This window comes from Micromonospora sp. C28SCA-DRY-2, assembly GCF_030519475.1.
In the GTDB taxonomy this organism is placed as follows: domain Bacteria; phylum Actinomycetota; class Actinomycetes; order Mycobacteriales; family Micromonosporaceae; genus Micromonospora.
This window is the reverse complement of sequence record NZ_JAUMKD010000003.1, coordinates 346,030-573,061: the sequence shown is the minus strand read 5'-3', so window position 1 is coordinate 573,061 and position 227,032 is coordinate 346,030. Positions and strand designations below refer to the sequence as shown.

Sequence of the window (227,032 nt, the reverse complement as noted above, 5' to 3'; positions counted from 1 at the left end):
GAGATCCGGGCCAGCAGCACGGCCATCGCCCGCCGCGGCCTGGTGCTCAAGCTGCTGGTCGGCCTCAAGCAGGTGTGCAACCACCCGGCGCACTACCGGAAGGAGCCGCACGGCCCGCTCGCCGGCCGGTCGGAGAAGCTGCAACTCCTCGACGACCTGCTGGAGACGATCCTCGCCGAGGACGGCGCCGCGCTGGTCTTCACCCAGTACGTCCAGATGGGCCGGCTGCTGCACCGGCACCTCACCGCGCGCGGCGTACCGGCGCAACTGCTGCACGGCGGCACGCCGGTGCCGCAGCGGGAGGAGATGGTGCGCCGGTTCCAGGCCGGCGAGGTGCCGGTGTTCCTGCTCTCGCTCAAGGCGGCGGGCACCGGCCTGAACCTGACCCGCGCGGACCACGTCATCCACTACGACCGGTGGTGGAACCCGGCGGTGGAGGAGCAGGCCACCGACCGCGCGTACCGGATCGGGCAGACCCGGCCGGTGCAGGTGCACCGGCTCATCGCCCAGGGCACCCTGGAGGAACGCATCGCCGCCCTGCTGGAATCCAAGCGAGGGCTGGCCGACGCGGTGCTCACCGGCGGCGAGAGCGCCCTGACCGAACTCTCCGACGCCGAGCTGCTCAGGCTCGTACAGCTGCGCGACGAGCGATAGGAGCGGGACGTGGACGTCGACTTCGAATACGACGACGAGCTGGACGACGGCGAGCTGGACGACGACGCCGACGCGGCCGAGGACGACCACCGCGCCCGCACCTTCACGGCGTTCGGGCCGGGCCGGCGGATCGGCCGGAAGTTCGCCGACACCTGGTGGGGCAACGCCTGGATCGAGGCGATGGAGCGCAGCGCGCTCGACCCCGAGCAACTCCAGCGGGGCCGCCGGTACGCCTTCGCCGGGCAGGTGGGGCCGATCACGGTGAGCCCCGGCCGGATCTCCGCCCCGGTCCACGACGGCGACCAGTACACGCCACACCGCACGGTGGTGCGCATCGGCACCCTCACCGACGGCGCGTGGGACCGCCTGCTGGACAGGGTCGCCGCGAAGGCGGGACACATCGCCGCCCTGCTCGACCGGGAGATGCCGCACGACCTGATCGACACGGCCGACGACGCCGGGGTGCGGCTGCTGCCCGGCTACGGTGACCTGGAACCGCTGTGCGACTGCCCGTCCTGGGACCACCCCTGCCGGCACGCCGCCGCGCTGTCGTACCAGGCGTCCTGGCTGCTCGACCGGGACCCCTTCGTACTGCTGCTGATGCGCGGGCGGGCCGAACCGGAGCTGATCGAGGAGCTGCGCCGGCGCAACGCCCGCCGCCCGGTCGACGCCGGGGCCGGGGATGAGCGCGCGGGCACGCCGGCCGACGAGGCGTACGCGGCCGTGCCGGCACCGCTGCCGGAACCGCCCGGGCCGGTGCCCGCCGAGCCGATGGCGCTCGCCCCGCTGCTCGCCGCACACCAGGCGGCCGGCGTCGACGCGGAGGCGCTGGGGATGCTGGCCGCCGACGCCGCACTGCGGGCCCGAGAGCTGTTGACCGCGTCCCGCGCCCAGGAACTCCCCGCTGCGCAGGATCCCTGGCCGGACGCGGTGCGCCTGGCGAGCCGCCGGCCCCGGTCCCGGGCGGCGAAGCGGCTCGGCGAGGCCAGTGGGCGGGCGGCCGAGCTGCCCCGCGCCATCCGGGCCTGGGAGTACGCCGGCGCGGCCGGTCTGGACGCGCTGGAGGCGGTGTTCAGCCCACCGAAGGAGGTGACGACCCGGGCCACGGAGGCGCTGCGCGCGGCGTGGGCGGGCGACGGTGCCGCGCCCGAGGTGAAGGTCTGGCGCAACCGCTGGACGGTGGGGCGTGACGGGCAGCTGCGCTACGGCCGCGACGGGCGCTGGTATCCGTTCCGGCGGCGTTCCGCCGCCTGGTGGCCGGCTGGTCCCCCCAGCCCCGACCCGGTCGACGCCCTGCTGGAGCTGCGCCGGGACTGACGGCGACCGACCGGGATGCGCCGCCCCCGCTCGCCCTCGTCCCGGCCCGGCGAGCGGCGATGCCAGGATGGGATCATGGGCGCGGGGGAGCTGCACGGGAGAAAGCCCGAACAGGACGCGATCGCCGACCTGCTGGCGGCGGCCCGGGCGGGCACCAGCTCGTCGCTGGTGCTGCGCGGCGAGCCCGGCATCGGCAAGACCGCCCTGCTCGACCACGCGGCCGCGGCGGCCGGGGCGATGCGGCTGCTGCGCGGTACGGGGGTCGAGTTCGAGGCCGAGCTGCCGTACTCGGGGCTGCAGTTGCTGCTGCGCCCGACGCTCGGGTCCCTCGCCGCGCTGCCGGGACCGCAGCGCGCGGCGCTGGAGGCGGCGTTCGGGCTCGGCCCCACGGCCGGCTCCGAGCCGATGCTGGTCGGGCTGGCGGTGCTCTCCCTGCTGACGGAGTACGCGGACGACACCGGGCTGCTGTGCCTCGTGGACGACGCGCAGTGGCTCGACCGGGCCTCCCGGGAGGCTCTCCTGTTCGCCGCCCGGCGCCTGCACGCCGAGGGCGTGGTCATGATCTTCGCCGCCCGCGACGGCGAGGGATCCTTCCCCGCCCCCGGCCTTGCCGAGCTGCGCCTGTCCGGGCTGGCCCCGGAGGCGGCCGCGGCCCTGCTCGACCGGCACCCGCTCACCCCCGCCGTGCGCTACCGCCTGCTCGCCGAGGCCCGCGGCAACCCGCTGGCCCTGCTGGAGCTGCCGGTCGCCCTGGCCGCCGAGGGCGCCAGCGCGTTCTCACCGGGAGCGCTACCGCTCACCGGTCGCCTGCAACTGGCCTTCCACGGCCAGGTCAGCCGCCTGCCCGAGACCTGCCAGAGCCTGCTCCTGGTGGCGGCGGCCGACGAGACCGGTGAGCTGGCCGTGATCCTGCGGGCCGCCGCCGCGCTGGGAGCGGCGATCGAGGACCTGGCCCCCGCCGAGCGGGCCGGCCTGGTGCTCCGCGGCGACGCCGACGGCACCACCATCCGCTTCCGCCATCCGCTGATCCGCGCCGCCGTCTACCAACGGGCGCCGCTCGCGCAACGCCTCGCCGTCCACCGCGCGCTCGCCGCCGCCCTCGACTCGCCCGAACACGCCGACCGCCGGGCCTGGCACCTGGCGGCCGCCACCACCGGCGCCGACGAGGAGGTGGCCAGCGCGTTGGAACGCACCGCCGCCCGGGCCCGTGACCGCAACGGCCACGTGGCGGCCGCCGCGGCGTACGAACGCGCCGCCCGGCTGAGCGCCGAGCCGGCTGCCCGGGCGCACCGGGAGGCCCTGGCGGCGGAGGCGGCCCTGGAGGCGGGAGACCTGGAGCGGGCCCGGGCCCTCGGGGTGCGCGCGGCCCGGCAGCTCGACGACGCCCCGGTGGTGCGGGCGCGGATCGCGCAGGTGCGGGCGGTCGCGGACTTCTGGCAGGGCTCCTACTCCACCGCCCACCGGCTGCTGCTCGACGGCGCCGGGCTGATCCGCGACGCCGACCCGGGCCAGGCCGCCCGGTTGCTCACCCAGGCCGTGCACACCTCCTGGTACCTGGGGGAACGGCAGCTCGCGGAGACCCTCGACCGGCTGGCCGCGCTGCCGCTGGACGACGCGGACCCACTCGCGCCGGTCGGGCGCCACCTCGTCCACCTCGACCCGGGCCGCGCCGAGCTGCCGCCGCCGCTGGGCGACACCCTCGCGGCGGTGCGGCGGCGCGGCCGGGCCCCCGACCAGGTGCTGCTGATCCTCTGCGGGGCGGCGCTCGCGCTGGGCCAGGACTCCGACGCGTACGAGCTGGCCACCGCGCTCGCCGCCGAACACCGCGCCCGCGGCGGTGCCGGGCGGCTGCCGACGGTGCTGTTCTTCGCCGCCGAGGGCGAGGTGTTCGCCGGACGGCACCGGGACGCGCTCGCCACGGCGACCGAGGCCCTGGGGCTCGCCCGGGACACCGGCCAGCAGCAGTGGGTCAGCCAGTTCAGCAGCGTGCTCGCCTACCTCGACGCGGTCACGGGGGAGGAGGCGGCCTGCCGGCGCAACGCCGAGGAGGCACTGGCGGGAGCCACCGCGGCGGCCATCGCTCCCGGCGCGCCGTGGGCGTACTGGTCGCTCGGGTTGCTGGAGCTCGGCCTCGGCCGTGCCGAGGCGGCGCTCGCCCGCTTCGAGCGCCTGAACCGCGAGCCGATGCGGCATCACATCTGCGCCACCCGTTCCGTTCCCGACCTGGTGGAGTCGGCCGTCCGGGTGGGGGAGCCGGAGCGTGCCACCGAGCCGCTGGCGCGTTTCGCCCGGTGGGCCGGGTCGGTCCGGCAACCGTGGGCCGACGCGCTCGTGCTGCGCTGCCGCGGGCTGCTCGCCACCGACGAGCGGGCCGAGGCGTACTACACGGCGGCGCTGGACCGGCACGACCGGGACGGCCGCCCGCTGGAGTACGCCCGGACCGCGCTGCTGTACGGCGAGTGGCTGCGCCGGGCCCGGCGCAAGGCCGAGGCGCGCGGGCCGTTGCACGCCGCCCTGGAGGTCTTCGACCGGCTCGGCATGCGGCCGTGGGCCGCCCGTACCCGGGGCGAGCTGACCGCGACCGGCGTCCAGGACCAGGATCCGGCGCCCGGCGACGGCGTGGTGGCCGGCCTGACCCCGCAGGAACTGCAGATCGCCCGGCTCGCCGCGCAGGGCCTGTCCAACCGCGACATCGCCGCCCAGCTCTTCCTCAGCCACCGGACGGTCGGCTACCACCTCTACAAGGCCTACCCCAAGCTCGGCGTCACCTCCCGCGGCGAACTCAAAGAACTCGCCGGGCAGCTCGGGCTGTGAGATCTTGTCCGGATGACCACCGCGGAACAGGTGCTTCCTGGGCAGATGATGGCCGTGGACGTCGACGAGGTCCCGCCGGTCGAGCTGGGCCCCGGTGTCCAGGTACGGGCGCTCCCCGGGATGCCGGGGATCAGGACGTGGGTGATCGACCTCGCCCCGGGGGCCGAGTGGCCGGACCTCGACCGGCACGAGACGTACGGCGAGGCGTACTTCGTCGTGCGCGGCGAGGTCGTCGAGGGCGACCGCACCCACGGCCCGGGCTCCTACGTCGCCTTCGGCCCGAAGACGAGCCACCGGCCCCGTACCCGGACCGGTGTGCGCGCCTTCGGCTTCAACTACGACGTCACCGGCTGACCCGCGCCGGAACCCTTGCGCAGTTCGGCGGCCATCGCGGCCGAGTCGTGGTCGGGCCCGACGCCCTCCACGATGATCACCTCGCCCTCCAGGTGGTCCGTCCGCAGCGGCAGGATCGCCTGATAGGCCGCCGACTCGTACCAGTTCCGGGCGTGCTGGGTCGACGGGAACCGGAGCATCACGACGCTCCCGGGCCAGCTGCCCTCGCGGACGTCGACCGGGCCGCCGTGCACGACGAATCGGCCGGAGAACGGGTCCATCGTCGCCTGGATCCGCTCCATGTACTCCAGCACCTGGGGGTGGAGTTCCTCCGGGTCCCGCAGGTGCGCGATCACGTAGGCGGTCATCGTTCCTCCCTCTGTCACGTGGACGACCGGGGGCGGACCGGCTCGGCGGCCCGCCCCCGGGTGTTCAGATCCCGGCCGGCACCTTGTCGAGGAAGCCGAGCACCTGGCTGATCCGCCCGTCGGCACCGATCACCGCGACGTCGAAGCCGACGACGACCGGCTCGGCGCCCTCGGGGCCCAGGTGCCAGGTGAACCGCGCGATGTCGTGGTGGGTGTCCACGGCGCCGCCGAGGCTGAAGACCAGCCCACCGAACTGCCCCTGGACGGCCGCGATGGTCGCGTCGAGCCCGTCCCTGCCCCGCACCGACACCAGCGGGTCGGTGTAGACCGCGTCGTCGGCGAAGACCTCCCGGAGGACGGCCTGTCGCGCGGCGGCGTCGGTCTCGTTCCAGGCGGCGAGGTAGCGCTGGACCAGGTCGGTGATGTCGCTCATGTCTGTCTCCTCAGTGGTCGTGCTCTCAGGTGACCACCACGCTATGGGCCGGGCGACGACGGGGAATCTGACGCGCATAGGTACTTTCGCGCGCCCCTTCGGTAGGAGGCGACTGGCGCCGTACGGGACGTGCGGGTCGTCGAGCCGCGGTCGAGCCGCGGCCGGTGTCGGGCGTGCCGTTCGGCCTCGCTGCGGGGAAGCTGGCCGGGGCCGCGCCTCAGCCCTCTACGGGGATGTTGGCGCGGAACACGTGGTGCGGGTCGTGCCGGCGCTTGACGTCGCGCAGGCGCGCCACGACGTCCGGGGTGAAGGCGTCCGCGACGCTCTCGCTCGGGTTGAGGAACGTGAAGGGCTTGCGGCCGCTGGTGGGCAGCGCGTCGGCGAGGGCGCGCTGCTTCGCGGTGACGGCCTCGGCCCGGGCCGGGTCGGTGGGCAGCCCGAACAGGTACAGGGCGTAGGGCTCGCCGAGCGGGCCGTGCGGCGTGTCCGACGGGCGGGCCAGCGCACCGTCGAGGTGCCGCAGCTGCACGCTGAGCAGCGGCTCGATGGGGTCGTTCAGCAGCGTTCTGACCGCGTCGTCGTCCAGCGTGGTCAGCAACTCGGCGCGGGACAGGCCGGCGCTCGGGTCGGTCGGCTCCGCGGTGATCGACCCGAGTTCGGCCACCGACATCGGTCGCCGGCTGTCGGACAGCGGGGCCGGCAGGCGGTCCAGCGGGCCGAGCAGGTCGCGGGCTTCGGCCGGATCTCCGAGGTAGGTGACGTCGACGGCGACCATCGGGGCGCCACCCGGGAAGTGCAACAGGTCCAGCCAGACGGTCAGGGTGTCCGGCGCGGTGGCGGTGATCCGGCGGTACGCGTCGAAGACCGCCGGGGCCTGGTCGGCCAGCCACAGCATCCGACCGCCGTACAGGGCGGGCGCGGGGTGCAGGGTGAGTTCCAGGGCGGTGACGACGGCGAAGCTGCCGCCGCCACCGCGCAGCGCCCAGAACAGCTCGGGTGCGGAGGTGGCGGTGATCCGGCGCTCGTGGCCGTCGGCGTCGACGACGTCGAACGCGGTGACGCTGTCGGCGACCCAGCCGTACGCCCGGCTGAACCAGCCGAGACCGCCGCCGAGCGCGACGCCGGTGACGCTGACCACCGGCGAGCTTCCGGGCATCCCGGTCAACCCGTGTGGTGCCACGGCGGCCTGGACCCGGCCGGACGACACGCCGGCACCGACCCGGGCGCGACGGGCCGCCGGGTCGACCTCCAGGGTGTCCAGCCGCCGGGTGCGCAGCAGGATGCTGCCGCTGGTACGGCCCGTGGCGCCATGCCCGTTCGGCTGGGTGGCGATGCTCAGCCCGGCGGCACGGGCGTGCCGGACGAGCGCGGCGACGTCGGCCGCGTCGACGGCCTCCACCACGGCGTCCACCGGCTGCTCGACGGCGAGGTTCCAGGGGCGGCGGGCGGCGTCGAAGCCGGGCTCGCCGGGCAGCCAGACCTGGCCGCGGACGGCGGAGCGCAGGTCGTGTGGGGTGTTCATGGTTGTCCTTCTTCCGACGTGCGGATGGCCGCCCCGTGCGGCGGCGGCAGTCCGTGGCGGTTGGCGGGTGTGCGGCATGATCGCCTGCGCCTCCACCCTGCGGCCGAACCGGACGGCGAACAATGCCGAGGTCCGCCACGATCGTTAAGCGGAGATTGACGATGCGGGAGCGGGGCCCGGCGAAGCGGCACCGGACGGGACTTCCGCGGTCGCCCCACCTGGCGCACGACCGCACGGAGTCGACAGCACACGTACGGGCGCCGGTGCCCAGCCCGAACGGCTGAGCACCGGCGCCCGTGTCGCGGTCAGGCGAACAGCTCGCTGAGCAGTTCGGCGTCGATGGGGATCGGGGCGGGGCGGTACGCCGGCGGCTGCTCGCCCATCAGCTCGCGCACCAGGAAGTCCCAGCCGCGCTTGCGGACGTAGTGCAGGCAGTCGATGAAGGCGTGCTCGGCGCCCGGCACGATGAGCAGCTCGAAGTCCTTGTCGGCGGCGATCAGCCGGTCGGCCAGCCGGAGCGTGTGGTCCGGGTGGACGCGGTCGTCCATCTCGCCGTGGATGAGCAGCAGCCGGCCGGCCAACCGGTCCGCCAGGTCGACGTTGGAGGCGCGAGCCCAGGCGTCGGGATTGTCCGCGCCGTCGTAGGTCTCCACGAAGTCCAGGCTGAAGTGGCGGGCGTCGTGCGAGCCGGCGAGGGCGACGCCGACCTTGTACACCTCGGGGAAGTCCAGCATCGCCCGCACGGTGGCGAACCCGCCGCCGGAGTGGCCGAACGCGCCCACCCGGTCCAGGTCCATCCACGGCCGGGTCTCGGCCAGCTGCCGCAGCGCGGCGACATGGTCGGCCAGGCAGCCCGCGTCGGCCAGGTGGCCGTAGGAGGCGTCGTGGAAGGCCTTGCTCCGCCCCGGCGTGCCTCGCCCGTCCACCGCGACCACCACGAAGCCCAACGCCGCAAGGGGCTCGGCGTCCAGCCCCATCCCGCCGGGGTCGAAGCCCGGGTCGACCCGGTTCACCTGCGGGCCCGGGTAGACGGTGTCCACCACCGGGTAGCGCCGCTCGGGGTCGAACCCCCTCGGCCGGTACAGCACCCCGTAGATGTCCGTCACCCCGTCGGCGGCCTTGACCCGGAACCGCTCCGGCGGCGTCCAGCCGATGGCGGTGAGCTTGCTGACGTCGGCGCGTTCCAGCTCGACCAGCACCCGACCGGACCAGTCACGCACCCGGGACACCGGCGGCGTGTCGACGGTGGACGCCGAGTCGACGAAGTACTCCATGGTGTCCGGCGTCGTGACGACGTGGTCCAGGTCGTCGTCGGTGAGCCTGGCGAAGCCGGAGCCGTCCAGACCGACCCGGCACACCGTGCGCCGGTACGGGTCGGCGTCCACCAGCCCGGCGGCGGTGAAGTACACCACCCGCTCGGCCTCGTCGACGTGCAGGATCTTCCGCACCGCCCACTGCCCGGCGGTGACCTGCCCGAGCAGCTCGCCGGTGTGCAGGTCGTACCGGTACAGGTGGCCCCAGCCGTCGCGCTGCGAGTACCACAGCACCTCGTCGGCCAGCACCCGCACGATCGGCGGCTCGTACATCCACTGGTTGGGCTCCACGCGGGTCGGCCCGGTCTCGCTGAGCACGGTGGTCACCTCGCCGGTGACCGGGTCCAACCGGTGCAGGGTGAGCGTGCGCCGGTCGCGCGGCTGGCTGAGGTAGTACACCGCCGAGCTGTCCGCCGCCCACCACGCCCACTTGACCATGATTGGCGACAGCATCGGCATGAGCAGCGGCTCGGCCTGTGCGCGGACCACCGCACCCGTGGCGACGTCCAGCACGACCAGCTCGGCCCGGGGCATGCTCTCGTCCCCGGCGTAGGGGTACCGCTGGGTGTGCAGCTGCGGCGCGCCACCGTGGGCGGGCCGGGCCTCCACCAGGTGGGTCTGGCGGACCTCGCGCTCGTCGGTCCGGTGCGTGAGTACCTTCGTCGAGTCGGGCGACCAGGCCACCGCGGGCGGCAGGTGGGGCAGGCCGATCTTGCGCAGCAGAGTGCCGTTGCCGAGGCACTCCGGGCTGGAGCCGTACTGGTAGGCGGGCTCGCCGTCGGTGGTCAGCGCCCACTCGCGGCCGTCGGACGGCGAGCGCGCCCACAGGTCGTGCCCCCGTCGGGACACCGCGACCTTGCTGTCCGGTGACGGCACCTCCAGCGGGTTGCCCGGCGGCGTGAACTCGGCCCGCTCGCAGGCGTAGCTGTCCAGGTGGCAGCGCCAGAACTCGCCGAACGCGACGAACTCCACGGCGCTGCCGGACAGCGCGACGGCGTTGAACGGCAACGCCTCGGGGTCGACCTGCTGGCCGGCGGCCGCGGCCAGCCCGGCGGCGAGCCGCCCGTGGTCGAAGGCCGGCCCGCGGGTGCCCGCCGCCGGGTCGACCAGCACGAAGCGCGCGCCGACGCCGTTGCTCACCCGGTACCAGAAACGCCGTCCTCCGTCGATCCACTGTGGTTTGACCTTGTCGCCGACGACGAGCTCGCCGGGGCGGGCGGGTCGGCGCAGGAGTTGTTCGGCAGCCTGGTAGTCCTGGATGGTGGTCATTCGTACTGTCCCTTCTCGGGTCGCTGTCGTGCGCGGTGCGGCCACGGCGGTGCCACCGCCCCAGGGGTGACGCGGTGCTGGCACCGCCGTGGCCGCGCGAGACCTGGACGGTCGGTCGGACTGCTCCGGAGACCGCCGGCTGGTTGGGTGCTGGTCAGAGGCTGCGGGCGACGATGTCGCCGTAGGCCGTGGTGGCGTGGATGTCGAGCTGGGCGCCGGCGCCCTCGGTGTTCATGAGCGCGTTGGTGACCCGGCCGTAGCCGGTGCCGGCGTCCAGGGCGGCGGAAACCCCGTGGGCGGCCTGGACCGACACGTCGCCGGCCTGGGTGCGGAGCACGAGCTTGCCACGCACGGCCTCGGCGATCCGGATGTCGCCCTTCGCGGTGCTGATCTCGGCGGGGCCGGTGAGCCGGCCGATCTCGATGTCGCCGCTGGCGGTGGCGAGGCGGACGCTCGCGGCCTCGTCGACCTTGACCGCGCCGTGCGCGCCGTCGAAGGTGACCTCGCCGACGCGGCCGACGGCCCGGAACTCGGCGCTGGCCGCCTTCACCGCGACCTGCGAACCGGCGGGCAGCTGGACCGTCACCTCGATGGATCCGGAGTAGCCGAGGATCTGGTTCTTCGCCGAGGCCTCGATCCGCAGCACGCCGTCGCGGTATTCGACAGTGGTGCGCTCCGCCACCTTCACGTCGCGGCCCTTCGCGGGGTCCGCGGGCCGGACCTCGACGGCGGTGTCGGCCCGGTCGGCGGCGATGACCTGGATGCGCCCGGCGGGGATGTCCACGACGGCGGAGACGGGCTTGGGGGTGTCGAAGGTCTGCATCGCGTTCTCCTCGTGTGCTCGTTGTTTCTGATGCCGGAAACGCTACGTTGCGTTCGTGAATCGAGCAACAAGCTTGTTGCGAAATATGGGCGTTGTAGCAGGTGAACGGCACGAAATCGTTGCAACGATTCTGCTTCTAATGCAACGAGCATCGGATGCTTCGTTGCATTGGATGCGGAGTGAACGCTAAGCTGGCGGCGTCACGCAACCGGGAGAGGGAGATCGCCATGCCGGGCGGCAGGCTCACCCAGCAGGAACGCCAGCAGATCGCGCTGGGGCTGGCCGACGGCCTCGCCTACGCGGAGATCGCCCGGCGTCTCGACCGCCCCACCTCGACGATCACCCGTGAGGTGATGCGCAACGGCGGCCCCACCGCCTACCGGGCCGACCTGGCCCACCGCGCCACCGAACGCCGCGCCCACCGGCGCCGGCAGGCCGTTCCGCGCGGGCAGCAGGTGCCCGCGCAGGCCCATGGACGCGACGCCGAGGCGGTGCGCGAGTACGAGGAGACGTTCACCACCCTGCTCATGCAACAGGGTCTGCCCAAGATGATGTCCCGGGTGCTGACCTGCCTCTTCACCGCGGACGCGGGCAGCCTCACCGCGTCCGAACTCGTCGGGCACCTCCAGGTCAGCCCGGCGTCCATCTCCAAGGCGACCACGTTCCTGGAAAGCCAGGGCCTCATCCGCCGGGAACGCGACGAACGCCGCCGCGAGCGCTACGTCGTCGACGACGACGTCTGGTACCAGTCGATGATCGCCAGCGCCCGGTCCCACGCCCAACTCGCCGCGACCGCACGGCAGGGCGTCCGCGTCCTCGGCCCGCACACCCCGGCCGCCATCCGCCTGGAGAACATCGCCCGCTTCGTCGACTTCGTCGGCGAGAGCATCATCCGCGCCGCCGAACAGGCCCGCGAGATCCTCTACACGAAGACCGACGCGACCCCGGGCGACAGCACCGCCCCGGGCCCGGCCGCACCTCCGATCATCAACCCTGACTGAACGGTGCGTTGCCGAGGACGCTGTTGATCCGAGGTCCGCCGCGGCGGACGCTGTGCGGGCCCACAACGTCAGTCACCAGCATCGGAGAACCGGCCGTGGGCGCCGCGTGGTTCGCCGGACGTGCACAGCGGGACGTTCGTCCCGTGAGCGATTGGACGGTTCATGTTTGATGTGATCATCGCCGGCGGCGGCCCGACCGGCCTGATGCTCGCCAGCGAGCTGCGGTTGCACGGTGTGCACGTGGTGGTGGTGGAGAAGGCGACGGAGCCGACCCGGCAGGTCCGCGCGCTCGGCCTGCACGTACGCAGCATCGAGGTGATGGACCAGCGTGGCCTGCTGGAACGGTTCCTGGCCCTCGGCCAGCAGTACCCGGTCGGCGGTCTGTTCGCCGGCATCCTCAAGCCCTCGCCCGACCTGGACACCGCGCACGGCTACATCCTCGGGATCCCGCAGACCACCATCGACGGCCTGTTGGCCGAGCGCGCCGTCGAACTCGGCGCGGAGATCCGTCGCGGCAGCGAGCTGGTCGGGCTGAGCCAGGACGAGACCGGGGTGACCGCCGAACTCGCCGACGGCACGCGGCTGCGCTCCCGGTACCTGGTCGGCTGCGACGGCGGTCGCAGCACGGTGCGCCAGCTGATCGGCGTCGCCTTCCCGGGTGAGCCCGCCACCGTCGAGACGCTGCTGGGCCACATGGAGGTGGCCATGGCGCCGGAGGCGGTGGCCACCCTGGTGGCCGAGGTCCGCCAGACCCACAAGCGGTTCGGCGTCACGCCCTTCGACGACGGGGTGTACCGGGTGGTGGTGCCCGCCGAGGGGCTGGCCGAGGACCGTACCGTTCCGCCCACCCTCGACGAGGTCAAGCAACGGCTGCGGGCGTTGGCCGGCACCGACTTCGGCGTGCACTCGCCGCGCTTCCTGTCCCGCTTCGGCGACGCCACTCGGCTGGCCGAGCGGTACCGGGTGGGCCGGGTGCTGCTCGCCGGCGACGCGGCGCACATCCACCCACCCACCGGCGGGCAGGGGCTCAACCTCGGCGTCCAGGACGCGGTCAACCTCGGCTGGAAACTGGCCGCGGAGATCGCCGGGTGGGCGCCGGACGGGTTGCTGGACACCTACCACACCGAACGGCACGCGGTGGCCGCGGACGTGCTGGACAACACCCGCGCGCAGATGCACCTGATGTCCACCGAGCCGGGGCCCCGGGCGGTGCGCCGGCTGCTGACGGACCTGATGGACATCGAGGAGGTCAACCGGCGCCTGCTCGAAAAGATCACCGCGATCGGCATCCGGTACGACTTCGGCGAGGGCCACGAGCTGCTCGGCCGGCGGATGCGGGACGTGCGGCTGAAGCGGTGGCGCCTCTACGAGCTGACCCGCGGCGGTCGCGGACTGCTGCTCGACCAGACCGGGCAGTTGTCGGTGGCGGGCTGGTCCGACCGGGTCGACCACGTCATCGACGTCAGCGAGGAACTGGACGTCCCCGGCGTGCTGCTGCGCCCGGACGGCCACGTGGCGTGGGCCGGTGACGACCAGCAGGACCTGCTCACCCAGCTGCCACGGTGGTTCGGCGCCGCCCACTGAATGGGCGGCGGTGCCGCGCCGCCGCGCCGATGGCGCACGCGTGGGCGGTGCCGGGCGACGAGGGTGGGGTCGCCCGGCACCGCCGGCCCTGGACAGCGACCGGAGCAGCGCTGTCCACGGTGCCGGTCGGGCCGCGCACCGCCGCGGTGCCGCGGCCGGCCCGTCCGACGGGTGAGGTCAGCGCACCACCTTCCAGGCCCGGGTGATGGTCTGGTCGACGCGATTGCCGGCACGGTCGCTGGCGGTGACCCGGACCGTGGCGAACCGGGCGTCGGCCGGCGCCGCCGGCATGGTCGCCGTCACCGTTCCGGTGCCCCGGGCGGGCACCTTCCGCCAGTGGGCGCCGTCGTCGTACGACACCCACACGCCGACCTCGAACCGGCCGGGCCCGGTCGCGCCCGGCTGGTAGCCCGGGGTGAGCGACAGCGGGTACGGCCGGTCCGCGCGGACCGCGTTGGACAGGTCGGTCCGGATGTCGTAGCGGACCTGCGGCAGCGCGAGCACCTGCGGCTGCTCGCCCCGGGGCCGCCCGGAGCGGAACGTCCACGTGGTGGAGGTCGCGGTCGAGGTGGTCCACCAGACCCGCTCCGGGAACCGGTCCCGGGTGACGTCCAGGGTCAGCCGGTAGGTCCGGTTGCCCGGACCGACCGTGAACTGCTGCGACGACCCGGTGGTGGTGCCGACGACCCGGTCACCCTGGCGCAGCGTCATCCGGGCCCGGTCGGAGCCGCCGTCGATCCAGCCGTACGCCGTGACGGGGCCGTCGGCGTACTGCGGCACGGCCACCCGGATGGTGTCGTGCCACCGGTTGGCCGGTGTCCCGTACGGGTGGTCGGGCGCACCCGCCGGGACGGCGGGCCGGGTCAGGGCGGGGAACCACACCTCCCGGGTCCGCTCACCGGCCCGGTACCCCCGCAGCGGGCCGTACATGGTGCCCTGGGTTCCCTGCCGGTTCTCGCCCTCGGCGGTGGCCTCGGCGCGCCAGAGCACCCCGCGGGTGGTGACGTGGTCGGTTCGCCGCTGCCCGGCGGTGAGCGACCGGTTGAAGCCGAACGAGACGCTCACCCCGTCGGGGTAGCCGGCCCGCGAGTCCAGCGCCCGCATCTCCGGCGCGTGCTGGTGGAACTCGCTGTCCACGGTGGCCAGCGCCAGCTCCTTCGCGGTGTAGTGCAGGTCGGCCGGGATCCGGTCGGGCTCGGGCAGCAGCAGGTCGTAGTGGTAGGGGCTGCGCGCCGTGCCGGTCAGGTCGATGGTCGCCGGCCCGGCCGCCAACCGCTCGCGCAGCCGCTGGCCGTCGGCGTACCCGATCTGGTAGGCCGGTACCGGTGAACCGTAGCCGCTCGCGTAGATCTTCCCGGGCTGGTCGGGGGCGAGGAGCACCACCTCGGCACCGGCCGCGGCCGCGGCCCGCAACTGCTCCGCCATCGCCTCCTCGCCGACGTACCGCAGCAGCAGCGCCGCGCCGCGGGCGTCGCCCAGCCCGGCCGGCCCGCCGTCACCGCCGTCGACCAGCGGCAGCGTGCGCGTGCCGTCGAGCAGCGGTGCGTACTCCAGCGGCAGCGGACGGGTCAGCCGGAAGCCGCCGGCGCCGGTCACCTCGGCGGTCAGCTTGGGGGCGCTCAGATCCCACCGGCTGAAGAACTGGAAGGTGCCGGTGGAGACCGGCCGGGTCGGCACCGCGTAGACCCGCTGGACGTTGGCCGGGTTGAACGCCCAGCCGGACAGGTTCGACCGGCTCCCCGCGGTGCGCTGCCACGAGATGGCGCCCCGACTGATCACGGTCGGGTCCGCCACGTCCATCCGGATCTCGTTGCCGGCGCGCGCGTCGAGGCGCACGGTGCGGTCCGCGTCGACGCGCAGCTCCGGGTCGCCCGCCACGGTGAGGTCCTTCTCGGTCCCGCCGGCGTCCAGGCTGTGCACGAGCGCCATCAGCGAGTACCGGCCGGCGGGCAGCTCCACCGTCGCCCGGCCGTCGGCGAAGAACCCGTAGTGCTGCTCGCCCGTGTCCAGGTTCCACAGCTCCGCCCGGTCGGGGAATCCGGTGGCCGGCCGACCGTCGCGGTTGGTCGCCTCGATGGTGAGGGTGTGCGCCGGCGGCGTCACGCTGAGGCCGACCGGGGTGCGCAGCCGCAGCCCGGCAGCGGTCGCGGTGAGCACCCCGGCGTACCGGTTCGGGTTGGTGGCCGCGGTGTCCAGCCGGACCGTGGCCGTGGCCCGCCCACCGGCGGGGACGGTCAGCCGGGCCGGCGTGACGGTCAGCGCGGCGGCGCGGCCGGTGGCGCCGGTGTCGGTGGCGGCCACGGCCAGGTCGAGGGTGACCGGCTTCCGGCCGGTGTTGCGGTACACCACCTCGGCGCCGCGCGGGGCGGACCCGGCCGGCACCTGCCCGAGTACGACGTTGGCGGTGTCGACCCGGACGGTCTGGGCCAGTGCCGCCGGGACGTCCATCCGGCCGACGCCCTGCGCCCAGACCGGCGCCGTGCCGACCGGCTCGGCGCTGCTGACCAGCGCGGCCTTGAGCTGTTCGGGCCGCCAGTCGGGATGGGCCTGGGCGAGCAGCGCGGCCGCGCCGGCCACGTGCGGGGCCGCCATGGAGGTGCCGGACATCGCGGTGTAGGACCGGTCGACGAGCTGGCCCAGCGAGGTGCCCGCCGCCCGGGCCGCCACGATCCCGACCCCCGGTGCGGTGATCTCGGGCTTGACCGCGCCGTCGTCGAGGCGCGGGCCCCGGCTGGAGAAGTCCGCGAAGGCGTCCTGCTTGGACACCGCGCCCACGGTCAGGGCGGCGGTGGCGATGCCGGGCGTGCCGACGGTCTGCGGCCCGGGGCCGGAGTTGCCGGAGCTGACCACGAAGAGGGTGTCCGAGCTGGCGCTCAGCGCGTCGACGGCCTCGCTGACCGGGTCCGAGCCGCCGTACGACGGCGCGCCGAGGCTGAGGTTGACCACCCGGGCGCCCTCGCGTACCGCCCACTCCATGCCCGCGATGATCCAGGACAGGTCACCGGAGCCGGAGTCGTCGAGCACCTTGCCGACCAGCAGCCGGGCGCCCGGAGCCACGCCCCGGCCACCGGCGCGGCCGGCCTTTCCGCTGCCGGCGACGGTCGCGGCGACGTGCGTGCCGTGCCCGAACCGGTCGACCGCCGCCCCGCCCTCGGTGGTGAAGTCCGCGGTGGCGGCCACCCGGCCGGCGAGGTCCGGATGGGTGGGGTCGTAGCCGCTGTCGAGCACCGCCACGGTGACGCCCCGCCCGTCGTATCCGGCCCGCCACGCGGCCGGCGCGCCGATCTGGGGCACGCTGTCGACCAGGTCGGCGCGGACCCGCCGGTCCAGCCAGACCTTCCGCTCGCCGGCGGCGAGGGTACGCGGGCCGGTGGTCAGCGCCGTCCAGAGCTCCCGCGCCTGTGTCTTGCGGCCGGTGACGGCGACCGCGCCGATGCTGGGCAGCACCCGGGTCCGGGTGGCGCCGGGCGGGGTCTCCGGAACCGCCGCCCGGGCGCCGGCGGTGGCGGGCACCCCGGCCACGAGCAGCGGAAGGGTCGGGCTCGCCGCGTCGTGGTAGCCGTCGGCGACGAGGTCCGTGACGTTGAACAGCGCCTCGTCCAGCAGGCCGGCGGTGACGTACGGCACCGCCTCGTCCGGCACCACGTAGACGTCACCGTCGCGGTGGGACAGCCGGAAGCCGTGCCGGTCGGGCCCGCCCCGGTCGTCGATGGTCGCCTCCTGCCGGCCGTCGGCGAACCGGGTGAGCCGGACGACGTCACCGTTGATCAGCGTGACCGTGTAGACGGAGCCGGGAGCGGCGGTTGGCGCAACTGCGTCAGCGGCGAGGGCCATGGCGGCCGGTGGCGCCGCGGCGACCGCGGTGGCAGCGACCACCGCCGCCACGATCACTTTCCGTAACGAGCTGAACACGAGGCCCCCTTCGACGTGCCGGCCCTACAGCAGGCAGCGTCACACCTCGTCAGCGGGACGGTAAAGGATCTAGAGTCAGCGCAGCTGTGACATGGCCCAGATGCGCCAGGGAGGACGATCGTGCTGGGACCGGCGGGGCTGAGCGCGGCGGAGGAGGCGGCCTACCTCGCGCTGGTCCGCCAGGGCGGCGCGACGCTGCCGCAGCTGACCGCCCGGACCGGGCTCACCCCCGCCCAGGTGCGCCGCGCGGTGCTCTCCCTGCACCGCAAGGGCTTCGTGCACCACACCCCGGCCCCCGAGGAGCGGGTCGTCCCGGTCCCTCCGGAGCTGGCGGTGGAACAGCAGGTCCGGCGCCGCCAGGAGGAGCTGGAGGGGGTACGGGCGGCCGCCCACCGCCTCGCGCAGGAGGCACGCAGCCGGGCCAGCAATCGGCGTACCGAGGAGTTGATCGAGATCGTGTCCGGCCGGGCGGCGGTCGCGCAGGCGTTCGACCGGTTGCAACGTACCGCCCGTGAGCAGATGCGGGTGCTGGTCGCACCGCCGTACGCGGTGCCGAAGGACGTCAACCGGCAGCAGCTCGAACGGCAGGCCGCCGGGATCACCTACCGGGCGGTGTACGACGTGGACGCCCTGACCGACCCCGCTTTCGTGCGGAGCGTCGTCGTCCATGTCCAGGAGGGCGAGCACGCGCGCCTGGCGCACGGCCTGCCGACCAAGCTCGCCGTCGCCGATCGGGAGCTGGCCCTGCTGCCGCTGGCCTGGACGCAGGCGGCGCACGACGCGGCGTTGCTGGTGCATCCGTGCGGCCTGCTGGACGCGTTGATCGCGCTCTTCGAGACCGTCTGGAACCAGGCCACGCCGCTGTCCGTGGCGGACTCCGCCGACCTCGCCGCCGCCACGGCGGTCTCCGCCGCCGACCGGCACCTGCTGTCCCTGCTCGTCGCCGGGCTGACCGACGAGGCGGTGAGCGCGCGGCTGGGGGTGAGCCGCCGCACCGTGGTCCGCCGGGTGCAGCACCTCATGGAGCTGACCAACTCGCGGTCGCGGATGCAGCTGGGCTGGCAGGCCCGCGACCGCGGCTGGCTCTGAGCAGCCCGGTGCGCGGCGACGGCCGTCCCGCCGGCCGCGGGACAACGGTTGCTGCGGGCGACCACCTGGACGATGATCACTGGCAACTGTGGACGCGTGAGCGGGCGAGCTGTAGGGGGCGGTGGTGGTCGGCGAGGTCGCTCCCCACTCCGGTGCGGCCGCTCCGGACGTCGGTGGGGTGGCGGCGCCGCTGCTGATCGGCCGCGACGGGGACCTCGCCCGGCTGGGTCGGGTGCTCACCAACGCCTCGGCGCTGGTGCTGATCGAGGGCGAGGCCGGGGTCGGCAAGAGCCGCCTGCTGGACGAGTTCCTGTCGTCCCCGGCCGGCACCGCCCATGCCGTCCTGACGGCGGTCTGTCCGCCGCTGCGCGAGCCGTACACCCTGGGACCGATCGTCGAGGCGCTGCTGGCCACCGACGCCGACACGGTGGCGAACCTGCGCCTCAGTGGCCTGGCCGGCGCCCTGCGGCCGCTGTTCCCCGAGTGGGCCGAGCACCTGCCGCCGGCGCCCGAGCCGGCCGAGGACGCCAGCGCGGCGCGCCACCGGGTGCTCCGGGCCCTCGCCGAACTGCTCGACAAGCTGGGGGTCGACCTGCTCGTCGTGGACGACGCGCAGTGGTCCGACGACGCGACCCGGGAGTTCCTGCTGTTCCTGGCCGACCGGCCCGGCCCGGGGCCCGGCCTGGTGGTCGCCTACCGGCCGGAGGACCTGGTCGGCGACCCCTGGCTGCTGCGCCTGTCGGGACGCCTCCGGCCACACCGGGCCCGGCTTCGACTCGTCCTCAACCCGCTCGGCCGGTCCGAGACCGCGGCGCTCGCCTCCTCGATGCTGGCCAACCAGCGGGTCTCCGACGAGTTCGCCCAGCACCTGCACGCGCACACCGACGGGGTGCCTCTCGCCGTGGAGGAGTGCGTGCGACTGATGGCCCGGCGTGGCGATCTCGTCCGCCGTGACCAGGGCTGGAAGCGGCTGCCGCTGGACGAGATCGTGGTTCCGCCGACGGTGCGGGACACCGTGCTGGAGCACGCCAGCCGCCTCGGCGGCGCCACCCGGTCGGTGCTGCGGGCCGCCGCGGTCGTCGCCGACCCGATCACGGAACAGCTGCTGTCGCGGATCAGCGACCTGCCACCGGCCGAGTTCGCCGCCGGCCTGGCCGAAGCCGTCGCGCACCGCCTGCTGCACCACCGCGACCACGTCCGGGTGTCCTTCCGCCACGTGCTGGCCGGCCGGGCCATCTACGACGCCATCCCCGAGCGGGAGCGCCGGACGCTGCACGAGCGCGCCGGGCGGGTGCTGGAAACCGTGACCCCACGACCGCTGGCGCAGCTCGCGCGGCACTTCCGCCACGCCGGTGACGGCACGAGGTGGGCCAGGTACGCGGAACTCTCCGCGGACGTGGCGCTGGAGACCGGCGACGAGACGACCGCCGGCGCCCTGCTGCACGATGTGCTGACCAACGGCGACGTGCCGGCCGAGCAGATGTGCGTGCTGGTGGAGAAGGTGCCGTTCGGTTCCTTCACCGGTCCCGGCCGCCTGCGGGACCTCGCCGCCGCCGTACGCCGGGTGCTCGACCGGGGCACCCCGGATCCGGGCGTGGCGGCGAACCTGCGGTTCCAACTCGCCCGGATCCTCAACGACATGGAGGAGTTCGACGAGGCGCACGCCGAGTTGGAACGGGCGCTGCCGCACCTCGATCGTGGTCGGGCCTCACCCGCCGTCGCCATGATGCTGCTCGGCTGGCCGCGCGGCCGCTCATCGGCGGCCCGGCACCTGACCTGGCTGGACCGGGCGGCGGAGTTCGCGCGGGCGCTGGAGCCGTCGGACCGGCTCCGGGTCGCGGCCGGCCGGGCGGCCGCCCTGCTGCAACTCGGTGACCAGCGTGGTTGGGCGGAGGCCGGCCAGATCCCCGCCGCGGCCCGCACCGTCCGGGACCGCCGCATCATCACCGTGGGATACCTCAACATCGGCGACGGGGCCATGCGGTGGGGGCGGTACGCGGAGGCGGGCCGGTGGCTCGCCACCGGGCGTCGACTCGCGGTCGCGTACGAACAGGTCCGGATCACCGACCTCATCGACTCCACCCAACTGCACCTCGACTGGTTCACCGGCGCCTGGGACGGCCTCGCGGAGCGGGCGGCGGCGCTGGCGAACACGGACGACCTGCACCCGGTCAGCCGGGTCGAGCCGATCATGATCAGCGGCCTGCTGCGCATGGCGGCCGGTGACCTGGTCCAGGCCGCCCGGGAGATCGAGCGTGCGGTGGCCGGCGCCCGTGACGCCGGCGCCTGGGACACCGTCGCCGAGGCGGTGGCGACGCTGGTGCAGATCCGGCTGCGCGAGGGCCGGCCCGACGAGGCGTTGACGATCTCTCGTGACCCCTGCGAGGCCGTCGCGGAGAAAGGGGTCTGGCTCTGGGGCACCGACGTGGTGCCGGCCCGGGTCCGGGCGCTGCTCGCCGTCGGAGCGGTGTCGCCGGCCCGGGACCTGGTCGACGCGTTCGCCGAAGGGCTGCGGAACGGGCAGTTCCCGGCACCGCGGGCCGCCGTGCTGGACTGCCGGGGCCTGCTCGCCGAGGCCACCGGCGACCACACCGCGGCGGCGGACCTGTTCGGGCGGGCCGCGGCGGCGTGGGCGGCGCTTCCCCGGCCGTACAGCGCGGCGCTCTGCCGGGAGCGGCAGGCCGGGTGCCTGATCCGGGCCGGCGCCGTCCCGGCCGGGCTCGACCTGCTCACCGAGGTGCTGAGTGGACTGTCGGCCCTGCCGGCGAGCCTCGACGTGGACCGGGTCGCCCGTACCCTGCGCGCGCACGGACGCCCGGTGCCGCGGGTGTGGCGCGGCGGCCGGAAGGGCTACGGGTCCGAGCTGTCACCCCGTGAACTGGAGGTCGTCGCCCTGGCGGCCGAAGGGCGGACGAACCGGGAGATCGCCGACGCCCTGCACCGCTCACACCACACGGTGGCCAGCCAGATGAAGTCGGCGATGCGCAAGCTGGGGGTCTCCTCGCGCGCGGCGCTGTCGGCCCGGGCGATCGCTACCGGGCTGGTCCGCGAGCCCGGCCCGGCGACGGGGGACTGAGCCCCGAGGTTGTTTCCCTCACCTGAGGGATCGCAGCATCGTCGCGCGGTTGACCACGATGCTGGCATGCCGCATCGAGATGACCCTGACCAGGACGAGATGACATCGTCGGAGGCCGCCGGCGCGGCCGACGTACCCGTCGAGTCCCGTCCCGGGGCCGGACCGGGCGACGAGACCGACGCCGAGGACGACGACCGGTACCTGCCGCTGTGACCGGCCGCGGCCGGCGTCCTCGCCGTCCTCCCAGACGAGGAGCCCCTATGCGCCTTGCCCATCCGAGACGAAGAATCACGACAGTCGTGGTGGCCGCCGTGGCCACGGTGCTCGCCCTCAACGGTGCCGCCGCCGCGCTCCCGTCGGCCACGCCGGACCGGGAGACGGCGGCCGCGGCGCAGGCCAAGATCCGCCCGCAGTTGCAGACCCAGCTCGGTGCCGGGCAGGCGCCGGTGGACTTCTGGGTCTACTTCGGCGCGACGGCGGACCTGGCCGCGGCCAGCGCGATCACCGACTGGAACGCGCGCGGCACGGCGGTGGCCAGCGCGCTCAAGCGGGCCGCCGACGAGAGCCAGCGGGCGGTACGCGAGGAACTGGCCGCCTCCGGCGTGACCTACCGGAGCTTCTGGGCGACGAACGCGATCAAGGTGACCGGCGGTGCGGACCTCGCCGCGCGGTTGGCCGCCAGGCGCGAGGTCAGCTCGCTGCTGCCGTCGTTCACGGTCAGCCCGCCGCCGGTCACCCGGGGCGTCGCCCGGAAGGCGGCCGACGCGGTCGAGTGGGGCGTCGCCGACATCAACGCCGACGACGTGTGGAGCCAGTTCGGCGTACGCGGCGAGGGCATCACCGTGGCCTCGATCGACACCGGAGCCCAGTTCGACCACCCGGCCCTGGTGCGCCAGTACCGCGGCAACAAGGGCGACGGCGTCTTCGACCACAACTACAACTGGTTCGACGCGGCCGGCACCTGCGGGGGCGCGCCCTGCGACAGTGACGGGCACGGTACCCACACGCTGGGCACCATGCTCGGCGACGACGGCGCCGGCAACCAGATCGGGGTGGCCCCGGGCGCCCGCTGGATCACGGCCAACGGCTGCTGCCCGGACGACGCCGCGCTGATCAGCTCCGGCCAGTGGCTGCTGGAGCCGACGGACCTGAACGGGCAGAACCCGGACGCCAGCAAGCGCCCGCACATCATCAACAACTCGTGGGGCACCACCACCCCGTCGGACGCCCCGTTCCTGGAGGACATCAGCCTGGCGTGGACCGCGTCCGGCATCTTCGGCGTGTGGGCCAACGGCAACAACGGACCGGGCTGCCGGACGAGTGGCGCCCCGGGCAGCCGGAAGATCAACTACTCGGTCGGCGCGTACGACTCCGGCCACACCATCGCCGGGTTCTCCTCGCGCGGGGCCGGCCAGGACGGCGAGATCAAACCGAACGTCGCCGCGCCGGGAGTGAACGTCCGGTCGAGCATGCCGGGAAACGCGTACGCCAACCTCAACGGCACCTCCATGGCGGCCCCGCACGCGGCGGGCACCATCGCCCTGGCCTGGTCGGCGGCCACGGCGATGGTGGGCGACGTCGCCGGCACCCGGTCCCTGCTGGACGGCACGGCCATCGACAACCCCGACAGCCAGTGTGGCGGCACCGACGACGACAACAACGCCTTCGGCGAGGGCCGACTGGACGCGCTCGCCCTGCTCAAGCAGGTACCGCGTGGCCCCACCGGCACGGTCGGCGGCACGGTCAGCGACGCCGCGACCTCGAAGCCGATTCCCGGCGCCACCGTCACGATCACCGGTCCGGTCAGTCGCGAGGTGACCACCGACGCCGACGGGGCCTACCAGTCCGGTGCCCTGCCGGTCGGCAGCTACGCGATCGGGGTGCGCAGGTACGGCTACGCCGCGGGCACGGTGCAGGCGCAGGTCCGCGAGGGCGCGACCACGACGGCCGACGTCAGGCTGGCCGCCCAGCCGATGAGCACGGTCAGCGGTACCGTCACCGACGGGTCGGGGCACGGCTGGCCGCTGTACGCCAAGATCGTCGTCGACGGCTATCCACTCGGGCCGGTCTTCACCGATCCGGTGACCGGCCGGTACAGCGTCACGCTGCCCCGGTCCGCGTCGTACACCATGCGGGTCACCGCCCAGTACCCCGGCTACCAGGCCGCCGAGCGGACGTTCGAGCTGGGTACGGCCGACCTGGTCCAGGACGTGGCGCTGACCGTCGACGAGTCGGCCTGCACCGCTCCGGGCTACCGGTGGAGCGGTGTCAGCGAGGACTTCGACGACTGGACCGACACCGGTACCCGCAACGGCTGGCAGCTCTCGGGCAAGCCGGGCTGGCGGTTCGACAACCCCGGCTACCGGCCGGTGCCGGACGGCGGTGACGGCAGGTTCGCCGTCGCCGACTCGGCGACCGGCGGCGGGAAGCGGTACGACACCTACCTGACCTCTCCGGTGATCGGCCTCTCCGGCGACGCCGCCCCGCAGCTCACCTTCCACACCTCCTACTACCCGGACGACGACAGCCAGCGGGCCGACGTCGAGCTGAGCACCGACGGCGGCCGGACCTGGAAGACCGTGTGGCGGCAGACCAGCAACCACGCGTTCGGGAAGGTCACCCTGCCGCTGCCGCAGGCGGCCGGCCGCGAGGACGTCCGGATCCGGTTCCACTACCAGGGCCGCAACGCCTGGTGGTGGGCGGTGGACAACGTATTCGTGGGCACCCGCGCGTGCCGACCGGTCGAGGGCGGGCTGGTCGTCGGCTTCGTCGACGACCGCGATACCGGGGCGCCGGTCTTCGCGACCGTGGCCCGGACCGGACACCCCTGGGAGGCCGGTACGGGCGTCACCACGCCGGTGGATCCGGCCGTCGGCGACGGCCTGTACTGGGTGTTCAGCTCCGCGGTCGGCCGTACCGGCTTCACCGCGAGCGCCACCGGCTACCAGAGCGCCACCGCGACGGTCCCGGTCCGCGAGGACGCGGTCGTGACCCAGGACTGGTCCCTCGTGCGGGCCGGCGGCTGACCTGCCGTACCACGCCGCGCACCGCCATCAGCTCACCTGCCGCAAGGAGACGTTCGTGAACACCTCACCCAGCAACCTCCGCCCGCGGAGGAGACATCGGATACGCCTGCTCGCCACCGCCACGGCGGTGCTCACCCTGCTCGGTACGGCCGGCGCCGCCGCCGCGCGCCCGGACGAGCCGACCGCTCCGGCACCGGCCGGAGCCGCCGCGGCAGCCGACGGGCTGCGGACCGTCGCGCTGCCCGGGCTGACCCGGGCGACCTACCGGATCACGTTGATCACCGGCGACGAGGTCACGCTGACCCGCGACGGCGGTCGCTACACCGTCACCGCCATCCCGTCGGCGCGGGCCGACGGCACCCGGCCGAGCATCGACGTCGAGGTCAGGACCGGACCGGGTGGAACGGACACCCGCCTGCACGCGCTGCCGAGGGACGTGCAGGCGTTGGTCACCGGCGGTGTCATCGACCGGAAGATCTTCGACGTGGCCTGGCTCGCCACCCAGGTGGAGCGCGATGAGAACACCCCGCTCGGCGTCACCGTCAAGTACGGTGACCGGCTGGACGCCGCGGCGCTGGACAAGCGGGTGTCGGGCCTGCCCGGCGTGACGACGGCCGCGAAGCACCCGGAATCCGGCACTGTCGACCTGCGCGTAGAACCGGGCCAGGCCGCCGCGTTCTGGGCCCGCTTCAAGGGCGACACCCGGGTCGGCGAGCTGAGCGACTACCTGTTCGACCGGGTCACCCCGAAGCTCAGCGGCGACGCGGTGGCGCTCTGGCCCACCGGGCTCCGCTCGACCGAGGCCGAGCCGCAGACCGACACCGGGCAACCGACGTACCGGGTCACCCAGACCTACACGAGGAAGAACGGTGACGCCTTCTACTGCGGCGACCGCCTCATGACCATCTGCCCGCTGTTCGGCTTCCTGCTGGCGCAGGTCGCCGGGAACGCGGTCGGGTCCGGATACGAATCCGTCAGCGCGCGTTGCCTGGACAGCGATCCGTGCACCACCTTCGAGGCGACGTTCGAGGTGCCGCCGGGCACCTATGAGGCCGGCGGCCACGCGCTCTTCCGGCTCGACGGCCGGGACCAGCAGCTCAACCTGGAACTGCCGGAGCTCACCGTCACCGGCGACACCACCCTCACCCGCGACGGCGACGCCGCCCGCCAGTTGACGGTCGGCACCCCCCGCCCCACCGAGACGTTCGTCGCCTCCCGGACCACCTTCCGCACCTTCAGCAACGGCCAGGGCGGCGGCACCCTGAGCTTCACCGGGTACGGCAACTCCACTTTCTGGGCCATCCCCAGCCCTCCGGTGACGGTCGGCACCTTCCACCTCGGGACCAACTGGGTGCTCGGCAAGCCGATGGTGACCATGGCGGTCACCACCCCCAAGCGGGTCGCCCTGAAGCCCATGCTGCCGACCGACTGGTACCGCGGCCCCGGCTTCGAGGTGGTCCGGTTCAGCGGCCGGCAGACTCGCCAACTGGTCGACGGCGGGCTCGGGCGGGCCGCGGACTACGAGCGGATCTCGGCCAAGGGGAAGATCGTCCTGCTGCGGATCGACGCCGACAAGCCCGCCGGCGGGCAGTGCAACGTCGGACCGGCGCAGCTGATGCGAGCGCGGGCCGCGGGTGCCGTCGCGGTACTCGTCGACGCAACCTCGACCGGCGGGCCGTGGCCCACCACGACCTGCCCCCTGCCGGTCCCGCCGGACTGGTGGTTTTACCCGCAGGAGGTGGCCGACATCCCGTACGCCGCCGTCTCGGCGGGCGAGGCCGAGAACCTGCGCGGCCTGCTGCGCCACGGCCCGGTGAAGATCGACGTCTCGGGCTACGACTCGGTCAGCCCGTACGTCTACACCCTGCACATCTACCAGGAGGGGCGGATCCCGGCCTCGCTGCACACCGAGGTCACCGACAAGCAACTCGCCACGGTGGACACCTCGCTGCACGGCACCCGGGCGCAGCCGGCCAGCCTGATCTACTCGGCCTTCCGACCGAACGAGACAGCCGTGGCCGGGGTGCCGTACAGCTACCTCACCGACAGCGTCCGGTTCACCACCTACCGCGGCCCGGTCTCGCCCGACCTGGTTCGGCTCCAGTTCTACGAGCCCTCCGGGGGGCAGCCGGGTGCCCGCACCATCGACGTCGTGGACCGGGCGGGACCGGACACCGCGCGATGGACGGCCCGGCCGCTGGTGCCCGGCGCGCCCGAACTGTCCCCCCAGGTCTTCCGCACCCAGCCCGGCAAGTGGGAGGGCGCCTGGTCCACCGAAATCTGTGCCTTCTGCCGGCAGGGCAACACGTTCTACCCGATCACCAACCTGGTGTCCGGGGCGGCGCCGAACCACATCATGGGCTCGTACGTCTTCGAGCCGCAGAACGTGCGCATGTACGCCGACGGCCGGGAACTACCCAGGCCAGTTCTCTCGTGTGGGGTCCCACCTACGAGCTCCCCGCCGAAGCCCGGAGATACCGGCTGACGGCCGAGACCGGCAGGACCACGACGACGTGGAACTTCACGTCCGCCGCGCCGACCCGGTACGAGCCGCCGAAGGGGTTCACCTGCGCCGAGGGGACGAGCACCCCCTGCCACGCCGACCCGCTGCTGTTCCTGCGGTACGACGCTGGCGCGGACCTCGGCGACGCGGTCACCGCTCCCGGCCGCCACCAGCTCCGGGTCAGCGCGTACCACCAGGTACCGGGGGCGCCGGCGGTGAAGAGCCTCGCGCTGTCCATCAGCACCGATGGCGGGGTCACCTGGAAACAGCTCTCGACGACCGCCAAGGGCGGCGGCGACTACACCGCGGGCTACCAGGTCCCAAGGCTGACCGACACCACGGGCACGGTCAGCATCAGGGCCAGCGCGCGGGACGCGGCCGGCAACACCGTCGAGCAGACCGTCCTCGACGCCTTCCGCCTCACCGGCCGGCGCTGACGTCACTCCCGGGTCTGCCGGGCACGTCACCGACGTGCCCGGCGGCTGGGGGAGTGCCACCCGTGGCCGCCGCGCCGACGGGAATGTGCTCGCCGTCCGCCGCCGCCCTCGACGTGGGGGTGCCGGACGCCGCCGGATCACGCAGTGGATTGATGAATTGACGTTCGGTCATGTAGTTTCCTGTTTCGTGCCGAGCAATACGGGGGCTGGGCGATGAGACTTCCATTTCGGGGTTCGCGGCGTCCGCACGCTCCGACAGCCATGACCTCCGCCAGACCCGGGCCGATCACCGCCCGGCCGCTGCCCGGTGCCCGATGAGCGCCGGCGGCGGCCCGGCCGGGCGGGGCGCGGGGATCCGGGTCACCGGCCTGGTCAAGCGGTTCCGCTCGGGTGACGCGACGATCGTCGGCGCGGACCGGATCAGCCTCGCGGTGCCGGCCGGCGCCACCGTCGCGGTGACCGGCCCGAGCGGTTCGGGCAAGTCCACCCTGCTGCACCTGATCGGTGCCATCGAGCGCGCCGACGAGGGGCGCATCGACGTCGACGACGTGGAGGTGACCGGCCTGTCCGGCCGGCGGCTCGCCCGCTACCGCCGGGGGGTCGGCTTCGTCTTCCAACGCTTCCACCTGCTCCCCGCGCTGTCCGCGGTGGACAACGTCCTCGCGCCGCTGCTGCCGTATCGGACCAGCTTCGACAAGGTCGAGCGGGCCCGGAGCCTGCTCGCCGAGGTGGGGCTGGCCGGCCGGGAACGGGCCCAGCCCGCCCAGCTCTCCGGCGGCCAGCAGCAGCGGGTGGCGATCGCGCGGGCCCTGGTCGGCCGGCCCCGGCTGCTGCTGGCCGACGAACCGACCGGCAACCTGGACTCGGCCACCGGCGAAGAGATCATCAACCTGCTCTGGCGGCTCCGCGACGAGCACGGCATGACCCTGCTCATGGCGACCCACGAGGCGGCGCTGGCGGACCGCTGCGACCGGACCGTCCGGATCCACGACGGACGGATCGTCTAGCGCCGGCGAACCGGCGCGGAAACGGGGGTGAGGCGATCGGGAATCGGACGCGACACGGAAATCGTCCATCGACGTCATCGACAGTCCGATCAGAAGGAGTGGAAATGGTACGAATGCTCGAAGCGGCGGCGGACCGGGTGCTCAGGATGTTCGTTCCGGAGGTGACCGCGCAGGCCGCCGCGTGCACCTGCTGGACCGAGTACTGCGGGTGCAGCGGCGGACTGCGCCGGGTGCGGGACTGCTGCCGGGGCTGCGACAGCATCGGCACGACCTGCGGCTACTGCCGCACCACCTCGACACGCTGCTGACCCGACCACGACCGCACCGATGACGGCGTCCGGCCGGCCCGATCCGGCCGGACGACCACCCTGCCCGAGCGGAGACGACCCCACCCATGTTGCGGATGGTCTGGTCACAGCTGCGGAACACCCCCGGCCGGAGCCTGGCGGTGTTCGCCGCCGTGCTGGTCGCGACCACCGGGTTCACCGTGCTCACCGGCGCCGCCAGCACCTCCCGGCTGGTCGCCCGCGGTTCCGTCGACGGGCAGTTCCGGCCGTCCTACGACATCCTGGTCCATCCGTCGGCGCCGGCCGCCGGCCTGCTCGACCAGACCCGGCCCACCGCTGCCTACGGCGGCATCGGCCTGGACCAGTGGCGGCGGATCGAGCGGATCCCCGGCGTCGAGGTGGCCGCCCCGCTGGCGGTCCTCGGGATCGCCGACATCCGTCCGGGCCTGCGGGTGGACGTGACCGACCAGGTCGACCCGTCGGCCGAGCGGCAGGTCGTCGAGATCGCCGCCCGGATCAGCGGGGACCGGGGGCTGAGCACGCTGACCGCCGCACCGACCTACGTGTACGTGTCCCGGCGGCCCCTGGTGCCGCTCGCCGACCAGAGCGGGCGGGTGTACGTCTACGCCGACGGCACCCGGATCAGCCAGTCCACCTCCGCCGCCGAGTGCCCGGGCACGGGTGGCGGCGGCACGCTGGAGGTGCAGCCCGACGGCCGCCGCCGGCAGGTGTGCCAGACCGCGGTGAGCAGCTTCGACCCCGACGCCCGGCGGACCAGGGTCAGCGACGTGCTGGCGTACCAGTTGCTCGCGGACGGCACCTTCCGGCTGGCCTCCGTGTTCACCAGCGGCCGTCCCGCGTCGGCCGTTCCCGCCACCGCGCGGCTGGAGGTCCGGCTGCCGGCGGTGGTGCCGGTGCTGGTCGCCGGGATCGATCCGGCCGCCGAGGCGCGTCTGGTCGGCCTGGACCGGGCGGTCCGCCAGGGCCGCTACCTGACCGACACCGATGCCGTCGCCCCGGCCCCTCCGTTCACCCAGCTCTCTCCGCTGCCCACCGCCGGTCCGGCCGGCCGGACCCTGCCGGTGCTGGCCGCCGACGACCTCGCCCTGGACGAACGGATCGACCTCACCGTGTCCCGGCTGACCGGCTCCACCGCCGAGCGGGTGCCCGGCACCGCGACGGAGGCGCTCTGGCCCTTGCTGCGCGACGCGGCGAGGACACCGCCGCGGGCGGTCCGGCACGACCTGGCGCAGCTCTACCGCGCCCGGCTCGACACCGCCCTGGCCGGGCAGGCCCCGCTCTCCGGCATCCTGGCCCTGCTCCGGCCCGGACCGGTGGCCTACACACAGCAGCCCGACGGGGTCGCCCGGGTGCTGCCCCGGTCAGGATCGGACTCGACCGACCCGACGATCGAGGACGTGTGGCGGGACTCCTGGCTCGGTGCGGGCGACGTCGGGACGGCGGACCCGGTGAGCCTGCTCGGGCAGTCGGAGTGGACGGTCACTCCGGTGGGCAGCTTCGCGCCGGGCGCGGTCGACGCCCGGGCCGCGCAACAGGCCCTCGACCTCTACCGGCCGGCCCCGCCGACGGGCGCCGACGCGCGCTCGCGGGGCCTGCTCAGCGACCGCCCGCTGCTGCCCGGGGACGACCCGCTCGGTTACCCGCACCGTCCACCGGGCCTGCTGACCAGCCTGACCGCGGCCGGTGAGCTGTACGCGAGCCTCGGGTCCCCGACGAGTGCCGCGCCGCTGAGCTCGGTGCGGGTCCGGGTCGCCGGGATCGACCGGTTCGACGAGGTGGCCCGGGAACGGGTCCGGATGGTGGCCGACGAGATCGTCCGGCAGACCGGGCTGACCGTCGAGATCGTGCTGGGCGGCTCGACGGTGCGCACCCCGGTCCTGCTGCCCGCCGGCCAGCTCGGCCGCCCCGACCTCACCCTCTCGGAGCCGCGCACCCGCAAGGGCGTGGCGGCCGAGATCGTCACCGCCGTCGACCGCAAGAACGTCCTGCTGCTCGGACTGCTGCTGGTGGTCTGCGCGCTGCTGGTCGGTAACGCGGTGTCCACCGCGGTCCGCGCCCGGCGCCGCGAGCTGGCCATCCTGGCCTGCGTCGGCTGGCCCGGCTGGCGACTGAGCCTGCTGATCCTCGCCGAGACCACGGCGCTGGGGCTGACCGCCGGGCTGCTCGGCGCCGCGCTGTCGGGCCCGCTCGCCCGACTGGCCGACGTGCGGGTCTCCGGCACGGTGACCCTGCTGTGCGTGCCGATCGCGGTGTTGCTGACCGCTGCGGCCAGCGCCCTGCCCGCACTGCGGGCCGCTCGTACCCGCTCGGCCGAGGCGCTCCAGGCGACCGCGGCGCCGGCCCGGCGGGCCGCGGCGCGGACCGTCGCCGGGCTGGCGGCGGCCAACCTGGTCCGGACGCCGGCGCGCACCCTCGCCGGCGCGGTGAGCCTCGCGGCCGGCGTCGGCGCGGTGACCCTGATCGCCGCCGCGCTCTGGGCGTTCAACGACGGCATGGTCGGCTCGCTGCTCGGCCAGGCGGTCTCCGTGCAGGTGCGCGGGGTGGATCTGGTGGCGGTCGGCGGCGTGCTGCTGTTCGGCGTGCTGGGCGTGGCCGACGTGCTCTACCTCAACGTGCGGGAACGGTCGGCCGAGCTCGCCACGCTCCGGGCGGTCGGCTGGCCGGATTCCGCGCTCAACCGGTTGCTGATCTACGAGGCGCTCGGCGTCGGGGCGCTCGGCTGCGTCCTCGGGGTCGCCGCCGGCCTGGGCTCGGCCGCCCTGCTGGTGGGCCGGGTGGACGGCCGGCTGGCGGCGCTGGCGCTGGCCGTGACCGGGGCGGCGTTGCTGCTGACCGTGCTCGCCGCACTGGTCCCGGCGATCCTGATCCGGCGGCTGCCGACCGCCGCGCTGCTCACCGATGAATGAGGACGCTCGACCGGATGGCCGGCCGAGGGCCGGATCGACCTACGGGGGAGGAACGATGTCGTACCTGGTGGCCGCGGTGGTCGTGCTGGCGGTGCTGTGCGTGTTCAACCTGCTGCTGTCGTTCGGCGCGATCCGCCGGCTGCGCCAGCACACCGAACTGCTCAACCGGCCCCGGCACGAGCCCGGGGAGCGGGACCTGGTCCGCCCGGTCGGGTCGACGGTGGGGGAGTTCGTCGCCACGACCGTCGACGGGGACCGGGTGTCCCGGGAATCGGTCGGTGCCGCGGCCCTGATCGCCTTCTTCTCCGTGCACTGCCCGGCCTGCCGGGAACGCAAGCCGGACTTCCTGGCCGGCGCGCCCGCGTACGCCGCGGCCGGCTGGACCGTGCTGGCCGTGGTCGTCGGCGATCCGGCCGAGTCGGCCGCCCTGGTCAGCGAGTTGCGACCCAGCGGCGCGGTGCTGGTGGAGGATGTCGGCGGGCCGGTGGGCGAGGCGTTCTCGCTGACCGGCTACCCGGCGTTCGTCCTGGTGCGGGAGAGCCGGATCGTCGCCAGCTCGTTCGATCTCCGTCAACTGCCACCCGCCGAGGCGCCGGCGGGGTCGGTCAGCGGACCGGTCGCCTCCTGACCGTGGCCCGGCTGACTCTCCGCCGTCGCCGCGACGACGCCGGCAAGCCGGCGGCCGGAGCGCTGTGGCGCGCCGGTGTCACCGCCGCGGCGCTCGCCGCCCGCTCCTCGCCGCCCGTGCTGGCGACGGTGCTGGTGCTCACCCTGGTCTCCGGCGGCCTGCCGATCGCCATCGCCTGGTTGACCAAGCTGATCCTCGACCGGATCGTGGACCAGCGGCCCGGAACGGGGGACCTGGTCGGCCTGGCGCTGGGACTGGCCGCCGCCAGCCTGGTCGTCGGGGTGACCCCGCACCTGCTCCGATACCTGCACACCGAGTTGGGACGGCGGATCGCCCGCACCGCGCAGGACCGGCTGTACCGCGCGGTGAACGGCTTCGCCGGACTGGCCCGGTTCGAGGACCCGCGCTTCCTCGACCGGCTCCAACTCGCCCAGCAGGCCGGCGCGAGCACCCCGGAACAACTCGTCGGAGGCGCGGCCAACCTGCTGCGCGGCGTCGCCGTGGTGGCCGGCTTCCTCGGCTCCGTCCTGACGATCAGCCCGGCCATGGCGGTGGCGGTCACCCTCGGTGCGGTGCCGGTGCTGCTGGCCGAGCTGTGGTTGTCCCGGCGTCGCGCCGAGACCGAACTGCGGGTGAGCCCGTACGACCGGCGCGAGTTCTTCTACCGCACCCTGCTGGCCAGCCTCCAGGCGGCGAAGGAGATCCGGATCTTCGGCATCGGCGACTTCCTCCGGGAGCGGATGCTGACCGAGCGGAGCCGCTCCGATCGGGCCCGCCGGCGGATGGACCGGCGGGAGGCGCAGGTACAAACCGTGCTGGGCCTGCTGAGCGCGGGTATCGCCGGGGCGGGGCTGGTCTGGGTGGTGCAGGCGGCCGGCAGCGGCCGGTTGACCATCGGCGACGTGCCGATGTTCGTGGCGGCGCTCGCGGCCGTCCAGGGTGGCCTGGCCGGCCTGGTCGCCGACGTCACCGCCACCCACCACAACCTGCTGCTGTTCACCCACTACCAGGCGGTGGTCCGGGCCGCGCCCGACCTGCCGGTCCCGGACCGGGCGGCCGCGCTGCCGCCGTTGCGCACCGGCATCGAGTTCGACGACGTCTGGTTCCGGTACGGCGACGACCATCCCTGGGTGCTGCGCGGGGTGACCCTGCGGATCCGGTCCGGCGAGGCGCTCGCCCTGGTCGGCGCGAACGGCGCCGGCAAGAGCACGCTGGTCAAGTTGCTCTGCCGGTTCTACGACCCGACCCGGGGGACGATCCGGTGGGACGGCGTGGACCTGCGGGACGTGCCGGTGGCGGAGCTGCGCCGGCGGATCGGGGTGACGTTCCAGGACTACATGCACTACGACCTGACCGGGGCGGAGAACATCGGCCTCGGCGATCTGGACAGCCTGCCGGACCGGTCGCGGATCGAGGCCGCGGCCCGGCTGGCCGGGGTGCACGACACCCTGAGCGCGCTGCCGCACGGCTACGACACGCTGCTCAGCCGGACCTTCATGAGCGGTGCGGAGAACAACACGGTACGGGTGGGCGTGACGCTGTCCGGCGGGCAGTGGCAGCGGCTCGCGCTGGCCCGGGCGTTCCTGCGGGACCGGTGCGACCTGCTGATCCTGGACGAACCCAGTGCCGGCCTGGACCCGGACGCCGAGGCGGAGATCCACCAGGCGATGCGGGCGCACCGGGCCGGCCGGACCACCCTGCTGATCACCCACCGGCTCGGCGCGGTCCGGGACGCCGACCTGATCGTCGTGCTGCGCGACGGCCGGGTGGCGGAGTCCGGCCGGCACCACGAGCTGCTGGCCGCCGACACCCAGTACGCCCGGATGTTCGTCAGACAGGCCAGCGGCTACCGCGGGCCCGATCCCGCGCTGCACCGGGGGGCGGAGTGATCCTGGCGTGCGGCGGGGCGGCGACGCTGCTGGCCGTCGTGCTGGTCGGCCGGTGGCTCCGGCGGCGGTTCCTGGTGGTCACCGTGGAGGGCCGCAGTATGGAACCCGGCCACCGGGACGGCGACCGGGTCCTGGTCGACCGGCTGCGGTCGGCCACCGTCCGGGTCGGCGACGTCGTGGTGGTCGATCGGGACGGCGTCCCGGACCGGCCCGACCGACCGATGATCAAACGTGTCGCGGCGCTGCCCGGCGAACCGGTTCCGGTCGAGGTGTGCGCCTTCCAGCACTGGCCGATCCGGACCCGGGTGCCTCCCGGGCAACTGGTGCTGCTGGGCGACAATCCGGCCGGCAGCCTCGACTCCCGCCAGCGCGGATTCTTCCCCGCCGACCGGCTGCTGGGGGTCGTCGTTCGACAGCTGCGCCGGGACCGGTGAACCGCCCGGCGCTGGTGGAGGTGTCACGCCGCGCGAGCCCGCGCCGGGTGCTGGAGGAGGAGCTCATGTCGTACGTGTCGGTCGGTCTGCTGGCGGTCCTGTGGTGGGTGTTCGCGGCGTCGAGTTGGAGCAAGGCGCGCAGCCGGACGGCCCTGCGCGCGTTCGCCGACTCGCTGCGACCGCTGCCGCTGCTGCCCGCCCGGCTGGTGGATCCGGTGGCCGTCCTGGTCACGATCGCCGAGCTGGGGCTCGTGCTCGGCATCGGCTGGTCGGTACTGGCGGTGGCGACCGGCTGGCCGGCCGCGCGGCCGGGCGCGACGCTGGTGCTCGTCCTGACCCTGCTGCTGCTGGCGGTGCTCACGACCGGCGTGGTACTCGCGGTGCGCCGCGACACCGGGGCCCGCTGCGCCTGTTTCGGGGCCACCCAGCAGCCGCTCGGTCGGCGGCACGTCGTGCGCAACGCACTCCTGCTGGCGGTGACCGGGGCTGCCCTGGTGACGGTCCTGGTCGCGCGGACGCATCCGCTGGCGGCGGCCGGTGTGCTGGTCGGCGTGGCAACCGGGTCGGTCGGTGCGCTGATCCTGATCCGCCTGGACGACCTGCTGGAGCTGTTCCTGCCCACGCCGTCGACCTCGCTGGCCCCGGCCCGCCGACGACGCTAGCGATCATCGGTGCGCGGAGCCGCACACCCGGAGCCCGTCAGCGTCGGGCGACGTTGGCCTCCTTCGGCGCGGCGAGCAGCGCCGATCCGAGGGGTGTGCGCTGGTACAGGACCCGGCGTCCGCGCCGGTTGCGGTCCACCAGTCCGGCGGCCAGGAGAACCCGCAGGTGATACGACACGGTGGGCTCCGTCCAGTGCAGTTCCCGGCTGAGCTCTCCGGTCGACCTCGGCTCGGTCAGGGCGGTGAGCAGCGCCGCCCGGGTGCCGCCGATCAGGTCCGCCACGGCACGTGCCGGGTCGTCGCGGCGCCGGGCCCACAACCGGGCGATGTCGTCGGCTCGGTACACCAGCATCGGCGTCAGCGGGCGCTCGGCCGCGATCCGCACCGGGCCGACGTGTGCGGTGGTCGGTACCAGCAGCAGCCCGTCGTGCGCCCAGTCGATGGTGCCGTCGTAGCGCCGGTCGAGCGAGATGCCGGATTCCTGCCAGGACAGCCCGGGCCCCAGCGACTCGAGCATCGCCACCGCACCGCGGGCGGCCGACAGGTCGCCACGGCGCCGGATGTCCGCGTCGAGCACGCCGCGGACCGCTGGCCAGTCCTCCCGCACGGCGACGTCGAAGAAGGTCCCGATCGCTTCGGCGGCCACCGCCGCCACCACCCGGGGACCGCGCCGCACCAGGTCGTCCAGCACCGCCGGGGCGGGCCGTCGCCACTGCTCGTACTCGGTGCGGGTGGCGAAGAGTCCCGCCACGTCGGCGCGGACGGGCCGGCCGCGTAGTCCGATGTCGAGGTGGTGCTCGACCACCTCGGGGGGCGTGCTCGCGATCTGCTCGACCATCGCCTCGACAGGTGCCCCGCGCGTCGGCACCGGGCTCAGGAAGTCCGGGCTGTAGTCGTGGTCGATCGGCACGAGCGCTTCGAGGACCTCCCGGAGCCGCCCGGGCATCCGCTCCCGTGCGCGGCGGTACCAGGTGCGGGCATGGGGCGCCGGGTGGTGCTCGCGCAGCCGTACGGTGTCGATCACCTCGTGCACCGGGGAGGCCGCGAACCTCGACCGGCCCAGGGTGTCGGCGGTCATCGCAATGCGCAGCACCACCCGGCCAGTCTGCCTCAGCGGCGGGCCGGCGTGCGGCGTCGAGCGCCACGTCGCGCGGCCGGGCGTGAACCGCCGTCGCGGGCCGGCACCACCGTGACAATTACAGGGACCTCGAATCAATGGCTCCGTGCCGCGCGCTGACCCAAGCTCGACGAGGCGGGCCGGGGGCCAGCGCTCGGCCGTCCCCGGCACGCCCGACATCTCCGACATCACCAGAGGAGGAACCATGAGCACCACCGAGCGGCGAGGCCCGGTGAAGGCCGCCATCACGGTGTCCCTGGACGGCTACGTCACCGGTCCCGACGATCGTGCGGGCCAGGGGCTCGGCGTCGGCGGCGAGCGGCTGCACTACTGGGTCATGGGCGGCCCGTGGACCTACGAGACGGAGCGCGAGCCCGGCGCCGGGATGACCGACGCGGACCGTGCCTACTACGACGCGCTGCTCGAGGGGACGAGCGCCGGCCTGTGCGGCCGGGGCATGTACGACAGCGCCGGCGCCTGGGGCGGCCGGAACCCGTTCGGCGGCACCATGGTCGTGCTCACCCACCGCACCGCCGACCAGCCCGACCCGAGCACCGGTTTCGTCATGGTCGACGGGTTCGAGGAGGCGCTGGCGGAGGCCCGGCGAGCGGCGGGTGAGGGCGGCGTCGCCATCGGCGGGGGCGCCGACATCATCCGCCAGGCGCTCGGGGCGGGGGTGGTCGACGAACTCGGCATCACCACCGCTCCGGTCGTCCTCGGCCGCGGGAAGCGGCTCTTCGAGGGCTTCGACCGCGACATCGATCTCCAGATCCTCTCGGTGCACAACTCGCCGTACGCCGTCCACGTGCGGTACGGCGTCGTGCGCTGATCCCGTTGTGTCGCGAAGGGAGACCGACGTGTCAGGCCTGATGGTCGACTTCATCACCTCACTGGACGGTTACGGCGCCGCCGAGGGCTGGCCGGGGTTCTGGGGCCTCGAAGGGCCCGAGTACCTCGAATGGCTCGGTCGGGAGGCCGACGCGGAGTACACCGTCCTGATGGGGGCGAACACCTACCGGCTGATGTCCGGGTTCGCCGCCGGCTCCGACGACGCCGGCCTCGCGGACCTGACCGCCAGACCCAAGGTCGTGTTCTCGTCGACGTTGCGGGCGCCGCTGTCGTGGGCCAACTCGCGGGTGGTCGACACCGACCCGGTCGAGACCGTGCGGTCGATGAAGGCGGACGGTGCGACCCCGATGCGCACCATCGGCAGCCTCACCCTGTGCCGGTCGCTGATCGGGGCCGGGCTGGTCGACCGCTTCCGGGTGGTCGTCTTTCCGGTGGTCACCGGGAACTCCGGTCGGGACCGGATCTACGACGGATGGCCCGACGTGGCCCTCGAGACGGTCGCCACCCGGACGTTCGACGGCCGGCTCCAGCTGCTGGAGTACGTCCCCACGGTGCTCGCGGGCCCGCCCGGGACGGCGGCACCGACGCACGAGTGACCCGGGAGCGCGACCCCGGCGTGGCGGGCCGGGGCGCGCCCGCCCCGGCCGCGGCACGGACGACGTCCTACGGGGACGCCCGACCCGACGTCGCGGTGTCCGTGCGGTCGGTGGACGTGGACTGGGTGGCGCGGTAGTGCGACGGTGAGACGCCGTAGGCGCCGACGAACGCCTGGCGCAGCGCCTCGACGGTCCCGAAACCGCAGCGGCCCGCTATCGCCTCCACCGTCAGGTCGGTACCGGTGAGCAGGTGCGCGGCCGCCTCCACCCGGGCCCGCCGCACGAACCGGCCCGGTGTCAGCCCGATCTCCCGGTGGAACAGCCGGGCGAGGTGCCGCTCACTGACCCCGGCGCGCCGGGCCAACGTGGCCGCGGAGAGGTCCTCGTGCAGGTGCGACGAGATGTGCGAGACGGTCTCCCGCACCAGCGAGTGCCGGACCGCCGGCGGTGCCGTGAACATGCTCATCTGCGCCTGGTTGCCGGGCCGTTGCAGGTAGGTCACCAGGTGACGCGACACGTCCCTGGCCAGCGCCGGGCCCTCGTCGGCCTCGATGAACGCCAGAGTGAGGTCCAGCGCCGCGGTCACCCCCGCCGAGGTGCACACGTCGCCCTCGGCGATGAAGATCGGATCGCTGTCGAACTCCACGTGCGGAAACCGCCGCTGGAGGTACGCCGCGTGGTGCCAGTGCGTCGCCACCCGCCGTCCGTCGAGCAGACCGGCGGCGGCCAGCACGCCGGCGCCGGTGCAGACCGACGCGACCCGGCGCGCCTCCCGACCGAGTCGACGGACGTGGGCGACGAGGCGCTCGTCCCGCATCGCGTCCACGTAGCCGATCCCGCCGGAGACGACGAGCGTGTCCAACGGCCCCCGAGCCCGCTCGAGCGCGATCTCGGCGTTCAGCACCAGCCCGGCCGCGGTGCGGATCGGCGCGCCGCCGGGCGAGGCCAGCCGGAGCCCGTAGATCGCACGTCGCCGCAGGTAGTTGGCCATCTGCAGGGACGCCGTCACGCAGGCGATGTCGAGCAATTCGGCCGCGGGATAGCCGACGACCAGGACGCGACGTGTGGTCCCCACGGTGCCACGCTACGGGCCGCGCCGCCCGCAGGCGACATGTCCGTAGGACAGCCAGCCCAAGTATTCGGACCAACCGCCGGCCGGTTGTCGCCGCGACGGCGGCCCGCCGCGCACGGTGGCCTCATGGCAACCACCGACCCCGCCCGGCCGGCGCAGAGCCGCCTCGGATCCGCGCGCGTCGTACGTCCGCTGGTCCGCCACTACGTCGAGATGGTCGTCGCGATGACCGTCGGCATGACGGTGCTCGGCGTCCTCCGCTCGTCCGTCGGACTCACCGTCGCGTTCGCCGAGCGTCCCGGCGCCGCGTACCTGTTGATGGCGACCGACATGGCGATCGGCATGGCCGTCTGGATGCGCGTGCGCCGCCACCCCTGGCCGGCGACGCTCGAGATGTGCGCGGCCATGTACCTGCCCGTCGCGCTGGTGCCGCTCGTGTGGGCCGGGGTCGTCGGATCGATGACGTTCATGATCGCCGTCCACGTCCTCATGCTGGCCGCCATGCTGGTCGTGCTCCTGCGCCATCGCCACCACCTCGTCCGCTGCTGACCCCGGGCGGCCCCGGCCGGCCGCACCCACACCAGACCTTCCAGCGAGGAGCTGTGGCCATGCGGAGAAGGATCGTCCGCATCCTGGTCGTCGCGGTGGCGGCGCTCGTCGTGCCCGCCGCCGTCGGGGCGCTGGGCGTCCGGCGGGCGACCGACGAGGTCTACCCCGACCGCGTCTCCGGCGTCGCCCCGCCCGCGTGGTCGGCACCCGTGCTGGATCCGGGCCGGCCCACGGTGGCCATCGTGCTCGGCTCGGCGGGCGCCAACGTCGCCGACACCCTCGCCCCGTACGAGGTGTTCGCGGCGACCGGCCGGTTCAACGTGGTGACCGTGGCGCCGACGCCCGACCCGGTCACCCTGACCGGCGGCCTCGACCTCGTGCCCGACCTGAGCTTCGCCCAACTGGCCGCCCGGATGGCCGGGCCGCCCGACGTCATCGTCGTGCCGCAGCTGCACGGCCCCACGTCCGACGTGGTGCGGTGGCTGCGTGCGCAGCGCCGGCAGGGCGCCCCGCTCCTGCTGAGCGTGTGCGTGGGCGCCGAGGTGCTCGCCGACGCCGGGCTCCTCGACGGCCGGCCGGCCACCTCGCACTGGCTCAAGCTGATCGGGCTACGCCGCAGCCACCGGGACGTGCGGTGGACCGAGGGTGTCCGGTTCGTCGACGACGGCGACGTCGTCAGCACCGCCGGGGTGCTCTCCGGCATCGACGGCGCGCTCCGCGTCGTGGAGCGCCTCGTCGGTGCGGCGGAGGCCGAGCGGGTGTCCCGGGAGCTGCGCTGGTCCGGGTACCGACCCGGCGAGCCGGTCGCCATCGCCGGTGCGCGTCCGGCGCCGCGCGACCTGGTGGCGCTGTTGAGCGCCGCCTACCGGTGGAACCGGCCGACGACCGGCGTGCTGCTGGCCGACGGCGTGGGCGAGATCGAACTGGCCGCCGCCTTCCGTCCCTACACCGAGCTGTCCTACCTGGCCCGCCTCGAGGCGTTCAGCGTCGACGGTCGGGCCGTCCGTTCCCGGCACGGCCTGACGTTCCTGCCCCGCTCCGGCTGGAACCCGGCGGAGCCCGGCTTCGACCGGGTGCTGGTGCCCACCGGCGGCCCCGCCGGCCTCGGCGACACGTCGATCCCCGTGCACCCGCTGCACCGTGCCGACGAGTTCCCCGTCGACGGGGCACTGCGCGACATCGCCGGCACCTACGACGTCGCCACCGCCCGCTGGGTCGCCAAGTCCCTCCAGTACCCGGTGCCGGACCAGGGGCTGGGCGGCCCTCGGTGGCCGTGGCGTCTCACCGCGGCGCCGCTGCTGCTGGCCGGCGTCGGCGCGGCCGCGGTGATCCTGCTCGGCCGGGTCCGACGACGACTCGGCGGTCACGTTCGGCTGGGCGCGCCGAACAGGTAGCGGACCTCGTCCATCATGACGACCAGCGCGGCGGCGACCAGCGCGCCGGCGACGGCCAGGCCCGCCCCGGCCGGGCTCACCGGCCCGGCCGGGGCGAGCGCGCCGACCACGGCGGAGCCGATGAGGAAAGCGTTGCGCCACACGTGCTGGCGGCCCAGCGGCGTGGCGGTGCGGCCGAAGCAGCGGCAGGTGCCGCCACCCCGCCGCAGGTTCGCCGCGATGGCGACGGTGAAGGCGAGCAGCAGGGCGGCACCGGAGAGGAAGCCGGCCAGCGGGAACACCGCCAGCAGGGCGACGGTGCCGAACTCGGCGGCGACCACGGCCGCGGCGAGCGGGCCGGCCGGCCGGTAGCCCAGGTCGCGCACCGAGCGCGCGAACTCGCGGAAGGCGGCCCGCCCGGAGACCTTGCCGACCGCCGCGGCCAGCAGGACCGCGCCGAGCAGCACCCGGCACCCGATCTCGACGTACATCTGTCATCGCCTCCCTCTGGCCACGCCGAGGATCGCCTCGCGTGGCACCGCCCCGAAGTGCCGCGAGTCCTGGCTGTGGGGGTTGTCGCCGCGCACCGTCACGGCGCCGTCCGGTTCGACCCGGTGGACGCGTTTGACCATCCATGTCAGGTCCGCGGTCGGGACGACGTCGCGGGCCCGGAAGACGACGAGGTCACCGGCGGCCGGTGTCCGCCCGACGCGCACCACGAGCCGGTCGCCGTCGCGCAGCGTCGGCGCCATGCTCTGCCCGTGTACCACCACCAGGCGCCAGCGGCGGCGCAGCCAGCCGGTCATGACGCCGCCAGTTGGTAGCCGTCGGCCTGGAGGCGGAACAGCCGGGCGTACTCGCCGTCGGCCGCCATCAGCTCGGCGTGCGCGCCCGACTCGACGACGCGTCCGGCGTCCAGCACGACGATGCGCTGCGCGTCGCGCAGGGTGCTGAGCCGGTGGGAGATCAGCAGCCCGGTGCGGCCCTGGCGGATCCGGGCCAGCGACGCATGCACGCGGGCCTCGGCGTCGGCGTCCAGCCCGGAACTGGGCTCGTCCAGGATGAGCAGGTCGGCGTCGGCGCGCATCAGCGACCGGGCGAGCGCGACCCGCTGCCACTGCCCGCCGGAGAGCGTCACGCCGGGCTCGCCGTCCTGGTCGGCGAAGGTACGGCTGAGCAACGTGGCGTAGCCGTGGGGGAGGGCCCGCAGGCGGTCGTGGATCTCGGCGCGGGCGGCGGCCTCCTCGACCTGCCCGGTCGTGTGCGGCAGCCGGCCGATGCCGACGTTCTCCTCGGCGGTGAGGTCGTAGCACATGAAGTCCTGGAACACCGCGCCCATCCGCTGGCGCAGCGTCTCCACCCGCAGCTCGCGCAGGTCCACCCCGTCCCAGGTGATCCGGCCGCGGTCCGGGTCGTAGAACCGGCAGAGCAGCTTGACGAGGGTGCTCTTGCCGGCGCCGTTGAGGCCGACGAGCCCGACCGCCTCACCGGCGGTGACCGTCAGGTCGACGCCCCGCAGGATCCAGGGACCGCCCTCGTCGTAGCGGAACCACACGTCCTCGAACCTGATGGCGGTGCGTAGCGGCGGTGCCGGCCGGGTCCCGTCGACCAGGTCGGCGGGACTGTCGAGAACGGCGACGTAGTGCCGGAACAGCCGGGTGGCCGTGCCGGCCTCGCCGAGCTGAGCGGCGATGCCGGCCAGGCCGCTGTGCGCCGCGGCGAACGCGGCCAGCAGCAGGGTGAGGTCGCCGAGGCTGAGCCGGCCGCGGACCGCGGCGTTCACCGCGACCACGGTGGCGGTGAGGGTCACCGCGGCGCCGGCCAGCGCCCAGCAGGTCTGCACCACCGTGGCGTGCCGCGCGGCGGCCAGCTCGATCCGGGCGGCGGCCCGCACCGCGCCGGTGAGCCGGTCGTGGAAGAACCGGCCGAGCTGGTAGAGGCGCACCTCCCGGGCGGCGCGCAGGTCGGTCAGCACGTTCTGGAACAGGAACCGGGCCCGGAACAGGCTGGCGCTGTCCTCCACGGCCCGCGCCGCCCGCCGGGACAGCCGCAGTTGGATGAGGAAGTCGGGCACCGCCACGGCGAGCAGGAGCAGCCCGGCCGGCGGCCAGAGGGAGGTCAGGATCACGGCGAAGCCGCCGATGGTGACGACGTTCTGGGCCACGTCGACAGCGAACATGACGACCACGTACGGCGCCTGGGTGGCGGCCTGCTGGGCCAGCGCCAGCCGGTCGCGCAGGGCCGGCTGCTCGAACGGGCCCAGCCCGACGAAGGTGTTCAGTTTCCGGTACAGCCGCACGTCGGCGGCGATCGTGATCGCGTTCTGCAGGGCGGTGGTGAAGTAACCGGACACCCGGCTGGCGATCGCCGCCAGCGCGCCCAGGACGGCGATCGCCACGGCGTACCAGGTGGCGGTCGCCGGGTCGGCCGAGCGGCCCCTGCCGACCTCGTCGAAGAGCAGCTTCGTGAACCACGCGACGCCGATCGGGGGCGCCGCGCCGATGACGACGAGGGCGACCGTGGCGGCGAGCGCCCTGCGGTCCGCGCAGCCCAGTCGCAGGGCGGCTCGCAGCGTGGCCACGGCTCAGGCCAGGACCGGGAGCTGGTGGCTGGAGTTGACGACGACGCCGTCGACGACCGACAGCACGGCGGGGAAGCCCTTGACCCCGAACTCCTTCTCGGCCTGATCCTCGTTGATGGTCGCCGTGTCGAAGTCGGCCAGGCGGGGCGCCATCTCCACCGTGTCCTCCGGCATGCCGATCATGAACACGAAGGTGTCGTGGCGGTAGCGCCGGGCGTCGGCGGTGAGGGTGTCCAGGAGCGTCTGGCACGGTGGACAGGTGGGGGTCAGCATGACCACCGTGCGCCGGCCGGCGGTCAGGTCGACGTGCGGGAAGCCGGTGACCTCCAGGCCCGGGGCGGGCAGCACCTCGGGGGCGGCCCCGCCGTCGTGGGCGGTGGCGGTCTGTGTCTCCCGGAGCCGCCGGGCGAGGGCCAGGGTCAGGACGAGGTTGAGCACGGCGACCGCCCCGATCACGGCGATGGCGGCGTAGGCGAAACCCGGCATGGGAACTCCTCAGCGAGTCGGCGGGGGGTGGGGGTCGCGCCGACGGCGCGACCCCCGGGGAAGAGCCAGGTCAGCAGACGCCGACCTTCCTGGTGTAGCAGATCGGCGACGACGTCGTGACCGAGCACACGCCGGTGCAGGACAGGGTGCTCCGCCGGTAGTAGCGGAAGTACGAACCGCCCGAGCAGTAGCCGTTGGAGACCGCGCAGCACGACTGGCCGTGCTCCGGCACGCAGGCGCCGGCCACCTCGCGGCCGAGCACCTTGCTGAGCATCGCGTCGCCGACGCGGTTGATGAGCTTGGTCATGGCAGACCTCCTTGGTGGGTGACTGCCATCACTGTGCCGGGTGCCGCTGCGCGCGCCCTGCGCTCCTACTGCGCGCCGGCTGCGCTCCGCCAACGCGTCAGCGATTCGCGCAGGTCGTCGACGTACGCGGAGTCGAAGTGCTCGAAGATCCGCAGCGCCTCCTCGCCCAGCGCGACGGCCCGGTCGTGCCTGCCGAGGGTGGCCTGCGCCCGCGCGAGCAGGTGCAGCGAGTTCGCCAGCGGGAACGGCTGCCCGACGCCGCGCAGCATCGCCACCGAGCGCTCCAGCTCCACCACCGCCCGGCCCGCGTCGCCCTCCTCGAGGTGCGCCTTGCCGAGCAGCCGCCGGGAGATCGCCTCGCCCCACTCGTGGCGCAGCTCGTGGAACGCCAGCACCGTACGCCGCAGCAGCCGCCGTGCCGCCTCGCCGTCGCCGGCCGCGAGGTGCGTCGCGGCCAGCGCCTGCTCGGCCGTGGTCACGCTCATCCGGTCGCCGAGCCGGCGCGCGGCGGCCACCGCCTGCCGGAGCTGCTCCACGGCCGGCGGCCACTGCTCGGCGTGCCGGTGCAGCAGCCCGATGGTCTCCCGCGCGAGCGCCTCGCCCCACAGGTCGCCGTCGTCGACGAAGACCCGCAGGGCCGCGGCGCAGGCGTCGAGGGCGAACGGGGAGGTGAGCCGGTACTGCCCGTGCTGCATGCCGAGGGCCAACAGCACGTGCCCGCCGACGCGGCCGACCGGCCAGTGCGCGGCGCACAGCCGCACCATCACCAGCAGCGCGGCGTCCGCCTCCCGCAACCTGCCGAGGTGGCGGCAGCACAGCGAGTAGCCCTGCAGGGCGACGAGGCGGTGCGCCACCCACCGCCCGCGACCGGCCCGCTGCGCGGCGCGCAGCAGCGGCACGGCTTCGGCGTGCCGGTTCAGCGACCGGTACGCCGTGCCCAGGTGCAGCCGCAGCGACATCCGGGTCGCCGACGGCAGCTCGGCGTGGCGGTCGAGCACGGCGCGCAGACAGTCGACCAGCTCGGGCAGGTGTTGGCTGCGCATCATCGCGAAGTTGCCCATCGTGCAGGCCAACCGCCCCGCCAGGTCGACCGCGTCCAGGCCCAGCAGGTCCCGCACCGCCGCGACCAGGTTCTCCCGCTCCGCCTCGAACCAGTCGACGGCGTCCCAGGTGTCCATCGGGGACACCGCGTCGGCGACCGGCAGGGCCTTGCAGGGCAGCGACGCGTCGGCGCGTTCGGCGTACGCGTGCAGCCGCTCGTACCAGGCGACCACCTGGTCGACGGCGACGTCGGTGCGCTCCCGGGCGTGCAGCCGGACCAGGTCGTGCATGCGTACCCGGCCGGTGGGGTCGGCGGTCAGCAGGTGGGCCCGGCACAGCTGCTCCAGCAGCGGCTCGGTGGTCTCGTCCCACATGCCGAAGCTGCCCAGCGACGTCCGGCTGAGCACCCCGAGCAGCCGCGCGGCGGGCGGCGGCAACCGCTCGAACCCGACGGTGAAGCTGCTGCGCACGTCGAGCCCGTCGAGCGACAGTTCGTCGAGGCGGCGCCGCTCGTCGCGGAGCCGGTCGCGCAGCCGCGCCACGGGCATCGCCTCCCGTTCGGCCAGCCGTACGCCGGCGATGCGCAACGCCAGCGGCAGGCGACCGCACAGCTCCACCACGTCGGCGGCCGCCGCGGCCTCCCGGTTGATCCGCTCCACGCCGGCGAGCCCGGCCAGCAGGTCCAGGCCGTCGTCGATCGGCAGGACGTCGAGCGGGACGACCTCGGTGCCCGGCAGCCCGGGCAACGCCGACGTGCTGGTGATGAGGGCGGTGCTGCCACCGGGCGGCAGCAGCGGGCGCACCTGCGCCGCGTCCGCCGCGCTGTCCAGCATCACCAGCATCGGCTGGTCGGCGAGCACCGACCGGTACAGCGCCGCCCGTTCCTCGGCCGCCACCGGGATGGCCTCGCCGGCCACCCCGAGGGCGCGCAGGAAGGCGCCGAGCACGGTGTCGGGCCGCGCCGGGTCCGGGGTGTTGCCGCGCAGGTCCGCGTAGAGGCACCCGGCCGGGAAGCGATGGCGGCTCTCGTGCGCCGCGCGCAGCGCCAGGGTGGTCTTGCCGGTTCCCGCGAGCCCGGTCACCACGACGACCTGAGCGGCCCCGGCGGCCGGTGGAGTACGCCCCAGCAACGACAGCAGCAGCCCGAGCTCCTTGTCCCGCCCGACGAAGTCGCCAGTGACCCCCGGGAGCTGGTTGGGCCGCACCCACGCGCGCGGGGACGCCTCCTGCTCGCTGCCGAGGATCTCCCGGTGCAGCTGCCGCAGCTGCGGCCCCGGGTCGATGCCGTGCTCCTCGGCGAGCACCCGGGCCCCGGCCCGGTACACGGCGAGCGCCTCCGCCTGCCGCCCGCTGCGGTGCAGGGCCACCATGAGCTGGCCGCGCAGCCGCTCCCGCAGCGGCCGGTCCCGCACCATCGTGGTCAGTTCCGGCACGAGTTCCTGGTGCAGGCCGAGCGACAGCAGCGCCTCGACGCGCAGCTCGACCGCGTGCTCGCGCAGCTCGTGCAGGCGGTCGCGCTCGACGTCGACCAGCCTCGCGTCGACGTCGACGAACGCGTCGTCGCGCCAGCGCGCCAGCGCCCGGTCGAGCAGCTCCACGGCGCAGCGGGCGTCGGTGGCGGCCGCGGCGGCCTGCACGTCGGCGGCGAACTCCGCCGCGTCCACGATCACCGCGGCGGGCAACTGGTAGCCCGGTGACCGGGTGAGGATCAGCTCCGGGGTCGCACGGCGGCGCACGGCGGCGACGATCGCCTGGACCCGGTTGCGCGCTCCCGCGGGTGGGTGGTTCGGCCAGAGGCCGTCGACCAGGCGGTCGACGGAGACGATGCGTCCCTGGTGGGCCGCCAGGCTCGCGACGAACGCCCGCTCCAGCGGGGCGAGGGACACCGTAATCCCGTTGACGCTCAACTCGATCCGTCCGAGGATGCCGATCCGATACCCACGCACCGCGCAAAGCTAGCGCGCTGTCCGCCGGTTCTGCTCGGGCCGGGAGGACGACTCCGCGGCGAGGAGGGTGGTCCCGATGGCTCTGATGCGCATCCAGCTGGACACCGACCGGGCGACCGCTCGGCGGGTCCTGGCGCTGCATCAGGCCGGCAGGATCCATCGCGAGTCGCGGGACGCCGCTCGGGACGAGGTCTGGCGGCGCGGTCGCACCCCGGCCGGTGAGCCGGTCTTCGTCGGCCTCACCAACGGCCACCCCGTTCGGCTGATCTACGACGTGGAGGTCTACCCGGAAACGACTCCCTGAGCGGTGCGATCGGGTTGGCACCCGGCGGGCCGCGACGGACCGGAGTTGCCGCGGACGATCGGGTCAGGTGGCCGGTGTCGCCTCGCCGATCGCCTGGTCCAGGATCTCCAGGCCGAGGGCCAGTTCCTCGCGGGTGGCGGTGAGCGGCGGCGCGATCCGGAAGGTGCCGCCCATGCCGGGCAGTTGCACCACGTTCATGTGCAGCCCGAGTTCGAGGCAGCGGCGGGTGACCCGGGCGCCGAGCGCGTCCGAGCCCTGCCGCGACTCCCGGTCGTCGACGAGTTCGACCCCCTGCATCAGCCCGCGCCCGCGGACGTCGCCCACGACGTGGTGCCGGTCCCGGATCTCGAGCAGGCCGGCGCGGAGGAAGTCGCCGAGTTCCCGGGCCCGGACCTCCATCCGCTCCCGCTCCAGCACGTCGAGCACGGTGTTGCCGACGGCGGCGACCAGGGGGTCCGACACGTGGGTGGTGTAGAAGAGGTAGCCCCGCTCGTGTGCCCTTCGTTCGATCTCCTCGGTGGTGACCACGGCGGCCAGTGGTAGACCGGCACCCAGCGTCTTGGAGAGCGTGACGATGTCGGGCACGATCCCGTCGCGCTGGAAGGCGTACCAGGTGCCGGTGCGGCACAGCCCGGTCTGCGCCTCGTCGACGATCAGCAGCATGCCGCGCTCGCGGCACCGGCGGGCCAGCGCGGCGAAGTAGCCCGGTGGCGGCTCGATGACGCCGCCGGAGCTGAGGATCGGCTCGACGATGCACGCCGCGAGGCTCCCCGACGACTGGGCGTCGACGAGGGCGAAGCCGTAGTCGAGCTGGCGCTGCCAGTCGAACTCGCCGCCGGGGGTGGTGAAGTCGGGGCGGTAGGGGTTGGGCGCGGGGATCGCGAAGTTCCCCGGCGGGGTGGGCCCGTACCCCTGGTGGCCGGCGCTGTACGTCGCGGCGGCCGCGGCGTGCGTCATGCCGTGCCAGGATCGGGCGAAGGCGACGATCTCGTGCTTGCCCGTCACGAGCTTGGCCATCCGGATGGCCGCCTCGTTCGACTCGGCGCCGGTCGTCAGCAGCAGCGCCTTCTCCAGTGGCTCGGGAAGGGACTCGGCGAGCCGGCGCGCGAGGTCGACGACCGGGCGGGACAGCATCCCGCTGAACAGGTGGTCCAGGCTCGCGATCTGCCGCCGCACCGTCTCCACGATGGCGGGATGACTGTGGCCGAGGATGGCGCTCATCTGACCCGAGGTGAAGTCCAGGATCTGCCGGCCGTCGGCGGTGTAGACGAAGCTGCCGGCCGCCCGCTCGATGATCTCGGGCGTGAACGGGGCGCCGTATCGCACCAGGTGCCGGTCGACGTCGGACCAGAAGTTCGCGGCGGCGGTCCGGTCAGCGGTCAGCGTCATGGGCCTCACGATAGGGCCGGGCGTTGTGCGCGAATAGCTGAAGTTTCTGGCTACGCTGTGCGGAAATCTCGCACAGGGGGATCGGATGCGGCTGAACACGGCACGCCTGGAGATGCTCAGCCTGCTGGACAGCCTCGGCACCGTGCGGGCCGTCGCGGCGGCCCTGCACCTGAGTCCGTCGGCGGTGTCGGCGCAGCTGGCGGTCCTGGAGAAGGAGACCCGCGCCGAACTCCTGCGGCGCTCCGGCCGCCGCGTCCAGCTGACCACCGCCGGGCGCACGCTCGCCCGGCACGCCCGCGTCATCCTCGACCAGCTCAAGGCCGCCGAGGCCGACCTGGCGGGCAGCACCGGGCAACCCGCCGGACCGGTACGCCTCGCGGCCTTCTCCAGCGCCGTCCGCACCATGGTCATCCCCCTCGCCGCGCGGCTGCGGCAGGCGTACCCGCGGATCGACCTGGACGTCACCGAACTCGATCCGCAGGCCAGCCATCCGGCGCTGCGCCGGGGCGACCACGACATCGTCGTGACCGCGGACTTCATCGACGGATCCATGCCGCTGCACCCGGACGTGCGGACCATCCCTCTGCTCACCGACGCCATCGTGCTCGTGGTGCCCCCGTCGCAGGCCCGGGACGCCCCGGCGGAGCTGGCCGACTTCGCCGAGGCCGCCTGGTCCACCGACATGCCCGGTACGTACCTGTCGAGCCTGGTGACGAGCACCTGCCGCAAGGCCGGCTTCGAACCGGTCGTGGCGGGCCGCTTCGCCAGCTACGAACTGCTGCTGGCGCACGTCGAGGCGGGCCTGTCCGTGTCGCTCCTGCCCGAGCTGGCCGTGGACCGCCGCTACCACGTCGCCACCCGGCCGCTGCGCCGGCCGTTGACCCGCCACGTCTACGCGGCCGTGCGCAGCCGGTCGACGCTCACCGCGGCGGGTCAGATCGTCCTGGACGAGCTGCGCGAGCTGGCCAGGAGCACGGCCGTGCCGGCCGCCGGGAGGACGCCGGCGTCAGCGCCCGGCGGCGCGCCGGCGGTAGCGGGTCATCTTGTCGCGGCTGCCGCAGACCGCCATGGCGCACCACCGGCGGCTGCCCGCCCGTGAGGTGTCCAGGTAGAGCAGCGTGCACGTGTCGCTGGAGCATTCGCGCAGCCGGCCGGCGTGGGAGCCGCCGAGCAGGTCGACGCCGTCGCGCGCCACGAGCGCCAACAGCGCGCCGGCGGTGGGTTCCACCAGACGCGTCGCCGCGCCGTCGGCCGTGAGCCTTATCGCCGGTGGCGCCTTGGCCGCCCAGCGGTTCACCACATCCACGGCTCGGCGATCCGGCGGTTCCCCGAACACCCGGCCTCGCATCAGCCGGTAGAGGGCCTCGCGCAGTTCCCGGGCACCGCGGAGGGTCGGGGTGGAGACCGGCACGGTGGTGTCGGTCAGACCCGCCTCGGTGAACCACCGCGCCAGATCGGCCGGAGCGGGGATGCGTTCGACGCCGGGGTCGCGCCAGCGCAGGCCGTAGGTCGCGGTGAAGTCCACCGAGACCCGCCCGCCGACGAACGGGAAGGCCGCCGCGTTGTGAAACACCGCTCGATGATACCGGCTGAACCGGTAACCCAGATCACTCCACCGGCGCTGTTGCGTTACCTGCTCGATCAGTAACGTCTCGATGTATGAGGATCCTCGTCGTCGGGGCGGGCGCGACCGGAGGCTATTTCGGCGCCCAACTCCAGCAGGCCGGCCGGAACGTCACCTTCCTCGTCCGGCCCGGGCGGGCCGGCGTGCTCCGCGAGCGCGGGCTGCGGATCACCGGCCTGGGCGAGCAGACCGTGCTCACGCCCCGGCTGCTCACCGCCGCCGAGATCGACGGGCACTACGACCTGGTTCTCGTCTCGGTGAAGGCCACCGCGCTGCCGGCGGCGATCGACGACGTCGCCGCCGCGGTCGGCCCGCGTACCACGGTGGTCCCGTTCCTGAACGGCATGGCCCACCTGGACGCGTTGAACGAGCGGTTCGGCGTGGACGCGGTGCTCGGCGGCGTGGTCCGGGTGCTCACCACACTCGACGCCGAGGGGGACATCGTCCGGCTGGGCACCCTGGCCGAGATCGTCGTCGGCGCCCAGCGGGGTGGCCCGTCGCAGCGCGTCGAGCAGGTCGCCGAGGTGCTCTCCGGCGCGGGCTTCGACTGTGCCGTCTCGCCGGACATCCACCGCGCCATGTGGCACAAGTGGGTCTTCATCAGCACCCTCGGCGCCCTCAACACCCTGGTACGCGGCTCGGTGGGCGATGCCGTGGCGGTTGCCGAAGGCGACCGGCTCGGCCCGCAGATCGCGGCCGAGGCGGCGGCCGTCGCCGCGGCGGCCGGCCATCCGCTGCCGCAGCAGGCCCTCGACAGCGTCCGGGCCTTCGTCACCCGGCCCGGCTCGCCCGACACCGCCTCGCTCTACCGGGACCTGGTCGGCGGGCAGCCCACCGAGGCCGAGCAGATCTTCGGCGACCTCACGGCGCGGGCCCGCGCGCTCGGCGTGCCCACGCCGCTGCTGGACGCCACGACGGTGGCCCTGCGCCTGCACGAGCAGCGCCTCCGCGACTAGGGTCACTGTCGCGATCGGCCGGCCCGGAAGACGGATCGACGGCCTCGCGGGCTCTTCACGACGGAACTGGAGGAAGCATGACGGACGCGCCGCCGCGCGGGCTCGAGGAGAGACTGCGGGACACCCGCGCCAAACTGGCGGGCGAGGTCGATCTCTGGGTCGCGACAGCGAGCTCCTCGGGCGGCGTCCACCTCATCCCACTGTCGTACCTCTGGGACGGAGCCACCTTCCTCATCTCCACGCCACGGGCGTCGATCACGGGCCGCAACCTGCTGGCCGACCCCCGGGTGCGGCTCAGCCTCGGGCCGACGCGCGACGTCGTCATCGTCGACGGCACCGCCGAGCCGGTGGACATCGCCGACCTCGGCCCGGAGACGGGCGACGCCTTCGCCACCCGGACCGGCTTCGACCCGCGCCAGCTCGACGAGCCCTACCAGTACTTCCGGATCCGGCCGCGGCGCATCCAGGCCTGGCGGGAGGCGAACGAGCTGGCCGGGCGCGTCCTCATGCGCGACGGCCGCTGGCTCGGCTGACCACCGTCGCGCCCGTGCCGGCGAGGGCGCTGGTCGGCCCGCTCAGCGGACCCGGTCGTAGACCAGGGCCAGGGTGCCGTGCTCGCCCGCGGCCTGGCTGGCGAGCGTCCACCGCCCGGCGGGTAGGCCGTCGTCGAAGAGGCGCGGCCCGCCGCCGAGGAAGACCGGGAAGACCGTCATCGCCAGCCGGTCGACCATGTCGGCCGCCAGCAGCGCCTTGATGACGCTCGCGCTGGACAGCACGAGGATGTCGCCACCTTCGGTTGCCTTGAGGTCGGCGACCGCCTCGGCGGTCGGCTTGTCGACGACCGTCGTCCGCTCCCACGGCGCCGCGCCGAGGGTGGCGGAGAGGACCACCTTGTCGGTGTCGACGAGCCACTTCGCGAAGCCCTCGTCGCGCGGGTCCGCACCGGCCATGCCGATGACGGTGGGCCAGAAACCGAGGAAGCCCTCGGCGTTGACCCGTCCGAGCAGGGCGGTCGTCGCCGGCCCCCAGAGGCTGGTCAGGTGGTCGCGGGCGACGTCGGTGTGGGCGTACGGCATCACCCAGCTCATGTCCTGAGGGTCCCGCGGCCCGGCGTAGTGGCCGTCGAGGGAGAGGGCGATGTTGGTGACGACCCGGCGGCCGACGGTCTGCTCTGTCACTTCGTGCTCCTTGGGTCGGTGCCGATGCCGTCGACGGCGTCGGCGTCGTGCGGGTCCGCGGCGAGTGCCGCCGCGAGCTTGTCGAGGCTCTGGCCGAAGCCGATCTCGATACCGGCGATGAAGTCGGCCGAGTCGACGGTGCTGTCCGTGATTCGCCAGTGGACGTCGAGGTCGGTGCCGGTGTCGGTGGGCTGGAGGCGGAGGTCGACGTGGGCGGTGAAGGCGACGCCGCCGCCGGGAAGCAGGGGGGAGAGCCGGTAGGTGAGGCGCTCACCGGGGCGTACGTCGTCGACGACCCCCTCCGCCCGCCCGGCGACCAGGTCGGCGCCGGCGACGTCCTCGACGTCGCGGTACTCGTGGACGATCCGTCCACCGGGCCGGGCGTCGAAGACGAGCTCGGAGACGCGCAGGTCCTCGGGCGTCCACCAGCGAGCCAGCAGGCCGGCCTCGGTCAGGTGGCGCCAGACCCGCCCGGGGGACGCCGGCAGTGACCGGAGGAACCGGAACGAACGGCCGTCGGCCCAGCCCGACTCCTTCGCGGCGAGCCGCTCCGCCGCCAGGCTCATGCCGTAGCGGTCGTAGGTCGCGAGCGGGCCGCCCGCCCGGTCCGCGCTGTCGGCGAGCCGGCCGAGCGCAGCCGCCACATCTCGCAGCGCACCGGGCCGGAGCGCGTAGATGCGGCGCTGACCGGTGCGCTGCGAGGTGACGACCCCGGCCCGCTCGAGGGTCTGCAGGTGCTTGGTCGTCTGCGGCTGACGTGCCCCGGCGAGCTGGGCGAGGACGCCGACCGGGCGGGGCCGCTCGGCCAGCAGGGTCACGAGCCGCCAGCGGGCCGGGTCGGCCAACGCGGTGAGGAGTGCTTCCACGACAGTGACTATTCCTTGTAAGGAATATTCCTGTCAAGGAATAATTGGGGTGGCCTGCTCCGGCGGAGCCGGCGGCTCGACCGGGCGCCGCCGCCACGCGTGCGGAGCGGAGGGCTCAGGCGAGCACCTCTCGGGCCCGCTTCAGCACCTCGTTGAGCACCCGGGTCGCCGCGGCCACGTCGTCCGGGGGCAGGTCCGCCCAGATCGGGGCGGCACGCTCGGTGGTCTGGGCCTGGATCTCCGAGACGAGCCTCCTGCCGTTGTCGGTCAGCCGTCCGTGGTCGAGCCACCCGGCGGCGGTGAGGCCCCGCACGAGTTCGTCGGCGTCGCGGAAGCGCGCTCGGTCGGCGACCTCCCGGGCCAGCTCGTCGCCACTGGTGATCTGCTGCTCCAGCAGGTGCGCGAGTCGGAGGATCACCCACTGCGGTTCGGTGAGCCGGTCGCCGAGGATGGCGTTGAGGATGGCGTTGAGGTTCTTCTCGGTCTGTCCGATCAGTTGCGGGCCGAAGGGGGTGTGCATGGTGACCTCCCGGGCAATTTGTTGGTGCGGCCAACGATACAGGACGTTGGCTCGACCAACAATCCCGGTCGTGTGGCCATCGCGAGGTCGACGAGCCGCGCCGCCGCGTACCCCGGTCGGGCGGGCCCTCAGCCGGCCGTCCAGGGGCGGAGCTTGTCGGGATTGAGTACCGCCCAGATGTGCGTGATCCGGTCGCCTGCGACCCGGAACGCGTAGACCGTCACGGTCGTGCCGTCCACCCGGGCCACGAGGCCGGGCTGGCCGTTGACGGTGCGTTCCACGATTGCCATGCGGGGCGGGGGAGCGGCCCGGTCGACGAAGAAGCGGGCGATCTGCTCGGCTCCTTCCACCGGGCGGGGTTCGGCCCGGACGAGTCCGCCGCCGTCCCCGGTAGCGGTGGCGTCCGGGGCCAGCAGGTCGATGAGGCCCGCGACGTCCTTGGCCTCCCAGGCCCGCTTGAAGGCGCGGACGATCTCGGCCTGCCGGGCTGGCGGAGTCGTGGGGGCCCGCGACGCGCGGGCGCGCCGGCGGGCCGACGAGGCCAGCTGGCGGCACGCCGCCGGCGTACGGCCGACGATCTCGGCCACTTCCGCGAAGGAGTAGCGGAAGACGTCGTGCAGGATGAACGCGACGCGCTCGGCCGGGGTCATCGACTCGAGCACGACGAGGAAGGCCATGTTGATCGACTCGTCGAGGGTGACCCGGTCGGCCGGGTCGACCCCGGCGTCACCGGGCCGGTCGATCCACTGCGGGTGGTCGGGCAGCGGTTCCGGAAGCCACTGACCCACGTACTGCTCACGCCGGGCGCGCGCCGAGCCGAGCACGTCGAGGCAGACCCGGCCGGCGACCCTCGTCAGCCAGGCGCCCGGGGACTCGATGGCCTCCCGCTGCCGGGGGGACAGGGCGTACCAGCGGGCGTACGTCTCCTGCACCGCGTCCTCGGCTTCGCCCAGCGACCCGAGGAGCCGGTACGCGAGGCTGATCAGGTGCCGCCGCTCGCGCATGATCGCGGTCAGGCCCGGATCGGACCCGCCCTGTCCCGGCCCGGATGGGGTGGTCATGGTGCTGCCGGCTCCCTCGGTCGCGCTGCCCTCACCGGTACGACGAGACAGCCCACCGAAGTGTCAGGTGGGGCCGCGCCTGACATTCCGCGGGGCTCGGTCGTCGTACCGGCGAACCCGACGCCGTCCCGGAGAGAACCTCTCACGCACCTCGCCTCACCGGCACATCGCGGACCCGGCCGTTCCGGTGGCGTCGAGCCGCCCCGGTCCGTCGCCGGCCAACCCGGCGCGGCCGCCGACCAGCCCCGTCTGACCTGGAGAAACCGATCATGGAACCCGTGAACGTCGCCGTCATCTACTACAGCGCCACCGGCACCGTGCACGCCCTGGCCCGCGCCGCCGCCGAGGGCGCGGAGAAGGCCGGTGCCCGGGTACGGCTGCGCAAGGTCGCCGAACTGGCCCCGCCGGAGGCGATCAACGCCAGGCCGGAGTGGGTTCGGCACCGCCAGGACACCGCCGACGTCGCGGAGGCCGGTCTCGACGACCTGGCCTGGGCCGACGTGGTGCTGTTCGGCACCCCCACCCGCTTCGGCAACCTGGCCAGCCAGCTGAAGGCGTTCATCGACACCGCCGGTCCGCTGTGGATGCGGGGCGGCCTCGCCGACAAGGTGTACTCGGCCTTCACCGCCTCGAACACGGCGCACGGCGGACAGGAGTCGACCCTGCTGGCGTTGGGGAACGTCTTCTACCACTGGGGCGGCATCATCGTGCCGCCCGGCTACACCGACCCCATCCAGTTCCGGTCCGGCAATCCCTACGGCACCTCCCACGTGGCCGGCGACGGCCCGCCCGGTGAGGTGGCCCTGGAGGCGGCCCGCCACCAGGCCCGCCGCGCCGTCGACACCGCGGCCGCACTCAAGGCCGGCCGCACCGGCTGAGTCCCCCGGAACGAAGCGGGGCAGACCCGGGTACGCGGGCGCCCGCCGGTGCGATCTGTCCGGCGCCGGCGGCGCGCCCACCACCGCCGCCTGCGCCGGGCCGCCGGTGCCACGGGCCCGCCCGCGACCCTCGTCGGCCCCGGTCGGCGACCGGAGTACCGGCGGCGTTCAGCGCCGTTGCCGCGCCGGTTCCTCCCGCCCGATCGCCGGCTCCGCCACCTCCCGCCCGCCGCCCCGGCGACGTGCCAACAGGTCTTCGGCGATGAGCAGTCCGGCCGGGACGAAGCCCAGCAGGAAACCGCTCGGACCGATGAGCAGCGCGCACCCGGCGGCCCAGCCGCCCAGCGCCCAGCCGACGTGGGCGGGTGCGCGCTCGCCCCGCCGTCCCAGTCGCGCCAGCAGCAGACCGAGCAGGACCAGGGGGACGACGAAGCTCCCGGGCAGCGCCCAGAACACGGACAGCGACGCGTCACCGCCCTCGCCCGAGCGCAGCCCGCCGGTGAGCCACTGCTCCCAGTAGGGGTGGGGCAGGAAGACCGCGGCGTGCAGGACGCCGATGCCCGCCAACGTCCATCCGGCGGCGACCGTCAACCGTTGCTTGATCATGCACCCAGCCTGGTCTCCTGCCCGCGGTCCGGCCTCCCCCGGGAGAGCGGCCCGCCTCCCTCGCGGGAGGGAACAGGCGACCCCGGCGCAGGGTGGGCGCGGCTCGGCACCCGGGCCGCGCCCGCCGGCCGCGACGTCAGGCACCCGACGGCGGGCGGGGCGAGCGTCCACGCCGGGCACGGGGCGCGGGGCCCACCAGGCTCACGTTCCGGTTGACCGACGCGTCTACCGTTTAGCTCCCCATTCGTGGACATCGCTACGGGTCGTCGGCTGATCTCCCCGCTGGGAGCCCTCGCGCGGACCGTAGGCCGGACCGGGCTTGCCCCCGGCCGGACGCCGGCGAGAACCCGACCGGGACGAGCGACAGCGTCGGAAGGAGCGACCATTGTTGACCGAGGCCCTGACGGCACTGGCGGCCAACGCCGGGGCGGCCCTGGTCGGGGGCAACCTCGTCTACCACGAGTCCCCCTCCGCCGCGGCCGGCCGACAACACCCCGCACCGCGGCCGGGCCCGGCGGACGACAGCCCCCACGACCCGCGGTGACCGCCGTGGACGGCACCGTCGGCCAACTGGGGCGGATATCGAGCGCGCAGCAGCAGGTGTTCGTCGAGAACGGCTTCGGCTACGGGGTGATCGGCGCGGACCTGCACGTCTTCGGCGACGGCAGACCGGTGTACCTGCTCGGCGAAGCCGGTGGGCGGGCGGGCCTGACCCTGGCGGTGGACGGGCACGGGCTGCCGGCCCAGCCGAGCCACCTGCTCAACGCCCGCCACGCGGTCGTGGACTTCACCGGCCGGCACGGTGAGGTCGGCGACCTGACCGCCTGGCGCGACCGCGCCGCCGCCCGAGCCGTGCGCTGGTTGCACGCCCCGGGCGGCCAGGGCAAGACCCGCCTGGCCAGCCACCTCGCCGGGCTGGCCGCCCGCGACGGGTGGAAGGTGATCGTCGCCGAACACACGCCGGCCCGGGTGGTCGACGCCGGCGAGCCGACCAGCCACGACCTGCGCGTCGGGGCCGCCCGAGGGTTGCTGGTGGTGGTCGACTACGCCGACCGTTGGCCGCTGGCCCACCTGACGTGGCTGTTCAGCAACACGGTGTTCCACCAGCAGGTGCCGGTGCGGGTGCTGCTCCTCGCGCGCAACGAACACGTCTGGCCCGCCCTGCGCCACGCCCTCGTCCAGGGCGGCTGGCCGTCCGAGGACTGCACCAGCCAGGCGTTGGGCGCGCTGCCGAGCGCCCGCGACGCCCGCGGCACCATGTTCGTCGCCGCCCGGGACTGCTTCGCCCGCCGCTACGGGCTGCCGGACGCGGCGGCGATCGGCGTACCCGACTGGCTGGACCGGGACGAGTTCGGCCTCACCCTCGCCGTGCACATGGCGGCGCTGGTCGCCGTCGACCGCCACGCCCGCCACGCCTACCGGCCGGCGGCGCCGCGTGAGGGCATCACCGCCCTGACCGCCTACCTGCTGGAACGCGAGTACCTGCACTGGCACGCCCTGCACGGCAGCGGTGACCCGTTGACGGGTGGGCGTTCGACGTTCAGCACCACCCCGACCCGGATGCGTCGGACCGTGTTCACCGCCAACCTCACCGGTCCGCTGGGCTACCGGGACGCCAGGGCGGCGCTGGACCGGGTCGGCGTCGGCGGCGACGCCGACCAGGTGCTCACCGACCACACGTTCTGCTACCCGCCGGTCGACCCCCGGACCGTCCTGGAGCCCCTCTATCCCGACCGGCTCGCCGAGGACTTCCTGGCCCTGTGCCTGCCCGGGCACGACACGCCCGGCCACGAGCCGGACGCCTGGACCCAGGACGTCCCCGAGGTGCTGCTCGCCCCACCGGCCGGCGATGGCCACCTGCCGCCGTACGCCGCCCGCGCGATCACGTTCCTCACCGCCGCCAGCGAGCGCTGGCCTCACCTGATCGCCACCCTGGAAGGGCTGGAGCGGCTCCTGCCGGACGATCCGCACGACGCGGCCGGCGACCTGACCGTCGCCGCGGCCGACCTCGCGGACCGTCTCGCGCGGCACCGTCTGCCGACGGTCACCGACCCCGCCGAGCGCGCCGAGCTGCACGACGTCCTGGGTCGCTGGCTGGACCGGGCCAACCGGGAGGAGGCGGCGGCCGAAGCGCTCCGGGAGGCCGTACGGCTGTACCGCTCGGTGGCCGCGACCGATCCGCGCTCCTTCGAGCCCAAGCTGGCCTGGGCGGCGCTGAACCTCGCCCAGGTGCTGGTCAGTCTGAATCTCGTACCCGAGCCGGGCGCCTTCCGGCGCCTGTCGGTCGGCGGTGACGCGCTCCGGCCCGGCCCGGCCCGCCGGGAGGAGGCGCTGGCGGCGCTCCGCGAGGCGGTCGAGATCCTCCGGCGGTTGGCCCGGGACAATCCCGCCGAGCACGAGAAGCACCTCGCCGCGGCGCTCTCGGCGGTCGGCGTCTTCGGGCCGCATCTCGGTGCGGTCGAGGAATCACGGGCCGTCGCCCGCGAGTGCGTCGAGATCGTCAGCCGGCTGGCACGTGACGACCCGGACGAGTACGCGGACGCCGTGCCGCTCATGCTGGCGAACCTCGCGGGCAACCTGGCGACCTCGGAGCCGGAGCAGGCGGCGACGCTCGCCGCCGAGGCGGTCGAGGGCGCCCGCCGGCTGGTGGGCGACCAGCCCGCGGATCCCGAACGGCAGGAGGCGTACCGGTTCGCGCTGCACTTCAGCCTGGTGGTCCAGGCTGGAGTGCTGTTGCGGCTGAGCCGGGCCGAGCCGGCCCTCGCCGTCCTCGACGAGGCGGTCCGAGTCGCCCCGACTCAGCGGGGGGACGACCCGGACGGCAGCGATGCCTGGGCCGAGACGGTCTCCCTGACGCTCGGCCTGCTGTGGGTGCAGGGATCCGAGGACGACGCGGGGGCCGGCCTGGAGGGGGTCATGCACCTGCTCCGCCGCCAGGCGCGCGCCAACCCCACCGCTCACCGGCTGGCGTTGTTCCACGCCTCTCTGGTGCTCGACTACATGCTGCGGCAGTTGGAGCGATGGGACCTCGTCCTGGCCGGGCAGCGCGACCTCATCGATTTCCTCAAGGCCGCGGACGACGCCCTCCGATACGACGTCATCGGCGTGCTGTCCGCCAACGGCGCCGTCCTGGTGATGCTGGGGCGGTGGGACGAGGCGCTGGACGCGATCGGCGAGATCGCTGAGGAACTCCGGCGGGAGGGCACCGCCGCCGGGTTGGAGTACGGTCTGGCCGGAGCGCTGCTGGCGGTGGCCACCAACGGGGCGGGTGTGGCGCCGGACGAGTGGCCCGACAACGCCGGCTACGAGCGGGTGGCCCAGGACGAGACCGTCGCCACGCTGCACCGGATAGCGGCGGCGTACCGGCAGCGGGCCGGCGGCGACCCGCGCGACGCCCACGGCCTCGCCGCCACGCTGAAGATGCTGGCCGAAGCGCTGTGGATCCTGGACCGGCCGTGGGAGTCCCTGGCCGCCGGCAGGGAGGCGGTCGCGGTCCGCCGCCACCTGGCGCGCGACGGATCTCCCGAGCACCACGAGCACCTCGCGCTGGCGTTGCAACGCCACGTCCGGAGGTTGGAGCGGGTCGGGCAGCACTCGGAGGCGGTGGTCGCGGCGGAGGAGGCGGTCGACCTATACGAGCGGCTCGCGCGCGTCGACGCCGCCGCGCACGAGCCGGCTCTCGCCGCGACGCTGCATCTCCTGGCGGTCAACCGCTGGCGGTCGCGCCCGGCGGAGGCTCTGGAACCGGCCCGACGAGCCGTCGAGATCGTCGAGCGGCTGGCGCGGCGCGAACCGGGCGGGCACGAACCGAACCTCGTCAACGCGCTGGGCACGCTCGCCGGGATCCTGCGCGGACTGGGCCGCGAGGAGCAGGCGGACGCCGCGGAGAGCCGGGCGGCCGAGGTACGCGGTCGACTCCCCGCCGGCAGCGACGCGGCCGGCTGAGCCGCAGGAACGACGACCGGACGCCGGCTGCACCCGCTGGCCCCGTGCGGCGGACGCGACGGGTGCCGCTGCCGGTGGCCGCGGTCCCCAGCCGGGTGCCCGCCGCCGTCAGCCGTTCCGGGCCACCTCCCAGGCGGCCCCGACCAGGGACGGGAGGACCTCCGCCGCGGCGCCGCGCAGGTTGACCGCGCAGACCCGGTCGAGCGGGGTCGGCTCCGGGTTGACCTGGACCACGGCCGCGCCCGAGCCGGCCGCGATCCGGGGGATCTCGGCGGCCGGATACACCAGCCCGGAGGTGCCGACCGCCAGCAGCACGTCGCACGCGGCAGCGGCCTCGACCGCGGCGGTCAACGCCGCCTCCGGCAGTGCCTCGCCGAACCACACCACGCCCGGGCGGACGAGCGCCCCGCAGGACGCGCACCGCGGCGGCGGGATCCGGCCGCCGTCGGGCGACGGCGCGGGCCCGCCGTCCGGGGTGCTCCGGAAGGGGTGTCCGGCGGCCGCCACGCAGCGGGGCGCGAAGAGGCTGCCGTGCAGGTGGATCGCGGCCCGGCTGCCGGCCCGTTCGTGCAGGTCGTCGACGTTCTGGGTGACGACGGTGGTGCCGGGGATCCGGGCCTCGATGGTGGCGATGGCCCGATGCCCCGGGTTGGGTTCGGCCTGCCGCACCCGGGTGCGGCGCCATTCGTACCAGCCCCAGACCAGGTCCGGATCGGCGTGGAACGCCGTCGCGGTGGCGAGCCTGCGGGCATCGAACCGCGCCCACAGCCCGGTGAGATCGTCACGGAAGGTGGGCACGCCGCTCTCGGCCGAGATCCCGGCACCGGTGAAGACCACGACCCGGCGGGCGTCCCGGAGGAGCTGGGCTGCGCGGCGCGGCGGAACCTCGTCCATACGCGGAGATCCTGCCAGCAGCGCACGGCGGCCGGCCGGCAGCCCGCGGCGACCGGCCGGCAGCGCACGGCGGCCGGCGGCAGCGCACGGCGACCGGGGGACGGCCGGGCCGGCGAACCGGTCCCGGCCGTCCGCGTCCTACCCGTCGAGCGGCTCGATCCAGATGTTGCGGTACTGGACCGGGTTGCCGTGGTCCTGCAGCCGGATGGCGCCCGTCGCCGGGCCTTCGGGGCGGCTGCCGCCGGTCGGACCGAGGATCTCGACGTCGTCGTGCACCGTGACGCCGTTCCACACCACGGTGACGCGCGGGTTCTCCACCTTGTTGCCGGCCGCGTCGTAGCGGGCCTGCCGGTAGACGATGTCGTACGTCTGCCAGGTCTGCGGCGGCAGCGCCGCGTTCACGTCGGGGGCCTTCTGGGTGTAGATGGCCGCCGCGTCGTTGGTCTTCGGCGGGTCGACGCCGAACGAGTCCAGCACCTGGATCTCGTAGCGGTCCTGCAGGTACACGCCGCTGTTGGCGCGGGCCTGACCGGTCACGTCCGGCGGGTACAGCGGCAGGTTGAACTCCACGTGCAGGCGGAAGTCGCCGAATGCCTGCACGGTACGCAGGTCGCCGCCGCGCACGGTCATGGCGCCGCCGGCGAGCGTCCACTCGGGTTCGCGGCCGTCGCTGTGCTGCCACTCGGTGAGGTCGCCGCCGTCGAACAGCGTGATGCGCTGCCCGTGCGGGCGGACGGCGAGCACGTCGAGGTTCACGTGCCCGGAGTCGGCGGCCTCCTTGCGGTACTCGACCAGGTTGCGCCCCTTCGCCAGGGGCACCGTGGTGGTGACGGTGGCCCACTCCTTCCAGGTCACCGTGGAGGGGAAGACCGTCTGCTCGACCCGTTTCCCGTTGACGTACAGACTCAGCTGCTTCTCGCCGGAGTACGGGTTCGGTCCGTTGCTGTACCGCATCGCCAGGTCGTACGTGCCGCTCTCGCGCACGTCGACGGAGATGCGGGTCGAGGAACCGTCCTGGGCGAAACCGGCGGCGAAGCCGGCGCCGGAATAGCCGGCGTGGTCGGTGTCCATACCGACTCCGACCGTGCGGCCTTCCTCGGCCTCGAAGAACGTCTGCGGCTGCACCACGCGGCCCGGGATCTCGTTGAGCGTGTACCAGGCCTCAGTGTTCCACAGCTCCTCCCCGTCGGCGGACGAGAACGGGCGCGGCGAGCGCACGTGCACCACGCGGTTCTCCTTCAGGCCCGGGATCCGGAGCTTCACGGTGCGACCGTCCGCCGACAGCTCGGCCTTGGCCACGTCGAGCGTCTCCAGGTCGAGCTTCGGACCGCCGTACTGGCTGGTCGCGCCGTAGCGCCACTGCGTCACCTGGTACGCGTCGGCGAGCTGCCGCGCCGTCTCGGCCGACAGCGGCTCGGTGTACTCCAGCTCGAACCCGACGTGCGACGCCCGCATCCGCTTGACCTCGAAGACCGAGGTGCCGTTGGGGGTGAGCTTCTGCAGGCCGTAGCTGAGCTTGCCCTCCTGGCCCCAGTTGCCGCCGGCGCCGAGGCCGCCCACGTAGAGCGCGCCGTCCGGGCCGAGCGTCACCTCGTTGACGCCGGCCTCCAGGCCCTGCGTGTGCCGGAACACCGCGCCCTGGTACTGGCCCTCGACCCGCTCCAGGAAGACGCGTTGCAGGCCCCCGTAGGTGACGTCGCCGACGACCAGTTGGCCTGCGTACGGCCCCTGCTCGAGCAGCACCGGCGTGGACGGCGAGTTACCGATCTCGTTCTGCGGGAGCCAGACGATGGGGCGCGTCACCGGCTCGTCGTCGAACGGGCCGGCGGGCGTCGTGTAGTGGTTGTAGAAGGCGCCCGGCCGGATCTGGACCAGCTTCGACGCGGGCAGCCAGCCGCCCTGGTTGTCGGTGACGAGGACCTCGCCGCCCGGCCCCCATCCGATGCCGTTGGGCGTGCGCAGCCCACCGGCGACGTAGGTGATCTCGCCGGTCCGGGCGTTCACCTTGATCGCGGTGCCGCGGTTGGGCGCGGGCTGGGGCACCGTGGTGGCGCCACCGTAGTTGATGGCGACGGAGAGGTTGAGGTGGAAGTACCCGTCCCGGTAGAGCAGGCCGAACGCGAACTCGTGGAAGTTGCGGCCCCACGGCCAGGTGGCCACGGTCCGGTGGTCGTCCGCCTCGCCGTCGCCGTCGGTGTCGCGCAGGGCGGTCAGCTCGTGCTTCTGGCTGACGTAGACGGTGCCGTCGACCACCGCCACCCCCTGGGGTTCCCGCAGACCCTGGGCGAACCTGCGGTAGGTCACCTCCTCGGGCCCGGTCGTCCCGGTGGCGCCCTCGACCACGTAGATCTCGCCGGTGGCGTTGTCGGTGCCGCCCCAGGTGGAGACGACCAGGTCGCCGTCGGGCCGGAAGGCCATCCCGGTGACCTGTGGCTGGAAGCCGTCGGGGCGCAGGTCGGTGAGGGTGTAGCCCGGGTGCATCCGGTCGAGCGGCAGGCCGTCGCCGGCCGAGTCGGTGGCACCCTCGCAGTACTTCCAGCCGGGCGCGGTGACCCGGACGACGCCGGCGTCGGTGCTCAGCGCGGTGGTCGGCACCAGCTGGAAGCCGTCGGCGCCGGGTGTCCGCCATTCCAGCCGCAGCACCTGGCCGCCGCCGTTCTCGAAGAACTCGACGAACAACGGGTGCAGGCCGGCGCTGAGGGTGACCGACCCCTCCTTCGAGCTCTCGCCGTGCAGGCCGTCGTGGTCCACGACGAGGTGGTCGCCGATCGTCAGGCGGGATCCGTCGTCGCTGGTCAGCCGGAAGGTGTAGACGCCGTCGGCGGGTACGGCGAGGTTGGCGGTGACGTGGCTGATGAAGCGGTCGGAGAGGCCGAACTCGTCGGTGGTGGTCCAGTTGATCTGTGGCATGAGCTTGTCGACGTTCGGGGTCTGCGCGGACTTGAGGGTGCACAGCGCCGACAGCGGGACGCCCATGTCGTACGAGCGCAGGGTGACGCCGGGCTCCTGCGGCGGGACGTCCGCGGCGGCGGGTGCGGCCGTGGCCGGGGTGGGGAGTGCGGCGAGCAGGGTCGCCAGGGCGGCACCCGCGGCTGCCAGCACGGGTCGACGGCGGCGTCGCCGCCGGTTCGGTGCGGTCATGGTTCCTCCTGAGGGAAGGGGTTCCGGCAGGGAAGGAGCCGTGCCACTTTCTCCCCATGACCGGTGGTGCGATCCAGCGGAGCGAAAGATCGATCGCTGACGCTATCACTTTCCATCGATCAGAGGAAACTTTTAAATCTCTGAGTGAAAGTCCGTCCGCAATGGTCCTGAATTGGCGGTTGCGGTCGGCACTGCGGCGCGGGTCGGGGGAGCGGGGACCCCGGATCGGTCGTGGGGGTGTGGTCAGCGACCCGGCCGGCCGCCCCGGAGGGCGGTACTCCGCCGGCCCGCGTCACCCGCCGGGGTGACCGGCCGGAACAGGGCGGCGAGATCGTCGAGGCGGACCACGACGAGCGCGCCCACCACGCCCAGCGGTCCGGCCAGCACCAGGGTCCGGACCGTCACCCCGGGATCGCCGAGCGAGGCGTACGCGCCGACCCCGGCCGCCACGGTGAGCACCAGGTTGCGGGCGAGATGGCGCCGGCCGAACGGGGCCGCCGCGGCTTCACCGAAGCACCGGCAGGACACCTGCCCGCCACGGTGGAGGACCACCGCGACGACCACCGTGAACGCCGCCGACAGCGCCGTCGCCACGGTGAACCCGGCAGTGGTCAGCGCGGCGTCGGGCAGCGGCACCAGCAGCAGGGGCACCATCGCCTCGGCCGCCGCCACCGCCGCCGCGACCAGGACCACCACCGGCGCCGGCAGCAGGTCCATGGCCCGCAGCGAGTCGGCGAACGCCCGGAACGCGCGCCGCCCGCGGAGCTTGCTGGCGGCCGACGCCAGGAAGACCGGCGCGAGCAGGCACCAGCTGAACACCAACAGGTACGACATGCGCTCCCGCTTCCTCTCCGGTGGCTCGTGGGCGGCGTCGGCGGCAGCAGGCGGCACCCGCCGGCGGCCGCTTCCCCCGCGGCCGCTCCGCTACCGTGGTGCGGTGGATCGATCCATTCTGCTGATCACCGCCGGATCGTTCGTGGCGCTCGCGGTCGCCGTGCTGCTGGCGGCGCGCGCCCTGCTCCAGGTGGTCGGGGTCAACGGCGACAGCATGACCCCGACCTACCGGGAGGGCGACCAGCTCCTCGTGCTCCGGCGGGGATTCCGGCGGCGGCTGCGGGTCGGTGCCGTCGTCGTCTGCCTGCCACCGCCCGGCATCAGGATCAAGGCGGGTGACGTCGACGCCGCCACCCAGCTGATGGTCAAGCGGGTGGCGGCGCTGCCGGCAGGGCAGGTCTACGTCCTCGGTGACGCGCCGCGGCACAGTCTCGACTCGCGGGCCTTCGGCGCGCTCCCGGCGGAGCTGGTGCGGGGGGTGGTCATTCGACGGCTGCGGGCCGCGCTGGGGTCATCGCGCGGCGGGCACGACGTCGCGCCCCGCGGACAGGTCGGGTAGCTGGCTGGCGTTGTTGCTCACCCCGGCCACCCGGCCGTCGGTGTCGACCAGGTAGAAGGCGGGGAACGCGGCGACCTGGAAGGCCGACTGGAGCGCCCCGTCGAGCGGCTCGTGGACGACGGCCACCCGGGTGCCCCGCAAACCCAACGCCGCCACGAGTTCGGCGCGCTCGCGGTCGTCGCGCTCCGGCGCCGGGCTCAGCCGGGTGAGGACGACGAGCACGGCCATCGGGGTGGCGAGCGCTTCGGCGAGCGTCGACCGCACCGAGGGAAGCTGCTCCTGGCAGCCGGAACAGTCGGGGGCGAGGAAGGCCACCAGGCCGCCGGCGGCGCGCAGCGAGGCGACGGACACCACGTCCCCGCCGGTGGTCGGGGCGGTGAAGTCCGGCACCTGCGCGCCGACCGAGAGGGTCACCGGTGGGCGGGCGCGGGCCAGCTCCTGGGTGTGCTCGCGCAGTTTGCGGATGACGCCGAAGGTGAGCAGCAGGTTCAGCAGCGCGAGGACGGCGAGGACGACGAGGGCGGCGACGACGATGGGCATGGGTTCGCTCCTGAGGGGGATGGGGACCAGCGCGTCGCGGGCGTTGCTCAGCAGTCGGTACCCCACCAGCACTCGCACGAGCTGTTGCAGGTGCGCCACTTGAACCGGGTGTAGGTGAACCGGCAGCACATCGGGGTGTGGGTGCAGGGCGGCTGACAGACGGCGGAGGCGGTGGTCTTGGGCAGCATCAGTGCCAAGAACCGGTCCGCCAGTGCGCCGACGCGACGGGTCATGTGTCCCTCCAATCATGATCTAGACTGATGGTGGACGATAGGTGGACCTCCTACACGGCGACCTACAGCATCGATACAAGCCGCTACGCGTACCGCGTTGCGAGCCCTCGTACCTGCTCCCGGGGCGCTGGCCGTGGTGGTCCCGATCAGAGCCGAGGTGCCTTGAGTCTGCGATTCCAGCTGCTCGGTCCACTCCGGATCATCTCCGCCGGTCGGGCTGTCCCGGTGGGCCCGCAGAAGCAGCGGGCGATGCTGGCCACCCTGTTGCTGTCGGCCAACGAGCGGGTGTCGCTGGACCGCCTCGTCGGCGAGCTGTGGGACCAGCCGCCGCACTCGGCCGTGGCGAACCTGCGCACCTACGCCAGCGGGCTGCGCCGGTTGCTCGGCGAGCTGGACGGGGAGCCGGCCGGCGCCGATCGGCTGGCCGCCAACGCGGCCGGATACCAGCTGCGGGTCGACCCGGACGAGCTGGACCTGCACCGTTTCCAGGCCGCTATCGAGCAGGGCCGCACGGCCCTCGCCCGGGGCGACCACGCCGCGGCCACGGCGCGGTTCCGGGAGGCACTGGACCTGTGGCGGGGCCGACCGGCCGAAGACGTCCGTCCCGGGCCGGAACTCGGCGCCCGGATCACCCTGCTCGAGGAGCAGCACCTGTCGCTGGTCGAGGACCTGATCCAGGCCCGCCTCGCGCTCGGCGAGCACGCCTCGGTGACCGGCAGGCTGCGGCTGCTGATCACCGCCCACCCGTACCGGGAGCGGCTGCGTCACCAGCTCATGCTGGCGCTGTACCGCTCCGGCGACGCGCCGGCGGCCCTCACCGCGTACGCGGAGACCCGCGCGGTCTTCGCCGACCAGCTCGGCCTCGAACCCGGCACCGAGCTGACCCGGCTGCACCAGGCCATCCTGCGCCGGGCCCCGGAACTGTCCACCCCCGACACCGCCGCCGAGCCGGTCGACCCGCAACCGGCCCCCACGCCGGGTAACCCGCCCGGCCCGGCCGAACCGCCGCGTCAGCTGCCACCGGACCCGGCCGCGTTCGTCGGCCGCGTCGACGAACTGCACGCCATCGAGCGGACCTGCACGGCCGCCGACGGGTCGCGGACCGGGCCGGCGGTGGTCGTGCTGCACGGCCCGGGCGGGATGGGCAAGACCACCCTGGCGGTACGCGCCGCGCACCGGCTCGCGGGCCGCTATCCGGACGGGCAGCTGTACCTGGAACTACAGGGTGGCGCCCCGGGCATGCCCGGCGTCGAACCGCTGTCAGCGCTCGGTCGGATGCTGCGCGCGCTGGGCGTGCCGGCCCGGGACGTCCCGCTCGAGCTGGCCGAGGCGGCCGCGCGGTTCCGGTCGGAGACCGCCACCCGGAGGCTGCTCATCGTGCTGGACGGCGCGGCCGGCGCGCAGCAGATCCGGCCGCTGCTCCCGGCCGGCCCGGACTGCGCGGTCCTCGTCACCAGCCGCCGGCCGGCGAGCACCCTCGACGCGGTCCGGCTCCGGCTGGACCGGCTCAGCGACGCCGAGGCGCGCCAGCTCCTCGACACCCTCTGCGGCGACGGCCGGGGGGCGGCCGACCCCGCCGCGGCGGACCGCCTGGCGATGCTCTGCGACGGCCACCCGCTGGCGCTGCGCATCGCCGGGGCCCGGCTGGCGGCCCGCCCCGACTGGCCCGTCGCGGTGCTCGCGGACCGGTTGGACAACGAGCGGGGACGCCTCGACGAGCTGCGCGCGGACGACCTCGCCATCCGGTCCAGCTTCTGGAACACCTACCGGCAACTGCTCGACAGCGCCGATCCGGACGATCGCACGGCGGCGGCCGCCTTCCGGTCGTTGTCGCTGCTGCGGGTGCCGGAGATACCGGCGCCGCTCGCCGCGGTCACCATCGGCGTCCCGGAACGGCGTGCGCTGACGCTGCTGGACCGGCTCACCGAGACGCACCTGCTGGAGGCGGTCGGGCCGACCCGGTTCCGCTTCCACGACCTGCTCCGGCTCTACGGCGCGGAGCTGGCCGAGGAGACCGATCCGGCCGCGGAGCGCGACCGGCTGGTGCTCCGCGGGCTGACCGCGTACCTGACCACCGTGCTGCGCGCCGGTCAGCTGTTGCGTCCGCAGCGGGCGGCCGAACTGGCCACCGGGCCCACCGTCGTCGAGCTGGCCACGCTCGACGACGCCGTACGCTGGGTCGACGCCGAGCTGGCCGGGATCATCGCCGCCGCACGCCAGGCCTGCGACGCGGCCCCGCAGCTGAGCCGGCTCTGCGTGGCGGCGATCCCGTCGGTGGCCGGTTGGCTGCAGAAGCGCAACCGGTGGGCGGAGGCCGACGCCCTGGTCGCCGTCTGCGAGCGGGCGGCGACGGTCACCGACGACGGTGCCACCCGGGCGAAGGTGCTGGCGCTACGGGCGACGCTGCACTGGCGCGCCGGGTCCCTGGAGGCGGCGTGCGGCGCGCTGGAGTCGGCGCTGGAGCTGTGGCGCCGGCTCGGGGATCGCGAAGGCGAGGGGCGGGCGCTACAGAACCTCGGCTGGTTCCACCACCGTACGGGCTCCCCGCGCCGGGCGGCGGACCTGGTCCGGGCGGCGGTCGAGCTGCTCGCCACCGGGAACCCGGTGTGGCTGGCGATGGCGCTGCACAACCTCGCCGAGATCGAGTTCGAGCTGGGCAACTTCCCGGCGGCCGGCGCGCACCTCACCCGCTGCCTGGCGATGCGGCGCGAGCACGACGACGCCGTCGGCGAGGCGATGACGCTGGTCGCGCTGGGCCGGACGCACAGCCAGCTCGGGCGGCACCTGGACGCGCTGACGGCGCTCACCGCCGGCTTGCGGCTGTGCCGGCGCACCGGCAACCGGGAGGACGAGTGGGAGGCGCTGCTCAGCCGCTCGGAGGTGCACCTCCGGATGGGCGACGTGGCGCTGGCCCACCGGGACGGCGAGGAGGCGCTGACCCTGGCCCGCGCGGTCGGCGACCGGTACGGTGAGGCGGCCGCGCTGCGGCAGCTCGGCCGGGTGCGGGAACGCCGCGGCGAGCGCGCGGCGGCCGACGGGTACGCCCGGCAGGCCGACCGGATCTTCGCCGACCTGCCCGGCCGGCGCGACGGCGTGCTGGAAACGTTCCTCGCCCGCGCGGATCAGTCGGCCGGCGTGCCCGCCTCGGCCGGCAGGTAGTCCGCGTCGGCCGCGACCCGGTCCGGCTCCGTCGCGACATAGCCGGCCGCCTGCATCCGGAACAGGGACGCGTAGGTGCCGCCGGCCGCCAGCAGGTCCTCATGCCGGCCGGCCTCCACGATCCGTCCGCCGGAGAGCGCCACGATCAGGTCGGCGTCGCGCAGCGTACCCAGCCGGTGCGAGATCAGGACGCTGGTGCGGTCGGCCCGGTACCGGCGCAGCCGCAGCTGGATGTCCCGCTCGGCCTCGGCGTCCAGGCCGGCGCTCGGCTCGTCGAGGATGAGCAGGTCCCGCGCCGCGGGCAGCACCGACCGGGCGATCGCCATCCGCTGCCACTGCCCGCCGGAGAGCAGCACCCCGGCGTCGGCCGGGTCGCCGTCCAGTTCGAACACCCGGGACAGCATCGTCCGGTACCCCCGGGGCAGGTCCTCGATGGTCTCGTGGATGCCGGCCCGCCGGGCGGCGTCGGCGATCCGGGCGGCGTCCTCGGCCCGTACGTGGTCCGGGCCGGCCGGGTCGACGTCGCCGAGCCAGATGTTCTCCGCGGCCGTCAGGTCGTAGGTCATGTAGTCCTGGAACACCGCGCCGATCCGGGCCCGCAGGTCGGGCACGGACAGCTCGCGCAGGTCGACGCCGTCCCACCGGATCGCGCCCCGGGTCGGGTCGTAGAACCGGCACAGCAGCTTGACCAGGGTGCTCTTGCCGGCGCCGTTGTGGCCGACCAGGGCCACCGCCTGACCGGCCGGGATGAACAGGTCCACGCCGCGCAGCACCCACGGGTGGTCCGGACCGTAGCGGAACCAGACGTCGCGGAACTCGATGCCGCGCTTCAGCGGCGGCACCGGCAGTGGCCGGGCCGGCTCCGGTAGATCCGGTGGGCAGGTGACGATCTGCTCGTAGTGGGTGAGGAGCAGCATCGCCTGGTGGATGCCGGCGAGGTGGTCGATCAGGGTGGCCAGGCTGCTCTGCACCCCGGCGACGGCGGCGATGAAGACGGCCACGTCGCCCACGGTGAGCCCGCCGGACCGGGCGGTGGCGACCGCCCACACCAGGCCGCCCCCGGACAGCGCCGCGCTCAGCGCCGCGAGCAGGGCCTGGACGCGTACCTCCCGGCGCTCGTGGACCCGACGGGCGGCGTTCGCCGTGCTCAGCTCGGCGAGCATCCGGCGGCGGAACAGCCCGCCCAGCCGCAGCAGGCGTACCTCCTTGGCGGCGGACAGGCTGGTCAGCAGGCTGGCGTAGAACATCTCCCGCCGCTCGCCCGGTCCGATCTGCCACAGCATGTTCGCCCGTCGCCGGCTCAGCCGCAGCTCGGCGACCAGCACCGGTACGCCGCCGGCCGCCACCAGCACGGCCATCACCGGGTTGATCACCACGAGGGTGCTGAGGAAACCGGTCAGCAGCACCCCGTTCTGCACCAGGCCGAGCAGGCCGTCGACGCAGCGGCTCGGCCCGTCCCGCCCGGCCTGCTCGGCCAGCCGGAGCGTGTTCTGGAACGCCGGATCCTCCAGCCGGCGCAGCCCGGCGAGGCGGTCGGTCGCCGCGTACAACTGGTCGAGCGCGACGACGGCGGCCGAGCGCCCGAGATCCGCCCGCAGGTAGTTCGTCAGGTGCGGCACGAGGGCGAGGCCGACGGAGACCACCGCCAGCGCGGTGGCCACCCCGAGGATCGCGCCGCCGGAGGCGTTCGCCACCCGGTCGAGGACGAGTTTGGTCAGCCAGGCCGCGAGCACCGGGAGCGCGCCGGCGATCGGCGCGAGCACGACGTACACCGCGAGGTTGGCCCGCCCGGCCCGCCAGACCACCGCGACGGCCCGTGCGGTCCGGGCAATGCCGATCATGGCGAGAGGGTACGGACGGCACCTCCAGGAGCAGCTACAGCGCCGGTACAGGCGGACCCCAGCCGGGCGCTGGCGTCAGGCCGGCGTGGCCGGCTGGCACAGCGGCTCACCGGTGGCCGGGTCCTGGCACAGGTAGCGGCTCCCGCCATGCATCCAGCCCCACAACGGGTCGGTGAACAGGGGTTGCCCGCAGTGCCGGCACACGGCGGTGCGGCCCCGCTCCGGCGGGGTGGGTGAGGTCTGCGCAGGACCGTCCGATGCCGCGGGTGTCGCTCCCGCGTCCGCCACGGCGGTGTCGCCGGTGCGGCGTGGTGCCGCCGGCGTCGGTGCGGGCATCGGCGTTGTGGGCTCAGCCATGAGTGCTTTCCGGTGTACGGCCAAAACGGAGCGAGCGGAACCCGGAACGTCTGGAGCGCCGCCCACCCGGGAGACCGTGCGGCACGATCTCCCTGACGGTATGGCGTAGCGGCGCGCGGTCCCGTTACACCGACCGCCGCTGACCGCGACGATCCGCCGGCTCGCCGGCGGGCGCCGGTCGCCTAGACCACGCCGGACAGGTACTCCCGCCGGCGCTGCGGTTCGAACTTCTCGATGGCGTACCGCAGCATCACCCGTGGCATGCGGCGGTACCGTCGGGCCAGGAACTCCTCCGCCGCCGCCCGGTCCCGGTTGCCCACCTCGCGCAGCATCCAGCCCACCGCCTTGTGGACCAGGTCGTGCGGGTCGCGCAGCAGCCGTTCGCTGAGCCGGAAGGTCCAGTCGAAGTCGCCGGCCCGGATGAAGGCGAAGGTCGCCATGATGGCGATCCGCCGCTCCCACACCAGGCTCGACCCGGCCAACGTGTCCAGGACGCCGCGGTCCTTGTCGATCAGCCAGGGGCCGACGATGTACGGCGCGGAGGAGTCCACCAGGTCCCAGTTGTCGATGTGGCGGGTGTTGGCCAGGACCGTGTGGAAGATCCGGGCCCGCTCGTCCTCGTCTGCCTTGGCGAACTTGCGCACCAGGACGAACAGCGCCGTCAGCCGCTCCTCGTGCACGCCGCTGGTCAGCAGCTTCGCCGTCTCGGCCAGGGAGAGGTCACGCCAGTACCGGGCGGCCACGCCGCGCTGCTCGGGCACGGAGACGCCGATGGCCCGGTCGCCCTCGCCGTACCCGCCGGGGACCATCTGCAGGAACCGGCTCACCCGCGCCGCCCGGTGCGGGTCGGCGAGGCGGGCGAGGTCGCGCCGGACGTCCGCGCTCGTGGCCATGACCGTGCAATCTACCGCCGATCCCGGACGGTGCCGGGGCCGGCTGACGGGGGCGGCCGGCCTCAGTCGCGGCCGCGCTGGTGCCGGTACCGGCGGATCAGGGCGGCGGTGGACGAGTCGGTGCCGTCGAGGTCCGCGCTCTCGGCGGTGAGCTGCGGTGCGAGCTGGTTGGCCAGCACCTTGCCCAACTCGACGCCCCACTGGTCGAACGGGTTGATGTCCCAGATCGCGCCCTCGGTGAACACGATGTGCTCGTAGAGGGCCACCAGTTGCCCGAAGGTGGCCGGGGTCAGCCGCGGGGCGATGATCGAGGTGGTGGGGTGGTTGCCGGCCATCACCCGGTGCGGCACCAGCTCCGCCGGGGTGCCCTCCGCCGCGACCTGTTCGGCGGTGCGGCCGAAGGCCAGCGCGGCGGTCTGGGCGAAGAAGTTCGACATGAACAGGTCGTGCATCTCGCCGATGTCGTGGTTCGGCTCGCTGAAGGCGATGAAGTCCGCGGGCACCAGCCGGGTGCCCTGGTGGATCAGCTGGTAGAAGGCGTGCTGCCCGTTGGTGCCGGGCTCGCCCCAGAAGATCTCTCCGGTGTCGTACGTCACCGGGGCGCCGTCCACCGTCACCGACTTGCCGTTGCTCTCCATGGTGAGCTGTTGCAGGTACGCCGGGAGCCGGTGCAGGTACTGCGAGTACGGCAGCACGGCGTGGGTCTGGGCGCCGAGGAAGTTCGTGTACCAGACGTTGAGCAGGCCCAGCAGCACCGGCGCGTTACGGGCCAGCGGCGCGGTGCGGAAGTGCTCGTCCACGGCGTGGTAGCCGCCCAGCATCTCGCGGAACCGGTCCGGTCCGATGGACAGCATCACCGACAGGCCCACCGCCGACGGCAGCGAGTACCGGCCACCCACCCAGTCCCAGAAGCCGAACATGTTCTCCGGGTCGATGCCGAAGTCGCGTACCCGCTGCTCGCTCGTGCTGACCGCGACGAAGTGCCGGGCCACCGCCGACTCGTCGGCGTCGAGCCCGGCCAGCAGCCAGCGCCGCGCCTGGTGGGCGTTGGCCAGCGTCTCCTGGGTGGAGAACGTCTTGGAGACCACCACGAACAGGGTCGTCGCCGGGTCCAGGTCGGCGGTGGTGTCGTGGACGTCGGTGGGGTCGATGTTCGACACGAACCGGCAGGTCAGGCCCCCGTCGCGGTACGCCTTCAACGCCTCGTACGCCATCACCGGCCCCAGGTCGGAACCGCCGATGCCGATGTTGACCACGGTGCGGATCCGCTCGCCGGTGTGCCCGCGCCACCGTCCGGAGCGGACGTTCTCCGCGAACGCCGACATCCGGTCCAGCACCTCGTGCACGCCGGCGACCACGTCCTGACCGTCCACTGTCAACGCGGCCGTCCGGGGCAGTCGGAGCGCGGTGTGCAGCACGGCCCGGTCCTCGGTGGCGTTGAGGTGCGCCCCGGCGAACATCGCGGCGATCCGGTCGGCCAGCCCGACCCGTTCGGCCAGCGCGGTCAGCAGCTCCAGGGTGGTGTCGGTCACCAGGTTCTTGCTGTAGTCCACGTAGCAGTCGGCCAGCTCTAGGGCCAACCGCTCGCCCCGGCCCGGGTCGGCGGCGAACAGGTCGCGCAGACGGATCCCGCGGATCTCATCGGCGTGCCTGCTCAGGGCCTGCCACTCGGCGGTGCTGGTGACGTCCGCGGCCATCGGATCGGTCGCCTCCCTCTGCGCAGGATCGGCCGTCCGGCGGCCTTCGGCTGCCGACGGACGGTGCCCCCAGCCTGCCATCACGAAGATCGGCGTGCGAGCCGGACGCGGCCATTCCCGGATGCTGATCCCGCCCCGACCGGCGGCCGGCGGTGGGAACGGCGTGGTGACCGGCGAGCGCTACCCGACGCTCCCGGGGGCGATGTCGAGCAGGGCGAGGAAGGCGTTCGCCGCGGGCGTACGGTCGAACCGGCTCCAGATCACGTACTCGACGCGGGCCGGCGCGTCGGTGACCTCGATGGTGGTCACGCCGGTGAGCTGCGGTGCGTAGGCGGCGGGCAGCATGGCCACCGCGAGTCCCTGTTCGACCAGCCGGGACATGAGGTAGGCGGTGGTCACCTCGAAGGCGACATCGCGGGTGAGGCCGGCGGCCGTGAAGGCCTGGTCGGACTGGATCCGCCCGGCGGTCCGGGCCGGCAGGTCGACGAACACCTCGGTGGAGAGCCGACGCAGGCTGACGGCTGACTCGGCGGCGAGGGGGTGGTCCGGGGCGACCACCGCGACGAGCCGGTCGCGGGCGAGTTCGCGGGCGGGTACGCCGTCGGGCCGCGCGGTGGTGGGCAGCCCGAGGAAGGCCACCTCGATCGCGCCCTGTTTCACCTGCTCGACGAGATCCTCGCTGGCGCCCACCCGGAGGCTGATGCGTACCGACGGGTAGCGCTGGCGGAAGTCCCGCAGGACCCGCGGCAGGTCGACCGCGGCGACGGTGGGGATCAGGCCGACCGTGAGCCGTCCGCGCACCTCGCCGACGGCCGCGGCGACCTCGGCGGCAGCCCGATCCGCGGCGTCCAGGCACTGGCGGGCGGCGGGCAGGAACGCGGCGCCGGCCGGGGTGAGCCGGACCCGCCGGCTGGTGCGGTCGAAGAGCTTCGCGCCCAGCTCCCGTTCCAGGCGCGCGATCTGGTGGCTGAGCGCGGACTGCACCACCAGGCACCGCTCGGCGGCCCGGGTGAAGCTGTTCGTCTCCGCGACCGCGATCACGTAGCGCATCTGCTGGAGTTCCACGGATCAATCTTGTTTCACGATCGATCATGTGACAAGCATGTGTTGGACTCATGATCTATCGCGGGTGAAGCTTCGAGTCAGACCGGTTCGGCAACCGCCGAGCAGCCTCGACCGGCCGTTCGCCGGGTCGGGCGGGCGACGGCCGCGAGCCGCCGCCGGCAACCCCAGCTCACCCGAGAGGACCCGCACCATGAACGTCAACGCACCCGAGCGGGCGGCGGAGACCGTCGTCGACGCCTGGGTCGACCCGCGCTGCCCCTGGGCGTGGACCGCCTCCCGCTGGCTCCTCGAGGTCGAACAGGTCCGACCCGTCCGGACGCGATTGCACGTGATGAGCCTCTCGGTGCTCAACCAGGGCCGGGAGGTGCCGGAGAAGTACCGCACGGCGATGGTCGAGGGCTGGGCGTCGGTGCGTGTCTGCGTCGCCGCCGAGCAGCGGCACGGCCCCGACGCCCTGCGGGCGCTCTACGTCGCGATGGCCACCAGGATCCACCACCACCGGGCCGGCCTGGGCCGGGACATGATCCTCGCCGCGCTCGCCGACGCCGGGCTGCCGGCGGACCTCGCCGACGCCGCGGACACCACCGCCCACGACGAGGCGCTGCTGACGAGTCACCACGCCGGCATGGACCCGGTCGGCTCCGAGGTCGGCACTCCCGTCATCCACCTCGCCGGGCCCGCTGGCGAACGCGTCGCGTTCTTCGGCCCGGTGATGTCCCCGGCACCGCGCGGCGAGGCCGCCGGCCGGCTCTGGGACGGCATCCTCGCCCTGGCCGGCACCGACGGCTTCTTCGAGCTCAAGCGGACCCGCGACCGCGATGCCCGCGTCGACTAGCAGCAGGCCGACCGCCAGCGCGGCGGGGCGCCCGACGCCGGCGCCCCGGGTCCCGGGAAGGACGGGCGGTGCGGCATGAGGGGCGGGCAACCACTGCGCACCGCGGGCGTCACGGCGCTGGCGCCGGCGGTCTGGGGAAGCACCTACCTGGTGGCCACCGAGTGGTTGCCACCCGACCGGCCACTGCTGGCCACCACCGTTCGGGCGCTTCCCGGGGGCCTGATCCTGCTGGCCCTCACCCGCGTGCTGCCGACCGGGCGGTGGTGGTGGCGGTCACTGGTGCTCGGCACGCTCAACATCGGCGCGTTCAACGTCCTGCTGTTCGTCGCGGCCTACCGCCTGCCCGGTGGCATCGCCGCGACGCTGATGGCCGTACAACCGATGATCGTGTTGCTGCTGGCGGCGCTGCTGCTCGGTGACCGGATCCGGGTCGCGCACGTGGTGGCCTGTCTGCTCGGCGCGGCCGGGGTAGCGATGCTGGTGTTGCGGGGCACGGCGGCCCTGGACGCGGCCGGCGTGGTCGCGGCGCTCGCCGCGGCGACCTGCATGGCCGCCGGCATCACGCTGACCAAACGCTGGGGGCGTCCGAGCCGGATCGGGCTGCTGCCCTTCACCGGATGGCAGTTGGTCGCCGGCGGACTGGTGGCCCTGCCGGTCACGCTGGTCCTCGAAGGGCTGCCGGCCACCCTCACCGGGCCGAACGTCATCGGCTTCGGCTATCTGATCTCCCTCGGCGCGGTCCTCAGCTACGCGCTGTGGTTCCGCGGGATCGAGCGACTGCCGGCACTCGCCGTCTCCTTCCTCGCCCTCGGCAGCCCGATCGTCGCCACCCTCCTCGGCTACCTGTTCCTGCGCCAGACGCTCTCCCTCGTCCAGCTGGTCGGCGTCATCGCCATCACCGTCGCCGTGCTGCTCGCCCAGCCACGGCCGCCCCAGCCACGGTGGCATCCCGCCGCTCCTCCCGGACCGACGTCTGCGGTGGGAGCGGGCGTCGTGCCAGGACCCAGTGCTGACTGAGGTCACCCGGGCCTGGCGAGCCCGCCCGGGATGTCCTTGAGCCGAGCGGCGCCGGCGACGAGAATCCTCCAATGGATCTCGTCGCCTCGCTGCCGGCCTTCGTCGTCGCCGTCGTGCTGATCTCCGCCTCGCCAGGTCCCGCGATGGCGCTGATCATGCGGCGGGCCGCGCTGCGCGGCTTCGCCGGCGCGGTGCCCACCGTGCTGGGGCTGGAGGCCGGCCTCTATCTCTGGGCGCTGTTCGCCGCCGCCGGTCTGGCCGCCCTGGTTGCCGCTTCCCAGGCGGCCTTCGTGGTCCTCCGCGTGGTGGGCGCCGGCTTCCTGATCTACCTGGGCGTCAGGTCGTGGCGGGCCGCCTGGCGGAGCCGGAAGCCCGGGGCGCTCCAGGCGGTGGCCGAGGAGGCGCCGGCCGACCCGAGGCGGGGCTGGTGGAAGGCATTCGGCGAGGCCGCGGTGGTGATGCTCGCCAACCCCAAGGCCGCCGTGTTCATGATCGCGTTCTACCCGCAGTTCGTGCCGGCCGACCGGCCGTTGTTCGCGACCACCGCCCTGCTCGCCCTGCTCCAGGTGGCTGTCGAGATCGTCCTGTACCTGGCGCTGGCAGCCGTGGTCGGGCGGGCCGGCGCGTGGTTCCGTCGACCGGCGATCCGTCGCCGGTTCGAAATGGTCAGCGGCACCGTGCTGATCGCCCTGGGGCTGCGGGTGGCCGCGGCCAGCCGCTGACCGCGCGGATCGCTCCGCCACCCCCGACGCCGGCGGGCCGGCGTCGGGTCAGCCGGCGGCGAGCAGGCTGTCCCGCGCCGCGCGGGCGCGTTTCTCGTCGTACGGCCGGCCCAGCTCACGGGCGAGTTCGATGGTCCGGTCGAGCAGCGCCAGCGCCTCGTCCCGCCGACCCGCCGCGCGGCACGTCTCGGCGTAGGTGTGCCGGACGTCGATCTCCAGCTGGACCTCGGCCAGCGGTTCCAGCAGCTCGAAGGCCCGCCGGTGGTGTTCGAGCGCCTCCTCGGGCGAGCCCGTCACCCGCAGCGCGACACCGAGGTAGTTGTGGCACCACGCCTGGTTGTGCTGGAGGTGATGCTGCTCGGACAGCCGTAACGCGTCCCGCAGCGCGCGCAGCGAACCGGCCGGATCGTCCGGCGCCAGGGCGAGCCCGAGGGTGACCAGCCCGGTGATCCGCGCCGGCCCGTCCACCAGGGCGACGGATGCCCGGGCGAGTTCGACGGCTTCGCCGGGGCGGCCGAGGTGCAGGGTCACCCACCCGTCGAAGGCCAGCGCCTGGGCCTGCCCGGCAGGGTGGCCGATCTTCTCGAACAGGACGCCGGCCCGCCGGAAGTGCGCCTGGGCGGCTTCGAGGTCACCCAGATCCCGGCGTACGAACCCGGTGCGCAGCGCCAGCGCCGCGGCGGTGTCGTCGTCCGGCGCTGAGCGCTCCGCCAGTTCGTAGGCGGACAGCGCCTCGCTGAGGCGGCCGGCGGCCGCGCGGGCGAAGCCGAGCTCGGCGAGCAGCGCGGCCCGCTGCTGGTCACGGCCGAGCCGCGCCGCGGCGGCCGCGGCCGATTCGAGCAGGCGCAGCTGGTCGTCGGTGCCGCGGTGGCGGAAGAACCAGACCTGCATGGCCTGCGGCAGCTCGGCCACCACCTCGTCCATGCCGAGCCGTACGGCGGCGTCGAAGCTGGCCACCAGATTGGCGTACTCGAGGTCGAACCAGGCCATCGCCGTCGCCGGGTCGCCCGGCGCGGGTCGCCCGCGGTGCGGCGAGGGCAGCGTCCGGTCGCGGGCGACCGCCTGTGCCAGATAGTGCCGCAGCACCCGGCGCAGCGCGGCCTCGGCCCGGGGCTCCTCGTCGGCGGCGAGGTCCGCCGCGTACTGCCGGATCAGGTCGTGCATCCGGTACCGCCCGGGGGAGGGCTCCTGGACCAGGTGGGCGTCGACCAGTTCCTCCAGCGCCGCGCCGACCCGGTCGGGCGGCAGGTCGGTGAGCGCGGCCGCCGCGGCCGCGTCGAAGTCGGCGCCCGGCAGGACGCCGAGCAGCCGGAACACCCGGCGCTGGCCGGCGTCGAGCTGCCGCAGCGACATGCCGAACACGGAGTCGAAGCGGTTCGCGGTGTCGCGCAGCCGCTCGGCCAGCACCCCCACCGTCCAGCCCGGGCGGTGGCGAAGCCGGGCACCGGCCATCCGGAGCGCCAGCGGGAGCCCGCCGCACTGGCGCAGCACCTGGCTGACGGCTTCCCCGTCGGTGCGCGGGAGCCCGGCCGCCCGGCCGAACAGGTGCGCCGCGTCGTCGTCGGTCAGCGGCTCCAGCGAGACCGGTGGCACCCCGTCCAGGCTGACCAGCCGGTGGCGGCTGGTCACCAGGACCGCCGACCTGCCGGCGCCGGGCAGCAGCGGGCGTACCTGCTCCGCGTCGACCGCGTTGTCGAGCACGATGAGCACCCGCCGGCGGGACAGCTCCGACCGCCAGAGCGCCGCGCGTTCGGTGACGCCGGCCGGTGGGTGCGTGACGTCCAACGCGGCCAGCAGCCGGCCCAGCGCGGTCCGCGGCTCCAGCGGCTCCCGGCCGGGGGTGAAGCCGTGCAGGTCGAGGTAGAGCCCGCCGTCCGGATACGTCGCGGCGAGCCGGTGGGCCACGTGTACGGCCAGACTGGTCTTGCCCACGCCCGCCATGCCGTCGATCGCGACCGCGGCGGTGTTCCGCAGCAGCTGTTCGACCAGCGCGGCCTCCGCTTCCCGGCCGGTGAAGTCGAACAGGTCGGCGGGCAGGTCGTTGCGGCGCGGTGCGGGTGCGGCGCCCGCCCGGGACGCCTCCGCCCACACCGCGCGCAGTGGCCGGGGATCGCGGCCCACCGCCCGGCACAGCGCCACCACGGCCTCCCACGGCGGCACCAGCTGACCGGTGAGGTACCGCGACAGCGACGAGCTGCTCAGCCCGGCCTGGCGGGCGAGGGCGCGCAGGCTCAGCCCGCTCAGCTCCTTGATCCCGGCGAGCTGAGCCACCAGTCGCTCCTGGGGGCTGGACACCTGCAACACCGTACCGTCCCGGCCCACGGCGCCGGATCGGCGACGCGTTTGCGCTGCTCAGCGGGCCTCTGAGTGTCCCACGGTGTCCCACGGGCGGCGCGGGACCCGGCCCGCCGCTGATCAGATGACTCCCGTCAGCGACACCGACGACGAAGGAGAAAGCGATGTCGACCGAGCGCATGCCGAACCCGGCGGTGCTGATCCCCGAGGCGATGGAGGCCCTGATGGCTGTCAACCGGGCGGTCGCGGGCGCGGGGATGGACGGCAGGGTGCTGGCGCTGAGCCACCTGCGAGCCAGCCAGATCAACGGCTGCGCCCCGTGCGTGGCCGGGGGAGTGCACCAGGCCCGCCAGCACGGCGCGAGCGCGGAGCAGGTGCACGCCGTCGCCGCCTGGCGGGAGACGCCCTGGTTCAGCGACGAGGAGCGTGCCGCGCTGGCCCTGACCGAGGCGGTGACCCGGCTCGCCGACCACCCGGACCCGGTGCCGGACCAGGTGTGGGACATCGCCGCCACGTACTTCGACCAGAAGGAGTTGGCCGCGCTGCTGCTCACCATCGCCATGACCAACGCCTTCAACCGGCTCAACGCGCCGACCCGGCAGCAGGCCGGCGCGTGGTGACCTGAGCCGCGCCGAAGAGATCCGTCAGCCCGGTACGAACCGGGGCTCCACCCCCCGAACCACTCGTCAGAAAGAGGAAGTTGTGATGTCGACCAAGACCAAGACCACCACCGTGACCGGCGCCAAGTACGACGGGTTCACCGACGACGAGCGCAGCGCCATGAAGGAGCGCGCCAAGGAGCTGAAGAGCGCCGCGCGGCGGGGCGCCAAGGCCGACACCGAGGGCGACGTGCTCGCGAAGATCGCCGAGATGTCGGCGTCCGACCGCGCGATCGCCGAGCGCCTGCACGCGGTGATCAAGGCCAGCGCGCCGGGCCTGACGGCCAAGCTGTGGTACGGCATGCCCGCGTACGCCCGCGACGGCAAGGTGGTCTGCTTCTTCCAGAGCGCGGCGAAGTTCAAGACCCGGTACGCGGTGCTCGGCTTCAGCGACGAGGCGAACCTCGACGACGGCGTGATGTGGCCGACCTACTTCGCGCTGACCGAGCTGACCGCCGACAGCGAGGCCAGGATCGCCGCGCTGGTGAAGCAGGCGGTGAGCTGAGCGCCTCCTCCTCGGCGGAATGCCGGACGCCCATCCGACATTCCGCCGAGGGGCCGCGGGCACCGCGCCAGCTCCCCGTCTCCCGAGCGCCGCGCGGCCGGGCTCGCAGCGCCCGAGCGCCGCGCGGCCGGGCTCGCAGCGCCCGAGCGCCGCGCGGCCGGGCTCGCTGCGGGCGGGCTCACAGCCAGGGTGGTGGGCCCTCGAAGGTGAGGGCGTGCACGTCGAACAGGACCGCCGCCTCCACGCCCAGCGCCGGTCCGCCCTGCCGGGCCGCCCAGGTGAGCATCGGCGCGGGTTCGGGGCCGGCCACGCCCAGACCCTTGGTGTACTCGGCGTGCGCGGCGAGCGAGGCGATACCGCGCCGCAGCGGCTCGCCGGTGACGTCGACGCCGTGCGTGGGGCGCTCCGCGCCGGCGAAGCAGACGTAGCGCACGCCACCCCACGGTGGCAGCCCTTCGTCCACCAGTTCCGGGAAGATCCACCGGTTGCCGGCGTCGCGGGCGGCGTCGAGCGTGGCCAGCCCCACCGCCCGGTGGTCGGCCTGGTTGGTCATGCCGCCCACCATGCGGACGGTGAAGGCGCCCGAGACGATGACCTCGGGCCGGTGCCGCCGGATCGCCCGCACGATGTCGCGGCGCAGCTCCGGACCGTACTCGACGACCCCGTCGCGGTGGTCGAGGAACTCCACGACGTCCACGCCGACCTCCCGGGCCGCGGCGCGCTGCTCCTCCTCCCGCAACGGCCCGGCCTGGTCCGGGTGCATGGCGTCGATGCCCGCCTCGCCCCGGGTCGCCAGCAGGTAGGTGACCTGCTTGCCCTGCGCGGTCCAGCGGGCGATCGCCGAGGCCGCGCCGTACTCGATGTCGTCGGGATGCGCGGCCACCGCGAGGCAGCGCTCCCAATCCTCCGGCAGTGCCGGTAGCAGCTCGTCCACGGTCCACACGGTAGCCGCCGCGCCGCCCGGCCGGCACCGTCCGTGTCGGCGCCGGTGGCCTCCGGCGAGCAGCGATAATGAGCGGGTGGACCCCGGCCGACTCCACCCGCAGGCGCGGGCCGCGATGCAGGTCCAGCAGCGTGTCCCGCTCACCCGGGCGACCCTGCCGGCGGCCCGGCTCAGCATGGTCCGGGCGACCCCGGACGAGGTGGGGGAGGCACCGGAGATCCGGTCGGTGCGCACCGTCGACGCCGGCGGCGTGCCGGCCCGCCTCTACCGCGCCGGCGACGACGACGCGCTGCCGGTGGTCCTGTACGCCCACGGCGGTGGCTGGGTGATGGGCAACGTGGACACCCACGACGGGTTGTGCCGGCACCTGGCGGCCAGGTCCGGTTGGGCCGTGCTCTCCGTGGACTACCGGCTCGCCCCCGAGCACCCCTACCCGGCCGCGGTGGACGACATGGCGCGCGCACTGACCTGGCTGCGCGGGCCCGGGGCGGCTGGGCACGGCCTCGATCCGGGCCGGATCGCGGTGGCCGGTGACTCCGTTGGCGGGCACCTCGCGGCGGTGACCGCCCGGCGCGCCCGGGACGCCGGGATCCGCCTCGCGGGACAGCTCCTCATCTGCCCGGTCATCGACCCCGCGGCCGACTACCCGGCCCTGGACGAGTACGGCCTGGACCGCGAGGAGATGCGGTTCTTCTGGGACGCGTACGCCCCGCCGGGCGTGGACCGGACCCAGCCGGACCTGGACCCGCTGCGGGCCGACCTCGCCGGGCTGCCCCCGGCCCTGGTCATCACCGCCGAACTCGACCTGTTGTCCGCCGAGGGGGAACGGTACGCCGCCGGGCTGCTGGCGGCCGGCGTTCCCGTCACCGCGACCCGGTACCAGGGGCTCAACCACAACTTCCCACGGAAACTGGCCATCTTCGACGCCGCCCACATCGCCCTGGCCCAGCTGGCCGCCGCGCTGCGCCGGTGGTGAACGGTCACCGCCCCGTCGGCGCCGAGGCGGGTCCCGCCGCGTCACTCCAGGTGGGCCGCCAGCCGGCCGACCTGTTCGGACAGCCGGTGCAGCTGGTTGCTCAGCTCGTCCCGGCGCCGTTGCAGATGTGCCCGTAGCTCGTCGCACATCTCGAACTCCGGCTGCGGGCCACGGGCGCAGGGAAGGAAGCGGCGGATCGCGTCCGAGTTGAGTCCCGAGTCCAGCAGCGCGGTGATCTGTCGCACGACCAGCAGCGCGTCCTCGGCGTACTCCCGATAGCCGTTGGCGCTGCGCCGCGTGACCAGCAGCCCCTGCTCCTCGTAGTAGCGAAGCGCTCGCCTACTGACCCCGGTCATGGCGGACAGTTGCCCGATGCGCATCCAACCTCTCCTCTTGACCTTGACACCGACGTGAGCCTTTACGGTCTCGCTGTGCCTATCTCAACCTCACCCACGACATCTGATCTTCCCGTCCGGCGGGTGTTCATCGTCCACGGCTACGGGGCGACGCCCGAGAACCACTGGTTCCCCTGGCTACGCGACCTGCTCACCGCACACGGCGTCGAGGTCACGGTGGTCCGGCTTCCGGAGCCCGACGCGCCCTCCGCGACCGAGTGGCACCGGGCGGTCAGCGCCGCCGTGGACCGGGTCGACGAGGGGACCTGGATCGTGGCGCACAGCCTGGGCGCGATCACCGTGCTGCGGCGCCTCGCCGCGCTGCCCACCCCGTGGTCGCTGGGTGGCGCGGTCTTCGTCGCGGGCTTCACCGGCACGCTCGACGTGCTCCCCGTCCTGGACACCTTCCTCGCCGAGGAGGTGGACCTCGCCGCGATCGCGCCGAACATCCGGCAACGCCACGTGATCCATTCCGACGACGACGCGATCGTTCCGCCGAGCGCCTCCGTGGCCCTGGCCGACCGGCTACGGGCCCGTACCCACCTCGTCCGGGGCGGCGGCCACTTCCTGGAGAGCGAGGGCGTGACCACCCTGCCGCTGGTGGCCGAGATCCTCCAACTGGCTCCCGCGAGCACGGCTGCGGCGCGCTGAGACCCGGCGGACGCGGGCGCCTCCTGCCGGGTGCGAGCAGGCCGCGGGGACGTTCGCCGCGACCTGCTCGCACCCGGTCCGTGATCAGGTGTCATTCACCCGGCGGAGCGGCACGCCAGTGCCATTCCTCCAGCCGGGGCCGCCCCGGCAGCTCGATGCGGCCGGTGGACCACCGCAGTGCCGCCCACGGGTCGACGCCGGCCAACTCCCGCGCCGCCGCCGGAAACAGCCGGTCGAGCACCCGGGAGCACACGTCACGGGGCGGATCGACCGCGAGGCCGAGCCCTTGCGCGATGTCGTCACCGTGCAGCAACGTCTCCACGCACCCCATCGCGGCGAAGCCCTCCGGATCGGCCTGACCGCTGGGGTGGTAGGCCCGGACCTCCGGCCCGGACATGCGTACGGTGGCGGCCAGCATCCGGCCACCCACCTCGGCGAACTCCAGTACCTCCGCCGGGGAGGCGTCCTGGTCGGCGGTCGCCATGAAGCGCACGAACCGCTTCTCCGGTCGGGCCACCAGCTGACCGGCGAACGAGATCAGGCAGTCGCCGAGGTGTTCGGCGGTGTGCCAGCAGTCCCACTCCAGACCGCCGGCCCGCGCGGACCACTCCAGTCCGGTAGCTGGTCGCAGGGTGGCAACAACGCTCGACAACGCCGCGTCGAGATCATCGGCGGTGACCGCCATGGGCTTCCTCCAGGTCGTGCCAGGCCGATGCCGCACTGGCCTCGGTCGGTGCCAGGCAGCCTGCCTCAAGGGTGTGACAGCGGCACCGTGGAGGCCGACGGTGGCGGGACCGCTCACGCGCCCAGCACGGTGAGCCACTCGGCGGTCCGGGGGCGGTAGCCGTGCCGGTCCATCAGCCCCCGGACGATCGCCGGCACGTGACCGGCGCCGTAGACGACCGCGACGTCGATCCGCTCCGACGACCGCGTACGGACCAGCTCGGCGAGCGCGGCGAGCAGCCGCTCGTCCCGGTCGCCGCCGAACGTGCGCTCGACATGGTCGGCGAAGTCGCTGTCCGAGTACCGCTCGTCCCACGCGCTGGGCAGGTCGTTCAGCTCGACCTCGGGGGAGAGCAGCCGCCGCGTGCCACCGAGGAACTGGGCGACGGCCACGATCGGTAGCAGGCACCACATCTGTAGCCGGTAGCGCAGCGGCATGGCCCGCCAGCCCTGGGCGAACTCGGCCGTCGTCAGGTCCGGGTTGATCATCTCGACGCCGAGCGACCGGTACGCGATGGTGTCTACGACCAGGCCGGAGCGCTTGTTGGCCGGCATGACCCGGTAGGTGAGCGTGATGGCCCAGCCCAGTACCGAGCGTCCCCGGACGCCTTCCACGACGAGCAGGTCACACCGGCGGAGCCGCTGCGTCACCGCCGCGTAGAACTCCGGGCTGGCGACGTGGAGCATGGGGAACACCACGAACTCCAGCTGGCTGCCGGGGCGCCGAAGGCGAAGCACCGCGGAGCGGGTCCCGATGATGCTGTGCTCGATGATCTGCATGCCCGCCACCTAGCGTCCGCCGGCACCGCGCTCCACGGTAGGCCCGGGGAGCAAGCGGACCAGCGGTGCCGCACCTCCGGGTCACGCATCGGGTGCGGACCGCCCGAGATCACCTGGCGCTCGGCGCGGGCCGACCGTCGGCGCTGCCGATTGTGGCCACCTGGAGGTCGGCGGCGTCTTACGCTCGGGTCGTCGGCAAGAGCGTGGACCGCGAATCGGGGGTGCGGCATGGCTCAGCAGGAGGATCGTTCGGACAGCCAGCCGCGGCTGCACCAGCAGGGCCGGGAGATCCAGGCCTTCGGTACCGTCCGTCAGCTACCGGTCGCGCTCGCGTACAACGCGCGGATGTACTCGTGCGAACGGCTCAACCGGGTCCTCGCCGACTCGCGGATCCTCCACGCGCTCTACAAGAAGCACCACTGGCTGATGCGTGGCCCGACCTTCTACCAGCTCCACCTGCTGCTCGACAAGCACGCGGACGAGCAGCTCCAACTCATCGACACGATCGCGGAGCGCATCCAGACGCTCGGTGGGATAGCGGTCGGGGACCCGCGTCACGTTGCCGAGATCACGAGGGTGCCCCGCCCGCCGGACGGCGCCGAGGAGGTGCCGGCCATGCTGTCGCGCCTGCTGGAGGCCCACGAGCTGATCCTCACCGACGCGCACGACGCGGCGGCGCGGGTGGCCGAGGCCGGCGACGACGGCAGCAACGACCTGCTGGTGTCGAACGTGATCCGCACCAACGAGCTGCAGACCTGGTTCATCGCGGAGCACCTCGTCGACACCCCGGTGGTGCAGGTGGCGGAAGCGGCGCGAGCCAGCCGCGCCTCCTGAGCGAGGGACCTCGGACGGCGCAGGATCACGGGAGCTGCCGGCGGCGGTCGTCGACCGCGGCCCGCCGGGGCGCGGGGAGGGTCGGGTACCGGGCGGGGCTGACACCGAGATGGCGCTTGAAGTGCCGGGTCAGGTGCGACTGGTCGTAGAACCCGGCCGCGGCGGCGACCTCGGCGGGGCGCTGGCCGGTGAGCAGCAGCCGGCGCGCGAGTTCGATCCGGCGACCCGTCAGGTACGAGTGCGGCGGCAGCCCGTACGTCCGGGTGAAGGCCCGGACCAGGTGGGTGGGGTGCGCGTGCAGCAGCTCGGCGGCCTCGCGCAGGGTGACGCCCTCGGTGGTGCGCGCGTCCAGCAGCTCGCGTAGCCGGACCGCGATGCCGTCGGCGGACGGCTGGCCCCGGGCTGGGGCGGGCCGGCGTAGGTGCAGGTTGAGCCGTTCCAGGATGAACGCCAGCCGGCTGTCCGCCTCGAACCCGTCGCCCGGCCGGGCCAGCGCCTGGTGGAGCTGGTGGATCCGGCGGCGCAGTGGCTGGTCGGGCAGATTCGGCTGGTCGACGGCGGCGCCGGTGACCTCCGCGCCGAGGACCGACGTGTCGAGGTACAGGACCCGCTTGCGGAAGCCGTGCCGCGTCGCGGAGCGGCCGTCGTGCGGTACGTGCGGTGGCAGGAGGGTGACCGACGGTCGCAGCGCGCCGTGCTGGTGCCGGTCGAGGTCGAAGCGGATGGCGCCGTCGTCGACGATCAGGAGCGTCCAGACGTCGTGCGTGTGCGACGGGTACGCGTGGTCGACGAAGTGCGCGTGGAACACCTCGGTGATCCCGGGCACCGGCGGTCGCCAGGCGCTGACGTGCGGGCTGTCCGGCCGGATGGCCATGCCAAGAACGTACAAGACGGGTTCGTCCCGGGCGGGCAGCCTCGACGGCATGAGTGAACCGATCCGCTTCGACACCAAGATCGCCGTTCTGATCCGCGACGACCTGGCGGCCTGGCAACGACTGAACGTCACCGCCTTCCTGGTCAGCGGTGTCGCCGGCGCCGAGCCGGACCTGCTGGGCGAGGAGTACCTCGACGCGGACGGCACCCGGTACCTGCCCATGTTCCGCCAGCCGGTGCTGGTCTTCGCGGGTGACCGGGCCACGTTGACCAGCGCGCACGGGCGCGCGCTCGCGCGGGGCCTGCGCATCTCGATCTTCACCCAGGAGCTGTTCGGCACCGGGAACGACCGGGACAACCGCGCGGCCGTACGGGCGGTGTCCGGCGAGAAGCTCGACCTGGTGGGGTTGGCGCTGCACGGCCCGCGCACCGTCGTCGACAAGGTGGTCAAGGGGGCCAGCCTGCACCGGTGACCGGCACTCCCGGCGAGGGCCTGGTGAGGTCGCCGGCGGCACCGGTGCTCCGGCTGTTGCGCGGATACTCGGGTGCGGGTGGCGCCGGCTCGCCCTTAGGCTGCCGACCGGCGGGCCGGCTGTGCCCATCGCCAGCGGTGGGCAGGACGGGAGATGAGCAGCGGGATGACGGGTCAACTCTTCGCGATCAGCTTCGACGCGGGGGACCCCCTGCGTCTCGCGCGGTTCTGGTCCGGCCTGCTCGGTTGGCGGACCGGCGATGATCCGCACGACGGCGTCACGCTGCTGCCCAGCGACGACACCGGTTTCCGCCTCCGCTTTCTGCCGTCCGGGCAGCGCAAGGTCGGCCAGAACCGGATGCACTTCGACCTGACGAGCACCTCCCTGGAGGACCAGCGGCAGACGGTGGCCAGAGCGCTGGAACTCGGCGGCCGGCACATCGACATCGGCCAGCGCCCGGACGAGGACCACGTGGTGCTCGCCGACCCGGAGGGCAACGAGTTCTGCGTCATCGAACCGGGCAACCGGTTCCTGGCCGACTGCGGGTTCATCGGGGCGCTGGCCTGCGACGGTTCGCAGGAGGTCGGGTACTTCTGGAGCGAGGCGCTGGGGTGGCCGCTGGTCTGGGACCAGGACCAGGAGACCGCGATCCGGTCACCGCACGGCGGCCCGAAGATCACCTGGGGCGGCCCACCGCTGATGCCGAAGTCGGGCAAGAACCGCGTGCACTTCGACCTCGTCCCGTCCGCCGACGGCGACCAGCAGGCGGAGGTCGACCGGTTGCTCTCCCTCGGGGCGACGCGGATCGACATCGGCCAGGGCGAGAGCGCCTGGGCGGTGCTGGCGGACCCCGACGGCAACGAGTTCTGTGTGTTGACGCCCCGCTAGCCCGGCCCGGGCGCCGGAGGTCGGCTGACCGGTGGCGGCGCGGATCCGAGCGCGGTCCTGCGTGCCGCACCGCTGGGCGCGACCGGCGCCAGGCTGGTGGCTCAGGAACCCCAAGGCGTGGGTAGCGTGCGGGTCATGAGTGAGGACACCTTCCGCTCGGTGAAGATCGAGCGCACCAGCGTGGGTAACTATGTCGTGCGGAACGCCCGCGGCGGATCGATCTCGATGGGCACGGGCGAGGACGGCAGCTTCACGCCGGTGGAACTGCTGCTGGCGGCGATCGGCGGCTGCACCGCGATCGACGTGGACCACATCACCAGCCGGCGCGCCGAGCCGACCGGGTTCTCCGTCGAGGTCAGCGGCGACAAGGTCCGGGACGAGGCCGGCGGAAACCGGATGCGGAACCTCACCGTCGAGTTCACCGTGAGGTTCCCGGCGGGTCCGGACGGTGACCGGGCGCGCGAGGCGCTGCCCCGGTCGCTCCAGCAGTCGCACGACCGGCTCTGCACCGTGTCCCGTACCGTCGAACTCGGCACGCCGGTCTCCATCGTCGAGGCTGCCGGCCCCGCCGAGGGCTGAGGTCTCGGGCGGCCGGGTCACGAGTGGCGAGGCGCCGGGTCGGCGCCGGTGCCGCCCGATACCGGGCGGCGCGGTGCCGGGCGGCGCGGTGCCGGGCGGCGCGGTGCCGGAGACTGGCGGGCACCCGCGGTCGCTCGCCGCGGCCTGCCCGGGGATTTGTCACGCGACCGTCACACCGCCGCGCGGCGACCGTCATGGCGTCGGGCATTGCTGGTGACAGGAACACCGGCGGGCGGCGCGACGGGGCAGGTGATCATCATGGCCGACCGGGGCAGGGTTCGTCGGGCGGCGATCGCCGCGGCGCTGGTGGTGGCCGCCGCGTCCGCCGGGGGCTGCACCCGGGAGCCGGCGGCGCAGCCGCCGCCCCGGGCCGCCCTGACTCCGCCGAGCACCCTCGCTCGGGCCGAGGTCGGCGAGCGGCTGACCGTGACCGCCGCCGTGGAACTGGTCGTCGACGACGTCGCCTTCGTGGTGCGGGACGTCGACCTGGCCGACGACGCGCTGCTCGTGCTGACCTCGGGGACCGTGGAGGCGGCGCCACCGCAACTGGTCACCGTCGAGGGCACCGTCGTCCGGTTCGCGTACGGCGACCTGGCCGGCCGTCCCGGGCTCGGCGGCCCGGACGACTACCGCGCCTTCGAGGGGCGGAAGGTGTTGGCGGCCGATCAGGTGACCGTGTGGCGGTGACCGGCCGGGCACCGCGTCCCGGTCATCCTCGGTCGCCGCGGGCCCGGCGGCGGCCGGACCGGCACCGGGCGCCCAGGCCCGCCGCGGGTGCCGTTCACCGCTGCGGTGCGCGCAGTCGGTTGTTGACGTCGTGCACTCCCGGAGTGCTCCAGGTGCAGGCGTGGGCCCGGCGGCCCACCTCGTCGGAACTGACCACGCCCTCCAGGATGACCACGCGGTTCTGCACCTCGATGCAGATCCGTTCGTGACTGAGCAGCGGGTCCTGCCGCATCCGCTCCAGCAGCCGGCAGGCCAGCCGGGTGTCGTCGGAGGCGGACCCGCTGGGGAACAGCGGCGAAAGATCGTGGGGGTAGAACCAGGGGAAGATCATCGCGACTCCTCGTGTTGCGCCGGCCTCCCGCGCCTGGGCTGCGGCGATCGGGCCACCGGTCCGGTCGGGGGAGGCCCCGGCTCAGCGCGGGATCGGGGGTGCCCGGGTAGCGGCTGATCCTCCTGCCCTACCCGGAAGACGCGCCGGACAACACGACGAAACGATGACGATTCTCGACTGCCGGCAGGACCGAAGTCGATCAGGTCGTCGCGCCCGGCGGGCGGTCGGGCAGGTACAGCACCCAACCGGGCGCGCTCAGTCCCCGCACCGGAACGCGCTGCCAGGTGCGCACCCAGGCGGGCGGGGCGCCGTCCCTGACCAGGAAGGCGAAGGACGTGGTGGCGGCCGTGCGCCGCAGCTCCGCGGTGGTGGCGTTGCGGTTGTTCCCGCGGTCTTCCAGGGCACGGCAGCCGGCGTAGTAGGCGACCGGAATGGCCTCGTGGCCGGAGACGACACAGGGCGGACGCACGCCGTGCGACCACAGGGCCTGGGCGACGCGGGCCCAGTCCCCGCGTGCCCGGAGCTGCTCGGAGACCACGTGCCGCAGGATCACGACCTGGATGGCGAGGTGCCCGGCCAGCCCCGCGACGAGTGCGGCGGCGAGGAGTTTCCGGCGGTGCGCCGGTGTCGCGCGGACCAACCCGACCAGCCCGTACGCGGCGGGTGTCAGGACGAGCGCGTAGGTGGGGAGCAGGAAGCGGGGCGCCGAGTAACTGATCAGGAACAGGTAGGGGAAGGCCATCGACGCGCCGACCGCCAGCGGCAGCCACGCTGTCGGGGCCACGCCGGCGCGGCGTGCCGCCCGCAGGCCGAGTACCGCCAGCACCGCGACGGCCACCCACCACAGCGCCGCCGGCCACCGCAGCGGGCTGTCGCAGGGCCGGCACAGGATCGGCCCGTCGAGGGTGCTCATCACCTCCCACAGCGAGAACCGCAGGCCGGTGCCACCCTGCACCTCGCTGGCCTGGCGGAGGCGTTCGCCGAGCCCGCCGTAGCGCAGTTCGGCCTCGACCAGCCACGGCACGCCGCCGGCGGCGAGGCCCGCGACGGTCGCCGCGACCAGCGGCCAGCGCCGGAACCGCCGCACGAGGAGGCTGGCCGCCAGCAGCGGAAGCCCGAGCCAGAAGGCGTCCGCCGGCCGCATGAGGGCCGCGACGGCCAGGGCCGCCACCAGGCCGAGGTACGCGCCGGGCCGGTGCCGCTCCCCGGCCGCGAGCAGGTAACAGCCGACCGCCGCGACCGCCGCCATCGCCGTGTAGTGGTTGGGCATCGCCGCGTTGGCGTAGAAGGTCGCCACCCAGAGGGTCGCGTACGAGGCGGCCGCGACCGGCGCGACGGCCCAGTGCGTCACCAGGCGGGCCCACACACCGAACGCCAGACCGAGCGAGACCGCCGCGGTCGCGGTCAGGAACAGCCGGAGCGCGACCGTGGACTCGAGCCACGAGGCAACCGGCCAGACGAGCACGCTCACCCCGCGCGCCCGGGGAGCGCTCATGAACGCCGCCGGGCCGTGCGGATCGTGCTGGCTGACGTAGACCACCTCGTCCCATCCGAGGCCCAGGGTGACCGGCACGGCGACGACCGAGGCGACCCCGAGGACCAGGCACGAGGCGATCAGCGCCGGGGTGCCGGCACGGGGTGTCACGGGGTACCGCCCCTCCCGGCGGCCGCGCCGACCCGACCTCGGCGGGCCGGCGCCGGCCGGCTGCCGGTGGCGGCCGGCCGGCCCGGTGGACGTCGGTGCGCAGCACGATCCGGCGCGCGGGCGAGACGGAGCACGGGTCCTCCTCATGTCCGTCCGGGAGGATTACCGCTGCTGCTTCCCTCGACCGGCGTGCCCAAACCGGCACCGCCGGCCGGGCCGGCGGCACGCTCGCCAGCAGGTCGGCGAGAAGAACCGTGGCCGGGTGTCGGATCGGGGCCGCCGCCGGTCGTCTAGGGGGTGCAAGCGCCAACCGACCAAGGAGCGAGCAGATGAAACCGGTCATGAACACCCTGGACATCGTCGTGGCGGACGTCGCCGCGTCGATCGCCTTCTACCGCCACCTGGGCCTGGACTTCCAGGTCGACCCCGGCTACCCCGAGCACGCCGGGTGCGACCTGCCCAACGGCCTGCACGTGATGCTCGACGAGGAGAAGTTCGCGTCGATGGCGCGGCCCGGCTGGAGCCGGGCCGCGGGCAGCCCGCCGATCTTCCTGGCCTTCCAGTTCGACACGCCGGCCGACGTCGACGCCACGTACGCCGAACTCGTCGCCGCCGGCTACACCGGTTCCCGAGAGCCGTGGGACGCGTTCTGGGGCCACCGCTACGCCACCGTGCTCGACCCCGACGGCAACGGCGTCGACCTGTACTGTCCGCTGCCCGGCCAGAGCTGAGAAGGTGGATGCCGTGAAGTACGTACTGATGTTCGTCGAGACCGAGCGGTTCGCGGCGGACCTGGCCGCCATGGACGAGACCGAGCGCGAACGGGCCTACGGGCGCGTCCGGCAGTGGTTCGCCGACAACGCCGACAAGATCACCGGCCACACCTACCTGATGCCGCCGCACACCGCCACCACTGTCCGGCTGGAGGGCGGCGAGCCGGTGGTCACCGACGGGCCGTTCGTGGAGGGCAAGGAGGTCATCTCCGGGTTCGCCGAGATCGACGTCGCCGACCTCGACGAGGCGCTCCGCCTGGTCCGGTCGTGGCCGGCGTGCCCGCTGGTCGAGATCCGGCCCATCGCGGGGTGAGCGCCGCCGCCGAGGCCGAGCTGGCCCGCGTGGTACGCGATCACGCGGGCCGGCTCGCGGCCTCCCTGGTGTCGCTGATCGGCGACTTCGCCGCCGCCGAGGATCTGGTGGCCGACGCGGTCGAGGCGGCCCTGCGGCACTGGCCGGTCGAGGGGATCCCGGCCAACCCGGAGGGCTGGCTCTACACCGTGGCGCGGCGACGCGGCCTGGATGTGCTGCGCCGCCACGCCCGCTACCGGGACAAGCTCGTCCTGGCGGCGTGGCCGCCGCCGGCGGGGGAACCGGACGACCGGCTCCGGCTGATCTTCACCTGCTGCCACCCGGCGCTACCGCGCAGCGCGCGGATCGCGCTCACCCTGCGCGTGGTGTGCGGCCTGACCACCGCCCAGATCGCCAGGGCGTTCCTCGTCCCGGAGACCACGGTGGCGCAGCGGATCACCCGCGCCAAGCGCAAGATCGCCGACGCGGGGATCCCGTACCGCCTGCCGGACAGCGACGAGCTCGGCGCCCGGCTGACCCAGGTGCTGGCCGTGGTCTACCTGCTGTTCAACGAGGGCTACCTGTCCAGCAGCGGTGACCGCGTGCAGTCGCGGGACCTGGCCGACGACGCCGAGTTCCTCGCCGCCATGCTCGCCGGTCTGATGCCCACCGAACCCGAGGTCCTCGGCCTGCTGGCCCTGATCCGGCTGCACCGGGCCCGGGCCGCGGCCCGCTTCACCAGCGCCGGCGAGATCGTCCGGCTGCCCGAGCAGGACCGCAGCCGGTGGGACCGGCAGGCCATCACCGACGCGACCCGGCTGATCGCCAGGGCCGCCGCGGCCCGGCGGCCCGGCCCGTACCAGCTCCAGGCCGCCATCGTGGCCGTGCACGCCGAGGCTCCCCGCTGGGCCGACACCGACTGGCCCCAGATCGTGCTGCTGTACACCATGCTCGACGGCCTGGCGCCGTCACCGGTCACCAAGCTGCACCGGGCGATCGCGCTGCGGTACGTCGCTGGACCGCGGGCGGCGCTGGCCGCGGTCGACGAGCTCGCCGAGCCGCTCTCCGGCTACCACCTGTGGCACGCCACCCGCGCCGAACTGCTGCGCGAGCTCGGGCAGGCGGACCAGGCGCGCGCGGCCGACGCGCGGGCGCTGGAGCTGACGGCCAACCCGGCGGAGCGGTCGCTGCTGCGGGAGCGGATCACCTGGACCTGACCGGCCGCACCGGGCAGGGGTACGCCCGACGCCCCTGGCGGGTCACCCCGCTGCCGGCGGGGCCGGCTTGCGGGCGTGGATGCGCTCGATGCTGCCGGCCTTGCGCCGTTCGGTCTCGACGATCTGGAATCCGGCGGCCTTCACCAGGGGGAGCTGGCGGCGGGTGAAGTGCTCCCCGGCCGCCCGGATGGTGATCCGCTCCAGCAGCCACTGGCCGGCGCGGACCGGCGGCCAGCTGCTGCCGATGTGGTCCACCAGCAGCAGCGTGCCGCCGGGCACCAGGACCCGGTGCATCTCGGCGATCGCGGCGGCCGGCTCGGGGATGCTGCACAGCGACAGCGCACAGACCACTGTGTCGAAGGACGAGTCGGCGAAGGGCAGCCGCTCGGCGTCGCCTTCGCGCAGGTCCACCTCGCGGCCGAGGTCGGCGGCGCGGGAACGCGCGACGGCCAGCATCGCCGGGCTCAGTTCGAGGCCGGTGAGGGTCACCTCGGGACGGTAGTGGGGCAGGTTGCGGCCGGTGCCGATGGCCACCTCGAGCACCCGACCCCGGGCCCGTCGGCCGAGCCACTCGCGGCCGCCGGCGAACCAGACCTTCTCCAGGAGGGCGATCTGCCGGTCGTAGCTGGGCGCGGACTTGTCCCACACCCGCCGCTGCCGTGCGGTCGGGCTCTCACCCTCGCGGTTCGCCGGGTCGGTCATGACGGTCCTCATTCCTCCGTGCGGGGCGGGCGGGGGCCAGGTGCGCCGCCCACCGGACGAGGGCAGCCCGGCGCCAGCGCGGCCACGACGTAGCCGTCCGGGACGACGGCGGGGATCTGCAGGCTACCCGCGGCCGGCAAGTGTCCCCGGCCGGCGAGCGAGAATGGACCGGTGAACCGTCCGGCCGCGCCGCTGGCGAGACACCTGCTACGGGTGCGTGATCTGATCGACCGCGCGTACGCCCAGCAGCTCGACGTCCGCGCCCTGGCCCGCAGCGCGTCGGTCTCGCCGTCCTACTTCAGCCGCAGCTTCAAGGCGGCCTTCGGGGAGACCCCGTACCAGTACCTGATGAGCCGGCGGATGGAGCGCGCGAAGGCCCTGCTCCGCGCCGGGGACCTGCCGGTCACGGAGATCTGCCTCGCGGTCGGGTTCACCAGCCTGGGCTCGTTCAGCGCCCAGTTCCGCCGCGTCGTCGGCGAGAGCCCCACCGCCTACCGGCGGCGCCGCGGCCACGAGGCCCTGGCCCGGTTGCCCGCGTGCTACGTCCGCATGTGGACCCGCCCCTGACCGGCCCGCGCCCGCAAGTGGGTCGTTTTCGAGAAGCCGGCCGAACCCGCGCCTTCGTACCGTCGTGACCGGCGCCGCGGACGAGCCGCGGTGCCGGCACGGACGGAGCCACGATGGAGAAGACCACGTCAACGGACGGGACGACGCTCGCCTTCGACCGGTCGGGTGTGGGCCCGGTGCTGATCCTGGTGGCCGGCGCCGCCTGCGATCGCGGCGTCAACGCGCCGATCGCCCAGGCACTGGCCCGGCACTTCACCGTGTTGAACTACGACCGGCGGGGACGCGGCGACAGCGCCGACACGCCACCGTACGCGGTCGCCCGGGAGGTCGAGGACATCGCGGCGCTCGTGGCCGCCGCCGGTATGTCCCCCATCCTCCTCGGTTTCTCCTCGGGCGCCGCGCTGGCCGCCGAGGCGACCGCCAGCGGGCTCCCCGTCGACCGGCTGATCATGTGGGAGCCGCCGTTCAGCACCGACCCGGACGGCCCCCGACGGGCCAAGGAGTACGCCGACCGCCTGGCGGAGCTGCTGGCGGCCGACCGACGAGACGACGCGCTGGCGCACTTCATGACGCACGTCGGTGTGCCGCCGCAGGTGGTCGCCGGCACCCGCCGGTCGCCGTACTGGCAGGCCGGTCTCCGCCTGGCTCCGACGCTGGCCTACGACGCCGCCATCCTGGCCGACACCACGGTCCCGACGGCCCGGTACGCCCAGATCGGCGTGCCGACGCTCGTGCTGTCCGGTGCGGCGAGCCCCGAGTTCCTGCGCACGGCGGCCGAGCAGGCGGCCGGGGCGATTCCGGGCGCGCGGCACGACGTCCTGCCCGGCCAGGACCATAATGTGGCGGGCGAGAGCCTCGCGCCGGTCGTCGCCGCGTTCGCCGGCCGCTGAAACCGCCCGGCCCGCGGCCCCCGGCCCCCGCGACCCGTCGACAGGGAGAACCCGGTGATCACAGGCATGGCGCTGGTGTGCGTCAACGTCCTGGACATGGACGAGGCCCGCGACTTCTACGTCGGCAAACTCGGCTTCGAGGTCGACCTCGACCAGGTCCAGGACGGCTTCCACTGGATGGTCGTCCACGCGCCGGCCCAGCCGGAGGTCCCGCTGATGCTCGTGGTGCCGGGTCCGCCCGTGGTGGACGGTGCGGTGGCGAAGCAGCTCCGGTCGCTGGTGGCGACCGGGCACCTGAGCGTGGGTGCCTTCGCGACGCCGGACTGCTGGGCCAGCTACCGGGAGCTGCGGGCCAAGGGCGTCGAGTTCATCGAGGAGCCGGAGGAGCGCTTCTACGGCATCGATGCCGCCTTCCGCGACCCGTTCGGCAACCACTGGCGGCTCACCCAGCGGAAACCGATCGCCGTACCACCGCGCTGACGCCGCGCCCGGGTCGTCGATCCGCGTGCCGGCCGGTCCGTGCCCGCGCGGGCACGGACTAACCGGCGGCGGGTGCGGCCAACCGCTCGGCCCGGTGGAGCAGCCCGGCGGCGACCAGCCCGCCGGCCAGCACGGCCACCGCACCCACGGTCTGCCCGGTCGCCAGCGCGTCGGCGAAGGCGACCCGGACGGCCTCGCGGTCCGGCCCGCCGCCGGCCGCGGCGAGAGCGGCCGGGAACGATCCGGCGCCGGCCGCGGCGGCGGGCAGCAGGGCGGTGAACCGGGCGTTCAACACCGCGCCCAGCACGGCGATGCCGAGGCTGCTGCCGACCTCCGTCATGGTGCCGTCGACGCCGGCCCCGGCGCCGGCCTTCTCGGTCGGGATGGCGCTCATCACCGCCTCGACGATCGCCGGGTTCGCCAGCGCACAGCCGGTACCCATGACGAGCAGCCCGGCGAGCAGCACCCCGTAGCCGTCGGACGGGCCGTGGGTGACCAGCGCGAGACCCGCCGCGAGCAGGCCCATGCCGACCGCGATGGCGGCCGGCAGGCCGAGCCGGCGGATCGCCACCGCGGCGGCGCCGCTGACGTTGAGCAGCACGATGGACAGGGCGAACGGGGCCATCCGCAGCCCCGCCTCCCAGGCGGAGTAGCCGCGGACGAACTGCAGGTGCTGGGTGAGCAGGAACAGCGCGCCGGTGGCCCCGAAGGTGATCAGGACGACCCCGGAGACCGCGCCGACGAACCGGCGGTCCCGGAAGAAGTGCATGTCCAGCATGGGGTGCCGGGCCCGCCGCTCCCACCGGACGAAGAGCCCGAGCAGGAGCACACCGGCCGCGGCGGCGCCGAGCACCTCGGCCGACGTCCAGCCCCGCTCCGGCCCGGCGATGATCGACCAGACCACCGCGGTCAGGCCGGCGATGGAGAGCACCACCCCGCCCAGGTCGAGGCGGCCGCCGGCCGGATCGCGGGACTCGGGGACCAGCGACCGGCCGACCACCAGGCAGATCAGCACGATCGGCAGGTTCATCAGGAAGATCGCGCCCCAGGGCAGGTGCGCCAGCACCGCGCCGCCGATCGGGGGTCCGGCGGCGAAGCCCAGCGCGCTGGTGGCCGCCCAGACGCCGATCGCCCGGGACCGCTCGGCCCCGTCGAAGACCTGCATGGCGACCGCCAGCGTGGCGGTGACCAGCAGGGCGCCGCCGACGCCCATGCCGGCCCGGGCCGCGATCAACTGGTCGGCGGTCCGCGCGAGCCCGGCGGCCAGCGAGCCGAGCCCGAACAGGACGAGCCCGGCGAGCAGCATCCGCCGGCGTCCGTACCGGTCGGCGGCGCTACCGGCGGTGAGCAGCAGCCCGGACAGCACCAGCGCGTACGCGTTGATCATCCACTGCACGTCGGCGGTGCTGGCGTGCAGTTCGGCGGTGAGCACCGGCACAGCCACGGTCAGGACGGTGTTGTCCAGCACCACCACGAGCTGGGCCAGACAGAGCACGGCCAGGACCAACCATCGGCCGCGGGACGGCCGCGGCGGCGCGTCCGACCGGCCCGGCGGCCCGTCCGACCGGCCCGGTGCCGCGCCGCCGAGCGGGCGGGGCGGCGCGACGGCAACCGGGTCGGCGCTCATCGCTTCGGCGCGAAGCGGGCGAGCGGGTTGGCCAGGGTGCCGGCGAACTGGAGCGCGGCGGACGGGTCGGCCAGGTCGACCATCTGCTGGTTGTTGCGCAGCTGCAGGCGGTTGAGGCAGGACAGCGCGAACTCCGCGGCGAACAGGTCGTGGCGGCGCAGCCGGTCGGCCAGGTGCGGCACGCTGTCGGCGTAGTCGGCGGCGCACTCGGCGACGGTCCGCCAGAAGTCCTCCTCGGCCAGCACCCCCTCGGTGTGCAGGATGGCCGAGAGGTGGCGGAGGAAGCAGTCGAAGACGTCGGTGAAGATGGACAGGATCTTCTCGTCCTCCGGGATGGCCGCCCGGATCCGCCGGACCCGCTCGGGCAGGTCCGCCTCCGGGTCCATCACCACGATCTCCTCGGCGATGTCCTTGAAGACCACCCGCTCGACGGCGCCGGCGTGCAGCACGAGGATGACGTTCTCGCCGTGCGGCATGAACGCCAGGTCGTACGCGTAGAGGCTGTGCAGCAGCGGCACCAGGTAGGCGTCCAGGTAGCGGCGCAGCCACTGCGCCGGCGTCAGGCCCGACTCGGCGACCAGGGCGCCGGCGAGGGAGCGGCCGTCGCGGTCGACGTGCAGCAGCGAGGCCATGGTGGCGAGCCGGCGGCCGGGCTCCAGCCCGCCGACCGGGCTCTCCCGCCAGAGCGCGGCCAGCATCTTCCGGTACGGGGAGTACCGGTCGGTGGCCGTCTCGTACTGGCGGTGCCGGTAGCCGATCGCGGCCCGTTCCCGGATGATCGACAGGCGGGTGCGCTTGAGCACCGGGTCGTTGTCGATCAGGTCGGCCAGCCAGTCGTTGATGGCCGGGGTGGCCTCCATGTACGCGGCGGACAGCCCGCGCATGAAGCCCATGTTCAGCACCGACAGGGCCGTCTTCACGTAGTGCTTGGTCGGGTCGGTGACGTTGAAGAACGTCCGGATCGACTGCTGGGCGAGGTACTCGTCCGGCCCCTCGCCGAGGCAGACCAGCCGGCGACGGGCCACCTCACCGGCGAAGGTGACGGCCAGCTTGTTCCACCACTGCCACGGGTGCACCGGGATGAACAGATAGTCGGCCGGGTCGAGGCCGAGCCCGGCGAGGACACCGGTGAAGCGCTCGACCGTGCCGGCGCCCAGCTCGGCCCGGACCAGGGTGTCGTAGTCCAGGTCGGCGGCGCAGGTGAAGGTGGTGTGGTCGCGGTGCGCGGCCAGCCAGAGCAGCCGGACCGGCGCCGCCGCCTCCGGGGCGTAGCGGTGGTACTCGTGCACCCCGAACCCGATGCGGCCGTTGTTCGCCACGAAGCACGGGTGGCCCTCGGTCATGCCCGTCTCGATGTCCTGGAAGTCTGCCCGGGCCAGCTCGGCGGCGCTCACCCGCGGCTTGCCGAGCTTGTAGGCGGTGCCCGCCAGGGTGGAGGTGATCTCCTCCAGGTAGACCGGCAGGATCGCGTCGGTGAGCCCGAGCGCGCCGCGCAGTTCCAGGCACAGGTCGACGGCGTCGAGCGGCAGCTCCTCGCCGTCGCGGTGCCGGGTGATGCTGTCGGCGTCGATCTGCCAGTGGTCGAGCGCGAGCCGCCGCGCGGCGAAGCGGTACGCCACGGCGGCGTCGTCGCCGCGGACCAGCCACCACCCGTCGCCCGCCGGTTCGGGGGCGACCAGCCGTTCGTGGGCGAACTCGGCGAGGGCCTTGCGCACCAGCAGCCGGTTGGCCGTCGCCCAGGCGTCGGGGGTCAGGTGGTCCACGGCGGCGGTCGGGTTCACGCGGGCACCCCTTCTCGGGTCGCGGTCAGGAACTGGTCCCGGGTGCAGACGCTGAGCAGCGCCTCCTTCTCGGGCTTGCGGATCGGGCCGACGACGGTGAAGCCCACCGCGGCGTTGAGCGCGTGGACGGCGGTGTTGCGGACGTCCGGCTCGACCACCACCCGCCGGGTGGCGGGATCGGCGAAGAGCCACGCCATCACGGTGGTGATCACCGCGCGGGTGAAGCCGTGCACCGGCCGTTCGGTGGGCGCGCAGAGGAAGTGCATGCCCACGTCGCCCTCCGCCGGGTCGTACAGGCCGACGAGTTCCACCCGCGCGGGGTCGTACCGCTCGGCGAGGAAGGCCGGCTCGCCGCGCCACAGGCCCAGGTACGCGTCGTGGTGCGGGTGCGCGGCGATCCGCCGGTACTCCGCCGCGACCCGGGCCACGTCGGCGTCCTGCATCAGCCAGAACGCGGCCTTGGGGTCGGTGACCCAGCGGTGCAGCAGCGGGGCGTCGGCGTCGGGGTCGAGGGGACGCAGCGCGAACTCGCCGAGCCGGGCGTCGACCCGGGTGAACACGGTCATCAGGCCACCCCCGCCGGCGCGCCGAACTCCTGGAAGGCGATGCTCTTCTCGATCGGGTAGTGCTCGCGGCCGGTCAGCTCCCGAATGATCCACGAGTTGCGGTACGGACCCATGCCCAGGTCGGGGGAGGTGATGCTGTGGGTGTGGGTGCCGGCGTTCTGCAGGAAGATCTCCCGGCCGGCGTGGTCGATGCTGTAGTTGCGGGCCACGTCGAACCGGCCGTGGCCGTCCCAGCGGATCCGGTCGCGGATCGGGGCCAGGAACTCGGGAACCCGGTAGTGGTAGCCGGTGGCCAGCACCAGCCCCTCGGTGTCCAGGGTGAAGTCGCGGCCCTGCTCCACCTGGCGCAGCCCGAGGGTGTACGTGCCGGTCGCGGCGTCGTGCGCGGCGCTGGTCAGCTCGGTGTTGGTGAGCAGCCGGGTCGGCACCGGCCCGTGCACGCTGCGGGCGTAGATCAGGTCGTAGATGTCGTTGATCAGGTCGGCGTTGATCCCCTTGAACAGCCCCTTCTGCTCGGCCTCCAGCCGGTAGCGGGTCGGCTCGGGCAGCGCGTGGAAGTAGTCCACGTAGTCCGGTGAGGTCATCTCCAGGGTCAGCTTGGTGTACTCCAGCGGGAAGAACCGGGGCGAGCGGGTGACCCAGTTCAGCTGGTAGCCGTACGTGCCGATGTCGCCGAGCAGGTCGTGGTAGATCTCCGCGGCGCTCTGCCCGCTGCCCACGATGGTGATGTTGCGCTTGGCCCGCAGCGCCTCCCGGTGCTCCAGGTACCGCGAGTTGTGGATCAGGTCGCCGCCGAGGCCGGCGCAGGCGTCCGGGAGGTACGGCGGGGTGCCGGTGCCGAGCACCAGGTGCCGGGCCCGGTGGGTGACCGGCCCGTCCGCCGTGTCGGCGTGCACCACGTAGTGGCCGTCGGCCTCGTCGTACTCGACGGCGGTGACGGTGTGCCCGAAGCGCAGGTTCGGCAGCCGCCCGGCGGCCCACCGGCAGTAGTCGTTGTACTCGGCGCGCAGCGGGAAGAAGCTCTCCCGGATGTAGAACGGGTAGAGCCGGCCGGTCTCCTTGAGGTAGTTGAGGAAGGAGTAGGGCGAGGTCGGGTCGGCGAGGCTGACCAGGTCGGCGATGAACGGCGTCTGCAACCGGGTCGACTCGAGCAGCATCCCGGGATGCCAGTCGAAGCCGTCGCGGGCCTCCAGGAACACCCCGTCCAGGTCGTCGATCGGTGCGGTCAGGCAGGCCAGGCCGAGGTTGTACGGGCCCAGGCCGACGGCGATGAAGTCGTGGGTCGACATGCGTTTCTCCAAGCGGCGGGGCGTCAGCCGACCGGGCAGGACAGCTCGGCGGCGGAGCTGGTGCGGGCGTACCAGGCGGCGTGCTCGGCGATCAGGTCGAGGACGTGGGCGATGTCGGCCACCGTGGTCTCGGGGTTGAGCAGGGTGAACTTCAGGTAGTGGGCACCGTCCACCTTGGTGCCGGCCACCAGGGCGGCCCCGGAGGCGGCCAGCGCCTCGCGGGCGTGCAGGTTGGCCTCGTCGGCCAGGCTGGGCCCGACGCCGTCCGGGAGGTAGCGGAACACCACGGTGCTCAGCTGTGACCGGGCGGCCACCTGGAAGCGGGGATCGGCGTCGAGCAGGCGCCACGCCTCGGCGGCGAGGTCGACGACCCGGTCGAAGAGCGCGCCGATGGCGTCCGGGCCCATGATCCGCAGGGTGAGCCAGAGCTTGCACGCGTCGAAGCGGCGGGTGGTCTGGATGCTCTTGTCCACCTGGTTGGGGATGCCCTGCTCGGCGGCGCGGGCGGGATTCAGGTAGTCGGCGTGCCAGGTGGCGTGCCGCAGCATCCGGCCGTCGCGTACCAGCAGGGCGCTGGAGCTGACCGGCTGGAAGAAGGACTTGTGGTAGTCGACCGTCACGGAGTCGGCCCGCTCGATGCCGTGCAGCAGGTGCCGGCGGGTGGGGGAGACCAGCAGGCCGCAGCCGTAGGCCGCGTCGACGTGCAGCCACACCCCGGCCGCCGCGCAGATCTCGGCGATCTGGGTCAGCGGGTCGATGGTGCCGAAGTCGGTGGTGCCGGCGGTGGCCACGACGGCCATCACCACCAGGCCGTCCCGGCGGCAGCGGTCGATCGTCCGGGCGAGTTCGTCGGTGCGCATCCGCCGGCCCGCGTTGGTGGGCACGGTGAGGACCGCGTCGCTGCCCAGACCGAGCAGCTTGGCGGCCTTCTGCACGCTGAAGTGACCGGCGGCGGAGGTGACGATCCGCAGCCGGGCGAGCACCTCCGCCCGGGCCGGGCGGGTCGCGGCCGCGCCGACCACCCGGCGGTACGCCTCCTCGCGGGCCAGCAGCATCGCCTGCAGGTTCGACTGGGTGCCACCGCTGGTGAAGACGCCGTCGGCGGCGGTGCCGAGGCCGATCCGCCCGGCGGTCCACTCGACGAGCCGCCGCTCCATCAGCGTGGCCCCGGCGCTCTGGTCCCAGGTGTCCAGGGAGGAGTTGACAGCGCTGAGCACCGCCTCGCCGAGCAACGCCGGGATCACCACCGGGCAGTTGAGGTGGGCCAGGTAGCGGGGGTGGTGGAACCACACCGCGTCGCGCAGCCAGAGCTCGCTCAGTTCGTCGAGGGCGGCGTCGGTGTCACCCAACGGCCGGTCCAGGTCGACGCCGGCGATCAGGGGAGCCAACGCCTCCGGCGTGACGCCGGTGAACGGCCGGTCCGCGCCGGCCACCCGGTCGGCCACCCGGTCCACGCCCTGGCTCAGCACGCGCTGGTAGCGCGCGACCGAACCGGCGTTGAACAGGTGGGCCCGAGCGGCGGACAGGTCGGGGACGGCCCCGGTCGACGAGCTGTCGAGCGTGCTTCCGGTCAGGCTCATGCAGGTCCTCAGGTCGAGGTGGACATGATGGGCGCGAGCGCCGCAGTTAGGTTAGCCTAACCTAATAGATCGTCAAGTAGGGGGTCGGCGGTTCATCCCACCGGGGTCACGGCGCCCACGACCGGGTGCTGGTCGGCCGCCTCGACCGGGGTCCGCGGCGGGCGGTGCCGCCGCTGGTGCGCGAGGCCGAGCACGACCCCGGCCGCCACCAGGACCACTGACGCGACCGCGACCGCGGGGTAGCCCACCCGTTCGGCGGCCGCCAGCCCGACCGAGGACGCCACGAACGAGCAGACCAACCCGAACGACGACAGCACCGTGAAGTCGGTGCCGCCGGTGTCCGGCCGCGAGTAGTCCATGTTGACCGTGTAGAGCACCACGTTCGCCACCGTGTACGCCGCCAGGAAGCAACAGAGGGCGGCGACCGTCCCGGCCAGCGGCGCGTGCCCGTTCATCAGTGGCAGCAGCAGCACCGTCGACAGCCCGAGCGCCACCCCACCGGTCACGAGCACCCAGCTGCGACCGAGGCGCCCGATCCCCAGGCCGGCGAGCAGACCGGCCACGATGGCCGGTGCGCTGGTCACCACCCCGGTCACCACGCCGACCCGGCCGAGCGACCAGCCGGCGTCGACCAGGGCCGGCGTGACCAGCGCGTACGCCATCCCGGCGCCGACGTAGACCAGCGGCACCACACCGAAGGTCCACCACCGGCAACCGGGCTGGCCGAACACCGACAGCAGCGCCCGGTAGGCCGCGCCGACCCGGGGCACCCGGTCGGTGCGCGGGGGCTCCCGGAACCGCCACACCACCAGCAGCCCGACCGCCGTCAGCGCGGCCAGCAGGCCGACCGCCGGCGCCCAGCCGAACCGGTCGTAGACCAGCACGCAGGCGCCGCCGCCGAGCAGGTTGCCGAGGTAGCTGGCGGCGACCTGGATGCCGTTGCCGACGCCCCGGGCCGACTCGGCGAGCAGCCGGACGGCGACCGCGTCCACGGCGATGTCCTGGGTGGCCGAGAAGAAGACGTACGCGGCGCAGATGGCGACGACCGGGCCGAGCCGCTCGGCGGGGCGGGTGAACGGCAGCAGCGCCAGCAGGGCCAGCACCAGGGCGGCCTGGAACACCAGCAACCAGGACCGGTAGTGGCCGCGGTGCCGGGAACCGTAGCGGTCGAGGATCGGCGCCCACAGGAACTTGATCGGCCAGATCAGACCGACGATCTGCAGCAGCGCCAGGGTGTCCAGCGACGTCCCGCCGTCGCGCAGGATGGCGGTCAGCCCGACGGTGATGAAGCCGATGCCGAGGTACTGGGTGACGTACAGCGCGGTGAGCGTGCCGAGACGGCCCTTCATGCGGCGCTCCGGTGGCCGAGCGAGGTGAGCTGACGCATGGCCTCGAGCGTCAGAGCCGCCCAGTTCCGCTTCACGCACCCTCCAGGTAAGGTCAGCCTTCGTTAGGGCAGGTTAGCCTAAGTTGGGCGCTCGACGGAACGCGCGTTGCCCTCCCTCCGATCCGCGATGGCGTCGAGCCTCGTCGATGGCGCGCGGGAGTGCCGCGGCCACGGGGTGACGACGTCGACGGTCAACCGGCAGCACGGCCTCGCCCGTCCGCACCCCGTAGCTAAGGACCCCGCACCATGACATACCAGGAGAAGATCTCCGATCTCGGCGAGTTGTCGCTCGTGACCGTGGACCCCGACCGGCACGCCGACCTGCTGCACGGCTGGGTCACCCAGCCCCGCAACTCGTTCTGGGGGATGGGCACGCACACCGTCGACCAGGTACGCGAGATCTACGCGTTCATCGACAGCCTGCCGACCCACCACGCCTACCTGATCATGGTCGACGGTGAACCGGTCGGGCTCTTCCAGACCTACCAACCGGAGGCGGACCCGGTGGGCGAGCGTTACCCGGTCCAGCCCGGCGACATCGGGATGCACCTGCTGCTCAACCCCGGCCGGCGCTACGCACGCGGCCTGACCACCGCCGTCGGCCCGGCGCTCGCCCGATTCCTGTTCCGTGACCCGGCCGCGCAGCGGATCGTCGTCGAGCCGGACGTGCGCAACCACCTCGCCCTGCGCCGCCTGGAGGCCGGGGGCTTCACCTTCGGCTCCGAGGTCGACATGCCGGACAAGCGCGCCCAGCTCGCCTTCCTGACCCGGGCCCGGTTCGAGGCGGACCACCCGACCCCGGCCTGAACCGCCGTCGGGGCGGTCCCGCACGCCCACCGGTCCGCTCCCGCCACCGCCGCGGCAGTCGAACCGGCTGCGTGGGACACCCACCGCCGAGGGGAGCCGACGACACGAGATGCCGGTCGCGTCGCTGACCGACACCCGTGGCGTCCGCTGTCGGCTTCGTCTCACCGATCGTTCACCCCCGGGCCGCTGCCCGCCGGTCGGGTCCGGCGACCGGCCGGCGGGCCGGCCCGCGCGCCACGAATTCCCAGCTGGCGCCGATGCTCCGGGCACCCGCTCTGACCAGGGCCGCGAGGCGCCGGCCGGCGGACGGCGGGTGCCCGGGCCGGCGGCGGCGGCTTGCCCGCAGGATGACCGACCGATAGCCTCTCGCCGTCAAGGTGCACGGGAAGCCGGTGTGAGACCGGCGCGGCCCTCGCCACTGTGACCGGGTAGCGATCTCCGACGACGCCACTGGGCCCATCCGGGCCCGGGAAGGCCGGAGGGAGCGTTGATCCGGGAGCCAGGAGACCGGCCTTGACGAGTGATCTCATCCACGAGGTGCTGGAGAGGAAGGTCGTTCCATGCATATCGCCGAGGGCTATCTGCCCCCGGTGCAGGCCGCGGCGTGGTTCGCGGTGTCCGCACCGTTCGTCGTCCATGGCAGCCGGACGCTGGTCCGGCAGGTGCGCCGGGATCCGGATTCGAAACTGCTGCTGGGAGCGGCGGGCGCCTTCACGTTCGTGCTGTCCGCGTTGAAGATCCCGTCGGTGACCGGGTCGTGTTCGCACCCCACCGGCACGGGGCTTGGCGCTGTGCTGTTCCGGCCACCGGTGATGAGTGTGCTGGGCGGCATCGTGCTGCTGTTCCAGGCGGTGCTGCTGGCCCACGGCGGGTTGAGCACACTGGGCGCCAACATCTTCTCGATGGCGATCGTCGGCCCGTGGGTCGCCTTCGCCGTCTACGCCCTGGTCCGCCGGGCCGGTGGCGGGATGGACGTGGCAGTGTTCGCCGCCGCGGCGCTGGGTGACCTCGCCACGTACTGCGTCACCAGCGTCCAGTTGGCGCTGGCGTTTCCCGACCCGGCGGCCGGGTTCGTCGCCGCGCTGGCGAAGTTCGGCGGGATCTTCGCCGTGACCCAGATCCCGCTGGCGATCAGCGAAGGGCTGCTCTCCGTGCTGGTGGTACGCCTGCTGACCCGGACCAGCGGGGACGACCTGCGCCGGCTCGGGGTGCTGCCGACGCCGGCGGAGGTACGGGCATGAAGCGCTTCACCCGGACGAACCTGGTGCTGCTGCTCGCGGTGCTGGCCCTGGCGGTGGCGCCGGTGGCACTCGGACTCGGGTCGGGCGACGAGCCCTTCACCGGGGCGGACGCCCTGGCCGAGCAGGCGATCGTGGACGACCACCCGGACTACGAGCCGTGGTTCGCGCCGATCTACGAGCCGCCGTCCGGCGAGGTGGAGTCCGCGCTCTTCGCGCTCCAGGCCGCGCTGGGCGCCGGGTTCCTCGGCTACTACTTCGGGGTCGCCCGGACCCGGCAGCGGCAGCGGAGCACCGCCGCCGAGCAGCCGCGCGAGTAGTGTTCGCGCTCGACGTCGCGGCGCACACCGGTCCCTGGCGGCCGCGGCACCCCGCCGAGAAGGCGCTGCTCTCCCTCGGGCTGCTGGCCTGCGCGGTCGCGCTGCCGCCGTGGCCGGGTGCGGTGCTGTCGGGCGGGGCCGCCGCCACCCTGCTGCTCGGCCCCGCCAGGGTGTCGCCGGCCGTGCTGCTGCGGGCGGCCCGGGTGCCGCTGCTCTTCGTGGCCACCTCGACCGTGCCCCTGCTGGTGACGATGCCGGCGCCGGCCCGGCTGGCGGTCGACCCGGCCGGCCCGGCGCTCGCGGCGCAGACCGCCGGACGGTCGGTGGCGGCGTTGGCCTGCCTGCTGCTGTTCAGCGCCACCACCCCGCTGTCGGAGGTGCTGCCCCGGCTGCACCGGCTGGGGATCCCGGCGGCGGTCACCGAGGTCGCCGCGCTGACGTACCGGATGCTCTTCCTGCTCGTGGACAGCGTGCGCGCGGTCCGGGAGGCGCAGGCGGCGCGGCTCGGCTTCCGGACCTGGCGCACCGCCTACGCGTCCCTCGCCGGGCAGGCGGGTGCGGTGTTCGTCCGGGCGTTCAGCCGCGCGCGGCGGCTCGAGGAGGGGTTGGCGTTGCGCGGATACACCGGATCGCTCGCGGTGCAGGTGGAAGCCCGCCGGATGTCACCGCCGTTCGTGGCGGCCACCGTGGGTTTGCTCGTGACCATCGTCGTCGCCACCGCCGTCGCGGGGTCGCGGTGGTGACCGGCCCGCTGCTGGAGATGGCCGGGGTGCACTACGCCTACCAGCCGGGCCGCCCGGTCCTGACCGGCGTCGACCTGCGCGTCGAGGCGGGCCGGCGGCTGGCTGTGGTCGGGCCCAACGGCGGTGGGAAGACCACCCTGTTCAAGCTGGCGGCCGGCGCGCTGAGGCCCGGCTCCGGGCAGGTCACCGTCGCCGGCCACCGGTTACGGCACACCCGGGCCGGGCTGCGCGCGCTGCGGCAGCAGGTCCAGCTGGTGGTGCAGGACCCGGACGACCAGCTCTTCTCCGCCAGCGTCCGGCAGGACGTCTCGTTCGGACCGGTCAACCTCGGGCTGCCCGCCGAGCAGGTCCGCCGGCGCTGCGACGAGGCGCTGGCCGCGCTCGGCGTCACGGCGGTCGCCGACCGGCCCACCCACCTGCTCTCCTACGGCCAGCGCAAGCGGGTGGCCATCGCCGGCGCCGTGGCGATGCGGCCCCGGCTGCTCATCCTGGACGAGCCGACGGCCGGGCTCGACCCGGCCGGGGTGGAGGCGTTGCTGCGGACGCTGGACGACCTGCACGCCGCCGGCACCACGGTGGTGCTGTCCACCCACGACCTCGACCTCGCGTACCGCTGGGCGGACACCATGGCCGTGGTGACCGGCGGTGGGGTACGCACCATGCCGACGGCGGACGGGATGGCCGACCCGCGGCTGCTCACCGCGGCCCAGTTGCTGCCCGCCTGGGCCCCGCTGGTGCACCGGCTGCTGGACCGGGTCCCCGGCCTGGCCGGGAACCGGCCCCGCTCCGCCGCCGAACTCGCCACCCTGCTCACCGGCGACCCCGAGCGGGCGCCCTGACGCCGGCCGCCGGGACGGGAGCGGAGCGGCGGCGTCGGCGGGCTACCGCACCGAGGATCACGTCGACGACGAGGAAACCGAGCAGGGTGACGCCGAACCAGGGCAGCGCCCAGCCGACGGCCACCGTGAGCGGCACGCCGAGCAGCAGTGCCCAGACCGGCAGCCGCCGTACGCCGCCGCGGGCGGGCGGAGCACCGAGCGGGAAACGCCGCTCGGCACGGGTGGGGCGGCGCTGCCACCACATCCGGTATCCCCAGACGATCACGCAGAGCAGGCCGAGGGCGAGCGCGGCGAGCAGGATCTGGTTGACCGGGCCGAACAGCACGCCCATGTGGGCCTGGATGCCGAGGCTGGTGAGCTGGGCCAGCAGCGGCCAGTCGGCGAAGTCGCTGCGGGCGGTGACCGTGCCGGCGACCGGATCGACGGCGACCCGGTCCTTCGCGACGGGCCAGGTGTTGTCGGTCTGGGTGACCGTCCAGGCGGTACCGGCCGTCTCGGCGGGGATGATCTCCACCGGGCCGGCCAGGCCGGCGTCCCGGGCCACGGCCAGCACCCGGTCGTAGGTCGCCGGGTCCACGGCCGCGGCGGCGGACGCGCCGTGGTGGTGCGCGCCGCCGGCGTCCGCCGGGGTGCCGGTGAGGCTGGTGGAGAGCTGCGGGGTGCCGGCGCGCAGGGCCGCCAGGCCGGCGCTGAAGTTCGCGCCGGCGTAGCGGGACCAGGTCAGACCGGTGGCGGAGAGGAAGAGCAGGCCGACGACGAGCCAGACCCCGGTGGTGGCGTGCCAGCCCCGGGTGCGCCGTACCCCCTTGCCGGCGGCCAGGTCGGGCACGAGCAGGTGCCTGGCGCGGGCACGCGTGGGACCGCGGCGACGCCACCACAGGACGATCCCCCCGAGGACGAGGACCCACAGCCAGCTCGCGGCGAGCTCGGAGTAGTGCCGGCCGAGGTCGCCCAGGTGCAGGTTGCGGTGCAGGTCGTCCAGCCAGGTGGTGGCGGGGGTGGCGCCGAACCAGGTGGTCAGCTGCCCCTTCACCGCGCCGCTGTACGGGTCGACGTAGACGGTGTGTTGCCGGTCGCCGAGGTCGGGTTGGGAGAACACCACCCGGGTGGTCGTGTCGCCGATGCCCGGCTGCACGGCGGCGAGGGTGCCGCCGGGGTGCGCGGCGCGGGCCGCGGTGATCTGCACGGCGAGCGGCTGGGGTGGACCGCCGACCGCGGTGGCGGTGAGTTCGTCGCCGTAGAGGGCCCGGTCCAGCTGCGGGGTGATCGTGTAGGCGAGGCCGGTCAGGGCGGCGACCAGCAGGAAGGGGGCGACCAGGATGCCGGCGTAGAAGTGCAGCCGCGTCAGCAGCGCGGCGAAGGGCGCCAGCCGCCGTGCAGGCTGCGCGGTGCCCGCCGGGGCGGCAGGGGAGTCCGGCGCGTCTTCGGGCAGTTCGGTCACCGACATGGACCACTCCGATCGGAATTCACGGGTTCTGGTTGCGGTTGACTCGTGCCCGTCGAGCCATCTCGGGGTTGCCCGGTCGCCGTCTCCCGGTCGAGTAGTCGGGTCGATGCCTCAGGAAGTTCCCGGTCGACCGCTCGGGTCGGTGCGGCTCATCCGTCCGCGGCGCCCTCGGCCTGTCGTGCCGCGCCGTCGGCCTGTCGTGCCGAGCGGTCGGGCTGCGGTGCCGCCCGGTCGGCCTGGCTGGCGGCGGCGAGGAAGGCGTTGTAGCGGGCCAGGTCGTCGACCTCGCCGGTCTCCTCGGCACGGTCGGCCGCCCGGTCCAGGCGGGCCTGTTCCCGCTGGTCGGCGCGGACCCACTGGCGCACGAGGACGACCATGACGACGGCGGCCGGGATCTCGCCGAACGCCCAGGCGATGCCGGCGCCGAGTCGCTGGTCCTCCAGCAATGAGGACGCCCACGCCGGATGCACGGCCAGGTACCAGTCCGGGGCGATGACCGTGGTGGTCTGCATCAGCACCAGGCCGAAGAAGCCGTGCGCCATCATCGCCGCCAGGTGGACGATCACCAGGATCGGGTACGACACCCGCGGCCGGCCCGGGTCGACGCCGATGAGCACCCAGAACAGCAGGTAGCCGGCGATGACGAAGTGGACGAGCATGGCCAGGTGCCCGACGTGCGAGCGCATCAGGGTGCCCAGCAGGTCGCTGAAGTACAGGGCGAAGAGGCTGCCCGCGTAGCCGCCCAACGCCACGAGCGGGTGGGTGAGCAGCCTGGCGGGCCGGCTGTGCAGTGCCAGCAGCAGCCACTCCCGGGCGCCCCGCACGTCGGGGTCGGTGGGGCGGCGCAGCGCGCGCAGGGCCAGGGTGACCGGGGCCCCACCGACGAGCAGGATCGGCACCAGCATGGAGAGCACCATGTGCTGCACCATGTGCGCGCTGAACAGCACGTACGCGTACCGGGCCACGCCCAGGGTGGTGACCGCGGCGAGCACCGCCAGCCCGCCGAGCCAGCTCGCGGTGCGGGCGGCCGGCCAGCGGTGTCCGCCCCGGCGCAGCCGCCACACCCCGGCCAGGTAGCCGGCCGCGCCCACCGCGACCGCGCTCAGCACGAACAGGTCCGGCAGCGGCTGGCCCAGCAGTCGTCCGGGCGTCGGCGCGGCGGGCATCGGGAAGCCGAGCAGCTCGGTGATCGGATCGGCGTCGACCGGGTCGGCCGCCACCGGCGTGGGACTGCGGGACAGCGCCACCGCCAGTCCCAGCACCGCCGCGAAGACGACCACCTCGCCGGCGGCCAGCCGGGCGAACGCGCCACGCCGCCCCGAGCGCAGCGCCGGCAGGGTGGGCGCCCGGTGTGCCGCGCCGACCGCGCCCAGGACCGCCAGCGCGGCCAGCTTGCCGAGCACCAGCCACCCGTACCGCGACCGCCACAGCTCCTCGACGCTGCCGAGGCGGACGGCGGCGTTGACGGTTCCGCTCACCGCGACGGCCACGAAGCAGCCCAGCGCCAGCCGGCTGTAGCGACCCACCGCGTCGGCGAGGTGCCGGCTCCGGCGCACCATCAGCAGCGCCACCAGCCCACCCACCCACAGCGCGGCGGCCAGGACGTGCAGCACGAGGCTGGAGACCGCGACCTGGTGGTTGCCCGCTCCGGCGGCGTGCCCGGTGAACGCCGGCGGCACCACCGCGACCATCGCCACCAGCGCCGCGGCGGCGGCCAGGCCCCGTGACACGCCCACCCGGGCCAGCACCGCCACGGCCAGCGCCAGGCCGGCCTGGAGCAGCAGGGCCTGACCCTGCGAGATGGCGGTGGCGAAGCTGACCACGCTCGCGGCGCCCAACCGGCCCGCCGGCACCCCGAGCACGTCGGACACGGTGAGCACGATGAGCACCAGGGCGGCCGCCGCCCAGGCCGCCGCGGCCAGGCCCGCGCGGCGCAGCAGCAGCCAGCCGTACGGGGACACGCTCGGTCCGTCGCCGGGCAGCAGGAAGGCCGCCGTCACCGTCAGCCCCACGGTCACCGTGGCCAGGCCGTCGACGAACAGCCGGACGGCCGGCAACGCCCAGGCCGTCACCGGTCCCGGGTCCGGCAGGCCGGGGATCGCGGCCACCAGCGCGTCGCCGACCCGCAGCGCCAGCACCAGGACGGCCACCGCCGACGCCAGGGCGGCGGCGGTCACCAGCGCGTCCGGGCCGGCCGACCGGCGTACGGCCGGTGGCGCCGCCGGTCCGGCGCCCGCCGCCGCGCCGCCGGTGGGCGCGGAGCGGTGCTGACGGGTGGGGCCGGAGGCGATGTCTGGCACGTCGGAGACCTCGGTGTCGGGGCGGTCGGCGGCAGCGCGGTCGTGGGTGGTCGCCGGGCCGCGGACCGCGGGGTCGGGGTTGGTCGGTGGCGGCGGGTTCACCGGTGCCGCGCCGGCGGTCAGGACGCGGTGCGGCGTCGGCGCAGCAGCACCACCGCCCCGGCGACGAGCGTCGCCAGCAGGAGCACGCCACCGACCAGGGCCGGTGCGCCGGGTCCGCGATCGGGGTCGCCGGTCGCCGACGCGGGGCTGACCGACGACGGCTCGGCCGCCGGCGCCGAGGGCGTCGTCGCTGTGCCGGCCTGCGGGCCCGCGGTGGCGGAGGGGTCGGCGACGGTGAACCGGTACGAGCCCTGCACCGGGTGCCCGTCGGCGGAGACCACCCGGTAGGCGACGGTGTAGGTGCCGTTGGCCAGCGGCTCGTCGATCGTCACGGTGCCCGTCGCCCCGGTGACGGTCGGCCCGCTGGCGGGGATCCTGTGCTGGGCGGCGTCCGAGATCGCGATGGTGGTGAAGGCCGGGTTCAGCTTCTCCACGAACTCGAGCGTGATCCGCGTCGGCGCCGTGGTGAGCCGGGCGTCCCGGGCCGGGGTGGCGGCCTTCAGCGTGTTGTGCGCGGCGGCCGGCTGGGCCGGTACGAACAGCGCCGCGACGGCGGCCAGCGTGGCGGCGAGCAGGCCGGCGACGGACCGGCGGGCGTGGGTGTGCATGGTTCTCCTGTCGGGTCAGCCGAGCAGTTGCTGGCCGATCCAGCCGCCCTCGGGGCAGCCGGGTGGGATCGCGAAGACGGCGGAGCCGATCGGGGTGGTCCACTCGTTGAGCAGGTCCCGCTCGGCGAGGCGCCGTTGGATGGGCAGGAACTGACGGGCGACGTCGGCCTGGTAGGAGGCGAAGATCAACCCGCTGTCGGCGGTGCCGTCCGCCGTCGGGACGCCGTCGTAGTTGTACGGACGGCGCAGGATCTTCAACCGGTCCTCACCGACCCGGGCACGGGTGAGGTGCGAGAAGTCCGGGATGACGGTGAGCCCGTCCGGCCCGAGGGCGGCGAAGTCGGGCTCGTCGCGCTCGGCGGTGCCGGTGAGCGGAGCGCCGGTGTCGAGCCGGCGGCCCACCGCCAGCTCCCGGTCGGTACGGCCGAGCAGGTCCCAGGTCTCGAGGTTCATGCTGATCCGCCGCAGGACCAGCGTGCTGCTGTCGCGCAGCCACGGCGGCCCGTCCGGCACCCACACCGCCGTGTCCAGGGGTGCGCCCGGCTCCGGGTTGGCGGTGCCGTCGAGCTGACCGAACAGGTTGCGCTGGGTGCGTCCCGGTTCGGCGCCGGCCGCCCGCCGGAAACCCTGCTGCACCCAGGCCACCGTGGCGAAGGGTCGACTGTCCTTCACCAGCACGCGCTGGGCGTGGGCGACGGTGACCGGGTCGTCGGCGCAGATCTGCAGCAGCAGGTCCCCGCCCGACCAGCGTGGCTGGAGGCGGTCGATGCCGAACCGGGGCAGGTCGGCCACCGACGGCGGGCGCCGGTCGTCGAGGCCGGCGGCCCGGTAGAGGCCGGGGCCGAAGCCGACGGTCACGGTCAGCCGGGCCGGCAGCAGCCCGAGTTCCGGTTCGGTGTCGGCCAGGGCGGGCCGGCCCTGGGTGAGCCGGGCGGCGTCGTCGGTGAGCAGCCGCAGCATCCGCCCGAGCGCCGCCCGGTCGGTGCCCGGCCGGAGGGTGAACGCGACGAACGCGGCGTGCGCCTGCGGGTCGGTGGCGACACCGGCCTGGCGGGGCCCGTGGAACGGCTCGACAGCGGTGCCGACCCGCGCCACCGGGACCGCCGGGACGGGGCGTACCGCCGGGTCGTCGGATCGGGCGGCGGCGGTGACGGCGGTGGCGCCGGCGAGCGCGCCGCCGGCGGCCAGGGCGCCGCCGGTGAGCAGGCCCCGCCTGCTCACCGGCCGCGCCGGGGAGCGCTCGGTCATGACGCCGGGCTCGTGCTCGTCCCGGGCGTGGCGCCGGGGGCGGACATCGGCGCGCCGTGGCCGGGGTCGTAGCTCTCCTGGGCGCCGGTGAACGGCTTGGCCACCGCGGTGAACGTCTGGGTGCGGCCGTCGGCGAAGGTGAGGGTGAAGGTCAGCTCGTCGCCGGCCCGGACCGGCCGGGTGAGGTCCATCAGCATCAGGTGGTCGCCGCCCGGTTCGAGCACGTGGCTGCTCTTCGCCCTGACCACGATGCCGCCCGGCTTGGCCCGCATGACCATCCTGCCGTCCTTCATGGTCATCTCGTGCAGCTCCATCGGGGACACGTCGGTGGCCGCGGCGGTGATCGTCACGTCGGTGACGCCGTCGTTGACCAGCGTCCCGAACGCGGCGGTCATCCCCGTGTCGGCCGCCTTCACCCACGGGTCCCGGACTCCGAGCACGCCCGCGGCGGGGCTCGGCGACGCGGAGACCGACGGGCTCGGGGCGGCCGGCGCGTCGCCCGCGCAGCCGGCGGTGGCCGCGGCCAGGAGGGCGGTGGCGAGCAGGACGGCCGGGCGCGGGCGCCGGACGCTGACGGTGCTGGGCATGGAGGTCCCCTCGAAAGGTCGATGTGGCGTGGTGGTCGGCCCGGCGGGCCAGGAGGCTCCGCAGGGTGTGGTGTGCGTGTGGGTGGCTGGCCGGGTCAGGCCGCCGTGCGGTCCCGGCGGTACGCGGACCCGGGGTGGGGTGGCGGCAGCAGCCGCAGGTTGGCCGGCGCGGGGATCTCGTCCTCGGCCGGCAGCCGCCAGCGGCTCTGCGGCGAACGGCCGCGCTCGGACGGGCCGTCGGGCCGTCGGCCCGACCGGGACATGGCGACCACGATCGCGTAGCCGGCGAGCAGGAAACCGTGGCTGACCAGCCGTGCGGTGTCCACCCGCCCGATCACCAGGTCGTTGACCGACAGCAGCACCAGTGTGCCGACGAACGCGCTCAGCATCGGCACCAGACCGGTCGGTCGGGTGCGCCGGGCGGCCACGAACAGGAACCCCGCGCCGACGGCGACGTTCCACGCCGCCGACTCGTGCCACAGGTGCCCCGACGTCAGCGCGCCGGCCGCCGAGTGGGCGTGCTCGTCGGCCGCACCGCGCCCGATCTGCGCCAGGCCGAGCAGGAGTTGCAGGGCCCCGATCAGGCCCAGCACGGCCCGCAGGGTGAGCACGAGCCGGTGCCGCCGGCGGTACGGCGCCGGTGCGGGCAGGGCGGCGAGGATGGCGTCGGTGCGGTCGTCCCCGGCGACGGTGACCGACAGCCGGGCCCGGCGGGTCACCGCGGCGGCCCGGTCGAACCAGGTCCGGCAGTCGGCACAGCCGGCCAGGTGGGTCTCGGCCGCGGTCCGCTCCGCGGGCGTCTCCTCACCGTCCAGCTGGGCCGACAACACCTCGCGCCACTGCTCACACCTCATGTACCGGTAGTCGGCCCGGCGGCGGCGTTGGTTCCCGGCTGGTGCCGGGAAACCCGGTATCGACGCAGGTCAAAGCCGGTGCGCCGGGTCATCCGGCGGCGTCGTCGCCGCGGCGCGAGCCCGGCGCGGTCCGGTTGTCCACCGCGGCGACGAGATCTTCCCGGGCCCGGGCCACCCGGGAACGGATGGTGCCGACCGGGCAGTCGCAGACCGCCGCCGCCTCGGCGTAGGGCAGGCCGAGGACCTGGGTGGCGACGAACGCCTCCCGCCGTTCGGCGGGCAGGGCCGCGATCAGTTGCTCCAGTACGACCTGCCCGTCGAAGCCGCTGCGGGAGACGTCGAGGTCGTCGTAGCCGTCCGACATCGGCACCGTCCGGGGACGCGACGTGACGGTGCGGACGTGGTCCGCCGCGACGCGGCGGGCGATGGCGAGCAGCCAGGTCCGCGCGGACGAGCGTCCGGCGAACGACGGCAACGACCGGAACGCCCGCAGGAAGGTCTCCTGGGCCAGGTCGTCGGCCTCGGTGGGGGAGACCAGGGCGGCGAGGAAACGTCGGACCTGCTGCTGGGTCGCCCGGACGAATCGGGCGGCGGCGTCCTGGTCGCCCCGCCCGGCGGCCAGCGCGCACGCCGTGATCTCCGCCTCGTCGTCAGTCATCCGGCGCCTCCGGGTCGGTCCCGCGGCGCCGGCAGGGCGAGGTCGGACGGGTGGTCCCTGGCTGCCGACCGTGCACGTGTCACCTGGGCTCCTTGCTCCACACGTCCGCGCCGACCGCCTCGGACCGCACGAGGTGGCCGGTGTGGCCACCGCTCGTTGGTCGCAGCCCGGGCCCGTCGAGTTCCCGGCGATGACGAAATCAGCGCTCGGCCGGTCACCACCCCCGCGTGATCTTGATCATGCGGGGACTCGCCGGAGGCTTGTTGCCAAGGTTTGGCAACTGAGGAAGAGTGGCGATACCCGGGTCCGCGGTCGGCGCGCACCGGTGCCGAGCCGCCGACGTCCCCAGCCCGGCCGTCGCACCCGCACTCGTCAGGAGCACGTCATGGGTAAGCCGCTCTCCGCGCGCGTCACGGCCCTGGCCGTCGCCACCGCCCTCGCCGTCGCCGGCTGCTCGTCGGCCACCTCGCCGGCCGGCACCAACGCCGGCGGCACCTTCGTGGTGGCCACCGGGGGCGAACCCGAGACGTTGAACCCGGTGCTGAACTACGGCGTCGACGGCGGATCGCTGATCTTCGACGGCCTGGTCGCCCGGGACGGGCGCAACCAGCTGGTGCCGGCGCTGGCCCGGGAGCTGCCCGTGGTGTCCGCGGACGGCCGGACGGTCACCGCGAGGTTGCGCGACGGTGTGCGGTTCCACGACGGCGCCGCGCTGACCGCGCAGGACGTCGTCTTCACCTACCAGGCGGTGCTGGACCCGAAGGTCGACTCGACGCTCCGTTCCGACCTGGACATGCTCACCTCGGTCACCGCGCCCGACCCGTCGACCGTCGTGTTCACCCTGAAGTACGCCTACGCGCCGTTCCTGCAGCGGCTGACGCTGGGCATCGTGCCGGCGAAGGCGTTCGCCGGGCAGGACGTCAACCGGGCCGAGTTCAACCGCAAGCCGGTCGGCACCGGCCCCTACCGGGTGACCTCGTGGGTTCCGGGCGACCGGCTCGTGCTCGCGGCGAACGAGAAGTACTGGGGCGGCAAGCCGGCCAACTCCGGCGTCGTGGTGGCCTTCGTCGCCGACGACAACGTGCGCGCGCAGCGCATGCGGGCCGGCGAGTTCGACGCCGCCGAACTCGCTCCGAAACTGGCCGCCGGCTTCGACGGGCAGCCCGGCCACCGGGTGCACCGGGTGCCCACCGCCGACTACCGCGGCGTGATGCTGCCGATGGGCAACCCCGTCCTCGGCGACCCGGCGATCCGCCGGGCCCTCAACGCCGCGGTCGACCGGCAGGCGATGGTCACCGGAGTGCTCGGCGGAGCCGGGGAGCCCGCGTTCGGGCCGGTGCCGCCGTCGTCGGACTTCGCCGAACCGTCCATCGCCGGCAAACCCGCCGCCGACCTCGCCACGGCCGCCGCCGTGCTCGACGCCGCCGGCTGGCGGCCCGGCCCGGACGGCGTGCGGGTCAAGGACGGCCGACCGGCGGCGTTCACCCTGATGTACCCGGCCACCGACAGCCTGCGCAAGGAACTCGCCCTGGCGGTGACCGCGGACGCGAAGAAGGCCGGCATCACGGTCACGCCGGAGGGCCTGACCTGGGACGCGATCACCCCACGGATGAAGACCGACGCGCTGGTCATGGGCTACGGCACCCCGTACGACCCGGACTTCGTCTCCTACAAGCTGTTCGGCTCCGCCCTCGCCGGCCAGGGCTTCTTCAACCCCGGCCGGTACGTCTCCCCCGTGGTGGACAAGGCGTTGCAGGACGGCCGGGACAACGCCGACCCGGCCACCCGCAAGGCCGCGTACGCCACCTTCCAGAAGCAGCTCGCCACCGACCTGCCGTGGGTGTTCCTCACCTACCTCCAGCACACCTACGTGGTGCGGGACGCGGTGGTCGGGGTCACGCCGCGGGTGGAGCCGCACGAGCACGACGTGGCCAACAGCCTCTGGTGGAACATCGACACCTGGACCCGGACGTCGTGACCGCGGCCGGTCCCGTCCGCGGCGCCCGCCGCTCCCGGCGGCTGGCCGGCGCCGGCGCGGTGATCCGCCGCCGGCTGCTGGTCGCCGTCCCGGTCCTCGCCGCGACCAGCGCCGGCATGTTCGCCCTCGGTGCGGCCTCCCCGATCGACCCCGCCCAGCAGTACGCGGGCGCGGCCGCGTTCACCACCAGCGAGGAGAACCTGGCCCAGATCCGCGCCAACTGGGGCGTCGACGACCCGCTCCCGGTGCAGTACGCCCGCTGGGTCGGCAACCTGCTCCAGGGTGACCTCGGCTGGTCGACCAGCCGGCACGAGCCGGTCACCGCCGTGCTCGCCGCGCGGGCCGGCTGGACGCTGCTGCTCGTCGGCGCCGCCCTCGTCCTCGTGCTGCTGGCGAGCCTGCTGCTCGGCACGCTGGCCGCCTACCGGCGGGGCGGCTGGTTCGACCGGGCCCTGCGCGCGAGCGCGTACGCGGTGCAGTCGATGCCGGTGTTCTGGCTCGGGCTGGCCGCGATCGCGGTGTTCGCGCTCAGCCTGGGGTGGCTGCCCGCCGGCGGCCTGACCGACATCACGACCACCGGCACGGACCCGGCCGACGTGGCCCGGCACCTGATCCTGCCGGTGACCGTGCTGGCGCTCTCCCAGGCGCCGTGGTTCGTGCTGTTCATCCGCGACGCCGTCGCCGACAGCCTGCGCGACGACCACGTCCTCGCCGCCCGCGCCCGCGGCCTGCCCGGCCGCACCGTCCTGTTCGGGCACGCCCTGCGTACCGCGCTGCTGCCGTTCCTGACCCTGGTCGGCACCCACCTGCCCGAGCTCGTCGGCGGCGCGGTGCTGGTGGAGACGGTGTTCTCGCTGCCCGGCCTCGGCGCGGTCACCGTGCAGGCCGCGCTGGGCAGCGACTTCCCGCTGCTGGCCGCGACCACCCTGGCCACCACCGTCGTGGTGCTGACCGCCAACCTGCTCACCGACCTCGGCTACGCCGCCGCCGATCCCCGGGTACGCCTCGATGACTGACCTCGCCGCCCCGTCCCGCCTCCGCCGGCCCCGCCGGCCGGTGCCCCGTACCGGCCGTGCCGGAGTCGCCGTCGCCGCCGTCGTGCTCGCCGGCGCCGTCGCCGCCTGCCTGCTGGCTCCCGTCCTCTGGCCGCTCGACCAGAGCGCCGTCGAGCTGGGCGCCATCCGGCTCGCCCCCTCCGGGGAGCATCCGGCCGGCACCGACGACCTGGGCCGCGACGTCCTCCACCGCAGCCTCTACGGGCTGCGGATCTCCCTGCTCGTCGGCGCGATCGCCGCGCTGGTGGCCACGGTCATCGGCGGCTGCGTCGGTGCGGTCGCCGGCACCGTCGGCGGTTGGGTCGACCGGGCGCTGATGCGCGTCGTCGACACCATCGCCGCCCTGCCGCACCTGCTGCTGGGCATCTTCGTCGTCGCGATGCTGCGCCCCAGCCTCGGCGCGGTGATCCTGTCCATCGGGCTCACGCACTGGCTGTCCACCGCGCGCATCGTCCGCTCGGAACTGCTCAGCCTGCGGACCCGCCCGTTCATCGACGCCGCGATCTCCGGCGGTGCCAGCCGGGCCCGCGTGCTCACCCGGCACCTGCTGCCGCACGTGCTGCCCCGCCTCGCGTTGGCGACCACGCTGATGGTGCCGCACGCCGTCTGGCACGAGACCGCGCTGTCGTTCCTCGGTCTCGGCCTGCCCCCGCACCTGGCCTCGCTGGGCAACATGATCAACGATGGGCAGCGGTCCCTGCTCACCGGCGCCTGGTGGGCCAGCCTCACCCCGGGCCTGGTCCTGATCGTGGTCACCCTCGCCCTGGCCACCCTCACCGGCCGCTGGCGGGACCGCCTCGACCCCCGCGTCCGAGCGGAGCTGAACCTGTGACCGCCACCCCCACCCACGCGCCCGCCGCCACCGGCGACACCCCGGAGTGGCCCCCGTTGCTGGACGTCGACGGCCTCACCGTCCGCTTCCAGCTCCGCGACGCCGTCGTGCACGCCGTCACCGACCTGCGCCTGGCGATCCGACCCGGCGAGCTGCTCGCCGTCGTCGGCGAGTCGGGCTGCGGCAAGTCCGTGCTCGCGCACGCCCTGCTGGGCCTGCTCCCGGGCAACGCCACCGTCACCGGCCGGGCCCGCCTGCACACCGCCGCCGGCGCCGTGGACCTGCTCGGCTGCGGCGAGCGGCACCTCGCCCGGCACGTCCGGGGCCGCGCCGTCGGGCTGATCCCGCAGAGCCCCGCCACCGCCCTCACCCCCGTGCGCACCGGACGCCGGCTGCTCACCGAGACCCTGCGCGCCCACGGCCACAGCCGCGCCGCGGCGTCCGACGCCGCGGTCCGGCTCGCCGCCGACGTCGGCCTCGAACCCGCCGACCTCGACCGCTACCCCCACGAACTCTCCGGTGGCATGGCCCAGCGACTGGTCACCGCGCTCGCCCTGGCCCCGGATCCACCACTGCTGCTCGCCGACGAACCCACCACCGGCCTGGACCGGCCACTGGTCGACCACACCCTCGACCTGCTGCGCCGGCGCTGCGACACCGGCGCCGCGGTCCTGCTCATCACCCACGACCTCGCCGCCGCGCGCCGGGTCGCGGACACCGTCGCCGTGATGTACGCCAGCCGCGTCGTCGAACACGCACCCGCCGACGCGCTGTTCACCGCCCCCGCCCACCCGTACGCCGCGGCGCTGCTCGACGCGCTGCCCGACCGGGCGTTCCGACCGGTTCCCGGCCACCCGCCCATGCTCACCGACCTGCCCGCCGGCTGCGCCTTCGCGCCCCGCTGCGGCCACCGCACCGACGCCTGTCACACCCAGCCGGACCTCGCCCGCGTCGCGACGAGCCGGGTCGCCTGTCACCACCGGATCGGAGCACCGACATGAGCGACGCCGGGCTGGCCGCCCGACAGGTCACCGTCAGCTACGGCCGGCAGCGTGTCCTCGACGGCGTCGACCTGCACATCGCCCCGGGCGAGACCGTCGGGCTGCGCGGCCCCTCCGGCAGCGGCAAGTCCACCCTCGCCCGGGTCCTCGCCCTGCTGCACACCCCCGAGGGCGGCCACGTCAGCATCGACGGCGTGCCGATCCGGGGAGCCCGCCACCGCGTGCCGGCCGCCGTGCGGACCCGGGTGGCGATCCTGTTCCAGAGCCCGCGCGCCGCCACCGACCCCCGGCTCAGCCTCGCCGACATCGTCGCCGAACCGCTGCGCGCCACCGGCGTTCCCGCCCCGGCCGTCCGCGCCCGCACCACCGAACTGGCCGACCTCGTCGGGCTCACCCCGGACCTGCTCGGCCGCCGGCCCCACGCCGTCAGCGACGGGCAGCTCCAACGCGCCTGCCTCGCCCGGGCCCTCGTCCACCGGCCCGACTACCTGATCTGCGACGAGGCCACCGCCATGCTCGACGCCTCCACCCAGGCCCACGTCGCCGCCGTCATCACCGCCTATCAGCGGGAGCACACGGCAGGGGTCCTGCTCATCACGCACGACACCGCCCTGATGAGCCGGTGGGCCAGCCGCGGCGTCGACCTCGCCGCGCGGCCCGCGTCCCCGGCGCGGCCGGGATCGGCCGACCACCGGGACCGGGCCCTGTCCCGACGATCCTGAGGCTCCGCCGCGGCAGGCGGGGTGGACGGTGAATTGTGTTGATCTTATGATCGCCCGATGTTCGGACTCTTCCGCAAGCCGCCCGCCCCGGACATCGACCTGGCCCAGGCCGACCTGGACCTGCGCGCCGCGCGTGACCGGGCGCTCGCGGGTGACTGGCCGGCGGTCCGGGGCCTGATCGCCGCCACCGGCCGGGACTGGGAGCTGCGCGGACGCCGGCTCTCCGTGCTGGGTGGCGCCGCCGGGCAGGCGCCGCACTGGCTGGACGCCTGGGAAGCCGCCGTGCCGGACGACCCGACGGTCGCGGTCCTGCGCGCCGACGCCCTGATGGACCAGGCCGGCGAGGCCCGGGGCTACGCCTCCGCGCGCAACACCACCCGGGAGCAGTTCCGGGAGTTCGAGCGGCTCTCCGCCCTCGCCGCGCAGGCCAGCGAGCGCGCGGTGAAGCTCAACCCCGACGACCCGTACCCCTGGGTGACCCGGATGGCGTCGACGCTCGCCAACGGCCACCGGCAGCGCGAGGAGTTCCGCGCGGCGATGGACGAGGCGGTCGCGCGCGACCCGGACAACTTCGAGGCGCACCTGATGGCGGTGACCTTCTACTGCGAGAAGTGGTACGGCTCGCACGAGCAGATGTTCGCCGCGGCCCGCGAGCCCGCCGCCGCCGCGCCCGCCGGCTCGTCGGTGGCGATGCTGCCGCTGCTCGCCCACTTCGAGTACGCCCTGCGCGAGTACGGCTTCGACACGCGGGCGGAGTCGCTGGGCGCGAAGGCGGACTACTTCCACCGGCCGGAGGTGATCCGGGAGATCCAGGCGTGCGCCGCCAAGTGGCGCGGAGCCGGCGAACCTCGCCTGATCGGTCGGGGGATCACGCTGCGCCACTGGCTGGCGCTGGCCAACTACCTGGCCGGGCACGACCGGAAGGGCACCAGGGCGCTGCTCGGGCAGATCGGGCCCTACCTGGGTAGCACCGCCGTCTACGGCTACTTCTGGGTGCGCCAGACCGAGGGCTTCCGCGCCGTCCGGGAGTGGGCCGGCTGAACCTGGCCGGGACGGGGCGCTCGCGGTCGACGTCGGTTCGACCGCCGGCGGCCCCGTCCGGCCGGCGACGCCCCCGCGACGGTGATCGCCTCCCGGCGGCGGGACGCGCGACGATCCCTCAGAGCCAGCCCTGGTCGCGGGCCCGCCGGTACGCCTCGGCCCGGTTGCGGGTGTCCGTCTTGCCGATGGCCGCCGACAGGTAGTTGCGGACCGTGCTCGGCGACAGGTGCAGCCGCGCGGCCAGGTCGGCGATGGTCGCGCCGTCGGCGGAGGCGGCGAGCACCTCCCGCTCGCGTTCGGACAGCGGGTTGGGGCTGGCGCCGAGCGCCCGCGCCGCGAGCTGCGGGTCGACGACGATCTCGCCGGCGAGCACCCGGCGGATGGCCGCCGCCAGGTCCTCCACCGGGTCGTCCTTGACCAGGAACGCCCTGGCGCCGGCCTGGAGCGCGCGCCGGAGGTAGCCCGGCCGCCCGAACGTCGTCACCACGATGACGGCGCACGAGGGGACGGCCCGCAGCAGATCGCCGATGACGTCCAGGCCGCTGCGCCCGGGCAGCTCGATGTCGAGCAGGCAGACGTCCGGCCGTACCCGCTCGACCGCCGCCACCACCTCGTCGCCGCGGGCGACCTGGGCCACCACGGTCAGGTCGTCCTCGAGGTCGAGCAGGGTGGCCAGGGCCGAGCGCATCATGCCCTGGTCCTCCGCGATGAGCACCCGTGTCGTCCGGTCCATCGCGGGCCTACCGGGAGTCCACGGGTACGGACGCGGCCAGGCGGAAGCCCGCCGGTGTCCGGGACGCGGTCAGCTCGCCGCCCAGGTCCTCGACCCGTTCCCGCAGGCCGTGCAGGCCGCTGCCCTCCGCAGCGGCCGGGCCTTCCCGGCCGTCGTCCACGATCTCCACGGTCACGGTCGAGCCGTCCGAGGTCACGGCGATCCGGCAGGTGCGGGCGCGGGCGTGCCGCAGGACGTTGGTGGTTCCCTCGCGGACCACCCAGCCGAGCAGGGAGTCGACCTCGGCGTCGAGGGGGACCGACGGCGGGGTGAGGTCGACCCGGACGTTGCCGGCGGCCAACGCCGTCCGGGCACCGGCCAGCTCGTCCGCCAGCCGCACGCTGCGGTAGCCGGTGACCGCCTGGCGCACCTCGGTCAGCGCCCGGCGACCGGTGGTCTCGATGTCGCGGGCGTGCGCGGCCGCGGCGGCCGGGTCGCGCTCGGCGAGCCGCCGTACCGCCTGCGCGCTCACCACCATCACCGACAGCGTGTGGCCGAGCAGGTCGTGCAGGTCGCGCGAGAAGCGCAACCGTTCCTCGTCGACGGCGGCGCGGGCGAGGCGCTCGCGGGTGCGGCGCAGCTCGGCGGCGACGTCGAGCAGGTGGTAGACCAGGAACGTGCCGACGCCGCCGAAGAACGTCGCGAAACCCAACGACAGCGCGGCGTCGACCGAGCCGGTCTCCAGGCCGACGGCCAGCGCGCCGCTGATCGTCAGGGACGCGATCGTGCCCGGCGCCCAGCGCGGCCGGACCGCCACCGCCACCGCGATGGCGAGCAGGGGGAACACGAACTGCCGGTCGGTGCGCCAGAGGACCAGGTACGCGGTGACGAGCAGGAGGAGCACGGCCAGCACCGCCTCGGCGCGCCACCTCGGCGTCCGGGACCGGAAGGGCAGCCACACGGCGTACGCGTAGCCGAGGCCGATGGCCGCCACGTGACCCGCCCGCGCCACCCGACCGTCGGCCAGGGCGGCCACGAGGGGCGCGGTGAGCAGGAGCGGCGCCCAGACCAGCGCGAACCACGGGCCGGGGTGGCGGGCGAACCACGCCACCGCCGGCTGCGGCTCGGTGCAGTAGGTGTCGCGCATCGGTGTCGGTCCGTTCAGCCGGCCGCGGTGGCGGCGTCCGCCCCGGGTGCGAGCCCGAGGATCAGCGTCGTCCCGACGGCCACGTGCATGGCGATCAGGCCGGCGAGCACGCCGCCGGTCGCCCCGGACGACAGCGGCCCGAGCAGGGACAGCGCGAGCACCGTCCACGCCGTGATCCGCCATGCCCGTCGCCCTCGCCGCAGCCGTCGCTCCAGGAACGCTAGCAGCGCCCATCCCGCGGCACCGACGACCAGGGCGGCGACGACGATCGAGGCCGGCCCGACGGTTCGGGTCGCCGCCGACTGGCCGACTGTCAGGTCCAGTCCGGCGAGCGGGTCGCACACCAGCCAGACGGCGAGGCCGGCGATCACGGCGAGCCCGAGCGCCGCCGCTCGACGGCCCCACCGCGCGGACGGCCGAGGCCGGGTGATGGTCTGTGTCATGGGATCCCCTTTCGGATGTCGTCGTCCGACGCGCTCGACGCTACGGAGGCCGGCCGGTCCGCCGGCAGGCCGAGGAATCCCGTTCCGGGCAGGACGAATGTCCCGGGGCCGCGCGTCGTGGAGGTATGTGCCGGCGTGCCCCGGGTAACCGGCCGGCATGGCGCGGTACACCAAGCCCGAACTCAGGGAGCAGATCAAGGAAGAGATCCAGGCATCCGACCGGGGCGGCCGGCCGGGTCAGTGGTCCGCCCGCAAGTCGCAGCTGCTCACCAAGGAGTACCAGCGGCGAGGCGGGGGCTACCTCGGCCCGAAGGACGAACGGCAGAAGTCGCTGCAGCGCTGGGGCAACGAGAAGTGGCAGACGAAGGAGGGCGGCACCCGGGCGCGCCGCGGCGGCGAGACGAGTCGTTACCTGCCCAAGCAGGCGTGGGAGCAGCTCTCCGACGCGGAGAAGCGCGCCACCGACGCCAAGAAGCGCCGGGAGTCGAAGTCCGGCAGACAGTTCGTCGCGAACACCGGCCCGGCCAGCCGCGCACGCAGGAACGCCTCGGCGGCCGCGCGGCTGTCGGAGATGACGGTCGCCGAGGCGGCCAAGCTCGTCCGCACCCTCGACACGGGCCAGCTCCGGAACGCGCTGCGCCGCGAACGGGACGGTAGGGCCCGTAAGACGCTCCTCCAGCGACTGGAGACGGAACTCGCGCGCCGCTGACTCACCTGCGCGTCGGGTGCGCTCCACACGCGCGACCCCGGGACCGGCTGGGGAAGGTCGCGCCGTTGCTCGCCCTGGACGTGGGGCGGCGGAGTTGCCCGCATCGCGGCGGCCCCAGCGGTCGCTCCGTCGGAGATCCGGGCGACGGCGCCGCCGCTCGCCCCGGTGGTCGCACCCGCTTCGGTTCGGCCGCCCGAAGGTGGGTCGACCGTCCGGGGAAGTGGCCCGGGCGCGGGTGGCGAAGGTGCTTCAATCGGAACAAGAGCACCAATGTTAGAAAACCGGACACGTTCGTCGTCGAGGAGCTGGAGATGCCGCTGACCGCCACCGACAACCACGCCGTCGCCCAGGCGGTGCACGACATCGGGTCCGCCCTCTGGTTCGGCGGGACCGTGATGGGCGTCGCCGGAGTCAACAAGTCGGGCAGCGACCTGCGGGACGGCATCGACCGCATCCGGGTCGCCGAATCGGCGTGGGGACGGTTCGGGCCCGTTCAGTGGCTCGGCATCGGCGCGACCCTGCTCGCCGGCGCCCAACTGGCCCGGGTGGGTGGGCGGCGGATGGCGTTGCAGAAGGGTTTCGGGACGGTGGGGGCGGTGAAGGCCGGGCTGGCCGTAGCGGGCGCCGCCGCCAGCGCCTACGCCGCCTACTGCGGAAGTCGGATCGGCCGGCTCGCCGAGGAGGCGCATCGACGCGGCGACACCGTCGAGGTGCGCGACGCGACGATACCGACGTCGCGGACGCCGTCGGAGATCGCCCGCTGGCAGCGGCGGCAGCGGCTGACCCAGTACGTGGTGCCGGTGCTCGCCGGGGCGAACATCGCCTGCGGCTCGTACCTGGTGCAGTCGTACCGGATGGGCGCGACCGGCAGGGGAGTGCTCCGGCGGCTGCTGCCGGACTGACCTCGGCTCGGGTGGGGCCGGCCCGGCGATCAGTCGGCCGGTCAGCCCGTCGGCTCGACCGGCCGGAACTCGTGGACCACCTCGATCGGCCCGACGATGTGCCGGTTGAACTCGTCCAGCTCCTCGGCCGGCACCCACAGTTCCAGGATGTCCCGTCCGCCCGCCTGCCGGACGGGGTAGCGGGCGGCGAACGCGCGGTCGACGTGGAACCGGGTGACGTAGCCGACGCCGGAGGCGGGCACGTTCCAGTCCCGGGCGATCATGATCGCGTACTGCTCGTTGAGGACGGGGTAGAAGATCGGCTGGTCGGGCAGGCGCGGCGGCCACGCCGTCCACCCCGAGGCGCGGACGAGGTCGAGCTCCTGCGGGCCGGTCGGCCGCCACATCGTCATCGTCTCCGTCACCACGCGCTCCCTCCTCGGTCGAGGCACCGTACCGGCCGGCTCGCGGCGCGGACCAGCGGATTTCGTCCGTCTGCCGCTCCGGTCGCGGCCCGCGGCGGCCCGTGGGCCCGGGCCGCTGGCCGAGCGTGCGGAGGTTCGCCGCGTGTCGGTGCACCCGGATGCTGACCCGATGACATCGGAGCCGTACGCGGGGCTGGCCAGGACGTTCGACTCGGCCGCGGAGCTGTACGAGCGGGCCCGCCCGGGCTATCCGGAGCGGTTGTTCGCCGATCTGGCGGCGTCGACGGGGCTGCGAACCGCCGGAGCCCGGGTGCTGGAGGTCGGCACGGGCACCGGCCAGGCCACCCGTGGGTTGCTCGGGCGCGGCTGGCGGGTGGTGACGCTGGAGCCGGGGCGGGAACTGGCCGCGGTGGCACGCCGCGTGCTCGCCGGCCGTGGTGACGTCGAGGTCGTGGTGTCGCCCTTCGAGCGGTGGGCGGCGGGTGCCCGGGAGCCGTTCGACCTCGTCTTCGCCGCGACGTCGTGGCACTGGCTGGACCCGCGGGTCGCCTACCGCCGCGCCGCCGAGCTGCTGCGTCCGGGCGGTCACCTGGCGATCGTGGCGACCGAGCACGTGTCGCCACCGGGCGGCGACGACTTCTTCCGGCACGTCCAGCGGATCTACGACGAGGTGGGCATGGGCGACGGGCAGGACGGCCCGAAGCCGCCCGAGGCGATCCCGGCCCCGGACGTGGCGGCGATCGGCGGCAGCGGCTTCTTCGCGCAGCCGATCGTGCACCGCTACGTCTGGAGCCAGGACTACACCGCCGAGGAGTACCTGACCCTGCTCTCCACCTACTCCGGGCACATCGCCGCCTCGCCCCGGCAGCGGGAGACCCTGTTCACGGCGATCCGGGACCTGATCGCCGCCCGCCCGTCCGCGACGGTGCGCAAGCACTACCTGAACCTGCTCCAGATCGCCCGACGCGTCGGCTGACCCCGCGGCGCCGCGGCGGCCTACAAGGTGAAGTCCTCGGGTGCGCCCTCGCCCACCCGGCCGTCCACGGCCTCGCGCAGCAGGTCGGCGTGGCCGGTGTGCCGGGCGTACTCCTCGATCATGTCGAGGAGCATGTCGCGCACGGTGGGGGTGCGCCCGTTCGGCCAGGTGAAGGCGGCCGGCCCGGCGAGCCCGCGCTCCGCGACCACCTCGGCGACCAGTTGTCGGGACCGTTCCACGGCGTCCCGCCACACCCGGTAGACGTCCCCGGGCGCGTCGACGGCCCCCGTGCGCCATTCCCAGTCCGGGTCGGCGTCGAAATCCACCGCGTCCCACGGGGCGCCGTACTCGCGGCCGGCGAGCTTGACGGCCAGCCAGTCGGCCTCGACCAACGCCATGTGCTTGACCAGGCCACCGAGCGTCATCGTGCTGGCGGCCGTGGTGGCCCGCAGACCCCGCTCGTCCAGACCCCAGGTCTTCCAGGCGAAGGTCCGCCGGTTGCGGTCGAGCACGGACAGCAGGGACTCCACCTCGGTGCGGTCCGCTGCCGGGCGAGACCGTGCGGTCGTCTCAGTCATGACCGGAGCATAGGCACCGGGGCCGACACCGGGAGGGGTCAGCTTCCGGTGCGCCGGTCACCCGGTCCGGAACGGTATGGGCCCTCGCCGGAGACCAGCGCCGTCTCCCTGCCGGGTCGGCGCGGTGGCCGGGATCGGCGGGACCCGCCGGCCGGGTCCGCGCGGTGCGGCACCGGCGGGAACCGTCATGATGAGCCGGTGAAGATCCTGTCTATCCAGTCGTCGGTCGCCTACGGCCACGTCGGCAACTCGGCGGCCGCCTTCCCGCTCCAGCGGCTCGGGCACGAGGTCTGGCCGGTGCTGACGGTCCACTTCTCCAACCACACCGGGTACGGCGCGTGGCGCGGGCCGTTGCTGGCCCCGGCCGACGTCGCCGAGGTGATCGCCGGCATCGGCGACCGCGGGGTCCTCGGCAGCGCCGACGCGGTGCTCTCGGGCTACCAGGGCGACCCGGCGATGGGCGCGGTGATCCTCGACGCGGTGGACACGGTCAAGGCGGCCAACCCGGACGCGGTCTACTGCTGCGATCCGGTGATGGGCGACGCCGGCCGGGGGATGTTCGTCCGGCCGGGCATCCCGGAGTACCTGCGCGACGTCGTCGTCCCGCGGGCGGACATCATCACCCCGAACCACTTCGAGCTGGACTTCCTCGCCGGCGGGGCCACGAACTCGCTGACCGGTGTGCTGGCGGCGGTCGACGTGGTACGCGGGACGGGGCCGCGGCACGTGCTGGTCACCAGCGTGATCCACGACGACGTGCCGGACGGCTCGCTGGAGGTGGTGGCCGTCTCGGACGAGGGCGCCTGGGCGGTGACCACGCCGTTGCTGCCGATCAGCCCGAACGGTGGCGGCGACGTCACCGCGGCGCTCTACCTCGCGCACCTGTGGACGACGGGCTCGCCCGCGACGGCCCTGGAACGCACCATCGCCTCGGTCTTCGCCGTCCTCGAGGCCACCCTCGCGGCGGGCACCCGGGAGATCCAGCTGATCGCGGCCCAGGACGCGATCGCCGACCCGCCGGCGAGGTTCGCCGCCCGGCGGCTGCGCTGACCCGACCGGCCGGCGTCGCCCCGGGGGCTGGTCGCACTCGCCGCGGGGAGCCGGCCGAGGGGCGGCGGCGGGCTGGTGGTCGCTTCGCGCTCGCGCGGTGGGGCCGGGCGGGACGCCGTCCCGCCCGGCGTCCCGGCTCAGGGAGCGCAGTTGTAGTTGCGCACCGGGTTGGTCAGCTTCTCCTGGGCGCCGAACTTCGCGTAGACCCGCAGGTAGCACGGCAGGTCGAGGTCGCCGTAGTAGCTGGTGACCTGGTTGTCGTAGTACGTGGTGCCGCTGTCCGCGACCTGCCAGGTGCCGCTGTCGGCCGAGTGGACCTCCCAGTAGACGTCGCCGGCGCAGCCCTGCAGGCCGCGCGACCAGGCGATGATGTTCGCCCCGTTGTAGATCTCGGACTGCACCAGGGTGCAGGTGGCGGCCTGTGCGGGTGCGGCGCCGACGAACAGCCCGGCCGTCAGCATGGCCCCCGCCCCAACCGCCGACATCAGCTTGCGCATGGTCCGATACCTCCAAGGTGGATGGTGGATCACTTCCCGGAGGGTAGCCGGCTGAGAAAAGGAGTTTCAAGGTAAGAACATCATCTGTCGAAATTCTTCATCGATGGGAGTGGCTCTGTCGCCGGTCGCGATAGTGACCCGCCGACCGCCCGCGCGGCGTCGACGGGGCGGTGCCGTCCGGCTCGCCGGAGCGGTCGCCGGCGGGCCGGCAACCGCCGGCGGTCACCCCGACGCCCCCGTCAGCAGCCCGGCGACGGCGTCGGCCGCGGCCGGGTGTGCGGCCACCAGCGCCGCCGCGGGCCCGGCGGCCGGCGCGGCATCCTGCCGCCACCCGTCGGCGCAGCCGAGCAGCGCGGCCACCGCGTCCACCGCCTCCGGGTGCCCGACGAGCAGCGCGGTCGCCGGGCCGGTCGGGGCCGACCGTACGGCCGGCGCCGGCTGGCCGGTGGCCCGCCACGGCGGCACCCAGGCGTCCAGCGCGGCCAGGCCGCCGGGGAAGGTGCGTTCGGCCTCGCGGACCAGCCGGGGCACCAGGTCCGGCCCCTGGTCCCGCAACGTGGTGATCAGGGTGGGCAGCCAGGGCAGCAGCACCGGATCCGGCAGCCGGGCGAACGCCGTGGACATCGTCTCGACCACGAACGGCGCCAGCCCCGGCGCCGGCTCCAGCGCGTGCACGAAGCCGGACAGGTACTGCGGGAACGCCGGCACCACCAGTGGGTTCGCCAGCAGCTCGGCGCAGCGGTCCCGCAGCTCGGCCAGCGGCAGCAGGCCGAGCTGGTGGCGGGACGCCCAGAGCAGCGCGACCTTCGCCGGCGCCTCCGGATGGGACTGGGCGACCGCCAGCTCCAGCTGGGACCGGTCGCAGCCCAGCGACAGCGCGAGGCTCTCCATCCCGAACAGGAAGCCCAGCATGGCGCCGACCTGCCGGACCCCGGTCGCCTCGTCCACGAACGCGGTCGGCAGCAGCGTGCAGTAGTGCGCGTACCCGGTGGTCACGAACGCCTCGCACCAGGCCGGCAGCCGCGCCGCGGTGGTCCGGTGGTGGGCCAGCAGCCGGCGGATGCGCCGCAGCACCTCGGGGGCGTCGTCCACGGTGCGTTCGGCGGAGAGCAGCTCCACGGCCCGCGCGCCCAGCTCGTCGACCAGGCGCGGACTGTCGAGCAGCCGGATGGCGTCCTCGACGGCGGCGAGCGCGGTGGCGGCGGTCGCGTCGGGCCCCCGGACGCAGCGGCGCAGCCGCTGCTCGAGAACCTGTTCGACGGTGACGCCCTCGTAGCCCAGCTCGATCAGCGCGCGCTGGTGACGCCCCAGCGCCAGGTCCCAGCTCTCCTGCGGCGACCGGTGGCCCAACCGCCGCTCGCCCATGATCGGGCGGACCGCGTCGGCGGGCAGCAGGTGCCGCAGCATCCAGAGCAGGTCCGAGCAGGCCGGCAGCGCCGGGTCCGCGCGCAGGTCGAGCAGGGCCCGCTGCACGGTCCGCTTCTCCAGGTCCAGCCCGAGGGGGCGGAGGCGGTCGAGCACGTCGCGGGCCAGCGGGGGCAGCGAGTCGTAGCCGACCTGCCCGATCCGGTCGCCGCCGAGCAGGATCTCGCAGAGCCGCCGGACGTCCCGGCGGCCCGGCACGACGTCCTTCTCGATGCAGGTGACCGCGGCGTCGGCGAAGTCGTACGGGGTGGGCCGGGCCCGGTTGCGCAGCCCGGCGAGCAGGATCGAGGTCTCGAACACGGCGATCGCGTCGGCGGTGCTGGCCAGGTAGCCGTTGCGCCGGGCCAGCCGGACGATGTCGACGCACCAGCCGCGCAGCTCCGCCTCGTCCAGCTCGTCCAGCACCGGGGGCGCGGCCAGGAAGCCGGTGAGCCGGTCGGCGACCGGTGTGGCGGGCGCCGGGGCCACCGCCGCCCGCCCGCGGCGGCTGCGCTTCGTGCCGCCCTGCTGGCCGTCGAGCCGGAACGGGACCAGGCCGCCGCGGCTCAGCGCCGTCGTCCAGGCCGCCGCGGCGATCGAGACCGAGCCGGGGGCCAGGCCGAACTGCGCCTCGATCGCGGAGTGGCTGGACGGGATCAGGCCGTACCGCCACCTGGTGGCGGTGCGCGGGCTGATCGCGAAGTCCGGCGCGGTCGAGTCGAGGCCGAACTGCTCGACCCGGCTCGCCGCGTGGAACGCACCGCACACGTAGAGACAGTCGGCCGGGTCGGCGCCGGACGCGGCCAGGTGCTGCCGGATCCGGGTCCACATGTAGCGTTCCCGGTCCTCGTCGCGGTCCAGCCGGTCCGCGGCGGTGGGCCGCAGCCGCCGGAAGAGGCTGCCGATGAGCACCATCACCTGCCGGTAGGTGTCGTGGTCGGCGGTGGCCAGCGGGCGCTCGACGTACTGGTCCCACCACTCCGACCAGTGCCGCACCTTGCCGTGGTGCAGCAGGTACGCCTCCAGCTCCGCGAACCGGGGCCGCAGGTCGCCGATCTCCACGCCGACCGCGTCGCCGTGCAGCGCCGCCTCCTCGGCCGGCTCCGCGCCCACCGTCGCCTCGCCCGGCGGCCCCGCCGGGGTGGAGCCCGCCTCCCCGGGGCGGGGCGTCCACTGGAAGACGTGGTCGGTGGAGCGGTCCACCAGCACCAGCTCCACCCCGGGGGTGTCCAGGGCGTACGCGATGGCCTGGTATTCCGCGGACGCCTCGGTGATCGGGGCGACGACGCTGAGCGGGGCCCACTCGGCGGGGAAGTCCGCCAGCTCGGTGGCGAACGCCTGCACGGCCACCGGGAGGCGGCAGTTGCGCAGCTCGGTCAGCAGCGGCTGGAGATCCTCGCACAGCTCCAGGTAGACGACCTTCGGCTGCTTGGCCCGCAGCCGCCGGAGCATCGCCAGCGCGGAGGCCGGTGAGTGGTGGCACACCGGGAAGATCTCCAGCCGCTCGCCGAGGGCCCGGTCGACGTCGTCGACCATGCCGGCCAGGATGCCGGCCAGCGCGTCGGGGGAGTCGGCGAAGGCGGCGGCCGCGTCGGCGAGCCGCTCGCGCAGCGCGCCGAACAGGCCGGCGTCGGTGGGTGCGGTCACGACAGCGACGCGATCGCCTGGCGGCCGCCGTCGAGGAAGCCCGCCCAGTCGCCGCCGTCCTGCTTGGCCCGCGGTTCCACGACCCCGTGCAGGTACTTGTTGAGGATGGCCAGGTCCTCCGGGCTGCGCCGGGCGAGGGAGCCCATCAGCGATCCGGCGAGGATCTCCGGGCGCAGGGCACGGTCGCCGAAGAACTGGCTGTGCAGGATGGCGTCCTCCAGCACCCCGATCTGCTCGGCGGTGGACAGCGCCGACTCCAGCTTCTCGTCGTCGCTGGTCGCCGAGGCGGCCGCGGCCCGCAGGTCGGCGAAGCTCTGCAGCAGGATGTCCAGCAGGGTGGGCGGCACGTCCAGGTCGATGTGGTGCCGGCGCAGTAGCTCCTCGGTACGGAACCGGACGATCTCCGCCTCGCTGCGCTTGTTGGTCACCACCGGGATCCGGACGAAGTTGAACCGCCGCTTCAGCGCCGAGGACAGGTCGTTGACGCCCCGGTCCCGGCTGTTCGCGGTGGCGATGATCGAGAAGCCGGGCTTGGCGAAGACGATGTTGTCCCGGTCCAGCTCCGGAATGGAGATGTACTTCTCGGACAGGATCGAGATCAGCGCGTCCTGCACGTCGCTGGTGGACCGGGTCAGCTCCTCGAAGCGGCCGACGACACCCTGCTCCATCGCGGTCATGATCGGCGACGGGATCATCGACTCGCGGGACTGGCCCCGGGCGATGACCATTGACACGTTCCACGAGTACTTGATGTGGTCCTCGGTGGTGCCGGCGGTGCCCTGCACGACCAGCGTTGAGTTGCGGCAGATCGCGGCGGCCAGCAGCTCGGCCAGCCAGCTCTTGCCGGTGCCCGGGTCGCCGATCAGCAGCAGCCCCCGGTCGGAGGCGAGGGTGACGATGGCGCGCTCGACGAAGCTGCGGTCGCCGAACCACTTCTGCGGGATCTCCCGGTCGAGGCCGTCGGCCCGTTCCGAGCCGAGGACGAACAGTCGCACCATCCGCGGGCTCAGCCGCCACGAGAACGGCTTCGGGCCGGTGTCGACCGACTCCAGCCAGTCGAGCTCGTCGGCGTACTTGACCTCGGCGGGGGCACGCAGCATGTCGGACATGAGGGGTTGGTCTCCTAGGTGAGGAAGCTCTTGAGCTCGAAGACGAGTTTGCGGATGTGGCCGGAGATGACCGGGGTGCCCAGGTCCTTGAAGCGCTGCCGGAACCAGGGGTTGACGCTCTGCTGCCCGGAGCTGTTCACCGAGCCGACCGGGATGAACCGCACCCCGGAGCGGTGCACGGCCTCGATCCCGTCGAACAGCGGCTGCGACCGTCCGAACTCGTAGAAGTCCGAGATCCACACCAGCACGGTGTTCTTCGGCTCGACGATCTTCGGCCGGGCCATCGCCATCGCGACCGGCCCGTCGTTGCCGCCGCCGAGATTGGTGCGCAGCAGCACCTCGAACGGGTCGTGCACCCACGGGGTCAGGTCCAGCGCCCGGGTGTCGTACGCGATCAGGTGCACGTCCACCTTGGGCAGCCCGGCGAAGATGGACGCCAGGATGGTGCAGTTGACCATCGAGTCGACCATCGACCCGGACTGGTCCACCACCACGATGAGCCGGGCCGGGGTGGTGCGGCGGGCGGTCTGCCGGTAGTAGAGCCGGTCGACGTAGAGCCGCTGGTCCTCCGGGCTCCAGTTGGTCAGGTTCTGCCAGATGGTGCGGTCCAGGTCGAGGTTGCGGAACACCCGCTTCGGCGGCACCGAGCGGTCGACGGTGCCGACGCTGGTCTGCTCCACCTGGGTCCGCAGCACCTCGGCGACCTCGTCGACGTAGCGGCGGATCAGCGCCTTCGCGTTGGCCAGCGCCACCCCGGACAGGTTCGCCTTGTCCCGCAGCAGCTGCTCGATCAGCGACATGCTGGGGGTGAGCTTGCTCGCCAGCTTCGGGTCGGCCAGCACCTCCCGCAGGTGCATCCGCCGGATTAGGTCGCCCTCCAACCCGGCGAGCGCGGTGCCCAGCTCGCCGCCCTGCCGGCGCAGTTCACCGGGCGCCGCGCCGAGCGCCTGCTCGAACCAGCCGGCGTCGGACTGCCAACGGGCGAGCTGGCCGGCGCTGACTGACCCGGAGCCGGTGGCGAAGACGTTGAGCAGCAGCTTCGACACCAGCGCCGCCCGGCGTACCTCGGCCGGGCCGGGCTCGGCGGGGCCGGCGGCGGGCTCGCCGCCGCCCGTGAGCAGGCCGCGCAGCTCGTCGGCCAGCGCCGGGAAGCGCTGGACCACCGTGTCGACGGAGACCGCCGGGTCGAGCAGCGCGGCCGGCAGGCCGAGATCCTCGACGACGGCCATGCTCGCCGACTCCAGACCGGGCTGCTCGTCGGGGCTGAACAGCCGGGCCAGCAGCCGCCAGTAGAGGACCTGGCGGCGGTTCTCGTCGTTGCGCTCAAGCTCGGTCATCGGCGCAGCAACCGTCCCGCGCGCTCGCGCAGCACCGCCACGGCGTCACCCGCCTTCGCGTCGGCCTTCGCGATCTTCGGGTCGGTGACCCCGTCCGCCCAGTCGCCGTTGTGCGCCTCGGCCACCTGCCGCTTGCTGGTGAACCGCACGCCGAGGGGTTGCAGGAGCCAGCGGCCGTCGTCCCAGCGCAGCAGGCCGAGGCAGGCCGTCGCGGCGGCGACCCGGCCCCGGGTGAGCGGGCCGCTGGCCGGCAGCCGGTCCACGGTCACCGGGACCCGCTCGCCGTCGAGATCGAGGACGAGCCCGCCGTCGTCGCGCACCGCGGCGCCCTCGACCAGCACCGGTTCGGCGATCGCGGCCGGGTGGCGGTCCAGCGGCGGCGTCGACGCCGCGGTCGCCGACGCGAGCAGTACCCGCGCGGTCGCGAACGGGTCGGTCGGCTCGCCCAACTCGGCCCGCGTGTCGTCCCAGCGCAGGTCGCCGCCGTGCAGCGGCAGGTCGGTGACCGTCACGGCCCGCCGCCCGGCCAGCGCCCGCAGCAGCGTGGGCTGGCCCGGGAAGAGCCGCCAGATCGCCGGCCCGACGATGGTGGCCACCTTCGCGGCGCCCACCGTGGCCCGGACCAGTCGTGGCGTCCCGCCGCCGGCCGGTTCGAGCACGGCGTGCAGCCCCACCTGTACGGCGGTGTCGTGCTCGTGGACGTCCACGCCGAGCGGCAGCAACCGCCCGGAGACCAGCTCGACGTCCGCCGCCGGCCCGGCCGGCGCGCCCTGGGTGAGCAGCATGCCGCGCGCCCACAGGTCGGCCCAGCGCCGGACCGGCGCCTGCGGCATCGCCGCCACCGGTACGCACGCCCGCAGCTCGGCGGCGAGACCGTCGAGCAGCACGGCGAGCCGACGCGACCCGGGCTCGGCCAGCGCGTCTTCCACCGGCGCCGCGGCACCCGAGACCAGCTCGTGGTCGACGCCGCGCCAACCGGTGAGCGCCACCTCGTGCAGCCAGGCCCGCGCCGCCAGCCGGGCGGGGGAGACCTCCGTCGCGCCGGCGGCCGCTCCGGGCCACGGTGACCGGTCCCGCCCGAGTACCCCGTCGAGCTGCCCGAGCAGGGCGTCGTGCGCCGCGCCCAGCAGGGCCGACCGCGCCCCGGCCAGCACGGCGAGGTGCTCCTCGGCCACCGAGCCGGCGGTCACCTTGCCGACCGCCTCCGCCACCCGCGCACCGAGCGGGGTGCCGGCCACCGCGTCGGCCAGCGCCGCCAGCGCGGCGGCGTCCTCCTCGCCGATCCGGGCGAAGCCCCGGGTCAGCACGGCGTCGAAGCCGGCGACCACGTCGAGGGCCTCGGTCAGCCCCGCCGGCACGTCGGTGCGCAGCCGGGTCACCTGGTGCGCCAGCATCAGCCCACCGCCGCGCTCGCCGGGAACCACTGCAACTCGGGCAGCGGCGCGGTGCTCTCCGGCACCTCCAGGTAGGCCAGGTGGTGCAGGAAGCGGCTGAACACCACCGCCGCCGGGCTCGGCTCGTGCCGGGGATCCATCCGGGCGAACAGCTCCGCGCCGGTGTCCACCCCGTCACCGACGTCCACCCGCAGGTAGCGGGCGACCGGCTCGACGCCGTACTGGATGATCGCCTCGTCGGCCAGCGCGTGCAGGTGCTTGCAGGGGTTGCCCCGCAGCCCGCCGCAGGGCCGGTTGTTGTTGGTGCTGCAGTGGTACGCGTGGGTGCCGGCGGCCACCGACGAGACGTACACCCGCTCGATGTCGGAACCGCTGGACACCACGCCCTGCAGGCGCCCGTCGGCCAACTCGACGAAGGGCACCTTGGCCAGCTTGCGCGCCCGGGCGGGTGGCACCACCCGCAGCACGCTTCGTCGTCGCCACGAGGCTTCGACCGCCTCCGTCATCTCCGACCTCCCCGCCGGAGACCGGCTGCGGGCACGATGCTGCCCACGCCGGCCCACATCCGTGCCGCTGTGACGACAGGGATCATGGACCATCGGTACGACAACGCCGCCACCGCCGGTCCCGTGCGGTGCGGGGCGGCGGTCGGTCGTACTCGGCCGCCGGCACCGGACCCGCCGGGCCCGGCCATCGGGAGCGCGTCGCGGGGAGCGCGGCCACCCCGGGGCGTACCCCGTCAGGCGCGGAGGTTGCCCGCCGTGACGCTCATCGGGCCGGCGCGGACACCTCCACGGCCGCGGCGGCGACGACTGCCCGGTCGCCGTCGTGCTGGAGGTAGCCGATTACCGACGCCTGCCGGCGGTCGAGGTCGGGCGGCACCGCCAGCTCCACCCGTCCCCGCTCGCTGTCGAGCCGGGCCGACCGGAAGGCGCGTACCACGTTGTCCTGCCGCAGCGTCCGTCCGGCGTTCTCACCCCGGGCGACGTCGCTCGCCAGGCCGCGCTCCACCACCGCCACGTTCAGCACCGCCGGCTCCGCGGTGCCGGGGGTCTGGTAGTCCACCACCACCCGGCCGCCGTCGGGGGAGTCCTCGACCGACAGTACGAGCGGCGCGCCGGGCGCCGCCGTCAGGGCGGACGCGATCGCGTCCGCCGCCCGCCGTCGGTCGGACCCGACGAACTCGACGGTGCCGTTGACGACCATCTGCGGGGTGTACAGCCGTCCGGAGCCGAGGGCCCGGGCGTACGCCTCCTGCCGCCTGGTGTACGCCGCGTCGGCGAACGGGTCGGGCCAGCCGAGGTAGTCCCAGTAGTCGACGTGGAAGCCGAGGGCGAAGACCGGTAGTGCCCGCTCCCGGGCGTCGCGCTCGATGTCGGTCAGCACCTCCTCGGCCGGTGGACAGCTCGAGCAGCCCTGCGAGGTGAACAGCTCCACGACGGCGAAGCCGCCGTCCGCGCGGGCGTCGTCCGACCCGGTGCGCGATGGGTCCGTCATGGGCCGCCTCCTCCGTCCGTGCCGGTCGCGGCACCCCGATTCCCGTTACGACCGCGACCATGCCTGACCCCGCTTGCCGCGGAGGTCGGTGGTGCCCGGCCCGACGACCTCTGACCCGCGCGACCGTTCGCTTCCCGCGGTCCGACTCCGGACGGCCCGTCGTCGCCCGCTGACCGCGACGAACGGGCCGTTCCGGCGTTCCCGGCCGGATACCGGTCGGGTCGGTCGAAGGGCGGCCAGGAATCGGACGACCGGAGCGTGGCGCTGGCCGTCGACTGGTTCTCGGCCGAGCTGCGGCGGCTCGTCCCTGCGCGATGCCGACCCGGGCGGTGCGCCGGGGCGGTGCTGGCGCACCGGGCGCCGGCGGTCATGACCGGCTGGCGGTGAGCAGCAGCGGAGTGCCGATCCCCTGCCGGGCGCTCAGGTCGGCGAGGAACGCGCCCAGCCAGCCGAGCGCGTCCAGCGACCACTCGGCGAGCGTCCCGTGGAAGGTCGCCCGGTGCCGGGACGGGCCGGTCCAGAAGCCGTCGTCGAACGGGGGCCGCCGGGTCAGCGGGTCGTGGTCGGCCAGCGACAACGACTCGCACCGGAACACGTCCTGGTCCAGCCGGCCCAGCCACTCCCGCATCCGCGGCGCCGCCGAGGGGATGGACGGTGCCTGGCCGCTGTCCAGCGTGACCCGCACCCGCGTCCTCGACCGCGGATCAGCGTCGCGGAACCAGCCGGCGCTGAGCAGCGACGGCATCAACGCGGGCTCCGGACGCGCCGCGCTGGCCAGGCCCTGGACGGGCAGCAACACCTGCACCGCCCGCAACCTCAGCGCGCCGATCCGCGCCACCGCGTCGCCGGCGCAGCGCAGGAACGGCTGCACCGGCAGCGGACGGTCACCGGGCACCGGTTCGGCGCCCACCTGGAACCACGCGACCAGGGACGCCCCGGGTGCGGCGAGCGGGTGATCCTCCCCGGCGTCGTTCATGCCCCACAGGCCAGCCGCCCGGAGGGCCGGGTCGCCGGTGTCCCCGGCCGCCGCGCCGTCGAGCCACCCCATGGCGAGCGACCGCTCGTGGAACAGGAAGTACGGATCCAGCGCGCTGTCCGGGTCGCGCCAGGGATGGCGAGTCAGCTCGCCGTACAGGGCCGCGAACAGGGTGCCCGCCGGTGAGCGGGCGCCGGGTGCCAGGCCAGGGCGGGCCGGCTCGTCGCGGCCCGTCAACGGGCTGGCCCAGGTGGCGGTGGCATCCACCGATCCTATGCACCGGGGCGCCCCGTTCGCCCGCGCGTCGACCGCACCGGGTCGGGCCTGCCTCGAACGGGGCAGAGGTCAGCCGCGCCAGCGGTCGTTCACCAGTCCGGGGCGCAGGACGGTGTGCACGAGCGCGCCGGTCCGCCACCACGCGGCCGCCACCGAGGCCCGGGCGACGTCGGCGGTCGCCCGGAACGCTGCGCCGTCCGCGTGGACCTCCTGCCGCGGCGCCGGGGTGGCGGCCGGGTCGTCCGGAGCGCCCGCCCGCGTCACCGGCTCCGCCTCACGCTTCCGGGCCGGTGGCGTCGCCGGAGCGGCGAGGCGGCAACTGGTGGTGGATCACGTCGCCGTTCATCGCCCCGTACGCGGCGGCGCCGGGTGCGCTGGCGCTGATGATCTGCGTCTGCGGGACGGTGCGGGACTCCCCGGACTCGGGCGGCCGCTGCCGGAGCTGTCGGCCGGTGAGGACGACGCCGACCACGCCGACGGCGAGGGCGACCACCGCCACGACCATGCTCACCACGTCGGCGGTGTTCGCCTGGACGTCCAGCGGCTGGCCCAGGAAGACCCGCGTGAGCTCGACGGCCCCGACGGACAGGCCGGCGAGGCCGACCACCGCCGCGACGACCGCCCCCCACCGGATTCTCCGCCTCGCACGGCTGTCCATCGCACCCTCCGCCCCGCGGTTGCCCGACCGCCGACGCTCGACGCCGGGGAACCTCCACAGTGCAGCACGCGTCGGCAAATCACCATCTCCTGACGTGTTCGCGGCAGTCGCCGGCATCCGACGTCAGGTGGCGCGGAATGCCCACGGCGGATCCACCCCGGTCCGCCGGCCCGGTTCGCGCCCGCCCCGGCCGTCCGCCCTGGTGCGTCCGCCGTCCGGGCTCCACCGTCCGGCACGGTTGGTTCGGGGTCGCCGCGCGGGCATCCGGAGTCATCGATACCTCGGCGCGGCGGGCCCGGCCCGTCCTAGGCTCTGAGACGCCAGGACAGTCGCCCGAGGGAGCCTCATGCCGACCGACGCCATCGACCTGCTCGTCGAGGATCACCGCAAGATCCGCGGGTTGTTCCAGGAATTCCAGGACGCCGGATCCGACACGCGCAGGCGCGGCCAGGTGGTCAACCAGATCATCGAGGCCCTGACCGTGCACACCTACGTCGAGAACGAGTGCGTGTACCCCGAGGCGCGCCGGCTGCTGCCCGACCTCAACGAGACGGTGCTGGAGTCCTACGAGGAGCACCACGTCGCCGACGTGCTCAGCTTCGAACTCGCCATGATGAGCCCCGACGACGAGCACTTCGAAGCCAAGACCATGGTCCTGATCGAGGTGGTCACCCACCACATCGAGGAGGAGGAACAGGAGTGGTTCCCCAAGCTTCGGGCCGGTGTCGGCGCTGACCAGTTGCAGGCGCTCGGTGCGCGGCTGGCCGACATGATGAAGAACGCGCCCCGCAAGCCGACCGCTCCCCGCGCGCTGAAGAAGGCCATCGACGCGGTGCGGGCCTGAGGGCTTCCCGGCCGCCGCCCGCGGGCTGACGCGCGGCGGCCCCGGCCGCACCGGCGGCCGCGCGAGTGACGGCGAGGCGTCCCGGCGTACGGGAAAGAGCGGGCCCCGGGCGCGCCACACCCCTGTCCTGCGGCGCACCCGGGGCACCGATCCCCCGGTCAGCCCAGATCGACCCGGATCAGGTTGACGCCCCGGGTGGTGAAGAGGCTGCGCACGCCGTCGGTGACCACCTCCGGGGCGCCGAACCAGTTCTGGTTGAGCCCTTCGGCGAGCACGCTCGGCGTCGGCTCCCGGCGGCTGACCCGGACCGTCCACAGCCGGCCCCCGTCGGTGCCGAAGATCCGGTCGTCGATCACCGCCAGCTTCCCGCCGACCGTGCCGACGTCGACCCGCCAGAGCACCTCCCGGGTGCGCGGATCCAGGGCGAACAGCTCGCCGTCACGGGTCACGCCGACCAGCACCCGGCCGATCAGCTTGAGGTCGACGATCACCCCCGCCGCGGTCGGCTCGACGAGCCAGGCCAGCCGCTCGGTGCGGTAGTCGAAGTAGCCGAGTTTCGCCCGGCTGGTCGTCGGGGTGGTGCCGTAGCCGTTGATGATGCTGCCGCCCAGGAACACGCCGTGCGGGTCGGGGCAGACGGCCTGCACGGTCTGGTCCGGCAGGATCCCCCGCCAGCTGCGGAACCGCTGGCCGTCCCAGATGTTGAGGGCGCCCTCCCAGCGGCCGTAATCCGGCTCGGTGGACATCAGCACCAGGCCCCGGCGCGGGTCGACGGTCAACGACGTGGGCCGGGTCTGCTCCTGGCCCGCGTCGACCCGCGCCACCTCGGTCACCTCCCGGCCGCCGGTGGGCAGGGTGAGGTAGCGGGCCAGGGTGTAGACGCCCATGTGCACGACGCCGCCGTACGCCTCCATGTCCTTGGCCTCACCGCCGAAGGGCACCCGGTAGCTGGGGAAGGCGGGGTCGACCTCGGTGGAGACGACCTGCACGCCGAGCGTGCCCCCGACGACGATCCGGTCCCCGGCGTGGCAGAGCGACATCGGCCGCTCCGGGGTCGGGGCGAGGTCCGGGGAACTCATGTCCAGCGCCTCGGTGGCGCGGGTGTCCAGGTCGTAGAGGATCCCGCCGGCGCCCTGCACGGCCCAGAGCCGGCCGTCGTCGAGGAAGCCGAGCCGCACGTTCGACGCCTCCGCCACCGGCACCCCGACCAGCGTCGGCGCGCTGTCGCCGAGCCGGAAGCGGTAGAGCGACCCGCTCGGGCGGGTGGTGTAGAAGATCTCGTCACCCCGGCTGGTGATGCCGACGACGAACGAGTCGTTCGGGGTCTTGAGGATCTGGTGGCGGCTGTGGTCCCGGGTGTCGACCACCAGGACCTCGGCGGTGGGCGAGATGCCCACCACGAGGTGGTCGCCGGCCAGGTGACAGACCGCCCCGAAGGTGCGGTCGCGCAGTTCGGCCGGGAGGATGTCGGTCCGGGTGCCGCTGGCCCGGTCGTAGGCGACCAGCCCGGCGTGGGAGCCGATGCCGCAGTAGACGGTGGTGTCGGTGGCCACCAGGTCGCGGACGTAGGTCTCGTCGGGGTCCATCCGGCCGTGGTCGGTGGCGCGGCCGGTCGCCGGGTCGTACTCCCAGAGTCGGGCGGAGGGGTAGGTGCCGACGAAGACCTTGCCGTCGGGCGAGGCCTTGGTGGTCCAGCCGACCTCCTCGCGGAGGTCGAGCACCTGGGTCACGTCGAGGGTGCGGGTGTCCACCCGGAACAGCAGGCCGGGGGAGTACGAGGAGACGAAGACGTCCGTGCCGACGGCGTCGATGCCCCAGATGCCGGGCACGCCGGGAATGAGCGCGGTCTTGGTGATCCGGCGCTCGGTCAGGTCGTACGCGGCGACCCGGGTGGGCAGGATCTGGCGGGTGGCGAACCAGATCTCGTTGCCGACCCGGACGCCGTTGCCGAAGTTGAGTACCCGGGAGGCCGGGCCGAGGTCGCTGATCGCCACGCGGAGCGGGTCGGCGAGGTCGTCAGCGGCTGCGGCGTGGGCCGCCCGGGGGAATACGGCTCCTGCCGTTACTGCGCCGATACCGGCGAGGACGGCTCGTCGCGAGAGACTTCCCGACATCGTGCATCCTTCCGACTGGTCGGTCCTGAGGACGCCCGTAGCTGTGAAGATTACGGCCAGGACCGTTATCGGAGGACCCTAGAGCAGGCGGATACCGTCGTCAACGGTCCACGGCCGACGGACGGCCGTCCGCGCACCGCCCCACGGGCCGTGCGCGGGCTTTCCGGGGCGGCCGGCTCCGGCCGGTCAGCGGAAGCCGAACAACGGCGGGAAGAGCAGGACCACCACCCAGGCCCAGACGGCGTACACCGGCAGGTAGCCGGTCTGCCAGCGTTCGATCGCCGAGAACGGGGTGCGGCGCCGGACGAAGCCCAGCACCAGCCACGCGGACCAGGCGAGATTGACCAGCAGGATGACGTTCTCGCCGAGGGCCGCCGCCTTGTTGGGCGTGGTGCCGTACTCGGTGATGCGCCCGGTGATCTCCAGCAGCACCAGCACGTCGATGACCAGGGCGCTGACCACGAGGGCGAACTGCAGCTTGTCGAAGAGGCCGGGTGGGGCCAGCGGGTCGCGGGCGGAGATCGAGTAGAGCAGCAACCCCAGCACCACGACCAGCAGGAGGTTGAACAGGATCAGCGCTTCCCGCTCCACGTTGATGCCGGTCCCGCTGCCGCCGAGGGCGGCGAGGAAGGCCAGCAGCACGGCGGTGAACAGCGGGGTGAACAGCCGCGTCAGCACCGGGGCGATGTTCTCGACCACGCTCTGCTTGGCCTCGACGAGCCAACCGGCCACCACCACCGCGGCGGCCGCGCCGCAGGGCAGCAGCCACCGCGAGACGAAGCCCTCCGGCGAGATCCCGATGGCCTCGAAGGTGCCGAACACGAAAGCGGTCAGCACCCCGCCGCCGAGGGCGATGAGGACGTAGTAGATGAAGCACTCGCCGGTGAACCGGATGAAGTCCATCCGTCGGCGTGACGAGCGCAGGTCGTCGGCCACGTACGCCAGGCCGACCACGAGCCAGAGCGCGATGGGGAGGTGGATGCCGGTCAGGACCACCGACTGGGAGTCCTCCGCGAGGGAATAGGCGTTGGCCGCCACCGCGCCGACCGCGAAGAGCGCGACCAGCGCCCCGATCAGCGCCCTGCTGGCGTGCCGGCGCCAGGCCAGGAACGCCGCCAGCCAGGGCAGGGTGAACAGGCTGAGGTTGGTCGCGTAGAAGGCGCCGTCGCGCTCGAAGCTCATCCCGAACAGCTCCGGGACCTTGACGGAGGCCGCCGCGCCCGCCGCGCAGACGACCACCGCGAGCAGGTCGCGCCGGCCCCGGGCGGTCACCACCGGACCGTCCGTCCCGCCGGTCAGCACCAGTTGTTTCCAGAGCCGCTCCGAGTGCTCCCGGGCGAACTCGCGGGACAGGTCGTTCAGGCTGCCCATGCGCTTGACGGCGACCAGGAACGCCTCGTCGGGCCGAAGGCCGATGGCCATCAGCTCGTCGACCGAGCCCCGGAGGTGGTCCTCGAGTTCGTCGGCGTCGGACCGTTGCAGCTCCGAGCGGCGTTCCACGTGCTGCCGCCACTGGGCGAACTGGGCCTCCAGTCCGCTCTGGCCGTCCATGGCTGTCATGCCGGGCCCTCCAGCGGGATCGCGGTGAACGGCCGGATCTCACCGGAGCCGCGCCAGACCTGCTTGAGCGCGCCCACGACGGTGTCCCACTGGCGGCGTTGCTCGGCGAGCTCGGCCAGGCCGCTCCTGGTGATGCGGTAGTACTTGCGCCGTCGCTCCCCGGCGACGGACTGCCAGCTCGACTCGACGTGCCCGAGGCGCTCCAGCCGGTGCAGCAGTGGGTAGAGCAGTCCCTCGGTCCAGTCCAGTTCGCCACCGGAGAGTTCGTTGATGCGTCGCAGGATGGCGTAGCCGTAGCTCTCGCCCTCGGCCAGGATGCCCAGCACCATCGGCGTCGCCGAGGCGGCGACGAGATCCTTGGTGACCCGCACGAGACCTCCCCGTACCAAACCCTAGAACTCTGATGCATAGTAGTTCTAGGTATCGTCCGGGCGCAACGAGTTCGGACGCTTTCCGACCGCTACCGGCTCACCCCTGATCCTGGCCGGCCTCCACTGTGGGATCATGGCGGCTCACATGCGCGATCTTGAGCGCCGGAGCATCTGGAGGAACGTGTGCGTGGACCAGCGCGTCGACTGGCCATCTCGATTCTCGCCGCGACCGTCGCGGCGGTGACGCTCGCGTCGCCGGCGCAGGCCGCGACGAACCCGTTCACCGCGGCACAGGCCTGCAACAACGACTTCGGTGGCTCCTGGGCCTACGCCAGTGACGGCCACCGGTCGATCTACGCGTCGGACGGCACCAAGGTGGGCGACGTCTACCTGATGTACAACAGCGCCAGCGGGTACAACTGCGTCGCCACCCTCAAGCGGGTGGCCGTCGGTTCGACGACCGGGGTTCGCGCCGGCATCCGGGTGGAGGGCGGCTCCTGGGTCCGGGACTCCGGGAACTTCAAGTACTACGCCGCGATCCAGCGCTCGGCCCGGGACACGTGCGTGATGTACGAGGGTGAGGTGCTGTACTTCACCAGCTGGCAGGGCGCCGGCCGGTACAGCTGGGGCAACTGCGGCTGAGCCACCGGGAAACCGGGACCCTGCCGGCGTGCGGGTGCCCTCCCACCGGGAGGCGGGAGCCGACGTGGCCTCCGTCGACGGCCGGGAGGGCGTCCGCCGGTGCGCATCGGCGCACGGTCACCACGACGACGGGAGCATCATGAGCCAGCCGAGCCGCCGGGCCCGCGACCTGGGCGTCGTCGTCGGAGCGCTGCCCACCGGGCCGCACAACGCGATCACCGACGTCGCCGGGATCCTGGTCGGGCACCGCACCATCGACGACGGGGCCGGCCTGCACACCGGTGTCACCGCCGTCGTACCGAGCCAGCTCGGCCCCGGGCGGTGGACCCTGCCGGCCGCTGTCCACACCGGCAACGGCCACGGGAAGCTCGTCGGCTCCACCCAGGTGGACGAGTTCGGCGTCCTGGAGTCGCCGATCGTCCTGACCGCCACGCTGTCGGTGTTCCGGGCCGCCGACGCCCTGCTCGGCTACCTGATGGACCGCCGGCCGGACGGGCTGTCGTTCAACCCCCTGGTCGGCGAGACCAACGACGGGCACCTGTCGGACATCCGCCGCCGCCCGGTCGGTGTGGAACACGTGCTGGCGGCCGTCGCCGAAGCGTCCGCCGGCCCGCCCGCCGAGGGCTGCGTCGGGGCCGGCGCCGGCACCACGGCGCTCGGCTACAAGGCCGGCATCGGCACCTCGTCCCGGGCGGTCCGGGTGGCCGGCCGCCCGGCGACCGTCGGCGCCCTCGTCCAGGCCAACTTCGGTGGAGTGCTGACCGTGCTCGGCGTCCCGCTGCCGGTGGAGGAGTTGGTCCCGGACGCCGACCGGACCGAACCACCCGGCAACTCGTGCATGATCGTGGTGGCCACCGACGTGCCGCTGGACGCCCGGCAGCTCGGCCGGCTCGCCCGGCGGGCGGTCTTCGCGATGGGCCGGGTCGGCGCGGCGTACAGCAACGGCAGTGGCGACTACGCGATCGCGGTCAGCACGGCCCCGCCCGACCAGCCGCCGATCCCCGACGCAGAGATCAACCCGGTCTTCGCCGCCGTCCTGGACTCCGTCGAGGAGGCCCTGCTCAACTCGCTCTTCGCCGCCGTCACCACCACCGGTGTCGGCGGTCGCACCAGCCACGCCGTCCCGCACCGGGAGGTGGTCCGCCGGCTGTCGGCGGCGGGCCGGCTGGCCGCGCCCGCCTGATCCGGGCCGGCACCACGGCGGCACGCCCGGCCGCCGCGGATGCGCGATCCCGTAGCCCGTGCGCCGCGGTCGTCGTCGCGGGCGCCACCGCCGAGGAGCACGCGGCACCCGGCCGGGAACCGGGGGCGGGCGCTGGAGTCGACGAGGAACGAGCCCGGCCGGAGTTCTCGCCGAGTGCCTCACCGATCTCCGCCGGCCGCGGGCGCCGGTATTGTCGCTGCCGATTAGCGCGGTCGCGGCGGGCGGTACCGATGGCGCCGGTCGCCGCGACGAATACCGCTAATGGGAGCGGAGGAACGGAGGGCTGCGACATTTGTCGCCGCTTCTCGGTCGGTCCTCGCCGCCACGGCTGCTCCCGATCGGTGAGCCGCCGACGGCGTGGCCGCCGGCCGCCGGCGAGGCGGGGTGTCGGCCGAGAACCGCAGTCCCGCGTACTGCATCCACAATGGATTCACCGCCCGCCGGGGGAAGGGTAAAAGTCAAGTTATTTGCGCGTCATATCCGAATATGTACGCGTCGGCGACGGGTGACAGATCCGCTGAGTCTCACCAAGTGGACCGCATAGGAATTGTTGGACATCAACCCGACCATCGCGCGAGAATCGCCCCGAACCGGTGATCGACCGGGAGGGGGCGGGCGTTGATGAGGCGGGCCGACATCGACGTCGTTAAACTTCCAACGCTTTCCGTGCCGCGGTTCGTCGGGCGGGACCGCGAACTCGCCACGCTCGGTGAGGCGCTCGACCGGCCGCCGGCGGTGGTGCTGCTCGACGGGGAGGCCGGCATCGGCAAGACCCGGCTGCTGCGGGAGTTCCTGGCTTCCTCGGCCGAGCGGACCCGCCCCGAGCCGCGCCGGCCGGACGGGCGCGCCGGGCCGCGTGGGCGGCGCGCGCTGGTCGGGGCCTGCCCGCCGCTGCGCGAGCCGTACACGCTCGGCGCGGTGGTGGACGCGGTGCGCGAGGGCGTCGGCAGCGTGTCCGGGCTGCGGCTCAGCGGCCTGGCCGGCGCGCTGCGCCCGCTGTTCCCCGAGTGGGCCGCCGACCTGCCGCCGGCGCCGGAGCCGCTGGAGGACGCGACAGCGGCCCGGCACCGGCTGTTCCGGGCCTTCGTCGAGTTGCTCAGCCGGCTGGACGTGGCGGTGCTGGCCCTGGAGGACGTGCACTGGGCCGACGAGGCGACCCTGGAGTTCCTGCTGTTCCTCGTCTCCCGCCGACCGCAGCCGGTGAGCGTGGTGCTCACCTACCGGCCGGAGGAGTTGCCGCCGGATTCGCTGCTGTTGCGGCTCTCCTCCCGGCTGCCGGCCGACGCGCACCTGGTCAGGCTGACACTGAAGCCACTGGGGGTCGACGAGACCGCCGCGATCGTCTCCTCGATGCTCGCCGACGAGCACGTCTCGGCCGAGTTCGCGGCCTTCCTGCACACCCGCACCGAGGGCGTACCGCTGGCGGTGGAGGAGTCGGTGCGGTTGATGCACGACCGGGCCGACCTGATCCGCCAGGACGGTGCGTGGGCCCGCCGCCGGCTGGACCACATCGAGGTGCCGCCCACCATCCGCGACGCCGTGCTGGAACGCGTCGGGCGGCTGCGCCCCGACACCCGCTGCGTCCTCTACGCGGCCGCGGTGCTCGCCGATCCGGCCGACTACGCGATCCTGCACGCGGTGACCGGGCTGCCCGACGCCCGGGCCGGTGCCCAGGTGGCCGAGGCGCTGGGCTGCGGCCTGCTGCGCGAGGACGGGCGCGGGCAGTGGTCGTTCCGGCACTCGCTGGCGTGCCGGGCCGTCTACGAGGCCATCCCGGTCCAGGAGCGGCGGGTCCTGCACCTGCGCGCGGGGCGGGCGCTGGCGGAGTCGGCGGTGCCGCCGGTGGCGCAGCTGGCCCGGCACTTCCGGGAGGCCGGCGAGGTCGAGGCGGCGTGCCGGTACACCGAGCAGGCGGCCGACCTGTCCACGCAGTCCGGTGACGTGGCCACCTCGGCCCTGCTGCTGCACAACCTGGTGACCACGGTGGCGCTGCCCGCCGAGCCGCTGGTGCGGCTCGTCACGAAGATCCAGTTCCAGTCCCTGCCCGGTGCCGACCCGTACTCGAAGGTCATCGAATCGCTGCGGACCGCCCTGCGGGCCCGGGCGCTGACGCCGGAACAGCAGGCGCTGGTCCGCTTCCAGCTCGGCCGGGTGCTGATGGTGGCCGGCGCCATGGAGGCGGGCCGGCTCGAGATCGCGGAGGCGCTGCCGTACCTCTCGCCGGACTCGCTGGAGGCGGCGCGGGCCCGGATCTTCCTCGCCATACCCCTGGGCGACGCGCGGCCGGCCGCCGAGCACCTGCGGTGGCTCTACGAGGCGCCCGCCGTGGCGCCGTCGATCGCGCCCCACGAACGGCTGCGGCTGTTCCTGGAACGCGCATTCGCGCTGCTCATGCTCGGTGAGGAGGCCGGGTGGACCGAGGCCCGGCGGATTCCGGACGACACCGCCAGCCCGCGGGAGGCGGCGCTGCTGGCGATCGGCCAGACGAACGTCGCCGAGGCGGCGATGCGGTGGGGCCGGTACCAGGAGGCCAGGGCGCGGCTGGCCAGGGCGCTGGCCCTCGCCGACAGCCACCAGTTCCTCGGCCACCTCGGCAGCATCGCCTCGACCCGGACCCACCTGGACTGGTTCACCGGCGCCTGGGACGGGCTGGCCGACCGGGCGGCGGCGCTGGTCGGCGACGACGACGGGGTGCGGCACAAGGACCGGTGCGAGGCCGCCCTCGTGGCGGGGCTGATGCAGCTCGCCGCCGGAGAACGGGCGGAAGCCGAACAGCGGCTGCGCTTCGCCGGGGGCGACGACCAGCAACGCATCGAGGCCGCCGCCGCGCTGGCACAGCTCTACCTGCGCGACGGTGACGTCGACGAGGCGCTGCGGATCACCGAGGAGCCGGCCGACATCGCCATCCGCAGTGGTATCTGGCCCCGGGCCACCGAGATCGCCCCGGTACGCGTGGCGGCGCTGGCGGTCGCCGGCCGGCTCGGTCACGCCACCGACCTGGCGGCCGCGTTCGCGCGGGCCGTCGGCGACAAGGACGCCCCGGCGCCGCAGGCGTCCCTGGTGGGGTGCCGGGCGATCCTGGCCGAAGCCGGCGGTCAGCCGGCCCGCGCCGCGGCGCTCTACGCCCGGGCGGCAGCCGCGTGGCAGGCCATGCCGCGCCCGTACGACGCCCTGCTGGCCCGGGAGCACCAGGCCCGCTGCCTGGTCGCCGCCGGCCGGCGCGACGCCGGCCTGGCGATGCTCTCCGAGGTCTCGCGGGCGTTGTCGGCACTCGGCGCGCACAACGACGCCGAGCGGGTGGTCCGGTTCCTGCACGAGCACGGGTGGGGCGCCCCGGTGGCACGCGGGCGTGGCCGGCCGGGTTACGGCAACCAGCTCTCCCCGCGTGAGCTGGAGGTGGCTCGCCTGCTGGTGGGCGGCCGGACCAACCGGCAGATCGCCGACGCGCTGGTGGTGTCGACGCAGACGGTGGCCAGCCAGCTGAAGTCCGCCATGCGGAAGCTGCGCGTGACGTCGCGGACGGCCCTCGCGATCCGGGTCGTGGAGCTGGGTCTGGTCGAGCAGGGCCGGCCGCCGGCGGGCGACGAATAAATTCGTCGAGCTCGCCGGTCACGACGAAACAGCGCCCGAGCGAGCGACGGATTTAAATACCGCGTTTGACCAATCGAGCCGGCGGCGGGGCCGATCCCACACTTTTCCCCATGCTGCCCACCGATCCGCCGACGCCCGAACCGGCCGGTGTCCCCGCCGAGCCGGCCCGTCGTGCGCAGGACGACCTGGCACCGGCAGGACCGCCGGAGACCCCGGCAGACGCACCGACCGCCGAGGGGGCGGCCGGTGCCGACGTGGCTGGCGAGTACGAACCGCTCTAGCGAGGAGGCCCATGGCCGGACCCTGATCGCCCACGACCGCGCCGTCCCACCGGACCGCGCCCGACCCGACCCGGCTCGCCCGGCCACAAGCCGTGGCGGGCACCGAGGCGCCGGACGACGTCCCGCGCCCACCCGCACACCCCCGCACATCTGTAACCGCAGAATGGCAGGAGCTGAGAGATGAGGCGAAGCCCGGCAACAAGGCGTCTCGGGCGACGCTTGGGCGCGGCGACCGCTGGTCTGGCCATCTTCGCGATGGTCGTGTCGACCACGGCGGCGCACGCGTCCGAGCCGATCCGGCAGGCGCCGATGCCCGAGGTCCCGCAGAAGAAGAACGTGACCGTGACCGCCAACGACGACCTGCTGCGGGTCGTCGCCGCGTCCGGCGCGACCCTCCCGCTGACGCTGGTCACCGGCGACAAGGTGTACGTCGGCATCAACGCCGCCGGCAAGCCGGTCGTCCGGGACATCGAGAGCGTCCCCCGGCCCGACGGATCCGACGTCGTGTTCCACACCCTCACCCGGATGGGCAGCGTGCACGTCGTGCCGAACGACGCCCTCTCGTTGCTCGGCAACGGAGTGCTCGACTGGGGGCTGTTCGACCTGACCAAGCTGGCGACGCTCGTCGCGTCGGGCCGGGTCGGCGAGGTGCCGGTGCTGGTCACCTACACCGGCAAGGCCGCGGCCGAGCAGGCGCGCAGGGTCGCCGGGGCGACCGACGGCAAGGCGCTGCGGAGCATCAACGGCCGCTCGATGGCCATCGCCGGCGACGGCCGCTGGTGGCAGGACGTGCGGGGCAAGACCGCCCCCGGCGCCGCCGCCGCCCGGGCCGCCGGTTCCCTGACCGGCGTGAAGAAGGTGTGGCTGAACGAGCTGGCCCGGATCAGCCTGGAGTCCTCCGTACCGCAGATCGGCGCGAACATCGCCTGGAGCCGCGGGTACGACGGCACCGGCGTGTCGGTGGCGGTGCTGGACAGCGGCATCGACCCCAACCACCCGGACGTGGCCGGCAGGATCGTCGAGCAGATCGACTTCAGCGGCAACCCCCAGGGCCCCCGGGACGGGCACGGACACGGCACCCACGTGGCGGCCACCATCCTGGGCACCGGAGCGGCGTCCGACGGGCTGCGCAAGGGCGTCGCCCCCGGCGCCCAGCTGCGGGTCGGCAAGATCTGCAACGACGGCGGGTCCTGCGCCCTCGACGCGATCATCGCGGGTATGGAGTGGGCCGCCCACTCCGGCGCCAAGGTGGTCAACATGAGCATCGGTGGCAGCGCCACCGATGGGACCGACCCGATGAGCGAGTCGCTCAACCAGCTCAGCCGCGACACCGGAACGCTGTTCGTGGTCGCGGCCGGCAACAACGGCCCGCAGAGCGGGACGGTCAGCGCCCCGGGCGCCGCCGACGAGGCCCTGACCGTGGCGGCGGTCGACAAGGAGGACGCGATGGCCGACTTCTCCAGCCGCGGTCCCCGGGTCGGCGACGGCGCCGCCAAGCCGGACATCGCGGCTCCGGGCGTCGCCATCGTCGCGGCCCGCGCCGCCGGCACGGCGATGGGCACCGTGGTGGACGAGCACTACACCACCGCCAGCGGCACCTCGATGGCCACCCCGCACGTGGCCGGCGCCGCGGCCCTCATCGCCCAGCAGCACCCGGGCATGACCGGCCAGGAGATCAAGGCGTTGCTGATGGGCACCGCCACCGACCTGGGGCACGACGTGTACGCCCAGGGTGTCGGCCGGGTCAACGTCGGCACCGCGGTCGACCCGACGATCATCGCGGCCGGGAACCTCAGCTTCGGTCGGCTGGCCTACCCGCACTCGCCGCAGGTCAAGAAGGTCACGTACACCAACCACACCGACCAGCCGATCACGTTGAAGCTCACCACGTCGATCTCCTCCGGCGAGCGGCCCGCTCCGGCCGGCCTGTTCACCCTCAGCGGCGACGAGGTGGTCGTGCCTGGCAACGGATCGGCCGAGGTGGCGGTCACCGTCGACGGCCGGGTGCTCGGCACGGACGGGGTCTTCGGGCGCTACACCGGCCTGCTGAACGCCCACGACGCGACGGGCACGCTGCGGGCGACCACCCGGGTCAACACCTTCCTGGAGCCCGAGCGGTTCGCGCTGACCGTGAACGTCGTCCCGCCCACGGGCGCCACCACCGTCCGGTACGGCAACGCCGTCTTCCTGCCGGTCGACGACCAGGTGCTGCTGCACGACGGCCCGGTCGGCATGGACGGCGCGGAGACCATGACGGCGCCGCTCTTCGGTGGCGTCTACTCGGCCGCCGTCGCGGTGGAGTGGCAGGACCGGGCCGGCGAGTGGCACACCGCCATCCCGGCGGTGGCGGAGGTGCGGCTGACCAAGGCCACCACTGTCACGCTGGACCTGCGCAAGGCCAAGCCGGTGCGGGTGCAGGCGCCCGTGGCGACCGAGACGTACGACGCGTACAGCTACTTCGAGCGGCTCTCGGCGACCGGCGCGTGGGGGATGACGGCGGAGCTCCGGGCCGGATACGGCGCCGACGAGCCGAACTGGTGGGCGCTGCCGACCGGCAAGGTGCGCACCGGCACCCTCGCCCACGACACCTACGGCGTGCTCACCACGCCGACGGTCACCATGCGGGTGGTCGGTGCCGGTCCCACCTTCGGCCTGCCCGCCCGCTACCACACCCCGGACGTCTCGATCCCCGTCGGGCAGCAGCAGTGGCAGGAGAACGAGACGACGGCCGGCCGGGACATCAGCGTCGCGGTTCCCCGGCTGCCGACCCGCGGGACGGTGCCGGTGGTCCACGCGGGCACCGGGTCCGCCGCCGACCTCGCCACGGTCGACGCCCGGGGCAAGCTGGTGCTGCTCACGCCGACCGACATCTGCGAGACGACCTGTGACTTCCCGCGCCTGCGGGACGAGCGGGTCGCGGCGGCCGCCACGGCCGGCGCCGTCGGTGTACTGGTCGCGGCACCGGGCCTCACCTCGCTGGGCGCCGTTCCCGCGCAGAGCACCCAGTGCGCGGACGGGCCGCAGAGCTGCCCGGCCGTGCAGCCGTACGCCGCGCTGCCGATCGTGTCCGTGCCGTACGCCGAGGCGGACCGCCTGATCAGGCGGCTCACGGCCGGCTCGCGCAACGTCCAGGTCGTGCTCGGTGGCAGCGTCACCCCGACGGTCTACAGCGCCGCGTTCGGCACCGACGGCCAGATCCCGTCGAACCTGCCGTACCGGGCCAGGACGAGGGACTTCGACCGGGTCGACCACTACTTCCACGCCGACCGGCCCGGCGAGGTCACCGACCTCACCTGGCTGCAGCAGGCGAAGTCCGGTGCGGCCGGGTACGCCCTGAACCTGCCGCTCACCACCACCCAACAGACCCTGACCACGTTCGTGAAGCGGCAGGGCGACGCCATCAACCGCTACGGCACCGGGTGGGCCGAGCACGCCGGAGCCGGCATTCTCGGTGCCGGCGGCAGCGAGACGCAGGACGTGGTCCTCGGCGGCCGGAACAAGCTGCACTGGAACACGGGGCCGACCGTGCCGGGGGCGGTGCCGCAGGTGCGGACCAGGTCCGGCTTCACGGTCGAGACCGGCATGCTCTGCTCGGGTTGCCGGCAGGGTGACACCTTCTACCCGACCTTCTATCTCACCGGCAGCGGCGGGGCCCGCCAGGCGATGATCGGCATCGTCAACGACACCGGTATCGCGGAGGTCTACTTCGGATCTCCGGCCTGCGAGGCGCCAGCCTGTGACTTCAGGCTGCTCGACCAGTCCGGCGACGAGATCGAGCGTCGCCTGCAGCGGGTCACGTTCGGTTTCGGCAGCACCGGCAACACGCCGGATTCCATCCTCGGGGGTCGGCGATGACCGTCGACACCGGTAAGGAGACCAACGCGATGAACACGAGTGTGCCGTCGTCGCGGCGCCGGAAGGGGACCGTCGCGGCGCTGGTGACCGCGGCTGTGTTCGCCCTCGGCTGCTCCGTCGGCGGGGACGTCGTCGGCTACGACCTGCCGGCGGAATCGGCCCGGTACACGTTCGAGGCGGAGACCAACGGGGTCAGGACGGTGTGGGAGTACACCTCCGACAAGCCGACCGAGGGGGACTCCCCGGAGTCGCAGCCGTGCATGGGCGACGTGCTCGGCGGCAACGAGAGCGCCTGCCGGCCGGAGCCGCTGATCTTCCTGCGGTACGACCTCGGTCTGGCCCTGGACAACACGGCCCGGGCCGGGCGCGCCCACCGGATCACGGTGGTCGGCTACTACCAGGAACGGCTCACCGCCCCGCCCACGGTGACCACGCTGCGGGTCGAGGCCAGCTTCGACGGTGGCCGGAGCTGGCACCCGGCGACCACCCGGGCCGCCGGTAGGAACACCTTCACCGCGGAGATCAAGCACCCGAACCGGGAGCAGGCTGCCGAGGGCGTCGGGCTGCGGATCACCGCGACCGACAGCGGGGGCAACACGGTGAAGCAGACCCTTCCCACCGCGTACCGGCTGCGCTGACGGGCGCTGCCGAATGCGAATTTCATCGCGGCCGGGGCGGGCGAGAACTCCCGGCCCGGCGCCACGCCGTGTCCACATCGGTCGCCGGTCCGACCGGCCCGGGCCCGGACCGGGCCGGTCGGCCGCGACAGGCGTAGGACCCGCCGCCGGAAATGTTTCGCCACTCGTCGGATGAACGGCCGTGGGGTGCCCCGTAGCGTCGATGCAATTCACCCCGCACCCGGCCGGCCACTCACCGTGATCACCGGGCGCGGGCGCCGCCGACGAGCGCGGCGGACCGCCGCGGCGGTCGTGAGCCGGCGCTCAATGCTGTCTTTCCAACCCCCGAAGGGAGCAGCGGTGCCCCTCCGTTCCGGTCCATCGCGCGGTCGCCGAAACACCGCGATCCTGCTGTCCACGACCCTCGTCGCGGCCCTGACATCGCTCACCGCGACCCCCGCCGGCGCCGACCCGGACCAGGCCGAGCCAGCGAGGCCGGCCTTCCTCACCGGCCCCACCGACGGTGCCCCGACCGAGATCGCCATGGCCTACCTGCGGGCGCACCCGGCCGAGTACGGCGTGCGCGCCGGCGACCTCACCGACCTGGCGGTGGCCTCCAGCTACACCAGCCGGCACAACGGCGTCACCCACGTCAACCTGGCCCAGCGCTACCAGGATCTGGAGGTCTTCGGCGCCACCGCCACTGTCAACGTGGCCCGCGACGGCAGCGTCGTCTTCGTCGGCGACAGCCTGGTCACCGGCCTGTCCGACAACCCCTCCGGGACCGCGTTCCTGGATCCGGTCGAGGCGGTGGCCGCGGCGGCCGACGGCCTCGACCTCGCCGACCCGGCCAACGCGCGGGTGATGAGCCGCGCCGGTGGCCCGGCCCGGCGCACCGTCGTCTCCGGCGGCGGCATCTCCGACCAACCCATCCCCGCCCGGCTGGGCTGGCAGCCCACCGCCGACGGGCTGCGGCTGGCCTGGCAGCTGGTGATCGACGACGCCACCGACGTGCACCTGTGGAACGCCACCGTGGACGCCGAGACCGGCGAACTGCTGGGCGCCGACGACTGGACCCACCAGGACGCCCCGGCCGACCTCGCCGCCACCCTGGGCCGCCGGGAGGCCCCGGCCACGACTATCGCCACCACGAGCATCCCGGCCGCCCGGGTCAGCCCGCCGAACCCGGTGGCGGACGGATCGAGCTACCGCGTCTTCGAGTTCCCGAAGGGGGACCCGAACGACGGCCCGCAGACCGTGGTGACCAACCCGGCGGACGGCACCGCGTCGCCGTACGGCTGGCACGACACCGACGGCGCCCCGGGCGCCGAGCACACCACCACCCGGGGCAACAACGCGCACGCCTACACCGACCGGGACGCCAACAACCAGGTCGACCCGGGCAGCTCCGCCGACGGCGGCGCCACCCTGACCTTCAACTTCCCGGCCGACCTCAACGAACACCCGCAGACCTACCGGCAGGCCGCGGTGGTGAACCAGTTCTACTGGTGCAACATGGTCCACGACCTGACCTACCGGTACGGCTTCGACGAGGCGTCCGGGAACTTCCAGGTCAACAACTACGGCCGCGGCGGCACCGGCGGCGACGACGTGCAGTGCGAGGCGCACGACGGGTCCGGCCAGAACAACGCCAACTTCTCCACCCCGGCGCTGGACGGCGGCCGCCCGCGCATGCAGATGTTCCTCTGGCCGGGCAACCAGTTCGGCCTGCCGAACGCGGTGACGATCGACGCCGGTTCCGCCGCCGGCACCTACGAGGCGGAGTACGCGCGGTTCACCCCCGTGCCCACCAGCGCCGGCTTCACCGGCCAGCTGGTACCGGCCGACGACGGCGTCGGAACCACCGGTGACGGGTGCACCGCCTACACCCTGCCGGCCGGGGCGATCGCCGTCGTCGACCGGAGCAGCGCGTGCAACTACCACACCCAGGTGGTCAACGCCGAGGCCGCGGGCGCCACCGCGGTGGTGGTGGTCAACAACGTCGCCACCGCGCCGGTGGTGATGAGCGGCTCGATGAACCCGGCGGTCGGCATTCCGGCGGTCATGGTGAGCCAGGCCGACGGCACCGGCATCAAGGCGGGACTGCCGGCCACCGGCCGGGTGCACCGCAACCTGGCCCGCCCGGCGATGCGGGACGCCTCGTTCCGCTCGGAAACGATCTTCCACGAGTACGGCCACGGGGTCTCCAACCGGCTGACCGGTGGCCCGACGGTCAACTGCCTCACCGGCAACGAGCAGATGGGGGAGGGCTGGAGCGACTTCCTCGCGATCGTCTCGCTGCTCAACCCGGCGATCGACGATCCGGAGCAGGCGCGCGGCTACGGCCAGTACGCGCTGTTCCAGGACAGCCGGGTGGGCGGCGGGATCCGGCCCCGGCCGTACTCGCGGAACATGGAGATCCAGCCGTTCACCTACGACAGCATCAAGACCGGCGGCTGGCTGGACGGCACCTCGCTGGCCGCACCGCACGGCATCGGCCACGGCTGGGCCGCGATGCTGTGGGACCTGACCTGGAACCTCGTCGACCGGCACGGGTTCAACCCGAACGTCTACGAACCCTGGCACACCGGCGGCAACAACCTCGCCCTGCAACTGGTCATCGACGGCCTCAAGATGCAGGGCTGCGGCCCCGGCTTCGTGGTCGGCCGCGACGCCATCATCGCCGCCGACGCCGCCCTCACCGGTGGCGAGAACGCCTGCACCATCTGGGCCTCCTTCGCCCGCCGCGGTCTGGGCCACAGCGCCGTCCAGGGCACCACCAACCGGGACGACAACACCGAGGCGTTCGACACCCACCCGTCCTGCCGCGGTGACTTCCTCGACCGGGCCGCACAACCGGCTCTCAACACCGTCGTCGCCGGCGACGCCGTACCGATGCGGTTCAAGCTCGCCGCCAACCGGGGCCTGGACATCCTGGCCAGCGGCTCGCCCTACTCCCGGCTGGTCGACTGCGACACGCTCCGCACCGTCGGCCCGGACGGCGCCGTCACCCCCCGACCGACGCCGGTCGCCGCCCGCAACCCCGGCGGGTCGGCGATGTCGGTCAACGCCAACGGCCAGTACAACTACCCGTGGAAGACCGACCCGTCCTGGGCCGGCACCTGCCGCGAGTTCGTCCTCACCCTCGACAACGGATTCCAGTACCGCGCCTACTTCGCGTTCACCGGCTGAGCCGTAGCGGCGGCACCAGCCGGCCCCCGGAGGGAGCGCCCGACCACGGGCGCTCCCTCCGGCACGCGCGCTCACGGCGCCAGGTCGGTCCGCGCCACGCCGCTGGCCGGGTCGTACGGGTAGGAGAGGTGCTGGTGCACCATCAGCCAGGCGCCGTCGCGCCGGGCGAAGACCCGCGTGCCGCGGGACCAACTGTCCACGGCCGGGCCGGCGGCCGGCCGCAGCTCGACGCGGTTGAGACCCCAGGCGACGGCGAGGTCACCGTCGACCAGGATCGCCAGGTCGGGCACGTCCCAGCGGACGGCACCGTCGCCGGCGGCGTCGAGGCCGGCGGCGCAGACCTCGCGGACGGCCTGGACGCCGACGTACCGCAGGGGCTGCTCGTGCTCGTACGAGACGACGTCGTCGGCGATGGCGGCCATCAGGGCGTCCAGGTCCTTCGCGGCGGTGCCGTCGAACCACCGCTGGTGGAGCCGACGCAGCTCCCGCTCGGCGGCGGCGCGCGGGCCGGCCGGGCCGGCGGTCGAGTCGACGCTCGGGAAGGAGTGGTGCTCGTGGCTGACGACCCACCGGCCCGCCCGCCTGCGCAGCCCGAGCGTCAGCCGCAGCCGGTTGTCGGGAGCGGCGGCGAGGTCGGCCGGGGTGCCGCAGCGCAGCAGGGCGTACGCGAAGGCGACCTCGTCGCCGGCGGTGACATCCAGCTCCTCGATCTCGAAGGAGGCGCCCTGGGCCTGCCACCGGAAGAACGGCGGCCAGGTCTGCCGGTACCCGTCGAGGCCACGCACGCCCTCGTAGGGCGGCGGCACGTCGAACATCACGATGTCCTCGTCGTGGTCGGCGAGCACCGTGGCGAGGTCGCCGCGGTGGACCGCGCCGGCCCACCGCTCGATCAGGGTGCGGATCTCTTCCTCGTTCGTCGGCATCGTCGGCCCTTCCGGTCGGTGTGTCCGTCAGGACTACAACCCCGGCCGGGGCGGAAAGTCATCGCGCGCCGGCGACCTCCTCGCCGGGCAGCTCCGCCGGCAGGCCGTGGGCGGGCAGGTGGGCGTCGAGGAACGAGACCACCTCGGCCACCCGCCGGCCGCGCAGGACGAGCAGGTCCAGCCCGGCCGGAAGGTACGCGCCCCGGTCGTCGTCCCACAGGTACGTACCGAACGCGAGCTGCCCGTTCGCCCGGGCGGGCAGGAACCGCCAGCGGTGCCGGCCGGCCGCGTCGAGCAGGAAGCCGCGGATCCCGTCGCGCCCCTGGTACCAGGCGCGCAGCGGCGGCATCGAGTACCGCGCGTCCTCGGTCAGCATCGCCACGATCGCGTCGACGTCGCTGGTCTCCCACGCGGCCACGTACCGCTGGACCAGCTCCCGCCGGGCCGCGTCGCCGAGGGTGTCGAGGGTCTGCTGCTGGCTGGCCTCGGGAAGCAGGTCGGCCAGCACCCGGCGGGCGCGCTGTAGCGCGCTGTTGACCCCGGCGACGGTGGTGTCCAGCAGATCGGCGGCCTCGCTGGCCCGGTAGCCGAGGACGTCGCGCAGCAGCAGGGCGGCGCGCTGCCGGGGCGAGAGGTGCTGCAGGGCGGCGACGAAGGCCAGCTCGACGCTCTCCCGCGCGACCACCTGGGCCTCCGGGGTCAGCCGCGCGGTCCAACCCATCAACCGATCCGGGTACGGTTCCAGCCACGCCGCCTCCGCCAGGGGCGCGCCCTCCGGGCTGAGGTCGGTGGGCAGTTCCCGCCGCCCCCGGCGCTCGATCAGGGTGAGCGACCGGTTCGTCGCGATCTTGTACAGCCACGGCCGGATCGCCCCGTCGTCGGCCAACCGGTCGAGGCTGCGCCAGGCCCGGTCCAGGGTGTCCTGGACGGCGTCCTCGGCGTCGTGCACCGAGCCCAGCATCCGGTAGCAGTGCGCGCGTAGCTCGTCGCGCAGCGGGCCGACCAGCCGGCCGAAGGCGTCCCCGTCACCGGCCCGGGCCGCGGCCAGCGACTCCGCCACCGCCGACCCGTCCGGCGGACCGGGCCGGTACCCACGATCCTCGACCTCGCCCACCACCGCACGCTAGCGCGGCCGGACCGGTCGTGGCACGGGGGAGTACCGGTCACCATCGATCCGGAAGACTTCCAAAACTTCCGGTAGCTCGGCCTCGTGGTGATCGCCGAACCTGGCGTTCCACTGTGCGTCGCCGTCGGGCGACGCCGCATGGTGCCGCTTCTACCAGGGAGGATACCGTTCAGACGCTTGCCGAGCCTCAGGAGAGCCTCCGAAACATTTCCGAGAAATGTTGACACCCCTGCGGCGCCGAATCGATACTGTCGCCATCGATAGACCTCGACATCTGTCGATCCGGGTCACCCAACACGACCTGGTCCGCCGGTCGTCGACCGCACGGCGACCGGTCAACCCCCACCACGTCGTACGACGTCGACGCGCGGTGGCCGCCGCCCCGACCGCCGGCCGCCGCGCCCGGGTCGTACCAGGCTGCCTGGCCTCCCCGCCAGCCACCACGAGGAGGAAGCACGCTCATGAACGACGTCCCCGTCCGACCGCCGCAACACCGCCGAGGCCGCCTCAGAATGCTAGTCGGCGGTGCCTGCACCGTGGCGCTCGTCGTGGCCACCACGATGCTGCCCACCGCCGCCAGCGCGGCCGTGACCTCGAACCAGACCGGCACCCACAACGGCTACTTCTACTCGTTCTGGACCGACAGCGCCGGAACCGTGTCGATGGAACTGGGCTCCGGCGGCAACTACAGCACCTCCTGGCGCAACACCGGCAACTTCGTCGCCGGCAAGGGCTGGAGCACCGGAGGCCGCCGGAGCGTGACCTACTCGGGCAGCTTCAACCCGTCCGGCAACGCCTACCTGACGCTCTACGGGTGGACCCGGAACCCGCTGGTCGAGTACTACGTCGTGGACAACTGGGGCACCTACCGGCCGACCGGCACCTACAAGGGCACCGTGACCAGCGACGGTGGCACGTACGACATCTACCAGACGACCCGGTACAACGCCCCGTCCATCGAGGGCACCAGGACCTTCAACCAGTACTGGAGCGTGCGGCAGTCCAAGCGCACCGGTGGCACCATCACCTCCGGCAACCACTTCGACGCCTGGGCCAGCAAGGGCATGGCCCTGGGCAGTCACGACTACATGATCCTGGCGACCGAGGGATACCAGAGCAGCGGCAGCTCCAACATCACGCTGGGCGGCTCCGGCGGCGGTGGTGGAGGCGGCGGTGGCGGTGGCGGTGGTTGCACCGCGACACTGTCGGCCGGTCAGCAGTGGAGCGACCGGTACAACCTCAACGTCTCGGTCTCCGGCTCCAGCACCTGGACCGTGACGATGAACGTCCCGTCCCCGGCCAAGATCATCGCCACCTGGAACGTCAACGCCAGCTACCCGACCGCCCAGCAACTGGTCGCCACGCCGAACGGCAGCGGCAACAACTGGGGCGTGACCATCCAGCACAACGGCAACTACACCTGGCCGACGGTCTCCTGCGGCACGGGCTGACCCCGAGCCGCACCATCGCCCGGTGGCGCGCCGGACCGCGATCCGGCGCGCCACCGACGGTGCGGCCGCCATCGACGGTGAGTGCCGTCAGGTCCCCGACGTGAGCATGGTGACCTCCATGATCAGCACGCCGGTCGCGGCGACGGCGGCGAGGCAGTGGACGAGCGCGTCGGTCGGCGTCTCCTCCTTGCCGAACACCTTGCCCAGTGCCAGCAGGATCGTCATGACGGCGGCGAACGGGCCAGCGACAGAGATGACGACGAGAACGGTCTCGTACAGGTTTTCGGCTGTGTGGTCGAGGCCCAGCGCCGCGACTCGGGGTGCGGTGTAGATCGCCATGACCCCGAGGACGATGGTGACCACGCCGGCGCGCAGCACGTCGTCCACGGGGACGGCTGGCTTCGCCGCTTCTGTGTGGTTCCCGGACTGCCGGCGTCCCTGGGACACCTGGATCACCGCCGCCGTGCTCTGCACCAGCGCCGCCACGATCACCAGCCACTGCACCCAGGACGCGTCCGGCGACACCCTCGACCTCCCCGTCGGCGGACCGATGCCCGTCGTCGATCCGATGTGGACATCCTCGGGCATGGCGTCACGGTCCTGCTCGCCCGTGCTCACCGGCTCGGGCCGTGCATTCGGGACCCGGAGACCGGGCACGCCCCGTCTCCGGAGGTGGTCTACCGGTCCGCGAAGCCGCCGGCGGGTCGCGAGGCCCGCACCGGCACGACGTACCGGCTGCCGTTGAGGGCAGTGGCGGCTCGGCCCCTCACCGCCGCCCGAGGCGGGACTCGCGCGGGTTGCGTCCACCCGTCACGGGTGGTCCGGCGGTAGCTCCAGGGTCCAGGTCTGGCCGGTCAGCTCCCGGCCGAAGCTGTGGTGCCGGTGCTCGTCCACGAGCCGGAAGCCGGCGGCCTGGTAGATGCGCCGTGCCGCGGTCAGGACGTCGTTGGTCCACAGCACCAGCCGGCGGTAGCCGGCGGCCCGGGCGAAGTCGACGCAGGTGCTCACCAGGCTCGTGCCCAGGCCGTGCCCGCGCGCGGCCGGGTCGACCAGCAGGATGCGCAGCTTCGCCGTGTCCTCCGGCGCGTCCGGTCCGTCGGCGGCGACGCAGAACACGCACCCGACCCGTTTCCCGCCGAGTTCGGCGATCCAGCCGGCCTCCCGTACCGGATCGTGGCGGTCGGCGTAGTCGGCGACGATCCGGGCGACCAGCGCCTCGAAGGAGACGTCCCACCCGAACTCCCGCGCGTACAGCTCGCCGTGGGCCATCACCACCCAGCCCAGGTCGCCCGGCTGGTCCGCGCGGCGAATGCGGAGCTGATTCCGGCCGTCACCCGAGCGATCGCCCGGGGACGTGGCGGGAACCGGCTGGACCGGCACCGACATGGCTGCCTCCTCGACGCCGGCCGCCCGATCGCGGGCGGCACTGACACGACTGTTTCAGTATGGCAGCATGAGGAACCATGTCCACCGCCGATGCGCCGGAACGCGGCGAGGCGAACCCGTCGGCGCGCCACGTCGAGCTGCGGGAGGCCGCCTACCGGTACGTCCTCGATCACGGCCTGGGGGACATGTCGCTGCGTCCGCTGGCCACGGCGATCGGCTCCAGCCCCCGGGTGCTGCTGTACCTGTTCGGCAGCAAGGACGGCCTGGTCCGCGCCCTGCTCGCCCGCGCCCGCACCGACGAGCTGCGCCTGCTGCGCGGCCTCGACGAATCCGGGGAGGCGCCCGGCGACCTGCGGACGGTCGCCGGACGACTGTGGGCCTGGCTCGCCGCCCCGCAGCACCGGTCCCTGCTGGTGCTCTGGGTGGAGGCGTACGCCCGGTGCCTGGTCGAACCGGACGGCCCCTGGGCGGACTTCGCCCGGGCCACCGTGCACGACTGGCTCGACGTGCTCGCCCGCGCGCAGCCCGCCGCGCGGCGGGACACCGCGGCCGGCGCGGCGGAGCGCAGCGCGGTCCTCGCCGTCCTGCGCGGAGCGCTGCTCGACCTGCTCGCCACCGGCGACGTCGAGCGCACCACGGCCGCCGTCCGGCACGCGCTGGACCAGCGCTGACTCGTCCGGGGGGACTCTCCGGCCGCCGGCGCTCAGATCGGGAATCCGGATCACCCGGGCATCGCCGGCGTACCAGGATGTCATCGGGGGGTGAGACGTGCGGAGCCGGGACCGGGATGTGCGGCGGCTGGGCCGGGAGGCGTACGAGCGGCTCCGCACCTACGCCATCGTCGCGGTCCAGGCCGGGGTGGCGGCCGGGCTCTCCTGGTTCGTCGCGGCCGACGTGCTGCACAACTCGCAGGCGCTGTTCGCGCCGGCGGCGGCGATCGGCACCATCGCCGCCGCCCTCGGCAACCGGATCAGGCGGGCGGCGGAGCTCGTCGCCGGGGTGATCGTCGGGGTGCTGACCGGGCAGCTGATCATCGAGGTGATCGGGACCGGGCCGATCCAGACCGGCCTGATCGTGGCGTTCGCCATCTCGTCGGCGGCGGTGATCCGCGGCAACGGCGCCGTCATGGTGCACGCCGGCAGCACGGCCGTGCTGTTGGGCACGCTGTCCGCCGAACAGTCGCACCTGGCGGTGGCCCGGACCGTCAACGGGTTGATCGGCGGGGTGACGGCGATCGCCGTGGCGCTGCTGCTCATGCCGGCCAACCCGGTACGTGTCGTGCACCGGGCCGCCGGTCCGACGCTGGACATCTTCGCGCGCGACCTCACCGCTGTCGCCGAGGCGCTGGAGCAGCGTGACGTCCACCAGGCGGAGAGTGCCTCCGAGCACCTGGTCGCGGCGGAGGAGGAGCGGAACGCGACGCTCGAGATGATCGCCGCGGCCGCGGAGATCGCGGTGCTCTCGCCGTGGCGGTGGCGTCGACTGACCGTCCTGCGCCGTTACCAGCACGCCGCCGAGCACCTGCAACGCGCCTACGCCAACAGCCGGGAGATGGCACATTGGATCGTGTCGACGCTGCGGCAGCGGGAGCCGGTGCCGGCCAGCCTGCCCGCCGCCATCGAGCACCTCGGCCAGGCGGTGCGGCTGCTGCACCGCGATTTCCTCGCCGGCCGGGAGCCCGACCTCGCGCGCGCCCGGGCGCGGCAGGCGGTCGCGGACGTCGACCAGGCCTGCGCCGAGGACCTGCGGTTCTGCGGAAAGGTCCTGGTCACGCGACTCCGCCTGGTCATCAGCGAGGTGCTCCAGGCATCCGGCGTGCCGAAGGCGGAGGCGAACCAGCAGGTGGGGTTGGCGGCGGAGGCGAGCTGATCTCCCGATCGGCGGCGCGCCGCCCGGCTCAGAACAGCGTCGACGGCCCGACCGGGACCGGCTCGGGCAGCGGCGCCAGCTCGGGCAGGCGGGCCCGGACCTGGTCGTGGAAGCCGCGGGCCAGCTCGGGCGCGGCGGCGTTGTCCGGCGTGTGCACGAACACGGTCGGCGAGCGGCCCTCCCGCAGCCAGCCGGTCACCACGTCGAGCCACGGCCGCCAGCCCTCGATTGTCCGCGCGGGGTCGTCCCGGCCCAGGTACCGGACGATCGGCCGGTCGGTCAGCGCGCGGGTGCGCAGCGCCGTCCGCCGCTTGCGGGTCCACGCCTCCCGCTCCGCGTCACTGGTCGGCGGGGTGCGGAAGAAAGCGGTGGTGTCGAAGGGGATCCACTCCGCGCCGACCGTGGCGAGCGCCGCCTCCAGCGTCCGGGCCGCCCCGGCGTCGTCGAAGAACGCGGGGTGGCGGACCTCCACGGCGTACCGGTGGTCGGTGGGCAGCCCGCGCAGGAAACGGGCGAGCGAGGATACGTCGGCCGGGCCGAACGAGCCCGGCAGCTGGATCCAGAGCGCGTGCGTCCGGGGCCCGAGGGGTTCGACCGCGTGCAGGAAGGCGCGGAGTTCCTCGTCGGCGCCGGTCAGCCGGCGTTCGTGCGTCACCGTCCTCGGCAGCTTGAGCACGAACCGGAAGTCGGGCTCGGTCTGTCCGGCCCACGACGCCACCGTCTCCCGGGCCGGGGTCGCGTAGAAGGTGGTGTTCCCCTCGACCGAGTTGCACCAGCCGGCGTAGGCGCGCAGCCGCTCGTGGGCCGGCAGCGGGTGCGGCAGGTACCGCCCCGGCCAGGACCTGTGCGTCCACATCGCGCACCCCACGTGCAGCCGCATCCGATCTCCCCTCGACGCGCACCTGGCGCGGGACGGACCCGCGCCGACCGCACGGTATCCGGCCGGCCGGCCGCCCCGGCCGCCGGCTCCGCGCCCACCGGCCGGGCGGCCGCCACCGTCGCGCCCGTGCCCGATCCGGCGCCGCGACGGATCGCCGGCGGATCGGGCTTGTGGCGGCGTCGATGGACGCGGATACTCTGAGGCCACCACGTGCCGTACCCACGGGGGAGGTGGTGGGCGTGGCAGCCGCGGAGGTCTCTGTCACACACCGCGCGATGGACGGCCGGCGATTCCAGCTCACCGGCCCGCTCGACCTCAGCGCGCCGTTCACCTCGGTGGTCGAGGTGACCGTCGCCGGCCGGCTGCACGAGTTCACCGCCGGTTCGGTCGGCCTCGCCGACGACCTGGCGGCGGAGCTCGGCGTCACCGACTTCGACGAGGAACTCGCCTACCAGGGCGGCACCCTGCTGACCGCGCGGGTGCGGTCGCACGACCCGCAGATCCGGCTCGACGAGGAGCGGCTGGTGGCGGCCTGGCGCGGGCGCCGGTACTGCTTCCTCACCCAGCTGTACGGCGGCTCCACCGCCGACCTGCTCGCGGTGCTGCGGACCCTGCGGATCACCGAGCACGACGACGGCCTGACGGTGCGCCCCCAGCCCAGGGCGGGCAGCCGGTACGCGGCGCCGGCAACCGTGCTCAAGCAGGTGCCCGGCCTCGGCCTGCTGGACATGACGCCGCTGACCGCGGAACGGACCCGACAGCTGCCGTCGTGGCGGGGGCTGGCGACGGGCGCGGGCGAACTCTTCCGGGACACGCTGTCGGACGGCAAGCCCTACTTCGTGCTCGCCGCCGCGGACGCCTGGGTGACCGTGCTGCCCCTCGCCGACACCGTGGTCGACCGGGTACCGGACCTGGTCAGCCGGTTACGCGTGCAGCTGGGCGGGTGAGGCGACGTGACGGCCCTGGTCGCCGGCGTCGGGGCGTACACCGTGCTGCTCACCCTGCTGGTCGCCGGCGGTGAGCACCTGACGCGGCCGGCCGTGCTGTCGGCGGCGCTGGCCGCCCAGCGGGTGGTGCCCGCGCCGTCCGCCGTCGCGGCGGCGGTCATCGCGGCCGAGGGCCTGCTCGGCGTGGCCGGGGTCGTCGCGCTGCTCCGCGACGACGGCGGCCGGCTGCTCGGCCCGGTCCTCGCCGGCAGCGCCGCCCTCCTCGCCACGTACGCGGGCTACGGCTGGTACCTGCGGTCGACCGGACGGTCCGTCCCCTGTGGCTGCTCGCGGGTGGAGCTGCCGATGACCGGCTGGGTGGTGGCGCGCGCGGCCGTCCTCGCCGGGCTGGCGCTGACCGGGTCGCTGCTGTCCGGCGCGGTGGCGCCGCTGGCGCGCCCGGGCACCGAGCTGCTGGTCGTGCTGCTCGCCGCGGCCACGTTCACCGCGCTGCTGGCCCACCTGCCCGCCGCCATGCACGACCCGACCCCGGACCGGCCGCCCGCGCGGGTGGGACGAGGAGGCGTACCCGGATGAGTTTCCAGACCAGCGCGCTGATCCTGAGCTGGATCGCGATCCTGCTGCTGGCCCTCGTGGTGTCCGGCCTGGTCCGGCAGGTGCACGCGCTGAGCAACGGCGCCGCCGGCCGTCCCGGGTCGGTCGGGCTGCGGCCCGGGTCGGCGGCGCCCGGGTTCCGCGATCTGGCGCCGCCGTCCCCGGCCACCCTGGTCCTGCTCTTCCTGGACAGCGGCTGCGCCACCTGCCACCACCTGCTGGACGAGGTCGCCGAACGGGCAGCGCCCACCGACGTCGTGCTGCGGGTGCTCTACCGGCACGCCGCCCCGGCCGCCGCGACCGACCTGCCGGTCACCGTCCACACCGAGCAGGCCGAGCTGTTCGACCGGTACGACGCGATCGCCACCCCGTTCGCGGTCGTGGTCGACCCGACCGGGCGGGTCCGGCGATCCGAGCCGGTGGGCTCCCGGGCGGCGCTGCGACACCTGCTCGACCAGGTCGACCAGCCGTCCGGCACCGAATCCGGGCCGGCCGTCCACCAGATCCAGCGGGGAGGTGCGCGATGATCACTCTCGACGCGGTGCCGGCGCTGCGCGGCACCGATCCGGGTACCGGCGCCGCGCCCCGGCGCCGCCCGGCGGCGAGCCGGACCGGCAGCCGCCTCGGCACGTCCTGGGCGCTGTCCCGCCGCACGCTGCTCCAGGCCGGCACGGCGGTGGGGATGGCCGCGCTCAGCGTCTTCCCGGCCGCCCGCCGCGCCTACGCCGACGGGTACGACATCTACGGCAGCTGCCCGTCGTACGCCGCCGACCAGAACTGTTCCCCCGGCTGCGGGCCGAGCCCGATCTTCGCCGCGGCCTGCAACACCAGCGGCACGTACGCCGGTTTCCACCGCAACGACGGCACCACCTGGAAACTGCGGCCGAACCAGTGCTACGCCGGCACGTACGACGGTTGGCTGTGGCGCTACCAGGGCGCCTGCGGCGCCTGCGCCTGCTCGGTGGAGCGCCGCTGCCACGACGGGTACCGGATGACCAGCTCTGGCTGGGTCAGGTCGATCTGCCGGTGGAACACCGACTGCGGGTGCCTCAGCACGGTCGCCTGGCCCAGCACCCGCCGCGGCCAGTCCGGCCCGAACGTCTACACCGTGCAACACCTGCTGAAGGCGCGGGGCCACGCGGTCACCGTGGACGGGGTCTTCGGCAGCGGCACCGAGAGCCGGGTGAAGCAGTTCCAGACGGCCAACGGCCTCACGGCCAGCGGCGTGGTCGACGCCGGGACCTGGCCGCTGCTGGTGTTCACCGTGTCGAGCCGGGGGATCACGGTCCGCAAGACGGTCGGCACCGGCGGCCGGCCCGGCTCGGTGGTCGTCGCGCACTACCCGTACAGCGGTGACGTGGTCCGCGCCGTGCAGCGGCAACTGAACAGGCACGCGCACGGGCTGACCGTCGACGGGGTCTTCGGGTCGGCGACCGACGCGGCGGTCCGCGACTTCCAGCGGCAGAACGGGCTCACCGTCGACGGCGTCGTCGGCGAGAGCACCTGGCGCACGCTGACCGGCGGGGCGGTGTGACCGGTCCGCCGCCCGTACGACGGGTTCCGCCGCTGCGGCGCTGGGTGACGGACCCGCTCGGGCCCGTCCCGCTGCTCACCGCCGGCGCGGTCGTCGCCGCCGCGTACGGGCACGTGCTCACCTGGGCGGTGCTCGGCGGGCTGGCCGGCTACACCCTCTCCGGCTCGGTCTGAACCCGCAACAGCGCGTACGCGCTGGGCTCGCCCGGGCGGCGGGATCGGAATCCACAGGGCGCGCTGCTCGCCCTGTTCGTGGTCGGGCTGCTCGGCGGCGGCCTGCTCAGCGGGGTGGTGCTCGGGCTGCTCTCCGGGCTGTCGGCACCGCTGCCGGCGCCCTGGCGGTACGCGGCCATCGTGGCGGTGGCGGTGCTGGGCCTGCTCCGGGAGACCCGGGTGCTGACCGTCCCGTTGCCACAGAACGCCCGCCAGGTGCCGCAGGACGTGCTGCGCCGCAACCCGCGGCGGGGTGCGCTGCGGTTCGGCTTCGAGCTCGGCACCGGGGTGCGGACCTACGTCTCGGCCACCGCCCCGTACGTGCTCGCGGCCGCGGTGCTGCTCGGCGGCCAGCGCCTGCTGGTCGCGGTGCTGGCCGGGGTCGGCTTCGGCGCCGGACGGGCCGCCACCCCGCTGCTGCGCCGCGCCTCCGGGGCCGTGGCGGGCTGGGACGCGGACCTGCGGACCCGACTTCGCCCGATCACCGTCACCGGCTGCGCCGCCTTCGTCGCCGCGTTCGGACTGCTCCTGCTGCACCAGGTGTAGCCGCCGGCCGCTGCCCGGCCCCAGTCGGCGCGGGCCGCCGGCGGGTGGCCGGCGCCGACCGGCGGCAGGTCCTCCCAACCCGCCGGCGGCCGGCCCGGCCGTCCGTTCGCCGGTCAGACCCGGGTGATCCGGACCGCGTCGGCGATGACGTAGCCGGTGCCGCTGGTCCACCGGCTCACGCCCACCTTGTCACCGTCGCCCCCGGCCAGGGTGAACACGCCCAGGGACACCCACTGGCCGCCGCCCTGCCGCTGGTTCACCCGCACCGTCTGGTTGCCGGCGGTGGCGGCCACGAGGTACGGGGTCGAGTCGTTGTAGCCGGCGTCGGCCGGATACCAGACCTCGACCTGGTAGCTGCCGGTCTCCGGCAGGTTCGCCCGGTACCAGGCGACGTCGCTGGCCGGGGTCGGCGCGGCGAACCGGTAGTCGGTGCCGAACCGCTGGCCGGAGTACGTCGAGGTGCCCCAGTTCGCGCTCGCGGTGAACCGTCCGGTGGTGGTGTTGTCGAGCGTGACGCTGAAGTCCTGCGGCGGCGGGGTGGTGCCGGTCGACACGTCGAGGTAGTCCCGGTCGATGTAGATCCGTACGCCGCCCCAGGTCTCGTAGCTGTCCCCGGTGTACTGGTGGATGCGCTGGTGGTTGGCGTAGTACCCGTCCGGGCAGTAGTCGCCGGCGTCGGTGTCCGCCACGCCGTTCCACCAGCCGAAGAAGAGGTGGTCGACCCGGGTGTAGCGGGTGTCGTGGTAGGCGCCGCAGAGGTCGCGGACGCCGGAGGAGCCGCTGGAGTACATGCCCGAGAGGTAGCCGAGCGTGTGCAGCCGCTCGGTCCAACCGGACAGGTACGACAGCACCGCCGCCTTGCACGCCTCGCTCGACGGGTAGTGCTCGATGTCGTTGTAGATCACGCTGCCGGCGGGGATGCCCAGCGCCTGGGCCGCGTTCACCGCGCTGGTCGCCCGGCTCGCCCCCTCGGACCGGGCCGTGGCCGGGTCGTAGGACATCTTCGGCGTACGGGTGCCGCACGGCGCCTGCTTGTCGAGCTCGATGGGGATGAGGCGCCAGCCGTTGTTGGTCTGGTTGGTCACCCAGGTCGCGGTGAGGTTGGGCTGGGCGCAGGAACGGCTGGAGCCGCTGATGTAGATGCCGACGGCGCGGTAGGGCGAGGAGGCGCGCCAGGTGTTCATCGTCGCCTGCGACGGGGCGGTGCAGGTGTCGAAGCCCTTGCCGAGGTAGGTGCCGGGCTGCGGGCCGGCCGCCGCCAACGGCGCCACCGCGGCCGGCTCCGCGGCGGCGCGGACGGCGTCCAGGGACACCGGCGTGGCGTCCGGACCGAGGCGGGCGGCGGCCAGCATCCGGCGGACCGCCGGCTCGGTCTCGGGCGTGTGGAACGCGGTGACGAGCACGCCGGCGTCGCGCACCGCGAGCCGGATGGATCCGTCGCGGGACACCAGGGGAGCCACGGTGGCCCGGCCGCTGGGCGCCACGGCGGTCTCCGCGGTGAGCTGTTCGGCGGTGACGGCGTCGATCGGCTCGACGAGCAGCCCCGCCGTACGCCCGGCCGGTCCGTCCGGACACCAGGGCTCGGCGCCCGGGTGTCCGAGGTAGACCGTGGGCCGGTCGAACCGGACGCACGCGTGGGGGTCGGTGGACAGGTCGACGACCCGCCAGTCGGCGGGTACCGGCACCCGGTAGCCGCGATAGCTGACGGTCCGGTCGTCGGTGGGCGTCGCCCAGGTCGGGGTGGCCGCCACCGTCAGGCCGACGAGGGCGGCGGTGAGGCTGGCCATGATCCTTCGAGTTCTCATCGGAGCCTCTCTGCGGGAAAATCCTTCGCGCACATTCGCGGTCGTGGCAAATTCCTACCATCCCCGGAGGATCAGCGCTAGAGACAGGCGTCGATGGGATCAGGCGTCGTGCGCGGGGGCCGTCACGGGCCCGCCGCGCGGCCGCCGCGCCGGACGGAGATCCGCAGCGCGTTGCACACGTCGAAGACGCCCGGCACGTCCCACGCCAGCTCGCCGGCGACCTGGCGGACGTGGGGGTCGGCCACGGTCCCGCTGAGAATCACCACCCGGTTCTGCACGGCGACCGCGATCTGCTGCCGGCGGGTGGTCCAGTCGGCGCTGAGCCGCTGCGCCACCAGGGCGGCCAGCCGCAGGTCCGGGGTCTGCTCCGGCTCGACCGGATGGAACGAGGGGTCGTCGGGAATCGGCCAGGGCAGCACCATCGATCCTCCGTGGCGTCGGCGGGTGGACGGGTCGGCGACGGCTGGCCGGGCCCGTCCGCACCGCCGGCCGGTCCGGCCGGCGCGGGCTCGCGCGTCGCGTTCGACTACCACGGTGGGCGAGGTACGTGGAGGCGATCACGCGGTTTCACGACAGTTGTGTGACAAACCCGAGGTGGGTCGCGCCCGAGGTCAGGGTGGGCGGCCGCGGCGTTGCGGACGGGTTGGTGATCTGGTCGAATGATCTCGGCGGCGGTCCCCGGGATCCGGCCCCGACGGAGTCCGACGAGCCGCGAGCCGTGCGTACGGGCGCCGCCGGTGTCCGTCCGGGGCGATGGGCGGGTGACGATGCGGGTCGCGCTGATGGTGACGTGCCTGGCCGACACGCTGTTCCCCGCCGCGGCCACGGCCACCGTGCGGCTGCTCGAGCGGCTCGGCCACGAGGTGGTCTTCCCGGCGAAGCAGACCTGCTGCGGGCAGATGCACGTCAACACCGGCTACCTGGCCGACGCGCTGCCGTTGGTGCGGCGCCACGTGCGCACGTTCGACCCGTACGACGTGGTGGTGGCGCCGTCGGGCTCGTGCGTCGGGTCGGTGCGGCACCAGCACGCCATGGTGGCCCGGCGGGCCGGCGACGAACGACTGGCCAGCCGGGCGGAGTCGGTGGCCCGGCGTACCCACGAGCTGTCGGAGTTCCTGGTCGACGTGCTCGGGGTGACCGACGTGGGCGCGTACTACCCGCACCGGGTGACCTACCACCCGACGTGCCACTCGCTGCGGATGCTGCGGGTGGGGGACCGGCCGCTGCGGCTGCTGCGGCAGGTCCGCGGGCTGGACCTGGTGGAGCTGCCGCAGGCCGAGCAGTGCTGCGGCTTCGGCGGCACCTTCGCGGTCAAGAACGCGGACACCTCGACCGCGATGCTCGCCGACAAGCTGCGCCACGTCCTCGCCACCGGGGCCGAGGTCTGCACCGCCGGGGACTCCTCGTGCCTGATGCACATCGGCGGCGGGCTGTCCCGGCTGCGGGCCGGCGTCCGCACGGTGCACCTGGCGGAGATCCTCGCCGCGACCGAGGAGACCGGCGCCGCCGCCGACCCGACCCGGACGGCGGCACGGGCGTGAGCCGGACCTTCCTCGGCATGCCGGCCACCGCACCACGGGGCGTCGGTCACCTGCGCGGCGACGAGCCGTTCCCGGCCGCGGCCCGGCGCGCGCTGGCCGACCCGCAGCTGCGCCGCAACCTCGGGCACGCCACCACCACCATCCGGGCCAGGTCGGGCGCGGTCATCCGCGAACTGCCCGACTGGGAGCAGTTGCGCGCCGCCGGCTCGGCGATCAAGGCCGACGTGCTGGCCCGCCTGCCGGAACTGCTCGAACAGTTGGAGGCGGCGGTCACCGCCGCCGGCGGGACGGTGCACTGGGCCGCCGACGCGGTCGAGGCCAACCGGATCGTCACCGACCTGGTGGCGGCGACCGGCAGCGACCGGGTCATGAAGGTCAAGTCGATGGCCACCCAGGAGATCGGGCTGAACGAGGCGCTGGCCGCCGCCGGGATCACCGCCGTGGAGACCGACCTCGCCGAGCTGATCGTGCAACTGGGGGAGGACCGGCCGAGCCACATCCTGGTGCCGGCCATCCACCGCAACCGGGCCGAGATCCGGGAGATCTTCCTGCGCGCGATGCCCGGCGTCGACCCGGCGCTGACCGACGAGCCGGCCGCGCTGGCCGCCGCGGCCCGCCGCTACCTGCGCCAGACCTTCCTCACCACCCCGGTCGCCGTCTCCGGTGCCAACTTCGCCGTGGCCGAGACCGGCACCATCGCGGTCGTGGAGTCCGAGGGCAACGGGCGGATGTGCCTCACCCTGCCGGAGACCCTGATCACCGTGATGGGCGTCGAGAAGGTCGTCCCCACCTGGCGGGACCTGGAGGTCTTCCTGCAACTGCTGCCCCGGGCGTCGACCGGGGAGCGGATGAACCCGTACACCTCGATGTGGACCGGGGTCACCCCCGGCGACGGCCCGCGGGCGTTCCACCTGGTGCTGCTCGACAACGGGCGCAGCGCGGTGCTCGCCGACCGGGTGGGCCGGCAGGCATTGCACTGCATCCGCTGCTCCGCGTGCCTCAACGTCTGCCCGGTCTACGAGCGCACCGGCGGGCACGCCTACGGCTCGGTCTATCCCGGCCCGATCGGCGCGGTGCTGTCGCCCCAGCTCACCGGCGTCGAGGACAACGCCTCCCTGCCGTACGCCTCGTCACTCTGCGGCGCCTGCTACGACGCCTGCCCCGTGAAGATCAACATTCCGGAGCTGCTGGTCCACCTGCGGGCCGCACACGTCGCCGCCCGGCGCCGGCCGACCGCCGAGTCCGTCGCGATGGCCGCCGCCGCGTACGCCATGGACCACCCGGCGTGGTACGCGGCCGTCCAGCGCGCCGCGCGGCTCACCCGCCTGGCCGGCCGGCGCGGTCGCGGGCTGCCCCCGCCGCTGTCCGGCTGGACCATCGGCCGGGACCTGCCGGAACCGCCCGCGCAGTCGTTCCGGGACTGGTGGGCGCGGCGATGAGCTCCCGGGACCTGGTCCTCGGCCGGCTGCGGGCCGCCCTCGGCCCCGACCCCGCCGCCCCCGCCGACGTGCCGCGCGACTACCGGCCGGCCGGCGGGCCCGCCGACGTCGACCTGCTGGCGCGCCGGCTGACCGACTACCGGGCCACCGTGCACCGGTGCGCCGACGGCGAGGTGGCGCGGGTGGTCGACGAGGTCCTCGGCGGCCGGCGGGTGGTGGTCCCGCCGGGCCTGCCCCGGCGGTGGCTGCCGGGCACGGTCGAGGCGGTGACCGACGACCGGCTCGGCAGCGCCCGGCTCGCCGCCGTCGACGGGGTGGTCACCGCCGCCGCCGTGGCCGTCGCCGAGACCGGCACGATCGTCCTCGACGGCGCGCCCGACCAGGGCCGGCGGATCATCACGCTCCTGCCCGACGTGCACGTCTGCGTGCTCCGCGCCGACCAGGTGGTCGCCGGGCTGCCGGACGCCGTCGCCCGGCTCGACCCGCGCCGGCCGCTGACCTGGATCAGCGGGCCCTCCGCCACCAGCGACATCGAACTCGACCGGGTGGAGGGCGTGCACGGCCCCCGGCACCTGCACGTGGTCATCCTGCCGCCCGGCCCGCCGTCCTAGCCGGCTCGTCGGTCCCGGACCGGCGGTGGCGCCGTCGACCGCCGGGCCGGGCCGACCGCTACGATCTTGCCCATGGCGTTGCTGCACCGGGCGGACCTGCGCCCCTCGAAGCTGGAACTGCTGGCGGCGTGGCTGCCGGGACGCGACTGGTTCCACGGGGAGCCGGGCGCCGACCTGGTACGGGTGGCCAGCTACCGGTTCGACGACCCGGCCGGCGAGGTGGGCATCGAGACGATGCTGGTGCGGGCCGGGGACGGCCCGGTCCACCAGGTGCCGCTCACCTACCGCGGGGCGCCCCTGGCCGGCGCCGAGCGCTGGCTCGTCGGCACCACCGAGCACTCGGTGCTCGGCCCGCGCTGGGTGTACGACGCCGCCGGCGACCCGGTCTACGCGGCGGCGCTGGCCGACGCCGTCCTCGCCGGCACCGGCCAGGCCGAGGAGTACTTCGAGGTCGACGGCCGCCGGGAGCCCCGTGAGGCGAGCATGGTGATCGGCACGAGCGGCGCCCCGGTCGCGGTGCCCGCCGTGGGGACGGTCCGCGACGTCGTGGCCGGCGACCCGACGGTCATCGTCACCGACGCCGTCGAACTCGCCGTGCTGCGTCGGCTCGGCGCGGCCGGGCAGCGCGGCGGCACCGCGCTGACCGGTACCTGGAGCGGGCAGCCCACCCCGCTGCCGCTGGCGTACGCCTCGGTGCGCTGACGCCACCCGCGGCCCGCCGTCGCGGCGGGTCGGCCAGCGAGGCCGCTCGGCTCAGGTGACCACCGCCGGGCTGGCCGCCGGCATCGACGCCACCCGGCTCGCGGGGCCGGTGCGGCATGTGGCTGCGGACACGCGGTGACCTCGGTCACGGGCTCCTCGGCGAGCCCGGCCCGGACCCGCGCCGACGAGCGGACACCCGGGTCGGCGTCGGTCGATGCGTCGCCGCCGACCGCGCCGGTCAGCGGCGTGGACGGGGCCGCCCGGGCCCGGTCGGTGGTCGTCCCGCCCTGGGCCGTTCGGTGGGGCCGGGCGGGAGTGACGTCGGCCTCGACCGCCGGAAACTCGGAAGCCGTTTGTCGGTGCGGCTCGTTAGTCTGCCTGCCGGACATCGCTCCGTCCGTCACACCGCGCGCGCCACACCGGCCCGGCGCCCGGCCGGCCGCCGCCGGCCCTCAACGGGGATTCAGGAGACTTCGTGACACAGCAAACCATCGCGACCTCGGACAAGCTCGACGCCGCGGTCCTCAAGGTGGCCGGGGTGGTCGTGCTCGGCGCGATCATGTCGATCCTCGACGTGACAGTCGTCAGCGTCGCCCTGCCGACCTTCCAGCGCGAGTTCAACGCGTCCTACGCCGACGTCGCCTGGACCATGACCGCCTACACCCTCGCGCTGGCCACGGTGATCCCGCTGAGCGGCTGGGCCGCCGACCGGTTCGGCACCAAGCGGCTCTACATGATCGCGCTGGCGCTGTTCACCATCGGGTCGGGGCTCTGCGCCACCGCCGACACGATCGGGCAGCTGATCGGCTACCGGGTGCTCCAGGGTCTCGGCGGCGGCATGCTGATGCCGCTGGGCATGACGATCATGACCCGGGCCGCCGGCCCGCACCGGATCGGCCGGCTGATGGCCGTCCTCGGCATCCCGATGCTGCTCGGCCCCATCTGCGGCCCGATCCTCGGCGGCTGGCTCATCGACACCGCGAGCTGGCACTGGATCTTCCTGATCAACCTGCCCATCGGCGTCATCGGCCTCATCTACGCCCAGCTGGCGCTGCCGAAGGACAACCCCGAGCCGTCCGAGTCGTTCGACTTCGTCGGCATGCTGATGCTCTCGCCGGGTCTCGCGCTGTTCCTCTACGGCGTCTCCACGCTGCCCGACGCCGGCACCTTCAGCGACACCGAGGTGTGGGCGCCCATGCTGGTCGGCGGCGCGCTCGTCGTGGCGTTCGTGCTCTACTCCTTCAAGCCGAAGCACCCGCTGCTCGACCTGCGGCTGTTCGCCAACCGCAACCTGACCGTCGCGACCGTGGCGCTGTTCGTGTTCATCATCGCGTTCATGGGCGCCGGCCTGCTGTTCCCGAGTTACTTCCTGCAGATCCGCGGCGAGTCGACCCTGGCCGCCGGCCTGCTGATGGCGCCGCAGGGGCTCGGCGCCATGGTGACCATGCCGATCGCCGGCACGCTGGCCGACCGGGTGCCCGTCGGTCGTACGGTGCCGTTCGCGCTCGCGCTCATCGCCGCCGGCTTCTTCGCCTTCACCCAGGTGGACACGGACACGTCCTACTGGCTGCTCTGCGGGTCGCTGTTCGTGATGGGTCTGGGCATGGGCGGCACCATGATGCCGATCATGACCTCGGCGCTGAAGACGCTGAACGCCCAGGATGTGGCCCGCGGTTCCACCCTGGTCAACATCCTCCAGCAGATCGGTGGCTCGGTCGGCGCCGCGGTGATGTCGGTGATCCTCACCAACGAGCTGAACGGCTCCCCGGTGATCCCGGGGGTCACCGACCCGAAGGGCGAGCCGGTGACCGAGGCCAGCCTCGCCATCGGCGTCCAGCAGCAGCCGGAGCTGCTCCAGCAGTTCCCGGTCGACCCGTCGCTGCTCCAGCGCGGCCTCGACTTCGCCGCCAGCTCCTTCGCCAGCACCTTCTGGGTGGCGTTCGTGCTGGTGCTGCTCACGTTCGGCGCGGTCGCGTTCCTGCCGCGCCGGCGGGAGCCGTCGCACCTGCTCGACGGCGAGCAGGGCGACGAGACCCGGACGCCCGTCGTCATCCACTGACCCACCGTCGGGCCGTCGGGGCACATCCCCGGCGGCCCGACCGGGTCGGTGGGCGGCGCGCGCGGCCCGGGTTCGACCGCCGGCCCGCGGCGCAGGCGCCCAGCCGGCGACGCCGGCCCCCGAGGGCCACCCGGGCGGCCGTGATTGGATGGCGGAATGCAGTTCACCGTGACAGACGTGCCGGAGCGGGAGCGTTTCGAGGCGCGGGACGAGGCCGGGGCGCTGGCCGGCCTGGTCACCTACCAGCTCAGCGGTGCCATCATCGCCTACACGCACACCGAGGTCGACCCGGCGTTCGAGGGCCAGGGCGTCGGATCGACCCTGGCCCGCGCGGTGATGGACGACGCCCGGGCGAAGGGGCGCACGGTCGTGCCGATCTGCCCGTTCCTCAGCGAATGGCTCGGCAAGCACCCCGAGTACGACGGCATCGTGGCCCGCTCGACCCGCAAGGTGAGGTAGCCCCGGCGGCCGAGCCGCGGGTGGCTCCGGGCTCAGCGCACCGAGAAGCCCGCCGGCAGGCCCCGCCGGCCGGTGGCGGCGAGCAGCAGCGGCCCCGCGACGCCGTCGGTGACGGTGAGGTCGGTGACCACCCGCGGCGCCTGTGCCGCGGCGGTCGCCGGCTGGCGGTCGACCTTCCGCAGGCGGGTTCGGTGGTGGGCCACGCGGCCGACCTTCGGGGAGGCAGCGGGGACGTCGTGGTGAGCCACCGGGGGTCCTAGCGCCAGGGGTCGAGGGCGTGCTTGCCACGGGTCTGACCGGCTGCGAGTCGCTGCAGCACCGCCGGCCCCTCGGCCAGCGGATGAACCTGAGGGGTACCTGGCGGGTACACGCCCTGGGCGATGAGTGCCTCGATCTCGGCGAGTAGTCCCCGGTACATGGACGGGGCCGCGGCCGCCAGGGCGCCGATGTGCAGGCCCTTGACCTGGACCTGGTGGGTGAATACCAGGTCGTGCGTGCTGAGGCTGGCGTCGCCGGAAGCGGCACCGTACACGACGACGCGTCCGGTGATGGGTCTGGTGACCGACAGGCTGGTCGTGAACGTGGCGCGTCCCACCGACTCCAGGACCAGGTCCACACCGCCGGTCCGGCGGGTGATCTCCTGGGCCAGATCGGCGCGGCGGCTGTCCAGGACCTCGTCGGCGCCGAGCGCCTTGACGGTGGCGTGCTTGTCCGGTGACGCCGTGGCGATCACCCGCGCGCCGTAGTGGCGGGCGAGGCGGACAGCGGCCTGTCCCACGCCCCCGGCCGCGGCGTGAACGAGCACCACGTCACCCGTCTTGAGCTCGCCCAGTGGCTTCAGTGCCGCCAGTGCGGTTGCCCAGTTCAGCACCAGGCCGAGAGCTTCGGCGTCGCTCCAGCCGGAGGGGACGGGGAGTGCACCCGCGGCCGGCATCGTCATGTACTGCGCGAAGGCGCCCGGTCCAGTGCCGACGACGTGGGTGCCCAGGCGGAGCGGGCGGTCGATGTCCGGGCCGGCGCCCACGATCTCGCCAGCGGCCTCGAAGCCCGCCACGTAGGGTGCCCGCGGGCCTCCTCCATAGGTGCCACAGCTCTGCATGACGTCCGCGAAGTTGACCCCGGCAGCGCCCACCCGGATCAGGTACTCGCCGGGTCCAGGGACGGGACGAGGCTGATCGGGGGTGAGGGTCAGATCCGTCGGCCCCCGACGCGACCGCTGGATGAGTGCCCGTACCGTCTGCCCGTTGGCGTTTCGCCGCTCGTCGATCTCCATGCGTCCGACCGTAGAAGCCTCACACTGACGTCAAGGTCAAGTCGCGGTCATCGGCCAACCCGGCGAGCCTCGCGCAGGTAACTGTCGAGAGCCGCCTGCTGATCGCTCAGACTGGCGATGCGTGCGGCAAGCCGATCGCGATACCTCTGCACCTCCTGCAGGAACTCCGCACCCATCGTGACCGCCTCGGCGTCGGCTTCGGCAGCGAGACGGGGCAGGACGTCCCTGATCAACCGCACCGGCAGCCCGGACTCCAGCAGTGAGCGGATGACGCGGACCCGGTCGATGGTGGACCGGCAATAGTCACGGTACCCATTGCCGCACCGGCCAGGGACGATCAGGCCCTCGTCCTCGTAGTACCGCAACGACCTGGCACTCACGCCGCTGGCTCGGGAGGCCTCGCTGATCCTCATGCCCGGAACCAACGTCCGGGCGGTCCACGGGCTTCCAGCCCCGGCGTCACAAGAACATGAAGATCCCGCTGCGGCGTCCACGACCTCCAGTCCCGCACCATCCGACCACCGGGGGCCCGCGGCCTGCCGCACTCCCGGGCGTACGTCGAGGGCCTGCTCCGCCGGCGGAGCAGGCCCTCGGTGGGCTGTCAGGCGACCGAGGCGGGGAACCGTTCCCAGACCCGGTGCGCGGCCATCAGCCGTTGCACGGCGGTGAGCACGTCGAGCCCGGAGTCACCGCTGACCACGCCGGGCGTGCCCGCGACCCCCGCCCGCTCCAGCACGGCGACACCGCCGTTCCACGCGCCGATCGCCTTCGCGTGCCGCCAGCCCTCCTCGACCAGCAGCAGCACCCGCGGATCCACGGCCACCGGGGCCGCCGCCCCGGCCTTGGCGTCCCGGGCCGGCAGCGCGTCCGGCGCGGGAGCCGGCGCACCGGCCAGCAGCAGCACGTCGAACTCGACCGACCGGGCGGTGGCGAAGGTGCGCTGCACCGGCAGGCCGTCCACCGTGCCGCCGTGCGGCGCGATCAGCAGCGGCACCATGCCGGCGGCGAAGACCGCGCGCCGCACCTCGTCCACCCCGTCGAGACCGGCGGCCGGGTCCACCACGATCCCGACCGTCCGGCCGTCGGCCGGCCATTCCCGGCCGACCTGCGACAGCGCCGGGCTGGGCGCGACGTCGGCGAGGGGCACTGTCGGCTCCGGCGCGGGCAGCCCCAGGCCGGTGGCGACCTCCGCGCACAGCACCGGGTCGATGTTCGCCAGGCACTGCAGCTGGCGCTCCCTGATCGCCTGGTGGTAGCACCTGCCGAGCTCGAAGGTGTAGGCGCGGATGATGTGTTCCTTCTCCACCGGCGACATGCTCAGCCAGAACAGCCGGACCTGGCTGTAGTGGTCGTCGAACGAGACCGGGTTGGCCCGCACCTTGGGCGCCTCGGCCACCGTGACCGGCACGTCGACGAACGCGCCGTCGCCGTCACCGGCGGGGAAGGGGTTGCCGCCGTCGAGCGAGTTCGGCCGGTACGGCGCCACCCCCGCGTGCACGGCGTGCTGGTGGAAGCCGTCGCGGAGCATGTCGTTGACCGGGGCGTGCGGTCGGTTGACCGGGATCTGCGCGAAGTTCGGCCCGCCCAACCGGGTGAGCTGCGTGTCGACGTACGAGAAGAGCCGGCCCTGCAACAGCGGGTCGTTCGTGACGTCGATCCCCGGCGGCAGGTGACCGGGGTGGAAGGCGACCTGCTCGACCTCGGCGAAGAAGTTCGTCGGCGTCCGGTTGAGGGTCAGCCGGCCGACCGGCTGCACCGGCGCCAGCTCCTCGGGCACGATCTTCGTCGGGTCGAGCAGGTCGATCCCGGCGAAGGTCTCCTCCGGAGTGTCGGGGAAGACCTGGAGGCCGAGTTCCCACTCCGGGTACGCGCCGGCCTCGATCGCGTCGTACAGGTCCCGGCGGTGGAAGTCCGGGTCGACGCCGCCCAGCAGCTGCGCCTCCTCCCAGGTCAGCGAGTGCACGCCCAGCTTCGGCTTCCAGTGGAACTTCGCCAGCGCCGTCTCCCCGGCGGCGTTGACCAGCCGGAAGGTGTGTACGCCGAAGCCCTCCATCATCCGGTACGAGCGGGGGATGCCCCGGTCGGACATGTTCCACATCGTGTGGTGCTGCGCCTCGGTGTGCAGCGAGACGAAGTCCCAGAAGGTGTCGTGCGCGCTCTGGGCCTGCGGGATCTCCCGGTCCGGGTGCGGCTTGCCGGCGTGGATGATGTCCGGGAACTTGATCGCGTCCTGGATGAAGAAGACCGGGATGTTGTTGGCGACCAGGTCGAAGGTGCCCTCGTCGGTGTAGAACTTGGTGGCGAAGCCGCGGGTGTCGCGGACCGTGTCGGCCGAGCCGCGCGAACCGAGCACGGTGGAGAACCGCACGAAGACCGGCGTCTCCCGCCCCTTGGCCAGGAAGCCCGCCCGGGTGACCCGCTCGGCGGTGCCGTAGCCGACGAACACGCCGTGCGCGCCGGCGCCCCGCGCGTGCACCACGCGTTCGGGGATGCGCTCGTGGTCGAAGTGCGTGATCTTCTCGCGCAGGTGGTGGTCCTGGAGCAGCACCGGACCGCGCGGACCGGCCTTCAGCGAGTGGTCGGTGTCGCGCAGCCGCGCTCCCTGGGCGGTGGTGAGGAAGGCGCCCTGCTGGCCCTTCGCGGTGCTCGGCACCCCGGTCGGCGCACCGGTCGGCGTCCGGGTCTCCGGGGCAGCCTGCTCCTTCTTCGGCGGCAGCGGGTCGTGCGGCGTCGTCGGCTCCGCCACCGTCGGTGGTGCGCTGCCCGGCGCGCCGGGCACCTCCGGGCTCAGCACGTCACCCACCTTTTCGGCGGCGGCGGTGACGACGTCCTTGACGGCCTTGACGGGCTTGCGGGAATCCACTGGATGAGTCCTCCATGGAACGGCTACGGGGTGTGTTCGCCCTACCCCCGGCCGACCCCGCAAAACGCCTGCCACCGGGTCGCCGGTGTGATCCCGCCGGGCGCGCCCCGGTGGCCGCCGCGCCCCGCGCCCCGGCGTGCCCGCCGGAACGCTGGCACAATGGCCGGACCGTCGACCCGGAGCGGGGTGGAGCGCCGATGACGACCGAGGGCCGCGTCCGGCCGAACGAGACCACCGTGCCGCTGCTGCACTGCGTGTCGCCGGAGGAGACCCTGGCGTTCTGGCGGGCGCTCGGGTTCGCGGTCACCTACCAGCAGACGAAGCCGTACGTGTACCTCGCCTTCCGGTGGAGCGGGTTCGAACTGCACTACGGTGGCGCGCCCGCCGGCCTGGACCCGTCGGCCGAGAACACCGGCGGTTGCCTGGTGATGGTCGACGCGGTCGCGCCGTACCACGCGGCGTTCGCCGAGGCGATGCGCCGCACGTACGGGAAGGTGCTCGTCAAGGGGCTGCCCCGGATGACCCGCTTCCGGCCGGGCGCCTCGCGGTTCAGCGTCGTCGATCCGTCCGGCAACACCATCATCGTCATCCAGCGGGACGAGCCGGAGGACCTGGAGTACGGCGGCTCGAAGCGGTTGGCGGGCCTGGCCCGTGTCCTCGACAACGCCCGGATCCTGCGCGAGTTCAAGAACGACGACCGGGCCGCCTTCCGGGCGCTCAACTCGGGGCTGCGCCGGCACGCCGGGACCGCGTCCCCGGTCGACCAGGCGACCGCGCTCGCCGCGCTGATCGAGCTGTCGGTCGCGCTCGGGGAACCGGAGCGCGTCCCGGACTGGGGCAGCCGGCTGCGGCGGCTCCGGTTGACCGCCGAGGAACTCCAGCGGGTGCGGGCTGCGGTCGCCGACCCGGCCCTGCTCGGGCCCTGGCTGCCCGAGGCGAGCTGACCAGCCGGGAGTCGCGCCGCCACTCGACCCGAGGAGACGTGGCGTCGCGGTCGGGGCGCGTCCACCGCCGGGTGGCCCGACGAGGTCGGCGACACCGCCCACCCGGGGCTTGACCTGAAGTTCGGTTCAGCTTCCAGGATCAGCGGATGACCCTGACACAGCGGCCCGTCCCGGCGCGGGGCGTCCGCAGCACCGCCGGCGCCGGATACCTGACCGGGCTCTTCGTCGACGCCCTGGGCTCCGGGCTCTACCTGCCCCTCACGGTACTCTTCTTCCACCAGGTGACCCGGCTGCCGGTGGCGAGCATCGGCCTCGGCCTCACCCTCGCGGCGCTCGCCGGCCTGGCCGCCAACCCGGTCGCGGGCGTGCTCGCCGACCGGTTCGGGGCACGGCGCGTGGTCATCGCCAGCTACCTCGCGCGGGCGGTGGGCTTCGCCGCCTACCCGCTGGTCGACAATTTCGCCGCGTTCGTCGCGGTCGCCGCGCTGGTCGCCGCGGGCGACCGGAGCTACTACGCCGCCAACAGCGCGTACGTCGCGGACCTGGCGCAGGGCGCCGCCCGGGACCGGCTCTACGCGCTGGTCCGCACCGCCCGCAACGTCGGCTTCGGGCTCGGCGGGCTGTTCACCGCCGTGGCGGTGGAGTTCGCCGGGACGTCCGGGTACCACCTGGTGGCCGCCGGCAACGCGGCGAGCTTCCTGCTCGCCGCGGCGCTGCTCGCCGGCACCGGACGGCGGGCCGGCCGGGTTCGCCCCGCCGAGCGGGCACGCGCCGAGGCGCCGGGCCTGCTCGTGATGTTCGCCGGGTACCGCCGGGTCCTCGCCGACCGGCCGTACCGGCGGCTGGTCCTGGCCGAGCTGGCGTTCACCGTCGCCCACCAGGTCTTCCCGCTCGCCGTCCCGGTCTACGCGGCGGTGGTGCTGGACGCGCCGGCCGGCCTGCTCGGCGTGCTCTTCACCGTCAACGCCGTCCTCGTCGGCGCCGGCCAGCTGCCGGTGCTGCGGTGGCAGCGCACCGTACGCCGGACCCACGCGATGGCCTTCGCGGGCGTGGTCTTCATCGCCGGCTTCGGGACCTTCGCACTCACCGCCCTGCTGCCGGCCGGCCCCGCCGTGACGGTCGGGCTGCTGGCCGCCACGCTGCTGTTCACCCTCGGGGAACTGCTGCACACCGCACCGTCGGCCTCGCTCGGCGCCGGCGCGGCGCCCCCGTCGCACCGGGGCCGCTACCTGGCGGTCTACCAGCTCACCTGGGCGATCTCGGCGATCCTCGCACCGGCCGGCGTCACCGGCCTGGTCACCGCGAACCCGCACCTGCTCTGGCTGACCGTGGCCGGCCTCGTCGCGGTGGCCAGCCTGACAGTGCTCCGGCTCGCCCCCCGGCTGCCCGCCGAGGCGGTCTGGCCGGAACCCGCCGGGGAGGGGGAGCGACGGCCCGCCCGGTCGAGCGTCCGGGGCGACGGTCGCCGACTCGCTCGTCGATAGCAGGAGCTCGCAGCGGCGCCGAGCCGCTGCCCGGTCCGGCTAGCGGGCGGGGTGCGGCGCCGCCGGCGCGGCGGTGCGGGCGGCGTCGAGCCGGTTGGCGCGCAGGGGGTCGGCCAGCAGGGCGGCGAAGGCCAGCTCGGCCGCGCCGACCAGGGTCGCGTCGTCGCCCAGGGCCGAGACGGAGAGCCGCACCCGCTCGCGGGAGACCGGCAGCACGTTCTCCGAGATCCGCGCCCGCACCTGGGCGGCCGAGCCCCGGTACACGTCCCGCAGCATGCCGCCGAAGACGACCAGGCCGGGATTGAACAGGTTGATCAGGTTGGCCACGCCGATGCCCAGCCAGTCGCCGATCCGCCGCAGCGCGTCCCGGGCCGCCGGGTCGCCGTGGTCGGCGGCGTCGACCACGGCCCGGACCGCGTCCCGGCCGAACCACTCCGCCGGGCGGCCGGCCGCGTCGAGCAGGGCACGCTCGCCGACCTCGGCCTCCAGGCAGCCGCGGGAGCCGCACCCGCAGGGCCGCCCGTCGTACGGGTTCACCATCATGTGCCCGAGTTCGGCACCGTACCCGGCGTCGCCGTCGAGGAGTTCGCCGTCGACGATGATCCCGCCCCCGACCCCGACGTCCCCGTGCAGGTAGATCAGGTTGCGGACGCCGACCCCGGCGCCGCGCTGGTGCTCTGCCATGGCGCCCAGGTGGGCCTCATTGCCGACCAGCACGGGCAGGTCGAGGCCGAGCCGGCGGCCGAGTTCGGCGCCGAAGGCCTGATCCACCCAGCCCATGTCCGGTCCGAACCGGACCATCCCGTCTGAGGGCCGGATCATCCCGCAGTACGACGCCGCCACCCCGACGCAGACCGAGTCCGGCGGCGTGCCGTCGCGCAACTCGCGGCCGAGTTCGGCCAGCACCCCGACGACGACGTCCAGGTCGGCCCCGGCGCGGGAACGCACCGCGTCGCGCCGCTCGACGATCGTGCCGCCCAGCCCGACCCGCGCCGCTGTCAACCGGTCCACCGCCACGTCGAAGGCGAGCACGTGGACCCGGTCGGACTCCGGCCGGACCACCACCGAGGGTCGGCCCGCCCGGCCGGTCGAGGACAACCCGGACTCGCGGACCAGGCCCGCGGCCGCCAGGTCGGCGGTGAGCGCCATGATGGTGCTGCGGTTCAGCCCGGTCCGGCTGCCCAGGGCGGCGCGGGACAGCGGGCCGTGCAGGTGGACGTGCCGGAGCAGGGCACCGAGGTTGCGCCGACGGATCTCCTCTGGAGCGCGTCCGTCGTCCCGCGTCTTCCGGCTCTTCAGCATCTAGAGAACCCTGGTCGGCTGGTGGAAACCTACCCGCCAAGATACGCGTCGCGTAAAGCGTTGACGATGGCCCGCCCCGAGCGGGCGGGCGTTGGCGCGCGACCGGCGACCGGCCGGGACGACCGACCGGCGCCGGCGCGGTCGCAGGGTGGCCGGCGGCCCGCTTTCCGGATCGGCTGTCCGCCCCGGCGGCCCTTGGCAGAGTGAGGGGGTGACGGACAAGGGGCCGAAGGTGGCGGCCGGCCGGATCCAGCTGGTGGGGGAGTCCAGCGCGGTCAGCCGGCTGGAACTCTTCCTCGACCTGATCTTCGTCTTCGCGTTCGTCACCGTGACGGCCCTGGCCGCCGCCGACCTGACCGTGGTGAACCTGCTGCACGCCGGGGTGCTGCTGATCCTGCTCTGGACCTGCTGGATCTCGTACGCCTGGCTCGGCAACGCGGTGCGGGTGGACCGGGGTGTCATGCCGGCGGTCATGTTCGGCCTGGCGGCGATCGTCCTGGTCATGGGGGCGGACCTGCAGGAGGCGTTCGCCGACAAGCCGGGCGGCCTGCCCGGGCCGCTGGTCCTCGTGGTCTGCTACCTGGCCATCCGGGTGGGCACGCTGCTGGTGCTGACCATCGTCGCCTGGTCGGATCCCGCCGAACGCCGCGGCCACCTGCGCCTGTGGCTGCCCCTGCTCGCCGGGGCGCCGGTGCTGCTGGCCGCCGCGCTGGTGCCCCGGCCACTCGGGGAGGGCAGCACGGCCGGGGAGTGGGTCCGCTTCGGTCTGCTGGCGCTCGCCCTCCTGGTCGACCACGGCGGGGCGATGGCGATGGGCCTGACCCGGTGGCCGATCTCCTCGGTGAAGCACTGGACGGAGCGGTTCCACCTGATCATCCTGGTGGCGTTCGGCGAGGTCATCATCTCGGCCGGCATGGGGCAGGGCGTCGGCACCGGCACCCCGGTCAGCTGGGGGGTGGTGGGCGGGGCGGTGCTCAGCATGCTGCTGGTGGGCGTGCTCTGGTGGACGTACTTCGACATCGCCCGGTTCGGCGCGGAGGACGCGCTGGAGCGCGCGTCGGGCCGGGCCCGCGCGGCGCTCGCCCGGGACGCGTACACCTTCCTGCACCTGCCGATGATCGCCGGCCTGATCCTGCTCTCCCTCGGGCTCAAGCACACCTTCAACGGCCTGGCCTTCGAGTCCATCCGGCACGAGTCCGGGCTCGGCCTGTTCGCCCTGTACGGCGGGGTGGCGCTGTACCTGGTCGGCCTGATCGCGTTCGAGCGCCGGGCGATGGGCCTGCTCGGCCGCGGGCCGATCACCGGCGTCCTGCTGGTGGTCGCGCTGGCCCCGGTGGCGGCGCACCTGCCGGTGGTGTTCGGTCTGGCGCTGCTGGCCGCGGCCGTGGTCAGCCTGGTGGTGCTCGACCGCACCATCTTCCGGGTCCGGCACCGGGCGCTGCACGGCGCGATCGAACCGGTCACCGAGCGGTTCAGCGGTGTCACCCCGAAGGAACTCTTCCTCGACCTGGTCTACGTCTTCGCCTTCATCCAGGTCACCGAACTGATGACAGCGGTACCGAACGCGCGCGGACTGTTCGAGGGGGTGGTGGTGCTGGCGCTGCTGTGGTGGTCGTGGTCCTGCTACGCCTGGCTGGGCAGCGCGTTCCGGGCGGAGAACGCCGTCGCCCGGCTGATGCTGCTCGGGGCGGCGGCGAGCATCCTGGTCATCGCCATCACCGTGCCGGTGGTCTTCGCCGACCTGCCCGGCGGGCTGTCCGGACCGGTGGTCTTCGTGACCGCGTACGGCGTCGTGCGGGCGCTGAACCTCGCCGCCTTCTGGATGATCACCCGGCGCGACCGGGCGTTCCGGCGCCAGCTGGTGCGGCTGGCGCTGCCGGCCGCCGTGGTGCTCGCCCTGCTCTACGCCGCCGCGGCCGTGCCGCAGACCTCGGCCGACCCGGACGAGTTCCAGCCCGTCCGGGCGGCGCTCTGGGTGGCCGCCATCGTGATCGACTTCGGCAGCGGATACCTGCTGAACGCGCGGCACTGGCTGGTCCGCTCCGCGGAGCACTGGGCCGACCGGTTCGGGCTGATCATCCTCGTCGCGCTCGGCGGCGCGATCGTCTCGACCGGGCTGTCGGTCACCAACCGGGCGATCTCCACGATGATGATCCTCGCCACGGTGCTCGGGCTGGTGCTGGTCGCGGCGCTGTGGTGGGCGTACTTCGACGTCGACGCCACCACGGGTCAGCGCCGCGTGCAGAGCCTCAGCGACGGCCAGCGCAGCCGGCTGGCGCTGGAGGCGTACACCTACGCCCACCTGGTGATGATCATCGGCATCGTGCTGGTCGCGCTCGGGCTGCGCAAGACGGTGGCGGAGGTCGAGCGGGTCGCCGGACCGGTCGGCTGGGACATGCCCCACCTCACCCTCTACGGCGGGGTGATCCTCTTCCTGCTCGGCGACAAGCTCTTCTGGTGGCGCATCACCCAGCGGATCCGCCCGCTGCGGGTGGTGGAGCTCCTGACGCTGGTCGCGCTGACGGCGGCGTGCACCCGGGTGTCCCGGCTGGCCGGGCTGGCCATCCTCGCCGCCGCGCTGACCGCCTTCGCGCTGGCCGAGTCGGTCGGCAGCCGCCAGTTGCGCCGTGCCGTACGCGAGCCGCTGGTGCCGGAGTCGGCCGCGCCGTCCCCGCCGCACCGGCCGTAGCCCGGCGTCGAGCTGCGGCGGGTGCGGGTCAGGGCGTGCGGGGCACCGGTTCGGCCAGGGCCCGCAGGTCGGCCGGCAACTGCGCCAGTGCCTCCTCGAACTCCGCGTGCCCGGCCACCCGGTGCAGGGTCTGCAGGACGGCCCGTACGCCGGGCGCCGCGAGGTCGGGTGCCACCCCGGCCCGCTCCGCCACCCGGCGCAGGAACTCGTCGTGCCCGAAGACCTCGGGGTCCTCGGTGCCCTTGATGAGCAGCGGGCGCAGCTCGGCCGCGACACGGTCGGCCAGGTCCGCCGCCTCGCCGCCGCTGATCCGCTCCGTGAGGGTGCGCAGGGTGGCCTCGGTCAGGGAACGCGCGGTCTCCGCCGGGACGTTCGCCCGCGCGGCCACCTTGTCGAAGAACTTCAGCTCAGCCATGCGCCGTCCTTCCCGTGCCGGAGACCGTGGCTACCCGCGCCGACCGGCGGCAAACGGGCTCCGCCCGTACGCCCGTTCGCTCCGGCTCAGTCGCCCAGCCGCTGCCGGGCCAGGAACTTCGGCACCACCATCCGCCACGCCTCGGTCACCAGCTCGGTCATCTGGTCGTGGTCGAGCCGGTCGAGGTGGCAGCACACCCAGTTGAACCGCAGGTCGGACGCGCCGGGCAGGAAGAACACGTCGGGCTCGGCGGCGACCAGGCCGTCCCGCTGCTCCTTCGGGTAGCCGAAGCCCATCGTCCGCTCGTCGCGGGAGAAGGCGACGTAGACGATCGCGCCCACCCGGAACTTGATCCGGTCGTGGATCACGTGCTCGCTGGTGCGGGGGAGCGTCCGGGCCAGCGCGCGGACGTCGGCGACGGTCACCATGGGGTCACGGTAGCGAGGCCCCCCGACAGCCGGTCACCGTCGTCCACCGAGCGGCCACCGCGGGCGTCGGCGCCGGCTGGCCGCTGGGCGGCACGGGAGCGCCCGGCCGGCGCCCCGCCCCCGGTCAGGACCGGCCGAGGCGCGGCACCACCGGGCGGATCTCGACCGGGGCGCCCGGCCGGCCCCCGGCGCGGGAGCGGTATGCGGGGACGCCGACGCAGGTGAAGAGCAGGGCCGCGAGCTCGTCCGGCTCGGCCAGCAGGCCGGGCACCTCGGAGTCGATGAAGGTCATCCCGGACGCCCCCGCGCCCAGCGCGTACGCGGCCAGGTGCAGCCGCCCCTCGACCAGGCCGGCGGCGAGCTGGGCGTCCCGGTAGCCGCGGTCGTCCAGCCCGGCCAGCGGCGTGGCCGCGATGACCACGTACGCCGCGTCGCCGGCGAGCGACTGGTCCAGGCAGATCCGCAGCAGCTCGTCGCGCAGGTCGCCGGCGCGCAGCGGCCGGGACAGGTCGGGCCACCGGTAGAGGCCGGGCGGCACGCCGTCGACGCCGTGCACGGCGACCCAGTGCGGCACCGGCACCCCGCGCAGCGCCGCGGCCAGCGGCCACTCCAGCGCGGCGCGGGGCAGCGTCCGGGAGCGGTCCATCCGCCGCTGTGAGCCGCGCCGGCGCACCACCTCGTCGAGCGTGTCCGACGGCGGGAAGTCCGGCAGCGGGGCCGCCTGCGGCCACGGCTGCCCGAGGTCGTCGCGTTCGCCCGCGCGCTGCGCGGCGGTGCAGAGCGGCAGTTCGACCGGCGGCAGGTCGCCCGGGGCGGCGGGCCCGGCCGGCCCGATCGCCGGCTCGCCGTCGCCGAGGGACAGCAGGGCCAGCGGGTACTCGTGCACCCCGTCCGCGCCGACCAGGGTCCGCACCGCGGCGTCCGGGAAGCGCGACCGCAGCCGGGCCGGGAAACCGGCGCTCGCGGCGGCCGCCGACAGCTGGGACAGCAGCGTGCCGGCGTCCCAGTAGAGGTGCCGCCAGCCCCGCTCGGCGTAGCGCCAACCGGTCCGCCACGGCACGCCGGTCACCACGAGCGTGGTCACCGCCCCGGCGGCGGCGGGGGCGACCTGGACCAGCGCGTGCCGCGCCGGGTCGTACCAGTGCACGCCGTCCGGGACCCCGGCGACGCCGCGGGTGCTCGCGTAGACCTCCAGCGGGAAGCGCGCCCCGGCCGACCCGGCGGCCCGGTAGTAGATCGGCCGGCCGTCGCGCCGGGCGGTGCGGACCACGCCGGCGCCCAGGAACAGCACGCGCCCGAGCTGCGCCGCGTCGAGTGGCCGGGCCGGGCCGGTGACGCCGGCGAGGACGGCCGTCGCCGGTACGCCCGGGTCGGGCAGGTCGCGCGGCAGCGCCACGACGGGCAACCCGTCCGGGTAGTCCTTCACCGGCGGCGGCAGGGTCGCGGGGTCGTTCGGCACGAGGTCCTGGCGCACCCGCGGGTCGTCCGCCGGCACGTTCCACTCGCGGCTCGGCAGGTAGGAGGTCAGCCGGTGCAGCAGCCCGGCGCCGGAGTCGAGATCCACCCGGCCATCCTGCCAGCCCGGCCGGGCGTAGGGCGGCGCCGGCTCGTGGCCGGGCGCGCACCCGTCGCGGCCCGGCCGGTTTCGCGTTGCAGTTGCATCGTAAAACCGGTAGCGTCTTTCGCAATGCAACTGCATCGCAAAAGAGGTGTCCGCTATGTGGGTGATCGCACTCTCCGAGGTGACCGGCGACATGGTCGAGGTGGTCGGTGGCAAGGCGGCCGGGCTCGGCGAGCTGATCCGCGCCGGTGAGCGGGTGCCGGCCGGGTTCTGCGTCACCACCGCCGCCCACGACCAGGGCACCGTCCCGGAGGCCGAGGTCGCCCGGGCGTACGAGCAGCTCGGCGGCGGACCGGTCGCGGTGCGCTCCAGCGCCACGGCGGAGGACCTGCCGGACGCCAGCTTCGCCGGCCAGCAGGACACCCTGCTCGGCGTCACCGGGCTGCCCGATCTGCTGGCCGCGATCCGCGCCTGCTGGGACTCGCTGCACCACCCGCGCGCCGTCGCCTACCGCGACGCCCACGGGATCGACCACGCGTCGGTGCGGATGGCCGTCGTCGTGCAGCGGATGGTCGATCCGGCCACCGCCGGCGTGCTGTTCACCGCCAACCCGCTCACCGGCTGCCGCACCGAGACGGTGGTGGAGGCCGCCCCGGGCCTCGGCACCGCCGTCGTCGACGGCGCCACCGCCGTCGACCGGTACGTCCTCGACGACGCGCCGCCCACCGCGGCCGGACCGTTGACCGCCGCGCAGCTGACCGAGCTGCGCGCGACCGGCCACCGGCTCCAGCGGCACCTCGGCGCCCCGCAGGACGTCGAGTGGGCGTACGACCACGACGGCGTGCTGTGGCTGTTGCAGTCCCGCCCGATCACCACGCTGTTCCCGCTCCCGCCGGACAACGGCAAGCCCACCCCCCGCGTCTACCTGGAGTTCGGCCACGTCCAGGGCATGCTCCAGCCGGCCACCCCGATGGGCATGTCCAGCCTGAAGGCGTTGGTGGCCGGGATGCTGGCTTCCTTCGGGCTGACCGTCGAGGTGACCGACATCGGCGGGCGCCTCTACGGCGACCTGACCGACCTGGCCCGCGACCGGGCCACCCGCAAGCGGCTGGTCAAGCTGATGGCTGTCGACTTCGGCCCGCGCGCGCAGGCGGTGATGGAGCACGTGCTCGCCGACCCGCGGTTCGCACCGGCCCCGCGCGCCGCCGCCCGCCGGAGCCGCTCCGGCCCGGCCCTGCGCACCGGCCTGCGCGCGGTCAGCGGGGTCACCCGCTCGTTGGCCCGGCCGGACGCCGCCCGGGACCGGCTGTTCCGGGAGGTCGAGCAGCTCAGGCTCGGTTCGGCCGCGCCCGCCGGGCTGCGTACCGCCGCCGAGCGGCTGGAGTTCGTCCGGGCCCAGGACACCTCGGCCGGCGCGGACGACATCGTCTGGCCGATCGTCGCCGGCATGCTCGCCGCGGCGCTGCCGCCCATGCTGCTCGCCGGGGTGGCCAGCCGCGACGAGATCAACACCGTGCTAGCCGGCATGCCGCACAACGTCACCCTCGACATGGACCTGGCGCTCTGGCGGCTGAGCCAACGCGCCGGCGACCACCGCGAGCTGCTGCTCACCACGCCGCCGTCGGAGCTGGCCGCGCGCTACGCGCAGGGAACCCTGCCCGACATCGGGCTCGCCGACTTCCTGGACCGCTACGGCCACCGCGCGGTCGCCGAGGTCGACGTCGGGGTGCCCCGCTGGGACGAGGACCCGACCCCGGTCTTCGCCATGATCGCCAACTACCTGCGGGTCACCGATCCGGAGCAGGCGCCCGACCGCCGCTTCGCCCGGGCCGCGGCGACCGCCGAGGCCACCCTGGCGGAACTCCTCGCGCGGGCCCGCCGCCGCCGGCCGGTCCGCGGCCGGCTCGCCGGGTTCCTGCTGCGCCGGGCGCGGGCGCTGGCCGGGCTGCGCGAGGCCGGCAAGTTCGCCGGCCTGTACCGGCTGCGCGAGATGCGCCGGCAGTTGCTGCTCATCGGCGCCGACCTGACCGAACGCGGCCTGCTGGCGCAGCCGGGCGACGTCATGTTCCTGACCCTGGACGAGACGCACGCGGCCGTGCACGACGGGGCCGACCACCGCGCGACGGTGGCCGCCCGGCAGGCGGTGCACCGGCGGGAACTGCGCCGGCGCAGCGTTCCGGTGGCCGTCCTCTCCGACGGCACCGACGTCGAGGCCGTCCTGCCCGCCCGCCCCGCCCCGGACGGCGCGCTGCTCGGCGTGGGGGCCGCCGCCGGCCGGGCCACCGGACCGGCCCGGGTGGTCCACGACCCGGCCACCGCGCGGCTCGAACCCGGCGAGGTGCTGGTCGCGCCGACCACCGACCCAGGCTGGACACCGCTGTTCCTCACCGCAGCCGCGCTCGTCACCGAGACCGGCGCGGTGATGGCGCACGGCCCGACGGTGGCCCGCGAGTACGGCATCCCGGCCGTGATCTGCGTGCCCGAGGCCACCCGGCGGATCCGCACCGGGCAGCTCGTCACGGTGGACGCCGCGGCCGGGACGGTGACCGTCGAGGACCCCGACGCCGGCCCGCCGACGGCCGGTCACCGGTCCCACCGCGCCGTGACAGCATGACGCCATGCCGAAGAGGGTCGACCGCCACGAGCGGCGCAGGCTCATCGCCGACGCGTTGATGCGGGTCGCCGCCCGGCAGGGACTGGAGGCGGTGAGCCTGCGCCACGTGGCCACCGAGGCCGGGGTCTCGCCCGGCCTGGTGCAGCACTACTTCCGCACCAAGGACGAGATGATGGCCTTCGCGATGGACGTCGTCCGGGACCGCAGCCAGGCCCGGATCACCGGCGCGGTCAGCCGGCTGGGCGAGGACCCGCCGCCCCGGCACCTGCTCCGGACGATGCTCACCGCGCTGCTGCCGCTGACCGAGGAGTCGCGCGCCGACGGGCGGGTGGCGCTGGCCTTCCTGGCCTACACCGCGGTACGCCCGGAGGCCGCCGCCGGCACCCGCGAGGGGACCGGGCAACTGGTCGACTTCGTCGCCGGCCTGCTGCCGGCGTCCCGCCGCGACGCGGCCGCCGGGGTGCTGGCCCTGATGGAGGGGCTGGGCCTCTACCTGCTCGGCGGCCAGTACACGGTGGAGCAGGCGCTGGCCGCGCTGGACACCCACCTCGACAGCCTCTACGGCCCGGCGGACGGCGCACCGGCCCGCTGACCCCGCCTACCCGGCCGAGCCCCGGGACCCGGCCGGGCGGTTCGGCCGGGTCCGGCCGGCCGGCTCAGCTCGCCGGGCCGGCGCGCAGGTAGGTGAGCACCGCCAGCACCCGGCGGTTGGTGTCGTCGCTGGGCAGCAGGCCGAGCTTGGTCAGGATGTTGCCGACGTGCTTGCCGACCGCCGCCTCGGTGACGTGCAGCCGGGCGGCGATGGCCGCGTTGGAGCGGCCCTCGGCGAGCAGCACCAGCACCTCCCGTTCCCGGGGGGAGAGCGCGGCCAGCGGATCGCGCGGGCGGTGCAGCAGCCGGCGTACCACCTCGGGGTCGACCACGGTCCCGCCGGCGACGACCGTGCGGAGGTTGTCGACGAACTCGGCCACCTCGACGACCCGGTCCTTGAGCAGGTAGCCGATCCGGCGGCCGTCGCCGCTGTCCAGCAGCGCGGCGGCGTACTCGGCCTGCACGTGCTGGCTGAGCACCACCACCGCGAGCCCCGGCCGCTCGGCGCGCAGCGCGACCGCGGCGCGCAGGCCGTCGTCGCGCTGGTCCGGCGGCATCCGGATGTCGGTGACCACCAGGTCCGGCTGGTGCGTACCTGTCGCCTCCAGCAGCGCCGGCGCCGAGCCGACGGCGGCGACGACCTCGAAGCCGAACCGGGTCAGCAGGACGACCAGCCCTTCCCGCAGCAGCACCTCGTCCTCGGCGAGCACGACCCGGGTCACCGGCACGGCAGCTCCACCCGCACCAGGGTAGGGCCGCCGGGCGGGCTGGCCAGCAGCAGCCGGCCACCGGCCGCGGCCACCCGGTCGGAGAGACCGGTCAGGCCGGTGCCGCGGGCCGGGTCGGCGCCGCCCCGGCCGTCGTCGTGGACCTCCACCACGAGCCGGCCGCCGGTGCGGGTGAGCCGTACCTCCGCCCGGCCGGCCCGCGCGTGCCGGGCCACGTTGCCCAGCGCCTCGGACACCACGAAGTAGGCGGTCGTCTCGACCGCCTCGGGCAGCGGCTGCCGCCCGAGTTCGGCGTGCACGGTCACCGGGATGGTCGCCTCGCCCGCCAGCTCCCGCACCGCGCCGGCCAGCCCGAGGTCGGTGAGGCTCTGCGGGCGGATGCCGTGCACGATCTGCCGCAACATGACCATCAGGTCCTTCGCCTGGTCGTGCGCGATGGCCAGCGGCCGGGCCGCGGGGGAGTCGGCCGGCACGTCGAGCCGGGCCAGGCCGAGCTGGAGGGTGAGGCTGGTGAGCCGGGGCTGCGCGCCGTCGTGCACGTCCCGCTCGATGCGGCGCCGCTCCGCCTCGTACGCGTCGACCAGCCGGGTCCGCGACCGGGCGACCTCCCGCAGGGCCGCCCCGTCGTCGCGGCGCCCGAGCAGCCACCGGGCCACCGCGGCCTGGCCGGCGGCGAGCGCTCCCGCCCCGTACCAGAGCGCCGGCAGGAGCAGGACGCCCAGGATCGCGTACGGGACGGCCTCCCCGGGGGTGTCCACCGTGGTCCACACGACGATCACCTCGTCGGCCTCCCCGGCCAGCCAGGGGCTGGCCACCAGCGTCAGGTCGAGGAGCGCGACCAGCGCGAACACCCAGTACCCGATCGGCACCACGCTGCCCAGCCAGAAGGCGTACGCGACCTCCCGCCAGGCCGCGGCGCTGGTGTACCGGGCGGCCAGGCCCGACCAGGGCGCCGCCGGCGACGGTCGCTGGTCGACCACCCCGAGCCGCCACCGCTCGACGGCGGCCACCGGGATGCTCACGACCGGCGCGAGGGCCAGCGTGACCAGGCTGCCGACGGCCAGGAACAGCACGAGCGCCAGCTCGACCGGGCGGCCCTGCCGCACCGCGTTGCCGGCCGCCAGCAGCGGCGCCCCGACGACGAGCAGGCCGACGGCGAGCGTGCCGGCGACCGGCACGGTGGTGAGCAGGTAGGCCAGCGCCCGCCAGGGCCACCAGGAGAGCAGGTAGCGGGGTCGGCGCAGCGCCTGGGCCAGGTACGGCGGGTCAGCCTGAGTCATGCGGCAGACGCTAATCGGGGTGCGGAGACCGCCCCAGCCGGCTGGGCGTAGCTTCCGGGTATATCCAGCCCTACCCGACCCCGACCCACCAGGCCCGGTGCGCCGCCGTCCGGCCCGCGCGGCTGCCGACCCTCGCCGGCGCGGGCGGCTACGCCCTGGCCGGTGCCTACCCGGCGACGTGGACGAGAACCGGCACTTCCCCGCCGCCCTGCTGATCTTCGTGCCGGGCAACCTCGGGATGGTGGTGGCCGCCCTGGCCCGGCCGTCCACGCTGCTGGGCTCGGTGTGCTGGTGGAGCCTCGGGCCGGGCCTGACCGGCACGGCCGGGGCGGTACTGTTCCTGGCCCGGGTCGGCGCCGATTCGGTGTCGGCGGCATGGCGCGGGTCGCCGTGTTCCCGCTGCTCGCCTGGACCGTCGGGGTCGCGCTCCGGGTGCTGGCGGCGCGCCGGGCCGGACCGGAATCCGCTCCGCCGGTCACATCGGCCGGCCGCGGCGGGTCAACCGGGTAGGGACCCCGGCGAGGAAGGCGTGTGACAGGTGGACGAGCGCGAGTGGCTGACGGAGCGGTTCGAGGAACACCGGAGCCGGCTGCGGGCGGTGGCCTACCGGATGCTCGGCTCGGTGAGCGAGGCCGACGACGCCGTCCAGGAGGCCTGGTTGCGGGTCAGCCGCGCCGACGCCGCCAGCGTGGAGAACCCGGCGGGGTGGCTGACCACGGTGGTGGCCCGGGTGTGCCTGAACATGCTGCGCTCGCGCGGGTCGCGGCGGGAGGAGCCGCTCGACGTCCGGGTGCCGGACCCGGTGGTCGGCCCGGACTCCGGCCTCGACCCGGAGCAGCAGGCGGTGCTGGCCGACTCGGTCGGGCTGGCCCTGCTGGTGGTGCTGGAGACGTTGACCCCGGCCGAGCGGCTGGCGTTCGTGCTGCACGACATGTTCGCGGTGCCGTTCGAGGAGATCGCGCCGATGGTGGACCGGTCACCGGCCGCGGCCCGGCAGCTCGCCAGCCGCGCCCGCCGCCGGGTACGCGGGCAGGCGCCGGCACCCGACGCGGACCTCGCCCGGCAGCGGAAGGTGGTCGACGCGTTCTTCGCCGCCGCCCGCGACGGTGACTTCGACGCGCTCGTCGCGGTGCTCGATCCCCAGGTCGTGCTGCGCTCCGACGGCGGGCCCGCCCGCCCGCGCCACACCGTCGTCGTCACCGGTGCCCGGGCGGTCGCCGGGCAGGCGGTCACCTTCGGGCGGCTATCCCCGTTCGCCCGGCCGGCGCTGGTCAACGGGGCGGCCGGGGTCGTGGTGGTGGCCGACGGCCGGCCGCTGTCGGTGATGGGCTTCACCGTCGCCGACGGCCGGATCGTCGCCATCGACGTGCTCGCCGACCCGGACCGGCTCGCCGCGCTCGACCTGACCACCCTCGGCGACTGACCGGCGGCCCGCCCGGTCGGGCGGCGGTCCCGGCGGCGTCGTGCCGTCCGGCCCCGGCCCCACCCGGGCCGGGGCCGGACGGCGATCACCGCCCGTAGGAAAGCTTCCATCCTCCCGTTGACTTCGGTGATTTGTGACACAACAATCAGCGTCTATATAGACACTGATCGTTCTCGATCACGTCCCTGGAGGGGAGGTACCCATGGCAGCTCTGCGAGGTGAGGTGTCCTGGTTCTGCTGTGGCACCGCCTGGGGTCCCTGCGGCTCGGCCGGCGGTGGCGCCTGCGGCACCTGCAGATCCGGCAACTACCAGCACGCCTGGCCGAACACCTCGGACGCGTGCCTGGCCATCACCCGCCCGCACGCCTGCGGGATCACCGGGATGAGCCGCCGCGGCTGCGGCTTCCGGCACTACACCACCAACCTGTGCAACGGCGCCCGGATCGGCACCACCATCGCCGACTGCGGACCGCAGACCGACCTGTTCTGCGGCGAGCGCACCTGCTGCGGCTCGGCCTGCGGCAGCAACCGGATCATCGACCTGACGCCCGCGGCGTACAGCGTGATCGCCAGTCTCTCCACCGGGCTGCGGCCCTGCTCGGTCGACACCGTCTGAACGGGAGGGCACCACCATGGACCAGACCCTGGACCGCCGGCGGCTGCTCGCCACCGCCGCGCTCGGCGGCGTGGTCGGCGCCACCGCGCTCGGCTCGCTCGCCCCCGAGGCCGCCTTCGCCGCCGAGGCCACCGCCGTCGCGCCCGGAGCGCCGGACCCGAACTTCGCCGAGGGCCGGATCAGCAAGATCTCCGGCAGCATGCTGCTGGTCACCGGCTCGGACACGGTGCTGCACTCGATCCGGATCACCGACGGCACGAGCATCTGGAAGCTGCACCCGACCACCTTCGACCGGGTGGCGGTCGGTGACGGGCTGTACGCGCGCGGCGTCCGCCTGCCCGACGGCACCCTCGCCGCCGACTCGGTGTGGGTCAACATCGTCAACCTGCACGGGCACGTCGCCGCGGTCGGCCGCAACGTGCTGCACCTGGACCACAAGGGCCAGCGGATCCTCGCGCACGTGGTGCCCGGCCGGTCCGCGGCGGTCTACAACGGCACGCCGGCGGTCAGCGACATGTCGCTGCTGCGGGTCGGCCGGCACGTCCAGGTGCTCGGCGCCTGGCACCCGGACACCAACGAGATCGACATCGCCACCGTCTACGCCGCCGCCTGACCCGCGCGGCCCCCGGGCGGCACCGGACCGCCCGGGGCGCCGCCGCCGGACACCTGAGGGGAGAACCCATGATCGAGCTGATCGCGGCGCTGCAACCGCTGCTCGTCGGTGTGGTGCTGATCTGGTCCGCCCGCGTCAAGCTGGTCAGCCGGCACGCCGCCGCCGCGGCCCACCGGTCGGCGCTCGTCCGGCTGGTCGGGCAGCGCCGGGCGCTGCCGGCGTACCGGCTGCTCGGCGGCGTCGAGCTGACCCTCGGCGGGCTGCTCCTGCTGCCGCCGGCGCTGCGGCTGGAGGCGGTCGCCGCGACCGTGCTGGCCGCGGGCTTCCTCGGCTACCTCGGCTACGCCCGCCGGGCGGCCCCGACCTCCTCCTGCGGGTGCCTGAGCGCCCGGCCGGTCCCGGTCTCCGGTCGCAGCCTGGCCCGGGCCGCGCTGCTGCTGGCCGCCGGCGGCCTGGCCGTGCCGGCCACCACCGGCTGGGCGGACGCGCTCGCCACCCGGCCGGTGGCCGGCGGCGCGGTGCTGCTCGCCGAACTGGCGGTGGTGGTGGCGCTCTCGCCCGAACTCGACCCGGCCTGGTTGCTGCCGCTGCGCCGGCTGCGCGCCCGGCTGACCCACCCGCTGCGTGGCGGCTCCGGCGTGCCGCTGCTCGCCACCGTGCAGCAACTCCAGCTCAGCGACGCCTACCGCCGGGTGGCGGCGCTGCTCCGCTCCGACGTACGGGAGCACTGGGACGACGGCGGGTGGCGCTTCGTCGCGCACGCCGCGCGCTACCAGGGCCGCCCGGTGACCGCGGTGTTCGCCGTGCCGCTGGCCGACCCGGAGCCCGGCGCGGTCCGGGTCGCCCTGGTCGACGACGCCACCGGGCACACCCTGCTCAGCCTGGCCGGCACCGCGCCGCCCAGCGGCCCGCGGCTCGCCGTCGTGCCGGTGTGAGCACCGGCCGCCCCACCCGGTGGACGGGGCCCGGCACGCCGCGAGGACGGCACCCGGTGTGGGTGCCGCCCTCGCGGGCCGGTGGTCACTTCAGGAAGGGCAGCCGCCGCACGATCCGCAGCCGGCTCCAGTACCTGCCGAGGCCGAGGGTGTTCCCGGCGGCGGTGAGGGCCAGGACGCCGAGGACGCCGGCGTAGATGAGGTGGTCGTCCATGAAGGGGTTGTTCTCCGGGGGTAGGACGGCCGTCCACATCATGACCAGGAGCAGCGCGCCGGCGGCGGCGGCGATCCGCATCCCGATGCCGAGCATCAGGGCGGTGCCGATGGCGGCGAGACCGATCATGAAGAGCCAGTCGGCCCAGGCGGCGCCGGCGAACGACCGGTAGAAGTCGGCGAACGGTCCGGCGACCGCGTTGCCGAGGAAGCCCTTGGTGGGGCTGCCACCGTTGATCCAGGCCTTGGCGCTCTCGGTCGAGTGGCCCAGCCCGAACATCTTGTCGAGGAAGGCCCAGAGGAAGGTCCAGCCGAGGGCGAGGCGCAGGCCGGCGAGCGTGTACCGGGTCGCCCTCTCCCGCGTGGTCTCGGCCGGGACGGTGACCGCCCGGTGGGCGGTGGTGGCGGTGCGGTTGACGGTCGGGCGCTCAGCGATGGCGGTCATGGCGCCTGCTCCTCTCACTTCTTGGTTACGACTTCATTCCACCCGTTCCGGCCGGGCCCGAGCAGTGCCGGCGGACCACAGTCGACGGGACCTTCGCCCCCCGCCCGGAGGGACCTTCCGACCGCCGGCTGCCCGCCGTGACCGGGGACTAGCCTCGGGCTGTCCCGCCCGCCGTCCATCCCGGAGCCGTCCGTGACCGAGCCCGCCGAGCCGACCATCGCCGCCTTCGCCGGGATGCGCCTCATCGGCGCGGCCGACGTCGCCCGGACGCCGATCCGGGCCGCTGTCGACGCCCTGGAGACCGCCCTCGTCCAGGGCCTCGCCCCGGAGCGGCAGCCGCCCCGCTCCCGGCTGGCCACCGCGACCGGTGAACTGCTGGTCATGCCGGCCACCCGGGACGGCCACACCGGCTGCAAACTGATCACCAGCACGCCGGACAACCCCGACCGCGGCCAACCGCTGATCCAGGGTGCGTTCCTGCTCTTCGCCGGTCCGGAGCAACGCCCGGTGGCGCTCGTCGACGGTGCCGGCCTGACGAACCTGCGTACGCCGGCGATGTCCGCGCTCGCGGTGCGCCACCTGCTGCCGCCCACCGCCGCCGGACCGTTGTGGCTCACCGTGTTCGGGGCCGGCCCGCAGGCGCTCGGCCACGCCGAGGCGCTGCTCGCGTCGCACGACGTCGGCGCGGTGACCGTGGTGGCCCGGCCCGGAGCGCGGCGGGACCGGCTGGTCGCCCGGCTCGCCGGCAGGAGCGTCGCGGTCGACGCCCGCGAGCCGGGCTCGGCGACCGAGGCGGTGCGCGGGGCGGACGTGATCTGCTGCTGCACCAGTGCGGCCACCCCGCTCTTCGACGGGGCGCTGGTGCGGGCCGACGCGGTGGTCGTGGCGATCGGCTCGCACTCGCCGCGCGCCCGCGAGGTGGACGACACGCTCGTCGCCCGCGCGCACGTCGTGGTGGAGTCGCGGGCCAGCACCCTGCGCGAGGCGGGTGACGTGGTCATCCCTCTGGCCGCCGGGGTGCTGCGGGAGGAGGAGCTGATCCCACTGCACCACCTGGTGACCGGACGCGACCGGCTGCCGGACGGCGGGCCGCGGTTGTACAAGGGGACCGGCATGCCGTGGCAGGACCTCGTCGTCGCCGTCGAGGTCTACCGGCGGTCCCGGGACGCGGCGACCGCGCCGGCCGAGCCCGGCTGACGGCTCGCGCCGGCGGAGCCCGGTCGGCGGGCGACCGCGCCGGGCCCGGAGGCGGGCCCGGCGCGGCGCGATCCGTCAGCCGAGGGTGAACCGGAAGAACCGGGGGCGATAGATCCCCGGGTCCCGGTAGTGGTCCCCGTCCTCCGAGATCCGGGTGTCCATGCTGTTCACGTTGTACGACGCCAGGAAGGTGTCACCCGAACTCAGCGACGCGTGCACGTGCGCGTTGTACGAGATCACGTTCGGGTTCCAGTAGCTGCCGTACGGGCCGGGCTCGGGCATCCGGTAGACCGGGGTCTTCTGGGTGAACGGGCCGTACGGCGAGCAGGACGTCCAGGCGTTGATCTGGCCGCTGAACGCCTGGGTGCTGTCCTGGCTGAGCAGCAGGAACTGGCTGCGCCACGGGGTGACGCTGTACTCGTTGGCGATGCCGGTCAGCAGGTTGCGCGAGTTCTGTTCCCGGAAGGTCCAGCCCCACGGGGTGTGGTACTGCCAGGTGCCGTCGGCCAGGTCGTCGCCGTAGACCCGGGCGATGCGCATCTGCTTGTTGATCGGCGAGTCGTCGACCCCGTAGACGTAGGTGAAACCGTCCATGCTGCGGCTGGCCGGCAGCAGCGCCGAACCCCACGCCACCCCGCTGGCCGACGGCAACTCCCGCACGCTGACCGGTTCGCGCAGGTTGGACAGGGCGAAGTTCGCCACCACGTTGCGGTTGAACCGCCAGTCCCAGGCGCCCGAGCCGAACCGCTCGTACTCCTGGAACACCACCTGGAGCTGGCCGTCGGAGAGGTGGCCGTCGCCGATCCAGTACCACTTGCCGATCGCCGACGGCGGCATCAGCGCCTGCGGGAACCCGGGCGTGCCGCCCTGGTAGGTGGTGAGGCTGCCGCCGTTCTGCACCACGAACGTGTTGTTCACCAGCGGCGCGCTGAGCGGCCGGGTGCCGTCGGAGTTGAGCGGGCCGAGCCAGGTGTCGGAGAAGAGCCAGACGATACGGCCGTCCGGCAGCTTCACCGAGTACGTGGAGTCGCCACCGGTCCAGCCGTCCGGCGTGCTGGCCGCGTACCGGTTGAAGGTGCCCTGCGGCTCGACGTCGATCTCCACGCTCTGCACCGAGAGCGGGCGCAGCGTGCACGAGCGGGGCTTGAGCGGCAGCGTCGTCTCCACGTAGGTGGAGAAGGTCTTCGGGCTGTTGGCCGCGTCCTCGGAGTGGATGTCCAGCTCGGTCCAGGTGGAGACCAGGGTCGCCACCATCGGGTACTTGAAGTCCGGCACCGTGATCAGTCCGCCCGCGTCGGGGTAGCGCACAGTCTGGATGCTTGGGTACTCCGTCCCGCCGCCGCCGGATCGCGACCAGACGACCACCGCCGAGCTGCGGTTGGCGTCCTTGGTGACGTCGACCAGCAGGGTCGAGCAGTACCCGCAGCTGGGGTCGCCGGAGTTCGGCACCGCCCAGAAGTCGTGGTAGACGGCGCCGCCCTTGCGCAGGATGTCCTCGTAGGTGACGTGGGTGCCGGCGGGGGTGGAGTGCTTCTTGCGGGCCGGACGCGCGCTGCCCAGGCCGTCGTCGCTCGTCCCGGCCTCGCCGACGAGGTTGAAACGCCACAGGGCAACCGCGTCCGGGTCGGTGTAGCCGTAGTTGCGCCACGCGTCCGGGTGCGGCGCCGGGGCCGCGTTCGCCTTGGTCAGCCGGTAGTTGGCGATGTGGTAGCCGAGCAGCATGTCCTTGAAGTTCAGGCCGTAGCCCTGCGCGGTGTGCCGGATCGCCTCGATCGGCAGGTGGTCGTGGTCCCGGACGCTCTCCCACGTGCGCCGCACGAAGGCCGCGTCGACCTGTTCGGTGAGGTACGTCGGCAGCAGGAACGCGCCGTACTGCGGGCCGCCGCCGAGCCCGCCCCACGAGTTGAGCGCGGCGCCGGGCTTGCTCAGCACGTCGTAGACGTTGCGCGCGTACAGCTTCTCGGAGTCCTGGATCGGCACGTACGGCTCGCGCACGTACGTCTGGTGGGCGGCCCACTCGGCGGTGGCCTCCATCCACCAGTTCATCGAGCCGAACTCCTTGCCCCCGACGAAGTTGAAGAGGTAGTCGAGGCTGACGTCGCTGCGGTCCCAGTACTGGTACTGCATGACGTGGAACAGCTCGTGCCGGGGCAGGTAGTCCCAGTCGTCCGCGCCGTTGGGCACCAGCATGGTGGCCTGCTGGTTGAGCCCGAACGGCAGCACGAAGGGCGCGTCGATCGGGAAGCCGAGGCCGCCGACGACGGGGAGTTCGTCCACGCCGTAGACCAGCACCCACGGCTTGCCGTCGCGGACCGGCAGCGGGTAGCCCATCTCCCGGTACTCGGCGACGGCGATCGAGAGGGAGTTGAGCATGTACTGCACGGCCTTGGCCCGGCCGTTGGGGTTGTAGTCGGCCGGGATACCGGGCTGGCCGCCGGAGGCGATGTTGTAGAGGATGAGGAACTCGCCCGCGCTGGCCCGGCACCGGTAGGTGACGCCGAGGTACTCGTACGGCTCGGCGGCGCAGTCGTCGTAGTCGGCAGCGGCGGTGGGCGCCGCGGCGGGCGCGGTGACGTCCGGCGCGATCGGTCGGGCCACCTCCGGCCGGGCGCCGGCCGCCAGCATGGACAGGTAGGTCAGGTAGCGCTGCGGGTCGCGGATCGCGCCGGTCGGCCGCAGGTGCGCCGGCACCGTGTCGGGCGCCCGCAGCGCGGCCAGCCCGTGCCGCACGGCGTCGTCGCGGGACAGCTTCCCCCGGTGGTACGCCGCGAAGATCTTCTCGCCCGGGCCGAACTCCGGTGGGGCGGCCTTGGCGGCTGGCTCCCGCGCGGGCGGTGGCACCGCCCGGAACGGCTTGGCCCGTTGGACCGCCGGCGGGGTCGCCGCGGGTTCCGGGGTGGCCGGTGTCCGGGCGGTGCCGACGGTGCGCTCGGCAGCGGGTGCCGCGGGTGCGGCCTGCGCCGTGCCGCCGGTCAGCGCGGCGGCGGCCAGCACGACCGCGGCGCCGACCAGGGCCAGGGGTCTTCTCATCTCGCTCCCTCGGAGATCGGGGGGGACCGACCGCCTGCCGGTGCGGTCCCGGTGCGGCCAGGGGGCGGCCGCCGCGGAAGGCTAGCCATCGGCGGTTAATGATCGGCTGGCGTCGCCACTTACCACAGTGGATGCCTAGAATGCGGCGGTCCTGGGGAGGCCATGTGTCACGCGATGTCGTCGATCTGCACCTGCTCGGTCCCGTCGCGGCGAGCCGCGACGGGACCGGCGTACCGCTGGGGCCGCCCAAGCAGCGGGCGGTGCTGGCCGCGCTGGCGCTGGAGCCCGGCCGCCTGGTGCCGACCAACGACCTGGTCGACGCGGTCTGGGGCGACCGGCCGCCGGCCGCGGCCCGCAAGGCCGTCCAGGTGTACGTCTCGCAGCTGCGCCGCGCGCTGCCCACCGCCGGGCTGCGCGGCTGCCCGCCGGGGTACGTGCTCGACCTCGATCCGGAGCGTGTCGACGTGCACCGGTTCCGCCGGCTCGTCACCGCCGCCGAGCAGGCCGGCGGCGCGGCCGCCCGCGACCTGCTCGGCGAGGCGTTGGCGCTGTGGCGGGGCGGCGTCCCGCTGGCCGGTCTGGGGGAGGACGCCCCGCTGGCGCGGGCCCTGGCCCCGGTCCTGGTCGAGGAGCGGCTGTCGGCGGTGCAGCGGCGGCTGACCCTGGACCTCGACGCCGGCCACCACCGGGAGGTGGTCGGCGAGCTGGTCGCCCTGACCACCGCGCACCCGATCCGGGAGTCGCTGGTCGGCCTGCTGATGCGGGCGCTGGCGGCCGCCGGCCGACCGGCCGAGGCGGTGGCCGCGTACCGGCGGTTCGACCGCCGGCTGCGCCGTGAACTCGGCGCCGGGCCGGGCGAGGAACTGCGGCGGCTCCACCACGCGCTGCGGGACGGCGGCGTCGCGGGCGAGCCGGCGGCCGCCCCGACCATCCCGGCCGCCCCGGCCGCCCCGGCCCCCGAGATCGAGCGCATCGACGACCGGGAGCTGGTGGCCGGCCGGCTCTGGGCGTTGGCCCGCGACGCCCGGGAGGTGCTGACCGTGCACCGGAAGCCGGCCGGCCCCGGTGAACTGGCCCGCTACCTGCGGCGGCTCCGTCGCGGTGACACGCGGTGGCGCACCGTCGTGCACCGCAGCGTGCTGTCGAGGGCCGCGCAGCTGGCGTACTCGCTGCGGCTGCACCGGGCCGGCGACCGGCACCGGGTCACCGACCGGCCGGTGCGGCAGATGGTGATCCTGGACCGGCGGATCGCCGTGGTGCCCGCCGCGGCCGGCGCTGCGGCGGGGGCCCTGGTGATCCGCAACCCGGGCGTCGCGGCCACCCTCGCCGACCTCTTCGAGCACACCTGGGCCGCCGCCGTCGACCTCGAACCGGCCACCCCGGGTGGGGGCGCCGGGACGGCGGGGTGGGGAGGGGACTCCGCCACCCCGCCGTCGGCGGGACCGGTGCGAACGCCGGCGGTGGTCGCACCGGTCCGGATCACGGGTTGGTGATGCCCATCGAGTAGCTGCCCGAGCCGCTGTAGGCGTGCACCTCGAAGCGGTAGTAGCCGGCGGTGCCGGTGTAGCTCAGCGACTCGTCCGGGCCGGCCGTGTACGACCCGGCCACGTCCGCCCAGCTGGAGCCGTTCCACTTCTGCAGGTAGAGGTCGAAGTCGACCCCGGCCGGCCCGTCGAGGCAGCCGCGGTGGGTGCCGGAGACCGACGAGTAGTAGTAGCTGCCGTTCGGCTGGTACCGGCTCTGGCCCGCCGAGATCGAACCGGTGTAGGTGGCCTCGTAGCCGCTGCACCCGGTGGGCGGCGGCGGCTCACCACCACCGCTGGTACGCAGCGTCAGCCCGTACGCGGAGAGGATCTCGTTGACCGGCTGGAAGTAGGTCGTCCCGCCGGAGGTGCAGTTGCCGGAGCCACCGGAGGTGACGCCCTGCGCCTGCTGGCCGGAGAGCCACGAGCCACCCGAGTCGCCGGGCTCCGCGCAGGCGTTGGTGCGGGTCAGGCCACTGACCGAACCCTCGGCGTAGTTGACCGTCTGGTTCTTGGCCTGGATCGAGCCGCACCGCCAGCCGGTGGTGGAGCCGGAGCGGCAGATCGCCGCGCCGACCGCCGCCTCGGTGGAGCCGGCCACGGTGACGTTGCCGCCGGAGTAGTTGTTCACCCACGGCTGCGGCGTCCAGTTGGAGTTGGTCTGCACCCAGGCGTAGTCGTTGCCCGGGAAGGACGACCCGCGGAAGGTGCCCTGCGAGACCTGGTTGTAGCCCTGGGTGGCGGTGCCGACCGTGCCGCAGTGGCCGGCGGTGACGAACCCGCCGGTGACCGAGAAGCCGACCGAGCAGCGCCCGCCCATGTAGTAGGCGTCGCCGCCGCGCACGTCGTAGTAGGTGCGCGGCGCCTCGGTGGTGGCCGTCACCCGGACGGCGGCGGCGTCCACCCGGCTGGCCCGCACGAACGCGGCGGCGGCGCGGGTGTCCCGGGCGAGCACCACCACGGTGTTGGTGGCGACGTCGACGTACCAGCCGGGGATCGCGGCGGCGGGCGCCTTCGCGGCGTGCCGGTCCAGGGTCGACTTGATCCGGTCGAGGTCCGCGCCGCTGCGCTCGACCAGCTTCGGCTGCGCGCCGGCGGCCCGGACCCGGTCCGCCGCGGCCGGGCTGGTGACCGCCACGACCAGCGCGTCGGCGGTCAGCCAGCCACCGGCGTACGCGGCGCCGAGCGACCGGCGCAGCGCGGCGTCCGTACGGCTGCCTTTCTCGTCCCGGGCGATGCGGGTGCGGGCCTGCTGGGCGGTCAGGCCGAGGTCGCGCTGCATCGCGGCGAACATCTCCGACGACGCCGCGGCGGGCGGCGCCGCCGCGCTGGTGGCGGGGACGTCCGACGGTGTGGCGGCGGCCGGCGCCGCCGCGATGGTGAGGGCGCCGGCGGGCAGCAGGATCGCTGCTGCCGCGGCGGCGAGGCTTCGTCTCATCCGTGGCCTCCTTGAGGGCGGCCGCGGCGCTGGTTCGTGGGGGTTGCGCCGCGGACGGGAGCGGGTCCCGGTGCCCGCCGCGGCCCGCCCGGCGCGAGTGGTGGGCGGCGCGGCTGGTCCCGGGCGACCCGCCGGCCCGGCCGTGCCGTAGCCGCTGGTCACCCTCGGCCCCGACGCCGGCCCGATCGAACGGGTCAGCGTCAACCTACGCGGATACGATCGAGATAGCTCTATATCATCTGACTCATATCACCAGGTGACGCGGCCGGGCCCGCCCCGGAGGTGTCCGGCGGGCGCGGATTACCGCACCGTCACCGGGTCGTCGCGCCGCTCGGCCGCGATGCGCAGCGCCTCGACCAGCCGGCGGTAGAGGTCGTCGCCGGCCAGCAACTCGGCGTGGGTGCCCTGGGCCCGGATCCGGCCGTCGGCCAGCACGACGATCCGGTCGGCGTCGAGCACGGTGGAGAGCCGGTGCGCGATGGTGACCACCGCGCCGGTCGCGGCCCGTTGCCGGACGCACTCGTGCAGCGCCGCCTCGGTCAGTCCGTCGACCTGCGCGGTCGCCTCGTCCAGCAGCAGCACGTCGGGGGTGCGCAGCATGGCCCGGGCCAGGGCGATGCGTTGGCGCTGCCCGCCGGACACCTCGGTGGAGGCCAGCGAGGTGTCCAGGCCGTCGGGGAGCGAGTCGACCTTCTCGTCCAGCCGCACCGCGCGCAGCACCTCCCGGATCTCGGCCTCGGTGGCGTCCGGGTGGGTGAACCGCAGGTTGTCGCGGATGGTGCCGGGCACCACCGGCGTCTCCTGCTCCACGTACGCCAGCCGGGCGCGCACCTCGTCGTGGCTGTAGCTGGCGTACGGGCGGCCGTCCAGCAGCAACTGGCCGTGCTCGGGTTCGAGGAACCGCAGGATCAGCGAGAAGAGGGTGGTCTTGCCGGCGCCGGACGGGCCGACGATCGCGGTGTGCCCGCGGCGCGGGATGACCAGGTCGATGCCCCGTACCGCCGGCGGCGCGTCCGGACCGTACCGGGCGGTGACGTCCTGGAAGACCAGCACCGGCTGTTCCGGGTCGGCCACCGCCGGCCGGGTCGCGGCGGTGGGCGGGGTCTCCGGCTCGGTCTCGATCGCCTCGATTTCCCGGATCCGCCCGGCCGCCGCCACGCCGGCCTGCAGGGCGGTGGTGTTCTGGGTCAGCTCGCTGATCGGCCCCATCAGCTGGAACGCGTACAGCAGGAAGGCGATCAGGCTGGAGATCTCCAGCAGGTCGCGCTGCGCCCGCCAGGCGCCGATGCCGAGGATGGCGATGACCGCCAGCTGGATGCCGGTCCACGCGATCGTCCAGACCGAGGCGGTCACCCGGGCCGACCGTACGCTGTGCGCCGCGGCCTGGCGGGCGTCGGCGACCACGCGCTCGCCCAGCCGGGCCTCGGCGCGGCTGGCCTTGACCGTGCGGATCGCCCGCAGCGCGCCCTCCAGCGCCCCGCCGAGCTGCCCCATCGACTCCTGCGCCGCGGCCTCCGCCGCCGCGATCCGGGGCATCAACACGCCCATCACCGCCGCGACCACGAGCACGGCCACGACGGTGCAGCCCAGCAGGAACAGGTCCAGCACCCCCATCAGCACCAGCGTGCCGAGCAGCGCGATGCCGGCGTTGACCAGGCCGACGATGCTGCCGGACGCCTCGCGCAGCAGGTGCGTGTCGGAGGTGACCCGGGTGACCAGCTCCCCGGTGGGCCGGCGTTGCAGGTCGCCGACCCGGGCCCGGAAGTAGCGCCGGACGAGCGCGGTCCGCGCGTCCAGCACGATGTGCTCGGCCAGCGTGCCGAGCAACCGCCACTGGCAGAGCGTGATCGCCGCGCCGACGACGACGAGGGCCAGCAGGACGCCGATCGGCCGGACCATCGACTGGCCGGCGCCGAGGGTGTCGAGGACCCACTTGGTGACCATCGGCGTGGCCAGCCCGGCCGCGTTCGCGGCGAGGCCCAGCACCAGACCGAGGAGCATCGTCCGCCGGTGCGGGGCGAGGAACGACGCCAGTGTGCGGAGTCGGGGGAGGGCGGCTTCGGAGCTGGAAGGAGCCATGACCTGAATGGAACAGCCATGTTCCACTACAGTCAAGCTGTATTCCGAACTGGGCTGTTGCTATCCTCTCGGCGTGACCGAGGTGCAGGTGTCCGGCAGCCGGGCGCGGACCCGCCAGGCGATCGTCGACGCGGCGATCGAGGTGCTGGGGCGCAACCCGGCCGCCTCGCTGGGCGACATCGCCACCGCCGCCGAGGTGGGGCGCACCACCCTGCACCGCTACTTCGCCGAACGCTCCGACCTGCTGGCCGCGGTGGGCGCCGAGGCCGTCACCCGGCTGGGCCGCGCCACCGCCCAGGCCCGGATCGGCGAGGGCACCGGCGCCTCGGCGCTGCGCCGGCTCTGCCAGGAGTACTTCGACCTGGGCAACCTGCTCTCGCTCATGTTCACCGAGCCGGGGCTCTGCGTCGACCCGGCGGCCGGCGGGTCCGAGGGGTGCGACCCGGAGTTCGCCGCGATGGTCGAGCGCGGCCACGCCGACGGCACCATCGACCCGGAGCTGCCGGCGGACTGGTTGCAGAGCCTGGTCTGGTCCCAGCTCTACGCGGGCTGGGCCTACCTGGCCGAGACCGGCGCCTCCCGGCACGAGGTGCTGCGCCTGATCCTGCGCACCGTCGACGGCGCGATCGCGGTCCGCCCGACCTGACCGACCGGCGCGCGCCCGCGCTGACCATGCGGCGGGCGGTCCGTGCGGTGGGCGGCCGGCCGGCGGGTCGTCCGCGCTGACCGGTCAGCGCCCGCCCTCGGCCAGCTCCGCGAGCATCCCCTCGCAGCTGCGGACCACGACCTCCGCGCCCCGCCGCTGGGCCAGCCGCAACACCGGATCCTCCGCGCGCTCCCGCCAGCGCCACTGCGCGTCGGCGGCGACCTCCCACAGCCGCTGCACCGTCGCGTCGTGCTCGACGCCGAGCCGGGCGGCCAACCCGACCCCGTCACCGCCGACCAGCCGCCGCGCCTCCGCGGCCAGGTCGGCGTCGAAGCCGAGCCGGGTGTCCCGCAGCGCGGCGAGCAGGCGCAGCTCCTGGAACTCGTGCGCGCCGGCGAGGATCTGCTCGACAGTGCCGAGCAGTTCCGCGCCGCCCGGGCCCGGCTCGGCCCGTAGCACCGCCTCCACGGCGGCCAGCGCCGAGCGCGCCTTGAGGGTGTCCCGCCGGTCGACGAAGAACCGGTGCACCGACTCGCGCAGCTCGGTCAGGCCGCTGCGCCGGATCAGCTCCGCGCAGAGCGCCACCCGGCTGTCGCAACCCGTCCGCACCAGGGTGGTGGCCAGCCGGACCCCGAACAGGCCCAGCCGCTCCAGCAGCGTGGCGCGCACCTCGGCGTCCAGCGCCACCGGCAGCTCGCCGCGCAGGAAACGGTCGGCGGAGAGCAGGTACGCCTCCAGCTCCGGGCGGGGCACCCGGGCCAGCTGGGCCAGCGCCGCGTAGTCGGACTCGCTGAGCACCCGGCCGGCCAGGCCGAGCAGCCCGCTGCACGCCACCACGTTCAGGCAGACCGCGTCGACCCGCGGGTCGCGCTGCTGCCGGCGGGCGACCTGCCGGGCGGTGAGCAGGGCGTCGATCCGCCCGCCGCCGATCTCGTCCGCCCGGGACAGCACCAGCACCACCGGCATCGGGGCGGCCTGCCCGACCGCGCTCTCCCGGACCGACTCCAGCAGCCGCAGGTCGCTGCCCCGACCGTCCCGGGTCAGGTAGAGCAGGGCGTCCGCGTCGCGCAGCACCCGGTCCAGTACCGGCGACCGGCCGTGCTCGTCCGGGCCGGTCACCGGGGGCGTGTCGATCAGCGTGATCTGCCGCAGCGCCCGGGTGGGCCACCGCACCACGATGTCGCGCAGCTCGCCGGCCCGCCAGCCGACCAGGTCCACCCGCATCCCGGTCGCCGACTTGGCCACCGCGAGCTGCTGGGGCGGGTGGCTGGTCGAGTAGGCGGTCGCCGCCGGCTGCGCGCCGTCCTCGTACCAGGTGAAGACGCCGCTGCCGTCGGTCCCCTCGACCGGCGCGACCTCCTCGCCCATCAGCGCGTTCAACACCGTCGACCGGCCGGAGCGCCACGGACCGGCGATCGCGATGCGCAGCGGCTGCTCCAGCCGGGCCAACTGGCGGCGCAGGTGCGCGGTGGCCCGGGGATCGTCCCGGTAACACTCCAGGGCCCGGTGCAGCAGCCCCCAGACCGCCTCGTCCAGCCGCAGGCCGACGGTCATGCCCGGGGCTCCAGGGTGGCCGCCGCGGGCCGGGCGCCGGTCAACTGCTGCGCCTGCTCGTAGAGCGCGGCCAGCCGGGTCATGGTCAGCCGGATCTCGCGCTGGCGCTGGTCGCGCGCCGCCGCGTCGGTGTCCGCGGCCTGCTTGGCGGTACGCAGCGACGCGACGATGGCCTCCTGTAACTCCTCGGTCAGCGCGGTGAAGTGGTCCCGCAGCATCCGCTGCACCTGCCGGGTGGCGTCCCGGCACTCCTTGGTCATCCGGACGAAGAAGTCGTCGACGTGCCGCTGGATCGCCGTCTTGACGGTCGCCTGGCGGCGGCGCAGCAGCTGCCGGCCCTCGTCCCGGATGCTCTTGCCGCCGAACAGCGCGCCGGCGCCGATCGACACCGGGTTGATCATCGGCATCCCGGCCAGCGTCATCGCCAGGCCGAACATGAGCAGGCCGCCGTACGAGCCCTTCATGCCGGTGAACACCTTCTGCCCCGCGGTGAACCGGTCGATGCTCGGCCGTTCCATGCTCGGCAGCCGGTCGCCGAGGTCGTCGGGCACCGCCATCGACCACGGCGGCAGCACGTCGTAGCCGTACCGGGCGAAGTTGCCGGCCACCCGCCGGGCGGCGAAGTCGCAGCGCTGCACCAGCCACTCGTGGTTGGCCTCGGCCGCCTCGACCAGGCTCTGCCGCAGCCACTCCTCGAAGGTGTCCCAGGCGACAAGGGGGTCGGCGGTGTCGAACGCGTCGTCGACCATCCGCAGGATCTCCCGGGTGCGGTCGCGCAGGTCGTACTCGATGTCGGAGAGCAGGTCGGCCATCTCGTCGGCGAGCGTGTTCTGCCACCGGGTGGCACACCGGCGCAGCTCGTCGGCCTCCCGCTGGGCGGCGTGCAGCCGGGACATCGGGCCGGTCTCCCGCTCGGCCTGCTGGCTGGCCAGTTCGGCGCGCAGCGGCGCGGCGAGCTGCTCCACCACCGTGCGGGCCACCAGGCTCACCGACGCCCGGGCCAGCACGTCGCCCTTGCCGGCCAGGTCGCGCTGGAGCCGGGCGATCAGCACCGGAAAGCCCGACTCGGCGTTGAGGTCGCGGTCGTCGGCGGCCGCGGCACGCAGCCGCAGCGCCGCCGACACGCAGATCAGCGCCGCCGGCACGCCGGCCTCGGCGAGGTGCCTGCGGTTGCGCTCGGCCACCGCCCGCCAGTCCGGCGCCAGGTCGGTCTTGGTCTGCACCACCAGCACGTTGGGATGCGACCGGGTGAGGTGCAGCAGCACGTTCAGCTCGGCGACGGAGAGTTCCCGGGTCGAGTCGGAGACCAGCAGCACGGTGTCCGCGCGGTTCAGCGCGGCGGCCGGCGCGGCCGCGCCGAGCGCGGCCACCTCGTCGGCGCCCGGGGTGTCGACCAGCACCAGGCCCGCGCCGAGCAGGGCGCGGGGGAGTCCGATCTCGACGTACGCCGGCCCGCCACCGGCCCGGCGCAGGGTGCCGGCCACCCCGGCGGGGATCTGGTCCAGCGGGACCGCCGTCCGCTCCACGGTCCCGGTGCCGCCGCCGGGCCGACCCGGAGTGGACGGTGGAGCCTGGACCACCGCGGCGGCGGCCACCGCGGCGTGCCGCACCACGGTGGGCAGCAGGGTGGTGCGGCCGTCGCCGACCGGGCAGACCGGGGCGTTGACGATCGCGTTGACCAGCTGGCTCTTGCCCTGGTTCGGCTCGCCGAGCACCAGCACCCGCAGCGTCGGATCCAGCAGCTGGGCGCGCTTGTCCCGGACCGTCTGGAGCAGGTCGCCGCGCCCGTGCTCCCGGCACGTACGGGCGATCTCGTCGAGCACGTCCAGCCAGATCCCCGCCATCACCGCACCAAGTGTGCGGATTTCATGGCAATTATCAAGAGGGGTCCGGGAAAAGGCCGGACCGCCCAGGGCGGTCCGGCCTTTTCGCTCCCACCGGTTCCGGTCAGAGCAGTCCGTCGGTGACCCCGAGCAGGCCGCCGCCGGCCGACGCCGAAGCGTCGCCGTGGACCCCGGCGTCGCCGGTGACACCGCCGGTCACGCCGCCGGTCACGCCGCCGGTCACGCCGCCCACCGTGCCGGTGACCCCACCGAGCAGGCCGTCGACCTGGCCGGTGACGCCGTCCACGGTGGAGGGGACGTCGATCGGCGGGACGACGCCGCCCTGCCCGGTGCCGATGCCGAGGCCGCCGAGGGTGTCGTCGACGCCGAGGCCGTCGACGAGGCCGTCGACCTGGCCCTGGGTGTTGCCGAGGGTGCCGCCGAGGAGGCCGTCGCCGCCGAGCAGGCCGGTGCCGAGCAGGCCGGTGTCGCCGCCGTCGAGGGGGGCGGTGGGGTTGCCGAGGGTGGTGGTGAGGTCGGCGACGGCGGGGTCGGCGGTGGTGTCGACGGCGCCGATGACGTCGGCGTCGAGGGTGTGGGCGAGGTCGTGGGCGCCGGTGAGGTCGGTGCTGAGGCCGCCGGGGCCGATGCCGAGGCCGATGCCGGGCAGGACGGTGGCGCCGATGCCGACGGCGGTGGGGTCGACGGCGATGGCGCCGAGGACGCCGGCTTTGACGTCGAGGCCGTTGTCGCCGGTGGTGAGGCTGAGCTGGTGGGTGACGTTCTGGAGTTGGCCGACGACGTCGGTGGTGTCGGTCAGCAGGGGGTCGACGCCGAGTTGTCCGGTGGGGCCGGTCGGGGTGAGGCCGTGGACCGGGGCGTAGTCGACCACGAGGGGCACGACGTCCTGCACGTCGGCGGCGGTGATGTCGTGCAGACCGGCGGCCCGCAACGCGCCCTCCGGGTCGAGGTCGAACGCCGACCGCGCGTCGGGGTCGGTGAGCAGGTTGAGGACGAAGTCGTGCAGGGTCTGGTGCGGCATGGTGCCAGTTCTCCTCGGTTGGCGTCGGTGACCGTCGATCGTCGACAGCGACCGTACGGCCGGGGGCGGCGCCGGGCATCGGGGAACGCCCCGCAACCCGCCCCGCCGGATTAGGGTGTCCACCCCCTCGTCCGTTAGGGGGACTGGGGGACTCGGGCCGGCCAGAGTTAGGGTCCCGATCCGGGAGTGATCTCTGGTACGAACGTAGGAGCCCACGGGGGTTTCGCCGGGGGTGGTCGCCGCCGGGTGCCGACACCCGTCGCCACCGGCCGGCCGACTCGCGGTGAGGGAAGAAAGCGGATGCCGTACGTCCTGGGGATAGACATCGGAAGCACCACCACCGTGGCCAGTGTGGCCCGGCGCCGGGGGGAGACCTGGAGCCGACCCGAGGCGGTCACGCTGGATGACGGTTCGGTGACCGTACCGTCAGTGCTACGGCTGTCGGCGGACGGCATGTTCCTGGTCGGCGAGCCGACCGACGCCGAGCCCGGCCGCACCGCCCGCGGCTTCGTCCGCCGGGTCGGCGACGACGTTCCGCTGCTGCTCGCCGGCGAGCCGTGCTCCCCGCAGACGCTGACCGCCGCGCTGGCGACCTGGGTGGTGCAGCGCGTCCACGACCAGGAGGGCGAGCCGGCCGAGGCCGTCGTGCTCAGCCACCCCGCCGGCTGGGGCGGGCACCGGCGTGACCTGCTGCGAGCCGCCCTGCGGGAGTTCGGGCTGGCCGGGGTGACCCTGCTGCCCCGGACGGTCACCGTGGCCGAGAGCCACGCCGCCCGTGGCTTCCCGGGCGGCTCGGCGGCCGTGTACGCGCTCGGCGGCACCACCTTCGAGGCGGCCCTGGTGCGGCGCACCCCGCGCGGCACCTACCAGACGTTCGGTCTCCCGCAGGGGCTCGACCGGCTCGGCGGAGCCGACTTCGACGAGGCGCTGGCCGACCACGTCCGCGCCGTGCTGGCCCGGGAACTGGGCGCCGCCGGGCGGCGCACGGCGGACGCCGTGCTGCGCGGCCTGCTGCCGCAGTGCGAGCGGGCCAAGCGCGAGCTGACCGTGGACGCCGAGACCGACGTGCTGCTGACCCTGCCGACCGGCCCCGCCCGGGTGCCGGTCAGCCGGACCGGGTTCGAGGAGCTGATCCGGCCGGCCGTCCAGGCCACCGTCGACCTGCTGGTCCGGACCGTCCACTCCGCCGGGTTGCGCCCGGCGCAGCTCGACGGCGTCCTGCTCGCCGGCGGGTCCACCCGGATCCCGCTGGTCGCCGAACTGCTCGCCGCGGCCTTCCCGGTGCCGGTCGAGGTGGAGCCCCATCCGCAGCTGACCGCCGCCACCGGGGCGGCGCTGGCCGCCTGCCAGGTGGTCGCGCCGCGCCCGCCGCGGCGGGTGCCGGAGCCCCGCCCGGCCGCCGGGCCGCGCCGTGCCGAGGCCCCGGTCAGCGGCGCGGGCCGAGAAGCCCCCCTGCCGGCCCGGCGACGACCCGACCTGGACGGGCCGGTGCCCGACCAGCCACCACCCCGGCCGCCGGTCCGGATCACCCCACTGGAACTGCCGAGGGCGTCCCGCCGCCTGGCGCTCGCGCGCGGGCGGGGACGCGAAGGATGACCATGATCATGAGTAGCGTCGCCGGGTCCCGCCTGGTGCTGGACCCGGGGCCGCGAGCCCTGCTCGACGCCGTCGGGCGCGACCCGGACGCGCCGCTCACGCTCGGCGTGACCGGGCCGGGCGGGCACGGCCGCAGCGCGTACCTGCAGGAGCTGGGCCGGATCTACCGGCAGGCCGGGGCGACCGTGGTGGAGGGCGCGCCGGCCACCGCCGAGGCGGTCGACCCGGACGCGGTGCTGCTGGTCGACGACGCGCACCTGCTCGACGACGCCCGGCTGCGCGCGCTGCACGCCCTGGTGGTCGCCCGCCGGCACCGGCTGGCCGTCGGCTACCGGCCGTGGCCCCGGTCGGCGGCGCTGGTCGAGCTGGCCGACGCACTGCGCCGGGACGGGCAGCTGGTCCTGCTCACCCCGTTCGCCCGGGAGCAGACCGCCGCCTACCTCGCCGCCGCCGACCTCGGCCGCCGCCCCGACCTGGTCGACTTCGTGCACACCCAGGCCGCCGGCGTGCCGCGGGACGTCGAGCGGCTGGCCCGTGGGCTGCGCGGGCAGGGCGGTGCGGTGCCCGCCGAGCCGTCCCGGCAGGTGGTGCTGGAGTTCGCCCCCGAGCTGGAGGAGTTGGCGCCGGACGTACGCCGGCTGCTGCTCGCCGTCGCCGCCGGGGTGCCGCTGCCGGTCGACCTGCTCGGTCCGCTGCTCGGGCGTACCCCCGAGGAGGTGGACGAGCTGGTCGCCGCGACCCGGGCGGCCGGCCTGCTCGGCGCGGACGGCCGGCTCGCGCCGATCGTGCGCCGGGCGGTGGCCGCGCTGAGCCCGGCCACCGACCGCACGGCGGTGTGGCGCCGGCTCACCGAGGTGCAACTGGCCCGCGGCGGGCCGGTGCTCCCGCTGGTCCGCTCGCTGCTCGCGGCCGGCGTGGCCGCCGAGTGCCCGGCCCCGACGCTGGCGGCCGCGGCCGAGGAGGCGCTGGCCGGGGAGCCGGCGCTGGCCGCGGAGCTGTTCGCCGCCGCCGCGGCCGCCGGTCGGCCGGCGGCCGTCCGGCAGGCGGTCGCCGCCGCGCTCGCCGGCGACCTGGACGCCGCCCTGCGGCTGGCCGACCGGCTGCTGGACACCGCCCCGCCGGCCGACCGCGCCGAGGCGGCGGCGGTCGCCGCCACGGCGCTCGCGCACCGGGGCCAGCTCGGCCGCAGCGTGGAGCTGTACCGCTGGTCGGGCAGCGCCTCGGCGCGCGCCTTCGCGGCCGTCGGTGTGCTCGCCGCCGGTCACCGGGTCGACCGCCCGGACAGCGCCGGACCGGTCCCCGACGGGCCGCCCACCCTGCACGCCAGCGCGGCCCGGCTGATGGCCGACGGGATCGCCGCCAGCGTCGACGGCCCGCCGACCGTCGCGCTCTCCACCCTGGTGCAGGCGGCCGCGCTGCTCGAACCGGCCGGCCGGGCGGTGCTGCTGCCGGACAGCCCGGCCGCGCTCGCCGCGCTGACCGCCCTGCACTGCGGCGAGCTGGAGATCGGCGAACGGGTGCTCGACCGGGCCCTGGCCAGCGGCACCGGCGGGCCGTTGCTGGCCCGGCGGCACCGGCTGCTGCAGGCCTGGATCGCGATGGTCCGCGGCCGTACGGTGCTCGCCGCCGACCGGCTCGCGTCGGTGACCGGCGGCCGGCCGCTGGAGTCGCGGGACCTGCTCTTCGCCACCGCGCTGGAGCTGGGCATCGCCCGCCGCAACAGCGACCTCGGCGCCCTCCAGCGCGGCTGGGGGCACGCGCTGGAGGCGCTGGTCCGGCACCCGGTCGACCTGTTCACCCTGCTGCCCCTCGGCGAGCTGGCCATCGCCGGCGCGCGCCTGGGCGACCTGGGCCGCCTGGCGCCGTACCTGCGCGAGGCCCGGCTGCTGCTGGCCCGGCTCGGCGACCCGCCACTGTGGAGCGCCCCGCTGCATTGGAGCGGGCTGCACGCGGCGATCCTCACCGAGGAGCCGGCGGCCGCCGACGACCACGTGGCCGCGTTGCTCGCCGCCGCCGGCCACAGCCGGTACGCCGCGGTGGTCGCCGCCGCGGCGGCGAGCTGGGTGGAGGTGCTGCGCGGCGTCGTCGACCCGGTGCGGGTGGAGGCGGCCGCCCGCGGGCTGCACGACGCCGGCCTGTGCTGGGACGGCGCGCGGCTCGCCGGGCAGGCGGCGATCCGCACCTCGGACCGGCGGGCGATGACCGCGCTGCTGGACTGCGCCCGGATGTTGCAGGGGCGGTCGGCCGGCGCCAAGGGCGGCCCGCGGGCCGAGGACGCCGAGGCCATCGCCAGCCCCGCGCCGCACCGGCTCAGCGACCGGGAACGCGAGGTCGGTGAACTGGTGGTGGCCGGCCTGACCTATCGCGAGATCGGTGACCGGCTGTTCATCTCCGCCAAGACGGTCGAGCACCACGTGGCCCGGATGCGCTCCCGGCTCAACTGCGCCAACCGCGCCGAACTGCTCGCGCTGCTGCGGACGCTGCTGGCCGACCGCTCGACCGGCGCGTCCGGCCGGCCGTGGCCGGAGAGGCCGGCCCCGTGAACCACACCGACGCCATGAACGCCGTGGGCCGCGCCGACGCCGTGGGCCGCGCCGACGCGGTGGGCCGCGCCGACGCGGTGGGCCGCGCCGACGCCGTGAGCCGCGCCGACGCGGTGGCCCGGCCGGCCGATCCCCGGATCCGCCGGCAGCTCGTCGCGCTCGCCGCCGTGCTCCTCGCCCTCTGGTCGTACGCCGCCTACCTGACCGGCCGGGACGCCGCCGACCTGGTGCGGGTGCGGGCGCTCGCGGAGACCTTCGGGCAGCCCACCGACCGGCTGATCCTCGACCTGCAGGTGGAGCGCCGGCTCAGCGCGGCGGCGATCGCCGGGGACGACCGGGCCCGCGCCGCGCTGGCCGGTGCCCGGGCGGACACGGATCGCTCGGCCGGCGCCCTGCGGGCGGCCACCGACGGTCCCGACCTCCGGCTGGTCACCGCCGGAGCCGTCCGGGACCGGGTCGACGACCTGCTCGGGCGACTGGCCGGGCTGGCTGGGCTGCGCGCCGAGGCGGACGTCGGCCGGGCCGCCGCGGTGGCCGGCTACCACGGGCTGATCGACGCCGCCTTCGCCGTCTACGGCCCGGAATGGGGGGCGCGGGAGAGCACCCTGGCCGCCGAGACCCGCGCGGTGATCGGGCTGGCCCGGGCCCGCGAGCTGCTCGCCCGGGAGGACACCCTGGTCAGCGCCGCGCTGACCAACGGCTGGCTGACCGCCGACGACCGGCTCCGGCTGACCGAACTGGTCAGCACGCACCGCTACGTCCGGGCCGAGGCGACCGCCGGACTGCCGGCCGCCGACCGGGACGGCCACCGGGCCCTGGTGGAGGGGCCGGGGTTCACCGCGCTGCTCTCGTTGGAGGATCGGCTGCTGCGCGCCGGCGAGGACGGGCCGGTGCCCACCGGCGAGCAGTGGCGCGCGGCGGTCGACCCGGCCCTGGGCGGGTTGCACCAGCTGGTGACGTCCGCCGCCCGGGGCAGCGTCGAGCGGGCCACTCCGGGTGCGGCGCTGGTGGTCGCGCGGGCCGGCGTGGTGCTGGGCCTCGGCCTGGTCTCGGTGCTCCTCCTGCTGGCCGGCTGGGTCGGCACCGTCCGCCGGCTGACCGCAGCCGCCGGCGATCCCGCGCCGTCCCCACTGGGCGCGCCCACCGGCGTTCCCGCGTCACCACCGGCGGGCCTGTCCGCCGGCGCTCCGCGGCGCCACGACGGTGCCCCGGCCGGGCCGTCGACGGTCGGGCCGGCCGCCCACCGGGCCGGCCCCGCCGCCGCCCCACCGGCCGGGCCGGACACCGCCGAGCTGCGCCTGCCCCCGATGGCGGTCCGGCATGGCGGGCCGGCGGCCGCCCCGGGCGCCGGGCCGGTGCCGGGAGCGGGGGAGCCGGCCCTGCACGAGTTGTTCCTCCGGTTGACCCAGCGCAACCAGGTGCTGCTGCGCGACCAGTTCACCCTGCTGGACGCCCTGGAACGCCGGGAACGTTCGGCCGCCGAGGCCGCCGAGCTGTTCCGGCTCGACCACCTGGCCGCCCGGATCCGGCGCAACGTGGAGAAGGTGGTCACCCTCGCCGGCGGCACGCCTGCCCGCCGCTGGCGACGCCCGGTGCCGCTGCTGGACGTGGCGCGCGGCGCGGTCGCCGAGGTGGCGGACTACCAGCGGGTCCTCGTCGCGGCGCAGTGGCCGTGGACGCTCGCCGGGCCGGCGGTCACCGACCTCGTCCACCTGCTGGCCGAGCTGGTCGAGAACGCCCTGGTCTGCTCGCCGCCCAGCAGCACGGTCCGGGTCGCCGCCGAGGCCGCGGCACGGGGCTGCGCGATCCTGGTCACCGACGACGGGCCGGGGCTGGACGCCACCGCGCTGGCCGAGCTGAACCACCTGCTCGCCGCCCCGCCGCCGGGCGACCCCCCGGCCGGCCGCTCCGGGTTGTACGCTGCCGCCCTGCTCGCCACCCGGCATGGTGTCCGGGTGTCGTTGCGGCCCGGCCCGCGGGGCGGCACCACGGCGCTCGTGTGGCTGCCGGCCGGCCTGGTCGACCCGACCGGACCGGGCGGCGTGCCGAGGGCGGCGGCTGGCCCGCCGGCCGGCGTCGGCGGCGTGCCGACCGGAGTGGACGGCGTGCCGGCCGGGTCGGGTGGCGCGCCGGCCGGCGTGGGTGGCCGGCCCGCCGGACCGGGTGGCAGGCCGGCCGGTGGGCCCGAGCGGGCACCTGCCCGGTCCGGCGGCCGGGGCGACAGTGGCGGACTGCCGGTCCGGGACCGCCGACCCGGGGCGGTGCGGCCCGGGCCGGGCACCGTCGGCTCCGACACGGTCGAGATACCGGTACCCCGAGCACCGAGAGGACGATGATGACGCAATCGTTGGTCAGCGCCGACAGCCTGACCTCCGCCCTGAACGACCTGGTCGACCGGGTGCCCGGCGCCGAGTTCGCGGTGGTGCTGTCCCCGGACGGGCTGCTGCTCGGCGCCTCCCGGGACGTCGACGACGAACTGGCCGCCCAACTGTCCAGCATGATCGCCGGGCTGGAGGCGCTGGGCATGGCGGCCACCCGGGTCTGCGTCGGCGGTGCGCTGCGGCAGGTCGTGGTGCAGATGTCCCGGGCGTTCCTGTTCGTCGCCACCATCCGCAACGGGGCGATCCTCACCGTCCGGATCGGCGGCGACGCCGAGGTCGGCGACATGGCGTACGAGGTGGCGCTCTTCGTGGGACAGGCCGAACGGCACCTGCCGGTGTACCTGGAACCGGCCGCGACAGCGACGAGCGGAGGCCCCGGTGCCAGCGACCGGCGACGCTGACGAGGCGTGGTACGACGACGACGCCGGCCCGATCGTCCGCCCGTACGCGATGACCCGCGGCCGCAGCGCGCCGGACCAGGGACGGTTCGACCTGATCACGCTGGTGGTGACCCGGCCCGCGGCACCCGTCGCCCAGCTCTTCCCGGAGCAGGCGCGGATCGTCGAGCTGTGCCGGCGTCCACTGTCGGTGGCCGAGGTCGGCGCGGAGCTGGACCTGCCGGTGGGCACCGTCCGGGTGCTGCTCGCCGACCTGGCGGACGCCGGGCTGATCGAGACCCACGAGCCGCCGATGCTCTCCGCGTTGCCGACCGAGGCGCTGCTCAAGGACCTGCTCGCCGGGCTTCGCGCGCTGTGACCGGGCCGGGCGGCCCGCCGCCCGGCGGGCGCGGCACGATGTCCGGCGGACGATCTGTAGGGGAGAATTCAATGCCGGCAGCACCGCCGCAGCCACGGCGGACCGTGGCGATCATCGTGCTCGACCGGATCACGGCCGCCGCCGGATCGGTGCGGCGCGTCGCCACCGGGCGGGCTGACGGGCCGACCGTCGCCCGGCTCGCCCTGCTCGCCGCGCTGGCGGTGCTGGTCGCGACGGCGGTCGCCGTCGTCGTGGTGCTGCGCACCCCGGAGCGCCTGGCGCCGGTGGCCCTGGACCCGCCGCCGGCGGTCGCGGTGCCGACCGGTTCACCGGCGGGCGGCGTCGGGGTGCAGGCCGAACCGCCCAGTTCCCGCCCGACGTCGGGGCGCCCGAGCCCGGCCGCCTCCTCGGCCGCCCCGCCGACCAGCGCGTCCCCCGCGGCGCCGCCGGCCACCGGCGCGGCGCTGGGCGCCGAGTTCGCCATCGAGGAGCGCGCCCTGCTCAGCTACGGGGCGGCGGTGACCATCCGCAATCCCGGCCCGGGCCGGGTCACCGACTGGACCCTGGCGGTCACCTTGCCCCGGGAATCCCTGGAGGTCACCTCGGTCAGCGGCGCCCGGGTCACCCGGGACGGCGCGACCTGGACCTTCGTGCCGGACGGCGCCGGCGGGGCGGTGCCCGGCGGCGGTTCGGTGCGGGTCGGCTTCCGGGTGACCGGTTCCCCGGTCAGCGCGCGCCCCACCGCCTGCACCATCGACGGCACGCCCTGCGCCGGCCTCGACTGAGCCGCCGGGCCGGCGCGGGCACCGCCTCGTGCCGCCCGGGCGTCATCGGGTACCGCGACGACCGGGAGCGGGTGACCGCGCGTGCCGGGTCGGCGGGCGGCCGGGTCACTCGTCGGCGCCGGCCCGCTGGCGCAGCAGGGCGATCGCCTCGTCCACCCGGCCGTGCTCGGTGAGCAGGGTCAGCAGCAGCGGCAGCGAGCGCCAGTCGTCGTCGGCGACCGCCTGGCGCAACAGGCTCGTCGCCTCGTCGTGCCGGCCCTGACCGGCGAGCAGCGCGGCCAGCTCGTGCCGGGCGCGGGGTTCGCCCTGGTCGGCGGCGATCCGCCAGTAGCGTTCGGCCTCGTCGTCCCGGCCCCGGGCGGCCAGCAGCGCGGCGAGCCGGGAGGCGGCGTGCCAGTCGCCGTGCTCGGCGCGCAGCCGCAGCTCCTCGGTGCGGCCCCGGTCGGCCAGCAGGTCGACCAGCACGCTGCTCGCGCCGGTGGCGCCGGTCTCGCCGGAGTCGGCGAGGTCGCGCAGGTAGCCGGTCGGGTCGGGGACCGCCACCAGGCCGGACGCCTCGGGCCCGAAGAACCGGCTGCCTCCGAACTCCTGCCGGAGCTGGTCGTCCAGGTCGTCGGCGAGCTCCACCATGGCCCGTACGGCCAGCAGCAGGTGGGTGGGCTGGAACTCCTGCCCGAACACCGGGATCGACGCCCAGACGGTGTCGCCGGTGCAGTAGACCCGCCCGATCACCAGGCCGTTGGTGAGGTCGGACAGCCGTTGGTAGAGCGTCTCGGTGGCGTCGACGCCGGTGAGCAGCGGCGAGAAGACGTCCACCAGCGGCGGGTCCTCCTGGGTTCGTACGAAGATCATCGCGGAGCCGGCCCGGATGCCGACATCGCCGTCGGAGTCCACCCGCAGCTGGTCGGCGGTGGTGCCGAGGATGCCGGCCAGCACCTCCCGGACCCGCTCGGTCAGCTTGCCGTCGCGGTAGCGGGTGGCCACCGGCGGCACCGGCCCGGAACCCGGCCGCGGGCCGGCCACCGGGCGGGCCGCGAGCGCGGCGGCGAACCGGGTCCGGGTCGGCGGGGGAACGGTGGTGGCGGTGGTGGCCGGCCGGGCGGCCAGCGCGACGGCGAGCCGGCGCAGGAAGCTGTCACGCGGCGTCATCGTGGCTGCCGTTCGGGCCGTCGCCGCTCGGTTCGGCGGGCCGGTCCGCCACCCGGAGCTGGTCGAACATCTTGGCGATCACCAGGGGCGCGGCCACTCCGAAGGTGAAGCTGGCGAAGGCGGTGGTGGCCAGGCCGCCGGCGCCCGCCGCGGCGGCCAGCCCGGTGCCGGCCACCATCCGCAGCAGGACGGCGAAGAGCACGATCGGCCGGTCCCGCGGGTCCCGCCAGGGCCACTGCCACCGGTGTCCCGACTCGGTCGTCGGGCGCATCATCCCGTAGAGGTTCAGCGCCTCCGCCACCGCGCTGCCGACCAGTCCCCACATCGCGGCCATCCATAGAGACACATCCCTACCCTACTGATCGCCGATCCGGCTCCCGCACCAACCCTCGGCGTGGGGGCCGGGCGGGCCCGGTCGGTACCGCCGACTCCGACGGTAGGCAGCGGGGGCAACCGCGAGCCGGGACCGGACGGGGGAGACCCGTCGGCGTGCCCCGACGACCGCCGGGCGTGGGACGCCCGGCGGTCGTCGGTCACCGGTCAGGCGATCCGCCGGATCCGGCGTACCGCGAGCAGCAGCAGCAGCGCGGCGAGCGCGACGAAGATGCCGGTCTCGATGTACTGGAACGCCCAGTACCGGTCCGCCGGCTGGTAGAGCTGCCAGTTGTAGGCGCCCGGCTCGAGGCCGAGTTCCGCCCCGCAGCGCCCGCCGGTCGGCCCGGTGGCGCCGGGTGGGCAGGCGATCTGCGCGTTCGCCGCCACCATGGTGCCGTCGGCGTCCCGCACGCCGTTGGCGAGGACCCAGTCACCGTGGGCCTGGTGCGGCATCGGGCTGTCGCTCTCCACCGGGAAGGTG

General features: G+C 74.4%; 202 protein-coding genes and 1 riboswitch (2 of these 203 running past the window's edge). Of the genes, 105 read left to right on the top strand and 97 right to left on the bottom strand.

All coding sequences use genetic code 11. The annotated features are described in order from the left end of the window. The 4 genes from Q3W71_RS16205 to Q3W71_RS16190 form a co-directional block, all read left to right on the top strand. Window positions 1-654, top strand: the end of a protein-coding gene (locus tag Q3W71_RS16205) for a DEAD/DEAH box helicase (protein ID WP_302920160.1). It extends 2,136 nt beyond the left edge of the window; the window shows 654 of its 2,790 coding nt (coding positions 2,137-2,790); the start codon falls outside the window, past its left edge; the stop codon is at window positions 652-654. A 9-nt stretch (window positions 655-663) separates the two neighbouring features. Then, on the top strand, window positions 664-1,971 hold the full coding sequence (locus tag Q3W71_RS16200) for an SWIM zinc finger family protein (RefSeq protein ID WP_302920159.1): 1,308 nt from the start codon (window positions 664-666) through the stop codon (window positions 1,969-1,971). Window positions 1,972-2,046: 75 nt separating this feature from the next. Continuing rightward, window positions 2,047-4,785 (top strand): AAA family ATPase, encoded by a 2,739-nt coding sequence (locus Q3W71_RS16195; protein WP_302920158.1) that lies wholly within the window; start codon window positions 2,047-2,049, stop codon window positions 4,783-4,785. Between the two features lie 12 nt (window positions 4,786-4,797). Further along, window positions 4,798-5,139, top strand: coding sequence for a hypothetical protein (locus tag Q3W71_RS16190; RefSeq protein ID WP_302920157.1), 342 nt, complete (start codon window positions 4,798-4,800; stop codon window positions 5,137-5,139). On the opposite strand, the gene Q3W71_RS16185 is transcribed toward Q3W71_RS16190, so the two are convergent. The 5 genes from Q3W71_RS16185 to Q3W71_RS16165 form a co-directional block, all read right to left on the bottom strand. Then, window positions 5,121-5,486 carry a DUF1330 domain-containing protein gene (locus Q3W71_RS16185; RefSeq protein WP_302920156.1) on the bottom strand — a complete coding sequence of 122 codons (366 nt, stop codon included), beginning with the start codon at window positions 5,484-5,486 and terminating at the stop codon, window positions 5,121-5,123. The genes Q3W71_RS16190 and Q3W71_RS16185 overlap by 19 nt on opposite strands. A gap of 64 nt (window positions 5,487-5,550) precedes the next feature. Continuing rightward, window positions 5,551-5,919, bottom strand: a complete 369-nt coding sequence (locus Q3W71_RS16180; RefSeq protein WP_302920155.1) for a nuclear transport factor 2 family protein — start codon at window positions 5,917-5,919, stop codon at window positions 5,551-5,553. 217 nt (window positions 5,920-6,136) lie between these two features. Beyond that, complete coding sequence (locus tag Q3W71_RS16175) at window positions 6,137-7,441, bottom strand: FAD-binding oxidoreductase (protein ID WP_302920154.1); 1,305 nt, start codon at window positions 7,439-7,441, stop codon at window positions 6,137-6,139. A gap of 305 nt (window positions 7,442-7,746) precedes the next feature. Further along, on the bottom strand, window positions 7,747-10,023 hold the full coding sequence (locus Q3W71_RS16170) for a DPP IV N-terminal domain-containing protein (RefSeq protein ID WP_302920153.1): 2,277 nt from the start codon (window positions 10,021-10,023) through the stop codon (window positions 7,747-7,749). Window positions 10,024-10,177: 154 nt separating this feature from the next. Then, on the bottom strand, window positions 10,178-10,846 hold the full coding sequence (locus tag Q3W71_RS16165) for a DUF4097 family beta strand repeat-containing protein (RefSeq protein ID WP_302920152.1): 669 nt from the start codon (window positions 10,844-10,846) through the stop codon (window positions 10,178-10,180). Window positions 10,847-11,073: 227 nt separating this feature from the next. On the opposite strand from Q3W71_RS16165, the gene Q3W71_RS16160 reads away from it, so the two are divergent. Together Q3W71_RS16160 and rox are read left to right on the top strand one after the other, a co-directional pair. Beyond that, window positions 11,074-11,847 (top strand): helix-turn-helix domain-containing protein, encoded by a 774-nt coding sequence (locus Q3W71_RS16160; protein WP_302920151.1) that lies wholly within the window; start codon window positions 11,074-11,076, stop codon window positions 11,845-11,847. A 162-nt stretch (window positions 11,848-12,009) separates the two neighbouring features. Beyond that, on the top strand, window positions 12,010-13,431 hold the full coding sequence (gene rox, locus Q3W71_RS16155) for a rifampin monooxygenase (protein ID WP_302920150.1): 1,422 nt from the start codon (window positions 12,010-12,012) through the stop codon (window positions 13,429-13,431). A gap of 177 nt (window positions 13,432-13,608) precedes the next feature. Here the strand turns inward: rox and Q3W71_RS16150 are convergent, their stop codons facing one another. Further along, window positions 13,609-17,307, bottom strand: a complete 3,699-nt coding sequence (locus tag Q3W71_RS16150) for a S8 family serine peptidase (RefSeq protein ID WP_302920149.1) — start codon at window positions 17,305-17,307, stop codon at window positions 13,609-13,611. A 156-nt stretch (window positions 17,308-17,463) separates the two neighbouring features. Between Q3W71_RS16150 and Q3W71_RS16145 the strand changes: the two genes are divergently transcribed. The 13 genes from Q3W71_RS16145 to Q3W71_RS16085 all read left to right on the top strand — a co-directional run bounded on the left by Q3W71_RS16145 (window position 17,464) and on the right by Q3W71_RS16085 (window position 35,308). After that, entirely contained in the window at window positions 17,464-18,432 is a 969-nt protein-coding gene (locus Q3W71_RS16145; protein ID WP_302920148.1) for a TrmB family transcriptional regulator, read from the top strand. 124 nt (window positions 18,433-18,556) lie between these two features. Next, window positions 18,557-21,508 carry an AAA family ATPase gene (locus tag Q3W71_RS16140; protein WP_302920147.1) on the top strand — a complete coding sequence of 984 codons (2,952 nt, stop codon included), beginning with the start codon at window positions 18,557-18,559 and terminating at the stop codon, window positions 21,506-21,508. A 66-nt stretch (window positions 21,509-21,574) separates the two neighbouring features. Further along, window positions 21,575-21,721: a hypothetical protein gene (locus Q3W71_RS16135; RefSeq protein WP_302920146.1), complete on the top strand. Its 147-nt coding sequence runs from the start codon at window positions 21,575-21,577 to the stop codon at window positions 21,719-21,721. A 47-nt stretch (window positions 21,722-21,768) separates the two neighbouring features. Next, window positions 21,769-24,534, top strand: a complete 2,766-nt coding sequence (locus Q3W71_RS16130) for a S8 family serine peptidase (RefSeq protein WP_302920145.1) — start codon at window positions 21,769-21,771, stop codon at window positions 24,532-24,534. Between the two features lie 55 nt (window positions 24,535-24,589). Then, window positions 24,590-27,019: a hypothetical protein gene (locus Q3W71_RS16125; RefSeq protein ID WP_302920144.1), complete on the top strand. Its 2,430-nt coding sequence runs from the start codon at window positions 24,590-24,592 to the stop codon at window positions 27,017-27,019. Continuing rightward, the gene (locus Q3W71_RS16120; protein WP_302920143.1) at window positions 26,968-27,474 is read left to right on the top strand and encodes a hypothetical protein; all 507 of its coding nucleotides are present in this window, start codon (window positions 26,968-26,970) and stop codon (window positions 27,472-27,474) included. The genes Q3W71_RS16125 and Q3W71_RS16120 overlap by 52 nt, the downstream gene beginning before the upstream one ends. 314 nt (window positions 27,475-27,788) lie before the next feature. Next, window positions 27,789-28,481, top strand: coding sequence for an ABC transporter ATP-binding protein (locus Q3W71_RS16115; RefSeq protein ID WP_302920142.1), 693 nt, complete (start codon window positions 27,789-27,791; stop codon window positions 28,479-28,481). Window positions 28,482-28,585: 104 nt separating this feature from the next. Continuing rightward, window positions 28,586-28,789, top strand: coding sequence for a hypothetical protein (locus Q3W71_RS16110; RefSeq protein ID WP_146228167.1), 204 nt, complete (start codon window positions 28,586-28,588; stop codon window positions 28,787-28,789). Window positions 28,790-28,884: 95 nt separating this feature from the next. Continuing rightward, window positions 28,885-31,695, top strand: a complete 2,811-nt coding sequence (locus tag Q3W71_RS16105) for an FtsX-like permease family protein (protein WP_302920141.1) — start codon at window positions 28,885-28,887, stop codon at window positions 31,693-31,695. Between the two features lie 55 nt (window positions 31,696-31,750). Then, on the top strand, window positions 31,751-32,323 hold the full coding sequence (locus Q3W71_RS16100) for a redoxin domain-containing protein (RefSeq protein WP_302920140.1): 573 nt from the start codon (window positions 31,751-31,753) through the stop codon (window positions 32,321-32,323). 2 nt (window positions 32,324-32,325) lie between these two features. Beyond that, on the top strand, window positions 32,326-34,212 hold the full coding sequence (locus tag Q3W71_RS16095) for an ABC transporter ATP-binding protein (protein ID WP_302920139.1): 1,887 nt from the start codon (window positions 32,326-32,328) through the stop codon (window positions 34,210-34,212). Beyond that, window positions 34,209-34,646 carry a S26 family signal peptidase gene (locus Q3W71_RS16090; protein ID WP_302920138.1) on the top strand — a complete coding sequence of 146 codons (438 nt, stop codon included), beginning with the start codon at window positions 34,209-34,211 and terminating at the stop codon, window positions 34,644-34,646. Before Q3W71_RS16095 ends, Q3W71_RS16090 begins: the two co-directional genes overlap by 4 nt. 65 nt (window positions 34,647-34,711) lie before the next feature. Further along, entirely contained in the window at window positions 34,712-35,308 is a 597-nt protein-coding gene (locus Q3W71_RS16085; protein ID WP_302920137.1) for a MauE/DoxX family redox-associated membrane protein, read from the top strand. A gap of 37 nt (window positions 35,309-35,345) precedes the next feature. Here Q3W71_RS16085 and Q3W71_RS16080 read toward each other — a convergent pair whose 3' ends face one another. Next, window positions 35,346-36,404, bottom strand: a complete 1,059-nt coding sequence (locus Q3W71_RS16080) for a helix-turn-helix domain-containing protein (RefSeq protein WP_302920136.1) — start codon at window positions 36,402-36,404, stop codon at window positions 35,346-35,348. A 226-nt stretch (window positions 36,405-36,630) separates the two neighbouring features. Between Q3W71_RS16080 and Q3W71_RS16075 the strand changes: the two genes are divergently transcribed. Next, the gene (locus Q3W71_RS16075; RefSeq protein ID WP_302920135.1) at window positions 36,631-37,254 is read left to right on the top strand and encodes a dihydrofolate reductase family protein; all 624 of its coding nucleotides are present in this window, start codon (window positions 36,631-36,633) and stop codon (window positions 37,252-37,254) included. 28 nt (window positions 37,255-37,282) lie between these two features. Next, entirely contained in the window at window positions 37,283-37,870 is a 588-nt protein-coding gene (locus Q3W71_RS16070; protein WP_302920134.1) for a dihydrofolate reductase family protein, read from the top strand. Between the two features lie 67 nt (window positions 37,871-37,937). Here the strand turns inward: Q3W71_RS16070 and Q3W71_RS16065 are convergent, their stop codons facing one another. Further along, window positions 37,938-38,945, bottom strand: a complete 1,008-nt coding sequence (locus tag Q3W71_RS16065; RefSeq protein ID WP_302920133.1) for a GlxA family transcriptional regulator — start codon at window positions 38,943-38,945, stop codon at window positions 37,938-37,940. A gap of 123 nt (window positions 38,946-39,068) precedes the next feature. On the opposite strand from Q3W71_RS16065, the gene Q3W71_RS16060 reads away from it, so the two are divergent. Together Q3W71_RS16060 and Q3W71_RS16055 are read left to right on the top strand one after the other, a co-directional pair. Then, entirely contained in the window at window positions 39,069-39,491 is a 423-nt protein-coding gene (locus Q3W71_RS16060; RefSeq protein WP_302920132.1) for a hypothetical protein, read from the top strand. Window positions 39,492-39,550: 59 nt separating this feature from the next. Next, complete coding sequence (locus tag Q3W71_RS16055) at window positions 39,551-40,885, top strand: DJ-1/PfpI family protein (RefSeq protein WP_302920131.1); 1,335 nt, start codon at window positions 39,551-39,553, stop codon at window positions 40,883-40,885. Here the strand turns inward: Q3W71_RS16055 and Q3W71_RS16050 are convergent. The 6 genes from Q3W71_RS16050 to Q3W71_RS16025 all read right to left on the bottom strand — a co-directional run bounded on the left by Q3W71_RS16050 (window position 40,855) and on the right by Q3W71_RS16025 (window position 47,225). Further along, window positions 40,855-41,355, bottom strand: a complete 501-nt coding sequence (locus tag Q3W71_RS16050; protein ID WP_302920130.1) for a MauE/DoxX family redox-associated membrane protein — start codon at window positions 41,353-41,355, stop codon at window positions 40,855-40,857. The genes Q3W71_RS16055 and Q3W71_RS16050 overlap by 31 nt on opposite strands. Before the next feature lie 3 nt (window positions 41,356-41,358). Next, a complete protein-coding gene (locus tag Q3W71_RS16045) occupies window positions 41,359-41,670 on the bottom strand; it encodes a S24/S26 family peptidase (RefSeq protein WP_302920129.1) in 312 nt (103 codons plus the stop codon). Continuing rightward, window positions 41,667-43,445, bottom strand: a complete 1,779-nt coding sequence (locus Q3W71_RS16040) for an ABC transporter ATP-binding protein (RefSeq protein WP_302920128.1) — start codon at window positions 43,443-43,445, stop codon at window positions 41,667-41,669. Before Q3W71_RS16040 ends, Q3W71_RS16045 begins: the two co-directional genes overlap by 4 nt. Window positions 43,446-43,448: 3 nt before the next feature. Continuing rightward, window positions 43,449-43,931 (bottom strand): hypothetical protein, encoded by a 483-nt coding sequence (locus Q3W71_RS16035; RefSeq protein ID WP_302920127.1) that lies wholly within the window; start codon window positions 43,929-43,931, stop codon window positions 43,449-43,451. Window positions 43,932-44,001: 70 nt separating this feature from the next. Beyond that, window positions 44,002-44,238, bottom strand: coding sequence for a hypothetical protein (locus Q3W71_RS16030; protein ID WP_302920126.1), 237 nt, complete (start codon window positions 44,236-44,238; stop codon window positions 44,002-44,004). A gap of 65 nt (window positions 44,239-44,303) precedes the next feature. Beyond that, on the bottom strand, window positions 44,304-47,225 hold the full coding sequence (locus tag Q3W71_RS16025; RefSeq protein WP_302920125.1) for an AfsR/SARP family transcriptional regulator: 2,922 nt from the start codon (window positions 47,223-47,225) through the stop codon (window positions 44,304-44,306). A 76-nt stretch (window positions 47,226-47,301) separates the two neighbouring features. Here Q3W71_RS16025 and Q3W71_RS16020 point away from each other — a divergent pair, with 76 nt between their 5' ends. Further along, window positions 47,302-47,529, top strand: coding sequence for a hypothetical protein (locus Q3W71_RS16020; protein WP_302920124.1), 228 nt, complete (start codon window positions 47,302-47,304; stop codon window positions 47,527-47,529). A gap of 63 nt (window positions 47,530-47,592) precedes the next feature. Here Q3W71_RS16020 and Q3W71_RS16015 read toward each other — a convergent pair whose 3' ends face one another. Then, on the bottom strand, window positions 47,593-48,918 hold the full coding sequence (locus tag Q3W71_RS16015) for an aspartate aminotransferase family protein (RefSeq protein WP_302920123.1): 1,326 nt from the start codon (window positions 48,916-48,918) through the stop codon (window positions 47,593-47,595). Window positions 48,919-49,003: 85 nt separating this feature from the next. Here Q3W71_RS16015 and Q3W71_RS16010 point away from each other — a divergent pair, with 85 nt between their 5' ends. Further along, complete coding sequence (locus tag Q3W71_RS16010) at window positions 49,004-50,017, top strand: LysR family transcriptional regulator (protein WP_302920122.1); 1,014 nt, start codon at window positions 49,004-49,006, stop codon at window positions 50,015-50,017. Here the strand turns inward: Q3W71_RS16010 and Q3W71_RS16005 are convergent. Beyond that, entirely contained in the window at window positions 49,925-50,491 is a 567-nt protein-coding gene (locus Q3W71_RS16005) for an ABATE domain-containing protein (protein WP_302920121.1), read from the bottom strand. The two genes, Q3W71_RS16010 and Q3W71_RS16005, sit on opposite strands and share 93 nt — an antisense overlap. Window positions 50,492-50,577: 86 nt before the next feature. Between Q3W71_RS16005 and Q3W71_RS16000 the strand changes: the two genes are divergently transcribed. Continuing rightward, on the top strand, window positions 50,578-51,498 hold the full coding sequence (locus Q3W71_RS16000) for a ketopantoate reductase family protein (RefSeq protein ID WP_302920120.1): 921 nt from the start codon (window positions 50,578-50,580) through the stop codon (window positions 51,496-51,498). 77 nt (window positions 51,499-51,575) lie between these two features. Beyond that, the gene (locus tag Q3W71_RS15995) at window positions 51,576-52,031 is read left to right on the top strand and encodes a pyridoxamine 5'-phosphate oxidase family protein (RefSeq protein ID WP_302920119.1); all 456 of its coding nucleotides are present in this window, start codon (window positions 51,576-51,578) and stop codon (window positions 52,029-52,031) included. A 42-nt stretch (window positions 52,032-52,073) separates the two neighbouring features. On the opposite strand, the gene Q3W71_RS15990 is transcribed toward Q3W71_RS15995, so the two are convergent. The 4 genes from Q3W71_RS15990 to sigJ (Q3W71_RS15975) form a co-directional block, all read right to left on the bottom strand. Next, complete coding sequence (locus Q3W71_RS15990; protein WP_302920118.1) at window positions 52,074-52,676, bottom strand: dihydrofolate reductase family protein; 603 nt, start codon at window positions 52,674-52,676, stop codon at window positions 52,074-52,076. Next, complete coding sequence (locus Q3W71_RS15985) at window positions 52,673-53,542, bottom strand: metalloregulator ArsR/SmtB family transcription factor (RefSeq protein WP_302920117.1); 870 nt, start codon at window positions 53,540-53,542, stop codon at window positions 52,673-52,675. Before Q3W71_RS15985 ends, Q3W71_RS15990 begins: the two co-directional genes overlap by 4 nt. A gap of 115 nt (window positions 53,543-53,657) precedes the next feature. Beyond that, window positions 53,658-54,062, bottom strand: a complete 405-nt coding sequence (locus Q3W71_RS15980; RefSeq protein ID WP_302920116.1) for a hypothetical protein — start codon at window positions 54,060-54,062, stop codon at window positions 53,658-53,660. Window positions 54,063-54,190: 128 nt separating this feature from the next. Beyond that, window positions 54,191-55,123, bottom strand: a complete 933-nt coding sequence (gene sigJ, locus Q3W71_RS15975; RefSeq protein WP_302920115.1) for an RNA polymerase sigma factor SigJ — start codon at window positions 55,121-55,123, stop codon at window positions 54,191-54,193. Between the two features lie 269 nt (window positions 55,124-55,392). Here sigJ (Q3W71_RS15975) and wrbA point away from each other — a divergent pair, with 269 nt between their 5' ends. Continuing rightward, on the top strand, window positions 55,393-56,001 hold the full coding sequence (wrbA, locus tag Q3W71_RS15970) for an NAD(P)H:quinone oxidoreductase (RefSeq protein WP_302920114.1): 609 nt from the start codon (window positions 55,393-55,395) through the stop codon (window positions 55,999-56,001). Window positions 56,002-56,169: 168 nt separating this feature from the next. Here wrbA and Q3W71_RS15965 read toward each other — a convergent pair whose 3' ends face one another. After that, entirely contained in the window at window positions 56,170-56,607 is a 438-nt protein-coding gene (locus Q3W71_RS15965; RefSeq protein WP_302920113.1) for a DUF6463 family protein, read from the bottom strand. A 388-nt stretch (window positions 56,608-56,995) separates the two neighbouring features. Here Q3W71_RS15965 and Q3W71_RS15960 point away from each other — a divergent pair, with 388 nt between their 5' ends. Further along, window positions 56,996-57,151, top strand: a complete 156-nt coding sequence (locus tag Q3W71_RS15960; RefSeq protein WP_302920112.1) for a hypothetical protein — start codon at window positions 56,996-56,998, stop codon at window positions 57,149-57,151. Further along, window positions 57,148-60,552: a hypothetical protein gene (locus tag Q3W71_RS15955; RefSeq protein WP_302920111.1), complete on the top strand. Its 3,405-nt coding sequence runs from the start codon at window positions 57,148-57,150 to the stop codon at window positions 60,550-60,552. The genes Q3W71_RS15960 and Q3W71_RS15955 overlap by 4 nt, the downstream gene beginning before the upstream one ends. A 108-nt stretch (window positions 60,553-60,660) precedes the next feature. Here Q3W71_RS15955 and Q3W71_RS15950 read toward each other — a convergent pair whose 3' ends face one another. The 3 genes from Q3W71_RS15950 to Q3W71_RS15940 all read right to left on the bottom strand — a co-directional run bounded on the left by Q3W71_RS15950 (window position 60,661) and on the right by Q3W71_RS15940 (window position 65,421). After that, complete coding sequence (locus Q3W71_RS15950; RefSeq protein WP_302920110.1) at window positions 60,661-61,446, bottom strand: NAD-dependent deacylase; 786 nt, start codon at window positions 61,444-61,446, stop codon at window positions 60,661-60,663. Window positions 61,447-61,584: 138 nt separating this feature from the next. Beyond that, on the bottom strand, window positions 61,585-64,587 hold the full coding sequence (locus tag Q3W71_RS15945) for a family 16 glycoside hydrolase (RefSeq protein WP_302920109.1): 3,003 nt from the start codon (window positions 64,585-64,587) through the stop codon (window positions 61,585-61,587). Between the two features lie 243 nt (window positions 64,588-64,830). Next, window positions 64,831-65,421, bottom strand: a complete 591-nt coding sequence (locus Q3W71_RS15940) for a MauE/DoxX family redox-associated membrane protein (RefSeq protein WP_302920108.1) — start codon at window positions 65,419-65,421, stop codon at window positions 64,831-64,833. A 103-nt stretch (window positions 65,422-65,524) separates the two neighbouring features. Between Q3W71_RS15940 and Q3W71_RS15935 the strand changes: the two genes are divergently transcribed. Further along, window positions 65,525-65,980 (top strand): S26 family signal peptidase, encoded by a 456-nt coding sequence (locus tag Q3W71_RS15935; RefSeq protein ID WP_302920107.1) that lies wholly within the window; start codon window positions 65,525-65,527, stop codon window positions 65,978-65,980. Here the strand turns inward: Q3W71_RS15935 and Q3W71_RS15930 are convergent. Both Q3W71_RS15930 and Q3W71_RS15925 read right to left on the bottom strand, forming a co-directional pair. Continuing rightward, window positions 65,933-66,520: a peroxiredoxin gene (locus Q3W71_RS15930; protein ID WP_302920106.1), complete on the bottom strand. Its 588-nt coding sequence runs from the start codon at window positions 66,518-66,520 to the stop codon at window positions 65,933-65,935. The genes Q3W71_RS15935 and Q3W71_RS15930 overlap by 48 nt on opposite strands. A gap of 47 nt (window positions 66,521-66,567) precedes the next feature. Further along, window positions 66,568-66,753, bottom strand: a complete 186-nt coding sequence (locus tag Q3W71_RS15925) for a hypothetical protein (RefSeq protein ID WP_302920105.1) — start codon at window positions 66,751-66,753, stop codon at window positions 66,568-66,570. A 162-nt stretch (window positions 66,754-66,915) separates the two neighbouring features. Between Q3W71_RS15925 and Q3W71_RS15920 the strand changes: the two genes are divergently transcribed. Further along, the gene (locus tag Q3W71_RS15920; protein WP_302920104.1) at window positions 66,916-69,912 is read left to right on the top strand and encodes a BTAD domain-containing putative transcriptional regulator; all 2,997 of its coding nucleotides are present in this window, start codon (window positions 66,916-66,918) and stop codon (window positions 69,910-69,912) included. Here Q3W71_RS15920 and Q3W71_RS15915 read toward each other — a convergent pair. From Q3W71_RS15915 to Q3W71_RS15900, 4 genes are all read right to left on the bottom strand, one after another. Next, the gene (locus tag Q3W71_RS15915) at window positions 69,876-71,753 is read right to left on the bottom strand and encodes an ABC transporter ATP-binding protein (protein ID WP_302920103.1); all 1,878 of its coding nucleotides are present in this window, start codon (window positions 71,751-71,753) and stop codon (window positions 69,876-69,878) included. The two genes, Q3W71_RS15920 and Q3W71_RS15915, sit on opposite strands and share 37 nt — an antisense overlap. A gap of 539 nt (window positions 71,754-72,292) precedes the next feature. Next, complete coding sequence (locus tag Q3W71_RS15910) at window positions 72,293-73,003, bottom strand: DNA alkylation repair protein (RefSeq protein WP_302920102.1); 711 nt, start codon at window positions 73,001-73,003, stop codon at window positions 72,293-72,295. Between the two features lie 62 nt (window positions 73,004-73,065). Further along, window positions 73,066-74,700: a glucose-6-phosphate isomerase gene (gene pgi, locus Q3W71_RS15905; RefSeq protein WP_302920101.1), complete on the bottom strand. Its 1,635-nt coding sequence runs from the start codon at window positions 74,698-74,700 to the stop codon at window positions 73,066-73,068. A gap of 180 nt (window positions 74,701-74,880) precedes the next feature. Further along, on the bottom strand, window positions 74,881-75,765 hold the full coding sequence (locus tag Q3W71_RS15900; RefSeq protein ID WP_302920100.1) for a LysR family transcriptional regulator: 885 nt from the start codon (window positions 75,763-75,765) through the stop codon (window positions 74,881-74,883). Window positions 75,766-75,955: 190 nt separating this feature from the next. Here Q3W71_RS15900 and Q3W71_RS15895 point away from each other — a divergent pair, with 190 nt between their 5' ends. The 3 genes from Q3W71_RS15895 to Q3W71_RS15885 all read left to right on the top strand — a co-directional run bounded on the left by Q3W71_RS15895 (window position 75,956) and on the right by Q3W71_RS15885 (window position 78,339). Continuing rightward, complete coding sequence (locus Q3W71_RS15895) at window positions 75,956-76,600, top strand: disulfide bond formation protein DsbA (RefSeq protein ID WP_302920099.1); 645 nt, start codon at window positions 75,956-75,958, stop codon at window positions 76,598-76,600. Between the two features lie 75 nt (window positions 76,601-76,675). Then, window positions 76,676-77,617, top strand: a complete 942-nt coding sequence (locus tag Q3W71_RS15890) for an EamA family transporter (protein WP_302920098.1) — start codon at window positions 76,676-76,678, stop codon at window positions 77,615-77,617. A 71-nt stretch (window positions 77,618-77,688) separates the two neighbouring features. Beyond that, window positions 77,689-78,339 (top strand): LysE family translocator, encoded by a 651-nt coding sequence (locus Q3W71_RS15885; protein ID WP_302920097.1) that lies wholly within the window; start codon window positions 77,689-77,691, stop codon window positions 78,337-78,339. 48 nt (window positions 78,340-78,387) lie between these two features. Here Q3W71_RS15885 and Q3W71_RS15880 read toward each other — a convergent pair whose 3' ends face one another. Beyond that, complete coding sequence (locus tag Q3W71_RS15880; protein ID WP_302920096.1) at window positions 78,388-80,634, bottom strand: helix-turn-helix domain-containing protein; 2,247 nt, start codon at window positions 80,632-80,634, stop codon at window positions 78,388-78,390. A gap of 164 nt (window positions 80,635-80,798) precedes the next feature. Here Q3W71_RS15880 and Q3W71_RS15875 point away from each other — a divergent pair, with 164 nt between their 5' ends. Beyond that, a complete protein-coding gene (locus tag Q3W71_RS15875) occupies window positions 80,799-81,254 on the top strand; it encodes a carboxymuconolactone decarboxylase family protein (protein ID WP_302920095.1) in 456 nt (151 codons plus the stop codon). Between the two features lie 85 nt (window positions 81,255-81,339). After that, window positions 81,340-81,798 (top strand): iron chaperone, encoded by a 459-nt coding sequence (locus Q3W71_RS15870; protein ID WP_302920094.1) that lies wholly within the window; start codon window positions 81,340-81,342, stop codon window positions 81,796-81,798. Between the two features lie 178 nt (window positions 81,799-81,976). On the opposite strand, the gene Q3W71_RS15865 is transcribed toward Q3W71_RS15870, so the two are convergent. Next, complete coding sequence (locus Q3W71_RS15865) at window positions 81,977-82,732, bottom strand: PIG-L deacetylase family protein (protein ID WP_302920093.1); 756 nt, start codon at window positions 82,730-82,732, stop codon at window positions 81,977-81,979. Window positions 82,733-82,817: 85 nt separating this feature from the next. On the opposite strand from Q3W71_RS15865, the gene Q3W71_RS15860 reads away from it, so the two are divergent. Continuing rightward, complete coding sequence (locus tag Q3W71_RS15860) at window positions 82,818-83,717, top strand: alpha/beta hydrolase (RefSeq protein ID WP_302920092.1); 900 nt, start codon at window positions 82,818-82,820, stop codon at window positions 83,715-83,717. 41 nt (window positions 83,718-83,758) lie between these two features. Here Q3W71_RS15860 and Q3W71_RS15855 read toward each other — a convergent pair whose 3' ends face one another. Beyond that, on the bottom strand, window positions 83,759-84,097 hold the full coding sequence (locus tag Q3W71_RS15855) for a MerR family transcriptional regulator (protein ID WP_302920091.1): 339 nt from the start codon (window positions 84,095-84,097) through the stop codon (window positions 83,759-83,761). Between the two features lie 99 nt (window positions 84,098-84,196). Here Q3W71_RS15855 and Q3W71_RS15850 point away from each other — a divergent pair, with 99 nt between their 5' ends. Continuing rightward, on the top strand, window positions 84,197-84,763 hold the full coding sequence (locus Q3W71_RS15850; RefSeq protein WP_302920090.1) for an alpha/beta hydrolase: 567 nt from the start codon (window positions 84,197-84,199) through the stop codon (window positions 84,761-84,763). Window positions 84,764-84,854: 91 nt separating this feature from the next. Here Q3W71_RS15850 and Q3W71_RS15845 read toward each other — a convergent pair whose 3' ends face one another. Both Q3W71_RS15845 and Q3W71_RS15840 read right to left on the bottom strand, forming a co-directional pair. Next, window positions 84,855-85,448: a hypothetical protein gene (locus tag Q3W71_RS15845; RefSeq protein WP_302920089.1), complete on the bottom strand. Its 594-nt coding sequence runs from the start codon at window positions 85,446-85,448 to the stop codon at window positions 84,855-84,857. A 113-nt stretch (window positions 85,449-85,561) separates the two neighbouring features. Continuing rightward, window positions 85,562-86,266: a hypothetical protein gene (locus Q3W71_RS15840; protein WP_302920088.1), complete on the bottom strand. Its 705-nt coding sequence runs from the start codon at window positions 86,264-86,266 to the stop codon at window positions 85,562-85,564. A gap of 228 nt (window positions 86,267-86,494) precedes the next feature. Between Q3W71_RS15840 and Q3W71_RS15835 the strand changes: the two genes are divergently transcribed. Further along, entirely contained in the window at window positions 86,495-87,100 is a 606-nt protein-coding gene (locus Q3W71_RS15835; protein WP_302920087.1) for a Dps family protein, read from the top strand. Window positions 87,101-87,125: 25 nt separating this feature from the next. Here the strand turns inward: Q3W71_RS15835 and Q3W71_RS15830 are convergent, their stop codons facing one another. Next, entirely contained in the window at window positions 87,126-87,974 is an 849-nt protein-coding gene (locus Q3W71_RS15830) for an AraC family transcriptional regulator (RefSeq protein WP_302920086.1), read from the bottom strand. A 49-nt stretch (window positions 87,975-88,023) separates the two neighbouring features. Between Q3W71_RS15830 and Q3W71_RS15825 the strand changes: the two genes are divergently transcribed. From Q3W71_RS15825 to Q3W71_RS15810, 4 genes are all read left to right on the top strand, one after another. After that, a complete protein-coding gene (locus Q3W71_RS15825) occupies window positions 88,024-88,446 on the top strand; it encodes a DUF2000 domain-containing protein (RefSeq protein ID WP_302920085.1) in 423 nt (140 codons plus the stop codon). A gap of 153 nt (window positions 88,447-88,599) precedes the next feature. Beyond that, entirely contained in the window at window positions 88,600-89,334 is a 735-nt protein-coding gene (locus Q3W71_RS15820; protein WP_302920084.1) for a VOC family protein, read from the top strand. Window positions 89,335-89,469: 135 nt separating this feature from the next. Next, entirely contained in the window at window positions 89,470-89,913 is a 444-nt protein-coding gene (locus tag Q3W71_RS15815) for an OsmC family protein (RefSeq protein WP_302920083.1), read from the top strand. Between the two features lie 213 nt (window positions 89,914-90,126). Then, complete coding sequence (locus Q3W71_RS15810) at window positions 90,127-90,600, top strand: hypothetical protein (protein WP_302920082.1); 474 nt, start codon at window positions 90,127-90,129, stop codon at window positions 90,598-90,600. A gap of 94 nt (window positions 90,601-90,694) precedes the next feature. On the opposite strand, the gene Q3W71_RS15805 is transcribed toward Q3W71_RS15810, so the two are convergent. Beyond that, window positions 90,695-90,970, bottom strand: a complete 276-nt coding sequence (locus Q3W71_RS15805; protein ID WP_302920081.1) for a BON domain-containing protein — start codon at window positions 90,968-90,970, stop codon at window positions 90,695-90,697. A 199-nt stretch (window positions 90,971-91,169) separates the two neighbouring features. Beyond that, window positions 91,170-92,615, bottom strand: a complete 1,446-nt coding sequence (locus tag Q3W71_RS15800; protein ID WP_302920080.1) for a hypothetical protein — start codon at window positions 92,613-92,615, stop codon at window positions 91,170-91,172. A 329-nt stretch (window positions 92,616-92,944) separates the two neighbouring features. Between Q3W71_RS15800 and Q3W71_RS15795 the strand changes: the two genes are divergently transcribed. From Q3W71_RS15795 to Q3W71_RS15785, 3 genes are read left to right on the top strand one after another with little or no spacing between them, the layout of a single operon-like run. Next, window positions 92,945-93,346: a VOC family protein gene (locus tag Q3W71_RS15795; RefSeq protein WP_302920079.1), complete on the top strand. Its 402-nt coding sequence runs from the start codon at window positions 92,945-92,947 to the stop codon at window positions 93,344-93,346. A gap of 13 nt (window positions 93,347-93,359) precedes the next feature. Then, complete coding sequence (locus Q3W71_RS15790; protein WP_302920078.1) at window positions 93,360-93,701, top strand: YciI family protein; 342 nt, start codon at window positions 93,360-93,362, stop codon at window positions 93,699-93,701. Beyond that, a complete protein-coding gene (locus Q3W71_RS15785; protein WP_302920077.1) occupies window positions 93,698-94,897 on the top strand; it encodes an RNA polymerase sigma factor in 1,200 nt (399 codons plus the stop codon). The genes Q3W71_RS15790 and Q3W71_RS15785 overlap by 4 nt, the downstream gene beginning before the upstream one ends. 42 nt (window positions 94,898-94,939) lie before the next feature. Here Q3W71_RS15785 and Q3W71_RS15780 read toward each other — a convergent pair whose 3' ends face one another. Next, window positions 94,940-95,599 carry a class I SAM-dependent methyltransferase gene (locus tag Q3W71_RS15780; protein WP_302920076.1) on the bottom strand — a complete coding sequence of 220 codons (660 nt, stop codon included), beginning with the start codon at window positions 95,597-95,599 and terminating at the stop codon, window positions 94,940-94,942. Between the two features lie 171 nt (window positions 95,600-95,770). On the opposite strand from Q3W71_RS15780, the gene Q3W71_RS15775 reads away from it, so the two are divergent. The 3 genes from Q3W71_RS15775 to Q3W71_RS15765 all read left to right on the top strand — a co-directional run bounded on the left by Q3W71_RS15775 (window position 95,771) and on the right by Q3W71_RS15765 (window position 97,536). Then, the gene (locus Q3W71_RS15775) at window positions 95,771-96,166 is read left to right on the top strand and encodes a helix-turn-helix transcriptional regulator (RefSeq protein ID WP_302920075.1); all 396 of its coding nucleotides are present in this window, start codon (window positions 95,771-95,773) and stop codon (window positions 96,164-96,166) included. Between the two features lie 113 nt (window positions 96,167-96,279). Beyond that, on the top strand, window positions 96,280-97,056 hold the full coding sequence (locus Q3W71_RS15770; protein WP_302920074.1) for an alpha/beta fold hydrolase: 777 nt from the start codon (window positions 96,280-96,282) through the stop codon (window positions 97,054-97,056). 54 nt (window positions 97,057-97,110) lie between these two features. Then, entirely contained in the window at window positions 97,111-97,536 is a 426-nt protein-coding gene (locus Q3W71_RS15765; protein ID WP_302920073.1) for a VOC family protein, read from the top strand. Between the two features lie 58 nt (window positions 97,537-97,594). Here Q3W71_RS15765 and Q3W71_RS15760 read toward each other — a convergent pair whose 3' ends face one another. The 6 genes from Q3W71_RS15760 to Q3W71_RS15735 all read right to left on the bottom strand — a co-directional run bounded on the left by Q3W71_RS15760 (window position 97,595) and on the right by Q3W71_RS15735 (window position 105,728). Beyond that, window positions 97,595-99,043, bottom strand: a complete 1,449-nt coding sequence (locus Q3W71_RS15760) for an MFS transporter (RefSeq protein WP_302920072.1) — start codon at window positions 99,041-99,043, stop codon at window positions 97,595-97,597. A gap of 116 nt (window positions 99,044-99,159) precedes the next feature. Continuing rightward, entirely contained in the window at window positions 99,160-100,944 is a 1,785-nt protein-coding gene (locus tag Q3W71_RS15755) for an IucA/IucC family siderophore biosynthesis protein (protein ID WP_302920071.1), read from the bottom strand. After that, complete coding sequence (locus tag Q3W71_RS15750; protein WP_302920070.1) at window positions 100,941-101,510, bottom strand: GNAT family N-acetyltransferase; 570 nt, start codon at window positions 101,508-101,510, stop codon at window positions 100,941-100,943. The genes Q3W71_RS15755 and Q3W71_RS15750 overlap by 4 nt, the downstream gene beginning before the upstream one ends. Next, window positions 101,510-102,799, bottom strand: a complete 1,290-nt coding sequence (locus Q3W71_RS15745; protein ID WP_302920069.1) for a lysine N(6)-hydroxylase/L-ornithine N(5)-oxygenase family protein — start codon at window positions 102,797-102,799, stop codon at window positions 101,510-101,512. The genes Q3W71_RS15750 and Q3W71_RS15745 overlap by 1 nt, the downstream gene beginning before the upstream one ends. Before the next feature lie 23 nt (window positions 102,800-102,822). Continuing rightward, window positions 102,823-104,379, bottom strand: coding sequence for an aspartate aminotransferase family protein (locus tag Q3W71_RS15740; RefSeq protein ID WP_302920068.1), 1,557 nt, complete (start codon window positions 104,377-104,379; stop codon window positions 102,823-102,825). 92 nt (window positions 104,380-104,471) lie between these two features. After that, window positions 104,472-105,728: an MFS transporter gene (locus Q3W71_RS15735; RefSeq protein ID WP_302920067.1), complete on the bottom strand. Its 1,257-nt coding sequence runs from the start codon at window positions 105,726-105,728 to the stop codon at window positions 104,472-104,474. A 284-nt stretch (window positions 105,729-106,012) separates the two neighbouring features. On the opposite strand from Q3W71_RS15735, the gene Q3W71_RS15730 reads away from it, so the two are divergent. From Q3W71_RS15730 to Q3W71_RS15710, 5 genes are all read left to right on the top strand, one after another. After that, window positions 106,013-106,573 carry a GNAT family N-acetyltransferase gene (locus Q3W71_RS15730; protein WP_302920066.1) on the top strand — a complete coding sequence of 187 codons (561 nt, stop codon included), beginning with the start codon at window positions 106,013-106,015 and terminating at the stop codon, window positions 106,571-106,573. 358 nt (window positions 106,574-106,931) lie between these two features. After that, window positions 106,932-107,104, top strand: a riboswitch (cobalamin riboswitch). A 29-nt stretch (window positions 107,105-107,133) separates the two neighbouring features. Next, window positions 107,134-107,814, top strand: a complete 681-nt coding sequence (locus Q3W71_RS15725) for an energy-coupling factor ABC transporter permease (protein WP_302920065.1) — start codon at window positions 107,134-107,136, stop codon at window positions 107,812-107,814. Next, window positions 107,811-108,131: an energy-coupling factor ABC transporter substrate-binding protein gene (locus Q3W71_RS15720; RefSeq protein ID WP_302920064.1), complete on the top strand. Its 321-nt coding sequence runs from the start codon at window positions 107,811-107,813 to the stop codon at window positions 108,129-108,131. Before Q3W71_RS15725 ends, Q3W71_RS15720 begins: the two co-directional genes overlap by 4 nt. Beyond that, window positions 108,131-108,874, top strand: coding sequence for a cobalt ECF transporter T component CbiQ (cbiQ, locus tag Q3W71_RS15715; protein WP_302920063.1), 744 nt, complete (start codon window positions 108,131-108,133; stop codon window positions 108,872-108,874). Before Q3W71_RS15720 ends, cbiQ begins: the two co-directional genes overlap by 1 nt. Next, window positions 108,868-109,713, top strand: a complete 846-nt coding sequence (locus Q3W71_RS15710) for an energy-coupling factor ABC transporter ATP-binding protein (RefSeq protein WP_302920062.1) — start codon at window positions 108,868-108,870, stop codon at window positions 109,711-109,713. Before cbiQ ends, Q3W71_RS15710 begins: the two co-directional genes overlap by 7 nt. Here the strand turns inward: Q3W71_RS15710 and Q3W71_RS15705 are convergent. From Q3W71_RS15705 to Q3W71_RS15675, 7 genes are all read right to left on the bottom strand, one after another. Next, window positions 109,685-111,160, bottom strand: a complete 1,476-nt coding sequence (locus Q3W71_RS15705; RefSeq protein WP_302920061.1) for a PepSY domain-containing protein — start codon at window positions 111,158-111,160, stop codon at window positions 109,685-109,687. The two genes, Q3W71_RS15710 and Q3W71_RS15705, sit on opposite strands and share 29 nt — an antisense overlap. 149 nt (window positions 111,161-111,309) lie before the next feature. Next, entirely contained in the window at window positions 111,310-113,460 is a 2,151-nt protein-coding gene (locus tag Q3W71_RS15700) for a cytochrome c oxidase assembly protein (RefSeq protein WP_302920060.1), read from the bottom strand. Between the two features lie 119 nt (window positions 113,461-113,579). Next, window positions 113,580-114,170 carry a copper resistance CopC family protein gene (locus Q3W71_RS15695; protein ID WP_302920059.1) on the bottom strand — a complete coding sequence of 197 codons (591 nt, stop codon included), beginning with the start codon at window positions 114,168-114,170 and terminating at the stop codon, window positions 113,580-113,582. A gap of 15 nt (window positions 114,171-114,185) precedes the next feature. Continuing rightward, window positions 114,186-115,418: a Dyp-type peroxidase gene (locus Q3W71_RS15690; RefSeq protein ID WP_302920058.1), complete on the bottom strand. Its 1,233-nt coding sequence runs from the start codon at window positions 115,416-115,418 to the stop codon at window positions 114,186-114,188. Further along, on the bottom strand, window positions 115,415-116,005 hold the full coding sequence (locus Q3W71_RS15685; RefSeq protein ID WP_302920057.1) for a copper chaperone PCu(A)C: 591 nt from the start codon (window positions 116,003-116,005) through the stop codon (window positions 115,415-115,417). The genes Q3W71_RS15690 and Q3W71_RS15685 overlap by 4 nt, the downstream gene beginning before the upstream one ends. A 95-nt stretch (window positions 116,006-116,100) precedes the next feature. Then, the gene (locus tag Q3W71_RS15680; RefSeq protein WP_302920056.1) at window positions 116,101-116,859 is read right to left on the bottom strand and encodes a zf-HC2 domain-containing protein; all 759 of its coding nucleotides are present in this window, start codon (window positions 116,857-116,859) and stop codon (window positions 116,101-116,103) included. Between the two features lie 88 nt (window positions 116,860-116,947). Beyond that, complete coding sequence (locus tag Q3W71_RS15675; protein WP_302920055.1) at window positions 116,948-117,517, bottom strand: sigma-70 family RNA polymerase sigma factor; 570 nt, start codon at window positions 117,515-117,517, stop codon at window positions 116,948-116,950. Between the two features lie 385 nt (window positions 117,518-117,902). On the opposite strand from Q3W71_RS15675, the gene Q3W71_RS15670 reads away from it, so the two are divergent. The 6 genes from Q3W71_RS15670 to Q3W71_RS15645 are packed head-to-tail and all read left to right on the top strand — an operon-like array spanning window position 117,903 to window position 124,146. Beyond that, window positions 117,903-119,495, top strand: coding sequence for an ABC transporter substrate-binding protein (locus Q3W71_RS15670; RefSeq protein ID WP_302920054.1), 1,593 nt, complete (start codon window positions 117,903-117,905; stop codon window positions 119,493-119,495). Continuing rightward, window positions 119,462-120,511, top strand: coding sequence for an ABC transporter permease (locus Q3W71_RS15665; protein WP_302920053.1), 1,050 nt, complete (start codon window positions 119,462-119,464; stop codon window positions 120,509-120,511). The genes Q3W71_RS15670 and Q3W71_RS15665 overlap by 34 nt, the downstream gene beginning before the upstream one ends. Then, window positions 120,504-121,382 (top strand): ABC transporter permease, encoded by an 879-nt coding sequence (locus tag Q3W71_RS15660; RefSeq protein WP_302920052.1) that lies wholly within the window; start codon window positions 120,504-120,506, stop codon window positions 121,380-121,382. The genes Q3W71_RS15665 and Q3W71_RS15660 overlap by 8 nt, the downstream gene beginning before the upstream one ends. Beyond that, a complete protein-coding gene (locus Q3W71_RS15655) occupies window positions 121,379-122,383 on the top strand; it encodes an ABC transporter ATP-binding protein (protein ID WP_302920051.1) in 1,005 nt (334 codons plus the stop codon). Before Q3W71_RS15660 ends, Q3W71_RS15655 begins: the two co-directional genes overlap by 4 nt. Beyond that, complete coding sequence (locus tag Q3W71_RS15650) at window positions 122,380-123,105, top strand: ABC transporter ATP-binding protein (RefSeq protein WP_302920050.1); 726 nt, start codon at window positions 122,380-122,382, stop codon at window positions 123,103-123,105. Before Q3W71_RS15655 ends, Q3W71_RS15650 begins: the two co-directional genes overlap by 4 nt. Window positions 123,106-123,162: 57 nt before the next feature. Next, window positions 123,163-124,146 (top strand): hypothetical protein, encoded by a 984-nt coding sequence (locus Q3W71_RS15645; RefSeq protein ID WP_302920049.1) that lies wholly within the window; start codon window positions 123,163-123,165, stop codon window positions 124,144-124,146. Window positions 124,147-124,264: 118 nt separating this feature from the next. On the opposite strand, the gene Q3W71_RS15640 is transcribed toward Q3W71_RS15645, so the two are convergent. Genes Q3W71_RS15640 through Q3W71_RS15630 form a run of 3 tightly spaced genes read right to left on the bottom strand, consistent with a single transcriptional unit; the run spans window position 124,265 to window position 126,448 of the window. Beyond that, on the bottom strand, window positions 124,265-124,879 hold the full coding sequence (locus Q3W71_RS15640; protein ID WP_302920048.1) for a response regulator transcription factor: 615 nt from the start codon (window positions 124,877-124,879) through the stop codon (window positions 124,265-124,267). 7 nt (window positions 124,880-124,886) lie between these two features. Next, window positions 124,887-126,005, bottom strand: a complete 1,119-nt coding sequence (locus Q3W71_RS15635; RefSeq protein WP_302920047.1) for a sensor histidine kinase — start codon at window positions 126,003-126,005, stop codon at window positions 124,887-124,889. Between the two features lie 14 nt (window positions 126,006-126,019). After that, window positions 126,020-126,448 carry a DUF6069 family protein gene (locus tag Q3W71_RS15630; RefSeq protein ID WP_302920046.1) on the bottom strand — a complete coding sequence of 143 codons (429 nt, stop codon included), beginning with the start codon at window positions 126,446-126,448 and terminating at the stop codon, window positions 126,020-126,022. Window positions 126,449-126,605: 157 nt separating this feature from the next. On the opposite strand from Q3W71_RS15630, the gene Q3W71_RS15625 reads away from it, so the two are divergent. After that, window positions 126,606-127,157, top strand: a complete 552-nt coding sequence (locus Q3W71_RS15625; protein ID WP_302920045.1) for a DUF5872 domain-containing protein — start codon at window positions 126,606-126,608, stop codon at window positions 127,155-127,157. 311 nt (window positions 127,158-127,468) lie between these two features. Then, window positions 127,469-128,059 carry a hypothetical protein gene (locus Q3W71_RS15620; protein ID WP_302920044.1) on the top strand — a complete coding sequence of 197 codons (591 nt, stop codon included), beginning with the start codon at window positions 127,469-127,471 and terminating at the stop codon, window positions 128,057-128,059. A 41-nt stretch (window positions 128,060-128,100) separates the two neighbouring features. Here the strand turns inward: Q3W71_RS15620 and Q3W71_RS15615 are convergent, their stop codons facing one another. After that, a complete protein-coding gene (locus Q3W71_RS15615) occupies window positions 128,101-128,463 on the bottom strand; it encodes an ADP-ribosylation/crystallin J1 (RefSeq protein ID WP_302920043.1) in 363 nt (120 codons plus the stop codon). A gap of 169 nt (window positions 128,464-128,632) precedes the next feature. On the opposite strand from Q3W71_RS15615, the gene Q3W71_RS15610 reads away from it, so the two are divergent. Then, window positions 128,633-129,439, top strand: coding sequence for a class I SAM-dependent methyltransferase (locus Q3W71_RS15610; protein ID WP_302920042.1), 807 nt, complete (start codon window positions 128,633-128,635; stop codon window positions 129,437-129,439). Window positions 129,440-129,459: 20 nt separating this feature from the next. Here Q3W71_RS15610 and Q3W71_RS15605 read toward each other — a convergent pair whose 3' ends face one another. Then, window positions 129,460-130,017, bottom strand: a complete 558-nt coding sequence (locus Q3W71_RS15605) for a DUF664 domain-containing protein (RefSeq protein WP_302920041.1) — start codon at window positions 130,015-130,017, stop codon at window positions 129,460-129,462. A gap of 198 nt (window positions 130,018-130,215) precedes the next feature. Here Q3W71_RS15605 and pdxY point away from each other — a divergent pair, with 198 nt between their 5' ends. Next, window positions 130,216-131,067 (top strand): pyridoxal kinase PdxY, encoded by an 852-nt coding sequence (pdxY, locus tag Q3W71_RS15600; protein WP_302920040.1) that lies wholly within the window; start codon window positions 130,216-130,218, stop codon window positions 131,065-131,067. A 137-nt stretch (window positions 131,068-131,204) separates the two neighbouring features. On the opposite strand, the gene Q3W71_RS15595 is transcribed toward pdxY, so the two are convergent. The 10 genes from Q3W71_RS15595 to Q3W71_RS15550 form a co-directional block, all read right to left on the bottom strand. Continuing rightward, window positions 131,205-131,564, bottom strand: coding sequence for a hypothetical protein (locus Q3W71_RS15595; protein ID WP_302920039.1), 360 nt, complete (start codon window positions 131,562-131,564; stop codon window positions 131,205-131,207). A gap of 222 nt (window positions 131,565-131,786) precedes the next feature. Beyond that, a complete protein-coding gene (locus Q3W71_RS15590) occupies window positions 131,787-134,615 on the bottom strand; it encodes a DUF5682 family protein (RefSeq protein ID WP_302920038.1) in 2,829 nt (942 codons plus the stop codon). After that, a complete protein-coding gene (locus Q3W71_RS15585) occupies window positions 134,612-135,724 on the bottom strand; it encodes an AAA family ATPase (RefSeq protein WP_302920037.1) in 1,113 nt (370 codons plus the stop codon). The genes Q3W71_RS15590 and Q3W71_RS15585 overlap by 4 nt, the downstream gene beginning before the upstream one ends. A 14-nt stretch (window positions 135,725-135,738) precedes the next feature. Next, entirely contained in the window at window positions 135,739-137,061 is a 1,323-nt protein-coding gene (locus tag Q3W71_RS15580) for a VWA domain-containing protein (protein ID WP_302920036.1), read from the bottom strand. Then, window positions 137,058-138,455, bottom strand: coding sequence for a hypothetical protein (locus tag Q3W71_RS15575; protein ID WP_302920035.1), 1,398 nt, complete (start codon window positions 138,453-138,455; stop codon window positions 137,058-137,060). The genes Q3W71_RS15580 and Q3W71_RS15575 overlap by 4 nt, the downstream gene beginning before the upstream one ends. Then, window positions 138,455-138,922 (bottom strand): hypothetical protein, encoded by a 468-nt coding sequence (locus Q3W71_RS15570; RefSeq protein ID WP_302920426.1) that lies wholly within the window; start codon window positions 138,920-138,922, stop codon window positions 138,455-138,457. The genes Q3W71_RS15575 and Q3W71_RS15570 overlap by 1 nt, the downstream gene beginning before the upstream one ends. A 301-nt stretch (window positions 138,923-139,223) precedes the next feature. Continuing rightward, window positions 139,224-139,952, bottom strand: coding sequence for a thioredoxin family protein (locus Q3W71_RS15565; protein ID WP_302920034.1), 729 nt, complete (start codon window positions 139,950-139,952; stop codon window positions 139,224-139,226). 367 nt (window positions 139,953-140,319) lie between these two features. Next, a complete protein-coding gene (locus tag Q3W71_RS15560; protein ID WP_302920033.1) occupies window positions 140,320-141,195 on the bottom strand; it encodes a hypothetical protein in 876 nt (291 codons plus the stop codon). A gap of 78 nt (window positions 141,196-141,273) precedes the next feature. Beyond that, entirely contained in the window at window positions 141,274-141,468 is a 195-nt protein-coding gene (locus Q3W71_RS15555; RefSeq protein WP_302920032.1) for a hypothetical protein, read from the bottom strand. A 10-nt stretch (window positions 141,469-141,478) separates the two neighbouring features. Further along, a complete protein-coding gene (locus Q3W71_RS15550; RefSeq protein WP_302920031.1) occupies window positions 141,479-141,862 on the bottom strand; it encodes a hypothetical protein in 384 nt (127 codons plus the stop codon). Between the two features lie 346 nt (window positions 141,863-142,208). Between Q3W71_RS15550 and Q3W71_RS15545 the strand changes: the two genes are divergently transcribed. Beyond that, window positions 142,209-142,706, top strand: a complete 498-nt coding sequence (locus Q3W71_RS15545; RefSeq protein ID WP_302920030.1) for a hemerythrin domain-containing protein — start codon at window positions 142,209-142,211, stop codon at window positions 142,704-142,706. A gap of 158 nt (window positions 142,707-142,864) precedes the next feature. On the opposite strand, the gene Q3W71_RS15540 is transcribed toward Q3W71_RS15545, so the two are convergent. The 3 genes from Q3W71_RS15540 to Q3W71_RS15530 all read right to left on the bottom strand — a co-directional run bounded on the left by Q3W71_RS15540 (window position 142,865) and on the right by Q3W71_RS15530 (window position 146,751). Further along, a complete protein-coding gene (locus Q3W71_RS15540; protein WP_302920029.1) occupies window positions 142,865-144,700 on the bottom strand; it encodes a hypothetical protein in 1,836 nt (611 codons plus the stop codon). A 306-nt stretch (window positions 144,701-145,006) separates the two neighbouring features. Further along, window positions 145,007-146,380 (bottom strand): permease prefix domain 1-containing protein, encoded by a 1,374-nt coding sequence (locus Q3W71_RS15535; RefSeq protein WP_302920028.1) that lies wholly within the window; start codon window positions 146,378-146,380, stop codon window positions 145,007-145,009. Continuing rightward, entirely contained in the window at window positions 146,377-146,751 is a 375-nt protein-coding gene (locus Q3W71_RS15530; RefSeq protein WP_302920027.1) for a PadR family transcriptional regulator, read from the bottom strand. Before Q3W71_RS15530 ends, Q3W71_RS15535 begins: the two co-directional genes overlap by 4 nt. Before the next feature lie 183 nt (window positions 146,752-146,934). Here Q3W71_RS15530 and Q3W71_RS15525 point away from each other — a divergent pair, with 183 nt between their 5' ends. From Q3W71_RS15525 to Q3W71_RS15500, 6 genes are all read left to right on the top strand, one after another. Beyond that, complete coding sequence (locus tag Q3W71_RS15525; RefSeq protein ID WP_302920026.1) at window positions 146,935-147,393, top strand: hypothetical protein; 459 nt, start codon at window positions 146,935-146,937, stop codon at window positions 147,391-147,393. A 28-nt stretch (window positions 147,394-147,421) separates the two neighbouring features. Continuing rightward, window positions 147,422-148,576, top strand: coding sequence for a P1 family peptidase (locus tag Q3W71_RS15520; RefSeq protein ID WP_302920025.1), 1,155 nt, complete (start codon window positions 147,422-147,424; stop codon window positions 148,574-148,576). A gap of 687 nt (window positions 148,577-149,263) precedes the next feature. Beyond that, window positions 149,264-152,188, top strand: a complete 2,925-nt coding sequence (locus Q3W71_RS15515; RefSeq protein ID WP_302920024.1) for an AAA family ATPase — start codon at window positions 149,264-149,266, stop codon at window positions 152,186-152,188. Window positions 152,189-152,724: 536 nt separating this feature from the next. Further along, window positions 152,725-156,324, top strand: a complete 3,600-nt coding sequence (locus tag Q3W71_RS15510) for a S8 family peptidase (protein WP_302920023.1) — start codon at window positions 152,725-152,727, stop codon at window positions 156,322-156,324. After that, a complete protein-coding gene (locus tag Q3W71_RS15505) occupies window positions 156,321-156,962 on the top strand; it encodes a hypothetical protein (protein ID WP_302920022.1) in 642 nt (213 codons plus the stop codon). Before Q3W71_RS15510 ends, Q3W71_RS15505 begins: the two co-directional genes overlap by 4 nt. 339 nt (window positions 156,963-157,301) lie before the next feature. Then, window positions 157,302-160,133 carry a M36 family metallopeptidase gene (locus Q3W71_RS15500; protein ID WP_302920021.1) on the top strand — a complete coding sequence of 944 codons (2,832 nt, stop codon included), beginning with the start codon at window positions 157,302-157,304 and terminating at the stop codon, window positions 160,131-160,133. 71 nt (window positions 160,134-160,204) lie between these two features. Here Q3W71_RS15500 and Q3W71_RS15495 read toward each other — a convergent pair whose 3' ends face one another. Together Q3W71_RS15495 and Q3W71_RS15490 are read right to left on the bottom strand one after the other, a co-directional pair. After that, entirely contained in the window at window positions 160,205-161,056 is an 852-nt protein-coding gene (locus Q3W71_RS15495; protein ID WP_302920020.1) for a nuclear transport factor 2 family protein, read from the bottom strand. A gap of 58 nt (window positions 161,057-161,114) precedes the next feature. Next, complete coding sequence (locus Q3W71_RS15490) at window positions 161,115-162,116, bottom strand: sigma-70 family RNA polymerase sigma factor (protein ID WP_302920425.1); 1,002 nt, start codon at window positions 162,114-162,116, stop codon at window positions 161,115-161,117. A 527-nt stretch (window positions 162,117-162,643) separates the two neighbouring features. On the opposite strand from Q3W71_RS15490, the gene Q3W71_RS15485 reads away from it, so the two are divergent. Then, window positions 162,644-163,633 carry a glycoside hydrolase family 11 protein gene (locus Q3W71_RS15485; protein ID WP_302920019.1) on the top strand — a complete coding sequence of 330 codons (990 nt, stop codon included), beginning with the start codon at window positions 162,644-162,646 and terminating at the stop codon, window positions 163,631-163,633. Between the two features lie 87 nt (window positions 163,634-163,720). Here the strand turns inward: Q3W71_RS15485 and Q3W71_RS15480 are convergent, their stop codons facing one another. Together Q3W71_RS15480 and Q3W71_RS15475 are read right to left on the bottom strand one after the other, a co-directional pair. Continuing rightward, window positions 163,721-164,221, bottom strand: a complete 501-nt coding sequence (locus tag Q3W71_RS15480) for a hypothetical protein (RefSeq protein ID WP_302920018.1) — start codon at window positions 164,219-164,221, stop codon at window positions 163,721-163,723. Window positions 164,222-164,443: 222 nt separating this feature from the next. Next, window positions 164,444-165,019: a GNAT family N-acetyltransferase gene (locus Q3W71_RS15475; RefSeq protein WP_302920017.1), complete on the bottom strand. Its 576-nt coding sequence runs from the start codon at window positions 165,017-165,019 to the stop codon at window positions 164,444-164,446. A gap of 77 nt (window positions 165,020-165,096) precedes the next feature. Between Q3W71_RS15475 and Q3W71_RS15470 the strand changes: the two genes are divergently transcribed. Together Q3W71_RS15470 and Q3W71_RS15465 are read left to right on the top strand one after the other, a co-directional pair. Next, a complete protein-coding gene (locus Q3W71_RS15470; RefSeq protein WP_302920016.1) occupies window positions 165,097-165,690 on the top strand; it encodes a TetR/AcrR family transcriptional regulator in 594 nt (197 codons plus the stop codon). A 97-nt stretch (window positions 165,691-165,787) separates the two neighbouring features. Beyond that, window positions 165,788-166,888 (top strand): aromatic acid exporter family protein, encoded by a 1,101-nt coding sequence (locus tag Q3W71_RS15465; RefSeq protein ID WP_302920015.1) that lies wholly within the window; start codon window positions 165,788-165,790, stop codon window positions 166,886-166,888. Between the two features lie 28 nt (window positions 166,889-166,916). On the opposite strand, the gene Q3W71_RS15460 is transcribed toward Q3W71_RS15465, so the two are convergent. Continuing rightward, the gene (locus Q3W71_RS15460; RefSeq protein WP_302920424.1) at window positions 166,917-167,744 is read right to left on the bottom strand and encodes a DUF72 domain-containing protein; all 828 of its coding nucleotides are present in this window, start codon (window positions 167,742-167,744) and stop codon (window positions 166,917-166,919) included. 299 nt (window positions 167,745-168,043) lie between these two features. Here Q3W71_RS15460 and Q3W71_RS15455 point away from each other — a divergent pair, with 299 nt between their 5' ends. The 6 genes from Q3W71_RS15455 to Q3W71_RS15430 all read left to right on the top strand — a co-directional run bounded on the left by Q3W71_RS15455 (window position 168,044) and on the right by Q3W71_RS15430 (window position 171,601). Then, window positions 168,044-168,715, top strand: coding sequence for a hypothetical protein (locus Q3W71_RS15455; protein WP_302920014.1), 672 nt, complete (start codon window positions 168,044-168,046; stop codon window positions 168,713-168,715). 6 nt (window positions 168,716-168,721) lie between these two features. Further along, a complete protein-coding gene (locus Q3W71_RS15450) occupies window positions 168,722-169,291 on the top strand; it encodes a MauE/DoxX family redox-associated membrane protein (protein WP_302920013.1) in 570 nt (189 codons plus the stop codon). Then, window positions 169,288-169,836 (top strand): hypothetical protein, encoded by a 549-nt coding sequence (locus tag Q3W71_RS15445; RefSeq protein WP_302920012.1) that lies wholly within the window; start codon window positions 169,288-169,290, stop codon window positions 169,834-169,836. Before Q3W71_RS15450 ends, Q3W71_RS15445 begins: the two co-directional genes overlap by 4 nt. Then, the gene (locus tag Q3W71_RS15440; RefSeq protein ID WP_302920011.1) at window positions 169,833-170,843 is read left to right on the top strand and encodes a peptidoglycan-binding protein; all 1,011 of its coding nucleotides are present in this window, start codon (window positions 169,833-169,835) and stop codon (window positions 170,841-170,843) included. The genes Q3W71_RS15445 and Q3W71_RS15440 overlap by 4 nt, the downstream gene beginning before the upstream one ends. Before the next feature lie 44 nt (window positions 170,844-170,887). Further along, window positions 170,888-171,016, top strand: a complete 129-nt coding sequence (locus Q3W71_RS15435; protein ID WP_302920010.1) for a hypothetical protein — start codon at window positions 170,888-170,890, stop codon at window positions 171,014-171,016. Window positions 171,017-171,094: 78 nt separating this feature from the next. Further along, on the top strand, window positions 171,095-171,601 hold the full coding sequence (locus Q3W71_RS15430; protein ID WP_302920009.1) for a hypothetical protein: 507 nt from the start codon (window positions 171,095-171,097) through the stop codon (window positions 171,599-171,601). Between the two features lie 113 nt (window positions 171,602-171,714). On the opposite strand, the gene Q3W71_RS15425 is transcribed toward Q3W71_RS15430, so the two are convergent. Together Q3W71_RS15425 and Q3W71_RS15420 are read right to left on the bottom strand one after the other, a co-directional pair. Further along, window positions 171,715-173,406, bottom strand: coding sequence for a glycoside hydrolase domain-containing protein (locus tag Q3W71_RS15425; RefSeq protein WP_368050696.1), 1,692 nt, complete (start codon window positions 173,404-173,406; stop codon window positions 171,715-171,717). 122 nt (window positions 173,407-173,528) lie between these two features. Continuing rightward, on the bottom strand, window positions 173,529-173,828 hold the full coding sequence (locus Q3W71_RS15420) for a BON domain-containing protein (RefSeq protein WP_302920008.1): 300 nt from the start codon (window positions 173,826-173,828) through the stop codon (window positions 173,529-173,531). 345 nt (window positions 173,829-174,173) lie between these two features. On the opposite strand from Q3W71_RS15420, the gene Q3W71_RS15415 reads away from it, so the two are divergent. The 6 genes from Q3W71_RS15415 (at window position 174,174) to Q3W71_RS15390 (ending at window position 180,217) form a co-directional block, all read left to right on the top strand. Continuing rightward, window positions 174,174-174,947, top strand: a complete 774-nt coding sequence (locus tag Q3W71_RS15415) for a (Fe-S)-binding protein (RefSeq protein ID WP_302920423.1) — start codon at window positions 174,174-174,176, stop codon at window positions 174,945-174,947. Window positions 174,948-174,964: 17 nt separating this feature from the next. Continuing rightward, window positions 174,965-176,386: a LutB/LldF family L-lactate oxidation iron-sulfur protein gene (locus Q3W71_RS15410; RefSeq protein ID WP_302920422.1), complete on the top strand. Its 1,422-nt coding sequence runs from the start codon at window positions 174,965-174,967 to the stop codon at window positions 176,384-176,386. Continuing rightward, the gene (locus Q3W71_RS15405; protein ID WP_302920007.1) at window positions 176,383-176,997 is read left to right on the top strand and encodes an LUD domain-containing protein; all 615 of its coding nucleotides are present in this window, start codon (window positions 176,383-176,385) and stop codon (window positions 176,995-176,997) included. Before Q3W71_RS15410 ends, Q3W71_RS15405 begins: the two co-directional genes overlap by 4 nt. A 72-nt stretch (window positions 176,998-177,069) precedes the next feature. Then, a complete protein-coding gene (locus Q3W71_RS15400; RefSeq protein ID WP_302920006.1) occupies window positions 177,070-177,699 on the top strand; it encodes a hypothetical protein in 630 nt (209 codons plus the stop codon). A gap of 475 nt (window positions 177,700-178,174) precedes the next feature. Continuing rightward, window positions 178,175-179,758, top strand: coding sequence for a DHA2 family efflux MFS transporter permease subunit (locus tag Q3W71_RS15395; RefSeq protein ID WP_302920005.1), 1,584 nt, complete (start codon window positions 178,175-178,177; stop codon window positions 179,756-179,758). Window positions 179,759-179,926: 168 nt separating this feature from the next. Beyond that, window positions 179,927-180,217 carry a GNAT family N-acetyltransferase gene (locus tag Q3W71_RS15390; protein WP_302920004.1) on the top strand — a complete coding sequence of 97 codons (291 nt, stop codon included), beginning with the start codon at window positions 179,927-179,929 and terminating at the stop codon, window positions 180,215-180,217. A 32-nt stretch (window positions 180,218-180,249) separates the two neighbouring features. Here the strand turns inward: Q3W71_RS15390 and Q3W71_RS15385 are convergent, their stop codons facing one another. From Q3W71_RS15385 to Q3W71_RS15370, 4 genes are all read right to left on the bottom strand, one after another. Beyond that, entirely contained in the window at window positions 180,250-180,420 is a 171-nt protein-coding gene (locus Q3W71_RS15385) for a hypothetical protein (protein WP_302920003.1), read from the bottom strand. Between the two features lie 53 nt (window positions 180,421-180,473). After that, window positions 180,474-181,490, bottom strand: coding sequence for a zinc-binding dehydrogenase (locus Q3W71_RS15380; protein WP_302920002.1), 1,017 nt, complete (start codon window positions 181,488-181,490; stop codon window positions 180,474-180,476). A gap of 47 nt (window positions 181,491-181,537) precedes the next feature. Next, window positions 181,538-181,903, bottom strand: coding sequence for a MerR family transcriptional regulator (locus Q3W71_RS15375; RefSeq protein ID WP_302920001.1), 366 nt, complete (start codon window positions 181,901-181,903; stop codon window positions 181,538-181,540). Window positions 181,904-182,091: 188 nt separating this feature from the next. After that, on the bottom strand, window positions 182,092-184,353 hold the full coding sequence (locus Q3W71_RS15370; protein ID WP_302920000.1) for a catalase: 2,262 nt from the start codon (window positions 184,351-184,353) through the stop codon (window positions 182,092-182,094). A gap of 197 nt (window positions 184,354-184,550) precedes the next feature. On the opposite strand from Q3W71_RS15370, the gene Q3W71_RS15365 reads away from it, so the two are divergent. Both Q3W71_RS15365 and Q3W71_RS15360 read left to right on the top strand, forming a co-directional pair. Beyond that, window positions 184,551-185,297, top strand: a complete 747-nt coding sequence (locus tag Q3W71_RS15365) for a glyoxalase (protein ID WP_302919999.1) — start codon at window positions 184,551-184,553, stop codon at window positions 185,295-185,297. Window positions 185,298-185,443: 146 nt separating this feature from the next. Then, complete coding sequence (locus tag Q3W71_RS15360; protein ID WP_302919998.1) at window positions 185,444-186,781, top strand: MFS transporter; 1,338 nt, start codon at window positions 185,444-185,446, stop codon at window positions 186,779-186,781. 39 nt (window positions 186,782-186,820) lie between these two features. On the opposite strand, the gene Q3W71_RS15355 is transcribed toward Q3W71_RS15360, so the two are convergent. Next, window positions 186,821-188,083, bottom strand: a complete 1,263-nt coding sequence (locus Q3W71_RS15355) for an ROK family transcriptional regulator (protein ID WP_302919997.1) — start codon at window positions 188,081-188,083, stop codon at window positions 186,821-186,823. Window positions 188,084-188,294: 211 nt separating this feature from the next. Between Q3W71_RS15355 and Q3W71_RS15350 the strand changes: the two genes are divergently transcribed. Beyond that, entirely contained in the window at window positions 188,295-190,772 is a 2,478-nt protein-coding gene (locus Q3W71_RS15350; RefSeq protein WP_302919996.1) for a low temperature requirement protein A, read from the top strand. 28 nt (window positions 190,773-190,800) lie between these two features. Here Q3W71_RS15350 and Q3W71_RS15345 read toward each other — a convergent pair whose 3' ends face one another. From Q3W71_RS15345 to Q3W71_RS15335, 3 genes are all read right to left on the bottom strand, one after another. After that, on the bottom strand, window positions 190,801-191,187 hold the full coding sequence (locus Q3W71_RS15345; protein ID WP_302919995.1) for a DUF2267 domain-containing protein: 387 nt from the start codon (window positions 191,185-191,187) through the stop codon (window positions 190,801-190,803). Window positions 191,188-191,273: 86 nt separating this feature from the next. Next, the gene (locus Q3W71_RS15340) at window positions 191,274-191,615 is read right to left on the bottom strand and encodes an MmcQ/YjbR family DNA-binding protein (protein ID WP_302919994.1); all 342 of its coding nucleotides are present in this window, start codon (window positions 191,613-191,615) and stop codon (window positions 191,274-191,276) included. 124 nt (window positions 191,616-191,739) lie between these two features. After that, window positions 191,740-193,179 (bottom strand): nitroreductase family protein, encoded by a 1,440-nt coding sequence (locus Q3W71_RS15335; protein WP_302919993.1) that lies wholly within the window; start codon window positions 193,177-193,179, stop codon window positions 191,740-191,742. 154 nt (window positions 193,180-193,333) lie between these two features. Here Q3W71_RS15335 and Q3W71_RS15330 point away from each other — a divergent pair, with 154 nt between their 5' ends. After that, the gene (locus tag Q3W71_RS15330; RefSeq protein ID WP_302919992.1) at window positions 193,334-195,790 is read left to right on the top strand and encodes a PEP/pyruvate-binding domain-containing protein; all 2,457 of its coding nucleotides are present in this window, start codon (window positions 193,334-193,336) and stop codon (window positions 195,788-195,790) included. Window positions 195,791-195,794: 4 nt separating this feature from the next. Further along, window positions 195,795-196,382, top strand: coding sequence for a TetR/AcrR family transcriptional regulator (locus tag Q3W71_RS15325; RefSeq protein ID WP_302919991.1), 588 nt, complete (start codon window positions 195,795-195,797; stop codon window positions 196,380-196,382). Between the two features lie 64 nt (window positions 196,383-196,446). Here Q3W71_RS15325 and Q3W71_RS15320 read toward each other — a convergent pair whose 3' ends face one another. Together Q3W71_RS15320 and Q3W71_RS15315 are read right to left on the bottom strand one after the other, a co-directional pair. Next, window positions 196,447-197,103, bottom strand: coding sequence for a response regulator transcription factor (locus Q3W71_RS15320; protein ID WP_302920421.1), 657 nt, complete (start codon window positions 197,101-197,103; stop codon window positions 196,447-196,449). Then, window positions 197,100-198,389, bottom strand: coding sequence for a histidine kinase (locus Q3W71_RS15315; protein ID WP_302919990.1), 1,290 nt, complete (start codon window positions 198,387-198,389; stop codon window positions 197,100-197,102). Before Q3W71_RS15315 ends, Q3W71_RS15320 begins: the two co-directional genes overlap by 4 nt. Window positions 198,390-198,927: 538 nt before the next feature. Between Q3W71_RS15315 and sigJ (Q3W71_RS15310) the strand changes: the two genes are divergently transcribed. The 4 genes from sigJ (Q3W71_RS15310) (at window position 198,928) to Q3W71_RS15295 (ending at window position 201,976) form a co-directional block, all read left to right on the top strand. Continuing rightward, window positions 198,928-199,812 carry an RNA polymerase sigma factor SigJ gene (sigJ, locus tag Q3W71_RS15310; RefSeq protein WP_302919989.1) on the top strand — a complete coding sequence of 295 codons (885 nt, stop codon included), beginning with the start codon at window positions 198,928-198,930 and terminating at the stop codon, window positions 199,810-199,812. A 202-nt stretch (window positions 199,813-200,014) separates the two neighbouring features. Next, window positions 200,015-200,428 carry a hypothetical protein gene (locus Q3W71_RS15305; RefSeq protein WP_302919988.1) on the top strand — a complete coding sequence of 138 codons (414 nt, stop codon included), beginning with the start codon at window positions 200,015-200,017 and terminating at the stop codon, window positions 200,426-200,428. Between the two features lie 16 nt (window positions 200,429-200,444). Next, window positions 200,445-201,041 (top strand): cell wall protein, encoded by a 597-nt coding sequence (locus Q3W71_RS15300; RefSeq protein ID WP_302919987.1) that lies wholly within the window; start codon window positions 200,445-200,447, stop codon window positions 201,039-201,041. Between the two features lie 68 nt (window positions 201,042-201,109). Then, window positions 201,110-201,976, top strand: a complete 867-nt coding sequence (locus tag Q3W71_RS15295; protein WP_302919986.1) for a MauE/DoxX family redox-associated membrane protein — start codon at window positions 201,110-201,112, stop codon at window positions 201,974-201,976. An 85-nt stretch (window positions 201,977-202,061) separates the two neighbouring features. Here the strand turns inward: Q3W71_RS15295 and Q3W71_RS15290 are convergent, their stop codons facing one another. Beyond that, a complete protein-coding gene (locus Q3W71_RS15290; protein WP_302919985.1) occupies window positions 202,062-202,634 on the bottom strand; it encodes a DoxX family membrane protein in 573 nt (190 codons plus the stop codon). Window positions 202,635-202,826: 192 nt separating this feature from the next. Here Q3W71_RS15290 and Q3W71_RS15285 point away from each other — a divergent pair, with 192 nt between their 5' ends. Then, window positions 202,827-203,831 (top strand): ornithine cyclodeaminase family protein, encoded by a 1,005-nt coding sequence (locus tag Q3W71_RS15285; protein ID WP_302919984.1) that lies wholly within the window; start codon window positions 202,827-202,829, stop codon window positions 203,829-203,831. Between the two features lie 75 nt (window positions 203,832-203,906). Here the strand turns inward: Q3W71_RS15285 and Q3W71_RS15280 are convergent, their stop codons facing one another. Beyond that, a complete protein-coding gene (locus tag Q3W71_RS15280) occupies window positions 203,907-206,861 on the bottom strand; it encodes a hypothetical protein (protein WP_302919983.1) in 2,955 nt (984 codons plus the stop codon). Window positions 206,862-207,025: 164 nt separating this feature from the next. On the opposite strand from Q3W71_RS15280, the gene Q3W71_RS15275 reads away from it, so the two are divergent. Next, the gene (locus Q3W71_RS15275) at window positions 207,026-208,354 is read left to right on the top strand and encodes an AfsR/SARP family transcriptional regulator (protein ID WP_302919982.1); all 1,329 of its coding nucleotides are present in this window, start codon (window positions 207,026-207,028) and stop codon (window positions 208,352-208,354) included. On the opposite strand, the gene Q3W71_RS15270 is transcribed toward Q3W71_RS15275, so the two are convergent. Together Q3W71_RS15270 and Q3W71_RS15265 are read right to left on the bottom strand one after the other, a co-directional pair. After that, entirely contained in the window at window positions 208,341-209,822 is a 1,482-nt protein-coding gene (locus Q3W71_RS15270; protein WP_302919981.1) for a S1 family peptidase, read from the bottom strand. The genes Q3W71_RS15275 and Q3W71_RS15270 overlap by 14 nt on opposite strands. Window positions 209,823-210,122: 300 nt before the next feature. Beyond that, a complete protein-coding gene (locus Q3W71_RS15265) occupies window positions 210,123-211,901 on the bottom strand; it encodes an ABC transporter ATP-binding protein (protein WP_302919980.1) in 1,779 nt (592 codons plus the stop codon). Between the two features lie 73 nt (window positions 211,902-211,974). Here Q3W71_RS15265 and Q3W71_RS15260 point away from each other — a divergent pair, with 73 nt between their 5' ends. Then, the gene (locus tag Q3W71_RS15260; protein ID WP_302919979.1) at window positions 211,975-212,547 is read left to right on the top strand and encodes a TetR/AcrR family transcriptional regulator; all 573 of its coding nucleotides are present in this window, start codon (window positions 211,975-211,977) and stop codon (window positions 212,545-212,547) included. An 84-nt stretch (window positions 212,548-212,631) separates the two neighbouring features. Here the strand turns inward: Q3W71_RS15260 and Q3W71_RS15255 are convergent, their stop codons facing one another. From Q3W71_RS15255 to Q3W71_RS15245, 3 genes are all read right to left on the bottom strand, one after another. Next, window positions 212,632-214,101, bottom strand: a complete 1,470-nt coding sequence (locus tag Q3W71_RS15255) for a GTPase domain-containing protein (RefSeq protein ID WP_302919978.1) — start codon at window positions 214,099-214,101, stop codon at window positions 212,632-212,634. Beyond that, on the bottom strand, window positions 214,098-215,945 hold the full coding sequence (locus Q3W71_RS15250) for a dynamin family protein (RefSeq protein ID WP_302919977.1): 1,848 nt from the start codon (window positions 215,943-215,945) through the stop codon (window positions 214,098-214,100). The genes Q3W71_RS15255 and Q3W71_RS15250 overlap by 4 nt, the downstream gene beginning before the upstream one ends. Before the next feature lie 103 nt (window positions 215,946-216,048). Beyond that, entirely contained in the window at window positions 216,049-216,966 is a 918-nt protein-coding gene (locus tag Q3W71_RS15245) for an IniB N-terminal domain-containing protein (protein ID WP_302919976.1), read from the bottom strand. A gap of 300 nt (window positions 216,967-217,266) precedes the next feature. On the opposite strand from Q3W71_RS15245, the gene Q3W71_RS15240 reads away from it, so the two are divergent. The 6 genes from Q3W71_RS15240 to Q3W71_RS15215 all read left to right on the top strand — a co-directional run bounded on the left by Q3W71_RS15240 (window position 217,267) and on the right by Q3W71_RS15215 (window position 225,027). Next, entirely contained in the window at window positions 217,267-218,562 is a 1,296-nt protein-coding gene (locus tag Q3W71_RS15240; protein WP_302919975.1) for an Hsp70 family protein, read from the top strand. An 8-nt stretch (window positions 218,563-218,570) separates the two neighbouring features. Further along, window positions 218,571-221,105 carry a LuxR C-terminal-related transcriptional regulator gene (locus Q3W71_RS15235; protein WP_302919974.1) on the top strand — a complete coding sequence of 845 codons (2,535 nt, stop codon included), beginning with the start codon at window positions 218,571-218,573 and terminating at the stop codon, window positions 221,103-221,105. A gap of 14 nt (window positions 221,106-221,119) precedes the next feature. After that, window positions 221,120-223,441, top strand: a complete 2,322-nt coding sequence (locus tag Q3W71_RS15230) for a nitrate- and nitrite sensing domain-containing protein (protein WP_302919973.1) — start codon at window positions 221,120-221,122, stop codon at window positions 223,439-223,441. Further along, window positions 223,441-223,887: a roadblock/LC7 domain-containing protein gene (locus Q3W71_RS15225; RefSeq protein WP_302919972.1), complete on the top strand. Its 447-nt coding sequence runs from the start codon at window positions 223,441-223,443 to the stop codon at window positions 223,885-223,887. Before Q3W71_RS15230 ends, Q3W71_RS15225 begins: the two co-directional genes overlap by 1 nt. Further along, window positions 223,865-224,242 carry a DUF742 domain-containing protein gene (locus Q3W71_RS15220; protein WP_302919971.1) on the top strand — a complete coding sequence of 126 codons (378 nt, stop codon included), beginning with the start codon at window positions 223,865-223,867 and terminating at the stop codon, window positions 224,240-224,242. The genes Q3W71_RS15225 and Q3W71_RS15220 overlap by 23 nt, the downstream gene beginning before the upstream one ends. 71 nt (window positions 224,243-224,313) lie before the next feature. After that, window positions 224,314-225,027: a cellulose binding domain-containing protein gene (locus tag Q3W71_RS15215; RefSeq protein WP_302919970.1), complete on the top strand. Its 714-nt coding sequence runs from the start codon at window positions 224,314-224,316 to the stop codon at window positions 225,025-225,027. Between the two features lie 105 nt (window positions 225,028-225,132). On the opposite strand, the gene Q3W71_RS30970 is transcribed toward Q3W71_RS15215, so the two are convergent. The 3 genes from Q3W71_RS30970 to Q3W71_RS15195 all read right to left on the bottom strand — a co-directional run. After that, the gene (locus Q3W71_RS30970; protein ID WP_368050686.1) at window positions 225,133-226,176 is read right to left on the bottom strand and encodes a tetratricopeptide repeat protein; all 1,044 of its coding nucleotides are present in this window, start codon (window positions 226,174-226,176) and stop codon (window positions 225,133-225,135) included. Continuing rightward, entirely contained in the window at window positions 226,163-226,522 is a 360-nt protein-coding gene (locus tag Q3W71_RS15200) for a hypothetical protein (RefSeq protein ID WP_302919969.1), read from the bottom strand. Before Q3W71_RS15200 ends, Q3W71_RS30970 begins: the two co-directional genes overlap by 14 nt. A gap of 194 nt (window positions 226,523-226,716) precedes the next feature. Next, window positions 226,717-227,032, bottom strand: the 3' portion of a protein-coding gene (locus Q3W71_RS15195) for a transporter (RefSeq protein ID WP_302919968.1). 677 nt of this gene lie beyond the right edge of the window; only the last 316 of its 993 coding nucleotides appear in the window; its start codon lies beyond the right edge, outside the window; the stop codon is at window positions 226,717-226,719.

What these genes read in the sequence shown, in the direction of transcription:
- Q3W71_RS16195 (WP_302920158.1), top strand. Translation starts at nt 2,047, where the DNA reads ATGGGCGCGGGGGAGCTGCACGGGAGAAAGCCCGAACAGGACGCGATC.
- Q3W71_RS16190 (WP_302920157.1), top strand. Translation starts at nt 4,798, where the DNA reads ATGACCACCGCGGAACAGGTGCTTCCTGGGCAGATGATGGCCGTGGAC.
- Q3W71_RS16185 (WP_302920156.1), bottom strand. Translation starts at nt 5,486, where the DNA reads ATGACCGCCTACGTGATCGCGCACCTGCGGGACCCGGAGGAACTCCAC.
- Q3W71_RS16180 (WP_302920155.1), bottom strand. Translation starts at nt 5,919, where the DNA reads ATGAGCGACATCACCGACCTGGTCCAGCGCTACCTCGCCGCCTGGAAC.
- Q3W71_RS16175 (WP_302920154.1), bottom strand. Translation starts at nt 7,441, where the DNA reads ATGAACACCCCACACGACCTGCGCTCCGCCGTCCGCGGCCAGGTCTGG.
- Q3W71_RS16170 (WP_302920153.1), bottom strand. Translation starts at nt 10,023, where the DNA reads ATGACCACCATCCAGGACTACCAGGCTGCCGAACAACTCCTGCGCCGA.
- Q3W71_RS16165 (WP_302920152.1), bottom strand. Translation starts at nt 10,846, where the DNA reads ATGCAGACCTTCGACACCCCCAAGCCCGTCTCCGCCGTCGTGGACATC.
- Q3W71_RS16160 (WP_302920151.1), top strand. Translation starts at nt 11,074, where the DNA reads ATGCCGGGCGGCAGGCTCACCCAGCAGGAACGCCAGCAGATCGCGCTG.
- rox (WP_302920150.1), top strand. Translation starts at nt 12,010, where the DNA reads ATGTTTGATGTGATCATCGCCGGCGGCGGCCCGACCGGCCTGATGCTC.
- Q3W71_RS16135 (WP_302920146.1), top strand. Translation starts at nt 21,575, where the DNA reads ATGCCGCATCGAGATGACCCTGACCAGGACGAGATGACATCGTCGGAG.
- Q3W71_RS16130 (WP_302920145.1), top strand. Translation starts at nt 21,769, where the DNA reads ATGCGCCTTGCCCATCCGAGACGAAGAATCACGACAGTCGTGGTGGCC.
- Q3W71_RS16115 (WP_302920142.1), top strand. Translation starts at nt 27,789, where the DNA reads ATGAGCGCCGGCGGCGGCCCGGCCGGGCGGGGCGCGGGGATCCGGGTC.
- Q3W71_RS16110 (WP_146228167.1), top strand. Translation starts at nt 28,586, where the DNA reads ATGGTACGAATGCTCGAAGCGGCGGCGGACCGGGTGCTCAGGATGTTC.
- Q3W71_RS16105 (WP_302920141.1), top strand. Translation starts at nt 28,885, where the DNA reads ATGGTCTGGTCACAGCTGCGGAACACCCCCGGCCGGAGCCTGGCGGTG.
- Q3W71_RS16100 (WP_302920140.1), top strand. Translation starts at nt 31,751, where the DNA reads ATGTCGTACCTGGTGGCCGCGGTGGTCGTGCTGGCGGTGCTGTGCGTG.
- Q3W71_RS16085 (WP_302920137.1), top strand. Translation starts at nt 34,712, where the DNA reads ATGTCGTACGTGTCGGTCGGTCTGCTGGCGGTCCTGTGGTGGGTGTTC.
- Q3W71_RS16075 (WP_302920135.1), top strand. Translation starts at nt 36,631, where the DNA reads ATGAGCACCACCGAGCGGCGAGGCCCGGTGAAGGCCGCCATCACGGTG.
- Q3W71_RS16060 (WP_302920132.1), top strand. Translation starts at nt 39,069, where the DNA reads ATGGCAACCACCGACCCCGCCCGGCCGGCGCAGAGCCGCCTCGGATCC.
- Q3W71_RS16055 (WP_302920131.1), top strand. Translation starts at nt 39,551, where the DNA reads ATGCGGAGAAGGATCGTCCGCATCCTGGTCGTCGCGGTGGCGGCGCTC.
- Q3W71_RS16050 (WP_302920130.1), bottom strand. Translation starts at nt 41,355, where the DNA reads ATGTACGTCGAGATCGGGTGCCGGGTGCTGCTCGGCGCGGTCCTGCTG.
- Q3W71_RS16045 (WP_302920129.1), bottom strand. Translation starts at nt 41,670, where the DNA reads ATGACCGGCTGGCTGCGCCGCCGCTGGCGCCTGGTGGTGGTACACGGG.
- Q3W71_RS16035 (WP_302920127.1), bottom strand. Translation starts at nt 43,931, where the DNA reads ATGCCGGGTTTCGCCTACGCCGCCATCGCCGTGATCGGGGCGGTCGCC.
- Q3W71_RS16030 (WP_302920126.1), bottom strand. Translation starts at nt 44,238, where the DNA reads ATGACCAAGCTCATCAACCGCGTCGGCGACGCGATGCTCAGCAAGGTG.
- Q3W71_RS16020 (WP_302920124.1), top strand. Translation starts at nt 47,302, where the DNA reads ATGGCTCTGATGCGCATCCAGCTGGACACCGACCGGGCGACCGCTCGG.
- Q3W71_RS16015 (WP_302920123.1), bottom strand. Translation starts at nt 48,918, where the DNA reads ATGACGCTGACCGCTGACCGGACCGCCGCCGCGAACTTCTGGTCCGAC.
- Q3W71_RS16010 (WP_302920122.1), top strand. Translation starts at nt 49,004, where the DNA reads ATGCGGCTGAACACGGCACGCCTGGAGATGCTCAGCCTGCTGGACAGC.
- Q3W71_RS16000 (WP_302920120.1), top strand. Translation starts at nt 50,578, where the DNA reads ATGAGGATCCTCGTCGTCGGGGCGGGCGCGACCGGAGGCTATTTCGGC.
- Q3W71_RS15995 (WP_302920119.1), top strand. Translation starts at nt 51,576, where the DNA reads ATGACGGACGCGCCGCCGCGCGGGCTCGAGGAGAGACTGCGGGACACC.
- Q3W71_RS15980 (WP_302920116.1), bottom strand. Translation starts at nt 54,062, where the DNA reads ATGCACACCCCCTTCGGCCCGCAACTGATCGGACAGACCGAGAAGAAC.
- sigJ (WP_302920115.1), bottom strand. Translation starts at nt 55,123, where the DNA reads ATGACCACCCCATCCGGGCCGGGACAGGGCGGGTCCGATCCGGGCCTG.
- wrbA (WP_302920114.1), top strand. Translation starts at nt 55,393, where the DNA reads ATGGAACCCGTGAACGTCGCCGTCATCTACTACAGCGCCACCGGCACC.
- Q3W71_RS15965 (WP_302920113.1), bottom strand. Translation starts at nt 56,607, where the DNA reads ATGATCAAGCAACGGTTGACGGTCGCCGCCGGATGGACGTTGGCGGGC.
- Q3W71_RS15950 (WP_302920110.1), bottom strand. Translation starts at nt 61,446, where the DNA reads ATGGACGAGGTTCCGCCGCGCCGCGCAGCCCAGCTCCTCCGGGACGCC.
- Q3W71_RS15945 (WP_302920109.1), bottom strand. Translation starts at nt 64,587, where the DNA reads ATGACCGCACCGAACCGGCGGCGACGCCGCCGTCGACCCGTGCTGGCA.
- Q3W71_RS15940 (WP_302920108.1), bottom strand. Translation starts at nt 65,421, where the DNA reads ATGTCGTACCTGTTGGTGTTCAGCTGGTGCCTGCTCGCGCCGGTCTTC.
- Q3W71_RS15930 (WP_302920106.1), bottom strand. Translation starts at nt 66,520, where the DNA reads ATGCCCATCGTCGTCGCCGCCCTCGTCGTCCTCGCCGTCCTCGCGCTG.
- Q3W71_RS15925 (WP_302920105.1), bottom strand. Translation starts at nt 66,753, where the DNA reads ATGACCCGTCGCGTCGGCGCACTGGCGGACCGGTTCTTGGCACTGATG.
- Q3W71_RS15915 (WP_302920103.1), bottom strand. Translation starts at nt 71,753, where the DNA reads ATGATCGGCATTGCCCGGACCGCACGGGCCGTCGCGGTGGTCTGGCGG.
- Q3W71_RS15910 (WP_302920102.1), bottom strand. Translation starts at nt 73,003, where the DNA reads ATGGCCACGAGCGCGGACGTCCGGCGCGACCTCGCCCGCCTCGCCGAC.
- pgi (WP_302920101.1), bottom strand. Translation starts at nt 74,700, where the DNA reads ATGGCCGCGGACGTCACCAGCACCGCCGAGTGGCAGGCCCTGAGCAGG.
- Q3W71_RS15895 (WP_302920099.1), top strand. Translation starts at nt 75,956, where the DNA reads ATGAACGTCAACGCACCCGAGCGGGCGGCGGAGACCGTCGTCGACGCC.
- Q3W71_RS15890 (WP_302920098.1), top strand. Translation starts at nt 76,676, where the DNA reads ATGAGGGGCGGGCAACCACTGCGCACCGCGGGCGTCACGGCGCTGGCG.
- Q3W71_RS15885 (WP_302920097.1), top strand. Translation starts at nt 77,689, where the DNA reads ATGGATCTCGTCGCCTCGCTGCCGGCCTTCGTCGTCGCCGTCGTGCTG.
- Q3W71_RS15875 (WP_302920095.1), top strand. Translation starts at nt 80,799, where the DNA reads ATGTCGACCGAGCGCATGCCGAACCCGGCGGTGCTGATCCCCGAGGCG.
- Q3W71_RS15870 (WP_302920094.1), top strand. Translation starts at nt 81,340, where the DNA reads ATGTCGACCAAGACCAAGACCACCACCGTGACCGGCGCCAAGTACGAC.
- Q3W71_RS15855 (WP_302920091.1), bottom strand. Translation starts at nt 84,097, where the DNA reads ATGCGCATCGGGCAACTGTCCGCCATGACCGGGGTCAGTAGGCGAGCG.
- Q3W71_RS15845 (WP_302920089.1), bottom strand. Translation starts at nt 85,448, where the DNA reads ATGGCGGTCACCGCCGATGATCTCGACGCGGCGTTGTCGAGCGTTGTT.
- Q3W71_RS15840 (WP_302920088.1), bottom strand. Translation starts at nt 86,266, where the DNA reads ATGCAGATCATCGAGCACAGCATCATCGGGACCCGCTCCGCGGTGCTT.
- Q3W71_RS15835 (WP_302920087.1), top strand. Translation starts at nt 86,495, where the DNA reads ATGGCTCAGCAGGAGGATCGTTCGGACAGCCAGCCGCGGCTGCACCAG.
- Q3W71_RS15830 (WP_302920086.1), bottom strand. Translation starts at nt 87,974, where the DNA reads ATGGCCATCCGGCCGGACAGCCCGCACGTCAGCGCCTGGCGACCGCCG.
- Q3W71_RS15825 (WP_302920085.1), top strand. Translation starts at nt 88,024, where the DNA reads ATGAGTGAACCGATCCGCTTCGACACCAAGATCGCCGTTCTGATCCGC.
- Q3W71_RS15820 (WP_302920084.1), top strand. Translation starts at nt 88,600, where the DNA reads ATGAGCAGCGGGATGACGGGTCAACTCTTCGCGATCAGCTTCGACGCG.
- Q3W71_RS15815 (WP_302920083.1), top strand. Translation starts at nt 89,470, where the DNA reads ATGAGTGAGGACACCTTCCGCTCGGTGAAGATCGAGCGCACCAGCGTG.
- Q3W71_RS15805 (WP_302920081.1), bottom strand. Translation starts at nt 90,970, where the DNA reads ATGATCTTCCCCTGGTTCTACCCCCACGATCTTTCGCCGCTGTTCCCC.
- Q3W71_RS15795 (WP_302920079.1), top strand. Translation starts at nt 92,945, where the DNA reads ATGAAACCGGTCATGAACACCCTGGACATCGTCGTGGCGGACGTCGCC.
- Q3W71_RS15780 (WP_302920076.1), bottom strand. Translation starts at nt 95,599, where the DNA reads ATGACCGACCCGGCGAACCGCGAGGGTGAGAGCCCGACCGCACGGCAG.
- Q3W71_RS15770 (WP_302920074.1), top strand. Translation starts at nt 96,280, where the DNA reads ATGGAGAAGACCACGTCAACGGACGGGACGACGCTCGCCTTCGACCGG.
- Q3W71_RS15750 (WP_302920070.1), bottom strand. Translation starts at nt 101,510, where the DNA reads ATGACCGTGTTCACCCGGGTCGACGCCCGGCTCGGCGAGTTCGCGCTG.
- Q3W71_RS15745 (WP_302920069.1), bottom strand. Translation starts at nt 102,799, where the DNA reads ATGTCGACCCACGACTTCATCGCCGTCGGCCTGGGCCCGTACAACCTC.
- Q3W71_RS15740 (WP_302920068.1), bottom strand. Translation starts at nt 104,379, where the DNA reads ATGAGCCTGACCGGAAGCACGCTCGACAGCTCGTCGACCGGGGCCGTC.
- Q3W71_RS15735 (WP_302920067.1), bottom strand. Translation starts at nt 105,728, where the DNA reads ATGAAGGGCCGTCTCGGCACGCTCACCGCGCTGTACGTCACCCAGTAC.
- Q3W71_RS15730 (WP_302920066.1), top strand. Translation starts at nt 106,013, where the DNA reads ATGACATACCAGGAGAAGATCTCCGATCTCGGCGAGTTGTCGCTCGTG.
- Q3W71_RS15725 (WP_302920065.1), top strand. Translation starts at nt 107,134, where the DNA reads ATGCATATCGCCGAGGGCTATCTGCCCCCGGTGCAGGCCGCGGCGTGG.
- Q3W71_RS15720 (WP_302920064.1), top strand. Translation starts at nt 107,811, where the DNA reads ATGAAGCGCTTCACCCGGACGAACCTGGTGCTGCTGCTCGCGGTGCTG.
- Q3W71_RS15705 (WP_302920061.1), bottom strand. Translation starts at nt 111,160, where the DNA reads ATGTCGGTGACCGAACTGCCCGAAGACGCGCCGGACTCCCCTGCCGCC.
- Q3W71_RS15695 (WP_302920059.1), bottom strand. Translation starts at nt 114,170, where the DNA reads ATGCACACCCACGCCCGCCGGTCCGTCGCCGGCCTGCTCGCCGCCACG.
- Q3W71_RS15690 (WP_302920058.1), bottom strand. Translation starts at nt 115,418, where the DNA reads ATGACCGAGCGCTCCCCGGCGCGGCCGGTGAGCAGGCGGGGCCTGCTC.
- Q3W71_RS15685 (WP_302920057.1), bottom strand. Translation starts at nt 116,005, where the DNA reads ATGCCCAGCACCGTCAGCGTCCGGCGCCCGCGCCCGGCCGTCCTGCTC.
- Q3W71_RS15680 (WP_302920056.1), bottom strand. Translation starts at nt 116,859, where the DNA reads ATGAGGTGTGAGCAGTGGCGCGAGGTGTTGTCGGCCCAGCTGGACGGT.
- Q3W71_RS15675 (WP_302920055.1), bottom strand. Translation starts at nt 117,517, where the DNA reads ATGACTGACGACGAGGCGGAGATCACGGCGTGCGCGCTGGCCGCCGGG.
- Q3W71_RS15670 (WP_302920054.1), top strand. Translation starts at nt 117,903, where the DNA reads ATGGGTAAGCCGCTCTCCGCGCGCGTCACGGCCCTGGCCGTCGCCACC.
- Q3W71_RS15660 (WP_302920052.1), top strand. Translation starts at nt 120,504, where the DNA reads ATGACTGACCTCGCCGCCCCGTCCCGCCTCCGCCGGCCCCGCCGGCCG.
- Q3W71_RS15650 (WP_302920050.1), top strand. Translation starts at nt 122,380, where the DNA reads ATGAGCGACGCCGGGCTGGCCGCCCGACAGGTCACCGTCAGCTACGGC.
- Q3W71_RS15645 (WP_302920049.1), top strand. Translation starts at nt 123,163, where the DNA reads ATGTTCGGACTCTTCCGCAAGCCGCCCGCCCCGGACATCGACCTGGCC.
- Q3W71_RS15640 (WP_302920048.1), bottom strand. Translation starts at nt 124,879, where the DNA reads ATGGACCGGACGACACGGGTGCTCATCGCGGAGGACCAGGGCATGATG.
- Q3W71_RS15635 (WP_302920047.1), bottom strand. Translation starts at nt 126,005, where the DNA reads ATGCGCGACACCTACTGCACCGAGCCGCAGCCGGCGGTGGCGTGGTTC.
- Q3W71_RS15630 (WP_302920046.1), bottom strand. Translation starts at nt 126,448, where the DNA reads ATGACACAGACCATCACCCGGCCTCGGCCGTCCGCGCGGTGGGGCCGT.
- Q3W71_RS15625 (WP_302920045.1), top strand. Translation starts at nt 126,606, where the DNA reads ATGGCGCGGTACACCAAGCCCGAACTCAGGGAGCAGATCAAGGAAGAG.
- Q3W71_RS15620 (WP_302920044.1), top strand. Translation starts at nt 127,469, where the DNA reads ATGCCGCTGACCGCCACCGACAACCACGCCGTCGCCCAGGCGGTGCAC.
- Q3W71_RS15610 (WP_302920042.1), top strand. Translation starts at nt 128,633, where the DNA reads ATGACATCGGAGCCGTACGCGGGGCTGGCCAGGACGTTCGACTCGGCC.
- Q3W71_RS15605 (WP_302920041.1), bottom strand. Translation starts at nt 130,017, where the DNA reads ATGACTGAGACGACCGCACGGTCTCGCCCGGCAGCGGACCGCACCGAG.
- Q3W71_RS15595 (WP_302920039.1), bottom strand. Translation starts at nt 131,564, where the DNA reads ATGCGCAAGCTGATGTCGGCGGTTGGGGCGGGGGCCATGCTGACGGCC.
- Q3W71_RS15585 (WP_302920037.1), bottom strand. Translation starts at nt 135,724, where the DNA reads ATGTCCGACATGCTGCGTGCCCCCGCCGAGGTCAAGTACGCCGACGAG.
- Q3W71_RS15580 (WP_302920036.1), bottom strand. Translation starts at nt 137,061, where the DNA reads ATGACCGAGCTTGAGCGCAACGACGAGAACCGCCGCCAGGTCCTCTAC.
- Q3W71_RS15575 (WP_302920035.1), bottom strand. Translation starts at nt 138,455, where the DNA reads ATGCTGGCGCACCAGGTGACCCGGCTGCGCACCGACGTGCCGGCGGGG.
- Q3W71_RS15565 (WP_302920034.1), bottom strand. Translation starts at nt 139,952, where the DNA reads ATGACGGACCCATCGCGCACCGGGTCGGACGACGCCCGCGCGGACGGC.
- Q3W71_RS15550 (WP_302920031.1), bottom strand. Translation starts at nt 141,862, where the DNA reads ATGGACAGCCGTGCGAGGCGGAGAATCCGGTGGGGGGCGGTCGTCGCG.
- Q3W71_RS15545 (WP_302920030.1), top strand. Translation starts at nt 142,209, where the DNA reads ATGCCGACCGACGCCATCGACCTGCTCGTCGAGGATCACCGCAAGATC.
- Q3W71_RS15535 (WP_302920028.1), bottom strand. Translation starts at nt 146,380, where the DNA reads ATGACAGCCATGGACGGCCAGAGCGGACTGGAGGCCCAGTTCGCCCAG.
- Q3W71_RS15510 (WP_302920023.1), top strand. Translation starts at nt 152,725, where the DNA reads ATGGTCGTGTCGACCACGGCGGCGCACGCGTCCGAGCCGATCCGGCAG.
- Q3W71_RS15505 (WP_302920022.1), top strand. Translation starts at nt 156,321, where the DNA reads ATGACCGTCGACACCGGTAAGGAGACCAACGCGATGAACACGAGTGTG.
- Q3W71_RS15495 (WP_302920020.1), bottom strand. Translation starts at nt 161,056, where the DNA reads ATGCCGACGAACGAGGAAGAGATCCGCACCCTGATCGAGCGGTGGGCC.
- Q3W71_RS15485 (WP_302920019.1), top strand. Translation starts at nt 162,644, where the DNA reads ATGAACGACGTCCCCGTCCGACCGCCGCAACACCGCCGAGGCCGCCTC.
- Q3W71_RS15480 (WP_302920018.1), bottom strand. Translation starts at nt 164,221, where the DNA reads ATGCCCGAGGATGTCCACATCGGATCGACGACGGGCATCGGTCCGCCG.
- Q3W71_RS15475 (WP_302920017.1), bottom strand. Translation starts at nt 165,019, where the DNA reads ATGTCGGTGCCGGTCCAGCCGGTTCCCGCCACGTCCCCGGGCGATCGC.
- Q3W71_RS15470 (WP_302920016.1), top strand. Translation starts at nt 165,097, where the DNA reads ATGTCCACCGCCGATGCGCCGGAACGCGGCGAGGCGAACCCGTCGGCG.
- Q3W71_RS15460 (WP_302920424.1), bottom strand. Translation starts at nt 167,744, where the DNA reads ATGTGGACGCACAGGTCCTGGCCGGGGCGGTACCTGCCGCACCCGCTG.
- Q3W71_RS15455 (WP_302920014.1), top strand. Translation starts at nt 168,044, where the DNA reads ATGGACGGCCGGCGATTCCAGCTCACCGGCCCGCTCGACCTCAGCGCG.
- Q3W71_RS15445 (WP_302920012.1), top strand. Translation starts at nt 169,288, where the DNA reads ATGAGTTTCCAGACCAGCGCGCTGATCCTGAGCTGGATCGCGATCCTG.
- Q3W71_RS15440 (WP_302920011.1), top strand. Translation starts at nt 169,833, where the DNA reads ATGATCACTCTCGACGCGGTGCCGGCGCTGCGCGGCACCGATCCGGGT.
- Q3W71_RS15425 (WP_368050696.1), bottom strand. Translation starts at nt 173,406, where the DNA reads ATGAGAACTCGAAGGATCATGGCCAGCCTCACCGCCGCCCTCGTCGGC.
- Q3W71_RS15420 (WP_302920008.1), bottom strand. Translation starts at nt 173,828, where the DNA reads ATGGTGCTGCCCTGGCCGATTCCCGACGACCCCTCGTTCCATCCGGTC.
- Q3W71_RS15415 (WP_302920423.1), top strand. Translation starts at nt 174,174, where the DNA reads ATGCGGGTCGCGCTGATGGTGACGTGCCTGGCCGACACGCTGTTCCCC.
- Q3W71_RS15410 (WP_302920422.1), top strand. Translation starts at nt 174,965, where the DNA reads ATGCCGGCCACCGCACCACGGGGCGTCGGTCACCTGCGCGGCGACGAG.
- Q3W71_RS15405 (WP_302920007.1), top strand. Translation starts at nt 176,383, where the DNA reads ATGAGCTCCCGGGACCTGGTCCTCGGCCGGCTGCGGGCCGCCCTCGGC.
- Q3W71_RS15400 (WP_302920006.1), top strand. Translation starts at nt 177,070, where the DNA reads ATGGCGTTGCTGCACCGGGCGGACCTGCGCCCCTCGAAGCTGGAACTG.
- Q3W71_RS15380 (WP_302920002.1), bottom strand. Translation starts at nt 181,490, where the DNA reads ATGGAGATCGACGAGCGGCGAAACGCCAACGGGCAGACGGTACGGGCA.
- Q3W71_RS15375 (WP_302920001.1), bottom strand. Translation starts at nt 181,903, where the DNA reads ATGAGGATCAGCGAGGCCTCCCGAGCCAGCGGCGTGAGTGCCAGGTCG.
- Q3W71_RS15365 (WP_302919999.1), top strand. Translation starts at nt 184,551, where the DNA reads ATGACGACCGAGGGCCGCGTCCGGCCGAACGAGACCACCGTGCCGCTG.
- Q3W71_RS15360 (WP_302919998.1), top strand. Translation starts at nt 185,444, where the DNA reads ATGACCCTGACACAGCGGCCCGTCCCGGCGCGGGGCGTCCGCAGCACC.
- Q3W71_RS15355 (WP_302919997.1), bottom strand. Translation starts at nt 188,083, where the DNA reads ATGCTGAAGAGCCGGAAGACGCGGGACGACGGACGCGCTCCAGAGGAG.
- Q3W71_RS15345 (WP_302919995.1), bottom strand. Translation starts at nt 191,187, where the DNA reads ATGGCTGAGCTGAAGTTCTTCGACAAGGTGGCCGCGCGGGCGAACGTC.
- Q3W71_RS15340 (WP_302919994.1), bottom strand. Translation starts at nt 191,615, where the DNA reads ATGGTGACCGTCGCCGACGTCCGCGCGCTGGCCCGGACGCTCCCCCGC.
- Q3W71_RS15330 (WP_302919992.1), top strand. Translation starts at nt 193,334, where the DNA reads ATGTGGGTGATCGCACTCTCCGAGGTGACCGGCGACATGGTCGAGGTG.
- Q3W71_RS15325 (WP_302919991.1), top strand. Translation starts at nt 195,795, where the DNA reads ATGCCGAAGAGGGTCGACCGCCACGAGCGGCGCAGGCTCATCGCCGAC.
- Q3W71_RS15315 (WP_302919990.1), bottom strand. Translation starts at nt 198,389, where the DNA reads ATGACTCAGGCTGACCCGCCGTACCTGGCCCAGGCGCTGCGCCGACCC.
- Q3W71_RS15305 (WP_302919988.1), top strand. Translation starts at nt 200,015, where the DNA reads ATGGCAGCTCTGCGAGGTGAGGTGTCCTGGTTCTGCTGTGGCACCGCC.
- Q3W71_RS15300 (WP_302919987.1), top strand. Translation starts at nt 200,445, where the DNA reads ATGGACCAGACCCTGGACCGCCGGCGGCTGCTCGCCACCGCCGCGCTC.
- Q3W71_RS15295 (WP_302919986.1), top strand. Translation starts at nt 201,110, where the DNA reads ATGATCGAGCTGATCGCGGCGCTGCAACCGCTGCTCGTCGGTGTGGTG.
- Q3W71_RS15290 (WP_302919985.1), bottom strand. Translation starts at nt 202,634, where the DNA reads ATGACCGCCATCGCTGAGCGCCCGACCGTCAACCGCACCGCCACCACC.
- Q3W71_RS15280 (WP_302919983.1), bottom strand. Translation starts at nt 206,861, where the DNA reads ATGAGAAGACCCCTGGCCCTGGTCGGCGCCGCGGTCGTGCTGGCCGCC.
- Q3W71_RS15270 (WP_302919981.1), bottom strand. Translation starts at nt 209,822, where the DNA reads ATGAGACGAAGCCTCGCCGCCGCGGCAGCAGCGATCCTGCTGCCCGCC.
- Q3W71_RS15265 (WP_302919980.1), bottom strand. Translation starts at nt 211,901, where the DNA reads ATGGCTCCTTCCAGCTCCGAAGCCGCCCTCCCCCGACTCCGCACACTG.
- Q3W71_RS15255 (WP_302919978.1), bottom strand. Translation starts at nt 214,101, where the DNA reads ATGACCGTCGGCCTGCGGCTGGACGAGGCGGTCTGGGGGCTGCTGCAC.
- Q3W71_RS15250 (WP_302919977.1), bottom strand. Translation starts at nt 215,945, where the DNA reads ATGGCGGGGATCTGGCTGGACGTGCTCGACGAGATCGCCCGTACGTGC.
- Q3W71_RS15245 (WP_302919976.1), bottom strand. Translation starts at nt 216,966, where the DNA reads ATGCCGCACCAGACCCTGCACGACTTCGTCCTCAACCTGCTCACCGAC.
- Q3W71_RS15240 (WP_302919975.1), top strand. Translation starts at nt 217,267, where the DNA reads ATGCCGTACGTCCTGGGGATAGACATCGGAAGCACCACCACCGTGGCC.
- Q3W71_RS15235 (WP_302919974.1), top strand. Translation starts at nt 218,571, where the DNA reads ATGAGTAGCGTCGCCGGGTCCCGCCTGGTGCTGGACCCGGGGCCGCGA.
- Q3W71_RS15230 (WP_302919973.1), top strand. Translation starts at nt 221,120, where the DNA reads ATGAACGCCGTGGGCCGCGCCGACGCCGTGGGCCGCGCCGACGCGGTG.
- Q3W71_RS15225 (WP_302919972.1), top strand. Translation starts at nt 223,441, where the DNA reads ATGACGCAATCGTTGGTCAGCGCCGACAGCCTGACCTCCGCCCTGAAC.
- Q3W71_RS15215 (WP_302919970.1), top strand. Translation starts at nt 224,314, where the DNA reads ATGCCGGCAGCACCGCCGCAGCCACGGCGGACCGTGGCGATCATCGTG.
- Q3W71_RS30970 (WP_368050686.1), bottom strand. Translation starts at nt 226,176, where the DNA reads ATGACGCCGCGTGACAGCTTCCTGCGCCGGCTCGCCGTCGCGCTGGCC.